The organism is Thermodesulforhabdus norvegica, from assembly GCF_900114975.1.
Lineage (GTDB): Bacteria > Desulfobacterota > Syntrophobacteria > Syntrophobacterales > Thermodesulforhabdaceae > Thermodesulforhabdus > Thermodesulforhabdus norvegica.
In genome coordinates this window covers 1-173946 of record NZ_FOUU01000005.1, presented here as the reverse complement: position 1 = coordinate 173946, position 173946 = coordinate 1, and the positions used below count along the sequence as shown (strand labels likewise).

Genomic DNA, 173946 nt, shown 5'->3' with positions numbered 1-173946 from the left:
TCACCGGTCTTTTCCCTGTGGCGCTTGAGCTCCTTCTGGTAGACCGCCTCCATGGATTTCGGATTGACCTTGAGGGCCTGTGTGCCGAACTCAATGAAGGTATCGATCCATTGCTGGATCTCGCTCTGCTTCAGATCGTGCTCGCGCGCCACGTCCACGATGGTCTTGTGACCCCTGAGAATCTCCAGCACGATCTCCCTTTTACGATTGGCTGTCCATCATCTTTGGATACGAAACGGCTTGACGACTTTCCCTTCCATCACGCTCCCCCTTTCCAGGACCAGATTTACCTCTTGTTACTGGTCCAGTCCAGTTGGGGGTCACTATAGATAGTCCATAAAGGTGGTGAGATTATTAAAGCTTTCCTCCCACCTTTTAACCACCTCAGGATACATCTTCCCCATTTTTCCTTGAGCTCGATAAGGGTCTGTCTGGCTTTTTCCCGGTTTGATGCCCTGTAAATGGCCTTAAGAGATTCTGCCACCGCTTCCCTGTCTCTTTTTCTGACCTTTTTCAGAGACCCTTTCACGGCATGAAGCACACAAAGCTGGAATCTTGATCCAGGAAATTCCCTGAAAACAGCCTCTTCAAGTCCTCTCAGACCGTCAGCTATGAAAAGATCAACCCTTTTTTTAAGGCCCCTTGACTTGAAATGTGAGAGATGTGAGATGTGAGATGTGAGAGATGTGAGAGGAAAGCGACTCCCAACATCTCACGCCTCACATCTCACCTCTCACATATATGAGTTCACCAAATATTTCCTGCCAGTTTACGGCACTCTCACCCTCGGAACCAAAGAGCCAAAAACCCAAAACTTCTCTTGTCCCATCCCAATTAAGCCCAACAACCACATACACAGGCTCTTTTTCCACAGAGCCCCGCCTTACATTCAGAAAAGTGGCATCCACATACAGAGCAAAATATTCCTCCTTAACAGGACGGTTCCTCCATTTCTCCATCTCTTGAGCCGTTACATCTGTAAGACGGCTGATACTGGCAGGAGAATAGTAAGCGCCATATATTATCTCCATAAAACGGGAAATGTCTCTCACACTGCATCCAGATGCAAAGAGGCTCAAAATTACATCTCCGAGATCCATTGAAGCTCTCCTTCTCTCGGGAATTATCCGGGGCCTAAAATCTCCCTCTCTGACCCTGGGAACCTTAAGGTCATCAACGGCTCCAAATCGCGTTATGAGGCTTCTAGTATAGTATCCATTGCCCTTCGTCTCCGGATGCTCTTCAAGGTATATTCTCCTCTCTTCTAACGCCAAATTTTCTATAGTTTCTTTCACTACTCTCTTGACCTCTCTCTCTCTCTCAATAAGTTTAAGAATGTCATCGTGATTAAAAGTCATGGGGCTTTCCTCCTTTTTCTCTTAAGGGTTAACAATACTCACCGGGAGGAAAGCCTCTTTTTCCCCTCATGTCAACCGGACACAATTAATGAAACACTACCGGCGCTAAAAAATGGAAAACTTGAGCCAAATACATTCTTTTTCAAAAAGTTCAAAGGTATCTTTCCTACATGGGTTTGGGGCTTTTTTTCTCTCTTTATTAAGGGCTAGCAATATTCACCCGGAGGAAAATCCCCTCCTTCCGCTCGCGTTAACCGGAGACAATCAATGAAACACCAGCCTTGAGTGAGAGGGTGTTTAAACAGACAATGGCTGGTCGGGAAAAATCGTGTGGGAGAATATAAGCCTGTCATCATCTTTTGAATAAAAATCCTTTACGCATGCATCAAGTTTGTACCCATTTCGGAGATACAACCTCCTGGCACGGTGATAAACCGTCCTTGAGGAGGTTTCCACGAAGATTTTCTTTGCGCCTCTAAGCCTCATGTCTTCTTCGGCGGCTTTTAATAGGCATTTACCCACTCCCTTCTCCTGATATTGCTTATGCACCGCAATCCAGTTGAGATAGAATCTGTGATCCGTTCCCATAATGGGCCCGTAGCAGACATATCCTGCCACTTCTGTGTTCCAATAGGCGAAGATAAAGAAATATCCGGATTTTTCTGCTTTCTGGAGACACTCTTCAAGGAGTTCACAGGCAACCGCAACCTCCTCGTCGTTAAAAACCCCGGTGGATGAAGTAATTTCCTTTACCCTGTCAAGATCGGAGGGTTCCACGGTTTTTCTCAACCGGATGAGACCCTTCATTTTCTAGCGCCTCATCATACTATCAACTAAGATCGATTCAACGGCATCTTCAGGATCTATTCCTGCTTCTCCGAGTGCTGCCATGAAACCTGCATCAGGGGATAAGCAAGGATTGGCATTCACCTCGATGATCCAGGGTTGTCCTCTTTTATCCACCCTGAAGTCTATCCTGGCGTATCCACGGAGCTTAAGAATCTGCCAGCATAGAAGAGAGAGGTCTGTCAACCTTTCGGCCAGAACCGGTTCTCTCTGTTCGACGCCAAATTCCCGTATATTACGTTTATAGGACGGGGACTCGGGACACCATTTGGCCTCATAGTCGAGTATTTTGGGCTCCTCTTTCCCGAAATCTCTGAACAAGATCTCTGCGACGGGAAGAACTTTAACACATCCCCGCAGGGAAATAAGAGACACCTTAAATTCCCGTCCTTCTACGTACTCCTCGACGAAAAGCTCACCCTCGGAAAAACGACCGTTTACAGCCTTACCCGGATCACTCCAATCCAGGTCGGCCAAGTTGATAACGGAGCTGCTAGTAAGCCCGACCGATCCATCTTCCCATAGGGGTTTAATGATTGCCTTACGGGCTCCGTCGGAACTATCTGCTCGCTCCGAAGGCCATAAAGTCCTGGGAACGGGAAGCCCTTTTGAAGCCAACAGGGTTTTCGTTTCGCATTTGTTACTCGTTATGAAAATCGTTCGGGCACTGCTTCCGGTATAAGGAATTCCTTCCTGTTCGCAAAATTGAGCGGCCAGATAAGAGTATTTCCCAGATCCGTTAACGGTTTCCACAAGGTTGAAGATACAATCGGGTCTGGTTGAGCCGAGAAGTTCCTTCATATAAAATTGATCAGGGCGAAAGGGCCCTGTGGTTACACTGTGGCCTCTACTTGCCAGAAGATCAGCAACCCACCTGGCCTGAACCAGTGTATCCAATTCATCGGGCGGGGCATGATCGGATATGTCGGAGTGAAGCACCAGCACCCTCATGGGACATTCTTCCTTTCGTATCTTCTCAGAGCCTCCTGAACAATCATGCCGATAAGATCAACATACCCTATGCCAGCAAGCCGGCAGAGAATGGGGAGGTCTGAGTGTATGGGATGGAGGCCTGCAAGAGGGTTTACTTCCAGAAAATAGGGATGACCTTTTTCATCGGAGCGGATATCGACTCTACCTGCATCGCGACATCCCAGCGCCCGCCACGCCTCGAGGGCCAGATCCAGCGCAGCCATTGCTTCAGGATCAGACACAAGCCGGTAAATCACAAACTCCTGATAACGCTTCTTTACTTCATAGGAATAGACCTGTGCCTCTTCGGGTTTTGAAAAGGATATCTCCATTACTCCGATAGCATGAGCCCTTTTACCGGTTCCTACAATCCCCACAGTGAATTCACGACCGCTAAGATAGGACTCTACGAGCAGGGGTTGTTTATAAAAGTCCAGCAAAAACGAACACACCTCCTTAAGCTCCTCCATCCCCTTCACCACCGACCTGTCACTTATTCCTTTCCCCGTTCCCTCGGCTATCGGTTTGACGAAGACGGGAAAGTTTAAATTGCAGGAATTAAGGTCATCGAGATCGGTTAAAATAAAAAAGTCCGCGGTAGGTATGCCCTTTGCCAGCATTATTTGTTTGGCGTAACCTTTATGAAGTGTCAGGCAAAGGGTTACCGGATCTGAAAAGGTATAGGGAATTCGATAAGCCTCGAGTATTCCCGGTATCTGGGCTTCTCTGCCGGGCCCGTAAGCGCCTTCGGCTATGTTAAAAACCAGATCCCACCTATTTCCACGAGAAAGATGTTCTACGAGATTGGAAATACGGCCGATCCTTTCCACCTCGTAGCCCAAACCAATGAGGCTTTCTTCGATGGCCTGCACAGTCTCTTCGCTGTCGAATTCTGCCGCCTCTTCTTCAGTCCAGCCGTCCAGAATATACTCGGACTTCAGGTCGTAGGTTATCCCTATGCGCATCAGTTACTCCCTGAATGCTCCGGGATAACGAAATTCACGCCCCTCGTAGTTGACAACAACGAGATCATCGCCGTCTCTCGCCTTAACGTAATCGGGCAACAGGGGAATTTTGCCTCCGCCTCCCGGTGCATCTACCACATAGGTGGGAACGGCATAACCCGTCGTATGCCCTCGAAGACCCGAAATAATCTCAAGTCCTCTGGTGACGGTGGTACGGAAGTGAGATGAGCCGATGATGGGGTCACACTGGTAGAGATAATAAGGCCTGACTCTGATTCTTAGAAGCCCATGAACGAGGCTTCTCATTGTTTCAACACTATCGTTTATGCCCTTAAGGAGGACGGTCTGACTTCCCAGCGGGATCCCTGCATCTGTAAGACGTTCGCAGGCCTCAGCCACTTCCGGGGTTATTTCGTCAGGATGTGTGAAATGGATACTCATCCACAGAGGATGATATTTACGCAATAGCCTCGCGAGAGAGGCCGTTATTCTCTGGGGTAGGACGACGGGAACCTTGGTTCCAATCCGGATAATCTCAACATGGCGGATTCGCCTGAGCCGTGATAAGATCCAGTCCAGGATGTCGTCCGAGAGGGTTAAAGGGTCTCCACCGGACACGAGAACGTCCCTGATTCCGGGGTTCTTTTCGATATATTCAATAGCACCATCAAGGTAGCTTTTGCCAAAGTGCCCGATTGCGCTATGCCCCACCATCCGGGACCTTGTGCAGTATCTGCAATAGGTCGCACAGAACCCCGTTGCCAGAAAAAGAACCCTGTCAGGATAACGGTGAACTATTCCGGATACGGTCGATTGTTTATCCTCCGATAGAGGGTCCTCCGATTCCCCAGGAGATCGAAGGAATTCCTGCGGCAGAGGTATAACACATCGCCTCAAGGGATGATCCGGATCGGAGGGATGAACGAGGCTGGCATAGTAGGGAGTTACCGCAAAAGGAAGACTAAGCCCGTACTCCGTGAGAGCTCTCTGCTCGGCCTGAGTCAGCACGAAGCACCGCGCCGCACTCTTTAAAGATCTTATGCGATTTCTCACCTGCCATTTCCAGTCTTTCCACTCACGATGAGTAACATGGGGATAGAAACGTTTCCTGAAAAACTTTCTGTAATCCTGGGTGGAGTATTCAGGAGAACCGATCCTTACCAGATTTTCGCAGAACAACTTCTCAGGGCTTTCATCGCCTCCTTCAGACAGCCCGATGTCTGGAGGATCATCCGGAGGCTCATCTTCTCTTTCCGAGGTCTGTTTTGTGACAGACGCAGTAATCGATATCTTATTAGACATTCTCCTGATCATCCCGTTCTCCTATAAACAAGGTCGGGCACCGGTTTTAAACCTTTGCCCGACCTTGCATAAATTGTAGCTATCTAAACTCTCTTAAAAGTTACCCTATTCTACTTTATTTATTGAAGATACCTCAAGTACTTTAACACCGTCCTTCTCAGAGACACTACCCGTTACCTCTACCGTCTGGTCAACATAATCGGCAATATTTTCTCCTTCAAGAACGTACTCACCATCATCTGCAGTGAGCACAAAGCTATCACCCTTTGCACTCACCACACCCTTTACCGTTACTTCGTCAGCAAATACAAGACCTACATTTACCATCATGCATACTGCAAGAATAGCTAATACCAACCTCGCCTTAGACAACCTGCTCAGCATAACATCTCCCTCCTACTAATTTATTTGTTTTACATCTCCGACTACTACACCGTCGGCGCTTTTCATATAAATAACACGGAAGAAAAAGTCAATAGTTTCTATCACCAGGCAAACACAATTTTACAAAGTCAACCGGTTTCTCGAACATGGCAATACAACCACGAGCACGCCTATATATCGTGCCACCTAACTTTACACTTATTATGACGAATTAACATATATAATGACAGGTATCGTAAAGTATGAGACATTATCACCACAAAATACCTTCAGTTTAAAAGCATAAAGCATCGACAGTTCTGATTTAGTCATCCAGAAACTCAGGTGTATAATGGAAGTAATCTGAATGAATTAAAAAGTTATGTGGATTTATATTACTGGGACTATGAAAGTTCACTATCGTATATTCATTAAAATATGAAACTAACAGCACCTGGAAACACTGCATCGTACGATAAAAGCAGACAGGAGATCGCCGGACTCCGATTAAATCGCATTAAATTTCAGATATTAAGTGGGCAAAAAAGGATTGATTGGTTGGGGGCTAAATGGTTTGAGGCCGGGCAGGCAAATGATGTGGTGACATCACTCCACGTACCATGCAGAGCAGGCCCGGAACATTCAGGCCCGCTCTGCTTTTCGATGGGTTTTTCTAACGGTTATGGTTTATCGTGGTTCCCAGAAGGCTGAGGAATTTTGCAAGCCATTCGGGATGAGCCGGCCATGCCGGTGCGGTTACTATATTTCCATCGACGAAAGCTTTGTCCACGGGGACCTCAACGTAAGTTCCACCCGCCTCGGCCACATCCGGTCCTACTGCGGGATAAGCGGTACAGGCTCTTCCCTTCAGCACTCCCGCGGCGGTAAGTACCTGGATACCATGGCATATTGCCGCAATTGGCTTGTTGTTCTCGGCAAAGTGCCTGACGATCTCCAGTACCCGGGGGTTCAGCCTTATGTACTCGGGAGCTCTGCCTCCCGGGATCACAAGGCCGTCGTACTGGGCAGGATCGATCTCCTCAAAGGTAGCGTTGAGCGTAAAGTTATGCCCCGGTTTTTCGCTGTAAGTCTGGTCTCCTTCGAAATCATGCACGGCCGTTCTTACTTTGTCTCCCGCTTTCTTGCCGGGACATACGGCATGAACCGTGTAACCCACCATCATCAATGCCTGGAAGGGTACCATAGCCTCGTAGTCCTCAACGTAGTCGCCCACCAGCATTAATATTTTTCGTGCCATAGATCCCTCCTATTGTGCTTTATTCTCATCGAAGGTTTCGTGAGAAAGGAGGAGCTCCGTTCCCAGAGCAACCCCCACGTCAAGGGCACGTTCGTCGAAGTCGAAGAAGGGGGAATGCAGCGTTCTGCCCGGTTCTTCGCCCGGAAATCCACATCCCAGATACATAAGAAGGGAAGGCCACTTTTGAGAAAAGAAGGCAAAGTCTTCCGAACCCATCCTGGGGCGTTGTTCTATGAAGGCTTGAACTCCGAGAAGCTTACGGATTATTCTCTTCGCCCTTTTGACCAGCTTACCGCTGTTGACCATGACGGGATATCCGGGAAGGAAGACGACATCCACCTTGCATCTTGAAACCCCCGAAACTCCGGAGCAAAGGGAACTGATTCGCTCGTGTAAAGTTTCCAGGACATTCTGGTCAAAGGTGCGAATTGTTCCCCTGATGACGGCCTCAGAAGGCAGAACATTCGGGGCGCTGCCCGAGTGAAACGACCCGACCGAAATAACAGCCGCATCCAGAGGGCTAACCACCCTGGATACGAGCTGGTGAAGCTGACAGATCAGGTTGGAACCGGCGAGGATTACATCATCTGCTCCAACCGGATAAGCCCCGTGTCCTCCTCTTCCGCGTATCCGTATTTCGAAGGTTTCGGACGAAGCGTTACTGACCTCTGGAGCGATGCCGACAACGCCGAGAGGGACGGACGGGTCGAGGTGGAAGGCATAGACGCCTTCCACGGGTTCACCATCCCAGAGGCCGCTTGAAAGCATCTGACGGGCTCCGGCACCCCCTTCTTCGGCGGGCTGAAAGAAAAACAGAATCTTTCCCGATCCCTCTTTTATCCAGTTTCGCTCTACAAGATATCGAATAATTCCCAGCCCGATGGCCATGTGGCCATCGTGTCCACAGGCATGCATTATGCCGGGGTTTTGGGAGGCGTAGGGCACAGAATTTTTTTCTTCGATGGGCAGGGCATCCATATCGGCACGAAAGGCCCTTACCGGACCGTCCCTGCGGGCCTTGAGGACGGCCACAACCCCGGTTTCAGCCACCGGATGAAGATAGCTCACGCCGAGTTCATCCAGTACGGCCCTGATCTTTTCGGAGGTCCTGTATTCCTGATATGCCAGTTCCGGGTAAGAATGAAAGTCCCTTCTTAAATCGACGAGCCACTTATGCCAGGGCAATACAATCACGGGTCGACCTCTTGCAGGCGGAAGGAGGTTTTCTGGAAAAGGGGGCGTCGAGCCCCCCTATCCTTACACGGGAATATTACCATGCTTTTTGGGCGGCAGGGCAACCCGTTTCGTTCTGAGCAACTCAAAGGCCTCAATTAGCCTCGGCCGTGTTTCTCTTGGCAAAATAACACCGTCAATGTAGCCTCGAGAAGCTGCGATATAGGGGTTGTAAAGGAGTTTTCTGTATTCCTCTATCTTTTCCTTTCGCTTGGCTTCGGGATCCGGCGCAGATTGGATTTCCTTACGGAAGATTATGTTTGCCGCACCTTCGGCACCCATAACGGCAATCTCGGCGGTCGGCCAGGCCAGCACTATGTCGGCACCGAGATCTCTGGAACACATTGCGAGGTACGATCCGCCGTAGTCTTTCCTTATAATGAGGGTTACCTTGGGCACCGTTGCTTCCGAATAACACCACAAAAGCTTTGCGCCATGCCTTATGATTCCACCCCATTCCTGCTGTTTACCCGGAAGGTAACCCGGTACATCGGCGAGGGTCAGCAAAGGGATATTAAAGGCGTCGCAAAACCTGATAAATCTCGTGGCCTTGTCGGAAGAGTCAATATCCAGGCATCCGGCAAGAACTTTGGGCTGGTTTGCAATAATGCCTATTGGATAACCGTTCAACCGGGCAAATCCGACGATTATGTTTTGAGCGTAATATTCGTGAACTTCGAAGAATTCACCGTCGTCCACTATTTCCCGGATGACATCCTTCATGTCGTAAGCACCCATGGGATTGTCGGGAATTATCGAATCCAGAAGGGGGCTTACTCTTGTGGGATCGTCTTTTGGCGGCACATAGGGCGGGTCTTCCATATTGTTATCGGGCAGATAGCTCAAAAGCTTTTTTATCATGTCGATTGCGTGTTTGTCATTTTCACAGGCAAAATGGGCAACACCGCTTTTTGAGCAGTGAGCCATCGCCCCGCCCAGCTCTTCCTGAGTAATTACCTCACCCAGAACGGACTTTATGACATCGGGTCCCGTAATGAACATATAGCTGGTATTCTTGACCATGAAAACGAAATCGGTCATGGCGGGAGAATAGACGGCACCTCCGGCGCAGGGGCCCATTATGGCCGAAATTTGGGGAATTACCCCTGAGGCGATGGCATTTCGGTAGAAAATCTGGCCGTATCCGGAAAGGGCATCTACGCCTTCCTGAATACGGGCGCCTCCCGAATCGTTAAACCCCACAATAGGCTTTCCCGTCTTCAGTGCCAGGTCCATAACCTTACAGATTTTCTTGGCATGCATTTCCCCCAGCGTCCCCGCCCGGGCGGTAAAATCCTGAGAAAAGGCAAAGACTTCTCTCCCGTTGACCTTGCCGTATCCCGTAATGACGCCGTCGGCCGGGATGTCCATTTTGTCCAGTCCGAAAAGAGTGCCTCTGTGCTTCACGAATATATCAAGCTCCCGGAAGGTTCCGGGGTCGAAAAAGTATTCGATTCTCTCTCTGGCCGTAAGCTTACCTTTGGCATGTTGCTTCTCTACCGCTTCAGGCCCGCCCATTTCCTTGATCTTTGCTTCCCGTTCCAGCAATTCCCTGATCTTTTCTGCTACTGTTGTCATATCCGATCTCCCTCAGTTACAAATGCCCTTCCTAGAATTCAGGTTAGACGATCTATAGTCCATTCACGGTAAACATTGTTTGAACATTCTATAGCCAATCTCCAGGGTGTCAAGCAAGATGGAAAGAAGCGGTGGGGAAGGCAATAAACACTGCGAGGGATTCCCCGAAAACCTCCGGGGAAATCCCTCCGGTTCGGAATTCAGGATACCAGCATTCCAAAGATCATACCGGCCAGGGTTGACATCACGACCACGAGGGATACGTAAGCCAGCGTCTTTTTCGTTCCCAGAACACTTCTTATGACCAGCATATTGGGCAGGCTCAGAGCAGGTCCTGCGAGAAGCAGGGCAAGGGCGGGCCCTTTACCCATGCCCGAGCCTAAAAGCCCCTGAAGAATGGGCACTTCTGTCAGGGTGGCGAAATACATAAAGGCGCCGATGACGGAAGCAAAAAGATTGGCGATCAGAGAATTTCCTCCGACCAGGCTTTCCACCCACCGAGACGGGATGAGCCCTTCATGGCCGGGGCGTCCCAGAAGAAGTCCCGCAACAAGCACCCCGCCGAGAAGCAAGGGCATAATCTGTCTGGTAAAGTCCCAGGTGGACAGAAACCATGACTCGGTCTCACCCCTGGTGGTCACGAGGCATAAGGTGTGGCAGATTATGCCGGCAGAAAAGGCCACAAGGGGTTCGTGGGGGAAGAGGAAGGCAAAAAGGGCGACGATCACGGCAGAGATGAGAATTTTGTTTGCCCTTACGTTGAACCACGCAACGAGAAGTAAGCCGTGGAAGAGAGCAAACACTCCGGTAACCCACCATTTAATCTGATAAACGGCATTCCAGAATCCTGCCGGACTCGCGGGCTTGCCCCAGGTAGCGAAGATCAGCACACCCACCATGCTGGCAAAGAAGGTAGCGTTTTGCCATAGAGGCCTTTCGACCTCGGGCTCGGGCATGTGTAGTGCCGCAGCAGCCTTTTCCTGTTCCTCTTTATAGAAGAGAAAGTGCATGATGAGTCCGATCGGGATGCTGAAGGCTACGGCACCTATAGCCCGCGCAATTCCGAGCTGTAATCCCAGAATTCTTGCCGTAAGAACTATGGCCAGAACGTTTATTGCGGGGCCGGAATAGAGAAATGCAATTGCCGGTCCCAGCCCGGCTCCTCTTTTCCAGATGCCTGCAAAAAGCGGGAGAACCGTACAGGAGCAAACGGCAAGTATTGTGCCCGACACGGAAGCCACCCCGTAGGAAACTACTTTACGGGCTCCGGCACCGAGATACTTCATAACTGCCGCCTGAGAAACAAAGCGTGCTATGGCTCCTGCTATAAAGAGGGCCGGTACAAGGCAGGTCAATACGTGCTCCCGGGCGTACCACCGGGCAAGGGCAAGAGATTCGTAGATTGCGTTGCGAAACTTTTCCATCTCCACGGGGAGCCAGAAAAGTATGAGAAATGAAGCAACCAGCAGAAAGAGGGGCTTACGGATTTCGGACCAATTAATCTGGCTTTCCTCAATAACTTCTTCGGTGTAATCGTCTTTGGTCAATGCTTCCGGTTTTGACATGGTCGATACCTCCCGTTAATGTTCCTATATTACCATACAGGAATATACTCTCGTCACTCGAAAAGTCAATAGAGATTTTGCGAGAAGATCCCGATCAGATGATAATTAAATGGGTAAATTACCTGGATGCTGATTTGTGTTTCCGGCAGGTTCTGGGGAAGATTTGCCCGGTAGCCCAAAGGCTACCGGGTGCAGGTTTTTTATCTGGTTACGAACCTTTTATCCAGCTCTTCCAGTTTCTTTACAATACCCCCGTATTCCAGTTCACTGAAGGGGAGCATGGCATTTCCGAAGAAGCCCTGTCTTCTGATTTCGATGGCCTTTTCGGAAATTTTTTCCCTTACGTAATCCCAGAATGGATGATCGAAGGCATCCACCGGAGCAGTGAGACGCCCTTCATGGACGCAGTAGGCTGCACACGAGACGATCGGCGGGCCGTCAAAAAACGATGTAGTTGTGTTCTGCCTTACGGGCATGAGAGGCCCGCTGTGGCTACCTCTCATGAATCCCGCCACGTAGTGTCCCAGATGGAAAGGTGCCAAAACCTCACCGGTTGCCGGAAAAGATCCCTGAACGCGCACGATCATAATGGGATCATCCTTGCCCACATACTTTCCGGCGATATTGTGAAGCCGGGTCGTGCTTACCGCCACCGCCTGCTCCCCGGTCTCACGGGAATAAATTGCTTCAATTACGAAGCGTTCCGGATCTCGGAGAAGGGCCGCAATATCATAAAGATCCTCGGGTGCGTTCAGCTCAATGACCCTATCGGCATCGGTATGCGAAACGTCCATGATAACAAAGCGAAATCCTTTGAACATCCCCGGAGAAAGGATCAGCCCCGAGCAAAACATCGGGTCGGCAAAGGCAAGGTAAAGGGGAAGGTTATAAGCCCCGGGGTCTGTCTTATCGGCGGCAAAGAAAAGAAATGGCTCTGCCGTCCTTTCTTCAAATTCCATTTCCGCCACGGCAGGACCAAGCCCTCGAATGTTTCCCGAAAAGGCATCTTTCAGCAGATCCTGACCTGCTCCGTACAACCCCTGATCCTTGGCGACCTCCGTGCCCGCTTTGAAGGCGTTCCAGGCAAGTTCGTGGATTTTTGAGTCCCCCACTCCCCGGGTATGAGTACACAGAATGGCAATATCATCTCCCGTATAACTTACCCTGTAATCAATGAGAATTCCCTGATGATGCTGTCTCAGATGGTTTTCCACGGTTTCAAGAACTCGATTGCTGGGCCGGATGTGCCCTCCCACACTTCCGATGTCGGCTTTGATGGCCGTAAGTGTTACCTTCATATCAGCAGACCTCCTTTAAAAGTGCTTCTGATAGTGCCGGTAAGCATGGAAAATAAAAGCGCCCACATCTAAAATACAGAAGGCAAAAATTACTGTGCACCATCACGCACCTTTGACGCTACATTCCCAGCCCGCGTGCCTCACTTTTTTTTAATAGTAACAGCCCTGTAACCCGTCAACAAGCGGTATTTTTCACAAAACATTACACCTGAAGTTGCAGGAATCCTGCACGACCCGGGCATAGAGGGAGCAGAATTTCAATAATCTTCCCAGGATATGCACCCGGAAGGACAACAATTTATGGCCTCTTCAACCTTTTCGGCCGGATATTCGGATCTTTCGATAACGTCGATGTAACTTTCGTCAACCTCTTTGAACACCTCAGGTGCTACTGCCACGCAGGCCATACACAGTTTGCACTTCGAGAGATCCACGGTCGGCTTTTTCATCGGGCCGTTCAGCGCCGGTTCATAAGGTAATGATACGCTGCAAGAGCAGCCTTGGCACCTTCACCTGCAGCGACGACTATTTGCTTGAAAGGAACGTGAGTCACATCGCCACAGGCAAACACACCGGCCACTCCCGTTCTGCACTGCTCGTCGATTATAATTTCCCCACGCTCATTGGTTGCCAGAACATCGACGAAAAGAGCGGAATTCGGCATAAGCCCGATTTCCACAAAGACACCATCCACATCGAGGACCTTCGTGGACCCGTCATCAAGAGACATGATTTCAATACCTCTGACCTCACTGTCGCCGATAATTCTAACGGTTTTGTACTTAAGGTACATATCAACGGGCTTTTTCAGCGCTTTTACCTTTTCCTGTAGCAAAGGATCGGCGGTCAAAGGAGTAAGAGAAATCAGGTAGAGCTTCTCGGCTATCGGCGCAAGGTCGAGTACGGCCTCAAGGGCCGAGTTGCCGCCGCCCACGACGGCCACCCTGCTGTCGGCAAAAAGAGGGGCATCACAGGTGGAGCAGTAGGAAAGACCTCGACCGACGAGTTCTTTTTCCCCGGGAACGTTCAAAACCTTATGTCGGCTTCCCGTTGCTATAATTAAAGTCTTTCCGTAAAAGCTTCTACCGTCCTCAAGCACCACACGCTTTACTCTTCCCGTGAGATCCGCCGATATTACCTCTTTCCCCACCTCAAGGGTCACACCGTATCGTTCCACATGACTTCGAAATTTTTCTATGAGCTCTGCCGCATTTACCTGACTGAATCCCGGGTAATTTTCTATATCAAAAGTCCAGGTTATCTGACCCCCGATGTTTTTGCTTATTACCAGAGTTTTCATAAGCTTTCGGGCCGTGTATATGGCGGCACTGAGCCCTGCGGGTCCTGCTCCGAGTATAATGACATCGAAAAGCTCTTCGGCGCCTTCCGTTTTCTCATCCGGCTTCATCAGTTGATAAAGTTTGCCTGAAGCCTCCAGAAAGACCACATCCAGATACCCGCCCAGAGGCTTATCATCCACAAGCACCTGAGGTACCGCCCCACTTCCGGTCTTCTGGACCATTTCTTCCCAAACTTCGCTGTAGGGCGGGGCTTCACGCTCCTCAAAGTCGATTCCCTTTTCTTTCAGGAACTTCTTAAGACGCTCGCAAAACGGACACCCCGGTACCGTGTAAACCCTAATTCTGCTCATGACCGCTCACACTACTGAATGATGTTTTTTTCCTTTAGAAGCTTTTTCAGCTCTGCTTCTTCGTAACCCACGATTACAGAATCCTCAACGACTATTACGGGCACACTCCGGGCGCCTCCCGAAACCTCCTTCATCTTCCGAAGCGCTTCTTTGCTGGAAGAGACATCAATGTCCTCAAAATCCACGCCATTGGCCGATAAAAATTCCTTAGCCTGCTTGCAATAAGGACAGGTGGGCGTGCTGAAAATGGTAACCCTTGCCATAATGGAGTTCCTCAACTTTAAAGGGCCGTCCTTTTGAAGAGGACGGCCCCGCGGTTTAAGGTTTCTGTTTTAAAGCCCTCAGAGCCGCAGAAATGCGTCTCAGATGCTGTTGTTCCTCCTTCACCAGAAGATCCACCATCTCCTTTCCTTTTGGATCTTCAGTGTGATCCTTCATGGTCAGGAAGAAGATAACAGAGTCTTTCTCGAACTGCATGGCCATCTTCAGGGCATCCTCCGGGCTTTTTATGGAGGCAACCTTTTCGGCCACGCTTTCACCGGTTCTGAAGACGTGATCGTCGGCCATCATCTTCAGATAGAGAGTTATCTCGTGATCCGGATCGTACACCGTTTGCCCTTTGACGTCCTCGGGGATCTGATTTTTCAGTTCGATAAATCTCTCTTTGTGTTTAACCTCTTCCTGAGCCAATTCCCGAAAGAGCGTTCTGACGGCCTCATCATCCACAATACGACAGGCCTCGTCGTAAAACCTTTTGCCGTTTTCCTCTATTGCAATAGCTATGTCAAAAACCTCTTCGGCATTAAAACCAAAGATCATCCCGATGCTCCTTCTGACGAGTAATGTCCCTCAACTACTCCTTCTCAAAATCACTCTTTGCCGCACCGCAGACGGGACATGTCCAGTCATCAGGTAGCTTTTCGAAGGGGGTTCCTGCCGGAATTCCTCGATCCGGATCTCCTACTGCCGGATCATAAACATAGCCACAGATTGTGCATACATAACGATCCATAACAGCCTCCCTCTTTTCATGTTGAACTAACCATCAGCCAAAAACCTCAACGTCCATCACCACAGTCTTTTTCCTCACAATAAGAATTTTTTGCAAGAGCGCAAGAATTCTATTTACTCTTTATTGCCATTTCAACCGTCATGTCTATGATAGAATTCAGCCGTAGAAGTAGGGAGTGGTAATTTATGAGGAGACGGGGAGTTCAGGCGTGTGCATCCGGGGCAATATCCGTAGTGGCTTGAAGTTTTTGGTTTTGCTTTATGCGTTAAGTCTTTTCTTACATCCGGCCCCTGCAAGGGCTGGGGTATGTTACGGCGTAAAAGATCTGACCAGTCCAAAGTTGTCGGAACTCATGAATCTTTCAAAATACTTTTCCGAACCCTTAGAGAACCGAATAAAAGCGATCCTTGAAGAAGGATACGCTACCCGGGACCAGATTGCAAAGATCCTGGAAGAACACTACCTTCAACCGGAGATAACCCCTTTCTTTTTTACCGACGATCTCAACCCGGTTCCGACTGTTACGGTCTTGAAAGACTTTGTGAACTATTATGTCTTTTACGAAGACGCTCCCTTTCCGGAGTTCTCCGACCTTGACAGAATCCTTCGAGAGACCGAGTTTCTAAAGGTTAGTTTGGCTCGCAACACCCCTGAGCTGGAAAGCCATAACATTCCCCTCCTGTGCGCCTCCGGTTATACCCAGCAGGGATTTTATTTACGGAATACCGAACTTCCCCCGGACCGGCAGCAGCAAATTCTGGCCTGGGCAGGAAGTCAGCTTCAGAAGATAGAAAGGTTTACGGGTGCTCTCATAAAGGCCGACATGACTTTAACGGCGCTTCTCGTGAGATATCATCTGATCACCCGGCCGGGCACATTGGTAGAACTCCCGGATATCGGTACCCTACGTGATCCAAACAGGTTCAGAGACTACCTGCTATCCCTGCATCCGTCAAACCATCACTATCAATTGCTGATGGAGCGTATAGCTTTTTACAGAGATCTTGCGGGTCAGGAACAGGTGTTTCTTACGGATTCCACCACCTTAAAGAAGGGAATGAGCGGGCACCCGGTATTAAACCTCCAGAAACGGTTGAATCAGGAGGGATTTCTTCCCGATGAGGCCGTAAACGGTATTTTTGACGAGCTAACCCAAAGTGCAGTGGTCAAATTTCAAGGTTTTCATAATCTGGAACAGGACGGCGTTGTGGGGCCCAGGACGAGGGCGGCTCTCAATATTCCTTACAGTACAAAGCTCCGGTGGATCAGAGAGAGTCTCCGAAGAATGAGGTTCTTTCTAAAGGATGACGACGACATAATGGTCTGGGTAAATATTCCCACCTTCTCTCTGGAGTACTACCGTCGGGGTACTCCTGTTTCCCGACACAAAATTATCGTCGGGGAGGCTTCGGGGAGAATGGTCAAGATCCGCCGAACCGCGATCCGCGTAAACAATACCCCGACGCTTTCCAGCGAAATCAAAGCTGTGGTAGTTAACCCCAGGTGGTATGTACCGGAGCGGATACGAAAGGAACTGGAAGAAGAAATCGCCAAGAAGCCCGATTATCTGGAACAAGGCAATTTCCGATTTCTCACAAGCCAGTACTCATGGGGACAGCCCAGGATCTATCAGCTCCCGGGAGAAACGAATCCCCTGGGCAGGGTCAAATTCCTGTTTGACAATCCCTTTGGAATATTCCTGCACGATACCTCTCAGCCCAGATTATTTAACAGGGCCTACAGAGCCTTTTCCCATGGATGCGTCCGTGTGGAAAATGCTCTTGATCTGGCCCGATTTATCCTTTCAGATGCGGCACCTCACCAGCTACCAAAACTCGAAGCTTTCCTTGCAAGAAAGGATCAAACTTACATCGTCCTTCTCCGCCCCATACCAATCTACATAACTTATCTTCCCGTTTTGAGTGATGGTAGAGGGAGTCTTGTTTTCGGCGGGGATCCTTACGGATGGGGAATCGATGAAAAGCTGCCCACTTTTTTTTATAGAAAGAGAAAATAATAAAAAAATAAGGTTCTTAATTTCCGAGAATATAGGAAATTTTCTCGGCAGGATCAGAAAAATAGACTCCTTAATAATTCTCAGTTACTCAACCCACAGACCGGAAATCATTTCCATAATCAGGAATGTACTACCAGAGTGTGATCTAATATTCCTTGAAGAACCTTTCGATAGCGCCTTTTACAGAATGCTTTCAGGCGATGTGAATGTCGAAGACTACATCTCGGAGAGGGATTTTTCCTTTCCGGACTTTCAAAAAGAGTTTTACAGACTGCTGAAAAGCATACACGATCAGGACAAAGAGATCGTTCAGATAGATCCCTATATGTCCTGTCTTATGGAAATTCATGAGGTATTCGCCAAAGGAGGAACACACAGAGATTTTCCAACCGTTAATCACCATCTGGTTTACTCTACAGAAAAAACTGTTTCGGCCAATCTTGTGAAATATTATTCTCTCGTTCCCAAAGGAAATTTCAACCATCTGGTCCGGTCTATAATGGATTTTGCGAGAAGTGATGCCATGAGGATAAAACTCAGAGACGAAATGAGGGCAGAGGCGATAGTCAAATTCATCGTCAAGGCTTTACCGGCCTTCAAGCAAAGGAGGATTTACATAGAAGCAGGATACATTCATCAACCTTTATTCAGGCTGTTATCGAGCAAACTCGACGGATTTAAGATCGTTCCTTATTTCCCGGTTTCACCGATTGTCAGATTTTACATGAGGAAAAAACACGTTTTCAGTCCCGGAGACATCTTAACTCTTAGGTACCTTTTTAATAGGCACAAGACAGAACACTATAGTGACGATAACATTCTTCTTGCAGCCAGAAGCCTTATTTATACCAAGATAATAAGAAAAGACGAGATAATACCGTCACGAGATCTCCCCTACCCTCATACACTGGATGAAATAGAGTGTCACGGTATTGTAAGTCGACTTTCTGTGGCAGATTGCCGTGAGGTTTTTGGTCGCATAAGGTATATGGCAACAGAGGAGGCACGGCGTGAAGTGTTAAATTATATCTCGACACGCCATGGGGATTCATGTATATCGGGTAAGCTCGATAATGAATATTCCTAGCTTAGCACATCTTGGCATTGTTCAATCTATGGTACAAGCACATTTCCACTTACCTTCCCTCTCATAATCGGGTATTTTTTCGGCAGTTCGACGGTTTTTGGGTTTACATATAGAATAGATGACTTTAAATTATAAACGAATCAAATATCAGTAATGGAGGGAGTCTGGTATGAGCAAAAAACTTGTAGAAATGGCTGTCGAGATTGTACAGAACATGGTAATGAACGAGCCTATGACCGCCGATGATGTTCAAAAGTCGCTCAAGATGATCTTTCAGACTCTTCTGGAGCTGAAGCAGGCCGAGGAATCAGGTGTTGCAGAGGAACTGGTAAAAGAAGTGGTTTTGCCGGAGGGTCTATCGAGCCCTATGGATTCCATTCAGGACGATTATGTAATATGCCTCGAGTGTGGTGCAAAATTTAAGCAGCTTACCGCCAACCATCTGCGTACACAGCACAACATGACGCCTTCGGAATATCGTCATAAGTGGGGATTTTCACCCAAACAGACCCTTTCTGCCAGATCGCTGTCCGAAATCAGGAAGGAACAGGCCAAGAAACGCGGCATACCCGAGAACCTGCGCAAAGCCATAGAAGCCAGAAGGAAGCGGACTCAGTCTTAAGGTAATTCCGGGGCGTTAGTCCTAGAGGCCGACGCCCCCGCTCGAGTCAAACCAGAAGCGGTCAGCAATCAAATCCTTCAGATCGCAGTTTCTCTCGAAACTCTTTGAATTTTTCGGCATTATCCAGGAGTTCTTTTTCGGACAGACCTGAAAAGAACTTCCTGATTTCCCTGATGCCTTTCTTTCTGATGGACCTGCAGATGTCATCATGCATCCGGCGAAATTTCCTGGAATGTTCGGTGCTCCAGACGGGATCCCGCAGTATTACTTCCATATAAGTGCGAAGAGGCTCGAGAAACCACCTTTCGAAGACCTCTTCAAACCTCTTTGAGCACACCTCCGCCAGCTCAACCTCCGATTTTTTATCTCTGCTGTCAAAAAGGATAAAGGGATAAATAACCTCAAGAAAACCAAACACCACCTTTTGAAGATCCTCACAATAGCTGTCAAAGCAGGTTGCCAGATATTTACGTCTGTACCGCTCTGAAAAGGTGATACCGTTTTTGCGTTCGAACTCATCAAGAAAAGAAATCTTTCTCAGTGCAAAGGTGGTTGCATAATCGTGAAGGTCCGCAAAATATTTTTCAATGGTTTTTCCTCTTCTTGTCGGAATCTTTATTCTTGACAGCTCCATTTCAAGAGCAACTTTGAGAGGTCCGTCCCATTTCCTGTCATTCCAGAAGCTTCGAAAATTCATAGCCGAGATCTCCAGATTTCATAAAAATAGAGCTCAATATAAGCCTCAGTCTTCGTATGCTCTCGAAAGATGCGTTAATTCTTCTTATATCACGAGGTTTAAAAAGGGTCTCTAATAGTTGAGACTGATCGCTACAGATAAACCAGGTACAGGTGTAAGGCCTTTGTGATCGGGGAAGAAGGCATCCAAAGCAGGGATACCAGTAGCGGCAAAGAGAAACTTCTCCGGTTCTTCGAGTCTGCCCCCTGGGGTAGCCTTTTCCACAGGCGGCAAAGTAAAAAAGGTCCGTCTCATTGTAATATACTTCACTTCCCACACAGCATATATCGGAGCAAAACCTGCAGGTCCTTTTACAGAGTTCGTCCATCACCGGATCCAGGAGATGGATCAAAGAGGTGATCATCGAAGCCAGGGAGGCCAAAATTTGGCGTGTACTGCCGTCAAAAAAAGCGTACCTTTTCTGAACCTTACGGCATATATTATTCCAGACAGGGTCGTCCACAGGACGCCTTAGCAGAGCGGGTTCTTCGCTCAAATCGGAGGGAAAGGTGGAAATAAGATGCAAAAACCTTTCAGGCTCTTCATAACGGGCAAACCAGGTTGTGGAAAAACAACCATAATCAAGCATCTGGGGCATCACCTCCGCCTGAGCGGATACGAAATCTGCGGTTTTTATACAGAAGAAATCCGCAAAGAAGGCTCCCGAACCGGCTTTATAATAAAAACATGGGACGGTACGGAAGCCCTACTTGCCCACAAAGACGCAAAAAGTCCTTACACCGTGGGTAAATACAAGGTGCTTGTGGAAAATATTGACTCCGTTGCCCTTCCTTCCATGAATCCTCCGTCAGAAAATACCCTAATCCTTATCGATGAAATAGGGAAGATGGAGTGCCTGTCCCAGGACTTCTGCCGAAAGATTCTCTCTATTATGGAAGCCCCCAATCCACTTATTGCCACAGTACCCATAAGAGGCGGAAAATTCGTGGAACGAATAAAATCCATGCCCGGTGCAGTGATCCTCGTCCTTGACCCCGGAAACCGAGAAAACCTCAGGGATGAGCTTCTGAGAAGGGTTATTGAGTATGTTAGGAGAAAGGGAGAATAACGCAGCCGTTACCCTCCCTTCATGCCTGATTATTCGGCAAAGTCCTTTTCTTTTGGATGAACTACCAGAACGGGACAGGGACCGTGATTGACCACATATTGGGCTACGCTTCCGAGAAGAAGTCCTCCCAGAGCAGAATGTCCCTGGCATCCCACGATGATGAGGTCCACATTGAGATCTCTGGCTTTGTCCACAATGGCCTTACCGGGCTTCCCCTGATCGATCAGGAAATTCACCTTAAGGCCTTCTCTCCATTCCTCCGGTACGAAAACCTTAAGCTCGTTTTCCCTGTCGGAGATCACCTTCGACATAACCTCAAGGAATTCACCCTTATACCCTTTGACGCTCAGCTCATGAATAGCATCAACGATGCGCTGATTTATGACGTGATAGAAATAGAGTTCTGCTCCCATCTCTCTGGCAAAAACGACTCCATACCTAACGGCCTTTTTAGAGCTTTCCGAAAAATCTACAGGAACCAGAATTTTCTCCACTTTAATCATAGCGTCCTCCTAGGTTTTATGAATTTACCCACCGGGCATTCCAGGCATCTGGGTTTCGTGCGGCAATAATATTTTCCCAGCTGAACAAAAAGAGCATGGTACTCCTGGTAGAGAGATACGCTGGCTTCCAGTGTTTCCATGAAAAAGCTCTGAAGCCGCCCGTAGTGAAAAGGGCCGTCAAACCAGCCGTGGCGATAAACACAGCGGTAAGTATAGCGATCCACAACAAATATCGGCTTGTTAGCAGCGTATAGAATTATGCTGTCGGCCGTTTCGGGGCCTATACCGTTTATGTTCAGAAGAGCCTTTCGAAGTGTTTCGAGTTCCTGGTCCAGGAAGGCTTCCAGATCCCCATCCCATTCCACGGCGATGTAATTCACGAAATTCTTCAACTTAACTGCTTTCTGCCGGAAGTATCCGGATGGCTTTATAAGTTCTTCAATTTCTTCGTAATCTGTTTCAAGCAAGGCTTCCAGAGAGAGTTTTCCGGCAGATTTTAATCTATCTATTGCCTTTTCAACGTTGCTCCATGATGTGCACTGAGTAAGTATTGCTCCGACAATCATCTCGAAGGGCGTCTCGGCCGGCCACCAGTTTTGAGGCCCAAAATGTTTAAAAAGGAGCTCGTACAGAGTTAGAAGGATGTCTTTCCTGAGAGACGGAAGGTCCGAAATCTCTGTAAGCCTGCCTTTCACCTGCCCCAGACTCCCTCAATTCCATAACCACAGCGAGAACAGGTTCCTTTATCCGTTAAGTTTACCACCCGGCTGGAGAAGCCCACCCTGGCTATTATCTTGGCTCCACAGTGCGGGCAGAAGGTATTTTCTCCTTCATCTCCCGGAACGTTACCGGTGTAAACATATTTGAGACCCATATCAATACCTATTTTTCTCGCCCTGTGAAGGGTCTCCAGAGGCGTGTGAGGTATGTTGAAGGTCTTATAGGCGGGATGAAATCGACTTATATGCCATGGAATGGCAGGGTCCACAGAATAAATGAACCCGGCCAAATCTTTTAATTCCCCGGGATCGTCGTTAAGTCCTGGGATTAAAAGGGTTGTTATCTCAATCCATACCCCGGCTTCTTTCAGGAGTCGAATGGCCTTCAAAACGGGTTCAAGCTTGGCGCCGCATTGCTCCCTGTAAAACTTATCGTTAAAAGCTTTTAGATCCACGTTTGCTCCGTCGAGCACATCGCTCAGGAGGCCGACGGCCTCTTCACTCATGTACCCGTTGGTAACAAAAACGTTTTTTAACCCTTCCTTTCTGGCGAGGGTCATCACTTCATAGGCGTATTCCAGGAAAATAGTCGGTTCCGTGTATGTATATGATATGGAAAGACAGTTGTGCCTCAGAGCATCTTCCACAACGGCTTCGGCAGGAACTTCACGCCCGTAAATAATTCCCTGATCCCTGGGCATCTGAGAAATGTCGGCATTCTGACAGAAAAGGCATCGGAAGTTACAACCTACCGTGGCAATGGAGTAACTCAGTGACCCCGGCTGGAAGTGAAATAGAGGTTTTTTTTCAATGGGGTCAACATTTCTTGCAACGACCTTTGCATAGTTCAGCGCATAAAGTACACCGTCCCGGTTTTCTCTTACGTGACATATTCCCTTCTTTCCCGGTTTTATTAAGCACTTGTGAGCGCAGGTCAGGCATCTTACAGCTTTGTTATCCCTGACTTCATACAGTAAACATTCTTTCATTCCCGTATTCCTTTCTGATTACGCCTCTTTTATTCCGCATAAAAGTATTCCACCGAATTACCGGCACTCCGTTGGGGAAGGGTGTCGTCAAGGGCCTGAGATCCTCGAGCCGCTTCAGAACCGGTAGTCTGAAATCAACGGGAATTGCCTTCGTAAGACTGGCCAGAACGACGGGAGCGAGGATCTTACCGACTATTTTAAGGCCTCCGATCCAGACATTTCCCGGCCAGAGGTATTCCATCTCCAGAGCAACCGGAGATAAGCCCTTTTTGTTCTCCAGAACACGACCGATGGTCTTACCCAAACCACCGGGATGAGTTACCTCGGTGCTTTCATCCCAGACCCACCAGCGCCCACTGCGAAAACATTCGCCGAAAACCAGAGGGGAACACTTTTGCAAAGAAGCGATGAAGACACCCCTGCGGGCAACACGGAGCCCCTCCGAAAGTGCCTGCACCGGGTTATGAACGAATTCAAGACTGAATACGAAGAAAACGTAGTCGAAGGAAGAATCTTCAAAGGGCAGACTCTCGGCAAAGGCCCTTTCTACGACGACCCTGGAAGATACCCGCCCGGAAGCTTTTCTCACCAGCTCGGCGGAAGGATCTATACCCACGGCATGATGCCCCAGTTGGTCAAGCCATCTTAAGAATCTTCCGGATCCGCACCCCACGTCCAGAACCGAATATCGCCGTTCGGACTTCCACACCTTACGAATGGCCTGTTCTACGGCAAGATCAAGCCCTTTGGGTTTCAAAAAGGAGTATTCAAACCAGAAATCATCATGCCATGAGAATATCCTTCCAGATTTCATAGCTGTCCTCTTAGCTCCAGGACCGCTCCTCTGGCACCCGATGTAACCATGGCCGCATAGCGTGCCAGGTAGCCGGAAGTTATTCTGGGAGGAGGAGGGGTCCACTCCATCCTTCGCTTTTCTAAGGTACCCTCGTCTACCAGAAGTTCAAGTCTCTTTCCGGGTATATCGATCAGAATTTCGTCTCCATCCTTCACGAGTGCTATTGTGCCTCCTGCTGCCGCTTCCGGGGACACATGCCCAATAGCTGCTCCTCGAGTACCGCCGCTGAATCTTCCGTCGGTTATGAGAGCCACATCCTTATCCAGGCCACGTCCCACAATGGCCGCCGTGGGGGACAGCATCTCCTGCATACCGGGACCTCCCTTGGGGCCTTCATACCTTATAACGACAACTTCGCCAGGTTGGATTACTCCGTCGAGGATTGCCTTTGCCGCCTCCTGTTCGCTGTCGAAAACCCTGGCCCTTCCCGTTCTTTTCATCATCTCCGGAGCCACGGCGGACTGTTTCACCACGGCCCCTTCGGGAGCAAGGTTTCCGTACAGAACGGCAATTCCCCCTTCGGCATGATATGCTCTTTCTACAGGTCGGATCACTTCGGAGTCACGCACTGCCGCCGCATCCACTATTTCTCCAACCGTTTTACCGGAAACCGTGGGTAAATCCCTGTTAACGAGCCCTGCATCGGCAAGCACCTTCATAACGGCAGGGATACCGCCTGCTCGGTGGAGATCCTCGAGGAAATGGGGGCCGCCTGGTCTGAGAGAACACAGATGAGGCGTTTTCCTGCTTATGTCGTTGAATATGTTCAGATCTATGGATATCCCGGCTTCATGGGCGATTGCCGGTACATGAAGTACCGTATTTGTGGAGCATCCCAGAGCCATATCAACGGCGATTGCATTTTCAAAGGCTTCCTTAACGACAATGTCTCTCGGGTATATTCCCTTTCTGACAAGTTCGACGATTCTCATTCCTGCATACTTGGCCAGACGGATTCTGGCCGCATGGACGGCAGGGATCGTGCCGTTTCCGGGAAGGGCCAATCCGAGGGCTTCGGCAAGACAGTTCATCGAATTTGCCGTAAACATTCCGGCACAGGACCCGCATCCGGGGCAGGCTTCGTCTTCCAGTTCCTTTAAGGTCTCCCTATCCATCTTTCCCGCTCTGACACTGCCCACCGCCTCAAAGACGGAAATCAGATCGACCGGTTGACTTCCCAGCCTTCCGGCAAGCATGGGGCCACCGCTGACAACTATGGAAGGTATGTTCAGTCTGAGTGCCGCCATAAGCATACCCGGTATGATCTTATCGCAGTTGGGGATCAGCACCAGACCGTCAAAAGGGTGTGCTTTTGCCATGAGCTCAACGGAGTCGGCGATGAGCTCTCTGCTTGCAAGGGAATATTTCATACCTTCATGATTCATGGCAATTCCGTCGCATACGCCGATAACGGGGAATTCAACGGGAGTGCCTCCGGCCATTCTGACACCGGCCTTTACCGCTTCGGCAATCCTGTCGAGATGGATATGGCCCGGGATGATCTCGTTTGCGGAGTTGACAATGCCTATAAGAGGTCTCTGGAGTTCCTCGTCGGTATAACCCATTGCCTTGAAAAGAGAGCGGTGAGGGGCCTTTTCGAGGCCGCTTTTCATAAGATCACTTCGCATAGGCGACTCCTTCCTGAGAGAATTTCCTGAGATTAACCCGATTGGCTGTGTGATTATGAAGCTTTTGGTCATGCAGGGCAACGGTTTTTTCTCAAGAGATTTTATCACGGTAAGATTTCCCGAGGTATTCACTCTGACATCACACTTCATGGTTGGATTTAATAACATGGAACTTGACAGATCACATAGCTGAAGCTAGTCTCAGGTGTGATGAAGCAAAGTGTAGAGTGCTTACATTGTGAACTTATTCTCAAGCGGAGGGTTAGTCGCTATGGTTAAGGAAATCAACCCCAACCATCCTCTATATTCCATCGGAGTGGTAGCCGATCTCCTTCAGATCCACCCCAGAACCCTGAGAGTCTATGAACAGGAAGGCCTGATAAGACCCGCCAGAAGAGGCGGCAAGAGGTATTATTCCAACAGCGATCTTCAGTGGTTGAAGTGTCTGAGAAAATTACTTTCTGAAGAGGGATTAAACATTGCCGGAGTAAAAAAACTGCTTTCTATGGCTCCGTGCTGGCAGATACGCAATTGTGATGAGGAGACGAGAAAGCAGTGCCCTGCAATTCTCAACTTCCCCGTTCCCTGCTGGGAGCTTAAACCCAGAGCCTGCGTCCAGAAGGGTCTTTCCTGTGAGGCCTGTGACGTTTACACGAAGAAGCGCGAGGATATAATGCAGGCCAGGTGCTGTGACGGTGAAGCCTAAGTTCATATTCGGGCCGGTGCCGTCTCGAAGGCTCGGCCGTTCTCTGGGCATTGACGTAACCCCGCGAAAAACCTGCACCTTCGATTGCCTTTACTGTGAGTGCGGCAGGACAACAGAGCTCACAGTTGATCGTTCCTGCTTTGCCGATCCGGGCCTGATCCTTAACGAACTGAGGGAATACTTTACTTCGGAGGCCTCTGCACCGGTCGATGTAATAACCTTCTCCGGGTCCGGAGAGCCGACGCTGTACACCCACCTTAACGAGCTCATCTATGGGATAAAGAAGCTTTATCCCGGTATTCCCGTGGGAGTGCTGACCAACGGTTCTCTTTTGTGGAACGATGAAGTACGAAGAGCTTTAATTCTCGCAGATTTCGTCGTTCCGTCCCTAGACGCACCGTCTCCGGAAATCTGGCGAAGGATTAACCGTCCTCACCCCGCAATATCCTGGGATCAGTATGTAAAAGGGCTTGTTGCCTTTCGCAAGGACTATTCCGGTTCCTATGTACTTGAGGTTTTTCTTCTGAAAGGCATCAATGATTCACCCGAAATACTTGAGAGCTTCAAGAGGCTGATTGGTAAAATAAAACCCGACCTCGTTGATCTTAACACCCTTGCACGGCCCGGCACGGCTTCCGGAGTTCAGGGTCTCGATGAAGAGGAGCTCGTAAATGCTGCTGCGACCCTCAGACCTTTCAAATGTCGTGTCATCGGGAAGTACCGGAAAAAGAACAGTGCAAAACCTCTGACGCCTTTTCAGATACCGGATAAGGTCATCGCAGTAGTCTCAAGAAGGCCCTGTACGGCCGACGAGCTGGCGGATAGTCTGGCCATTCCCTTTGACCGTCTGCAAGGCCTTCTGGATGAACTCACCACTTCAGGCAAGGTAAAGAAAGAGAAGGTTGCCGGAAGGATCTTCTATTCGGCGCCTTCGGAGTGACCCTCCGGAAGGCTTTCTATAATGATGTATCTTTTGAAAAGCTCCCTTGCCAGTTTCTGGACTTCCTCCGAAGATAGAGCTTTCAGCTTCTCTTCGTAACGAGCCCGGTAGTCCCGTCCAAGCCCCAGAAGCTCGTTTAAGGCCTCTTCAGATGCCTGTGCCTCGATGCTCTCCAGCGAAAAGGTTTTCATCGTCAGAATCATCTCTTTTGCTTCCGCCAGTTCCGTTGATGATAGAGGCCTGTCCATAACTCTTTTCAGTTCGTCGAAAATAATCGAAAGAACCCTGTTCACTTTTTCCGGAGCGGTCTGGGTGATTATCCCAAAATATCCTCCCTTAACCCCGTAAAAAGGAAAGGCATGGACAACGTAAACGTAATTGTTGGCGCCACCTCTAAGAGCCTCGTGGAGCCGCCCTCCCGGATATTGGATACCCGAAAGATGGGCATCGAGAACGTCCAGAGCCGGACGAAGGGGACTGTGAATGTCAAGGCCCGAGGTCGCAATCAGCAGGCCTGCCGAGCTCTTCTCTGTTAATATCCTGAAGGTTTTTCCGGGTTCGGCAGGATCCACCTCTTTCGGAAAAACCCTTAAGGGAGAGACTTCCTTTTTTCTATTCCACTTACCCAGGGTCTTCTTAAGAACCCTTTTCAACTTATCCACATCCACATCACCGTAAACGGCCAGGACCGCATCCGATGGGACGATCACTCGCCGATAATAGTCAACCACGTCCTCACGGGAGAACTCCTTGACGGCTTCCAAGGTTCCAAGCTGGCTGAAACGATAGGGATGCTTGCTGAAGAAACGGCCGTGAAGCTCCAGAAGCAATTCCTGCTCCCACCTTTCTTTAAGCCTGCCTATTTCCGTCAGGGTCTCCCTTCGTTTTTTCTCAATTTCCTCTGGCGGGAAGGTACTCGAGGTAAGGATTTCTTTGAGGATTTTTAATCCGGTTGGCAGGTCATCACGAAGCAGTTTGATGGACAGAAAGTAGGAATTCCGACCGGCTCCGCAGCTGATTTCTCCACCAAGGGCTTCAATCCTTTGAACAATCTCTTCTCTTGTGTACCTTCTGGTTCCCGATGTGAGCAACGATCCAACAAAGTGGGCAAGGCCCGGCTTTTCCGGGGGATCGGTTATCTGCCCTCCTATTCCGTAAAGCTTTATGTAAAGGGCGGGAGATCTCCTGTCGCTTTTGATCAGAACACGCAGGCCGTTTTCAAGGGTCATTATTTCCGGTCTGTGCAAAGCTGAGGAAGGCGCCCCCTGGACTGCCGGTTTTTTCCCGACTTCTAACCCCGGAGGTTCAAGACTTACTACGGTTGCCCTGCTCCAGTCCAGATACTTTTTCGCCGCACTCTGGACATCTTTTTGAGATACCTGAGAAATTTTCTCAACATAAGATTCTTCAAAATAAGGATCTCCGGTCTCTATATAAGAGCTTATTAACGATGCGGCTCTGGCCATGGCAGTTTGTCTTTCGAAAACAAACCTTGCCGATATACGCTTCTTGGCCGCTTCCAGCTCTCTCTTTGTAACTCCATCGGCTTTAACTTCTTCTATAACCTCACGAACTGCCATTTCAACGTCTTCGGGCCTGCTCTCCGAAAATCTGTCAAAGGATATGATAAATTGTCCCCTGACGAAAGAAGGCGTCCAATTAAAGGCGATTATGTCGGTTACGAGGTTTAATTCGTCTTTGAGCCTTCTGACCAGCAGGCCGGATTTGGCACCCCCGAGTATCTCCGCCAGAACATCCAGCGGATACATCCGGGGATCGTAAACGGTTACAGAGGGAAAGCCTATCATTGTTCGGGGCTGTTTCACAAAATTCATCGTTTTTACGATGCGTTTTTCCCTCACGGGTAGAGGTTCATCAGGCAGTACCGGTTCGGAAACCGCACCGGTTTCCCAGTTTGAGGTTCTCTGGGCAACGGTTCTGATAACCTCGTCTCCTTGCACAGGACCGACTACGGATATCACCATGCGTGAAGGAACATACCAGCGGCGATAGTAGTCTATAAGGTCGTCCCTTGAGAGTTTCTCGAAAACCTCCTTAGCGCCTATAACCGGGTTGCGCACGGGGTGGATTCTGTAGGCACTTCGGAAGAAAAGATACCAGAGCTGGCGCTCCGGATTGTTTTCACCCATCTGCATTTCTCTCAGTATCACCCCTTTTTCCCGTTCAACCTCACGGGGATCAAAAAGGCAATCATGAAGGTAGGACAGCATCAGATCCAGTGCAGTTTGCCATTTTTCCGGAAGTGTGGTTATGTAGTACTCGGTAGTGGCATAGGATGTAGATGCGTTGGTGGCCCCCCCGAGTTTTTTGACGAGCTCCTGTGCCTCTTTCTCCGAAAATCTTTTCGTCGATCCACCGGCAACAACATGTTCAAGGTAGTGTGACAGGCCCGAAAGAGGCGGTTCGTAAAGGGATCCAGTTTTTACGGCTATCCTGATGGCAACCAGGGGACTCAGGGGATCCCTGCTTATCAACAGGGTCAGACCGTTTTTTAAAACTACGAAGGTGTCACCCGGCTTTGACGGAATGACAAAGTCAACACCCTTTTCTGCCTTCGCATTGGTAAAACCGGAGGAAAGGAACAGAAAATACACCAACAGGGTGGCAATAAGCTGCTTCAAGGACGGCTTACAGGGCATCAGGAATCTCGATGTTCAAAGGTTTTCAACTCCTCTTCCAGCCAGGCAATCTTCTGAGCATCTCGAATTTCTTCGGGCTTCCCAAGCTCCTCCTTTAAGAGCATTTCCAGTTCCTGACGGCGCCTGCTGGGATTGCCGACATTTTTCCGGAACTTGCGCAGTGCCATCTCATCTGCGAGCTGATAATCCTCTTCGCCGATCTTATCGAAATCCAGATCAAAATCTTCACCCATGAACAACTCCTCCCCTTATCGGGTTGCCTCCATCCCTCTGTCCATGCTTTTAATAGGCTAATGTTCCTGTCTTTGGTGTCAAGGTTATTCTGAACAAGGAGTGTTAAGGGCGAGTTACTTTTCCTTGACAGAAATTCTTTTTAACGACAATAAAGTTGCGGTATCGGACAGAGTATTCTGGTAAGGTCTTCTTTCCCTAAAGTTAAAAAAAGGAGGAAAATCATGAAGGGCAGATTGTTTGTCGGACTTCTGGCAATTTTGGCGATAGTGAGTTTCCTTTTCGTTCCACCCACGCAGGCTCAGGACAAAATAAAGATCGGTGTGTACCTGCCGATGACCGGAGCCGTTGCTGCTTACGGACAGATGGAATGGGAAGGCATCCAGATTGCCAATGAGATGATGCCCAAAGCTCTGGGCAAAGAAATTGAGCTGGTTCTTGTGGACACCAAAAGCGACAAGATCGAAGCGGCCAATGCGGTTAGCCGGCTTGTTGAAAAGGAAAAAGTGGTGGGGATCATCGGTGAAGCCATAAGCGGAAACACGATGGCAGGTAACCCCATTTCTGAAGCGGCAAAGATACCATCCATAAGCCCTACGGCAACCAATCCTCTTGTAACGCAGGGTAAAAATTATGCCTTCCGTGCCTGTTTTATAGATCCCTTTCAGGGGCAGGTTGCAGCCCGTTTTGCCCGTGAACATCTGAAGGCTCAAAAAGCGGCCGTCATTATAGACATTGCTCAGGATTACTGCGTAGGTCTTGCCAATTTCTTCGTTAAGGAATTTGTTAAGCTGGGTGGCGAAGTTGTGGCTACCACCTACATCCAGACAGGAGACCAGGACTTTACGGCTCAGTTGAGTGCCATTCAGGCGGCGAATCCCGATCTCATTTATGCGCCCAACTACTACACTGAAGATGCTCTTATGGCCAAGCAGGCACGAGACCTGGGGATCAACGTCCCGATTCTTACCGGTGACGGCGCTCAGGCCGATGAGCTGATCCAGATCGGCGGGAAGGCCGTAGAGAACATGTATTTCACCGCTCACTTCCACAAAGAAGCGGCCACCACCGAGAGGGCCAAGGAGTACATAAGGCGCTACGAAGAAAAGTATAAGAAGGAAGCCAATGCTTTTGGCGCTCTTGCCGCCGATGCCTATTTCCTTCTGGTAAATGCCATTGAACAGGCCGGTTCCACCGACGGTACCAAAATCAGGGATGCTCTGGCGGCCACCAAGGATTTTGAAGGAGTTTCCGGTATAATCACTATGGGTGAAGGCGGTAACCCCATTAAAAGTGTTGTCATAAATAAGGTTGAAAACGGGAAGTTTGTTTACGTAACAACGGTAAATCCGTAAAACCGAAGGGAGCCCTTTGGGCCTGTGATCATGAGGGCAGAGAGGACCGACTCTCTGCCTTTTTTACGACCGGGTAGAAAACCTCTGTGAGAAAGGAGATCGGCGCTTAAAGTGACTACACAAATCTTCCTTCAGCAGCTTACCAATGGAATTTCTCTCGGCAGCCTCTACGGCCTGGTTGCCATAGGTTATACAATGGTTTACGGAATTTTAAGGCTGATAAATTTTGCCCACGGCGATCTTCTCATGGTTGCCGCTTACACGGCAATATACGGTATATCCCTTTTCTCTCTGCCCTGGTATCTGAGCTTCCCGGTGGCAATGGCGGTTACCGGTTTTGTTGGTATCCTGCTGGATCGTTGTGCCTATAAGCCGCTGCGCGATGCCCCGAGAATATCTCTGCTCATATCGGCCATAGGAGCAAGCTTCCTGCTGGAAAATCTTGCCCTTGTCATCATAGGCGGTGTTCCCAAGGCCTTTCCACGACCCCAATTGTTTGCAAAGGTTATTGAAATAGGCGGGGTCAGGGTTCAGATGCTCACGATATATACTCCGATTATAACCCTGATGCTTCTTTTCGGTCTTCTCTACATCGTTTACTACACCAAAGCGGGCAAGGCCATGCGGGCGGCATCCAGAGATTTCGAAACAACGAGACTGATGGGCATTGATCTCGACAGAATAATAGCCCTGACTTTCCTGCTGGGCTCAACACTTGCCGCCGCTGGTGGTATCATGTGGGCAATGAAGTACCCTCAGGTAAACCCCTTCATGGGCGTTATACCGGGGTTAAAGGCCTTTATTGCGGCCGTTCTCGGGGGTATTGGAAACATAATAGGTGCCGTTCTGGGAGGATTTCTCCTGGGAGTCGGGGAAATACTCCTCGTGGCCTTCATGCCCGAGCTGGCTCAGTACAGAGACGCCTTTGCCTTTGTAATTCTCATCCTTGTTCTTCTTTTCAGACCTACCGGGATAATGGGGGAACCCATTGTAGAAAAAACTTAAGGAGGACTCACCTGAGACAATGACAAAAAAGACACGAAACCTGATCCTCAACTGCGTAAGCATTCTTATCATATATACGGTTTTGTGGTTTTTTCAGAAGTACGGCACGGAATACCAGATAAGGATACTCAACAACATAGCGGTTTTCATTACCCTTGCGGTAAGTTACAACCTGGTGAACGGTATATGCGGCCTTCTACACTTAGGGCCAAACGCCTTTATCACCATAGGGGCCTACACGTCCGCACTGCTCACCATGAGCCCGGCGGAAAAACAGTTGAGCTTCATTATCGAGCCTCTTATCTGGCCTCTGAATTCAATTCAGGTTCCTTTTGTTGTCAGCCTGGTTGCGGCAGGTCTGGTAACCACTTTTTTTGCCTTTCTGATAAGCTTTCCGGTTCTGCGGGTGAGAGGAGACTACCTTGCCATTGTAACACTGGGTTTCGGCGAAGTGGTCAGGGTACTCTGCAATGCTCTTCAGAATGTCACAAACGGGCCTCTTGGTCTAAAAGGGCTGACACCTTACACCAACGTGTGGTGGTCCTGGAGCATAGCCATAATTACGATTATCGCCGTACAGAGGCTCATAAACAGTAGCTGGGGCCTTGCGATGAAAGCCATTCGTGAAGACGAAATTGCGGCCAAGGCCATGGGAATAGACCCCTTTCGTCACCTCATGCTTGCCTTTCTGGTGAGCGCCTTTTTTTCCGGCGTTGCAGGCGGCCTTCTGGCTCACCTCATTACCACAATCTCCCCCACCCTGTTTACCTTCTTTCTTACCTTCAATCTTCTGATCATAATAGTTGTCGGGGGGCTTGGTAGCACCACCGGAGCGGTGATCGGAGCAACACTCTTTGCCTGGGGAGGCGAAGCCCTTCGAGTAGTTGAAAGCCCCATTGACATAGGGCCGGTTCATATTCCGGGAATTCCGGGAATGAGAATGGTTATATTCAGTATTATCCTGATGCTGGTTATCATCTTCGCCCGAAGAGGAATAACAGGGAGAAACGAATTCAGCTGGGATTGGCTGATCGAAAAGCTCTTCAGGAGTCAGAGGGCATGAACGGCGGAAATTCCGTGTTTTTTGAAGCACGAGAACTCACGATGCGATTCGGCGGCCTCGTGGCCGTGAACAACTTTTCTCTTACCCTTAAAGGCGGCGAACTCATGGGGCTTATAGGCCCCAACGGAGCCGGCAAGACCACCGTCTTCAACATGATTACCGGAATGCTTGTCCCGACTTCGGGAAGGATAATCTGGCAGGATGAGGACATCACCGGCTATCCACCTTACAGGATAACGGCTAAGGGTATAGCCAGAACGTTTCAGAACATCCGGCTTTTTAACGATCTTACCGTGATCGATAACGTGATGGTTTCATACCATCACAGGCTAAGATCCTCCTTCTGGCATGCTATACTGGGGTTGAGAAAATATCGGGCAGAAGAGGAACAGATGCGTGAAGAGGCAATGGAAATCCTCAGAGAGGTGGGGCTTGCGCACCTTGCAGGCGAAAAAGCCGGTGCGCTGCCCTACGGACAGCAGAGAAGGCTTGAAATAGCCAGAGCCCTTGCAACGTCTCCGAAGTTGCTCCTTCTCGATGAGCCCGCTGCGGGGATGAACCCTCAAGAAACGATGGAACTCGCTCAATTCGTGAGAAAAATACGGGACCGATTCAACCTCACGATATTTCTAATCGAACACGACATGAAATTTGTAATGGGCTTATGTGAACGGATCAAGGTTCTGGATTACGGTAACACAATTGCGGAAGGGACACCTGAGGAGATTCAGAACAATCCGGAGGTCATTAAAGCCTATCTGGGAGAGCCTAAACATGCTGCTCGTCGATAATATCCACGTTTACTACGGCGGGATTCACGCTCTTAAAGGGATAAGCGTGAAGGTAGAAAAAGGCCAGATCGTCACCCTGATAGGAGCAAACGGTGCGGGTAAAACCACCACCCTTCGAAGCATCGTTGGGCTGGTAAGGCCCAGACAGGGCCGGATAGTTTTCAACGGAGAAGACCTGACCCGGTTGAAAACCCACGAAATCATGCGTCGGGGTATCGGGATAAGCCCTGAAGGGAGACGGGTTTTTGCCAATCTGACGGTTATCGAAAACCTCGAACTGGGAGCCTACAATCGCCCTCCTCAGGAATTTCAAAAAGATCTGGAGTGGGTTTTTTCCCTGTTTCCGAGATTGGCGGAAAGAAGAAAACAGCTTGCCGGAACCCTGAGCGGCGGCGAACAGCAGATGCTGGCACTCGGGCGGGCTCTCATGAGCCGACCCAGCCTGGTGCTTCTGGACGAACCGTCTCTGGGACTTGCACCGCTTGTCGTGGAAGAAGTTTTCGAAACCATCCAGACCATAAACCAGCAGGGATCCACAATACTTCTGGTCGAGCAGAATGCCATGGCAGCTCTCAATATCGCCCATTACGGCTATGTACTGGAAACCGGTCGTGTGGTATTAAAAGGAACGGGAAAGGAATTGCTGGAAGACGAGAGAGTCAGAAAGGCCTATCTGGGTGAATGAACACGGGGATGGAATATGATGGCCGGAAGCCTCAAGACAGGGAAACTTACAACCCCCTTCTCTGGTATTCCCTTATGGATCGGCATCTTCTTCTGCCTTATGGCGACGCTCCTTGCTCCCTTATGCTCGGCGGCAACCCAGGCGGATCCAAAGGCCACAATTGACGACCTGATAAACAAGATTCGCTCCATCAGGTACACCGAGGACTCGTCCACAACCCTTACGTCCGCAGACCTGCAGAAAAACGAAAAGCTCTACGATGAGATAACGGAACTCATAGACATAGACGGCATAAGCCGCTACGCCCTCGATTCCTACTGGGATAGAGTGGGCCCCTCAGGACGAAGCCAGTTTGAAAGTCTCTTTGTGGAACTGCTCGAAAAAGTAGCCTACCCTAACACCGCAAAATTTTTCAAAGACCTCGAAATCGAGATCCGGGACATCAAGGTCATAGGTAGCAAGGCCATGGTCTATACCTCCGTATATCATGAAGAAGAGGGGCGCGTTGACATAGACTTCAGGCTTGAAAGAAGCGGAGACGGCTGGCTTATCAGAGATGTTTACCTTGACGGAGTGAGCCTTGTAAGAAACCTGAGGACTCAATGCCAGAAAATAATCAGGGAAAACTCCTTTGCAGAACTACTGAGGCGCATGAAAGAAAAAGCCGAAGAGGAAACATCGGCAGACGTTAGTGAAATAACGGCGAAAAACTGATCTCTGTCAGGATGGGAGCTTATGCGAGTTGACCGGATTCCTCAAAACATAAGAGACCTTATCATTCCCAAGCCGTCGGGTTTTTACCAGTACAGGTGCCTGGGCTGTAACTCGGTTCATCCCATAGATTCGCTCCTCTACGTATGCCCTGAGTGTGGTGGAGTTCTTTTGATAGAAGACCGTGAATGGGATCGCCTAAAAAAAGTCCCCGGTGATGTGTGGCGGGACGTTTTCGATTACCGGAGCATGCTGAATGAGACCGCTGTTAGAGGGATATATCGATTTCACGAGTTGCTGGGCTCCATTATACCGTTGAAATACGTAGTCTATCTCGGTGAAGGCCATACTCCTGTGGTTCATGCCAATCGGGCATTATGCGATTGGGCGGGTATTTCTTTTTCTTTTAAGAACGACGGCCAGAACCCCAGTGCATCTTTTAAAGATAGAGGCATGGCCAGTGCCTTCTCCTATCTGAATTATTTGACCGGGGAGAAGGGTTTAAAAAATGTGATAGCCCTTTGCGCATCCACGGGCGATACTTCTGCTTCCGCGGCGTTGTATGCATCCTACTTTGCCAATGAGGTTCGCTCTGCCGTACTTCTTCCAAGAGGCAGGGTCACACCACAACAGTTAAGCCAGCCTCTGGGCAATGGAGCAACGGTAATTGAGCTTCCGGGTGTGTTTGACGACTGTATGAAGGTCGTTGAGTACCTTTCAGAACACTATCCGGTTGCACTGATGAACTCCAAAAATGCCTGGCGCATTCTGGGACAGGAGTCTTACAGTTTCGAGATTGCCCAGCAGTTTGAATACGACACGGGGAATCTGGTGGTGGTCGTGCCCATCGGCAATGCGGGGAATATCACCGCCGTTTTAAGCGGCTTTCTGAAACTTTATGATCTTGGAATAATAACGGAACTTCCGGTGATCGCTGGGGTCCAATCCGAGCACGCAAACCCCGTCTATCTCTACTACCTGGAGTCGGATCCCCGCAGACGGGTGTTCCGTCCCGTTAAGGTGAGACCCAGTGTTGCCCAGGCGGCTATGATAGGAAACCCCGTTTCAATGCCAAGGGTCATCGAGCTTGTGGAAAGGTACAGAGATACGGCAGGTCGGGCAGATGCTTTTATGGTGGTGGAGGTATCCGAACAGGAAATCATGGACTCAATGCTTACGGCCAACCGTAACGGCCACATAGCCTGTACTCAGGGAGGTGAGTGTCTCGCCGGACTGAAACGCCTTGTCCTCGAAGGAAGGATTAGCAAAAACATGCACGGAGTCCTTGATGCAACGGCACACTCGCTGAAGTTTTCGGTGTTCCAGGAAAAGTATTTTACCGATTCCTTTGAACCCGAGTACGAGGTTGTTCCAAGAGAAGAACTCAAGAATGCTCCGCTGACTCTGGAACCGCCGCCGGACATTCCATCTCCAGCCTCCAATAAGCAACTTTCTGACGAAGAATTCAGAAAATTCGTCCAATACGCGGCAGAAGAAATAGCGCGAATTCTCAATCTCCAATGAATCGGGAGGAGTCGAGACTCATGGAAGGTCTTCTGGCCTACAAAGACAAGTTTCCTCAATTGGGCGAAAACGTTTACATCGCACCGGGCGCCTGGGTTATAGGTGATGTTGTTCTGGGGAACCATACGAGCGTCTGGTTTCACACGGTAATAAGAGGAGACGTCCACTTCATCAGGGTGGGTGATGAAACGAACATACAGGATCACTCCACACTCCATGTAACAACCGACAGATTTCCGCTGAACATCGGCAGTCGGGTTACCATAGGACATCGGGCCGTGGTACACGGATGCACCATCGAAGACGAGTGCTTGATAGGGATGGGCGCTGTCATAATGGACGGAGCCTATATTGAAAGTCACTGCGTAATTGCTGGAGGAGCGGTGGTGACCCCGGGTACAAGGGTCCCGGCCGGATCGCTCGTGACAGGGGTTCCGGCAAAGGTGCAGAGAAAGCTCGAGGACCGGGAAATAGAATGGATTGTCCACACGGCAAAACATTATGTCAGGCTGGCCGCCGAGTACATGAAGCCGAGATACTTTGAAAAGGATAGGCCTGTTAGAGGTTTTCTTCGCTAGGGCAGTTCCCCATAAGGCCGTATTTTTTGAGCTTTCGCCAGAGGGTGGTTCTGTGCATTCCGAGACAGTGTGCAGCCTTTTCGAGGTTACCGCCCGATTGATGTAACGCCTGCTTTATGAGCTTTTTCTCAAATTCTTCAACGGCCTGCTGGAAAGAGAACACCCGGGGTTCTGAGTCCTCATCGGCTCCAGAGCCCAACTCCCGCATGACGTCCTGAGCCGAGATAACCCTTTCCCGGGTCAAAATACAGAGCCTTTCTATAAGGTTCTGAAGTTCACGGACATTGCCGGGCCAGCTGTAACCCAGCATAACCCGGACTGCATCCGGCGATAGAGCCTTATCGATGTTGTAACGCATCCTGAGTTCCTGCAGAAAATGCTGGGCCAGAATTGCCACATCACGGGGACGATCTCTCAAAGGAGGTATATCAATCCGGAGTACGTTAAGCCTGAAGTAGAGATCCATTCTGAAGTCGCCTCTTTCCACCATTTCATCGAGGGGACGGTTTGTTGCGGCAATGAAACGGACATCCACCTTCCTTGCCTCAGTGGCACCGACCGGAAGCACCTCCTTTTCCTGAAGAACTCTCAACAACTTGACCTGTAGATCCGCCGGCAGTTCTCCCACTTCGTCCAGGAAAACGGTACCCCCCTCCGCAGATACTATCAGCCCTTCCTTTCCGTACCTGCTTGCTCCGGTAAATGCACCGGGCCTGTAACCAAACATTTCGGCCTCGAAGAGTTCTCGAGGAATGGCCGCCAGATTCACCCTTACAAAAGGCCCGGATTTACGGGCACTTCTTTCGTGAATTAGTCTTGCCACGACTTCTTTTCCAACGCCCGTTTCTCCCACGATAAGAACGGTGGAATCAAACCCAGCCGCCAGAAGAGCCCTTTCGATCACTTCTCTCATGAGCTGACTTGCGGCGACTATTGTTCCCGTTCCCGAAAGAAGAGGCATGGTAAAATGCTCTGAAGAGGCCCTTTCATAAGACCCTTCTTTAAGTCCCTCGACGGTTGTGACGATAAGAGAAAGCTTACCATCTTTTGTGAAAACCGGATTGCCCGTTACGATGACCTGCCTACCGGTCGGGATGATACTCTGGGAAATGGTCTCACGATCCCCCTTATCGAGAACAAGAAGGCTTACGGAACGGTCAAAAAAGCCCTCTTCAACGAGTTCTCGCATGTGTTTACCAACGAGGTCTGATGTCTGAAGGCCCGTGAGCCGCTCATAAGCCCTGTTAGTGCCGAGAGTTATTGCATTACCGTCGGTAATGTAAAGGGCAACACCTGAGCTTATGGTTGCGGCGTTTCGGAATTTTTTCACGCTGTCCTTCACGATAACTCCGGAAATCAGGTTTTTCCGACTTACTATAATAAAAAAATGGGTTTCTAAAAACCATCCAATAAAACCATGGAGTCGATCGTGCACTTCTGCAACAAGGACATCCATTCATTTACCTTATGTCCGATCCCGTAAACCCACAAAGCACGTTGCAGGACTGCACATTCTCCCGGCGGGCGGCTTCCCGGGAGCACTTATAAAAGGAGCTTTTCACGAACGGCACAATTCTTGCCTTTCTGGGCTTTGAAACTTCAGAAAAAGAGGAGGAATGCCCATGGCATTAAAAACTGCGGAAGAATACCTTGAGAGTTTATCAAAGCTCAGGCCGGTAGTTTATCTCTTCGGCCAGAAGGTTGAAAGCGTGCTCGATCACCCCATCATCCGACCTTCCATTAACTCAGTTGCCAGAACCTACGAACTGGCCCACGATCCCTTACACCGTGATCTCATGACCGCACGGTCGAATATCACGGGAGAGATCGTAAACCGCTTCACCCATCTCCATCAGAGCACCGAAGATCTTATAAAGAAGGTCAAAATGCTGCGGCTCCTGGGGCAAAAAACGGGATCCTGCTTCCAGAGGTGTGTCGGAATGGACGCCATCAATGCCGTTGATTCGGTAACCTTCGAGATGGATCAGGAACTGGGTACCGAATATCACAAAAGATTTCGCAGTTACCTCCGCTACGTGCAGGAAAACGATCTCACCGTTGACGGAGCCATGACCGATCCTAAAGGCAACCGGAGTTTAAGGCCCAGTCAGCAGGCCGATCCGGATCTCTACTTACACGTGGTTGAAAAGAAGTCGAACGGAATCGTCGTGCGAGGAGCCAAGGCCCACCAGACGGGAGCTCTGAGCTCTCACGAAATCCTCGTCATGCCAACCATAGCAATGCGTGAAGATGATGCCGACTATGCCGTATCCTTTGCAGTTCCGGCCGATACCGAAGGAATCATTTATGTCTACGGAAGGCAGAGTTGTGACACCAGGAAACTGGAAGGCGGGTGCATAGATGTCGGCAATGCCCGATACGGCGGTCACGAAGCGCTGGTTATCTTCGACAACGTCTTCGTACCCTGGGAGCGAGTGTTCATGTGCGGCGAATATTCCTACGCCGGGCTGCTGGTGGAGCGATTTGCAGGTTATCACCGACAGAGCTACGGGGGCTGCAAGGTTGGAGTCGGGGACGTGCTGATAGGAGCAGCCGCTTTGATAGCTGAATTCAACGGAGTGGAAAAGGCATCTCACATTCGGGAGAAGATCATCGAAATGATTCACCTGAACGAAACTCTCTACGCCTGTGGCATCGCATGCTCATCTCAAGGCTACCCAACAACATCCGGAACGTACCTCATAGACCTGCTCCTTGCCAATGTGTGCAAACAGAACGTCACCAGATTCCCCTACGAAATTGCCAGACTGGCGGAAGACATTGCGGGAGGACTCCTTGTGACCGCACCATCCGAAAAAGACCTCTTTCACCCGGAAATCGGGCCCTATGTGCAGAAGTATCTGAAGGGAGTGGAAGGTGTGCCCACGGAACACAGGTTAAGGGTACTTCGGCTGATCGAAGGCCTGACCCTGGGAACCCATGCGGTCGGTTACCGCACGGAGTCAATGCACGGCGCAGGTTCCCCTCAAGCACAGCGTATCATGATTTCCAGACAGGCCAATCTCGAACATAAAAAAGCCCTCGCCCGATTCCTCGCCGGAATTGACGAGGAGAAGATTTGAAAATGGTCAAATGTGGAGTCATTTTTTGCGGCGGATGCAACCCCCTAATCAATAGAAGCGAGCTGTTCCGTTGCATAAAAAGGGCTTTTTCAACCTGGAATTTCTCATACCTCCATCCAGAAGGCCCCCCGGAAGTGGACCTGCTTCTCATAATTAACGGATGCCCTGCGGGTTGCATCCGCCCGGAAGAACCGAAAAGACCGGCCCTGATCGTAAGTGGAACCCTGGTCAATCAACGGCAGGTTCCGGAAAAGGGGTTATGCGAAATTGTCTGTAAGGAACTACAGCGGCTTGCGAGGGAGAAAAACCATGCAGAAGTGGAAAGAAGAATACAAAAAGAAACTCAAAACCCCGGATGAGGCCGTCACTGCGATAAAATCGGGAGATCGCGTCGTCCTGGCCCATGCCTGCGGGGAACCTCAGGTTCTGGTGAAGGCCCTGGTCGACAGAGCACCGGAACTCGAAGATGTTGAAATAGTTCATATGGTCGCCATGGGAAAGGCGGAATACTGTAAGCCGGGAATGGAGAAGCACTTTCGCCACAACTCCCTTTTTGTAGGAGCAACCACAAGGGAGGCCGTCCAGCAAGGGCGGGCAGATTACACACCCTGTTTCTTTTCTGAAATTCCAAGACTTTTCAGAGAGGGCTATCTACCCGTTGATGTGGCTCTCATTCAGGTATCTCCTCCCGACAGGCACGGCTTCGTAAGCCTCGGCATCTCTGTTGATTACACCAAGGCTGCGGCAGAATGCGCCAAAACCGTGATCGCCCAGGTTAACCCCCTCATGCCCCGTACGTACGGAGAATCCTTCCTCCACATTTCACAAATAGACATACTGGTTGAATACGAGGAACCGCTTATCGAATTGCCCCGGCCTTCAATAGGCGATGTGGAACGGAGGATTGGAGAATTCGTGGCAGAACTGATTGATGACGGCGCAACCCTGCAACTGGGCATCGGTGCAATTCCCGACGCCGTCCTTTCATTCTTGAAAGACAAGAAAGACCTGGGAATTCACACAGAAATGTTTTCAGACGGCGTCGTGGAACTCTACGAAGCCGGCGTGATAACGAACATGGCCAAGTCGATCAACAGAGGCAAGATGGTTGCAACCTTTCTCATGGGCACATCGAAGCTTTACGAATTTGTTGACAGCAACCCTGCGGTATCCATGCATCCTGTGGATTACACAAATGACCCCTGCATCATAGGGCAGCATGAAAAGATGATATCGATAAATTCGGCCCTTCAGGTTGACCTGCTGGGGCAGGTCTGTGCCGACACCATAGGATTTCGTCAGTACAGCGGCGTAGGGGGGCAGGTTGATTTTGTCAGAGGAGCGTCAAGATCTAAAGGTGGAAAATCCATAATAGCCATGCCTTCAACGGCGGCAAAAGGCACCGTCTCCCGCATAGTGCCCTTCATAGATAAGGGAGCTGCAGTGACGACGTCACGAAATGACGTTCATTATGTGGTTACGGAATACGGCATTGCAGAGCTCAGAGGCAAAAGCGTCCGCAAGCGGGCCGAAGTCCTCATATCGGTTGCACACCCCGATTTCAGAAACGAGTTAAGGCGTGTGTGGATGAGTAATTTTTGAAAACTTTTAAAGGGGAGGTGTTTTATGTCAAAGTGGATGGTTAAAAGGCCTAACGGTCAGGAACCACCCTTTATCCCTCTGTGGAAGTTTAAGATGCGTTTCCCTTTCATTCATTACCGATGGGAATGGGCCGATTACATTCAGGGCTTGGTAATGTGCGCCGTCTGCCTGTCCATCATACCCGTGCTTCAGGATGTTTTGGGAATGCCCTTTGAGGTCGCACTCGCTATAGTGATCCTGAATGGCTTTCTCTACCTTTTTCATGCATGGCTCGGTGACCCTGTGGTTCCGGGCTGGGTAACTCCTGCAATTCCTCTGCTAATAGCCTACGTCAGCAGTTATCCAGAAGGTCCGCAACGAATGCATGCACTTATAGCTTTTGAATTGACACTCGGCCTTTGGTGCATCTTTCTGGGTGTAACCGGATTATCCCGGAAAGTCATAAGCTCTATTCCCAGATCCATAAAGGCTGGCGTCGTACTGGGAGCGGGTATTGCGGCAATTCAGCTGATTTTCAAGCAACCCGGCGGAAAGTTCTGGTCCATGCCCATTACCATCAGTGTGTGTGCTCTTGTGGCTCTTTTTATGATGTACAACCCTACCTTTAAAAACCTTTCACAAAAATATTTACCCTTTAAGATACTCGGAAACCTGGGCATACTTCCCGCCATTGTCATGGCAATAATAGTTGCGCCCATAGTCGGTGAAGCGGGCTTCGAACTTGAATGGGGAATAAGCCGTCCGGATTTCGCAACCCTCTGGAGTGACTGGGTTCCCTGGGGCAGTCTTGGTTGGCCTTCCCTTTCCATGTACCTCAGTTCGATTCCTCTGGTTCTCGCAGCCTACATTGTTATTTTCGGAGACGCCGTGCAATGTCAGGCAATCATACGGGACGCAGACCCGTATCGTCCCGATGAACCGGTAGATTATAACCCCGATCGTGCCCACCTAATTGTAGGAATCAGGAATTCCTTGATGTCGGTTTTAGGGCCCGACATTTCCATGTGCGGACCAATCTGGGCGGCAATGACGGTCGTAACCTACGAGCGATGGAAGAAAGGACGTGATTCAATGGATTCAATACTGGGCGGGGTAGGAGCATTCAGATTCGGAACTTTTACCGGATACTGGCTATTGCCGATAGTTAGTATTACTCGGCCTATTCTTCCCGCCGCGCTGGCACTCACGATGATAATACAGGGGTTCGTATCGGTCTATGTCGGTGTTAGAGAAGCCGGATCGCTTAAAGATCTCGGCATTGCCGGATTGGTTGCCGGAGTTTTGATATGTAAAGGAGCAGCCTGGGCCTTCGGAGCCGGCATCATTGCAACTTTTATCGTTTACGGTGCAAATTTCTTTAGAGGCGACGTCGAATCCCCGCCGCTCTGGGCAGATAGAGTAAGGTAGTAAGTAACCATAAGCAAAGGCCGGTCATTCACAGCCCGTGATCTACAGCAATAGAATTTTTTCACGGGCTGTTCGTTTTTACACTAAACAAAAGCCTCCCGAATTTTCAGCGCCAATTCCTCGACTGTAAATGGTTTCTGCAGGAACCCTTCGTCAAACTCGGCCATCCCGTAATTGGAAACAGAATTATCCGTATAGCCGGACATGTAAATCACCTTAAGGTTCGGTTGAATGCTCTTCAGATAATAGGCGAGCTCCTTGCCGTTCATGCGCGGCATTATCAGATCCGTCAGAAGCAGATCGGGCCTCAGTCCCTTTTCTTCCACAAGCGATATTGCCTCTTTCGGGTCTGCCGCCACGGTTACCTTACAGCCAATCCTGTTCAAGACCTCTTCAAGAAATTTCCGCAATAAATCTTCGTCCTCTACGACCAGAATGTGTTTTCCGGAAACATCTTTGCAAAATTCTGTGCTTCTGCACTCGGCTCGAAGAAGTTTCGGCCGATCGGCCTTTTCCGCCTGTGGCAGATATATCTTAAAGGTCGTCCCACGGCCCGGTTCGGAATAAACCCATATATTTCCGCCGGATCCTTTTACTATACCGTAAACCGTTGACAGTCCGAGTCCGGTTCCCTTTTCTTTCGTGGTGAAAAAAGGCTCGAAGATTCGATCGAGCATCTCGCGGCTCATGCCGCATCCGGTGTCCGTAACCGCAAGCATCACGTAACTGCCCGGTCTGGTGCCGTAATGCTTTTGCGCATATTCTTCGTCCAGTACCACCTGGGCGGTCTCAATAAGAAGTTTGCCGCCCTGAGGCATGGCGTCACAGGCATTGACAGCCAGGTTCATAACAACCTGCTCCATCTGATTGGGATCGGCACAGACCAGTGCCGGAGAAGGCGAAAGGTTGAGCTCGAGTTCGATCTGCTCGCCGATAAGCCGCCGGAGCATGTCCTCCATTCCCAGAATCAGATCGTTTATATCAATAACCTGACGCTCGACCGGCCGTTTCCTGCTGAAGGTCATCAATTTTTCCGTAAGCCCGGCCGAGCGCTTTGCAGCATCTACGAGTTTTTGAGCCATTTCCCTCAAAGGATCCGATTTGCCAAGCCCATGAAGAATCATTTCTCCGTATCCCAGGATGACGTTCAGCATGTTGTTGAAATCGTGAGCTATACTTCCGGCAAACCTTCCTATGGATTCCATTTTTTCTGCTTGATAAAGCTGGGCTGTTAACTTTTCCTTTTCTTCTTCCATCAGCTTCTGCGGGGTACAGTCCACAAATAAGGCGACAATTTCACCGGAAGTAAGTTTATAAACATAATTCTCGTACCATCTTCTTTCCCCTGTGGGATGAATGTAAAGGCTGGGAGGGAAGTAACGGGCCTCGCCTGTCTCGTGAACCTTACGAAAAACCCCCAGAAGCCCCATATCCGCGATACCCGGAAAGAGTTCGGTTACCCTGCGGCCTAACACCTCCGACCTGCTCTTTCCCGTCAGCTTTTCGGCCGTCTCGTTAAAGTCCACAAAAACAAAATCGCCTCCGTTATCAACAGGTCTGTACAGGGCTATTCCCGTAAAAGGATTGTTGAATAATTGCCTGTACCTGTGCTCGCTTTCTCTTAGCGCCTCCAGAAAGGCACTCTTCTTTTTCACATAATCCGTTATGTCCACAAGACACAAAAGCACCCCTTCCCCGCCGTTATCTTTCATATAGGCCGTAGAAATCAGGAAAAAGTTTTCCGAGGCGCCTTCTTCGGCAACGCAACAGAATCGAACCTCATAATTCTTCACGCCCTTTTTGCTCTCGAAGGTATCTCGGATGAGCCGACGCAACACGCAGTTCCTGCAGGCCTCGCCCGAGCCACATCCGTCGGGAGCTGTTAAATGGTGAGGACACCTAAGATACTCACCCGGTTTTGCGCCTATTAGTTGCTGAAGCGTTTTGCCTGCACGATCGGCGCCGAAACTATTTATTGAGATCAGCCTCCCGTCTCGATCAACCAGAGTTATAACAACGGGTGCCCGCATGTAGATGCTAAGTTGAGCCAGCGCCGTGGAAAGCTTATCTTCAAGAAGCCTTTCCCGGGTGCGGTCACGGAATCTGTAGAGAATCATCCCATTGCCGAAAGAAACCCTTTTTGCCGAAACGACCACGGTACGCTTTGCTCCCGACATATCCGTAACTTCATGTTCAGCGTCGTTGCTCCAGCATTCCCGCACCTCCACCGACGGATTTTTTCCCAACAACAGCCCAATGTTCCCCACCATCCTGATATCGTCGAGAGATCTGCCGAATATGCCTTCCGGCCTGCCGAGTACTTCAATTATACCGCCTTGTTCGTCTGTAAGGATAAAAACATCGTCGATGCTTTCCGCGACTTCACGATAGAGCCCCTGCACATCTCTGGAAAAACTTCCCCTCCCTCTTGCCATAGCGCAAACCCTGCCCCTTTTTGCAATCTCCTCTCCCGTCCACCGCCTTTTTTACCGGTAAAGGCTTTCAAAAATATAAGTTATCAGATTGGAAAAGCTCCGGCAAAATAAACAGAGAAGCCCACAGATGTAGAGCCCTTATAATTTTAAAGGCTCTTAAACATTTCATTTTTATGAGACTCTACTCATGACAAACCCGGTTTCGACCTCTGTTCTTGGCCTCGTAAAGCGCTTTATCGGCGCGGGAAAGAAGGGAATCTAAATCGTCTTCCGGCCGTAAAGCGGCAATCCCGAAGGAAACCGTTATTCTGAGGCCCTCAAAGAGGCTTCCTTCTATGTCCGATCTGCATCTTTCCATGCATGAAAGGGCCCTGGAAATTGGGGTGTGAGGCAAAATAATGAGAAATTCTTCGCCCCCGTAGCGCCCTACCCTGTCAGTGCTCCTTATGCAACCTTTGATGTGGGCAGCAAGCTCGCGGAGGATTTTATCGCCCACGAGATGTCCGTATGTGTCGTTGATGGATTTAAAATGGTCGATGTCGGCCAGAGAAACCGACAGGGGGATGTCATAGCGAGAGGCTCTTTCTATTTCCTCTTTAAGGTAACCCAGTATTGCTCTGCGGTTATAAATACCGGTAAGCTCATCGTGCAGGGCCAGCTCTTCAATTTTCTGGTAAGCCTGCTGGAGATTCTTATGCATGCGGTATAGTCTGGACCTCATCTCGCTTATGTAACCGCCGACTAAAGAAAACCAGACCAAAACCACGGCAAGAACCAGAAGCTGCAACACCTCAACCTTGATGTCTATTACATCAGGGTGGCGCTGTAATAGTGCTGTTATAACAATGGCATAGCTGGACAGCGCAAAGAGAGATAGAAGCAGAAACTGCCGTCGGCTGAGCTGAAATACTCCGAAAATAAGGGCAATGAAGTACATAATGAGTAGAATGCCACGCTGAGAGTTGGTGAAGTAGATTGTCAGCATAATAAAGATGGTGGCAACTACAATCTGAGGGATTGTAAGGCTTGGTTCGGCGAATTTTCTGTTTAGGCCTGTGAGAAAAACCGCGTAGAATATTCCATTAGCCATGGCACAGGTGGCGATAAAACAGATCATCTCGGCAAAGTTAAGCCTGAACATACCCCACATGTAGAGACACATAATTACGGACCAGCATACGATATAGGAAATCTGGGCAAGCAAAAATCGCTCTACCCGGAGCCTCTGCTTGGGGTCACGGGGCATAAGCTTCGAAGTGAGCTTTTCCTTAAACATCGCCTTCTCCCCACATCCCTTCTCAACGAAACACCCTCCTCGGCCTTTATGCCCAAAGATAATGCCAGGTTATCCCTTTAATGACAAACCGTTTTTATGCCATTTGTTAGCAACACATTAATTGTCCGTTTTTGTAGCACGCAGGTTGTCCGATTCTGGGTTGCCGCGACGACAGCGATGGAGGTTTTTTATGTGCCATCGGTATTACTCCTTGTCTGTGGTACTTAATAAGGGGGGGCGCCGAGAATGGGCCCGCCCTGTAGCCCGTCGGAGGCGCCCTCGGCGACTCGGTCTTCCGGTAAGGGGACGCCCCCTGGGGCACATTGAAAAGCCGGGCACTCACAATCCGATACCGAAGACGAAGAAAAGGGGAAGCGGGAGCGTCAGGAACGGAGACAACACCTCAAATTTCTCCGGACGTTGTCCTGATCAACAGTATTCACCTCAGACTACTGCCGGTGTCAGGCGGTATGGCGTCCCGAAATAAGCCACTCTTCAAACCAGTCTATCAGGCCCCTTTGTCCATCAGTTTCCGGATGAGAACCTGTGCTTCCGACCGTGAGCTCGGCTTCCGTACGGTCCACACCCAGGGCGAGTAACAGGGTTATCGCCAAGGTGCCCGTGCGCCCGATGCCGGCGCCGCAGTGAACCAAAATCGTCTTTCCCGAGCGCAGCAATTCTGCGATGTGCATGACAAATTCGGCGTATTCCTGAGGGTTATCCGGAGTTCCGAAGTCCGGGATATGGAAGCATCGTCTCGGAATCTCCAGAGTACGATTTTGGATCGCCCTTGCGTATGATGGCGACTTGATCTCAATTTCGTCGTCGGAAGCAAGGCATACAATGTGATCGATACGGTATTGTTTGGCCTTTTCCAGAAACTGCTGCCAGCTTTCAAATCGTCCCGGCATGCTGTGCAGTAAAAGCCGTCCCGGGACATTTTGCGGTAATGTAACGGATCGGAACATCATTCTGTCTCCAATTCCGACTTTCTAATCGGCCTGATCCCGGCAACGTCCATTGCCAGGCCAATGCGCAATACGGATCGGAAAATAGCTTACTCCTCAGAGAGGTCTGTGTCGAACGGAAAATAGAGGGGATGCCTCTACCGGAATCACCACATCAATCAGTCTGACCAGGGTGCTGGAGATTTTGTGGGGGAATTAGAAAGATCGAATGGCAGTAGAGATGAGGACGGGTCGTGGTCCCTACCGGAAGGGTATTCCAATGTCCTGAAAAAAAGAAAGTTGGCCCTGCCCAAACACCAAGCCCACCCGTTACGGTGAATCCGGGAATGCCTGCTCTTTGCCCAGAAAGCAGGGCAACCAGATTTTGAGCAAGTCTCGGACCTGTTCTCGACCGCTCAGGGCGAATGCGCCGGTGTCAAGGCCGGGTAGATCAGGCAGTCTGCAGAGGCCATTCGCGTTTACCGGTATCGGAAATTGAGGCCAAAGTATGCCGAAAGATGGTAAACATAAGGTTTTCGTGAGTTCCGACGGTGAGAAGAGTGGATCGACCGGCTGTGCGGTTTCATTCGACTGCGCCGTTATGAGAAGAGTACGAAAAAACTGCCCGGGCTGAATGGGGTAAGTTTCCGACGATGTTGTCGGCCGGTGAGGTGCGGGCACGGCTTGAGGCCGAAGAATCCGATTACAAGCTGATAGTGGGATTGCTCTACGGAAGCGGTTTACCCTGACAGTGCTGCTTCGTCGCCTGGTGTAGGGCATGAACTTCAATAAAGGGCTAATAACCGTGAGCCAGTCAAGGGCCTCAAGGACGCGACAGGCCTTCCGGCGCGATCTTTACGCGAAGAACTGCGCCCCCATCTTTAAAAAGCACACAAAGGGCAACAGGCTACCCCGGCGAACGGGTACGGCAAGACGCAGCTTCGGAATGCCCTGGTAAGAAAGTATCCGGATGCAGGGAGGAAGTGAAGCCGGCAGTATGCGTTCCCTCTCGACAGAGTCGGGCCGGACCCGGCAGAAGGCAAGATAAACCATTATCACGTTTACGAGAAGAGAGCCGGAAGGAGCCATCAGTCTGGCCACGCGTCGGGGGGAACTTACCCAACGGGCCCCGGTACGCATTCTTCGACACGGCTTTGCAGGCGGGACGGATACCCGGGAAATTCAAGAGCTTCTTGGCGGTAAAAGTCTCGAAAGGGCGATGAACTATTCACAGCTCGTGCGACAACTTAAGACAAAAGCGCACGGTGATCTCGACGACCTGTAAGCATCGGCGTCTCTGTCGGGAGCATGTCGCCTGATGCGGTCCTGGACACCAACGGGGTCAGATACTCCTTCACCTGATCCGGAAGCTTTCCATCGTAGGAAGCATCTTAAAGAAAGGGCTCCTATGCTGCATGGACGCCATCAGTTGTAACCACGAGCCCTTTGACCGGGGGGCATGACGATCAGGTCTAAGACCACCTCGGGATCACGCCGATACCATAAAGGTATATTGAGACACAAAGGGAACTTACGGTTCCGATACCAGGAATGCATCCAGTGAACCTTTCCGTATCCCGGCATAGTACCTCTCAATCCGCACCGGGACGGGTGATTTTTGCAAGATATGATACCATGATATTAAAATAACTTTTAGCCTAATCTTTATAATGCTATAAAAAATCGCCCGTCATTTAACTGTAACCATACAGGGATGTGTGCCTGTGAAAAAGTACTCAATTATTCTGCTGCCGGCTTTTGCGTTACTTCTTTACGCTGTAATGCCCTGCGCGGCACAGAATCAGCCGACGAATCAACAAACAGCATCCGAGCAGGTTTCGGCCAAGATAAACACCAACACTGCCGATAAGGCCGACCTAGAAAAGTTGCCGGGCATTGGTCCTACTCTAGCCGAGCGAAACATTCAGTACAGGCAGGAGCATGGGCCGTTCAAAACGATCGATGAGCTAAAAAACGTCAAGGGTATCGGTGACAAGAAGTTTGAAGCTATAAAGGATCTTATCACCTTGGAATAATAAAAAGACTTGATTTTCCCCTATCCGGTTGTCCGGGCAGGGGAAGGCAAAAGAACCCGGGTTGTGAAAAACGGATGGCCCCATCCGGTAAGAATTTCTCGGAATGCACTAGATTTTATGAAGCCCTTTGACGAAATACTGTAATGTGGAATCCCGATGCTTTTTTCAGATGGCGAAAGGCAGGCTGTGGAGCTGAGGATATTTCTAAAAGACCAACTGACGCCGGCGGGCGGTGAAAACTATAACGAGAACCGGGCATCCCTTACGGGACCGTAGGTGAAAGCCCTATCAGCCCCCTTCCCACTTCCTCGAGACTATGCCCTCTTCCGGAGTCAGGACATTTTCGTTCCTTTACATTTGAATGAGCTCTTTTTGATGAGTATAAAAGCTATGGGGTTCTCTACAAGTTTTGCAGGATAAGCGAGGGCGTACACTTGAGAGCCGGAATCTCATATCGAAGTATCCCCGTTATTACAGTACTTTTGCTTCTGGCGGCAGCAGGGATTGCTTTTACGATAGAAAAATCGAAGGTTCGAAACGGCGTCGAGGTTACAGGACATGTCATTGCCAAGCGCCGAATACCTCATCCGGTGGGGCCATACGGCGATGCATACGAAGTTATTATCGAATATAGAGTGAAGGGTCAGCCAAAACGGCTTATCACCACGCGGGCCGTATGGGACACCATTGGAAAAAGGCCGTTGAACACCATCGGTGCTGCCGTTCAGGTGCTGCACCTGCCGGACGGACGGGCAGTCATTAACCGCTTTTATTACCTGTATCCTTTTACGACAACATTGTTAACCATTGCCGGAATAGGATTAATATCTGCATTCTACACCTTTTTCATCCGAAAAAAGGGTCTGGAAAAGGCAGAGTCGGATGCCATAAGTTATCGACGACCTTCCAGGACATCCTATCTCCTTCACGGCCGAAACCGTAAAGGCTTACTCAGCCGCCTGTACCGGCAGCTCATAACGCTCGGAGCCTTGCTCGTGTTGATGTTCATTGCCATTATTCTTGAATCCCCATGGTTATATATCATCGCTATTGCTGGTATCTTATGGGTATCCGTCAGAACCAGGAAGGCGATGACCTGTCCTCATTGCGGAGCTTCGCTAAGGAAGGATTTGCAAAAATTGGATCCATCTCCGGGCAAGACCAACTGGCTGATAGTAGTAGACAGGCTATCGAAAGGGGTGAAGGTCACCTGCAGCAACTGCGGACGTTCGCTGGACGATTGACCACCAAAATTAATATGCCGTTCCGCATATAAAAACAAGGTGGGGAGCCGGTCCATAAGGTCGACGCCCGACGGTAGAAATTCTCAGAGGACCATTAACTCCTGTTGACTTGTCTCCTTCACTAAATTATAAAGATTCATTTGGTAAGCAATCCAAAGCAGAAAGGAGGTCCGAGACCGATGCGGAGTCCTTGCCTGGATTGCGAAAGGGCTAATGAGGACAAGAATAAGTGCATTGCTGATTGTGAGAAACTCAAAGAGTTCCAGGAAATGATACTTAAAATGGGAATTTACGCAACCATGTAGTCAGGACCGGAATTCGAATTGTGATGCTGGGGGGATTAAATGTACGCAATTGTGGAGACCGGTGGTAAGCAGCTCAAGGTTGAGCCGGGTAAGGTTGTTCATGTGGAAAAGCTGGCCGTTGAACCCGGTGAGAAAGTGGTGTTTGACAGGGTGCTCTGCGTAAGAGACGGTGAGGTGGTCAGGATCGGAACGCCTTATGTGGAAGATGCAAAGGTGACGGGCGAGGTTGTTGAGCATTTCCGCGGGGAAAAGATCCTGATAATCAAGCACAAGCGTCGTAAGAATTACAGGCGCAGGCAGGGTCACAGGCAGTGGTACACTGCCGTGAAGATCGAATCCATCAACTAGTATGAGGGATTAATATGGCGCACAAAAAAGCAGGAGGTAGTTCAAGAAACGGTCGGGACAGCGTAGGGAAGAGAAGAGGTGTTAAGAAGTTCAGTGGAGAGTTTGTCCGGGCCGGAAACATACTGGTAAGACAGCTGGGTACTCAGTTTCATCCCGGCAAGAACGTTGGAATGGGGAAAGATTATACTCTCTTTGCCCTGGTGGACGGTATTGTTCGCTTTGAGCACATTGATAAAAGGCGCCAGAGGATCAGTGTATATCCCTTAGCGGCTCAGTAATCGGGTATAAGTGTATCTGTTTACGGTGGGAATTTTTAGAAGCGACCTGGAGGTGTAAAAGCCGTAAGGTCGCTTTATGTTTTTAACGGTGCCGGATGAAGTTCGTTGACGAGGTAAGAATCAGGCTCAAAGCGGGGGACGGAGGCCGGGGGTGCGTTAGCTTCCGTCGTGAAAAGTACGTTCCCCGTGGAGGACCCGACGGTGGGGACGGAGGACGAGGAGGGCATATTTTTCTGGAGGCAACGGAGCGCAAGCAAACGCTTCTGGATTTCCATTACAAGCACTTTTTTCGCGCTCCTTCGGGACAGCACGGTAGGGGTAAGGATCAGCATGGGCGAAGTGGCGAGGACGTAACCCTTTTAGTCCCCCTTGGAACCGTGGTTCGGGATGCCGAGACGGGTGAAGTTCTTGCAGATCTTAAATCCGACGGTCAGAGGTGGTTGGCAGTTCGCGGGGGTAGAGGTGGACGGGGCAATGCGAGGTTCGCGTCCCCTACAAATCAGGTGCCGCGTTTTGCCGAAGAAGGGGAACCCGGTGAAGAAAGAGAGTTCATTCTTGAACTGAAGTTGCTTGCAGATGTTGGCCTCGTGGGTCTGCCAAACGCCGGAAAATCGACGCTGATACGTGCCATATCCGCCGCCCGCCCCAGGGTTGCTGATTATCCTTTCACCACCCTTGTGCCACAGCTCGGTGTTGTTCGTTACGGCGATGCGGAGCCCTTCGTTGTGGCTGATATCCCCGGTCTGATAAAAGGAGCACACGAAGGAGCCGGCCTGGGAATAAGATTTCTCAAGCACATAGAGCGCACCCGGGTAATCGTGCATCTTATCGACATGTCGGCTCTGGACATATCCGACCCGCTGAAACCTTACCATGAAATACGCCACGAACTCAGGGCTTTCAGTCCTCTTCTCGAGAAGAAAGCCGAAATTGTTGCCCTAAATAAGGCTGACCTTGTAGATGATGAGGAAATTGTATCCTATCTCGTTAAATCTTACGAAGAAGTTCTCGGGCGTCCCGTTGTGGTCATATCGGGTCTGAAGAAGTATAATATCGATGAACTGCTCAGAAGGGTTGTTGTATTACTGGAGCAAACTAAACTTCAGGACAAAAGTGGTGACGAACAGATCGGCTTCGGGGTTAGCTAATCCTGATGAGGCGCAACGGCTTTGAATTCGGCGAGGAAAGACGAAGTTTTCTTGAAGGTTGCAGGCGCGTAGTCATCAAGGTCGGCAGTGCGGTGCTTACGAGCCAGAGAGGTCTGAACAGAGTTGTAATACACCGTCTCAGCGACCAGATCGCAGAGCTTCGTGATCAGGGGCGGGACGTAATAATCGTATCATCGGGTGCCATTGCATCGGGTATAAAAAAGCTCGGCCTTTCACAAAAGCCGAAAGCTATTCCCATGAAGCAGGCGGCTGCGGCCCTCGGGCAGAGCTTCCTCATGCAGGCCTGGGAAGAGGCCTTTGATAAGTTCGACATACTGGTTGCCCAGATACTCCTTACCGCAGGAGACCTGGCCGACCGGAAAAGGTACGTCAATGCAAAGAATACAATCGAAACGCTTCTGGAGTGGCGGGTAATTCCGGTGATAAACGAAAACGACACCGTTGCGGTGGATGAACTTAAATTCGGAGATAACGACCAGCTGTCGGTTCTTATTGCAGGGCTTGTCAATGCCGATCTGATAATCAACCTCACCATAACGGACGGTCTCTATACCTGTGATCCCACTACCAGCCCCGACGCACGCCTTATATCGACGGTTCATTGCGTGGATCGCTCTCTCCTCTCATGCGCATCCAGGCAAACAAGCAGTGTCGGGACCGGCGGTATGGTCAGCAAGTTGCTTGCCGCACGGAAAGCCCTTTCTATAGGAATTCCCATGATCATTGCCAGAGGCACGGAAAAGGATGTGCTTCTAAGGTTGTTTTCGGGAGAAAACCTCGGCACTCTTTTTGTGCCTCATGGAAAGATATACCACGGCAAAAAGATCTGGCTTGCCCATCTGCCTCAACCCAGAGGAGACCTGGTTCTGGACACCGGAGCGGTGAGGGCACTGATTCAGGCCGGAAAATCTTTGCTTCCCGTGGGCATCAAAGAAGTCCGGGGCACCTTTGACGAAGGGGCTCCGGTAAGGTGTCTGGACGAAAACGGGCGGGTTATTGCCGTGGGCCTGACAAATTACAGGTCCGATGAAATTGAAAAGATTAAGGGGCACCACACGTCAGACATAGAGAGGCTACTCGGATACTGCCATTCTGAAGAGGTTATTCACAGGGATAATTTGGCAATCATTACAGAGGAGTAAAAAGGTGAGCTGGAAAACGATCCTTGAGGAAATTGGAAGGCGGGCTAAAAGGGCGTCTTACCTGATGGCGAAGGCAACGACCGACCAGAAAAACAATGCCCTCGCGGCTATTGCCGAGGGCCTCAGACGGGAGCGGGGACGCATCGAGGAGGCAAACAGGAAAGACGTTGAGCAGGCCAGGGAAAGCGGTATAAGCGGTGCAAAACTGGACAGGCTTATCCTGTCGGAAAAGGTCATGTCGGAAATGGTTGCGGGAATAGAAGAGGTCATAGCCTGGCCCGACCCTGTAGGCAAAATAACGGGCCTCTGGAAACGACCCAACGGTCTCAAAGTCGGTCGAATGAGAATACCCCTGGGGGTTATCGGCATTATCTACGAGTCCAGGCCTAACGTGACCGTTGATGCGTCCATACTCTGCATCAAATCCGGGAATGCCGTCGTACTTAGGGGCGGATCGGAAGCCTTTTACTCCAACCAGTGCCTTGTTGGGATCATGAGAGAAGGACTGCGTAAGGCAGAACTTCCCGAAGATGCCGTTCAGCTTGTGCCCACGACCGAGAGAGAAGCGGTGCTGGAGATGCTTAAACTTGAAGAATACGTAGACGTTATGATTCCGCGGGGTGGAGAGGAACTGATTCGTTTTGTGAGTGAAAATGCCCGGATGCCCGTACTGAAGCATTACAAAGGAGTATGCCACGTTTATGTTGACAAGTTTGCGGATCTCTCGATGGCGGAGACCGTATGCGTAAATGCAAAAGTGCAGAGGCCCGGTGTCTGCAACGCAATGGAAACCCTTCTCGTACATAGAGACTTGGCCGGAAAGTTTTTGCCCAGAATGAAGGAGGTCTTCGATTCTCACGGAGTCGAGTTGAGAGGATGTCCCAGAACCAGGGAAATAATCCCCTGCAGGGAGGCAACCGAAGAAGACTGGAAAGCCGAGTATCTTGATCTAATTCTGGCCGTAAAAGTCGTTGACTCTATGAATGAGGCCATCGATCATATTCATACTTACGGTTCTGCCCATACCGAGGCCATTATTACCGAGAACTACGAGCGAGCCTGGGCTTTCATCGAATCCGTTCAGTCGTCCCTCGTTCTGGTGAATGCCTCTACTCGCTTCAACGACGGGTACCAGCTCGGGTTGGGTGCAGAAATCGGCATATCAACTTCAAAGCTTCACGCCTTTGGCCCGATGGGTGTAGATGAGCTGACCACAACGAAGTTCATTGCCTTCGGTAACGGTCAGATCAGGACCTGAGGGCTTCAGGTGAAGCGTCGTATCGGCATCCTCGGAGGAACCTTCAACCCCGTGCACCTGGGTCACCTGAGGGTCGCCGAGGAGGTGGCGGATTTTATCGGTCTCGACAAGGTCATTTTCGTGCCGGCTTATCGACCACCTCACAAACCCGGGCTGGCAGTGTCAACCTACAATCACCGCCTTAACATGCTTGGTCTCGCAGTTACCGGCAACCCCCGCTTTGAAGTATCCGATATTGAAAGACAATTAGGCGGAATTTCCTACAGCCTTCGCACCGTTTCTCACATGAAAAAGAACATCCTGCCTCATCAGACCGAGCTCTACTTCATAATTGGGGCCGATGCTTTCCTGGAAATCGAAACATGGTGGAATTACCGCGACTTATTTAAAACGACCTGTTTTGCCGTTATGACACGTCCCGGTCACTCTCAGGATGAAATAATAGACTTCGTGAGATCCCGCATATCGTCGCTTTACCGCTGGGTTCCCGAAGAGTGCTCTTTTTCGTGTTCCGAATACGGTTCCATCCACCTGGTTCCGGTTACTCACATTGACATCTCGGCCTCGGCCATAAGAAGCCTGATAAGGCAGGGAAAATCGATACGGTATCTCGTTCCCGAGCAGGTGCGTGAATATATTTATAAACACGGGCTGTATCTGGAAGATAACGTAAACGAAGTATCGAAACATCAGGAGGTATAAAAAGGAGTTTATGAACGTCGAGGAAAAAGCAAAAAGATGCGCAGAGCTTGCCGGTGATTATAAAGCGGAGCAGATTGTGCTGCTTAATGTCCAGGGATTGTGCTCCTATGCCGATTACTTCGTAATATGCAGCGGACGTTCGACCCGGCAGGTTCAGGGCATTGCCGATCATATCGAACAGGAGATGAAAAAGCACGGTATCAGGCCGCTTGGTGTCGAGGGTCTGAGAGAGGGACACTGGGTTCTCATGGACTACGACGACGTCATAGTCCACATTTTTTACGAACCGATCCGGGAAATCTACGACCTTGAAGGCTTATGGATTGATGCAAAAACGGAATACCTATCAACCGTCCAGGGGTGACAACTATTGGCCTGAGCTTTTGAGCAGTTTAATTCGGACCTGCATGTAGAGTTCTTTCGCTTCTCGATCGTCGGGGCGAAGATCCAGGTATTTTTGCAGTGCCGTGAGTGTCTCTTTGAAGCGCCCGATGCTGTATTCCAGTTTTGCCTTTTGCAAGAGAAGCTCAGGGTTACGGGGGTTGAGTTTTATTAAATCATCGAGGGTGGATGCTGCCTCCTTTTTCCTGTTTTCCTTCAACAGGACGTACAACAGCATTTCGTGACACTGGGGTTTATCGGGAAGTGAAGATACGCAGGAACGGAATATTTTTTCCGAATTTTTATCAATAGTCCCGGTTCTCTGAATTAACTCAAAGTAATCCTGATAAAGGTTTAGATCTCCGGGATTCAGGGCGATCAACTTTTCAAGCACGCCCATTTCTCCTTTCAGGTTTTTCTTCTCCCGGTAGATCTTGCGAATGTAGGCAAGGGGTTTTGGGTCGTCCGGCTTCAGTGAGTGGGCTTTCTCGAAGGCAGACATGGCGTCATCGGTTTTTTTATTTTTGTATGCCAGGACGCCGAGGTTATACCAGGCGAGGAAATCTGATGGCTTAATCCTGGTAAGCATGGTATAGGCTTCCAGGAGGTCATCTGAATTTCCCGCCTTTTCCGCCACATTGATCCATCGGGTTATAGATGCCTCGTTCGGGTGTTTTCGGGCAAGCCTGCCGTAGAGTTCCAGAGCAGTATTAAAATCTCCTACCCTTTCACGACATTCGGCAACAAGCGCAAGAGCCTTATCGTCTCCCGGGTTGAGGTGAAGATATTGCTCCAGGTAGGAGATTGCCCTTTTGCAGTCCCCCTGTTTCCAGTAGGCAATTCCCAGATTGTACACGAGATTCGGGTCCTTTGAACCCAGATTCTGCCGGGCCATCTCTGAGTATCTGGCAACACAGGCCCAGTCTTTGAGTTTTGAGCACAAATCCGTGAGGAAGAGCCAGATTGAGGGTCTGAAGGGGGCGGGAATTTCCGTCGATGCCTTCTGGGCATATATTTTCGCTTTATCCGGCGTCATTCCCGATTTAAGGTACGAAACCAGGGCATTAAAATATCGAGCTTCGGGAAAATTGTTCAGCAGCACCACGTAACCTTTAACCACGTCCTCAGGTTTGTTAAGTCTTCTGTTGCAGTCGACGATGCGCTCAAGAATCTGCCTCGTAGGCCCCTTTTCCGCCAGTGTCCGGTAATGCTTTAGAGCTCCCGTATAATCGCCCTCTGAAAATAGAATCTCGGCGAGCTGCAGTCGGGCAAAAACATGGTTCGGATCGCCTTCAATAGCCTTCAGCAAAAACCAGATTTTGTCGTCAACGGATTCTGCTTTCTGTGCCTTCTGAACCCAGTCGGTAGGTGTCCATCTCGCAGTTAACCGAATTGTACCTATGTTCCACCGGAACCACCTCACCGTAATGACTTCACTGACAGGTCGGTCGAAGCTTATGTGGGGAAACATATCCTGAAAGGACGCCGGCCTGGTACGCAGTCTATCGGCATCCATGGTGAGAGAAAGTAAACGGAAGCCCCAGCCAAAAGGGGCATTTGAACGTATCTTCACAACCCTGATGGGATCCGACGGGCGGACTTCGCAGGGCCTGTCCGGCACACATTCAATAACCCTGCCGCCGGTTTCTATCTCAACGGCCTGCAGGGTGTGTGGAACCCACGGCGTCATTGCGTAAAGTTGATCGAGAGTAACCGTTCCCGTAAAGACCAGGCCACCCAGGATGAAAATCCCGCCGAGGATAATGACAAAGACAAGGCGGGCAACCCGGATTATGGGATTCCTTTTACGCCCTCTTATGTAAACTTCATAGCCCGATCCGAAACGCTCCGGAGTCATTACAAGCCTTCCCGATTAAGGCCGGTCAGCCGGTAGAGTTCTCTAACTTCCTGTCGGGACAATTCCCTGAATTTTCCGGGCTTAAGGCCTTCCAAGGTAATAGGGCCATAGGCGATTCGCTTAATCCTGAGGACCGGATACCCCGTGACCTGCCCCATACGCTTAATTTGACGATACCAGCCCTGATGCATTATGACCCTGACCCAGGTTCCGAGGCGTTCTCTTTTGACGAGGTACACTTCGGCGGGAGATGTTTTGCCTTCTTCCAGATAAACCCCATCACGCCACTTCTGAAAAAACCACTTACCGGGATGGCCTTTAACCAGAACAAGGTACTCTTTTTTCACGCCGTAGCTGGGATGAATAAGCCTGTGGGCAAGTTCACCGTCGTTGGTGAGAAGAAGGAGACCCTCCGCATCGAAATCCAGCCTTCCGACCGGATATATCCTTTCTCTGATGGAAGTCACAAAGTCCATAACGGTAGGGCGCCCCTGAGGGTCGTAAAGGGTTGTTACACAGAAACGGGGCTTATAAAGGGCTACATATCTTCTTGTGGGCAAAGGTTCAACCACATGCCCGTCAACTTTAACCACATCGACGGAGGGATCTATAACAACGCCCATTTCGGTAACCACCCTGTCGTTAACCTGCACTCTGCCTGCCCTGATCCATTCCTCCGCTTTCCTTCTGGAGGTAAGCCCCGCCTGTGCAATAAACTTCTGCAACCGTACGCCGGAACGGGTCATGGACTACCTGGCCCCTGCCCTGATATGAGCCTCTGCCTCCATAAAGGGATTCATTCCCATAGCATCTCTGACCAGCTCCATCGTCCGTGAGGCTTCCTCCCTGGCCTTCTTTATTCCCTCCTCCATTATCTCGTATACTTCGGGCATTTTCCCTTCAAACTTCCGGCGTCTTTCCCTGATGGGCTCGTGTTTCCTTTCAAGATTCTTCAGAAGAATTTTCTTGCAGTCAACACATCCTATGGATGCAGTCCGGCAACCCTGGATAATCTCAGATCGCTCGTCTTCTCCTGAGTAGATCCTGTGCAGATCGAAAACCGGACATACTTCGGGATCGCCGGGGTCGGTGCGGCGTTTCCGCTGGGGGTCGGTTATCATCGTCATGACCTTTCTGCGGACCGACTCGGCGTCTTCGGCAAGATATATGCAATTGTTATAACTTTTACTCATCTTACGACCATCGGTACCGGGAATCACGGGATACTCCGTGAGCAGTGCCTGGGGCTCCGGGAAAATGTTGCACCTGTAGAGGAAATGGAAACGCCTGACGATTTCTCTGGCAAGTTCTATGTGAGGCAACTGATCCTTGCCGACGGGGACTCCATGTGCCCGATATATGATGATATCCGCCGTCTGGAGAACCGGGTAACCCAGGAAACCGTAAGTGGAAAGATCCTTATGAGAAAGCTGCTGTTGCTGTTCCTTGTAAGTGGGATTTCTTTCCAGCCAGGGAATCGGCGTAATCATGCTCAGGAGCACATGAAGCTCGGCGTGTTCCTTTACTTCGGACTGTATGAACAAAGTGCTTTTTTCCGGGTCTATCCCAGCACTTAACCAATCGAGTACCACATCCCAGGTGTTCCGGCGAATCATTTCGGGGCTGGCGTAATCGGTCGTAAGGGCGTGCCAGTCGGCGATAAAGAAAAAACACTCGTATTCATCCTGTAACGATAGCCAGTTATCCAATGCTCCGTGAAGATTTCCCAGGTGTAACTTCCCAGTAGGACGCATACCGCTGAGAACCCTTTTCCTGGCCTGTTCCATTTAGCCTTTACCTCCTTACCCCAGAAAAATGTTGATAAGCGTCTGCAATAAAGGCCCCAGTAGAAAGGACCACACATCGGTTACGATTAAAAGCAGGATTATGAACATACCGTATCTTTCCAGGCGGGCAACGGCTACGGCCGCATTTTCGGGGAGTAACCCCACGAGAATGCGTCCTCCGTCAAGAGGCGGAATGGGCACGAGGTTTACAATCATAAGAACGAGATTTATTGCCACGGACGTACCCGCCATGAGAATAAGCGGCTCAAGAAACCATCTTGATCCGTGCCCCAGCATTGCCGAGCGAAAAGACCACATCAAACCGTGATACACAAGGCTGCTGAGGGCTGCAAGCATGAGGTTGGTCAGAGGTCCGCAAAGGGCAACACGGGCCATGCCACGCCGCCCACCGTGCAGCAGTTCCATCCTGACGGGTACGGGCTTTGCCCATCCAAAGAGAAAAGGTGCATTAAGAAGGTAGAGCATAAGCGGGAGAACAACGGTGCCCAGAGGATCAATATGAACAAGGGGGTTTATGCTGATGCGTCCTGCAAGCCTTGCCGTCGGATCACCCAGCCTTTCTGCAGCCCACCCATGGGCGATCTCATGTGCCATCACGCCGATCAGAAGGGGCAGAAAGTATATGCCGGCGTTGGTAACCTTGTGAATTATCCATTCCATTAAGACTCATCCTTGAAAATTTCCGGGTAGTGTCTTTTGAGATATTCCCACTCATCCTGTTTAGTGTAAACCAGTCCGTCCAGTTTGGCATAGAGCAATTCATCCAGTATCTTCCTGTAAATAGGCCCGGGTGGGACTCCAGCCTCCTTGAGATCACGGCCTTTGATTTCAGGACTTACGTAACGGTAGCGAGTAAGGTAAAAGTTAACGGATTTTCTGACCTCCGGAATTTCTGTCTTTGCCATAAGAAGAAGGAGCTCTTCTGTGGAAAGGCCATTAAGGATCCTGTAGGCTATGCTTGGTGGTGGACTCTCCTTTGCCTCCAGTTCTCGAGCAGCTCTGTAAATATTTCTTAACGCACCGAAGAGCCTTGTTTTATGGCCTTCGGGTAGATCCAGCTTTTTACAAACACCCTCGAGTTGCGAAGCGTTGAGGCCGTCTAACAGAGCGCAGAAATAGATCCACCACTTTTCCACCGGCTCGTCGAGGAAACTCAACTCGTACCAGGAGAGAACGTCTTTCAGAGAACGGAAGAGTTTTTCTTTTTTTTCCGTCCATTTCAACAGAGGATCCAGGACGCCCAGGAGCTGAAATTCGTCCATTCTCCTCAGGGCAGGCACGGGATCGTTTTCCATCAGAATAAGCTGTAGCTCGTGGAACAGCCTGTGGCCTCCGATTTTTTCTATAAGCCCTATTTTAACGGCATTTTGCATAAGCCTTTCGGTCTGGCGTCCTATCTGAAAACCAAAGCGCTGTTCAAAGCGAATGGCCCTTAAGATCCTTGTAGGGTCCTCCACAAAACTGAGACTGTGAAGTACTCTTATCGTCTTTTCTTTTAAGTCTTTCTGGCCGCCGAAAAAATCTATCAGCCGCCCGAACCTTTCGGGCCGAAGGTCAACAGCCAGTGTGTTTATGGTAAAGTCTCTTCTGTAAAGATCCATCTTTAGAGAACCGAATTCAACGACCGGTAGAGCTGCGGGATATCTGTAGTATTCCAGCCTCGCCGTGGCAACGTCTATTTTCATACCGTCCGGAAAAATTAGCACCGCCGTGTTGAATTTTTTGTGGGTTCTCACCCGGATACCCTCTTCCTGCGCAAAAGCACGGGCAAATACTATACCGTCACCCTCAACAACAATATCTATATCGAGATTTGGCCTTCTGAGGAGTATGTCCCTTACGAACCCACCAACAGCATAGACTCCATAGCCAAGCCTGTGACCGAGCCTGCCCATCCTTTTCAGAATATCTATCACGTATTCCGGCAACTGTTCTCTTAAAAGGCTTTCTATATTTTTTTCTCTTTTTTTCTGAAACAGCAGTTCGCCGTTCAATTCTCTCGGATGAGTCGATCGTTCTTCCACCAGGTATTTAAGCAGATCTCTGCGAGTTATTACACCGATAATCCTGCCATCTTCCACAACGGGTAGTATCCTCTGCTGAAACTCCACCAGCGGCTCCTGAATCTCAAGGATGGTGGCATCCGGTCCTACAACCTTAAAATCCCTGTTCATGTAATCCCGGGCCGGTGCGTCGTCAAAGCCGTGGTATAAAGCCTTTTCCACGGTCTGGCGTGATAATACTCCCACGGGCTCCGATGAATCCTTACGAACCACGGGAACGGCATTTATATTGAATCTTATCATTACCTCTTCCACAGACTTCAACGGCATAAGTTCGTTGACACATATGGGCGGCTGACTCATCAGGTCTCTTGCTACCGGAGTCGGCCGGATCCGGCTCTGAAGGACTTCCCACAGCTTGTTTTCTACTTCTATCAGTGTCTTCCCCCTGATGGTTGCAGAAGCCGCCGTGGCATGCCCTCCTCCGCCGAAATAAGAAGCAATCTCGCCGACGTTTACCTCCGGGATTCGGCTTCGTGCAACCATGTAAACTCTGTCCTCCATTCGGGCCAGAGCAAAGACCACATTAAGGTTTTCCATGTCTCTGAATTTATGAACGATGAGGGCAAAATCACCGACGTATTTATTCACCGAAATTGAAGATATGCATATATCTATTCCGTGAATTGTATAAATTCGGGCAGCATTTATGAGTTCATTCAGCAAAGAGACCTGTTCTCGCGTGAGATCCCTTGTGACGATATCGGCCACCACATTAAGATCGGCACCGCAGGTAAGAAGATATGCCGCCGCTTTGAGGTCATCGGGGGTTGTCGATGAAAAGGTAAAGGAGCCGGTATCCTCGTATATACCCAGTGCGAGAACGGTAGCCTCTTCAGGCGTCAGCATAATTCCCTGCTCACGTATCAGCTGGGTCAGAATTGTGGTTGTTGCCCCAACAGGTTTTATTATACTCACGGCCCCACTTACATCATCTTCTGCGTCGGGGTGGTGATCGTAAATGTGAATCTCCAGGCCACTCCGGCCTATGACCTCTTCGAACCTGCCTATTCTCGATCTCTGCCTCGTATCCACCAGAATCAGTCGCTTCACACGACTGAGGTCCAGGTCCCTGAAACGTTTGAATTCTACGGGTATCTTTTTTATGAAAGAACCCGCAAGGAATTCTCGAACCAGTTTTTCCTGAGCTCCGGCAAAAACCACATCGGCATCGGGATAAAGTTTCTTTGCCGCTATCATGGAGGCAAGAGCGTCGAAATCGGCATTGAGATGTGTCGTTATTACATCCATGGCTCAGCTTTTCGATCTGGGATGGTATCGTGAGTGGACTTCCTTAAGGTGCTTTGTCACAATGTGAGTATAAACCTGGGTGGAAGAAATGGTGGCATGTCCCAGCATTGCCTGTAGTGATCTGAGATCGACGCCGTGTTCCAGGAGATGAGTGGCAAAGGTGTGGCGCAGAACGTGAGGCGTAACGTCCCGATTAATACCGGCCATTCTGGCATACTTTTTAATCAGCTTCCACACGCCAAGGCGGGTCAGAGCCCTGCCGTTTTTGTTAACGAAGAGAACTGGCGAAGTATTGCGGCCCTTTATCAAAACCGGGCGTCCCCGGGAAAGGTACTCGTTCAGGGCTTCAATGGCATATTCCCCCAGGGGTACCACCCTTTCCTTTGAGCCTTTACCGAAAACGATCAGGAAACCCGGATCAATCTTAACCCTTTCGAGAGTAAGACCTGTGAGTTCGCTAACCCTTATCCCCGTGGCGTAAAGCAGCTCCAGTATGGCGCGATCTCTAAGGCCTATAGGGGTTTCATTATCAGGGGCTGCCAGAAGCCGGGCTACTTCGTCAAGAGACAGAAAATTGGGAAGTTCCCGCCTTCCCTTTGGAAAACTCACTTTTTTAGCAGGATTGACCTTCACCACACCTTCACGCACGAGAAAACCAAAAAAGGTCCTGAGGGCTGAAAGCTTTCTTGCCTGCGTTCTGGGCGAGCAGGTTCCCGCCAGGTAGTTCAGGTAAGACCTGATCGTTTCTCCATCGACATCCCCGGGTCCTGGAGATTCCGCAACAGACTCCCCAAGAAATAAGAGAAAATCGCGAAGATCCCGGCCATAGGCATTAAGCGTATGTTCACTCAACCCTCGTTCAACCCTGAGATGACCGAGAAAGAGATCAACCCAGCTATCGAAATCTTTCATTGTCTCCCTGTAACCCTCCTGTCCACCGGTACCGTATAGGTCTTGAAGTGATAGTCAACGAGGCACGAAGTTTTAACAGAGCTTTCAAAAACCTGGGTGGAGACTATGTCTATGCAGTGCATCTTCCCGGCATCGTCGGTAAAGGATATTCGGGCTCCATCGGGAAACCTTCCTCTGTGAAACCAGACATCAGGAGGAAGGAGCCAGACCTTTCCGTATTGATCCACAAACTTCAAAAAGTTCACGGTATCCCTCGGGAAAAGTAGATAGAGGACCAGTTCTTCCTCAGTCACAGGACGGTTCAGTTCCCTTTCCAACTCCGCCTTCCGAGCCTCAATATCTTCCTGCCGTTTCCTGATTCCGCCTTCGGTTCTTAAGACATCGTACCACCTTTTACCGTCGGCCCGCCTGAACTCCAGCACCTTTTGATAGATCCATTCAGGGGGATCATAAAACGGGAAAGGACCGTAACCGCCCAGGAGAAGCCGCTTTAGATCATCAGAAGGTTGTTCGTAGCGACCGTAAAGGACATTGCTTACTGCCGTGGACCAGAGTATCTGACTTCCGGGCGAAACGGGCCAGATGTTTCCGAGTTCCCTGATCACCTGTGCCAGTTCATCGAAGATTTCATTTATTCTGGGAAGCAACCCAAGCTGTTCGGCCTGCTCGTAGGCCATGCTTACGGCCCCACCTGTAAGCTTGTGTGCTCGAACCAGGGGATCCACTCCCCGAAAGGGGCTTTCAAAACGGGCATAGTAACGCCTTTCATGCCTGATTACCTCGGAAGTTCTTATTATGGCATCAATGTTTAATCCCCTGGGATCATAACCGTAATCTTCAAGGATTTGTATAAGCGACAATGCCGGTGCCTGACTGTACCAGGCTCCGAACCCATGATCCGACACTTCGACAATTTTCACTCCCGCCCTTATGGCCGCCACCATACGGGCAAGGTCGTTACCGTCCGTGTTATGAGCATGGTAGGCGATGGGAATGTCGGGAAAGGAGGTTCTTATGGCCGTAACGAGCGCGGCAATGCGTTCTGGAGAACCAAGGGCAGAGTGGTTTTTAATGCCCAGGATAATGTTCTTTCCGAACATATCGACGATTTCCTGAACCTTTTCCAGATAAAAGTCATCAGTGTGTTCGGGTCCTGTGCCGAAACAAAGGGAGGGAATGAGGATTCGACCGGCACGAATTACTTCCTCACCTACCACTTTTAGGTTTGGAATGTGATTCAGAAAGTCGTAAACCCTCCAGACATCAACATACCGGGCAAACTCTCTTACGGTCAGTCTGATCACATTTTCCGGGTAAGGGCGGTACCCGAAAAGGTTGTGACCTCTACACACCGTCTGGATCAGAGTACGGGGCATTGCCTTCCGCACCAGCCTCAGTTTCTCAAAGGGATTCACCTGTTTTCGCATGAGATCCACATGAACGGTGGCCCCACCCGAGATTTCAAAAGCAAAATATCCCACCGCATCACGGTATGGAGCGGCTTTAAGGGTCGTCCAGGGAAGAATTCTGCCCTTAAAATCCGACTGAGAGACATCTCTTTCATTGTTGGTGAGCAGATATCCGTCAAAATTTCTCACGAAATCGACAACTTCTTCTGCCGTTAGTTCTCTGAGCCTTTTAAGTTCGTTAATCGTGCTCATCGGGTTCCCCACCTTTTCGGTTATTCTTAAGGTGATTCGGTGTAAGGGTTAAAGCCGTGGGCATTTATTTCCGCAACGAGTCTTGCCAGTTTATCTATTTCATCCTCTTCCTCTCGATAGTCCAGAAGCTGTGGATGGGTTTCGATATAGGTCGTATCAAATCTTCTGGCCCTGAAATCGGACTCATCCACTATTGCCCGATAAAAGGGAATGGTCGTCTTCACGCCCACTATGCTGAACCCATCAAGAGCTCGTCTCAGTCGATCTACCGCTTCTTCCCAGTTGAATCCGTAGACGGTAAGTTTCACTATGAGAGAGTCATAAAATCTGGGTATTTCGTATCCCTGATAGACCGCCCCGTCAAGCCTTACTCCATGTCCACCCGGCGATTGATACACTTCTATAAGCCCGGGACAGGGTAAAAACCCCTGCTTTGGATCTTCGGCGTTTATCCTCAACTCTATGGCACAACCTCTTATTGACACGTCATCCTGACTTATAGACAGAGGCTCACCGGAAGCTATTCTCAGCTGCTCGCGGACTATATCAATACCGGTAACCATCTCCGTTACCGTGTGTTCGACCTGAATCCTCGTATTTACCTCCAGGAAATAGAAATTATTGTCCTGATCCACAAGGAACTCCACCGTTCCGGCATTAACATATCCTGCGGCCTTTGCAGCCTTCACGGCAGCATCACATACTCTTTCTTCCACGAGAGGCGGCAAAAAAGAAGGGGCAATTTCTATGAGCTTTTGATGACGTCTTTGAATGGAACAATTACGGGTGCCCATGTGGATAACGTTGCCGTAATTATCGGCAAGGATCTGCACCTCGACGTGTCGGGGCCGATCAATTCCTTTTTCGAGGTATATGTCTTCGTTGCCAAAGGAGAGCCGGGCTTCCGACCTTGAAAGCTTCAGGCCCTGGAGCAGTTCCCCCTCATTACGCACGACCCTGATACCCCTACCTCCCCCGCCCGAAACGGCTTTGACCATAATGGGAAAACCGTATTTTCGCGCAAAGTCGATCGCAACTTCCTCGCCTTCCCTGCCGGGGGGAAGCTTATCGGTTCCAGGAATAAGAGGTATGCCGACGCTTTTCATTATCTCCCGGGCTATGACCTTACTTCCCATATTCCAGATAACCTCAGACGGCGGCCCCACAAAGATGAGGCCCGCCTCGCGGCATTTTTGAGGAAATTCCGGGTTTTCCGAAAGAAAACCGTATCCCGGATGAATAGCGTCGGCTCCAACCCTTAAAGCCGCCTGAATAATGTTGTCTATGTTTAAATAGTCTTTTCTGGGCCCCGGGCCGATGCAAAGGGCTTCATCGGCTTTCATTATGTGCAGAGCAAAGCGGTCTGTTTCCTCATACACGGCCACGGTTTTTATTCCCAGCTCCTGAGCCGACCTCATTATTCTGATTGCAATTTCTCCCCGATTTGCAACGAGCAGCTTACGAATCATAGGATTCTCCCGGATCTCAAATCAAGATAACAACCCTGAAAACACAGCCCAGGTCATGGAGATTACACACATCCGGGGAGGCAATCAAACAAAACCTTTTACTTTATCACGCGTGGAACTTAAAGGTTTGCCTGTGCGGCAGATCTCGGGGATATCCGGGATCTTCTTCGTCGGCCGGGATCGTTATAATACTCACGGTCGAGCAAATGGCAATGAAAAGGTTTTATTACTTCATCTACAACCCACTTCGGCCGTTGCCTGTCCTTTAACAATTCCTTAATACTGGACCACGTTTTTTCAGAATAGTAAGGACATTTCTTCCCCTCGTTAAACAATTCACAGTGATACCTGCTCACATATTTTTCATACTTTGTGCAATATTTTATCTTCACTTCTTTGCACCTCCAGTAACTACTATTGATCTCGTTGATTATATTAACCATTGCCAACAAATGTGACAACCTCAGGCTTAAAGCATCGGGAGCCTGCGGGTATTTCATTCCCGCAGGCTCCCGTATAATGGGGCGACATAACCAAAAGTTAGTTATTCCGGTAAGGCTCTTTCGGTGTCACGAGCTCCGCAAATAGGGTCGTCGTAAAGTCGCGTGGAGATTTCCACAAGTTGCGAACTTTCCTCAAAAGCCCTGTTGCAGAAATCCCCTAAATGGGTCGCGGTATCGCGGAATTCTTCCACAAACTTTTCCAGGGCGCCCTTTCTGTAGTATTCCCTGAACAGGGACAGCCCTTCTAATAGGTGGTCGATAATTTCGCCTGTGTGAGGGTTGAGCTGTGAAATGGCCGCATAAAGCCAGGGGTTTTGTGCAAACATTCTACCGAGAATACTTATTTCAAGCCGATACACCGGGCTCGTAAACCTGAGCGTTTCTTCTATGTCAATCCCCATCTCACGGATTACCCGGCCCTTGAGCATGGTACAGAGATGAAAAAGCACCTGAATTACCGCCATCATTCTGTCGTGATGTTCGGGAGAACATTCGACCACTTTGAGTCCTTCGCGGAGAAATTGTTCCTTTACGACGAGCCAGCCTTCTCTGTCAACCCTTACTGGGCATGCCACAAGAGTCTGACCGCAGGCATTCCTGACGCTTCCCCCGAACATGGGATGGAGCCCCACAACGGAAGCCACCCCCTTGAGCATCGCTTTTATCGGCTGTACCTTGAGACTGCTTACGTCCATAACGAGCTGGTCTTTGCCAAACCTGGGTGCGTAGGATTCTATAATTTCAACGGTCCTGTGCAGGGGCACGGAGAACAGAACTATATCACTTTGCTGAAAGATTTCTTCTGACGAAACAGGTGTTCCTACGTGGTTCTTCTTCAGCACAACATCGGAAACGAGAACTCTGTAGCCGCGCTTTGAGAACAGACGTGCAAAGAACTGCCCCATTTCGCCGAGGCCACCTATAATTCCCACACAGGAGCCCGGTGCCCAATTTCCATTATAACCCGTCATGAGAGTTACCTCGGAGTGCTAGAGTTCACGTCCAACTGCCTGGGCTATCCATTTGAGTTCATCCATCATAGAGGCAAACTGCTCGGGCGTAAGGGATTGAGGCCCATCGCTCAGAGCCTCTTCTGGCCTGGGATGTACCTCGATCATAAGGCCATCGGCACCGGCCGCTATGGCGGCTCTTGCCATAGGTGCCACAAGATCGGCCCTTCCAACTCCGTGGCTGGGATCAACGATGACGGGAAGATGGGTAAGCTTTTTGAGAAGAGGCACGGCACTCAAATCCAGGGTATTCCGGGTTTCCGTCTCAAAAGTGCGAATTCCCCGCTCGCAGAGGATCACCCTTTCGTTTCCCTGGCTTACTATATATTCGGCGGACATTAGCCATTCCTTAATGGTCGCACTCATGCCCCGTTTAAGAAGTACGGGCTTTTCAATGTTTCCAACTTCTGTGAGAAGCCTGAAGTTCTGCATATTTCTCGTCCCTATCTGTATAATGTCGGCATATTTTGCAACCAGTACCGCATCCCGAGGATCCATAAGCTCGGTTACTATCAGCATACCCGTTTCTTCTCTCACCCTTGCAAGATACTCCAGAGCAGTCTTGCCCAGGCCCTGAAAACTGTAAGGAGAAGTTCGGGGTTTGAATGCACCTCCTCTCAGAAAATTCACCCCCAGAGGCCTCAAAGCCCTGGCAACCTCTTCGAGCATTTCACGGCTCTCAACGGCGCAGGGGCCTGCAATAATTTGGATCTTTTTACCGCCTATGGAGTAGCCGTTCACGGTCACAACGGTATCTTCCTGCTTAAATTCACGACTCACCAGCTTATAGGGCTTGAGAATCGGCATTACCGACTCCACACCGGACATCGACTCAAAGGGGACCTCTCTCAGGACCCGCTCATCGCCTATGGCACCGACAATGGTTCTGTGCTCACCCCGGGAAATATGCGCCTTAAGCCCGTGATCTTCAAGCCTTCGTACCACTTTTTGCAAATCTTCAGGTGTGTGATCGGGTTTCATGACAATAATCATGGCAACCTCCTCTACTCTGCTAAATCGTTAGTGTGCGTCAAAATAAAAAAGCCGCAGGCTCCGGGGTGCCTGCGGCTTTTTTTCTCCTTATGGCGGTAACACGATCAGCGCATACCCCTGCCCGCCTCTCCAATATGGTAGCAGGGATAATAATAATATCGACGGCTGATCGCACCAGACGCCATCGTGACAACCTTCCAATAAGGGATTAATATCATTTTTCCCGGTTCACGCTTATAGAATAAGCAGACGTTATTCGTCAAGGGGTTTTATCTTTCCTCCCGTACCACCGGCCGATCTTTCAAAAACCCGGCGTGGAGGGCTCTCCCGAAATTACTTCAAAAGTTTCCAAACTCACCGCCGCCCGACAAATCCGGCCATCGGCCGGATCAGAGTTAACCTTTTCCTTTCTTAAGACCTCAGAAAGGAAAACAGATCCTGGCAGGTTAAATCCCCTCACCTTCCTGATAGCATTCCGTTTCATTGACACTGCTCGGCCTTTACATTAGCATCAGGTTCTCGTGAGACGGCGGTTACATTTGAAAAGTGCAAACACACTCCTTAAACGAGGATGTCAAATGATAATCGGTCTAGATGTCGGCGGAACGCACACAGATGTAGTTCTCGTAGGCGAAGAAGGGCTCAACAATACCGTAAAAGTTCCAACCGACAGGGATAACCTTTTTGCAAGTGTTCTTAACGGGCTGGAAGAGGTCTCCAGGGGGATACCACCGGAGAAAATCCGAAGGATTGTGCTCAGCACCACATTAACCACGAACGCCATAGCCGAAAACAAGATAAACCCCGTGGCGTTGGTAGTGTCTTCGGGCCCGGGTATAAATCCCGATTTTTTCAGAATCGGTAACTACTACTACAGAGTAAGCGGATCAATTGACCACAGAGGTCGTGAAATTCAGCCCATAGACCCTTCAGAAGTAGAAGCCGTGGCGGCAAAGATACGATCGGAAGGCTTAAAGGCCGTTGGTGTAGTCGGTAAGTTTTCCATCCGGAATCCTTCTCATGAGAATCAAATCGTAAAGATAGTCAAGAATTCTTCCACAAGCTGTATAGACTACATCCTGGCTGGACATCGTGTATCGGGGAACCTCAACTTTCCAAGGCGGATCGCGACAGTCTATATCAACGCCGCGGTCCACGCCATACACCGTGACTTTTTTCGCGCCGTCGTGGAGTCACTTAAGGCCAAAGGGCTGAAAACCCCGATCTACATCCTGAAAGCCGACGGGGGTACGATGTCTTTAAAAGCATCTCTTAAATTCCCGGGACAGACAATCCTGTCGGGTCCTGCATCGAGTGTTATGGGTGCCGTTCCCTATGCCAACGCTGAAACCGAAAGTGTAGTTCTGGACATCGGCGGAACCACCACGGACATTGCCGTGCTCGTCAAGGGTGTTCCCCTGCTGGAACCCCTTGGAATTGAGCTGGGCGGATACAAAACCCTGATAAGGGCTCTGAGAACCCGATCAATACCGGTCGGTGGGGACAGTCAGGTAAACGTTGTGGGGGGTAGAATAATAATCGGTCCCGAGCGTAAGGGTCCTGCCATGGCCTTTGGGGGACCCGTTCCCACGCCCACCGATGCTCTCGTGTTTATGGGGCTCATGCAACAGGGAAACAAACTCAGGGCCGAAGAAGCCGTGAAGAGTGTGGCCGATAAACTGAACATATCTCCTTCGGAGGCCGCGGCCTCGATATACGATGCTTTTTGCAGGGCCATCGTTCTGGCCGTAAACGAAATGATCGAAGACATAAACAGCAGACCTTTCTATACGGTTCATGAGTATTTTGAAGATTACAGGATTCGCCCCAGGGAAATTTTGGCACTGGGAGGTCCTGCTCCCTTTGTCGCCGATGGTATTTCGTCAAGGTCCGGGCTTCCGGTCAGGGTTGTTCCCGTCTGCGATGTTGCAAATGCTCTGGGAGCTGCCCTTGCCCGAACCACCTGTGAGGTAACCCTTTTTGTTGATACCGAACGAGGTGTGGCTTCCGCCCCGGAAGAAGGTTTTTACAAACCCGTGGACAGCAGGTTCAGCCTCGACGATGCCAGAAAGCTGGCCTTTTCGGTTCTGAAAACAAAGGCCCTCAGTGAAGGAGCACGGGAGGGTGATCTGGAGATGGAAGTCGTAGAAGAACAGCAGTTTAATATGGTCCGTGGATTTTACACCACCGGTAGGAACATTCGCGTAAAGGTTCAGGTAAAACCAGGACTTATGGAGTACTACCGGATGATTACGGAAAAGATATCCAGTACACATCGCATATACGGGGTGGGTATATGATCAAAGCCGTTCACAAAACAGGTCTCGTGTTTTTTCCGGCCTTCGACTGGGCCATATCTCCCACACATCCGGAACGGGAAGAACGACTGCTTTACACTCAGGATCAGGTCTTTGAAGAAGGCGTTCTGGACATAGAAGGAATCGTGGAACTGAAACCGGATATAATAAATCGCGACGACATAAGGCGCGTTCATTTCTGCGTGCCCGATGAATGGAGTGTTATAACCGAATCTCACCTCATAAGCGCTGGCGGAGCAAAGACCATCGGCATGGCCGTGATGGAGGGCAAAATTCAGAGAGGTTTTGCACTGGTGAGGCCGCCGGGTCATCATGCCATGAGAGTTGTGCACGGAGCTCGAGGATTCTGCAACATAAACATTGAAGCAATAATGATTGAATTCTTACGAGATGCTTATGGGGTGGACAGGATTGCAATAGTCGATACCGATTGCCACCATGGTGACGGCACCCAGGACATTTACTGGCACGACCCCGATACGCTTTTTATATCTCTTCATCAGGACGGGCGAACGCTATACCCGGGATCGGGTTTCATCTACGAAATGGGCGGCCCTACCGCCCTTGGGACCACCGTTAACATACCTCTGCCGCCCAAGACCTCGGAAGAAGGATTCCTTTACGCCCTGGACAACGTGATCCTTCCGATCCTGGACGAGTTCAGACCCGAGCTGATCATAAATTCGGCCGGGCAGGACAATCATTACACGGATCCCATAACGGACATGAGATTCTCTGCCCAGGGTTATGCTCAGTTAACATCCAGGCTCTCACCCCACATCGCGGTGCTCGAAGGAGGCTATTCCATTGAGGGTGCACTTCCTTACGTGAACCTCGGTATAATCCTGGCCCTCGCCGGGATAGATTGCTCGGGAATAAAGGAACCCGATTATGATTTCGAAAAGCTCCGTCAATCAAAGGATACGGCAGAGTACATAAAAAAGTGCTGTGACAGGGTTCTTGAATCATGGCGAAGAGCCCCGGAATTGCGGGAACAGTTGATAAACAAAGGAGGCATCCAGGAAAGAGAGAGAACCATCTTTTACGATACCGATAACATACTGGAGAACCAGCGGGAAAAGATAGTAGTATGTTCCGAATGCCCCGGTACCTGGGCCATAGAGTCCTGGACCGACCGGGGTAGAAGAATCTACGCAGTGCATGTGCCGAGAAAAGCCTGTACCAGATGCGAGCAACAGGGCTATGAGTGGTATGAGGGAGCCCCCATGCGACCTTTTGATGCTGTGTTCCTGCAGGATAGAAAAAACAAAAAATTCCTGGTCCGGAAAAGAGAAGCATGAAGGCCGAAAAGCTTCACCTGCGCAATTTTACGCCTGGAGAGCTTGAAGGCTGGATTGAAAGCCTCGGGGAGAAAAAATTCCGGGCTCGACAGATTTTCAGGCACCTTCACAAACGACACGTAGATTCCTGGGACACCTGTACCGATCTCAGCCTTGATCTCCGGCGCAGATTGCAGAACTTATCGACACTTACAGCACTTGAACTGAAAAAGCACATGGTTTCTCGGGACGGCACCGAAAGATTCGTCTTCGCCCTGGCCGATTCGGAAACAACGGGCCTGGGCATTGAAACCGTAATGATTCCCGATCCACCTCGTTATACCGTTTGTGTATCGACTCAGGTTGGATGCCCTCTGGGGTGTGCCTTCTGTTACACCGGCAAGATCGGCTTCAAAAGAAACCTTACGGCAGGAGAGATAGTAGAACAGATTTCTCTCGTACAGAGACGCATCGGCTCCAAAAGGCGCATTACCAATGTGGTTTTTATGGGAATGGGAGAACCGCTGTTGAACGAAAGGGAACTGTTTCGCTCCCTTGAAATCCTTCTCGATCCGCAGGGATTTTCCCTGTCTCACAGAAGGATAACCGTCTCCACTGTGGGGATAATCCCCGCAATGGAGCGCCTGGGGAAAAGTTATCCCGTGAATCTGGCCGTAAGTCTTCATGCCACGAGTGATGATGTCAGGTCCCGCATTATGCCCATAAACCGTACCTACCCACTGGAACAGCTCCTGAGGGCCTGCAAAAGATACCCTCTTCCGCCCAGGAAGCGAATAACCTTCGAGTACATTCTGCTGGATGGGATAAACGACTCCGAGTCGGATGCCCTGGCTCTGTCGGAAATGCTAAAGGACTTGAGGTGCAAGGTCAATCTGATACCTTATAATCCCTTTCCCGGGTCGCCTTTTAAAAGACCTGACGACCGCAAGATCGAGCGATTCCAGAACATACTTCTGGATCGCTATATAACGGCAACAACCCGTGAAAGTCGAGGTCTCGACATCGGTGCCGCCTGCGGACAACTGGTGGGAAGTCTGGAAAATGCGGAGGAATCCGAATATGGAAAAGCCGGATTTTGCTAAGGGAGGAGGTATCCTTCCCGTTGTGGTCCAGGATGCGGAAAGTCTGAAGGTGTTAATGCTTGCTTACATGAACGAGGAGGCGTGGAGGAAGACCGTTGAAACGGGGAAGGCTCACTACTGGAGCCGAAGCCGCGGGAAAATCTGGCAAAAGGGCGAAACCTCCGGACACTTTCAGGAAGTTCTTGAAATACTGATAGATTGTGATATGGACACCATACTCATCAAGGTTCGTCAACACGGCGGTGGTGCCTGCCACGAAGGTTACGGGAGTTGTTTTTACAGAAGAATTGATGGAGACGGATGGGCCGTTGTGGAGCCTCGAGTCTTTAACCCAGAGGAGGTATATGGAAAGTGAAGCAACTGGTTTTGGGAATTCCTAAAGGGAGTTTACAGGAATCGACGGTAAATCTTTTCCGCCGATCGGGCTGGAATATTTCTATTTCTGAGCGGAGCTACTTCCCTGAAATCAACGATCCGGAGATAAGCTGTGCCATTTGCCGGGCTCAGGAGATGTCTCGATACGTTGAAAACGGCACCTTCGATGCCGGCATTACGGGCAAGGACTGGATCCTTGAGAACGAATCCGACGTGGTGGTTGTTGCCGACCTGGTTTATTCCAAGGTGTCAAACCGACCAACTCGATGGGTGCTGGCCGTTCCCTTTGATTCACCAATCAGGGACATAAAGGATCTGGAAGGAAAAAAGATTGCGACAGAGCTCGTGGGCTTCACCCGCCGGTATTTCGCGGAAGCAGGAATCAACGTTAAGGTGGAGTTCTCCTGGGGAGCTACGGAAGCCAAGGTGATCGCCGGACTCTGTGATGCGATTGTGGAGGTGACGGAGACGGGCTCCACCATGAGAGCCAACGGGCTCAGGATCGTAAAGGAACTCATGCAGTCAAATCCCCAGCTGATAGCCAACAGGGATTCCTGGCAGGATCCCTGGAAGAGGGAGAAGATAGAGCAGATTTCGTTACTCCTTCAGGGAGCATTAAGAGCGGAAGACATGGTGGGCCTGAAGATGAACGTCCCGGAAGAGCGACTTGGTGACGTGATGGAAATATTGCCCAGTTTGAATGCTCCCACCATTGCCCACCTCTACAAAAGCAACTGGTTATCCGTTGAGGTTGTTGTCTCGAAAAAGGTCGTTCGGGACCTGATTCCTCAACTAATCAAGCGAGGTGCCGAGGGTATAATCGAGTATTCGCTGAATAAGGTCATATGAAAGGCCCAGCGGCCCTATTCTGGAGAGTCGATTATGAGAAGGCTCAGGAAGGCGGATTTTACGGGAAGATGGCTTTTCTGGGGTCTTGTTGCCTCTTTGCTCGTTGCCTGCGCAACGACACCTGAAAACAGGCTTGATCCGGAAACAGCCGTCCACGACGCGGCAAAGCTTCAAAAAATCGGAGAAAGCCATCTTGCTGCCGGAAACTATGCCATAGCTCTTAAGTACCTTACGGCAGCCGAAGCAAAGGGACATGATACTCCCGAACTTTATTACGACCTTGCCCTTGCCTATCGGGGGCGCGGTTTTACCGAACAGGCCCTGGTTTATCTCAGAAAAGCCATTTCTCTAAGGCCGGACTACCCTGAAGCGCACAATGCACTGGGGGCTCTTCTGGCCGAAAAGGGGCTTATTGACGAAGCCATCAGGGAATTCACGACCGCCCTCAACGATCCCTTCTACGAAACCCCTCACTACGCAGCATACAATCTGGGCAATCTTTACTACCGCCAGGGGAATTACACGAAAGCAGAAGAATACTTCCGTCAGGCTCTTCAACTCGCACCCAATTATGCTCAGGCGCATCTGCAACTGGGAAGGGTTCTTGAAAATAGAGGAGATAAAAAAGGAGCATTTTCGGAATACAAGGATGCGGTTGCATACGCCCCCCAGTGGGCGGAAGCCCACTTTCATTACGGAAGGCTCTGTAATCACTTTGGAGACCACGTCTGCGCACGGTACTCCTTTGAGCAGGTGATAAAGCTGGCACCGGAATCGGAAATGGCCACCGCCGCCCGGAATTACCTGAAGCAACTCGGTGCCACCTATCCCGGAGGTATCGGACAATGAAGTGCAGCCGTACCGAACATATATGCTCTTTCATAGTGATGGATGTTCTCGAGAAGGCTCAGGAGCTGGAAAAACGGGGTTGTGACATAATACACCTGGAAATAGGAGAACCCGACTTCGACACTCCTCTACCCATAAAGCAAGCCGGCATAAGAGCTCTGGAGGCAGGTGAAACACACTACACCCACAGTCTGGGAATCCAGGAACTGAGAGAAGCAATTTGCCGTAATTATGAAGCAGAGTACGGTATCTACGGGCTGGATCCCGACCAGGTGGTGATAACATCGGGCACATCACCGGCCTTTCTGGTGGCTCTGGGAGCCGTTCTGGAACCAGGAGACGAGCTTATCATAACCAACCCCTGCTACCCCTGTTACCCCAATTTCGCGAGATTTCTGGGCATTATTCCCAAATTTGTGAAGGTATATGAAGAAGAAGGATTTCAATATCGGATAGAAGACGTAAAGAATGCGATAGGCCCTCGTACAAAGGGCATACTCATAAATTCTCCAGCAAACCCCACGGGACATCTTCTTGATGCCGACAGGTTAAAGGGACTGGCGGGCCTGGGGCTCTGGATCTTCAGCGACGAAATATACCACGGCCTCGTTTACGACGGAGAACGCGCTCATTCCATTCTGGAGTTTACGGACAAATGCTTCGTATTCAACGGATTTTCAAAGAAATACGCCATGACAGGCTGGCGTCTGGGTTACGTTATCATTCCCAAGCCTTTCAAAAGAACCGTGCAGTGTATGGTCCAGAATTTCTTCATTTCGGCCAATGCGGCTTCTCAGAGGGCTGCACTGGTGGCGTTAACGGATGATCGAGTGGTAACAGAAACGAAAAAAATGGTTGATGAATACGACAGGCGCAGAAAGTTTATGATTTCCAGGCTGAAAGAGATCGGCTTCGGGATAGATCATGAACCCAAAGGTGCTTTTTACGTCTTTGCAAATGCCAAAAGCTTTGGATCGGACTCCTATCGGTTGGCCTTCGAGCTCCTGGAACAGGCACATGTGGGAGTTGCACCGGGAATTGACTTCGGAACCAACGGAGAAGGCTACCTTCGCTTCTCTTACGCAAATTCCATTGAGAAAATAGACGAAGCCCTCAACAGGATAGCTCAATATCTCGAGCAGAGAAAGAAATGAGTGAGAAAGGTCTCAAGATCACCCATGCAGAATTTTATAAATCCGTTTATTCGCTTGATCAGCTGCCGGAAGAAAAGCTCCCGGAGATCGCTTTCGCCGGAAGATCCAATGTGGGCAAATCATCACTGATTAACTGCCTCGTGCAACGGAAGAAACTCGTTCATACCAGCAGCACTCCTGGAAAAACCCGGAGTATAAATTTTTATCTGATAAACCGGTCCTTTTACTTCGTAGATCTTCCCGGCTACGGATACGCAAAGGTTTCGAAGAGCATTCAGGCCCGATGGAGGCCCCTCGTTGAAGGCTACCTGAAGGACAGGGCAACGCTTCGTGCCGTTGTACTCATTATCGATTCTCGCCACCCGCCGACGGCTTCCGATATCCAGCTAAAAGACTGGCTTCAATTTCACAGAATAAATACAATCCCGGTTCTCACGAAAATTGACAAGGTCCGTAAAAGCGATCGACAGAGGCACAGGGAAGAAGCATCACGTCTTCTGGGTATCCCCGTTGATGAAATTTTTCTGTTTTCTTCAACGGAGAAGATCGGGAGAGAAGAATTATTGAAGCAGATCGTTTCTCTTACGGAGCATCAATGAGGGTGAACAAAAGATGAGCAAACCGGAAACGGGAATATCTACTTCATGGCTTGGCGACAGCCCCAGAGGTGCGGAGGAGATTATCCGGCATATCGAAGCGCTGGGAGAAGTCGACGGTGTAGAAATTAATTATCGCATCACCGGTGAAACCTTTAATAAGCTGATAAGGGCTTTGAAATCACTGGGGTTGAAAATTTTCAGCCTCCACAACTTTACACCCATCCCATCAGACATCCCCTTCCACAGAGCCAGTGGGGACCTTTATAATCTTGCAAGTCGGGATCCCTTCGAACGAGAAGCGGCCGTAAAAAATACGGCAAGAACGATAGAACTGGCTCATGAACTCGAAGGCCCCGCTGTCGTGCTGCACTGCGGCAGGGTTGACATGGAAGCCGAATGGGACAGGATTCGCAAGTGGATGAAGGAGGGAAAGCTGGAAAGCGAGGAGGTAGCATCTTTCGTAAAACAAAAGCTTAATGAAAGAAACGGTCTGGCGGATTCCCATCTGGATGGTTTGCTCCTGAGCCTGGATGAGCTTGCAAATCTGGCCGATAGATATTCGGTGACTCTCGGTATAGAAAACCGCTACTCCTTCCATGAAATGCCCCAGGAGAAGGAATTGCTGATTATCTTTGAGAAGCTCCGGGGAGCACCCCTCGCTTACTGGCATGATACGGGCCATTTCCATGTAAACAGGGTGCTGAAAATCCTTAACGAGGAAATCTGGCTCAACCAAATTTTTCCGAACACCGCCGGCTGCCATGTTCATGATGTCATAGGCGTAGATGATCATCTGCCAATTGGAGAAGGAGAGTCTGATTTCCAGGACATCAGAGCAATTACGAAATCCAGACCGGACATTCCTCTAATCCTGGAGCTTAAGGCGGGTCTGGAAGACGGAAGAGTAAAAGAAAGCCTGGAAAGGCTTAAAGAAATGATAAACCGGTGGAAGGAGCAGGAAAATCAAGGAGAATAGCCTGAGATGACGAGAATCGTGCCCATCTCGCCCTTAAAGCCTTTGATCATGACCCTTATCATTTTCCTCACGGCAGCGAGACCCCTTCTTGCACAGGGCCCATCCGTGGAATCGAGATCGGCAGTTCTCATAGAACCGGAAACGGGTTCGATCATCTACGAAAGCAATCCAGACGAAAAACTCCCGCCTGCATCCCTTACGAAAATAATGACCCTTTACATCCTTTTTGAAGCCATTGAGCGTGGAGATGTAAAGCCGGACGATCTCGTTTTCGTCAGCAAGAATGCGTGGAAAACCGGTGGATCCAGGATGTTTCTTGAGGTCGGGTCCAGAGTTCCGGTCAGAGAACTGATAAAGGGCATAGCTGTGGCTTCCGGAAACGATGCGTGTGTTGCAATAGCAGAGCACATTGCCGGAAGCGTGGAAGCCTTCGTAAACATCATGAATCAGAAAGCGCAGAAAATGGGGCTTCACTCCACGCACTTTGTCAACCCTCACGGACTTGACGATCCGGAACAGTACACCACGGCCAGAGACATAGCCAGACTTGCGTCAATATACATTCGCACATTTCCACAGGCGCTGGAATACCATTCGATGGTCGAATACACATACAACGGCATAACGCAATACAACAGAAACAGGCTTCTAAGGCGTTACCCTAATGTAGATGGTCTAAAGACCGGCTACGTCTCCAGAGGCGGCTATCATCTGGTTGCAACAGCCAAAAGAGACGGCCTGAGATTAATTGCCGTGGTTATGGGGGCACCAAAACCCGTCGTCCGTGAACGGGACTGCGCAGAGCTACTTTCCTTCGGATTTCGAAGCTATACCTTAATAGACCCGACCCAGAAGATAAGGCCTATTTCGGTAAAGGTCTGGAAAGGCGTTGTTGATGAGACTCAAATCATCCCGGAACCTGCGGAAAGGATACTCATAAGAAAAATCGACGCCGACAGGGTTGAAACCAGGCTGAATGTTCCCGAGGAAATAACAGCACCTGTGAGGGCTGGTGAGGTTGTCGGTTCGGCTACCTTTTACCTCGACGGAAAACAACTGAGCTCGGTCAACCTCATAACAAAAACGGCAATTGCAAAAGCCCCCTGGTACACATCCATACTTCAGAGCATAAAAAGAAAAGTGGGTCTTTTCCCCCGGGAAATATCCGTGTCCGCCGTTGCAAAAGCAGGTGCTGTGATTGGTGGAATACTCCTGCTTGCCGGCTTCATCCGTTACCGGACAATGAAGCGTAAAAAAAAGCTGTATTCTTCTCGAATACGCTATTTTTAAGCATCTTTTTGAGGCTTTTCCTCGGTTTTATCTCGATCACCGATCGAGCACTGTGGGCTGGCTCAGGTAGGAATTCCCAGTCTGGGAAGAACCCACCTGTTCATAACAAACCACCCAACCACAATTGCCGCAAAGGCAAGCCACTCCATATTCATTCTCCCTTCAGGCCGGTACCCTACCGGCCGCCGGAACTCTATGCTCAGCTAAAACCCTGAGACCCACAGCCCGAAATCGAACTGCCGGTCATCCCAAGTGAAAAGCACCTGGAAACCAACCTTTCACAATTCGAAGCACCACAGGAAGGACAGGTCACATTTTCGGCATCTGCCTGTGAAAGAACAAGCAATTCGAACCTGGCATCACAGGAACAACAGCGGAACTCGTAAATGGGCATAAACACCTCCTGCTTTCATATTCCATCGACTCCGACGATCTGACAGCGTGTAAATATTAATCACTCCTATAAGAGATGACAAGGCTATTACGTAAGACCCTTTGAACCGATATGGGGAAGGTTCGGGCCCCTGGGGGCCCGAAGGTTGGAGGCTATCTAGAACAGGCTTCCGAAGTTTTCATCAACCTTGAAGAACTGCTTTTTTGCAGCTCCGCATATGGGGCATTTGTCCGGGGCTTCGTCCTCTGCAGTGTATCCGCAGATTTTGCACACGTAATAATCCTTTTCGGGAAACTGCTCAAGGTTTTCAAGAGCCTTTTTATAAAGCTCGGCATGCACCTTTTCAACTTCGTTGGCATACTTAAAACTGATTTCCGCCTGCTTTTCGCCTTCTTCCTGAGCTTCCTTAATCATCTGCGGATACATGGATGTAAATTCGTGGGTTTCTCCGCTTATGGCTTCCTGCAGATTTTCCTTCGTGGATTTTATTCCTTTGAGTACCTTGAGGTGTTTTAGAGAATGGATCATCTCGGCGGCAGCAGCGGCTCGAAAAAGCCTGGCCACACCCGGGTATCCTTCTTCAAGAGCCTTTTCCGCAAAGGCAAGGTATTTCCTCGTGGCCTGGGACTCTCCTGCAAATGCCTCTTTCAGGTTCTTTTCCGTCCTGGACATTTTTTCCTCCCTGGTTCTCTGTTGGTTAACCGTTATTCCACACTTCAAAGACCTTACCTGCAAGATCTGCTCCGGGCTTAAGGGTGTTTTTTCCCGGTTCCCATTGAGCAGGGCACACTTCCTGTCCCCCGCTTTGTCGAACATGCTGAAAGGCTTTTATCCGGCGAATCAACTCCTCTACATTGCGACCAACAGGAGCATTAACGATATCTGAGAATTGAATAACGCCGTCCGGATCAATGAGGAAAGTGCCTCTCAAGTTCAGGCCTTCATCTTCGTCGTATACACCATACAGTTTTCCCACCTTTCCGGCAAGGTCTGAAAGTAAGGGATAAGGCACTCCTCCTTCAATCATTTTTGAAAGTTCCACTTCTTGCCATACTTTGTGGACGAAGGGTGTGTCTATGCTTATTGCCAGAACTTCCACGTCCAGTTCTCTGAGTTCCTTATATCTTCTGGCTATGGTGACAAGTTCTGTGGGGCATACGAAAGTAAAGTCGGCGGGGTAGAATACCAGGAGTACCCATTTGCCTTTGTAGTCTGACAGGCTAATTTTTTGGATCTTACCGTTGTAAAATCCGTCCAGTTCGAAGTCTGGTGCCTTGAGTCCAGGTCTGATGCTCATTTTCATACCTCCTGTTAGTCCTTATTAATATTAATTCGCATTTTCATTTAGTAATTCGAACCTTCCATGTCAACCCCCGGAGGGATTTTTTAATTCCATCTTGACGCAAATCACTCATCATGATAGCAGATCATGCCTTTTCAGGTTGCTACTCTTTGCTTCCTTGCTCCTTCCTGCAAAAGGAAGGGGCTGCAGAAGCCAAAAGGAAGGAGGATTAAGTATGTTTCTGCGAAAGTACGAGGTTTTTTTCATCGTGGATCCCGATCTTTCGGACGAAGAGACCAGGGATCTGGAAACCAAGCTGACGGACATTGTGGTTCGCGAAGGTGGTCGGGTGCTTAACTACGCATCATGGGGCAAAAGAAAACTGGCCTACCCGGTAAAAAAACGGGATAGAGGCCATTACTTTCTCATGGAGATAGCCGCAGGGCCGGAGCTTCCTACAGAACTGGAAAGAAACATGCGTATTGACGAAAGGGTTCTTAAGTTTATAACCGTTAAGCTGGATGATCGATTTGACCCGGATAAGGAACAAACGGATGCAGCAGGCGAAGAAAAAACGGAGAAGTCGCCCGTTGCTGAAAGTCAGGAATCTCCTGAAGTGACGGTTGAATCTGACGAATCAGACCAGGAACAGGACGAAGAAAAGGTTGAATGAGGTGAGGGAAAATGGCCGTAACCAGACAGATAGTTAAGAAAAAGAGAAGGTTTTTCAGGCGCAAGAAGGTTTGTCGCTTCTGCGTGGATAGCTCTTTAAAGATAGACTACAAGGATCCAACGGTTCTCCAGAATTTCCTGACCGAGCGGGCTAAAATCGTTCCCAGGCGGATAACGGGTAACTGTGCCAAGCACCAGCGTCAATTAACTCGAGCAATCAAACGGGCTCGTCAGATGGCTCTGTTACCTTACACGACCTTCCATACCATATAAGTTGACGAAGTGTGGGAACCACGCGGTGGGTGAAAAAAGATGTTTTCTTACGCACCTGTTACGGTTCAGCAGGTTACCATATGGATAGGTCTTTCGCTGATCTTCTTCGGCTCGGCCGTGTGGTTTCCCTTTGTGGGACTTTTTCTGAGCTTCCTCACTCCAATTCCGTCAAGCCTTTCCGTCTATACCTGGGGCATCCCCTCCGGTTATGTGGTTCCCGTTGGAGCCCTTATTTGTGGAGGGCTTCTTTTCGGAGTTCTCGGTTTTGGGCAATCGCTGCCCTACTTTGCCCTGTTCCTGACACTCGGTGCCCTTATAGGGTATTTCGTAAGACAGGGTAGAAGTCGTGAATTTTGCGTGATGGCCGCCACGGCCTTTGTTTTTGCAGCAGGATCTTTGCTGTTTTTCCTGAAGCACCAGGGATCGGACGGAAGCATCTTCACCCGGCTGGAGGAAAAAACCTTCCAATACATAATGGCCCTGCTGAAAGATTCCGGGCTTGAAGAGGCGGAAAGGCCTTACATAAAAGAGCAAATACGACAGATGGTTCACATGGTTGTGAGGCTGCTTCCGGGAGCGTCTTTTGGATCGCTTCTGATATCTGCCGTCATAAACATCGTCGGGCTTGAACGCTATTCTTCTCAAAAAGGTTATCCTCTGCCGCGGTGGAGCAAACTGGCGTTGTGGAAAGCACCGGACTGGCTTGTATGGCCGGTAATATTTTCGGGCTTTGCGGCCCTTTTTGCGGCTTCTCTCAGGGCCATTGCCTTCAACCTTATAATAGTGCTGGGTGTGATCTATCTGTTTCACGGTATGTGCATTCTCGGCTTTTTTGCCGAAAAATGGAAGCTTTCCTGGTGGGTCAAAGCACTCGCCATTTTTCTTATCGTAACCCAGCAGTATCTCACCCTACTGGTTGCTTTAACGGGCTTTTTCGACACGTGGGCAAATTTTCGTAAGATTTCAAAGACAGGAGAGGAGACCAGAGATGAAGGCAGTTGAGGTTATCCTATGTGAACATGTTCCGTCTCTCGGAAACATCGGCGAAATCGTTCGTGTCGCTCCGGGATACGCCCGTAACTATCTAATCCCCCGGGGCCTGGCATTACCCGCAACGGGGAAGAACATTCGTGAGCTTGAACACAGGAAGATGCTTCTTGCAAAAAAACGTGAAGAATTCAGAAAACAGATGCTCAGCGTTGCAGAGAAGCTCAACAACGTCACGCTTACGATGGTGAGAAAGGTAGCCGAGGGAGACAAGCTTTACGGGTCCGTAAGTGCCACCGACATACTCGAAGCTCTTGAAGAACAGGGATTTACGGGTCTGGCCAAGAAAAACATACTTCTAGACCAGCCCATCAAGAAGGTCGGTGAATTCAAGATCACTATTAAGGTAGAATCTGACATAAAAGCCCAGATCACCGTTCTTGTGGTGCCCGAAGGAGCCGAGACTCCCACCGGGGATACAACTCCGGTTGAAGAAACAGAGGAATAGCACACTTTGAGCCGGGTGCTCGGGGAAGAGTATGAGTGGAATTATTGAGGAATTACAGAAGATTCCGCCTCACAGCAGAGAGGCAGAACAGTCATTGCTCGGGGGGCTTCTTCTCGACCCTTCGGGTATCCCGGCCGTTCTTGAAATTCTCAAAGGGGATGAGTTTTACTTCGAATCCCATCGCAAGATCTTCAGAGTGATAACGGAATTGTTTGAAGCAAACAAACCCATTGACCTCGTTACGGTTTTTGAGCGGCTCAGAGAGAGGAACGAATTAGAGGATATAGGCGGTCTTGAGTACTTAGTAGCCCTTACGGAAAGGGTGCCTTCGGCGGCGAATGCACCGGTTTATGCCAGAATTGTTGCCGACAGAGCGGTATTAAGGAGCCTTATACAGACCTCCGGAAAAATAATTTCCTGGTGTTACTCTCACCCGGAGAGTGTGGAAGAGGTTCTTGATAAGGCGGAGGCGGCAATATTTCAGATTTCCGAATCGCGGATACAGAATTCCTGTAGTCCGATTGAAGAAATCGTAAAGCATAACCTGGTTCGTATCGAAGACTATCGAACAAACAGGGGTATAATCACCGGTATTCCATCTCATTTTATAGATCTGGATCGACTCACCGCAGGCTTCCAGAAGTCCGATCTGATTATTATTGCCGGAAGACCCGGTATGGGTAAGACCGCCTTTGCTCTTAACATTGCCCGCAACGTGGCTCTGGAGAGCAACATCCCCGTGGCTTTCTTCTCGCTGGAAATGAGCAAAGAGCAGGTGGCTATGAGGCTCATGTGCGCAGAAGCCCGGGTTGATTCCCAGCGTATCCGGACCGGTTTTCTCAGTCAGGAAGAGTGCAGGAGGCTGATGGCCACGGGCGAAACCTTCATGAAGGTGCCTCTCTTCATAGACGATCAACCGGCAATAACCCCTCTGGAGCTCCGTGCCAAAGCCCGGCGTCTTATGGCAGAACACGGTCTCGGGCTGATAATCATAGACTATCTGCAGCTTATGAGGATTCACGGACGTTTTGAACGGAGAGAACAGGAAATTTCGGAAATTTCACGTTCTTTGAAAAACCTCGCCAGGGAGTTAAACATCCCGGTGATTGCCCTTTCTCAGCTCAACCGCAAGGTTGAAGAAAGGCACGACAAGCGACCTCAGCTTGCCGATCTCAGAGAATCCGGAGCCATAGAACAGGATGCCGACGTGATACTCTGCCTCTACCGCGACGAGGTTTACAACCGTGATACGAAGGATAAGGGAATTGCCGAAGTTCTTATAAGAAAACAGAGAAACGGACCTCAGGGAACCGTTAGACTGGGATTTATTGACTCTTACACGAGATTCGAAAACCTGGCTTATGAGAGAGACTATGAGTACTGATATGGCGCAGATAAAGGCCTGGAACCCCGAGAGGGAATTTTTGACCCGGGACGAACTCATAAACCTTCAGGAAGAGCGCTTCTTGAAAACCGTTGCAAGGGCCTGGGAATCTCCCTTTTACCGAAAAAAGTTTTCGGAGCTGGGCCTAAGCCCATCAGACATCAAAGGTCTTTCCGATCTATCCAGGCTCCCCTTCACAACCAAGGACGATCTTCGCTCCGCCTATCCTTACGGGTTTTTGACCGTATCAAGAGATCGTCTGGTTAGACTTCACGTTTCTTCCGGTACGACGGGCCGTGCAACCGCCGTTTTTTACACGCGTCGTGATATAGACTCGTGGGCAGAGCTCATGGCACGCTGTTTTTGCATGACAGGAGCCGGCCCCGGCGACGTGTTTCAAAACATGAGCGGCTACGGGCTCTTCACGGGAGGATTGGGCTTTCACTACGGCGCAGAAAAAGTGGGAATTCTTACGATACCCTCGGGTGCCGGCAACAGCAAACGCCAGATACAGCTTATGAAGGATTTTGGAACCACCGTAATCCATGTTATCCCGAGTTACGCACTTCGGTTAATGGATGTCTGCCAGGAAATGGGTGTGAATCCCAGGGAGGACCTCAACCTTCGCATAGGCTATCTGGGAGCAGAACCTTATTCAGAAGAGGTTCGCCAGCGGGTTCAGAACTTTTACGGCATCAGAGTGTATAACAGCTACGGTCTTTCGGAAATGAACGGCCCCGGAGTCGCCTTCGAGTGCCTTTATCAAAGCGGACTGCATCTCTGGGAAGACGCTTACCTCATGGAAGTCATAGACCCGGACACCCTTGAACCGGTTCCCGACGGCACGATAGGAGAACTGGTCCTGACAACTCTTGACCGTGAAGGAATGCCTCTTATCCGGTACCGCACGAGAGACCTCACCAGAATTATCCCGGGTCAGTGCCCCTGCGGGAGACCTCACAGACGAATAGACAGGATTCAGGGAAGATCTGACGACATGTTCATAATCAAGGGTGTAAACATCTTTCCGATACAGGTCGAGCAGGTCTTGATGGCCATACCGGAGGTTGGTTCCAATTATAGAATTGTTCTTACGAGAGAAGATAATCTCGATCAGATGACCGTACAGGTTGAAGTGACGGATAGAGTGTTTATAGAAGATATGCGACATCTTCATAAGTTGCGGGAGAAAATCGCGAAAGAGCTCAAGAGCGAGCTTTTGGTTACTCCCAGGGTTGAACTTGTTGAGCCCAACGGGCTTCCCGGGGGTGAGGGCAAGGCTGTCCGGTTAATCGACTTAAGAGGAAAAAGCGGAGAAGGCGGCGTCTAAGAAAGCCCATGGGAAATCAAATAATAGATTTCAGTGAAGAGAAAATTAAGAGGCTTCCTGCGGCAGAATACGCTCAGGTTGTTATGAGGCTTCCTGCAAAACGAAGGATGGAAGCCATTCTGGATCGAGCGGATGCTGTAGCCGTCGTTCGGTCTATGCCACTTCAGGACTTTTACATGACCGTTATGGAGGTGGGTCCCGACGATGCCCTGCCCTTGCTGAGCCTTGCCAGCACAGAACAATGGATTCACATATTCGACATGGAGTGCTGGAACAAAGACCGCATTGTGCCGGGGGAAGGCATAGCCTGGCTGGATCGGCTTGCGAGAGCCGGCTATGAGCCTCTGGTTCAATGGCTATACAACGTGGAGTTCTTTTTTCTAATATCCATGATCAAACAGTGGATAAGGGTTGTCATACGCCCGGATGACATAGACCTTACGGAAGCACTGGATTATCTGCCTCCGCACACGATTGACGATCAATATTTCTGGGAATGCAGGTATCCACAATATGAGGATTTAATCCGTCATGTGTTGAGCATTCTTTTTGAGACCAACTACGGGTATTATAAAGAAATCATGGAGCATGCCGTTTATGGTCTTGACGCCGAGATGGAGGAAGAGGCCTATCGGTTTCACAAGGGACGGCTGGAAGACCAGGCAATACCGGATTATTACGACGCCCTGACGATATATGTTCCCATGGAACCATCAGAAGTTGCAAGGACCAAGATGCGCTATCTTGCTGCCGAACCCGTAATGTCGCCTCCTTCCTTTGCCGTCGTTAAGCTTGAAGAATCGGAAGATTTGTTCTCCAGAGCCCTCGGCCGCATAGAGAATAAAGCCGTCCTGGAATACATTCAACTAGAGCTTGCTGCTCTTGCCAACAAAGTTATTATAGCCGATCGGGTCAGGTTTCAGGATAGTGAGCTCCTTCGAGAGTGCCTTGATAAGGTTCGGGCGACCTTAAATCTTGGGCTCCACATTTTGAGCCGTCCCGGTGTTAATCCTTCTTCAGCGGCGCAAATCCTCATGAACGTTTATCTGGAGCACATCTTTCGTGTCGGGTTGGAGCCTTTAAAGAAGCTCGGCAGGCGGGCCAGACGACTTGTGGAACACGGCTGGATAGCCAGGTGCCCTCTGGGCATGAATATTCTCGAACCCGAATGGTACGAGTTCGTAGATCTTTTATGTCAACCTTTTCCGCAGTTACAGCGCCATGTTCCGGGTAGAGCCCCCTTTCCTGATTTCTTCCGAAGGCCTTCGGAGGTCTCTGAAGCTCAAGAGCGTCTGGATACGGTCCTGTGCATGGGAATAATACTTGATTCCATCGAAGTTCCCTGGCAGGAGCTAACCGAGAACCTATGGCGGGAGGGTCATTATGCATCTATAGAAGACGTAACCGTAAGCGTATTGCTTTTCACAGCCGCAGCACATTCCCTTGTTCATGAAAAACCCAGGTTCACAGCCCGTCCTATTCCCGTCGCCGACTGGGAGAAGATATTTCCTCTCTTACACCCCGATGCCCTGATCCCTCACATACGGACGTGGCTCTCCATTAACGTACAGGGAGAACAGTGGCAAAAGCATGTAAATAGCTACATTCAAAGTATTATAAATGCCTATCTGGAAGAAATGGGGCCCTTCTACAGACGCGGCGAAACTCCCGACCCTCGATGGGTAAAATTCTTCCTTTTCACTCAATAAATTCCACAAACCCGGCTGACAGAATCTCTCTTTCTCCGTCCACTTCTTCCAGGCGCACCCGTACAAGCTGTCCCTTGTGGGCCGGGAAGGGGATTCTGGTCACAACGGTAAGGTAATTACCCGAGGTGCCCTGCCATACTCCTTCTTCGGGAGACAGAGCTTTTTCCAGAACGACTTCAACATACCTTCCCTTCTGTTTCTCCATGAAAGAAAGCTTTTTCTTCCTGCCCAGCTTTCTGAGCTCGGAAGCCCGGGCCTTCCGAATGGACTTCTCAACAGATCCTGCAAACCTGGCAGCGGGAGTACCCTTGCGGGGAGAATAAGGAAATACATGAAGGTAAGTGATCGGTAGCTTCTCGATCAGGCTGTAGGTAGCCTGCCAGGCTTTCTCATCTTCTCCGGGGAAACCTACTATAACATCGGCTCCAATAGCCGCATGGGGAAAGTGTCTTCTTATTGAGCTGATTACTTCGGCGTAATCCTGGGGATCGTAATGACGGTTCATCCGCTTTAATATTTCTCCGTCTCCGCTCTGAAGGGGAACATGAAAGTGGTGGCAGATCCAATCTTTAGTCGAAAGATAGGAAATGAGCCTGTGGTGGCATTCGCCGGGCTCAAGTGAGCTCAACCTGACCCTCGGCCGGACGAGACCGCGGTGCTCCAGCTCTATTAGAAGTTCCAAAAGAGACATGGGCTTTCCATCACGAACCCAGGACCAGCTCCCCATATGTATGCCCGTTAAAACTATTTCCGAAAAGCCGGCTTCACGTATAATCTCGGTCTCGCCGCATACTTCCTCGGGGGAAAGTGATCTGCTTTTGCCCCGGACATAGGGAACGATGCAGTAGCTGCAGAAAGAATCACAGCCGTCCTGAATTTTCACGTATGCCCGTGCTCGATCCTGTAACATGCTGGCAAAACTCAAGGGAACGATTCGAGAAAAACGTCTTGGGTCCGACAGCCGTACAACGGGCTCCTTACAGGTGGATCCGCCAAGAAGGATCTCTGCAATTTCATACTTCTCTTCATTACCCAGCACGTGCGTAACCAATCCCTTACGGGCCAGTTCCAGACCTTCGAAGTGAGCGGCACACCCCATCAAAACGATCGCCCCGGCCCGGGGATTAGTCCTTCGGGCTCGGTAAATAAACTGCCGCGTTTCGTAGGCAGCCCGCGATGTAACGGTGCATCCATGAACAATATAGATGTCGGCGGCTTCTTGAAAATCCACCACCTCAAAGCCACTGCGCCTGAGGGATTCTATCAGATAGGAAGATTCACACTGATTAACCTTGCAACCAAGAGTCTTTACTGCAACTTTTTTCATTTAAAGCCGCTATCCTCCCCCTTCGGTCATCTCTAGGCTGAAATAATGAGCTCAGCCCCGGTTTTTGACCTTTCTCAACTCGTCCAGAAGCTCCTTTATTGAATACGGTTTTCTTATGAATCTCACATTCCTGTACCCTTCTGCCCTTTTCTCCGCAGATGCCGAAATGTAACCACTTGCAATTATAACGGGCACATCGGGAAGGCGTGAACGAATCTCCTCAAGGCACTTCCAGCCGCCCATACCCGGCATGTTGAGATCCAGAATGATCAGACTAATTGATTTTCCCACAGCGTCAACAAGCTCAAGTGCTTCCTCACCGGAAGTGGCACCGAGGACCTCAAAATTCTCCCGTCTCAGGATTTCGGCTACAAAATCGAGCACCAGCTGCTCATCGTCCACTACGAGAACAGCCGGCCTCTCCTCAGTGTCCTTCTTATGACACGTCGCGGGAGCTTCTTCCGATGGCCTGTCCGGCACAGGTTCGGCCGGAGCGTCGAGCTGATGGTATTCTCGAACAGGCAGATAGACGGAAAATGTTGACCCCTGACCTGGCGAGCTTTTTACTTCAATACGCCCTTCATGGGCCTGTACAATCCCGTAAACCGCCGAAAGTCCCAGCCCAGTACCTTTACCGGGTCCCTTGGTCGTAAAGAAAGGCTCGAATATTCTTTCGAGCAGATCAGGGGCAATCCCGCAACCGGTGTCCTCCACATCTATTCTGACCCAACCCCTGCAGCCCACATCCGTTTCATGACAGGACCTGATTCTTATAACACCGGGCTCTCCTTCTCTTATAGCATCCCTTGCATTCACAACGAGGTTGATCAAAGCGAGCTCCAGCTGACGAGGGTCTGCCTTTATTGCCGGCAGGTTTTCTGCAAGAGAGGTTTCAATTTTTATCATTCTGGGAATGCTGGTTCGGAGAAAGTCCAGTGTATCCAGAATTAAACGATTAACATCCAGGACCTGAAGCCTGGGTTTGTGCTCCCTGGAAAAGGTTAGAAGGTGTTCCACCAGCTCTTTGGCCCTCTCCGAAGCCCCTTTTATCCTGACAAGCCATTCATAACGGCGATCCGTTTGCCCCGTTACATCCAGCGCGAGCTCGACATAGCCCGAAAGAATCTGCAGAAGGTTGTTGAACTCGTGAGCAATTCCGCTGGCAAGTGTTCCCAGTGCCTCCATTTTCTGACTCTGAGCAAGCATCTTTTCCAGCTTTCTTTTCTCTTCTTCCGCTTCAACCTGAGCGGTCACGTCGTGAAAAACCACGACCGCTCCCGTAACATTTCCGTCTCCGTCACGCAGCGGGGATATACTGTCCGTCACAAACTTATTTGATCCATCCGGGGAAACCAGTCTGATCCGGTCCTGGAGCCTTATTACAGCGCCGTCTCGAACGACTTTATCTACAATACGGGCCACATCGAGTTTGTGCTCTGCTTCATAAAGCCTGAAGATCCTCTCAAGAGGCTTACCGAAGGCCTGGAATCTGTTCCATCCCGAAAGCAATTCGGCCATACCGTTCATCCTCATAACCCTACCGTATTTATCAACGGCAATTACAGCATCTCCTATCGACTCAACCAGCCAGAAGAGTTCTCTGCTCATCTCTTTGGTTATCCTTTCTCTTTCTTTTAGCTTTTTATAAGTGCATATTATCGCCTCCGCGAGTTTCTTCAGCTCTTTAATATCCGACCCCAGGGTAATGGAAGAGGGTTCCGGTAACTTCTCGCCTCGCTGGACGGCTACGGCCAAATTGACCAGACCTTCAACGGGGCCGACGACTGCACTCCTCAAGCGGTTTTGAAATTTGAAGATTATCACGGCAATAGCAAAGCTTACGGAAATAATGATTCCCACCACGAGGATCAGCGGAAAAAAGAAAGTTTTCAGGGGACGAATGATGGTTACCACCCACTCCCAGGGTCCCACATACCGGCCCGTGGCAAGTACATAGTGACCCCCGTAGAAACCAACCGTCGTCGTTAACCCGTAGTATCCGATAATCTTTCTGAAGATCGGTTCATGAGCGAGGTTCTCCCGCTCTATGACCAGTTTCATGTCAGGATGGCAGATAATGTTTCCGTACTTATCGGTAATAATCACCGAAGTTCCGGGATATGAAGCAGCCCATGTCATTACGAGGTTATAAATAGAAGCCAGATTTAGTTCTCCGAATGCCATCCATCTATCGGCTCTTACAACAACTCCCACCGTCATTGTGTCCAATTCGGGATTGTAATAAGGAACGGAAACGGCAGGCCATTCTCTTAGATCCGGGAAATACACCACGGGAACCCCGGCCTTCATCAATTCAAGATATACTTTGCGATCCGAATCAATGGATGCCTCTATGTGGTCCGTTTTGACCAGCAAGATTCGATAAAAGTCAGAGACATTCCTGATTTCGTAAACCTCCGCACCTCCGACACTTTCGTGCTCCCATGCCAGAACTCTCAGCAAATGATGCGCATTGGATAGATATTCCGAAATGTTCTGATTGAGAAAATCCGCTATCATCTGATGGCTCTTTCTGGTACTGTGGATCTGCCAGCCCATCAAAAGGGTCGTCGTAAAAATTCCCACTATAACAAAAGGAATTAGAAGAGCTCTGACGAAGTAGCGGCTCACAAAATCGGCGAGTGTCATAACTCAGGGCCTCGTCATTTTTATTCGGTTTATCAGCTCAAACTCTCCGCCTCTGACGGTTACGAGATAAAAATCGCCGCTGGCATCCCCATATTCGTCGAGAATGATCCTGCCGGAAAGGGCCGTAAAGGTTCGGGGCCTGGAAAGTTCTTCTTTTAAATTATTGAGGTCATCGTTGCAATTTCTCAATGCTTTCACCAGAAGTTTTACGGCATCGTGGGCACGCACGGCGGGAAAAGCAGGCTTTATTCCGTAGCGGGATCTGTAATCCCATGAAAACCTTCTTAAAGGTTCAGTCGCTTCCACCGGCATGTTGTCGGCCAGAAGCAAAATCCGCTCAGCCGCAATGCCTGCCTGAGCAATAAGCTCTTCGGTTTGAGCCCATCCGCAGGAAAAAAACCTCAAGGAGGGGTATTTTTGCGAGAGCGTCCTCACCATTTGTCCCGTATGTCGTGCCGAGGCCATAATTACCAGAGCATCGGGATTGTGGTACCCTATCTTTTCAGATAGGGATTCGATAAATCGATCGTCCAGAGGGTCGATGGTTAGATCGCAAATCACCCTTCCCTGCAATCTCGTATATTCCGACACAAAGGCCTGTTTCAGAGGAGCAGTGTGAGCCTTATTGCGTACATCGTCCGCGACACAAACCCTCTCTATTTCCGGACGGCCGGCTATTACCCGTGCAAGCATCACCGCAGCCTTGTCCGTCTCCGGCTGTATTCGGAAAAACAGATCTTTCTTGCCCGAAAGCCACGGGGTTGATGTAGTGGGCGAAAGCAGGGGAATCCCTACAGACGAAGAATCCTTCACAACGGCCATTGACTGTTCGCTGGTCATTGGCCCCACCACGGTTACGACCCCCTCACGGGCCAGAGCTTCATAACCCCTTACGGCACCATCAAGAGTGCTTTCGTCATTATAAACGATCAACGTAATCCTGCGTCCTCCGATGCCGCCATTTCGATTTATATCTTCCACGGCAAGGCGGGCACCATTTCTGCCGTGCACACCCAGGTCTGCATAGGGACCGGTAAGCGGGCATAGTAAACCTATCTTTATGGGTTTTTCACGGCAGGCAACGCATAACAAGGCGACGACAAGAACGGCAACGGTCTTCAGTCTCATCAAAAGATGCCTCTTCTTTCTTATAATCTGCCAGCCAGCAGAAAACCTCAATGAAAGGACTTCCCGGTTCTCGGCAGGTCACAATCCGCCAGCCTGCGATCTATAAAGGCCCGGATTTCGGGATGTAGGGCCTTATCGGGAGGCATGCGAAAGTCCTCCGCCGTAACGTCGATCTCATCCCAGCAATCCTTAACGATTGTAACATCTTTTCCAAGGGGGGCCCATACACTGGGGTCTGTTCGGCCAAATATTACACAGCATGCCGCCCCTACGGCAGCGGCAAGATGACTTACACCGGAGTCGTTTCCGAGATATATCCGTGATGTTGCCAGAATGCGTGCGAGTTCCATAAGTTCCGGACCGTCCACCACGGATACCCCGGGCAATTCTTCTAAGCTCTTAGCAAGAGGCCTGGCTACATCGTCCGCGGGACCGATTACGATAAGGACCGGAATTGCGGGATATTTTTGTTTTATGTAGAGAACGGTAGCCCGCCAGTTTTTTAAGGGCCAGATCTTCCTCAGTCCACCACTGCCGGGATGGATAACAACGGGTCGGTCTTTTGAACAAGAGGCGGAAAGGAGACCCTTTTCGTGATCCAGAGGATTGAAGTATTGCAGTTCAAGGGGAAAACCGAGTTCCTTCAGCTGATCCCTCAGGAAAAAGGTCACATGTTTTTTTACGCAGGAATTTAAGTCAGGAAAGGACTGTACCCAATAGCATACATCGTTGCCCAGTCTTTTATTCAGGCGATCCACGACATTTCTGAGAAATTTCTGACCAAAGAAGAAGGCAGCCTTTGATTCGGTCAGTACATTCGGAACTTTCGCCTTTTTCCAGAGAAAATCATCAAAAAAAGGCGCAATCGAAGAACTGTCGTGGGGGATAAAGCCGGCGAAAAAAGGCGCATTCCTTACCAGTGCCACATAGTCCCGCCTCGCCATAAAGTAAACCTGCACCTTCATAAACTCCGATAGACCTTTGATCACCGGGCATGCCAGCAAGAAGTCTCCCAGCGCCCCCCGATGAAAAACCGTAATTTTATCCATTATCCTCTACCGTAACGGCTATTCCTTTACGGCCGATATCGGGCCCGGAAGGCTATATCAAAAACCGGCATAAGTGTCCACATTGCCGGGCTTCGTAAGCTTTAAACCTTCAGGACCTTAATAGGAATCGTGAAATAAAAGCAAGGCCACGAAATTTCTGTTTCAGTCTCAGGTGCCCAGGAAAAAATTAGACAAACCATCGGGTAATCCTTAAAGGAAATGGTTATATTTTAGACAGAGAGAAAAGGGAAAAAACTTTAAGAACAGAAAGGAGAATGCTATGACGGAAGAAAACACCAGAACCCTTATGAGAATTCAGAATTCGGAAGAACCCGGGCAGTTTATCGAGCTGAATTGGGATCCTGAAACACAAAGCTTTGAAACGAAGGGGCTTCGCGAGCTCTTTGACATAAAGGAAATAAGAATTCGTCCCGAACACATTCTTTCAAACCTTGAAGAATACGCCTGGATACTGCATTGGCTTCTCGAATCCATGTCCACAGCGAAAGACCTGAACATTCCTTTTACCTACCAGTCGCCTTTCACAATTGGAAACCGCTCTTATGAGCTCAAAGACGAGGGAGAATACGTAAGCCTTGCTCCTGTTGAATCTACGGAAAAAGTCCTTCACTAACACGAAAAAGCAGGCGGCCACACTCATAAATGCGGCCGCCTGCACCTCATCTTAAAGAACAGGCGATCCCGGAGAAATATCCCGATCACAGGTTAGAAGAGAAAGCCGATTTTCCGACTCTGCGGCAAGTACCATACCTTGAGACTCAACGCCCATCAGCTTCACCGGCTTCAAATTGCACACCACGACAACCTTTTTTCCTATTAGTTCTTCAGGCGAGTAGTGCTGGGCGATACCCGCAACGACCTGCCTTTTTTCTCCCACATCCACCACAAGTCGTAACAGCTTCTTCGAGCCGGGAATTGCCTCGGCCTCAAGAACATTCCCGATCCTCAGATCGACTTTTCTGAACTCATCGATACCCAGCATCTCCGTTCTCCGTTCTGCCTCTTCAGGTTTGCCCTTTTCCGGGCTTACAGGTTCTTCGGACCTTCGAGTCCTCCAGGCTTCAATGTCCACTCTCGGAAATAGTGCTTTGCCTTTTTCTACCGGCACTCCTTCCTGAAGTGCCGGAAAGCCTGCATCCGATTCCCACCTCAAATCTCTAGCCTTTATCGACCTTCCAAGCCGCTTCAACATCTCTTCGGCCGTACCGGGCATAACCGGAGCAATCATGACTGCCACGAGATGATTGATCTCAAGGAGTGTACGCAGAACCCGGTTAAGATAGTTTCGTTCGGATGCGCTTTTAGCCAGCTCCCACGGGGCCGTCTCGTCCACATACTTATTAGCAGCATTTATCAGTTCCCAGACGCTCATCATTGCTTTGTGAAAGCCGAAGGTCCTCATTGAAGTATCGTAGGCTGCTTTCGTGGATTCTATTTGCTCATGAATTGCTTTTTCCCGGGGACCCGCTTCTCCTTCCAGAGGCGGCACCTTTCCATCACAGTACTTTTGAACCATCGCCATTGTTCGGCTGAAGAGATTCCCCAGATCGTTTGCAAGGTCGGCATTGAGGCGTTGAATCAGTGCCTCTTCACTGAAGTTGGCATCCAGGCCAAAGACCATTTCACGGATTAGAAAATACCTGAAGGCGTCAAGGCCGTAAACTGAGACCAGATCGAGAGGGCGCACCACCGTGCCCTTACTCTTACTCATTTTACCTTCTTCTATCTTCCAGTAGCCATGGACCATCAGAGACCTGTAAGGTTCGATCCCTGCCGCCTTAAGCATGGTAGGCCAGTAGATACCGTGAGGCTTCAAAATGTCCTTCGCTATAATGTGATGCGCCACCGGCCAGAATTTTCTGAACAGCTCTCCGTCGGGATATCCCAGGGCGGAAATATAATTTATCAAAGCATCGAACCAGACGTAGGTAACGTATCTGTCATCAAAGGGAAGCGGTATTCCCCAGTCAAGTCGTTCTTTAGGTCGGGAAATGCAGAGATCTTCAAGCGGTTCTTTTAGGAAGGAAAGAACTTCATTCCTGTACCTTTCGGGTCTGATGAAATCGGGATGATCCTCTATGTATTTAACAAGCCAATCCTGATACCGGCTCATTCTGAAGAAGTAGTTCTCTTCCTCACGCAGGACAGGCGGCTTATCATGATCGGGGCATTTGCCGTCTACAAGCTCCCGCTCCGTATAGAATCTTTCACAACCAATGCAATAGAGCCCCCTATAGGATCCAAAATAAATATCCCCCGAATCGTAAACCTTCTGAAGAATATGCTGAACCACCCTTTTGTGCCGTTCCTCGGTGGTTCGAATAAAATCGTCGTTTGAAATGTTTAACTTAGGCCAGAGCTCTCTGAAGAGCCGACTTATCCTGTCCACATAAGCCCTGGTATCCTCGCCTGCCTCTCTTGCCGCCTGAGCGATCTTGTCCCCATGTTCATCCGTTCCGGTCAGGAAGTATGTTTCGTAGCCCATGAGTCTGTAAAACCTGTTAACCACATCGGCTACGATAGTGGTATAGGCATGTCCTATGTGTGGTGCAGCGTTCACATAGTAAATCGGAGTAGTTACGTAGAATCGCTCCATCCTTCATCTCCGTTGTCATAATCTGTCAGGTCCAAGTCCTCTATATTGTCGTCTTCCCCTTCCATCTTATCTTCGTTATCCGGCATGGGATAAACAATGTCTACCAGCCTTCCCTCATCCAGCTCAACGGTGATGGTTCGCTCGAGTACATTCTGTCTTATGACCTTCCCGCTACCCCATTCCGTTTCGATTCGCTTACCGACCCTGGGGAGTCCCTGTTTTAGATAACCGTAAACCTCGCTTTCATACTGGAGACAGCACATGAGACGACCGCAAGCTCCGGAGATTTTCAGTGGATTAAGGCTAAGGTTCTGTTCTTTTGCCATTTTGATGGATACGGGATGGAACTTCTTTAGAAACTGTGCACAGCACACAGGCCGACCGCACATGCCGAGCCCGCCCACCATTGCCGCATGGTTTCTCACGCCGATCTGACGAAGCTCTATCCTCATTCTCAGGTGACGAACAAGGTCCTTAAGGAGTTCTCTGAAATCAACACGACCGTCTGCCGTGAAGTAAAAAATTATCTTGGATCCATCGAAAAGCAGTTCCACATCCACGAGTTTCATGGGAAGCCCATGAGCTCTGATACGTTCAAGGCAATATTCCCTGGCATACCGCTCGAAATCTCTGTCTCTCCGATACTTCTCAAGTTCCTCGTCCGTAGCAGGCCTTTCTATCGTTTTTATCTTCAGCCTGCTGCCACTTTCCTCAAGAGGCACAGGGTCTTCCACCACAACCCCCACGGCAGGCCCTTCCGGGGATTCGGCAATCACATAGTCGCCCTTCTTCACATCCCAGGGACCGCAGTCGAAGTGGTAAACAAACCCACGCTCACGAAACCTCACACCTACTATACGCTTCATAAACAGCTTCCCTCAGAACAAGCCCCACTTCCTCCATCAGCATCAGCTTATTGACATTTACCTTAAGGGCCTGTTCCCCTTCCTCAACGAAGTCAAAGGCATCAAACCAGCCCTCTTTCAGAGCCTTCTTACTACGAATCGCTTCTCTTATAAAGAGAATCAACCAGAGTTTTAAGAGCTGAAGGGTTTCTTCAAGCGAATTTTCAGATTCCACGAGTTCTCGTACTTCTTTGAAAAAATATCTTAAGGGCACACGGCCCAGCTTCTTCACCCACTCGTCTATCCTGTTCCACTTCTTTCTATGATCACCGTCAAGCCACTTTTCCAGGTTTGCCCTGCTGCCCTGAGCAAGGAATGCGCAGAGACCGGCTTCTTCCGGTGTCAGATCCTTTAATTGCCGTGCGGTTCTGATCAACTCATCATAAGGCACGGGCTGAAGCGTGATAGTGAAACATCGAGAACGCAAAGTAGGAAGCAAGGCATAAACGTTGGAGGCGAGCAGAATAAAAACATTGTGAGCCGGGGGTTCTTCGAGCGATTTAAGCAGTGCATTGGCCGCTTCGTCACCCAGCCTCTCGGCATCCTCCAGAAGTATTACCCTGCGTTTTGAGGCAAGAGGGGCAAAGGAAAGTTCTGAGGCAATCTCTCTGACCCGATCGATCTTTATAGCCTGTCCTTCCGGACGAAGGACCATCAGGTCGGGATTCATGCCCGACAGAAGTCTGCGGCAGGAAGAACACCCTCCGCAGGCCATGCCCGTAAACTCAACTTCGGGACCTCTGCACATAAGAGCGGCAGCGAAGGCTTCCGCGAGCAGGCGTTTTCCTATGCCGGGTCGTCCGGCAAGGACAACGGCATGGGGAATCCTGCCCCGTTTGATGAAACCCGTTAGCAACCTCTCCGCTCTGGCCTGCCACCACACACTTTCAAATTTCAGATTCATCACGAACTTCCCCGTAGCCTCTCGCAAATGTCAAGCACCCTTCGACAGAGGGTTTCTGGATCCGCCGTGGCGTCAAGCACAACATATCTGTCCGGATCGGACCCGGCTATTTCAAGATAACCCTGTCTCACCCGCTCCATAAAGGACCTTCCCAGCCGCTCCCATCTGCTTAAAACTTCCGGTCTATCTTCAATCCGTTTTGCCGCAACCTCCACGGGGCAATCCAGTATAAAAGTCAGGTCCGGCCTAAATCCCTCCAACACGGCATCCGAAACTTTCTTCAGGGCCTGAAGGTTAAGGCCCTGGCCATATCCCTGATAGGCAAAGGTTGAGTCAAAAAAGCGGTCCAGGAGTACGCATTTCTCTTGCTGCAGCGCAGGAAGAATCATTCTGTGTATGTTTTCAACCCGCCCTGCCAGAAAAAGAAGTGCATCAACCCAGGGGTGGGCAGTGCTTCCTGAATCCGAAAGGATCCGCCTTATCCGGTTCCCCAGTTCGGAACCGCCGGGATCTGCGATAACCAAAACGGGACACGATATTCTTTCGGAAAGGATACGAACAAGAGTGGTCTTTCCTGAGCCGTCTATTCCTTCGAAACAGAGAACTTTCTTCTGGAACATGTTTAAATCCCGCCGGTTCGCTGTTTGAGTATCTCATCGAGAGAAAGCTGAGCGGATTTATCACTGCCTGTATTGTTTTCCCGAAAGGCCCCCGTCAACACCTCCGAGTCAGGGCCAATGTAAAACTGAGTACCGTATCTTTGCTGATAAGGCGTCCACAGTGTTTGTTTTTCCGTTTCGTCGTAAAGACGATTTAATTCGTTTAAGCGGGCATCAATGTTATCTGCAAAATGAAGCACCAGTGCCTCTCTGGTCATGGGGACCTTAGGGGATCCGAATTCAAGCTGACCGTGGTGGCTTGCTATGAGATGCCTCAACAGGAGACTTTTTTCTTCCGGAATCGAGCCGACCTTCTTCAACAGGCTATCAAAGATCTGCAGCCCTATTACAATATGCCCCAGGAGCCGTCCTTCGTCGGTCACACCCAGTTCCAGATCGTAAGAATATTCCCTGATCTTGCCTATATCGTGAAGAAGCGCTCCTGTTAGTATTAGATCTCGATTAAGCTCACGATAGATATCGCACATGGCGTCAACCAGCCTGAGAACTCCAACAGTATGCTGGAGAAGGCCGCCGAGATAGGAATGATGGATCTTCACCGCCCCGGGTGCTTTCACAAACCCCTTTTGCAACTCTTTGTCCAGCAGAAAGGCATCCCAGAGGGCTCTGTAGTACCGGCAACTGAGTTTTCCATAGAATACTCGCCTCAGTTCGTCCTTTAACCTCACCATTTCTTCCCGATCAAGAGAGGGCACGAAATCCTCGGATTTAACCTGATCAGGGGGCACGCTTCTAATATCATCTATGATCACCTGCAGAACATTCTCGAAAAGCTCCACACGACCGGTTACCCTGACGGGTCCAGCAGACGGTACTTCCGAGAACTCTACCCCTCCGCTGTCCCATATCTTTGCGGGAAGAGACCCCGTTCTATCGGTCAACTTTATTGAGACATAGTATTTACCGGTTCTTGTGGGAAGCACCTTCTTGTCGCTTACTATAAATATGGAATCAACCCGGTCGTTCGGCTTCAGATCCTGTACGAACACTTCTTTTCCCTGCACCACACTCTGTCTCCCTTTTCTCAGGAAAACAACCTGTTTCGAACAACCTCTGCAAGGCCCGCTTTAAGGTCGGGCAACTTTCTGTCGTCCACACTGCTCAGGGGCATCACCCCGATCATGGAGTTTGTAATCCAGAGGGTATCACACTTTCGGAGGTCCTCAACGGAGAACCGCATTTTACTTACTTTTTCTCCCATTTCCTTCAAAAATTCAATCACCTTGGCTATCGTTACACCCGGAAGCTTCCAGGAAGTCACCGGCTCTATCCAGAAACCGTCCTTGAACGCAAGAAGACTTGATGCGGCACCCTCTGCAAGATGCTCCTCCCTGTCAACCAGCAGGGCTTCTTGAGCCCCTCTTCTTCTGGCTTCCTCTCTCGCCATGAGAAAAACCAGATAATTCAGCGTCTTATAACGAGCACAGAAGGGAGTGAAAATATGGCGCAATGTAATGGCCTTCCACCCCACTTCGTACTCTTCAGGATTAGGCGGGTTGTAGGGAAAGACCATCATTATGACAGTGGGCGCAGTCGCTTCGGGAAGGCCTAGTCCGTCTGCAACGCCTCTGGTGACGATAATTTTAAGCCGGCAGATCCTGTCTTCCAGCCCGTTTCTCCTGATCAAGTCGTGAACGATATGGGCCGTCTCGTATGCATCAAGGAAAGTACGGAGTTCCGGTAAATTAGGGTTGATTCTCAACTCCTCAAGGCTTTTTGCCAGCCGATTCAGATGCTCTTCCAGAAAAAGAGCTCTACCCTTTTCTACTCTCACTGTCTCGAACAATCCATCACCGTACTGGAGGCCACGGTCCAGCGGACTTATCCGCACCGCATTTACATGTTCAAATCTTCCGTTCCACCATACAATCAGGTCTCGTCCGTTCATTCTGCCCTGGCCTTTGCCATATCCTTAAGAACTTCAAAAAAAGTCCGCCCCTTGTGGAGCGTTTCTTCGTATTCCAGCACCGGATCCGAATCGAAAACAATTCCCCCACCGACGGAAAGATATGCTCTGGAATTCCTTATTATCATGGTCCTGATGGCTATGTTCAGATCCATATTTCCGTGAAATCCCCAATAACCTATGGATCCCGTGTACACATGCCTTACGTTAGGCTCAAGCTCGTCTATTATCTCCATGGAACGAATTTTCGGACATCCCGTGATCGATCCGCCGGGGAAGGTAGCCCTGATAATGTCACCATAGGTGACGCCTTCCTTAAGTCTGCCCCGTACGATCGAGATCAGGTGAAAAACATTCTGATAAGCCTCTATTCGCTTATGTTCGTCGACCGATACCGTGCCTATTTTGCACACCTTACCTAGATCATTTCTTAAAAGATCCACTATCATGGACAGTTCGGCATCATCTTTAGGGTGGTAAGCCAGATCCTCCCGGTTGGCTTCATCTTCTTCGGGCGTAGAACCTCTGGGACGAGTACCCTTAATAGGGCGGGTTTCGATAATGCCGTCACGCAAATAAAGAAAACGCTCCATGGAGGTACAAAGAACAAAGAAATCTCCACCGTTGATGAAAGCATAAAAGGGGGCGGGATTGCGCCGATAGAGACTGACCCAGAGTTCAAAGGGCTCGCAAAATATAGGAGCCGAGAACCGCTGAGAAAGGTTCACCTGATATACATGACCGTCCCTTATGTAATTGATTATCCGCTTAACCGCCCTGATATACCCATTTCTGCTGAAGTTGGAAACCAGATCTCCAATTACAACACCAGAATTAACGGGAGGGATGGCCGAAGGCAGATCTCCTGAGGCATCTTTCAGGGAATCGAGCCGTAACTGTAAGTAATAGATAGTGCCAACTTTTCTGTCGTGGAGGAGAATCTCGGCTGGCCACACGGCCCATATGTCCGGAAGTTTGAGGTCGTCCTGTGCAGTCTGAGGCAATCGTTCGATGTAGTTTTTGACCTCGTAGGTAAGGAATCCTACAGCCCCGCCCATAAAAGGAAGATACCGTTCCAGGCTGTAATCGACCTCAAACCCGTTAAGCAGTTTCTCAAAAAGCGTCAGGCAACTGCCTTGAGTTATCCCTTTTCGACCGGCGATTTCTATAACCGCCGACGATCCTTTACCCCAGAAAGCCACTGCAGGCTTCCAGCAGGCTATTGAAAAGTTGGCCGCATCATGATCACCGCCACTGAGCAGGACCACTGAAAAGGGCTTGCGGGAAATAGATCTCGCATAAGCAATAAAATCTTCGTCAGAGGCACTGGAGGCTACCAAACGGAGGTCCTTAAGTTTCCAGAGATTGCGGAAAGGAAAAGTAATCATACTGGGCTTCTTCTCCGTTATCTAAAGAGCTCCAGGTTAATGAAATTTAAAATAATTTCTTTCCCGAATTCGGTCATGAAGGATTCCGGATGAAATTGAACTCCGAAGACAGGTAAATCTTTATGCTTCACTGCCATAACCACGCCATCGTCACTCCAGGCCATTTCAACCAACTCATCACTACATCTCTTTATACAGAGCGAATGATATCGTGCAGCTTTAAAAGGTGAAGGAATTCCCGAAAATATGTCCCGCCCGGTATGTTTGATCATGCTGGTTTTTCCGTGAACGGGTAGGGGGGCGTGAACGGTCTTTCCCCCATACACTTCGTTTATAACCTGCATACCCAGGCAAACTCCGAGTATGGGTAATTTACCTGCAAAGGTTCGAACCACTTCGGCGCTTATGCCGGCGTGAGCCGGATCGCGGGGCCCTGGCGAAATACATATAGCATCAGGTTTTATTGCATCTATATCTTTAACGGTGGTCTCATCGTGACGGAATACTATAACATCGGCACCACAGGAACCCAGGAGTTGGACCAAGTTATAAGTAAAAGAATCGTAATTATCTATCATCACAAATCGTTTCACCACTGCACACCCTCAATGCCAGAGTTACCAACTCAACACTACCCCGAAAGACCTTTACCGGTCTATAATAGTCAGTACTTAAAAATTGGCAAAGAGAACGCTACTTGAGGTAAAGAAGCATGGCGGTCAGTGAAATACAAAAGAAAACGGCTCAAGCAATAGTGAACATTTTTGAAACCGGATCGCCTCACGGCGATTATTCCAGAGTCACCTTTCACCCCAACGATCCCGGACATTTAACCTATGGGCGATCTCAGACGACGCTGGCAAGTGGCAATCTCTATCTTTTAATAAAGGATTACTGCAGCAGGGATGACGCGGCCTTTTCAGAAGAGTTAACTCCTTATCTCGAAAGACTTGAAGCGAGAGACTATTCTCTGGACAGAGATCTCCGGTTTAAGAATCTTCTTAAAATGGCAGGCCATGATCCCGTAATGCAGGAAGTTCAGGATGCTTTTTTCGACCGCACTTACTGGAATCCCGCTTTGCGATGTTCCAAACGCCTGGGTATGCAGTTCGCGCTGAGCGTTTGCTTGGTCTATGACAGTTTCATACACGGCTCGTGGAAGCTCATAAAAGAAAAAACCGAAAAACTATGGGGATCCTGTAGTTCAATCGGCGAAAAAGAGTGGGTCAAACACTATGTAGATACCAGGAGAAACTGGCTTGCCGGGCACTCTATCCCACTGCTCAGGAAAACCGTTTATCGTATGGATACTTTCCTTCAGTTGATAGCTGAAGAAAAATGGAATCTGGAACTACCTCTATGGATCCGGGGCATAAGGCTGGACGAAACCACCATTGATGGAGCACCTCTTAGAGTTTCTGCCGCGACTGCTGAGAGAAGACTTTTGAAATTGACCATACCTTATCAGAGAGGAGAGGATGTCAGAGAGGTTCAGGAAGCACTGGTCAGATTAGGATATTCCCTGAGTGTGGACGGAGTGTTTGGACCCGAGACCGATAGATGTGTCAGAGACTTCCAGAAAAGTCAGGGCCTCGTCGTCGATGGAATCGTTGGACCCGTAACCAGGGCTCACCTGGACCTGGAGGATTGACGGCGTATTCCGTAACTCCTTTTCTTTGTCAGGAGCTAAGGAGAAGGTTTCTGAACAAAAGTTTTTTCAACGGTTGTTCGAGCAAAACAGCAAGGTTAACATAACGAACAATCTTACGATAAAAATAGACCATCATTGGGGCTTATGCTAATATATGTGAAAAATACTGGACCACGAGGAGTTAAAAACAGACCATGCTTTTCGGCGTTGAGATCATAGAAGAGCTCGAGAAGCTAGATCCCCAGGTTCGGAGTATCTTCATCAAGATACTGCGGGGAATTGAGGTAGCTGTTGGTGAGGTGGTAAAAAGAGTTGATTTCCTGGAATTGAAAGAAGAAGTAGAAAAGTTAGCGCAGAGTATCAGAGAGCTTGCCGAAGCTCAAAAGCGGACTGAAGAAAGAATTGACCAACTCGCTGAAGCTCAGAGACGCACCGAAGAAAGGATTAATCAGCTCGCCGAAGCTCAGAAAAAAGCAGAAGAAAGACTTACAAAACTCGAAAAAACCGTCCAAGAACTCGCTGAAGCTCAGAGACGCACCGAAGAAAGGGTTAATCAGCTCGCTGAAGCTCAGAAAAAAGCAGAAGAAAGACTTACAAAACTCGAAAAAACCGTCCAAGAACTCGCTGAAGCTCAGAAACGCACCGAAGAAAGGGTTAACCAGCTCGCCGAAGCTCAGAGACGCACTGAAGAAGCCCTTAAAAAGCTTACCGAGGAACACAGGAAAACCAGGGAGCATCTCGGAGGGCTATCACACAGTGTGGGCTACATACTCGAGAACCAGGCATATAGAGCACTTCCCGAACTGCTGAGAAAAGACTTTGGTCTGGAAGTCCGGGATCGTCTCAAAAGAGATCTTATTGAGGTAGGGAAATCCAGATGGGAAGAGATAAACATAATCGGGCGGGGTCTGAAAGATGGAGAGGAAATCATCATTCTGGGAGAGGCAAAAACCCAGTTGAAAAAGAAGGATGTTGATTCGTTTGTAAGAAAAGTTGCCAGGCTTGAGGAATTTCGTGAGCGCAACAAGCTTCTTATATGTGTAACTCATCAGGTTCTGAATCCCGAGGTTATCAAGTACGCTACCAATAAAGGGGTGCATAAAATTTACTTTAGTTACGAGCTGGACTAGCAGGGTTTAGCGAACATCTTTTTTCACGACGCTACATTTTACACCAGGACGGGGTTTTAGTAGCGCATTCGCGGAGAGATGCCCATGGCGGAAAAACAGATAGCCCGTCTGCCCTATTACACTGCACGCCCTCACATAAAAACAGGGGATGCAATTTTGTGGAAAGGCAACGGTCTCATATCAAGGCTTATAAGACTATGGACTCCGTTCAGCCATGCATCCCTGGTCCTGCGCTTCAAACGACATGACACTCTTCAGGACCGGGTTTTTCTGGTGGAAGCCCTGACCTCGGGCCTGGAGTTGCGGTTACTCTCAAAACGATTAGAACATTACAACGGACGAGCCTATTGGTTCCACATTGATGTCGATGAAAAAGCCGAGTCTGCCATTATCGATTATGCGCTTACCATGTGCGCTTCCGGCATTCCTTATGACTATGGATCCCTTATCAAGAACATCTTCGGACGGGTATCGGCCGATGCCACCAGGTTTTTTTGTTCCGAATTTGTTTTCAACACCTGGGTTGAAGCGGGTATACTCTCCATGCCGCCATCGGGAAAAGCACCGAGACCGGGAGATATACCTAAATGGGTCAGAGGTATTCTAACGGAGCTTGAGTGGCATCCTGAGCCTGAATAATAAAAGCTTTACTGGAGGTAACGACGGGGGCAGATTGTCATGAGGGTCATTCTCTATGCCGGAAAGGGTGGAGTCGGAAAGACCAGCGTGGCTGCCGCTACAGCTCTTCACGCCGCAGATCTGGGCTACAAAACCATTATAATGTCGCTAGACATAGCTCACAACCTCTCCGATATATTTGACGTCAGCAAATCCCTGCTCGATCTGGGAGACGGGAAACCCGTGCGCATTTTTCAAAACCTGTGGATTCAGGAACTGGACATGCACCGAGAACTACAGCGCAACTGGAAGGAGGTCCACGGGTATCTGTCCCTGCTGCTAAATACAACGGGGTTCAACAGCGTTCTTGCCGAGGAATTGGCCATTCTACCGGGGATGGAAGAGGTAAGTGCACTTCTCTGGATTAACCGCTACATCAGGCACGGCGACTTTGATGCAATCATCCTTGATTGTGCACCCACGGGAGAATCCATCCGGTTCATAAGCATACCCAAGGCACTGGAGTGGTATGTGAGAAAAATCTTTGCTCTCGAAAGAAATGTAATTCGAGTAGCACGCCCAATAGTGAAACGAGTCAGCGACATTCCTCTTCCAGAAGAAAGGTATTTCGAAAACATTCAACAGCTCTTTGACAAACTTCACGGGGTTGACGATATCCTGACAAACCCTGATCTTACGACCGTAAGGCTGGTTACAAACCCGGAGAAAATCGTCCTCAAAGAAACCCTTCGGGCATTTATGTACTTCAATCTCTATCAGATAAACACTGATGCCGTGGTACTGAACAAAATGCTCCCCGCCCACCTCGGAGATGCTTACTTTTTGCGATGGAAAAAGATGCAGGCTCACTATTCAGAGCTGGCAAGGCAGTATTTTGACCCGGTGCCAATTTTTACCGTAAACCTCTTTGATCAAGAAGTTATAGGCCCCGAAACCCTGAGAAACCTCGGAAGAACTCTTTTTGGCAAAACCGACCCCACTGAAGTCTTTTTCAAAGGAAAGCCCTTTGAATTTGTCAAGAAAGACGGGGCTACGGTAATAAGAATAAACATGCCCTTTGCAGAAAAAGAGGATATCGAAGTATATTCTTTGGGGGACGAATTGGTCGTAAAGATCGGGGTGTTAAGGAGAAATATCCCCCTGCCCCGGTCGGTAGTGTCATCAGACCTAAAAGCCCATCTGAGGGACGGTAGATTGGAGGTAGAGCTGGGAGGTTCAAAATATGAACCATAACAGTAGCAACAAACATCAGGGTTGCGGGTCCGGAATGTATGGGTGTCCCATAGGAGAGTTAATCAATCAGGTAAGATCTACTTTTGGTAGCGAAAGCGAATTCAGGCAGCATATTCGTAACTCTAAGGTCGAGTTTCTTAAGGCCATAAGATCGATAATAGACAAAAAGATCCAGGATCTGGAACAAAGCAGCAAGATATCTGAAAGACGGGCGACCAAGGTTCAGGTAGATTGATATAAGCGCTTTTCGCATCAGTTCCCGGCAGGTGAACCTTTACGCAGTTCCCGGCGTATGCTTTCTCTTTTTATAGCCTGGTAGCATTTCAGGTAAATCTTAAGAGCGGCGGGTTCGTGTTTCCTGACCAGCCTCCGGGCAATATCGAGCCACAGTTTGCGAAAAGAACCATGAAAAATCATGTCGGCCATCAGATATTTCAACCTTGTTGGAAGAGGCATGACCGGAGGAAAGTTCAAGGCCTGTAGTTCTTTTACCATGAAAGGTTTTTTCCGATACCAAACCGCAAGCCCTTTACCCTCTTTAACGGCTATCTTCAGGTAGTCCTCCTCACCCAGAAGATGTCGATGATAACCCAGCGATTCAGGACAATAAATTATCTTCAAGCCGTGACGGCCCAACCTGGCGCCCAGTTCAATGTCATCATTGTACCATATTTCTTCGTCAAAAAGCCCGTACTCCAGCAGAAATTTTCTCTTAACCGAAAGATTACAGGTATAAAAAGCCCTCCAGTCCAGTACACGCCGGTCTTTCCACTGATCAAAACTCAAGTCAAGGGCGATTTTAGAAAAGGGCGAATAGGGAAGATAAGGATCGATGGTCAAACGCCCAAGCACTGCAATGTGTTCTTCTGGATGTTTTTTATGAAGTTTTATGTGATAAAATAAACAGTTGGAATCGGCTATTGTATCGTCGTTGAAGAACACAACAACGGGCGCATCGGTCATCTCAATCGCTCTATTTCTTACGGCATTTGGTCCTCTGTTTTTCTGTGAGAAATACCTTAACCTGTACGGAGACTTCTTTACGAAACTTTCCAGAACCTCCAGTGTATTGTCAGAAGACCCATCATTTCCCACGATAACCTCAAAGCTTTCAAAAGGGACGGTCTGTCGTGCCAGCGCTTCAAGGCAAGCCTTAAGGATAGGCGCACGATTGTAAGTAGGGATTATCACACAGAGAAAAGGCCTGTCGATGTTCATCTAACCAATCTCCCTTCCTGGCTTTAACTAACCGGTGAGTTCATCATAGATTTCCATGACCTTTGCGGCGTAAGTGTCCATGGAGTAAAGGGATCTTGCTCTCTCGCGCGCCTTCTTCCCCATACTCAATCGATTGGAGTCACTTTCAACGAGTTCGACAATGGCCCTGGCCATGGCTTCCGGATCATCAGGAGGCACCAGCATGCCCGTTTCTCCGGGGATTATCACCTCAGGAGTGCCACCTATATTGGTACCCACCACCGGCAATCCCACCGCCATTGCAGCTATAACTCCGCTGGAATTGGGCTCGGGCCATTTCGACGGCAAAACGTACACATCCATTGCCGAAAGCCATTCGTTAAAGTTTTGCTGGTAGCTCCGTGTAGTAACGAAAGACCTGATGTTAAGCTCGTCGATCCTGGCCTGCATTTCCAGCTCAAAATGTTCTTCTCCGGGGAGAGGATCTCCGAGAATGATGAAATGCATTTTTTTGGTATTACCGGCAAGTTCCAGGGCCCTGGCACAGGCCTCCACAAACACATCCTGCCCCTTCCATCGGTTCAATCTGGCAGCCATTCCGACGACAACGGTGTCCTCGGAGACCCCTATCTCACTTCTAACTCTACGACGTCCCTCATCGCTAAAACGATAAATTTCCATGTTTACAGGAGTGGGAAGCACTATATACCTTTCCGATCCCCAGGGTGCAAGTTTCAAAAAGTGTCCTTTCACGGCTTCTGAAACTGCAATAACCTTATCGGAAAAAGCCGAAGTCATAACCGCCATTGCCTTCGCGACAAATAGTGGGTCCTCTACGAGCTCCATAACAGAATGCACATGGGGTTTTCCCGCAAGCCGGGCAGAAATACCCCCGCCCCATACGGCCGAAGTATTTGTATGTACCAAATCCACTCGACGGATTTTGATGAGCCTTGTCAGACGAATAATGCTCCCCAAAAAAGAAAAAACAAATTTACCGAGGCCTCCTGGGTTAAACAAACTCCGCCTGAGAACCGGCAAGTTCAACACAAGCACTTCAGTTTTACTGCCCCTAAAGCGTTCCTCCAGCGGCCCATGTGCAGGTAAAACGACAATGGGGTCAAACCTCTTTCGGTCAAGATGGTTCGTGAGCTCATAGAGTAGCAAATCACTGCCGTACAAATCCGCGCTGGCGTGAAGGTAAAGAATCCTTCTTGGCGCCATTTCTTACACCTTCCGAAAAATTATGTCCTCAAAGTAGTGAAACATTCTTCTGGCCTTGTTCCGATATTTCTCCCCGGCAACAAAGTACAGAAGAGCTCTCAAGAAAAGGCCTAACCCCATCAGCACATCACACATTCGGCCCGGAACTCCCGGATTATACCTTTCAAAAATTTTCCTGACATTTCTCAGCCAGAGGCTTGAAAACCCCTGAATCTTCTGCTTTCCGGAACTGACACCCTGCAGATGAACTATAGTGATCCACGGAAGATAACAGACCCTGTATCCAGCCTCCTTCATGCGGCATCCCCACTCTATGTCCTCGGCAAACATGAAAAAACCTTCGTCCATGTAACCAACCCTTCTGACGATACTCATACGAACCATCATCGCCGCACCGCATACCCAGTCAACATCAATCTCCCCATCCCGCTTCGGAATACCGGTCAGGAATATACCTTTGCATTTTTCGGGAAAAAGCCGCGAAAAGAACAGAGCATGGCATAAGACGGTTTTCAGAGAAGGTCTGTAGCCTGCGTCCCCTACCTGCTGACTGCCGTCAGGAAAAGTAAGCCTGCACCCACTGGCCGCACATTCCGGATGTTTTTCCATAAAGTCAATCCACGGGCCAAAGACATCGCTTTTGGGAATTATCGTATCGGAATTCAAAAGCAATGCGTAGGGAGTGACAACCTGCCTAAGTATCTGATTATTGGCTTTTGCAAACCCCACATTCTCTTCGTTTTCCACAAGCTCAACCTGAGGGAACAAATTTCGAACCATCTCAGAAGAACCGTCAACGGACGCGTTATCCACAACATAGGTAACAAAAGGTACGCGAGTTGGCTGTTCGTAAAGAGACCTGAGACACTCTTCCAGCATTTCCCTGGTATTCCAGCTGACAATAATAACGCTAAGCGGCTTCACACATTACTTCTCCATCATCTTTTTTCCATCACGAAGATAGATCACCATAAATTTTCTGTCTTAATCATCCCATTAGTAAAAACTGCCGTCAATGTCGAAGTGCAAAACATTATCAGAAAATCCGAACACCATCCAGAGTCCTCAACTCCACCCGCAGGACAGTCACATCAAAAATGATTTAATTTCACTTTACTTTAAGACGGTCATAATTTATCTAGAACTCAGGATTTAACAGTATGTGGGTTGTCTGCGAAATAATATGGCAAGTTTTGCGAGGGCGATCATGGTTATTGGGATTCCAAGGGAAGTAAAAGATAACGAATACCGTGTAGCACAAACGCCCGGCGGCGTAAGCCTGCTTGTGCAGAGGGGGCATAGGGTCATTGTGCAGGCCGGGGCCGGGGAAGGGAGTGGCTTTTCCGATCGGGAATATGAAGAGGCCGGCGCTGAGATTTTAAGCAGTGCGGCCGATGTTTGGACCCGTTCCGAAATGATCGTAAAGGTCAAGGAGCCACTTCCGGAAGAATATCCCTTTCTTCGACCGGGTTTAATTCTCTTCACATTTTTACACCTTGCAGCGGACGAGCGCTTGACCCATGAACTTTTACGAAGAGGAACGACGGCCATAGCCTATGAGACCGTGGAGTTATCCGACGGCAGACTACCTCTGCTGGTTCCGATGAGTGAGGTTGCCGGAAGAATGGCCGTGCAGGTTGGAGCGCATTATCTGGAAAAAAGTCATGGAGGGCGGGGTAAGCTTCTGGGAGGAATTCCCGGTGTGCGTCCGGCCGATGTTGTCATAATTGGCGGAGGAACGGTCGGGATCAACGCCGCAAAAATCGCCCTGGGCATGGGTGCTCATGTAACCATAATAGAAAAAAATCCCGACAGGTTGCGATATCTCGACGATGTACTCTCCGGAAATCTCACAACCCTGGCATCAAACCCCCGCAACATAGAAGACTCGGTAAGGGTTGCCGATCTCGTGATAGGTGCCGTATTAATTCCCGGAGCCCGAGCCCCGCGAATTGTCAAAAAAGAACTGGTAGCTCAAATGAAACCCGGCTCCGTCATTCTCGATGTTGCAGTTGATCAGGGAGGATGTGTGGAAACAATACGACCAACAACCCACAGTCAGCCTACTTACTTAGTAGACGGCGTCATACACTACGGAGTAACCAACATGCCGGGCGCCGTGCCACGAACATCCACATACGGCTTATCAAATGCCACTTTACCCTACATACTCCATCTGGCAGATCTGGGTTTCGAAGAAGCCGTAAGTCGCGACAGAGCACTGGCTAAAGGTGTAAATGCATATAAAGGCCATCTAACCCATCCGGAAGTGGCGGCAGCTTTCGGGCTCGAATACACACCTCTTGATCGACTTCTTTAGAAAGGGCCCGGACAAATCAGGCCATGCCCTTCGCCGAGCATGGCCTGATTTTGCATCATCAGAACTTTTTGTTCACCAGCGTTTTCTTAAGTTCTGCAATTGCGGCCGTTGGATTGAGCTGTTTGGGACAGGCCTCGATACAATTCAGTATGGTGTGACATCGCCATACGCCATGGCGATCGTTTATAATTTCGAGACGCTCATCCTTCCCTTCATCTCTGGAATCTGCAATAAACCTCCAGGCTTTTAGCAAAGCCGCAGGACCGAGATACTCCGGATCGGCCCAGAAGCTGGGACAGGAGGTGCTACAACAGGCGCAAAGGATGCATTCATAGAGACCATCAAGTTTCTTTCGATCTTCAGGGCTCTGGAGGCGCTCGCGGTCAGTGGGAGGAGGAGTTTTGGCTATGAGATAAGGCTTAACGATGTAATACTTTTTAAAGAAATCCGTGAAATCCACCACCAGATCTTTAATTACGGGAAGGGATGGGAGAGGCTGAATTACAATGGGCTGATCCAGATCTTCAATGTGTGTTATACAGCTCAGCATGTTAACACCGTTTATGTTCATGCCGTCTGACCCGCAAACGCCTTCCCGACAGGATCTTCTGAAGGCAAGGGTCCCATCCTGTTCCCATCTGATCTGATTTAAACCATCCAGAACCATCATGCCCGGACGGCGGATCTCCACCTGATAGTCCCTATAATAGGGCTTACGGTCCTTTTCAGGATCGAATCTGAATATCGTAAAGGTCACCGTCTTTGCCATTGGATCCCCCCGTTCCCGATCTCTCTGTTAGTAGACGCGCTCTTTGGGTTCAAAAGTCGGTACGGTAAGAGGTTTCAACCTGACGGGTTTGTAATCCAGCCTTACCGACCCGTCCTCTTCAAGGTATGTCAGGGTATGTTTTAACCAGTTCTGATCGTCTCGATTGGGATAATCGTCTCTGTAGTGTGCTCCACGGCTCTCCGTACGGGCTAAAGCGCCTTCCACTATGGTTTTTGCGCAATCGAGCATATGTCCGAGCTCTATCGTCTCAATAAGATCGAGATTATAAACCGTTCCCTTATCGTCAATTCCCACATTTCGGTATCTGTCACAGAGTTCCTTTAACTTCTGCTTTGCCTCAACAAGAAATTCCTCCGTCCGGAAGACGCTACAGTTCCTCTCCATAACAAGTTTGAGTTCTTCCCATATAGGACCCATTCGCTCCTTGCCGTTGCCGTTCAACAGACCCACAACCTCCTCAACCCCTCTCCTTCCGGCGTCTTCCGGTAACGGCACATGCTCAGGCATGGACTCGGCAAACTCTGCCATCTTTTCGCCGCCCACCTTTCCGAAAACGATAATGTCCAGCAGAGAATTAGAACCCAGTCTGTTTGCACCGTGAACGGACACACAGGCACATTCGCCGGCAGCATAAAAGCCTTTCACCGGTTTTTCCGGTTCGTCCATATTACCGATAACAACCTCGGCAAAGCGGTTTGTGGGAATTCCTCCCATGGAGTAGTGAGCCGTGGGCGTTACGGGAATCGGTTCTTTCGTACAGTCGATACCTGCAAAAACGTAGGCAAGTTCCCAGATACCGGGAAGACGCTCATGGATAAGGTCCGCCGGGAGATGGTCTAGCTTCAAGAGAACGTAATCCCCCTTGGGCCCACATCCACGCCCCTGACGGATTTCTTCCATTATGGCACGCGATACGACATCTCGAGATGCGAGGTCCATAACCGTAGGAGCATAACGCTTCATGAAGCGTTCGCCGTCTTTGTTAATCAGATAACCGCCCTCCCCCCTAACTCCCTCGGTTATAAGATTTCCCACACCGTAGATTCCCGTGGGATGGAACTGTACAAACTCCATGTCTTCGGCAGGAAAACCTGCCCTTAAGGTCAGTGAGACGCCGTCTCCCGTATTAATGTGGGCATTTGAAGTTGTGCGATAACACCTTACATATCCACCCGTTGCAAACATCGTTGCCTTAGCATGAAATATGTGGAACCCACCGTTAACAATATCCCAGGCGAGAACAGCCACCACATGATCTTCGTTCGTGATCAGCTCGAGGGCAAAGAACTCATTGTAAAAAACAACCTGGTTTTTTACGCACTGCTCGTAAAGGGTGTGCAACATGGCATGACCCGTTCGGTCTGCCGCAGCACAGGTTCGCTGGATGGCGTCCTTTCCGAACTCCTTTGTCTGACCGCCGAACTTGCGCTGAAATATCCTGCCATTGTCCAGCCTGCTGAAAGGCATACCCATGTGCTCAAGCTCTATTACGACCTCCGGCGCCATCCTGCACATAAACTCAATGGCATCTTGATCGCCCAGATAGTCACTTCCCTTGACGGTATCGAACATGTGCCACAGCCAGTTATCGGGCTCGGCATTTCCAAGAGAGGCGGCCACCCCGCCCTGAGCCGAAACCGTGTGGGACCTGGTAGGGAAAACCTGTGAAATGACGGCGGTATTCACACGCTTTGAGGCTTCCAGAGCAGCCCTAAGTCCTGCTCCCCCCGCACCCACTATAACAACATCGTGTTTGTGAACCACCATATCAACATTGCGATAACCCATGGTCTCTTCCACCCCTTCCTCTTAGAGACTAATAATCGTAAGAAAGCCTAAAACAAAGAAACTCAAAGCAAGCACCCACAGGGCTCCTATTAGAAACCACCTCACAGAAGACTTGTGCACGTAGTCATCTATTATAATCTTAAAACCGTTCATTGCGTGATAGACGGCAAAGAGCAGAAAGACTATATCAAAGGCCTTCCAGGCCGGAGAAGACAGCCTTGCCATAACCTTTTCGTATGTAAGCGGAGGTTCGGTCAAAAAATGAAGAACCACAAAGTGAACAAAGAGACCGACAACCAGAGCTATTCCCGATACACGCTGAAAATACCAATCAAAAACTCCCGATCGTCCAGAACCCATGTATTTCCCGAGCATCCTTCGTCCTCCCTGATTAGTGCCCCAGGGCCACACGGATCATCGGAATGGCCCCGATGACAATGAGTATTATCGAAATGGCGAAGGTTGCATACGTCGCCTTGCGAAATACTTCTCTTTGAGCCAGGTTTCCATAATCTATGAAAATAACGCGCAACCCGTTTACGGCATGATAAACCACAGTTCCCAGAAGTCCTATTTCAAGAAAATGGAAAAGAGGAGACTGAACTACGGACATAACCTCATTAAAGGCTTCTTCACCCTTCGTCAAATGATGTATTACCCAGATATGTAGAAAAAGGTAACCACCCAGAAGAACTCCGGTAATCCTGTGAAGGATCCAGGCAAGATAGCCCGGATGCATCTTGTAACGGCGTTTTGGTTGAAATACCCTCTTCATTCAGAAACCTCCTCATCATCTTTGCTCTTAAAGCGATGACCTGGCATATCTCTTAACGCCCTCTTCGTATAGATCTCCCCCATAAGCATCGTTGGCAACAACCAGAGGCATGTCCATCACTTCGAGCCTTCTAATAGCTTCAGGGCCGAGTTCCGGGTAGGCTATGACTTCGGCCGAAAGAATGCTTCTGGACATCAGCGCCCCTGCTCCACCAATCGCGGCAAAATACACGGCTTTGTGGCGGACCATAGCATCTTTCACTGCTTCGCTTCTGGCCCCCTTCCCTATCATCCCCTTAAGGCCATGTTCGATCAAAATCGGCGCATAAGGGTCCATTCGATAGCTGGTCGTAGGCCCGGCAGCTCCGATAGGTCTTCCCGGAGGAGCAGGAGACGGCCCCATATAGTAGATAACCTGCCCATCCAGCTCAAAGGGAAGTGGCTCACCCTTTTTTAACAGCTCCACCAGGCGTTTGTGAGCCGCATCCCTGGCAGAGTATATTACCCCGCTCAGAAGCACTCTATCTCCAATATGAAGGTTCATAACATCGTCGACGGTAAGAGGCGTACGGATCTTCTTCAACTCACTCATCGCCTAAAGCTCCACTTCCTTATGTCGTGCCGCATGGCACTGAATGTTAACCGCAACGGGAAGGCTTGCTATGTGGCAGGGCATCATCTCAATATGCACCGCCAGAGAGGTTACCCGACCTCCAAGACCCTGAGGGCCTATACCAAGGTCATTTATGGCTTCAAGCAGTTCCTTTTCAAGGGAGGCAATCTCGGGATCCGCATTTGACGCTCCAACAGGCCTCAAAAGGCTTTTCTTGGCAAGTATGGCCGCCTGTTCGAAGGTTCCCCCTATGCCCACGCCGACTATGGTAGGAGGGCATGGGTAGGACCCGGCTTCTTTAACCCTCTCGACCACAAACTTCTTTACTCCGGCCACTCCGGAAGCCGGAGTAAGCATTGTAACACGGCTCATATTTTCGCTACCACCACCCTTAGGCGCAACCACTATCCTAAGCGAATCTCCAGGTACTACATCAAAGTGAATAACGGCAGGCGTGTTATCACCCGTATTGGCCCTGGTGAAACAGTGGCATATGGACTTCCTCAAGTACCCTTCCCTGTAACCTCTCCTTACCCCCTCAGTTATCGCCTCCCTGAGCGATCCACCGGTTACCCTAACATCCTGTCCGATCTCGACAAAAACCACCGCATAACCGGTATCCTGACAGATAGGTATGCCCTCCTCACGGGCTATCCGGGCATTTTCCAAAAGGCGAACAAGAATGTCCCTACCTGCCGGAGATTCTTCCCTATCAACCGCTGCTTCAAGGGCTTTCACCACATCATCGCCAAGCTCGACATTTGCCCGAATGCAAAGATCCCTGACCGCTTCGGTAACACGCTGAACGGATATTTCCCTCATGGCGATCATCTCCTCGACGGTTTTAACAGAGAAAACGCCCGACACGCCTCGCTAATTACTCCAGGTGGCAAATTTTGTCAAACAGCATTCAGCGAAAATTAACCTGTACATACGCACGATCATGGCTATAAATAAGCGTATAGGGTTTAAATGATTCGAGGAATGAGGAGTTAAAGGATGACTCAGATGGCCGTTGTCTGCACCGATGAGCTTTGTGCCCTTGGAATTGATAGCGCCGCTGTTTACTACAATACGGACGGCTCCGTCGAAAAAATAGTAAACCTTGACAAGATAATCAGGTTGAGCCCTGAAGTGATTCTCGCCGTTGCAGGCTCGGGTTACGGAATTCCGCTGGCAGTTCAGCTAAACAACCATCTGCAGAAAAGGGGAATCTGGAACTACGGAGATGTCGTCCGAAGGGCGATATTCTTCCTGCGGGAAGCCATTCCACGCCTCCAGTTTTCCCTGAAAAACTCCTCAACCCACCCTGACCTCGAACGCTTTTATTTCCTTTTCATGGGTCGTAACCAGACGAAACTCCTGAGCAAACCACTTCCGGAAGCACATCTAGTGATGTCCGAAGAACTCAACGGGAGACTCCAGATAATGCCGGTACCGAGGGTTCTTACGATACCCCGTCAGATGGGTCTCGAACTGCGATTGATACACCTCGTAAACGCTCGCGCAAATTCCAGAGCCATTGTTCAAACAATGCACGCCTACTTCAGAGAACTCTCTCAATCCCTGGACGATGTCAAACCGCCTTTCCACTTTGCAATTGTATCGTGCAACGATTTTTCCCTTCTGAGGCTGTCCGACTAAAGAAGGATTCCCGGAGGTCCTACCTGCATAACAAGTCAGGACCCCTACTCTGCTTTCTTTGAAAAAAAAACGAACGGGGCTTCCGCATCAAAACCGTCAATCGGCCGCATATCGGAGTTAATCGAAGATTATCAGAGATAATTCAAGGATATAGCTCTAATGGCGACCTAATGGTAATCATTAGGCTTAAATTCACATTCTTTCAGTTATTCCGATGTTGTTCGTATATTTCAACAGCGTAATTATTGACACATAACCGCCATCCCTAACCGAAGGCTTTTCAAAATAAACCTTGAAATCCAGAGTGCTACGATTGTAGATTGGTGTCACAATTAATGAAACATTTAAAAGGGCAAATAACCGTATCTATGGAGGTATTACGATGGGTTCTGGAAAAATCCATGAACAGGTTTTTGAGCTTAAAAGTGAAATGGAAAAAGGCAGACTGTCACGACGTGACTTCATAAGGTATGCAACACTGCTGGGAGTTTCCCTTCCCGTGGCTCTAAGGATGGCGGGCTTAGGTCCGTCGTCTAAAGCGTATGCTGCCCCTGTTAGTAGAGGAGGCGTTATCAAAGTATCCTCTCAGGTTCACAAAATAACGCATCCCGCACAGATTTCCTGGCTGGCTCCGTCAAATCAATGCCGACATATAGCAGAATATCTTACCTTTACGGACTCAAACAACATAACACATCCTTACTTACTGAAAAATTGGGAGGTTAGCGAGGATTTGAAGACCTGGACTCTTAACCTCCGAGAAGGAATCAAGTTCAACAACGGCGATGAGTTCACGGCCGACGATGTTATTTTCACGATGAATCAGTGGCTGAACAAGGATGTCGGTTCATCCATGCTCGGGCTTATGGGTGGTTATCTGGATCCCACGGGGATAGAGAAGGTAAACAAATATCAGGTTAGACTGCACCTGAAACGCCCGGAAATTGCAGTCCCGGAACACCTTTTCCACTACCCTGCTCTGATAGTCAACCATAGAACCTTCGAAGGCGATTTTATAAAGAAGCCTCACGGCACCGGTCCTTTTGTTCTTGTCGAGTACCGTGAGGGCGAAAGATGCGTCCTGAAGGCCAGAAAGGATTATTGGCAGAAGGGTGCAGACGGAAGGCCTTTACCCTACCTGGATGGAATTGAGTTTCTGGACATGGGTGCGGAAATGGCTCCACACATCGGTGCACTCAAAACGGGTGAGATCCACATAATAGAAGCATCGGACATGGGTGGAACTGATCTTTACCTGTCCTTTAAGGATGATCCCAATGTTTCTGTTCATGCTGTTGCTACGGCTCAAACCAGAGTGCTCAGGATGCGGGTTGACATAAAACCATGGAACGATAATCGTGTCAGAAAGGCACTGAAATTATGCCAGAACCGTGAAAAAATTCTGGCGTTGGCTTATTATAATCAGGGTCTTCTTGGTCAGGACTTCCATGTCTATCCCAAACATCCCGAGTATTGTCCCAAACCCGTGCCCAAGTACGATCCAGAGCAGGCCAGAAAACTGCTGGAAGAAGCAGGTTATCCGGAAGGATTGGAAGTAAATCTGGCGGTCGGAAGCGACTGGACCGATGTAGTTCGCTATGCCGAAATACTTAAGGAGGACGCCGCTCCGGCAGGATTCCGCATAAACATTCAGACAATGCCTGCGAGTCAATACTGGGAAAAATGGACCGAAGTTGATCTGGGCATAACTCCCTGGACGCATCGTCCTTTGGGCACCATGGTGCTGAATCTCGCATATATCGCCGACGACGATGGCAAGCCCGTACCATGGAATGAAACCAGATGGGTTGACAAGGAATTCTGCGAACTGGTTGCTCAGGCAAATGGCATCCTAAATGTGGAGGAGCGAAGAAAAGTATTCTGCAAGATAGAGGACATAATGATGGAACGAGGGCCGATTGGTATATCCTACTGGCGCAACTCCTGGTTACCGGCTCGGAAAGTAGTTCATAATGTATCCGCACATCCAACAGGCTATCTCGTACTTAACGAGGCATGGATTGCCAAGAAGGCGTGAGGCTGACAGGTACGGCCAGGTAGGTTCAGGTTTACAGGGGAATATGGTCTAATGGGCTGGTTCATTCTGCGCAGGATAGTTCTGTTGTTTCTGACAATGGCAATTGTCTCTGTAGGTGTCTTCATCATAACAGAAGCCTCTCCCGGAAATGTCGCCAGAAATCTCCTCGGAAGCTTTGTTACCCCTGAGCAGGAGGCATCATTTTTAAACCAGCTCGGTCTGGATGAACCGTTGTGGAAGCGCTACTTCTACTGGCTTGCGGGCACCGACTGGCATGCGTCAAGGCGAATCGGATTACCCCTTGAACGATTGACGACCCAGGGTGGATTTACGGAGTGGTGGGCGAGGTTACCCTCAGGACACCTTGTCAGATGGGAACTTAAAGGTGAAGACCTGATCGCCATCGTCAGGACTAAAGACGGAAGGATCCTAAAAAGAGTTGATAACGGAAGATGGCGTTCCCGGGATGATGGTTCTCAGTTCTTCTGGGGTGTTGACCTACACAACAGGGCCGTCCTGTGGGAAAAAGGGCTCAGCAGGAAACAATGGGTTTACGTTCACGGTAAGGGCTGGACGGAAGCGGCCGGGGGAGCGACGGATTACATACCCCTTAAAAAGGGTTTTTTACGAGGCGACCCCGGCATGTCGCTTCGTACCGGCCGACCTGTAGCAAAAAGCCTTTTTGTGCGCCTCCGTAATTCCCTTGTTCTGGCTTCAATTGCATTCGTCATCGTTATGCCCATTGCATTGGCGCTGGGTATTATCGCAGGACTAACCACCGGAAGGGCCGTTGACAGAACTCTATCCGTTGCCGGAATGATTTTTTCGGTAATACCGGAATTCGCAATGGGAATTTTCCTCATACTCATATTTGCTCTATGGCTCAGATGGCTACCCGGTGCAAGTGTGTTTGGCGATCATGCCCCATGGGAGAGACCGGACATGTTGGTCCTGCCCGTTCTTACTCTAACTCTTATAGAGCTGGGATATGTCCTCAGGATAACCCGTGCAAGTATGGTTGAGGTAATGCGATCGCCCTACATCAGAACGGCTCTACTTAAAGGGCTTCCTTATAGAGTTGTTGTCTTCAAGCATGCCATTCGAAACGCTCTCATTGCCCCCATAACGGTTATGATGCTCCACGTTAATTGGCTGCTGGGAGGAGTTGTAGTGGTTGAAGTGGTTTTTGGTTATCCGGGGCTGGGTAAATATTTGCTCGACTCCGCAATGTACAAGGACATAAACGCCCTGGAAGCGGGAGCAATGATCATGGTTGTGGTTGCAGTCGGCACACAACTGGTTGCTGATATAGCGTACACATTCCTTAATCCGAGAATAAGGTTCAAATAACCTGAGGACGATACTCATGGGAACGGTATTCCGGCTGAACGGATACGAAGCAGACGAAACATATAAAAAAAGTATTCTGACCAGGCTTTATGCTCCCTTTCAATTGATATTCTCATCGAAGACGGCAACAGTAGGATTTTTCATTGTTTCTTTCTGGATCATCGTTGCCGTATTTGCTCCCTTTCTCACGCCTTATTCACCCACATACCAAGATTGGAAGGCGCCCAACCAGGGGCCCAGCTGGAAACACCCCCTGGGAACAGACGAGCTGGGTCGTGACCTGTGGGCTCGACTCATTTATGGCGCACGAATCGTGCTGGTGGTATTTCCCGTCGGTTCTAATCTCTGGCTACCGGGAGGAACTGCCCTATGGGGTGTTGCCTTTGCTCTTCTGGTCGGATCCACCCTTGGTCTTATCAGCGGCTACAGGGGAGGATGGATTGATGAGATTATCATGCGTCTTCTGGATGCCATGATATCAATACCGGTGATTTTACTGTACTTATTGCTGGTGGCGGCTCTGGGTTCCTCCGCTGTAAACGTGGTGATCGCCATTGCCATTGTCGGAGCCCCGGGAATTGCGAGGCTGGTGCGAGGCCTGACCCTTGACATTAAAACCCGGGATTACATAAGGGCTGCCGAAACACGGGGGGAAAAGGCCCTGTACATTATGTTTGTTGAAATTCTTCCCAACGCAAAAGGTCCTATAATCATTGACGCCATGCTTAGGGTCGGATACGCCGTCTTTGCCATGGGGACATTGGGTTTTCTGGGGCTCGGTCTCCCTCCACCATCACCGGACTGGGGTTCTATGGTAGCCAAAGGTAGAGAATTCATTCTGGCAGGAGCCCCCTGGGCTGCTTTATGGCCTTCTGTAGCTATTGCTTCTCTCGTGGTGGGATTAAACCTCCTGGCGGATGGGTTGAGAGAAGAATTAACCAGATATCAGTAGAACTCTATAGAGGAAAACCATCGATGAACGGAAGTTTCACAAATAGGAACGGCAAAGTTCTGGAAGTTGAAAATCTCTCCGTCAGCTACAGAACAAGAAGTGGGTGGATTCAGGCCGTACGCAACGTGTCATTTGATCTTTCACACGGAGAAACTCTTGGGATAGTGGGTGAATCCGGTTGTGGTAAATCAACAGTAGCCTTCGCGATCGTTAACTTTCTGGGGCCAAACGGCAGGATAACCTCAGGAAGTATCAAATTTGAGGGTAGAGAACTGGTAGGACTGTCCAGGCGAGAGCTGAACCGGCTGAGAGGAAACCGCATATCCATGGTTTATCAGGATCCCATGTCTGCTCTGAACCCCGCTCTGCGAATTGGCGATCAGTTGATGGAAGTTCTTATTTATCACCGGAAGCTTTCCAGGCTGGAAGCTCGAGAAGAGTGCGTAAAGATGCTGAAAAAGGTGCACATGCCCGATCCTGAAATTGTTATGCGCAGATATCCCCATCAGCTTTCGGGAGGCCAGCAACAAAGAGTTGTCATCGCAATGGCAATGCTCAACAATCCGGCCCTGCTTATTATGGACGAACCCACAACGGCACTGGATGTTACCGTAGAAGCGGCAGTCCTGGATCTGGTCGAAGAGCTAAAAGAAGAATTCGGGACCAGTATAATTTTCATAACCCATAATCTCGGGGTTGTTGCGCGCGTTAGTGACAGCATCTGCGTAATGTATGCGGGAGAGATTGTAGAGCGTGGCAGAGTGGAGCAAATTTTCGAACGTCCATCGCACCCTTACACAAGAGGTCTTCTCAGGTGTGTGCCCGTCCTCGGTGTAACCAAAAGCTCCAGTATGCTCAAACCCATAAGAGGGAGGGTTCCACCGCCCGACAGGCGAAACCCAACAATGTGTATCTTTGCCGATCGATGTGGTCACCGTGAGAATCGATGTATAGAGGCCAGGCCGGCGCTGGAAGAAGTCGAGCCCAATCACCAGGCGCGGTGTTTCAAAAAAGACAGGCTTATAGCTATGCCGTTGAGCAGGCATAGATCGGGGGATAGGGTCCGGAAAATGCCGGTATCAACCTGCTCTGATAAAAGTGCACCTCTTCTGGATGTTAAGGATGTGAAAGTTTACTACACTCAAAAAGTCCGCATAGGCTCCAGGCACATTATCAGGGCTGTTGACGGCGTGTCCACCTCAGTGAATTCCGGATGCACCCTGGGCATTGTAGGTGAGTCGGGATGTGGAAAATCAACGCTGCTCAAGGCCATTATCGGTCTGGAAAGAATAAAGGACGGGAAAATCGTTTTCATGGGCAGGGAACTTAACGAACCGGTAGTTAAAAGAAATCTTGAAATAATAAAAGAAATCCAGATGGTCTTTCAGAACCCCGACTCCACTCTCAACCCTGCATATCCGGTGGGGAAACAGATAGAACGCCCTCTTAAAAGGTTTAAGACGGTTCCAAAGGATAAGGTAAGAGAAGAAGTATTCCGTTTGCTCAGGGCTGTAAAACTTGGGCCCGATTACTACCACAGGTATCCGAGGCAGCTCAGCGGGGGTGAAAAGCAGAGAGTGGGGATTGCCCGTGCTCTAGCAAGTCGTCCCAATCTGATTCTTTGCGATGAACCCGTATCCGCCTTGGATGTTTCGGTTCAGGCAGCAGTGCTCAATTTGCTCATGGAAATTCAAAACAAATTTAGAACAACGCTTATTTTTATAGCTCACGACCTGAGTGTAGTTCGCTATATCTCGGATTATGTGGCCGTAATGTACCTCGGACAGATAATGGAAACAGGACCCACAGACCGGATATATCAGCCCCCGTACCACCCTTATACAGAGGCGCTATTGTCGGCCGTTCCCATACCCGATCCATCAGTAAAACAGCGCCGTATTCGTCTTGAGGGCAACGTACCGAGTGCACTCAATCCTCCACCGGGCTGTCGTTTTCATACCCGATGCCACAGAAGGTACCTGCTGCCCGATGGGGGCAGGATATGTGAGGAGAAATCCCCAGAGCCCCAGGAGGTGGCAAAAAACCATACAATTTACTGCCATCTGCCCACCGAAATGCTGGCACAGCTTGAACCGGTGGTTGAGAGAAAATCGTCTTAAATGCCACAACAGTTGACATAACCTTTTATCTGCCCTTATTAAACGACGAAGCTCATGTGAACAAAAAGGGAAAACAGGTGTTACGGAAGGAAAACAGGATAAAAACGGCCCTTCTCGATTATGCTCTGGAACTTGGTGCAGATCTTGCCGGTTTTGCGTCTGTCGAGCAGTTAAAAAAATGTCCGTCCTCTACCATGGCCTCCAGGCTACGGCAGACAGACAAAAAACAAGGGATCACGGTTCCCGAAAACGACGTAGTATGGCCGAAAAATGCGAAAACCGTCATGGTGGTGGCTCTTTACCACCCCAGGATCAAACCGGAAATGGACTGGTGGGTCGGTAAAATCGACCCACCAGGTAATAAAGTACTGGCAAGGATCGTCGAAGGTATTTGTGAGTTTGCATCGGCTCAATTGGGATTGTGGGCCTTTCACTTTCCCTATCATGTGGAAAAAGGCGGCATATACCTGAAGGATGCCGCAGTCCTGGCCGGTCTGGGTTGCATCGGTAAGAACAATTTGCTTATTACACAGGCCTTTGGCCCCAGGGTAAGACTCCGTGCCCTTGCGCTGGATGTGGAACTTAGTTCAACGGGACCGTCCGACTTCGATCCCTGTATCGATTGCCCCGAATGGTGCCGCAAGGCATGTCCGCAGCAGGCTTTTTCACGGAAAGTTTACGAAGATGAATACAACTCCGGGAAAACACTACCGGGTAGAACCGGTCATTTCTCCAGGGCGGATTGCTACGAACAAATGAATCTGGACGAACAAAGGGCACACTCTGAAAATTCTGAGAAAATAATCAAATATTGCCGCCACTGTGAATGGGCTTGCCCGGTAGGAAGACTTTAAGACTTCTCAGGACCTGTTCAAAATCCCCCGATTGACCTATCAGGGCGCTTTCGGCAATCAGAAAGATAACGAAAGAGGAGAAACAATTTGTAAAATGTTGTAAACACTGCCCGTTGACATGCGCTCAAGGCTCTCAGTAAAGTGATGGCGTCAAAGGATAGGCATCAGGATGTTCAAAGGTAAGTCAGGAGGGAATGATGACAACCAGGGTTTACAACTTCAATCCGGGACCCGCAGCTCTGCCTCTTCCGGTTCTGGAACGGGTGAGAGACGAACTTCTCGATTACAAAGGTACGGGTATGTCTGTTATGGAGATGAGCCATCGGTCTCAGGAGTTTTCCCGGATACTTGAGGAAGCTATAGCGAGAATAAAAAGACTTCTGAAGCTTGATGATCGCTTCCAGGTGCTTTTTCTCCAGGGAGGAGCAAGCCTTCAGTTTTGCATGGTGCCCATGAATCTGGCCCTTACGGGTAAACCCATTGACTACATAGATACAGGCACCTGGTCAAGTAAGGCCATACAGGAAGCAAAAATTCTGGGAAAGGACGTGCGTGTTATTGCCTCTTCTGAAGATAAGGAATACTCGTATATCCCCGGGAATTTCTCGGTTGACGAGGATGCATCGTATCTTCACATAACGTCAAACAACACCATCAGAGGAACTCAGTGGAAGTCTTTCCCCAACACAGGCGGTATTCCCCTTGTTGCCGATATGTCCTCAGATATATTCAGTCGAGTTTTTGACCCATCCCCCTTTGGGCTCATATATGCAGGGGCTCAGAAAAATGCCGGACCTGCCGGCGTGACAATTGTAATAATTCGCAAGGACATGCTGGAGCGGGTTCCACCCGAACTTCCTACCATGCTCAAATATACCACCTATGCGGAAAAGAATTCTCTTTACAACACCCCTCCATGCTTTGCCATCTATGTTGTCGGTCTCGTAATGGAATGGTTGGAAGAAGAAATAGGCGGGCTCGAAAAAATGGAAGCCATCAATCGTTCTAAGGCGGAAATGCTTTACAGTTGCATAGACGAAATAGAAATGTACAGAGGTACCGCCCATCCTGATTCTCGCTCCATGATGAACGTGACCTTTCGATTACCCACCCCGGAGCTGGAAAAGAAATTCGTGGAAGAAGCAGCACAAAGAGGGCTGGTCGGCCTGAAGGGACATCGCTCTGTTGGAGGATGCAGAGCATCTCTCTACAATGCCGTACCTGTAGAAGCCGTTGAAAAACTCGTTGAATTTATGAGAGAATTCGCAAGAAATAACTGACCTCTGCGGGGTGGAGATGGTTTCGTTGTCCCTGGTCTCCACCCTCCGGTGACCCCGGAAAATGTTCAAAAAAATCGTTATTTACCTCATAAAATGTATAAGCTCCTTCCTCATTCTACTTTCCTTACATCCGCCTGCAAATGCGGCGGATGACTTTTCCATCAATACCTGCGGAGAGCCACCCACACGGGCTTTTACGATTTCTGACGTGGGTCTCTCTTTCCCCTTTGTTCGTATAGCCCACGTAAAAGCCCGCATAAGTGTATCACCGTCACGAAACTGCACATGGTTAATTACGATCGAAAAAGGCCGGATGGGATTGCTGAGGCTTTACCTGCCCAACGGGAAAGGCTTGCTCATAGAAAATACCGAAATAGAGGGCACCATTGCGTATCGCAAAGGAATTGTCGTAAGTTCTCACATAACGGTAAAGTTAGGAAAGCCTCTGGGCGGAACCATAATGCTGATCCAGAAGCACGAAAATCAAAGGGATAAGAACACCGTTGATCTGGCGATATACAACAGCAATCTTTTTGAGGTAGTTAATACCCTGATGAATGACAGTCTGGCCGCGGGTTCCTTTCCCTTTGAACTGGAAATCCGTGCTACTTTTGGGCGGCAAATTGAGGTCGCCACGGTTCAGGGTATTCTGAGAAACGTGTCTTTTGAAGACCATAACTTTGAAAATGCGGCAGAAGACCTGAAAGTGGATCTTTCCGCAACTGCCCGTTTTTCCGGCAGTGGATGGAGAGTTAAAGGAAAGGCGGAATGCTCAAAGGGTAACCTTTTTTCTAAAGGTTACGTTATAGATTTTGCAACTCTACCTCTGACCGTGAACTTCGAATTTCTCCACGACGGCGAAATTCCTCCGGATGGAACGGCAGACATCTTCCTGGACAATGTCGCTTCCGTTCGTCTGGTCAGCAAAACCTCTGAGCTGCAATGGGAAATAAACGTTCCCGACCTCGAAGTGCTGGTGGGGCGTCTTTTGAGTGTCGCCGAGGGCGTTATTCCGGCTTTGAGAGAATTGGAAGCCGGGGGATCGTTCAAAGCCCAGGGTTTATACAGGTATGCCTCCGGGTCGGGCTGTTTGAAAGGATCGATGCAGTGCCTGAATTGTTCCTTACTCTATAAGAAGGTACGATCTCGCTTTGATGTGGATCTCCCGGTATATTTGAGCAATTTACCTGAAGGCTCCACATGCAAAGACGAGACTATAAGCGGGAAAATCGTGCTCGAGGAAACCACCATCGGCGATCTATCCCTTACCGACTACTATGTGCCCATCACAGCGTCTTTGAACACCTGGAAACTGGTTGATCCTATTGAGTTTAATCTATCCTGGGGAAAAGTGGTCGTGAGAAGAGGAATTTTCGAAATATTTCCGAAACCTCGAGGATTAATCAAGGTGGACATTCCGGATTCGCTAAGGTTTGAGTTTTCACACAAAGATCTCGCACGCCCGCTTAAATTGGAGATCGAAAGGGCGTCGAATATTGATGTGCTCTATCAAAACAACAAACTGGAGATATCTCCGGCGGTGAAATTGAGGGTATTTTCCGGACAACTTACTGTTGACCACTTCTCAATTGAAGACCCGCTGTCTCCCTCCAGATCTCTGGTACTGGACGCTCACTGGAAGGGAATTGATCTCGAAGAGCTGAGCCGTCTGGTATCTTTCGGTATCATCAAAGGCAAGCTTTTCGGCGAAGTAAAGGATTTGCGAATTGTTTACGGGTTACCGGTAAGCTTTGACCTCAGGCTTATGTCGGAACCGGCAGAAGAGCAAACGATAAGCGTTCTTGCCGTACGGAACATAACTCAGATCGGCAGCTCTGGAAATCCCTTTCAGGGTGTTACAGGGGCGGTTATGACGACCTTTTTCAAAGAATTTCCCTATGACCGTATTGGCATCAGGTGTACATTGAAAAACGATCAATTTTCTGTAAGAGGTTTGATTAAAGAGGGGGATACCGAGTATCTTATAAGAAAACGGGGCATTCGGGGGATAAACGTTATTAACAGGCAATCCCCGAACGTTATTTCCTGGAACGAAATGATAAGACGGCTGAAACGCATTGAACGGGCAGAATCAGCAAAAACGGAGGATAAGGAGCGATGAAGGCAAAAAGGTTGATCGTCCCGGTGATGGTCTTTCTACTTTTGTCCTGTGTTACCATAAACATCTATTTCCCCGCAGAAGAAGTTCGCAAGACGGCAGAAGAGATCGTCGGGGAAGTAAGATCTTATGAAGCACCGTCTGAGAAGGAAAAGCCCAACCCGAAAACCTCTCCGCAGTCGCTTTTTGAACACAGAAAGGGTATCTACGTGGGGATTTCGGTTTGTTTTGCCCAGAAGGAACTGACGGTGTCAAATGCCGCCATAAGAACACTTAAAGAAAAAATGAAAAGAAGAGCGGCATCTTTGGCTCCTTTTTACGATAAAGGTGCCATAGGTGAAGGTCACGACGGTTATGTTAAAATCAGGTCTCTTGACGGCCTGGATTTCAAAGAAAAAGCCACCCTCAAAAGGCTAGTGGAGCAGGAAAACGGCGACAGAAAGAATCTTTATAATGAGATTGCCAGAGCCCTGAACATAGATCCTTCGCAGGTCGGGCGGATCGGGCAAATTTTCGCCCAGGAGTGGCAGAAAACGTCTCGACCAGGGTGGTGGATTGAGCGCCAGCCGGGCAAATGGCAGAAAAAATAGCTTATGAAAGTACGCAGCAAAGACCGGCAGATGTAGAACTCTGCCGGTCACCATTTTCAAGACGACCATTGTGCTTCTTTGTATTTCCGAGTTTGCTCCGCAATGAGGTACGGTATATCGGCACCTGAGACGAGTCCCTCTTCAATCGTCTTTACAAAGGCGCTTCCTATAACCACCCCGTCGGCAACGCTGGATATAGCCTTCACCTGATCGGCTCTGGATATACCAAATCCCACGCAGACGGGAAGATCCGTGCGTTCTTTCACCTGCTGGACCATCTGAGAAACCTCACCGTAATCCACTCCTTCGCTTCCTGTTACACCGGTTTTCGAAATGAGGTAAATAAACCCCGATGCATCCTTCACGATTGCGCTTATACGGGCGGCAGGGGTTGTGGGGGCAATAAGGCGAATGAAATCGATATCATTACCCGGCCATTGGTCAAGGAACTCGCGGGCTTCTTCCGGAGGAAGATCAACCACAAGCATACCGTCGATTCCGGTTTCCACTGCCGCGCGGTAGATTCTTTCTGCACCGTATTTGAACAAAGGATTATAGTAGCTGAAAAGAACCAGAGGAACATCAGATTGTTCACGGATCTTACCGGCAAGCTCCAGAACACGCCTTAACGTCATGCCGTTTTTCAACGCCCGTTGCGACGCCCTTTGAATGACCGGACCATCGGCCGTTGGATCGGAAAAGGGAACTCCCAGTTCAAGAATGTCCACTCCCGAACGACACATGGCAAGAATTATTTCAAGGGATCTGTCGAAATCGGGATCGCCTGCGGTAACAAATCCCACGAGAGCCTTTTCCTTTCGTTTTTTTAGCCTTTCAAAAAGCTCCGAAATCCTGCTCATGAATGCGCCCTCCCCGATGCAGACAGTACAATGTCCAGATCCTTATCACCCCTACCCGAAAGGTTCACCACGATAATTTTTTCTGGATCCATCGTCTTCGCCATTTGCATTGCGTAGGCCAGAGCATGAGAGCTTTCCAGGGCCGGTAAGATACCTTCAGTTCGTGCCAGTAAGTGGAAAGCTTCGAGGGCTTCATCGTCCCTTACTGCAGTGTACTTTACGCGCCCGATTTCCTTGAGATAGGCATGTTCGGGTCCCACACCGGGATAATCCAAACCTGCCGACACGGAATGAGCCTCTTTTATCTGTCCGTCTTCGTTCTGAAGTACGTAAGACTTAGACCCGTGAAGCACGCCGATCTCCCCGGCATTCAACGTTGCCGCATGTTCCCCCGTTTCAATCCCCTTACCGGCCGCTTCAACACCCACCATTTCAACGGGATCTTCCAGAAATTCGTAAAACAAACCCATCGCGTTGCTACCGCCGCCAACACAGGCAACGAGAATATCGGGTAGTCTGCCGATCTGTTCAAGAATCTGAGACCTGGTCTCTTGACCTATAACCTTTTGAAACTCCCTGACCATAACCGGATAGGGATGGGGACCTGCGACGGAACCTATAACGTAGAAGGTATTTCGGACCGTCGTCACCCAGTACCGCATCGCTTCATTCATTGCGTCCTTAAGGGTGCCCGTGCCGGATTCCACGGGCACAACCTCTGCTCCCAGTAACTCCATTCTCCTGACGTTCGGAGCCTGCCTTTTTATGTCCTCGGTGCCCATAAAAATTCTGCACTCCATACCGAAGAGCGCTGCTGCCGTTGCCGTTGCAACCCCGTGCTGACCTGCTCCCGTTTCAGCAATTATCCTGCTTTTCCCCATCTTTCTGGCAAGCAGAGCCTGGCCTATGGTGTTGTTAATTTTATGAGCGCCCGTGTGAGCAAGATCTTCCCTTTTTAGAAATATTCTGGCTCCACCAAGGTAATCCGTAAGGCGGGACGCAAAGTAAAGCGGAGTAGGACGCCCTACATAATGGGTCAGATAATAGACATACTCATCAAGAAACTCTCTGTCGTCCTTTGCCGCATAAAAGGCCTCTTCCAGCTCAAGCAAAGCAGGCATAAGCGATTCCGCCACATACCTGCCTCCATAGGGACCAAAGTGGCCCCGTTCATCCGGTACTCCCCTGACGAGTCTCATGAAAAACTCCTTTCACCTTTTCAACGAGAGTCCTAACCTTCCTTTCATCCTTCACACCCGGCCTGAGTTCAACTCCGGAACTGACATCAATACCCGAAGGCATAACGCCGCGTACGACGTGGCCGACATTTTCGGGATTTATACCCCCTGCGATAAGTGCAAAACCTCCAGCCGAAATAATTTTCTCGGTCGTCTCTCTTGCTTCTCTCCACTCCCACTCTTCCCCCGTGCCTCCAAGACCACTCCGTCCTGCTTCCAGCAGAAAGGCATCGCAGAAATAAAGATTCACATCCGAGAAAAAAGGCTTCCGTTTTGCGAAGAGAGCCTTGCAGACCTTTAGGCCTTCTCTTCGGAGAGCGGTCACCACCTCACGGGACTCGTCTCCGTGAAGTTGCGCCACCTCGATTCCGGTAATGTCCCGGATTCTTAGAATCTCTTCCGGGCTTTCCTTTACAAAGACGCCGAAAAACACCACATCATTGCCGACATCCGAGATTATCGACCTTACGGTCTCTGCCGTTACCGCTCTGGGGCTCGGCGGGTAAAAAACAAACCCCAGCGCATCCACACCTGCATCAACGCAAACCCTTGCATCTTTTACGGAAGTAATTCCACAAATTTTTATAAAGATTCCCTGCCCTCTTTTCATGGACATCCTCAAGGTCTAAGAGGAAACTAATAAAGCCCTTAGAGCACTGACAGGATCACCGGAACGAACCAGATATTCTCCCACGAGGAAAGCGTGAACGCCGGCATCTCTTACCCTGCGAATGTCGTCGGGCGATTTTATACCGCTTTCGCAAACGACCAGGTGTCGCTTTTTATCAACAAGGCCTGCCAGTCTAACCGTCGTTTCAACAGATACCTCGAAGGTCTTGAGGTCTCTGTTGTTTATGCCCACAACGTAAGCCCCCGAATTTACGGCGCGCTCGATTTCTTCCTCGTCGTGCGTCTCCACGAGTGCGTCGACACCCAGTTCCCTGCAGAGATCAATCAGGTCTTTTAGCTGGTCGTCCGAAAGAATTCTCACTATCAAAAGAACGGCATCGGCTCCCCAGGCGACAGATTGGTAAATCTGGTAAGGATCCCACATGAAATCCTTTCTTAGGAGCGGAAGATCCGTCGAGCTTCTGGCGGTGCTGAAGTCGTCGTCCCTGGCATGGAAAAAATCCCGTTCAGTCAAAACCGACAACGCCGCCGCCCCGCCAGCCTCGTAGGCCGAAACGGTCTTAACCACATCAAGATCCGGTCTCATCAACCCCTTAGACGGAGATCCCCGTTTGACTTCGGCAATAATTCTGGGACTGCCCTGCGGATCTGCCCGAAGTGCTGCCGAAAAATTTCCCGATCGACCTCCCGCTTTCTTTTCTGCCAGTTCCCTCCAGTGCCTTTCCGGTATTCTGGACTTTTCCTCTCGCAATCTCTCCGCCTTTACGGCCACTATCTTCCGCAAGATGTCTTCTCGCATGACCATGCCCTTTCTAAAACGAGGAGGTAAACTCGACCAGACGCTCAAGTTTTTCCAGAGCCTTACCGGAGTCTATACTTTCTTCCGCCAGCTTAATACCCTCTTCCAGATTGCCGGCAAGACCGGCGGCAACGATTGCGGCGGCACTGTTTATGAGAACCACATTTCTCCTGGGCCCCCGCTCTTTACCCTCGAGAATCCTGCGCATCACGGAGGCATTGAATTCGGGATCACCGCCTTTCAGCTCCTCGGGATCGGCCCGTTCACCGAAGTAATGTTCCGGATATATCTCGTAAGTGCGCACCATGCCGTCGTTCAACTCGGTTACCCTGGTGGGAGCACAAACCGAAATTTCATCCAGGCCATCGTAACCGTGAACCACGAAAGCCCGCCTGGCACCCAGTAGCTTCAACGCCTCGGCAAACATCTCGGTAAGCTCCGGAGCGTAAACACCCAGCACCTGACAGTTGGCTCCCGCAGGGTTGGTAAGAGGCCCCAGCATGTTGAAAATCGTTCTCACACCCAGTTCTTTTCTTGCCCTGGCCACATGTTTCATGGCTTCATGGTACAGAGGAGCAAAAAGAAACCCTATTCCTATTTCCGCTACCGCCTCTTCCACGACTTCGGGGTCAACATTGAGGTTCACCCCCAGAGCCTCCAGCACATCGGCGCTCCCACACTTGCTCGATACGGCCCTGTTTCCGTGTTTTGCTACTGTAATGCCACACCCGGCAACGACGAAGGCCGAAGTTGTTGAAATGTTGAAGGTTTCGGCGCCATCTCCTCCGGTTCCACAGGTATCGACAATGGTGGGAGAGAGAACCTGCAGTCTTCGGGCCTTCCGCCTCATGGTTCTCGCAGCTCCGGCGAGTTCTTCAAAGGTTTCTCCTTTCGTAGCCAGAGCCCCCAGAAAAGCTCCGATCTGAGCATCCGTTGCTCCTCCCGAAAAAAACAGCTCCATAACCTCGCCCATTAAACTTTCCGACAGATTCTCCTTGGCCATAACACGGCGAAGCACATCCTGAACCAACATGCTGTACCTCCTCTTTATTTCTCGTTAATGCCGTGAACGGTTAAGAAATTTCTCAGTATCCGTTTCCCCACGGGAGTTCCCACGGATTCCGGGTGAAACTGAATGCCCTCGGTAAGGTGCTCTCTGTGACGGATGGCCATTATCTCGCCGTCATCGCTTTCTGCACTAATTTCGAGGCAATCCGGGATGTTCGAGCGGTCCACGACCAGAGAATGGTAACGCATGGCGGGGAAAGGCCTGTTAAACCCCTGGAATATGGTTTTCCCATCGGTGCTTATCATCGAAGTCTTTCCGTGCATTATTCTTGTGGCGTGAACTATCCGGCCACCGAAGGCCTGAGCTATAGCCTGGTGCCCGAGGCAAACACCGAGGATCGGAATCTTTCCCGAAAAAAATCTAATAGCCTCCAGGGTGATTCCCGCAGAGTCGGGTCTTCCCGGGCCCGGAGAAATCACGAGGGCTCGTGGGTTGATCGAGGCAATGTAATCAACCGTCACCTCGTCATTCCTGAAAACCCGGAGCTCACAACCCAATTCTCCCAGATACTGTGCAAGGTTATAGGTAAAAGAATCGTAATTATCGATGAGAACTATCATTTCCTGATCCCCCTACATACCATTTGATATAAGGCTTAGGGCTCGTTCCATGGCTTTTGCTTTATGAACCGTTTCCTGCCGTTCTTTTTCCGGGTCGGAATCGTAAACGATCCCTGCCCCGGCCTGAACCTTGATCTCACCCTTCGCTATCTCCGCCGTTCTTATCGTAATCGCCAGATCCATATTGCCCTGAAAAGAGACATATCCTACCGCCCCTCCGTAAGGACCTCGAGGCCTTCCTTCAAGTTCCGCTATAAGTTGCATTGCCCGGACCTTTGGAGCTCCTGTGAGTGTCCCCGCCGGGAAGGTGGCCTTGAAAACATCCCACGCATCAAGGCCCTTTTTCAGGTGAGCCTGAACGTGAGAGACGAGGTGCATCACATGGGAATATCGTTCAACGGTCATATACTCGGTCACCTGAACCGACCCGGTCTCGGCAATACGCCCCAGATCGTTGCGTCCCAGATCAACGAGCATTATGTGTTCCGCCCTTTCTTTCTCATCCCTTATGAGCTCATCGGCCAGGCGCCTGTCCTCCTGCTCGTTTCTTCCTCTCGGTCTCGTTCCTGCTATGGGCCTTACCGATGCCACACCGTGCTCCAGCCGAACCATGGTCTCCGGCGACGAACCGACCAGAAAGCGGGAATTGAAATTGCAGTAAAAAAGATACGGTGAGGGATTAATAAACCTCTGAACTCTATAAAGAAGCCAAGGATCCGGTGCTGTGGGGCTTACGAAGGGCTGAGAAAGAACTATCTGTATGGCCTCTCCATCTCTTATATACTCTTTGGCTCTCAGCACCATACTGCGGAATTCTTCCGGGGGTATCGGGGTTTCAAGCCGTATCGGTACGCTCCGGGAGACCGAAGTCGGCGGTTTTTCAGAGTGGAGCAGTTCTTCCAGAGAATCCAGTCGCTCTAGGGCGTAGTCATATGGATTTTTCAGGTCCAGAACCGGGAAATGGGAAGAAGGTCCGTAAAACAGTGTGACCAGTGTTACCGTATGATTCCTGCGGTCGAATATCACCAAATCCTGGGGAACTATAAGGTGGGCAAGAGGTTCCTCTTCGGGAAGAAAGTTAGGCACAGGCTCAAAAAAGGAAACCATTTCGTAACAGAAATAGCCCACGAACCCTCCCCAGAACCTGGGGAGTTCCGAAATCTCCGGCACCGTGAATCGGGACATAAGCTCGCGCAGTACCGACAGTGGATCCCCTCTATGATCGATAGATCGGGAAATTTGGCCGTCGGAAGTCAGCACATCCACACGATCGCGAAAGACCTTCACCTGCGCATAAGGAGTCACACCCAGAAAGCTGTACCGCCCCCATCTTTCTCCGCCTTCGACGCTCTCGAAGAGAAAAGCTCCGTCCTTTCTGTATATTTTCCCCAGAATAGATACGGGGGTTTCCATATCAAAAAGCAGGGTTCGACAACATGGGACAACCGAATAATTTCTGATCAACTCCTCGAATTTTCGTCTTTCGGGAAATTCTCCTAATCTCATGGATTAACCTCTCGACTTTTCCTGTTGATCATACAGAACCTGCACAAATCCCGATTCTCGGAACCGAGCTCTCGTCACCACAAAGAGCCTGAACTTTCTCGAGTTCTTTCATAAGGAGGGCAAATTCCTGAAGGTTCAGGGACTGGGGACCATCACTCAGGGCTTTCTCCGGTTCCGGATGAACTTCCACCATTATGCCGTGAGCTCCGATTACGCAGGCGGCCTTGCTCAGCGGGATGACCTGATCTCTGACACCACAGGCATGGCTGGGATCAACTATGACGGGAAGATGCGTTTCCTTGAGCAGGAACAAAACAGCCGATAAATCGAGAGTGTTTCTGCTGTGTTTGCAGAACGTCCGTATGCCCCTTTCGCACAATATAACCCTTGGGTTACCTTCGCTTACTATGTATTCTGCGGCCATAAGCCATTCTTCAACCGTGGCACTCATACCTCTTTTCAGCAGAACGGGCTTGTCAGAACGCCCCGCACGCCGAAGTAGAGAGAAGTTTTGCATGTTCCGAGCTCCGATCTGTACGATGTCGCAGTATTCTTCCACCAGATCGTAGACGACATGGTCCAGGGCCTCGGAAACAATGGCAAGCCCCGTATCTTCTCTGGCCCTGGCCAGAATTTTTAACCCCTTTTCTCCAAGCCCCTGGAAAGAATAGGGAGATGTTCTGGGCTTGTAGGCTCCTCCCCTGAGAATATGCCCGCCCGCTTCCTTTACGGCATGGGCGGTTTCCAGAAGTTGCCCCTCACTTTCCACTGCACAGGGACCGCCGATAACTACGAGTCCCGATCCGTTGCCGATACCGATAGTTCGACCACAAGAAGTAATGTTGACAATTGTTGGTAGTGGATGGAACTCTTTGCTCACCAGCTTGTAAGGCTTGGTAACGGGTATGGCCTCTTTAACCCCGGGCAGAGATAAAAAAGGCGACGGGTCAATGGCATGATCGTTTCCGACTATTCCTATTGCCGTTCTATCAAGCCCGGGTATCGGACGGGCCTGATAGCCCAGCCGCCGGATTACCTCAATAACCCGTTCTATATCCCCAGAATCTGCCGTTTTTCTCATTACTATGAGCATCTCCTGCCTCCTTTATAAAAAAAGGCCGTGGTTAAAACCCACGGCCTTTGCAAAAAACAAAAGCCGTGGGAACCAGGGGCTCCCACGGCTTTTCCGACTATGTCAGGGGCACATTACGGACGACGCCCGTGGGAGACCCCTCCCGGGTTCCACCACCAGCGCCACCAGAAAAAGTGCCCACTTTTCACCATCAGCTTAAAACCTCCCGCACAAATATTCCGATAACGTTTTTTCTCAAAGTACTTAAAAATCTCCTGCTGTCAAGTGCCAATAAACTGCACTCTCGAAAAAATCAATAAGAGAATTTCCACGAGACAATCCAGAGACCCACCCGCAAAACCCTTCAACAGTTTTTCCGCCTTCTTGACACCGGATCTACCTGCAGGTATTAGTCAATGCGTGCTCTTCACAAGTGACCGGAGAATAAACGGAAAAATATTCACAAGCTACAGGGCGGAATATGCCCGAATCATCCATCGATATATCCGTCGTAATACCCGTATACAACGAAAAGGATAACCTGATCCCGCTTACCGAAGCCCTTGCCGGTACTCTCAAACAGTTGAACAAATCCTACGAGATTGTCTTTGTAGATGACGGTAGCAATGACGGAAGTACCGACCTGCTGGAAACCATTGCCCAGAGGTATCCTTTTGTCAGGGTTGTAGTTCTGAGACGAAACTACGGCCAGAGCGCCGCCTTCGCCGCAGGAATCAACCACGCTCGGGGTAACATCATCGTCACGATGGACGGAGACCTGCAGAATGATCCTCAGGATATCCCCAGGCTTATATCAAAGCTCGAGGAAGGATTTGACGTGGTACACGGCTGGAGAAAATCCAGAAAAGATCCTCTGATTACGCGCAGGCTGGTCTCTATGGTGGCTAATTTTCTCATAAGATCCGTTACAGGAGTAAACGTTCACGATTGCGGATGTTCCCTCAGGGCCTATCGTCGCAACGCAATAGACGAAATAAACCTGTACGGCGACCTTCATAGATTTATTCCGGTACTTTTAAGTATGGAAGGGGCAAAGAGTGCGGAAATCGTCGTAAACCACAACCCACGCAAAAAAGGGCAAAGTAAATACGGGCTCTCGAGGGCCTATCGGGTATTCGCCGATCTGATACTTATGGCCTTTTTCCAGAGATTTATGACAAGGCCGCTTCACGCTTTCTGTCTCATCGGTGGGGCATTGATATTGACGGGATTCGGAATATGCTGTTACCTATCCTTTCAGAAAATTGCCCTGGGATATGATATAGGTCACCGACCGTTGCTCTTGCTCGGTGTATTGCTAATACTTTTTGGAATAAACCTTTTCACAACCGGCCTTCTGGCTGAGTGGATAATGCGCGTCTATTATGAGGCACAGCATAAAAAACCCTATCGAATACGCAAGATCCTCAATTAACTTCCTGTTCAGACTCTTGAGAAATAAAAAACTGACCGTTGCACTCAAGGTGTTTATTACCGCCCTGTTTCTGTCGTTTTTGCTCTTGAGAATTGACGGCTCACGTCTCGTGAAAATCGTTCAAAAAATAGGTTTTTTGCCCTGGGCATTAGCATTCTGCACCTATCTAACAGGTCAAACTGTCAGCACCAAGCGCTGGCAGATACTCTGTCAAGCACTGAATTATTCTATCCCTTTCCGAACGCTCTGGAAATATTACCTGACGGGGTGCTTTTTTAACCTTTTCCTACCAACTTCTGTCGGCGGCGATACCGTCAAGACAATTATGCTGGGGACGATAACGGAGAACTTCACCGAATCCTTTTACACGGTTCTCTGGGATAGACTCTTCGGGATAGTCGCAATGGGACTGATTCTCTTATCCGGCGTCGCCGTACACCATCAGGCCCTGCCGTCGTTTGTAGACGCTATTCTGGTGGCAAGTTCTCTATTTTTTTTAATAGCTTACACGCTTTTTCCAATAATCTGGCACATGATAACTGCCTTTCCGGTTGCAGGCCGGATAAACAGTTCTTTTATCAAGTTCTGGCAGCCTGGCTGCCTCATACGGGCCCTGACGGCTTCTCTTGGGTTTCATACCCTGTGGATTAGCGTTCATTTTATTTTTGCGAGAGCGGCCGCTTTAAATATACCGTTTACCTATTTAATGGTTGCCGTGCCCTTTGCCTCCGTTATCAGTACAATTCCTGTTACGATTCACGGAATTGGACTTAGAGAAGGTGCACTCCTATACATTCTGGAATTTGCAGGAATAGATGCAGAGGAGTCAATCGTTCTGGGCATTTTAACCTATTCTGTAATGCTCGCCACAGGAGCATTTGGTGGGCTGGTCTACAGTCTTTTGCCGGTCGAAACCAGGATAATGTCAGGGAGTAAAATAACATCAGGAAGGTAGCCGTGAGCGGCCAAACACTAAAGAAGTCTAAATCCGTTCCGGCTTTCCTGTGCCTGCTTTTTGCAGGACTTGTTCTCTTTAATCTTCGCGTACTGGATTCATGGTTCATCGTGGATGATACTGCCTGTCTATCTTGCGCCCGGTTTGAAGTCAAAGACCTTCTTTTCGACAGAGAAACCTACAGATACTTCAACAGAATGTTTTTTACTCCTGTACTTCCCATCTCCTTTAAGATCGTATGGCCCTTCTCTCATCTCAACCCTGCAGGATATCATATTCATAATCTGGCAAGTTTGACTCTGGGTTGCACTCTGTTTTATTGCCTTATCAGACTGTACGCCTCGGCCCTGGCTTCGGCCCTTGCTACCTGCCTCTTAGCTTTTTCAATGCCCGCATCTTTTGACGTGGCATGGTGCACTAGGATTCATTACTTGTGGGGCTTTACCGCATCACTGTCGAGCATCTATCTTTTCAAACTCTGGGAACAAAAAAGGCACTCCTTTTTGCTACTGATGTCCCTGGTCACCGCAATGGTTTCTTTTTTATCAAAAGAGGCATATCTAATTCTTCCAGTGACGATAACTGTTATATCGGAAGGTTCCGTAAAAAATCGAATTGCCAGGTCTGCACCCTATTTTGTTATGCTTGCTTTGTACATTGCCTGGCGTTACTATATGATATCCGGTCTCGGCGGATATCCGGGATCAACATCGCATCCGCTTGGTTCTCTCATAAGGCTGGGAAGTGGCCTGCCTCTGCTCGCAGAATTGCTTTACGGAAAGGCGGGTGCAGTCATTATCGCTCTTTTAGTTATCCTTGCTATAACCAATCTCAGAAAATTTTTCGTCATTATTACGCTCTTAGCCATTACGATTTCTCCGTTTGTCTTCTATCCCGGTGTTTCTTTTGCCCCGGCTAACAAGCTTTTGTCAACGACGGCCGTGGTATGCGCCCTCTTTGCGTTTGCCACAGATAGATTAAGGGAAAAATTGCGTTTTTCCCACATTATTTCTCTTTCGCTATTCTCTTTGCTTCTTGCCGGATCAATTCATTCATCAATCCGGGCACAAGACACCGTTCTGACCCTGTCTAAATATTACTGGAAGGTATCTCAAGAACTGGTCGACAACAGAAACCGTTCGGTGCTGATAGTGACTCCTCATGCCTACTACTTCAGTGCCCTGCACGATGTTCTGACAGAGCTTCTTGGAAGGGATGTGCCAATCCTTCGTTCAGCCTCTTCGAAGCTCGCATTGCCATACCTCGATGTGAAGGACTTCGACTCAGTTGTCATTGCCGAAAATCTAAGCCTTGGCCTGGACTGGTCTCCTGAAAACAGTCCGGATGTGAAGGTCTTTCGAGGAAAAAGGGCACAGGACTCACTCAAATCACTGGTAACAGAGGTAATGAGTAAGACTATTCTCGATGCTCCACGGGTAAGCTTTCAGGAAAAGAAAGATGGTTTGCGGATTCTTATTACAGACGCAAGAAACGGTACCTACATAAGATGCCTTTACAGAGAGGAATACATCGGCTGTTATCCGATACCTCGTGACTATAATTTACCTCCGGATGTCCGGGGTTTCGAAAGAATTGACATCTTTCTTATAGATTCAATGGGCAACGTGAGTAAGCCAACCACCTTCAAGAACGGGCCACACTCATCAGTCACGTAGCGTTGCAACAAGCCTTGCAGGATTCAAAAGGAGTTCCAGGGCAGTCGATATGCTGGATGTCACAACGTCGGCAGATACAATAGCCTCAAAGGCAGCGCCCTCTTCCTGAACGACGGCTATGCCGAGAGCTGCAGATTTAAGCATCAATCGATCGTTTCGACCGTTTCCTATACATACGCATCGATCTTTACCGAGACTTTCAACGTATTCTGCTTTTTGCTTCGATGCGTTAGCACCGGCTAAAATAAAAAAGTTGATGCCCATTCCCTCAAGCATAGCTCTGGCAGATCCAAAAGTATCGGCCGTTAAAACGTGGATCGTCATGATTTTTGAAAGCCTCTCAAGCAACTGTGGCACCTCCGGCTTGAGGCTACCGCCGAAGGCCAGGGTCCCGTTGTAGTCAAGCACAAGATGTTCAAGATTCAGAGTCTTCCAGCCGGGTATCTCTAACACGAGGCTCATGCAACCCTGCTATTCCTGACAAGGGTTTCACAATCACTGCGCCACAAACATCCCGTTTCACCGCACACAAAAACCCGATCGGTGCCGAAACACTCGGGATTCCTTTCGGCTCTCTGTATAGCCCTTATTATCTCCACTTTCCCCATCCGATAGGTGTTTATAGACATTCTTTTGGCAATCTTCCTCACATCATTTATGTGCATGGCGCCACCTCTTCATTACTACGAACAAAGGTAATCAAGTTTGTGACAATTATAGTTCCACAAAACGTATCAAGTCAATTTACAATGAGAGTCGCCTATCAAGAGGTCGCCTTTCGGGGACGTACACATGGGGGATCTTCCCCTCATTCCACTCCTTCGATACATATAATCCGCAGTAGCAGCTACCGTACTCCTTCACATCGGGTTCGCGATAAACGCAGGGACATATTATATCTGCATCCCGTTCCCTATCTCCCGAAGCAAGCCTACAGGGACAGGCCATGTATCCATAGCGTTCCTTATTGATCAAAAGCGCTTCGAGAAGCCTGAAAACCATATCTTTGTCCTTATTGAAATAGAACCCTTTCGGTTCCTGAAGGGCTTTAAGGCGTGAATAGAGTTCTTCTACCGTCATTTTTTATGAACCTCCCTTTAATTCCTCCAAAACCGAAAAAAGCAGAAGTGGAATCATTATTTCGTGATGCCCCACCAGATAATATCCTTTACCGGTTTGTCCCGGAGGACGTTCTACAACGTTTTTAAGAGGGCGATATTGCATGTTGAAGTCCATAACCACGGTGGTGATCTTTGAAAGAGAGTACCCCAGGTTTCGGCATAGGGCCACCGCTTTAAGGAAGACTTCCGGCATAATCACGGCGGATCCCGCATTGATGTAAACTCCCTCATCGAGGCTGCTTACGAGCCGGCAAAAGAGCCTAAAATCAGTATAAGAAAGCCTTCCCACGGCCGACGGATCCATCTGAGGGTGCATGTGAATTATGTCGGTGCCTATAGCAACATGTATTGTAACGGGATTTCCAAGCCTGTACGCATTGCCGCATATACTGTAATCACGGTAGGGCAATCGATCCTCCCATATTTTACGACCCACAACCCATCCCAACCCTCTGTCGTCAAAACCCTTCACCCCTTCTCTGATGGCTTCGTGAATAAAGGTAGCCGTTTCATCGGCCATTCCAAATGTCCCGTTCTGGAGGTGGTTTTCTACATCTTCAGACGTCCGGCCTGAAAGAGCAATCTCCACATCATGTATCATCATTGCTCCGTTGGTTCCCACTGCCGTTATGATTTTTTCTTCCAGAGCCTGTACGATCAGCGGATTCAAGCCGACCTTTACGGGATGAGCACCCATACCAAAAAGAACGATCCGGCGATGCCGTAGAGCCTTTACAACAGCCTCTATAACCTCTTTGATCGTCTTTCCCGCAAGCAGGTCGGGCAACGCCTCGACGAAGTCCTTCAGACGACCACCCGGGTGCCACGGCCTGGAAAAATCGGTTAAACTAACCTTGCTCAGTCTGTCCTTCAGGGACACCGTTTTAACATTGTTGAAGTCCAGGGGAGTCCAGGTCACCTGATGTTTCCTCCATGTAAAGGATTTCAACCATCCCGCAGATAAGATGGGCCAGAAATATGTGGCATTCCTGAATTCTCGGCGTGTTCGCAATGGGAACATGTACTATAAGGTCGCAATAGACATCCATGTCCGTTTTGTCAGGTCCTGAAAGTCCCAGGGTATAAAGACCGTGTTCCCGAGCCCATCGCAGGGCTCTGACGACATTTTCAGACCTGCCGCTTGTGCTCAGCCCCAGCGCCACATCTCCTGCTTCGGCCAGAGCCCCTAGTTGCCTGACAAAGACATCGGAGAAGGAGCGATCATTGGAGACAGATGTGAGAATTGAAGTGTCCGTTGTAAGAGCTATGGCCGGAAACGGCGGTCGTTCAAGACGGAATTTATTGACAAACTCGGCGGCAATGTGTTGAGCATCTGCTGCACTTCCACCATTACCAAAGCAGAATAGCTTATGCCTTCCCCTAAAGGCTTTCAAAATAACCCTTGCCATGTCCACGAGGGTTTTTTCACTTTCAGTGCGGAGTTTTTCCAGAGCTCTTCTGAGATCTTCAAAGGCGCCTTCGATATACTTATCGGGCCGCATCACAGCACCACTTGCCGTTATGTCCACACTTCTGTTGTTACTGCAGGATTATCTTTCATGTCCTGCCGCAACATTTTCAAGAATTTTGTGAAAAACGGGCCCGGTTGACCGTTCCCTATTCGTCTGCCGTTAAAAAATACAACCGGCAGCACGTCAAAGGTGGTCCCGAACATCATCACTTCCTGGGCTCTCAGTACGTCTTCAACACGCACATCGGCTTCCCCGACATATCCAAGCACCTTGGATTTTACCAGCTCCTGGGCGAGTTCCATCATCCTTGTTACGGTAGTACCCCTGAGAACCTTGTCAAAACGGGGCACCAGAAAAGCATAATCCGCCGTTATTACACCGATATTCTCCGTAGGCCCCTCTCCGATATTTCCATGCTCGTCCACAGCCACGGTGTAATTAACCCCTGCCTCTTCAGCTTCTGCACTCATCAGCACATTGGGAAGATAATTGCAGCTCTTAATCCCTGCGAAATAAGAAGGCTTCATGGGAATGCTGCTCGTTTTCACGGACACACCCGCAGAGTACCAGTCCTCAGGGTATTCAGGTAACCTGGTAATAACGACGTAAAGTTGAGCCCCAATGGACTCGGAAGGTTTCGTTGTAAAACCTCCAGGGCCCCTGGAAACAAAAACCCGGATAAGGCAATTTTTTTCCTTTCCGGCAATTATTGTACGCTTCACAACATCGATCAACTCACTCCGAGAACAGGGGATATCCAGCTTTACCGCTTTCGCCGATCTCTCAAGCCTGTCAAGATGCCGGTCAAGTAAATATATCTTCCCATCGACGCATTTAAAGGCCTCAAAGATGCCGTCCCCTCTGTGAACCATATGGTCATCGATCGGTATAAGCATAAATGCGGGATCCGTGACAATTCCGCCATACCAACTCGAGAACATGGCAAGGTAATTCTTCTGGTAGGGAAAGATCCGTTCACCTATGCGTTTAAATACCTCTTCTTTCGTAAGCACATCGAGTTGATTCATAAACCTTCTCCCTGCTAAATTATCCACCACATACTGGATACTGTGAAAAATCACACAAAACGATAGAACTTAAAAGCACTATGGGCAAGACATTTTGTATAGGGCAGATCCATGATAGACACATTTATATTCGATTTTGACGGAACTCTTGCGGAACTGACAATAAATTTCGCAGTTCTAAAAGCCCGAATTGAGGCTCTTGCCGAGAGGTACGCAGGGCCACTGGAGTCCTCTCAACTTCCCCTGCTGGAAAGGATTGAAGAGCTCGCCAGGGCCATCCACATACGAAGTCCCCATCACTCGAGGGATTTTAGAAACAGAGCCCTGGATCTGGTCAGGGCAACGGAGATCCGTCATGCCTCGGAAGGCAAGCTTTTCGCTTTTACCCGTCCGCTGCTGGCATCCCTGATAAATTCAGGGCATCGCATCGCTGTTGTAACGAGAAACTGCGAGGCAGCGGTCAGGATCGTGTTCCCCGATATAGAAAAATTCTGTCATGCCTTCCTGGCGAGAGAACACGTGAAATACGTCAAGCCGGATCCCCATCACATAGAAAGGGCGTTAGAAATACTGGGAAAAGCTGACAAAACCCGGGTCATGATCATAGGCGATCATCCGCTGGACATCAAAGCAGGCATTGCGGTAGGAGTATGGACGGCAGGCGTGGCATCAGGACGCATCAGTATAACCCGGCTAATTGAAGCGGGAGCTCATTATGTTGCCGAAAACTGTCTGGCTTTATTCAGGCAACTTTCAGAAAAAGACCTGGTGAGGGGTTTGAACCTATGCATGGCGGCAAATACCATACGGGCATCATAGGCTTTTCCGGCTGGTGTGATGCCGGGGCGGTCGTACAGAACACGGTAAACCACATAATCAGCTCCTGTGAAGCCGAAGAACTTGAAAAATGGGAGCTGGATTCCTTCCTTCATTCTGATCGAGAGCGACCTCAAATAAAAATAGAGCATGGAATCGTTCGGGGACTTTCCTGGCCCGCAATGACTTTTTACCGCCTGAGAGCCAGAACTATGGACAAACTCCTTATCGCCTTCGGGCCCGAACCATCCACCAACTGGCGCATTTTTTCCCGGGAATTGATAAACCGCCTTGACAACTACGGCATACGCCGAATCGTGTTACTCGGTAGCCTCTACGATCAGATCTTCCACGACGAAGTATTCGTCTCGGCCGTCGTGATGACGCCTGCCGCACTCAACGTAGCAAAGTCGGCGGGTTGCAGGCTCATTCAGTATGAAGGTCCTGCAGCCGTTCACGGAGCCGTTATGATGGAAGCCCAGAATAACAGAAACATGGAAACAATTGCAATTTGGTCCCATGTACCCTTCTACTTAAAAGGTCCCCATGAAAAAGCCATGGTAGTGATGCTGGACGTTTTGTCCCGTATGACGGCGGTGAACTTTCCCCATGGCAACCTTGACCGTCAGTGGGCAATAAGACTGAAGCAACTTGAAAAGCTGTTACAGGAAGACGAAGAACTACGAAACCTTATTGAGACACTGAAACACCAGAGTCATCAGCCCTTTAGGGCACTACCCGGAGCACCTCCATCCCTGAACGCCCCGGAATCTCCACCCAAAATTATACACATAGACGACTTCATCAAGAAAAAGCGGGAAAACGATCTATCTTCACAGGACGATTAGAAGCACTTTGCTCCAGGGGTGACCTCATCCCCCGGACAGTGTCAGCTCGATACCGACACGAAACAATCCGTATATTCCAACCCGACAACCATAACCTGCCGTAATTACAGCTACTTTACATCAGATCAGTAGAGGCACGCCTTTTGCCCTGCCGTTATGTGGGCACGGAGACGGACAAACTTTTTCAGGAGGTGTCGGTATGGAGAAAATCAAAAAGAAGCTGATGGGGTTAATTGGCTTTCTGTTTATTTTTGCCCCGTCGATGGTTTGGGCCGGCGGTGGTAAGGCCAGTATGCTCGTGGTTGTGGCCGACACAAGGCGAATTTCCAACCCCATACTGCACTACTTCGCCAACATGTACAACACAAACATCACGCTATTTGCCTTCTGGGCCGTTGTGCTTACGGCTGCCTACGGATGTCTGCTGGGGCTTTTGATGGACTTCATAATGGCGAGAACCGGACTTGATCTGAAAACGAGAAAAATCATTGAACATTAAAAAACTTAAAGGAGGTTGCCATGGATTGGCTTTATCTTTACATGCCTATAGCTGGTTTCAAGATATTCTGGCCGGGGCTTGTGCTCATAGGCTTCAGTGTCGGCGTGATCGGTGGTTTCTTCGGTATGGGCGGCGCATGGATGGTTACGCCGGGGCTCAATATTCTGGGATTTCCCATGGCCTTTGCCATCGGAACCGATATAGCCCACATAGCCGGGAAGTCGATGGTTTCGACCTTCAGACACAGCAAATTCGGAAATGTCGATTACAAGCTGGGCATCGTCATGCTGGTGGGAACCATGGTCGGGATAGAGTGCGGAGCCCGGCTCGTCATGTGGCTCGAAAGAATCGGCAGGGTCGGCTCGGTCGTTCGGTGGGTTTATGTGGTCTTCCTGTTTCTCATAGCGCTTATGGTCTTCGTTGACTACGCCAAGGCGGTAAAAAAGAAAAGAATGGGCATCGTTGAAGGTGAAAAGGGCACCGAAGGAATTACCTGGTATAAAACCCTGCACAGGATCAAAATACCTCCCATGATGCATTTCAAAACAGCGGGTTTCACCTGTTCCGCCTGGCTTCCCATTATGGTTAGCTACGCTACCGGGGTTCTTGCAGGATTTCTGGGAATCGGCGGTGGGCTTCTGAGAATGCCGGCTCTGGTTTACTTCGTCGGATGCCCTACCCATATAGCCGTCGGAACAGACCTTTTCGAGGTCATGATTTCGGGACTTTACGGAGCATTCACCTATTCGCTCAAGGGCCGTATTGAGCTGGTCGCCGTATTCATAATGCTTACCGGAGCGGCAATTGGGGCACAGATCGGAACGGTTGCAACCAAATACTCCAAGGGCTACGGAATCAGAGTTGCCTTCGGCTGTGCCGTGGTGTGTTGCATGATCTCCATCATTCTCAAGCAGTTCAAATATAATCTTCCTGCGGCCATTCTTATACTCGGTGCAATCACGGTTATTTCTCTCTACATCATGATAATAATGTTCAAAGGAGCCGCCGCAGAACTGCGTGAGAAAAAAGCTCGCCTGGCTTCTGTTCATTCCTAAAACGCAAGGAGGGCGGTCATGAGGAAGACAGCCTATTTTGTAACTGCAGTGCTTTTCCTCAGTATCTCGACCATCTTCGCCCCGCAGATTCTCGCAATCGACGCGGAGGTGGCACAGGGAAAGTGCATCTCCTTTGACAGGGAAAAGGGTGAAGTAACCATAGAGGAATACGATACGAACTTTTCTCAAGAACACCCTTACGGCATGCCCACAGGCAGACATCTCCACCTCAGGCTCACGAAGAACACCCTGATCGGTATTCCTCCAGAACCGGGAGATATCCTCCGTATTGCCTACATCGAGCAGGATGGTAGCAATGTCGCACTCCGGATCATGAACGTCTCCAAGCAGGACCTCCGTAAGAAGTAGCAGCATCAAACACACTTCAGGGGTTTCTCCGGCTCTACTCCCCCCGGCCGGAGAAACCCCTCAGAATCGGGAGGAAGAAATGAACCTCAACAGGCGGCAATGGGCAGTTCTCATTACGATGGATACCCTCTTGTTACTTGAACTCATTCTGGCAATGTACCTGGGTTCCATATACGGGGATCTCAGTTCTACATTTCTCAGTATTTTCGTTCCTGCAGCCGCTCTGACGGTCCTGACATGCCGTAAGATTATAAAAAGTCTTGCAGGCACCGGGACCTCAACTCCGGACAAGAGGTAACACACCGATGAAGTACCTATCGAAAACCGTGGGGCTCCTCGGGCTGATAACAGGCGTTGTGTTTGTAGTCTCCATCATGGACGGCTGTGTTGCTGGCTTCCGGAAACCAAAAAGGGAATACTCCGCTGTGCCGGGTCAGGTGGTTAAGATCGTTGAGAAAGCTCCGGGACCGATCGAGCAGGCCGCTTCGATTTCCTTCTCATCCTCCTGTTCCTCAATAAGGCCTTCGGTTACAGAGATTCGTGGCAGGTTGTGGCACGGGAGGATAGAAATACCGGAAAATACGGTTCCGGCAGACTGCACGATATCCGTAACCTACCCGGGCTATGAGAGAAAAGAACAGGTCTATCGTCTAAAGATATTCCCGACGAGAAAGGCGCTTCTGGCGGATTCTTATTCACTCTTCGAAAAGTGGGCCGGGTGGAATCCCTGGATCATAGCGGCAATTTCCTCCACCATTCTGATGATTCTCATGATGGTATCCTATTGCATATCGCTACTGCGTGAAAAAAAACAGAAAAACTTCGGGGAAATAAGGGACTTCAGGTCCGAAGGCGGGAAGGCTTACGTGTATTTTCTTATTTCCCGGGAAGACGACATCGAGCCGGGACAGCCCCTGGCATTAATCGACGTAAACGGAAACATCGCGGGCCTGGCAAGGGTTTTGAAGATAAACGGATCGAGAGCGGCGGCAGAGGTGATGCATTTTCAAGGGGATCTGAAACCTTCCGGGGTCTCATGGAACTTCGACGATATAAGGCGCGCCGCAGGAATCGGAGGATCTTAAGATGTCCGAGAAGGCCAGGATACTCATTGTGGACGATGAAGATCGCTTCAGAAAGACCCTCAAGAAAAACCTGCAACTGGAAGGATTTTTCGTGGACGATGCTTCATCGGGATCTCAGGCTCTTGAGAAACTCTCGGGTTCGTCCTATGATGTTGTACTTCTGGACATTCGCATGCCGGGTATGAACGGAATTACCGCACTGGAAAAAATCAAACAGATGTCTCCACAGGTCGAAGTAATAGTTCTCACAGGACACGCTTCTGTGGACGTTGCCGTCAAAATCATGCAACTGGGAGGCTACGAGTATTGCCTGAAACCCTGTGATGTAAAAGATTTAATCAGCAAAATAGAGCATTCCATGGAAAAGAAAGTCCGGTCCAATAAATAAAGGGCACGGGGCGGGAACGCCCCTGCCCATCGCTTTTTAAGCCGAAAGCCCTATGGCCTTATAGTAGGCCGCTTCAGATACGGTCCCCCAGGCGCCTACTCTTGCCTTGAAAGCCTTGAAAGCCTCGTGAACCTTTCTCGCCATGGGATCCTTGTTTGCCTCTTCCTCAATGGTTTCTTCAGCAAGCTTTCTCAGATTCTCGAGAACCTGATCGGGAAACCTAACGAGCTGAACCTTGTGCTCATTGACAAGTGTCTGGAGGGCCGCTCCGTTCTGAGCTTCAAATTCACAGAGGCTCCAGAGGTTGGTCTCTGCCGCGGCTACATCTATGATTCTTTGCAGATCAACGGGCAGTGATTCGTAAGCCTTCTTGTTGAAGATTACCTCAAGGGTCGTACCGGGTTCATGCCATCCGGGATAGTAGTAGTACTTTGCAGCCTGGTAAAATCCCATTCGGAGATCGTGTAGAGGGCCTACCCATTCGGTCGCATCGATAACGCCTCGTTCAAGAGACGTGTAAATCTCACCGCCCGCAAGCAAAACCACCGTAGCACCCGCCTTTGATATAACCTTGCCTCCCAGGCCGGGAATCCGCATCTTAAGACCCTTAAAATCGTCTATTGTTTCGATCTTTTTGTTAAACCATCCTCCCATCTGAACGCCCGTATTACCCTGAGGCCTGGGAATAACGTTGAAGGGCGCATAGACTTCTTCCCATAGCTGAAGTCCGCCACCCGAATAGAACCATGCGTTCATCCCCTGGGCATTCAGTCCGAACGGAACGGCCGAGAACCACTGTGCCGCCGGGGTTTTTCCTGCCCAGTAGTAAGATGCGCCACTCCCGCACTCAACAGTTCCCTGGGACACTGCATCAAAGGTGCCCAGCGGTGGGACCAGCTCGCCACCCGCATAAACATCGATCTTCAAACGCCCTTCACTCATTTCTTCAACGCGCTTTGCAAACCGCTCTGCTCCGGTCTGAAGCACCGGCAGATCAGGTGGCCAGGTGGTCACCATTCTCCAGTGATAGGTTTTCCCTTTGGGCCAAACATAGGGTGCCTGAAGAGTCGTGGCAGCCGTTGCCGCAATTGCACCGGTACCAAGCTTCTTGATAAAAGACCTCCGATCCATACCTACCCTCCGAATTTTAGCAAGTTATAACCACAAACAGGCCAAAAGGCTAAGCTTTAAGACATAAAGAGCTTGTCCCAGCTTTCCCCTATATCAGGCAATCCACGAAAGTACGGGCTTACTTCTATAGCCGATTTAATTCCGGTTATGCCTTCTCTCCCTGAACGGACCGGCCTTAATCGGTAAAGGTCGGGGACGGACTTATAGTGAGACAAACCCACGAGTTACCCGCCAGGAACTGAGACATAGTAAAAACTTCAGACTGACGTCTTAACGAAATGAAAATTTTACGCACCCGCTTTCACAGCAAGGCCGGTTTTTTCCGATTGAAAAGGCTTTTCTAAACGGCGTTTATGCTAATTAAATTTAATTACAAAATCAAGAATTAATCGAGCCTGTGTTAGCAACACATTAATTGTCCGGCTTTTGTAGCACACAGATTGTCCGATTTTGGGTTGTAGCGATGGCAGAGGTGGAGGTGTTTTTTATATGCCATAAGGCGGACAGTATGGACAGTGCGGGCAGTAAATTTCCCATCATTTCTAGAAACGAAGAAGTTAATGAATTCATCACCTGGGAGGTTTAACTCGATTGTTCAAGGAATCAGCATTAAGAAAATTCCTGAACCAAGGCCTGCGTGTATGGCTGGACGGGCAAAAACTGAAATACTCGGCTCCGAAGTCTACCGCCGACGAAGCGGTAAACTTTTTGCGTAGACACAAAGCACGCATCATTGCCTTGATTCAAAATTACCACGAGAAGAAGAGGAACCCCAAATAGGCGTCCATCGTGAATGAACATTTTATCCCGGCAACCTGCCGAAGGTGCCGGCACGTCAGGCTATTAAAGCGATGGGATTACGTCGCCGCATATTGCGTAACGCACAGAATCAAGTTCACGATCCTCACAAACCCCGTATCGCTGGCCAACTGCCCCTTCCGAGAGGTGGTTCAAATGAGAAACAGGAGGGGGAGACAGAGAAAGGCCCCGAAAGGGGGAGGATATTACCCACTTGCCCGGGGCGAAACTCGCCGAATATGAGCCGCCTAGCGCTTCGGTTTCCACAGACAAAGGGACGGAAAGCAGAAAAAACGAGCTGTTCAGGGTGAAAATCCACGCCATCAGATCCTGGTAAGGTGTTAGGGGGGAAATTTTAACATGGCCCGTCTGCGAGGTGGAGGACGCGAAACGGCTATTAACAGGCTGGGCGGCCTGGCCGAAGCAATCAGATGATCCGTTTCTACGTAGGCGAGGTTGCCTGGCAGGTGAGCTGTCCTGCCCTGGGCGGAGCTCCTGTGAGGCTGTTCCACGAAAACGACCGTGTGCTCGGCCGTGAGGAAAAGGCTCAGGGGTATGTCGTTCACGAGCAGGGGACATCCTGGATGCCCTTCCTGACCGGTTGCAGAACAGGGGAAAGCCGAACCCGACCCCCTTATAATTCACAAAAGTTGCACGACTTTTTTACCCCTTAAGCGCTCGAAAGCTGGGCCGAACCGGGCCGTAAAACTTCCCCCTCCAGGAGAAGGACCCGGAGACGGGGTTGTATTCCCGTAGGGGAGCTCTCCGGCGAGAAGGAGCTTCCGGCCGGGGCCTTCGTTTCCTTCCCCTTGATGAAATCGGCCCGAAAAAGGCAAACAAACATTCAGGCCCCGCCGAATGAACTGGTCCTTCCCTGTGATCATACCTTTGCGGCACGGGGCGGCTTTTACAGAAGGCTCACTTCAGCGGGAACCTTCCCATGGGGACGCACTATAGGCGTACCGCAAATTCTGCCGTTTTCGGAAATTTGTGTGAGCTACTAAAATCACTGGAGCCGGCGACCGGATTTGAACCGGTGGCCTGCTGATTACGAATCAGCTGCTCTACCGCTGAGCTACGCCGGCACAACAGTAGTGCCGTTTATAGCACGTATGAATTTTGCCCGTCAAGTCACTTGATATACCGGGTAGATAGATGCTCCTGACAACCGGGCAGGCCTGTTTTCACAAATAGTTGCGTTGACGAAAATAAAACTTTGCTTTACCTAAGAACCGGATGCTAAATCCCGGTGTGCAAAAACGGTGAGAGTTTATGCTCATGAAAGATGACAATCCTAAGTGCGGTTTGTTTTACGAGTCTCGGGGAGGTTCAACGTCGGGTCGTGAAGAAGTTATACCCCTTTCCGAGACAAAACCGGGGGATCAGGTAAGGCTAGTTCGCCTTGATGGTGGAAGGCTTATGTGTGCCAGGCTTGCTCATATGGGGCTTTACCCGGGTGTTCAGGTTACAGTTGTTTCCGGAGGCCGTGGGGCCCCCGTAATCGTCAGGAAAGGCCACAGTACAATATCCATTGGAAGAGGTATGAGCAGAAAAATTCTGGTACAAAAGCTAAATCCTTCGTAAGATCTAATCTGAGGGGCTCAATTAGCGCAGGTAAAAGGACACAAAATGGAAACAGATAGCCAGAGAAAAGCGGTGATTACGGCATGCCGTGTAGATTGTCCCGATGCATGCTCCATAATCGCAACGAAAAACCCTGATGGGCGGTGGATACTCCGGGGCAATCCCGAACACCCCGTAACTCAGGGATTCCTCTGCAGAAAGGTGGCTTATTTCATCAAACGACACAACAGCCCTTCACGGCTGGTCCATCCCATGCTGAGGAAGGGTAACAGGTGGGTTGTTATAAGCCCTGACGAGGCCGTTGATATTTGCGCTGAAAAAATACAGAAATTACTAGCGTCCCCGGAGCGCATTCTTCATGTCCAGGGACACGGCGTCAGGGGTATATACCAGGATTCGGTCAGGTATTTCTTTGCTTCCATTGGATCATCCACAACGGACGGTTCGCTATGCGACGGCGCCGGGATCGAAGCTTCCATAACGGACTTCGGAACACTGGATCACAATGACATACTGGATCTTTTAAATGCAGAAATAATTGTCAACTGGGGAAAAGACTTAAAGAGAAGCTCCGTTCATCTTGCGGCCCTCACAAGAAAATTCAGAAAAAAAGGCGGCAGAGTCTTAACCATATCCCCCGGGGGCTGTGACCTCGAGGGGCTGTGCGATCATCATGTTCTCATTTCTCCCGGGACTGACAGATTCCTGGCCGCGGCGTTAATTAAAGAACTGATCCTCCCGACCGAGCCCGCTCGTGACTGCCCGGCTTTAAACAATTGTGACGGTGTCGAAAAATTTGAAGAGGCGTTGAAGTCCTTTGCCCTTCAGGACCTTCTGAGAATCTGTGGCGTGGATCGTCAGGATTTCGAAAGACTCAAAGCAATCTACGGAGGCAATTCCCGCGTATCGACGATCATTGGGTGGGGACTTCAGCGACACAGGCACGGTGGAGAAACGGTAAGGTGGATCAATGCACTGTGCTATCTGACCGGTCACGTAGGAAAACCCGGAGAAGGTGTTTATTACAACATATCGTCCAGGCGCTACTTCAACTACGACGGGGTAACCGTTCCCGAGGGAAGTGTCAACCCCTACCGCAGGTCATTTCCTCTCCCCAGGCTTGCGAAGTCACTACTACAGGCCGATCCCCCGATTGAATTTGCATGGATCCACGGAACGAACATAGTCAATCAGGCTCCTTCATCTTACGAGGTGGCTAAAGCCCTCAAAAAGATCCCCTTCGTCGTTGTAGTGGATGCCTTTTTCACGGATACCGTAAGGTTTGCCGACCTTTTTTTCCCCTCAACCTTGATGTGGGAAGATGAAGACATTGTAGCCTCTTGTATGCACAACTATGTGCAGTATGCTCGCGCCTTTCTGGAACCGCCCGGAGATGCTAGATCCGATCGGGAATGGATTGATGCTGTCTCGTCACGTATAAATCCACCCATCAAGCTGCCGTCGAGAAAAGAGTGCTACTCAAAGGCGCTGAAGTCACCGGCCTTTTCCGAAACCGCGCTGGATGAGCTCAGAACCAGAGGCTTTGTGAAGGCGAAGCATCCCGGGATTGTCTTTCTTGAGGGTAAAACGGCACGCCCTGACGGCAGGTTTCTTCTGGTAGATCGGCTTTCCCCAGAACCGGATTACCATCCTGACTTTCCCCTGAGGCTACTCTCACTGATTCGCGGGGAATTTCTTCACTCACAGATTCTTCCGGAAGATCACAGCGAAAGACCGCCTTATGTATGGGTTTCCGAGTCGTCGCCTTTTACCCGTGATATAAGAGACGGCGCTCTGGCCCGGATCATTACGCCCGTCGGCTCAATGAGGGTGAAGGTTAAGAAACTTCCTGAGGGAGTGATACATCCGAGGGTTGTTATATACCGGAGAGATGATTGGTGGAGATTCGGTGGGGGTATCAACCGCATTGTTGCGGATGAGATAACGGACATGGGAGTAACGGCAGCCTATTATCAACAGTGTGCAAGAATAGAGACGGAGGATGACCGATGAGCAAACCCGTTAATGACTACTGGAAGATCAAGCTGGAGAAGGTAAAGGAAAACCTTGAGAAAAATCAGTTTGAAGCCCACGTAGCAGACACCGCTACGGAAGCCTGCCATCTGGTTTTGAACTCCATCATTCCCGCCCTGAATCCCGGCAGTATCTCCTTCGGCGGGTCCATGACCGTTGTGGCAACCGGAGTTTACGAGGAGCTGAAAAAACGCAGTGATATCGAGATAATCGACACATATGATATGTCTCTTCCCATTGAAGAGCGGGTGGAAATACGGAGAAGGGCTCTTCTTTGCGATCTATTCATCACCGGTACCAATGCCGTGGTGGAAAGCGGGACGCTCGTTAACCTTGACGGAATGGGCAACCGCGTGGCCGCCATTACCTTCGGCCCCAAAAATGTTATAATCCTGGTGGGTCGTAATAAGATCTGTACGGATCTGGAAGAGGCCATGATAAGGGTCAAGGAATATGCGGCTCCGGTAAACGCCATGCGCCTAAGCCGCAGAACTCCCTGCACCAAAACGGCTCAGTGTGAAGACTGTGCCAGCCCCGAAAGGATCTGTAACTACTGGAGCATAGTAGAAAAGTCTGCTCCAAAAGGCAGAATTAAGGTGATACTCATAAATGAAGACCTTGGCTTTTAAACCCCGAGCCGGCCCCTTTCCGGGGCCGAACATTGCCGGAAGGCGTGTGCCATGCAGGAGACCTTCAGAAAAATAAGAAGCGCTGCATACCGGGGATATGCCGACGGGTCGGTGGATTTTTTCGGCAATCAAGTAGAGTTCATTACCGGATATTCCAGAGAGGATTTTCTATCAAGAACCGTTAAATGGATGGATATAATCCATAAAGAGGATCTATCTTCGGTAAAAGCAATTTTTAAAGAAGCGCTCCGTACGGATAAGACTTACATGAGAGAGTACAGAATCCTGACCAGGAATGGTTCACTGAGATGGATACAGGAATGGGGGCAGATAGTATGTGATGCGGAAGGAAACATAGACTATGTTATAGGCGTGATACTGGACGTGACAGAACAAAAGCAGGAAGAAGAGAGGAAGCGCCGCATTGCCCTCAGATCCGGAAGATACCTGACCTTTCGTGTCGGTCATAACGAATTCGGGGTTTCCATTGAAAACATCAGGGAGATCGTCGGATTATCCCCAATAACCCACATCCCGTCATGCCCCGAGTGCGTGCCCGGCGTAATAAACCTAAGAGGCAAAATCATACCCGTGCTGGACCTGCGCAAATACTACGGCATCATGGAAAGTAAGGCAGGCGAAAACGAATCTCTGATTGTAGCCGAGTATTCAGAAAGGGATACGACGATCTGGGCAGGGTGCACCGTTGATGAGGTATGCGAGGTCCTGTTCATAAAAGGTGAATTTATTGAGGAAATGGTGGATCTTTTTTCTCATTCGCTACCCACGGGAGTCTGGGGTGTGGCTAAGTTGGAAAAAAGGATGATTCTTTTGATCGACGTAAAGAGTATATTTGAGGACGTGTTCAAAAATCCGGAACTGCGAAGGCTGATAAAAACCCAGTTTCACGGCATGTAGCCCTGTCTGTCAAGGAGTCGATACTGTACTGCTTCAAGAATGTGGTGTTCTTCGATGATCTCTTTTTCTTCGAGATCGGCGATTGTCCTCGCCACCTTGAGAATCCGATGATAAGCCCTCGCACTCAAACGCATTGATCTCATGGCATCCTTCAGAAGGGTTTCGGCGCTTCTTCTGACCTTGCAGTAGCGCTCGATTTCATGGGGAAGTAGTGCTGCATTGGAAAACCGACCTGAATGACGAAGGCGTTCCCACTGACGTGTCCTTGCTCTGATAACACGATCACGTATCGCCTCCGAAGATTCTGCACCTTCGGCGCCCAAACCGTAAAGCTCATTAATGGATAAGGCAGGAACCGATATGTGAATGTCGATCCTGTCGAGAATGGGACCCGAAAGTTTCCCGACATAGCGCGCAATCTGGGTGCTGGTGCACCTGCATTCCCGCTGTCCTGATCCAAGATAACCGCAGGGACACGGGTTCATTGCCGCAACCAGCATAAATCTGGCCGGATAAGTGACCGTAATGGCCGCTCTTGAGATGGTAACATAACCGTCTTCCATGGGCTGTCTTAACAACTCGAGAACATTGCGCCTGAATTCGGGAAACTCGTCCATAAAAAGAACACCGTTATGGGCAAGACTGACCTCACCGGGTCTGGGAATGTGCCCTCCCCCCACGAGGCCCGCATCGGAAATGGAATGATGAGGAGCCCTGAAGGGCCTTTTCTTTACAAGAGGCTCCTCACCGGCAAGCATTCCGGCAACACTGTAGATGCGGGTCGTCTCCATTGCCTCGTCAAGAGACATAGGCGGCAAAATGGTCGGAAGCCTCTGGGCCAGCATGGTTTTACCTGAACCGGGCGGTCCCACCATCATTACATTATGCCCCCCGGCGGCAGCTACTTCCAGGGCTCTCTTTGCATGCTCCTGGCCTTTCACATCGGAAAAATCGATTTCCCAGGAATCTGCCTCTTCTAAAGGAGAACTCTCATTCTTTGCGCTTCTGGCGCTGACCGCCCCTTTAAGAATCTGCATCATCTCGTTCAGGTTTGACACCGGATATACATCAATACCGTCAATGAGAGACGCTTCTCGCGCATTATCTGCAGGCACAAAGAGAGCCTTTATTCCCGATTCCCTGGCCGCAAAGGACATTGACAGGGCACCGGGAACGGGTCTGATTTCACCGTCAAGAGAAAGCTCTCCAGCACAACAGAGCGGATCAAAGGGAGAGGATTCCACCAGGCCTGAGGCTCGTAAAATACCAACGGCGATAGGGAGGTCAAAGCCGGGCCCTTCCTTCCTGAGTTGAGCAGGTGCAAGGTTTACGGTAATGCGCTGATAGGGAAAGTCAAAACCGCTGTTCTTTATGGCCGCCCTTACCCGCTCCTTGCTTTCTCGAACAACGCTGTCGGGCAGGCCCACTATGTTAAAATAAGGCATTCCTGCCGAAATATCGACTTCGACTTCAACGGGATGAGCCTCTATGCCCACTATGGCAAAGGTCAAAACTCTTGCAATCATGGCCCCAATCGGTCAATCTTCTTGTTGTGTTGACACAGAAATTTTCTAGAATATTGACGGCAATTCGTAAAGTGAAAGAGCCTGGTGACGTGAGTGATGAGCGAAGGCAGGGTATTTTTGAGGTAGAGCAGAGTTAAGGTGAGTACGAAATCCTACTATGAAATTCTGGGTGTCTCGGTGGACGCCAGCCTGGAAGAGATAAAGCGTGCCTTCAGGTCCTTAGCCCTGCGCTGGCATCCGGACCAGAACAGCCGGCCCGACGCAAAAGAACACTTTCAGCAGATACGGGAAGCCTACGAAACCCTGATAGATCCGGAAAAACGCTCTCGCTACAATAGAACCCACGGAATTTGCCCCGCAAAAGACAGGCAAAAGAAACGGGTTTTCAGAAAAAATCCTGCCAGTGAGTTGCAGTGCAGTAAAATTGCCAGCGACATCATTGCCGATTATTTCGGGTTATATCGGGAATGCAGGGTCACAACAAAATGTCGGGATTTAAGATACGACTTCCATTTTACCCCCGCTCATCTGGAAAACGCCAGAAACGAGACAATCTCCTACGTGAGATGGGTTTATTGCAATGAGTGTGTGGGAAAAGGGCTTCCTTTCAGGTCCTGTGTAATGTGTCGTGGTAGGGGGTTTGTTGAAGAACGGGTTACCCTGACGGTTTCAATTCCTGCCGGTTGCCGATCGGGACATCAGATCCGTGTTCGGGGCATGGGCGACCACACGATCCCCGAAATCCCGGCAGGGGACTTGCTAGTTTACATCCACGTAGTAAACACAGAAAAAAATCACGAGAAATAAACCTGCGAAAGAGGGACGGCGAGGAGGAAACATCGTGGGACGGCTTTTCGGAACAGACGGAATAAGGGGCGTAGCCAATGAGTACCCGATGACGGCAGAAATAGCTCTCAAGGTCGGGGCTGCTGTGGCATCCTATTTTCGTAACTCCCACGGGCGCCCCAGGATACTCATAGGAAAGGACACACGCCTTTCCGGTTACATGCTGGAATACGCCATGGTCGCAGGGATATGCTCCATGGGGGCAGATGTTCTGCTTGCAGGCCCTCTTCCAACTCCCGGAATTGCCTTCATCACCAGGGACATGCGGGCTGATGCCGGAGTGGTTATATCCGCATCTCACAATCCCTACGAGTACAACGGTATAAAGATCTTTGCCGGGGACGGATTTAAGTTACCTGATCACATAGAGGAAGAACTCGAACGCCGGGTGACGAACTTTGAAACACTTTCTCTACCGCCCTACGAGATGATAGGTCGAGCACGCCGAATAGAGGACGTCCAGGGGCGGTACATTGTGCACCTCAAAAATACATTTCCTCCAGATGCCGATCTGGAGGGCATAACTTTAGTAGTTGACTGTGCCCACGGTGCCACCTACAAAGTGGCGCCTCTAATCTTCGAAGAACTGGGGGCTCGGGTCATAACAATCGGCACATCTCCCGACGGAAGAAACATCAACCGGGATTGCGGCGCCTTGCATCCCCAGGCTATGGCCGAAGCCGTGAAGCTCCACGATGCTCATGCCGGAATAGCCTTTGATGGGGATGGAGATCGCGTAATCTTTTCGGACGAAAAAGGTAACATTCTCGACGGTGACGTCCTGATGGCCATCTGTGCCAGAGACATGCTCAACCGCGATGCTCTGGCCCAGAGAACCGTGGTGGCAACGGTTATGAGCAATCTCGGATTGGAGATTGCCCTACGAAGAATGAATGCCAGGCTGATAAGGACTGCAGTTGGCGACCGCTATGTCGTCGAAGAAATGCGGCGGGGCGGATATGTGCTGGGCGGTGAACAATCGGGCCACATAGTATTTCTGAACCACAGTACCACCGGTGATGGAATTCTGTCTGCCCTTCAGGTACTTGCCGTTATGACAAGAGAAGGCAGACCTCTTTCGGAGCTCGCGTCCGTGATGGAGAGGATACCTCAAAAACTCACTAACGTCCCCGTCAACGGCACGATTAGAAGCCTTTCGCTAATTCCCGACTACGAAGTAACCTTAAAGAAAGTCGAAGCCTTCCTTGGAGATGACGGGCGCGTATTGGTCAGGCCGTCGGGAACGGAGCCGGTCATTCGGATCATGGTGGAAGCAACGAGAGAGGAGTTAATCGATAAGGCGACGGAAATGATAATCGATTTCCTGAAAAGGCATCTGGACATAAAATAATGGAGAAGACGATCATGCTGCTGGCAATCGACATCGGAAACACTCATACCGTACTGGGTCTTTTTAAGGATAAAGAGTTAATTTACGAATGGCGGCTCCGCACGAACATCGACATTACGGAAGACGAATGGGCTATCTACATTCATGACCTGTTTAAGATGGAAAAGATTAACTTCGGCAGGATAAAGCACGTGATAATTTCCTGCGTGGTACCGCCAGTTCTTCATGCCGTCGAGCAGTTTTGTGATAAATACCTCAGGGTGAAACCCCTAGTTGTCGGACCGGGCATCAAAACGGGAATGCCCATTCTCTACGAAAACCCCCGGGAAGTGGGAGCAGATAGAATAGTGAATGCCGTAGCGGCCTACGAAATTTACAGAGATGCAACAGTTGTAATAGATTTCGGAACGGCCACAACCTTTGATTACATATCGGAAAAAGGGGAGTATCTCGGAGGTGCCATCTGCCCGGGGATTCTGATCTCCTGTGAGGCGCTTTTTCAAAAGGCATCAAAACTCCCAAGACCACAGATTTTCGTCAGGCCAAAGTCGGTCCTGGGGAAGAACACAATGGATTCCATGAATGCGGGAATAATATTTGGCTATGCCGGCCTGGTGGAAGGTATAGTGAGAAGGTTTGAAGAAGAAATGAACAGAAGAGTAAGAACCATTGCAACGGGTGGTCTGGCCTCCGTCATTGCTCCTGTTTGCAAGGTCATAGAAAAGGTGGAGCCCAATTTGACACTTATGGGCCTGAGGATTCTTTTCGAGAGAAACTCTTGAACGGAAAAGCCTTTATGCCGAAACCGGTACCTCTGAAACCCGGGGATTCGATTGGCCTGATCGCTCCGTCTGGTGCATTCGATGCCGGAGACCTTGAAAAGGCCCTGAAGGTTTTACGGGAATACGGCTACACCCCGGTTTACAGTAATCACATTTTTTCCCGATACCGTGAAATGGCCGGACCTGACTGGATCAGGGCGAAAAACCTCATCGATTTCTGGAAAAATGAGAACATAGCATGCCTGTGGTGTATCCGTGGGGGATACGGAAGCATCCGCATCCTATCACGGTTGCCGCGTCATCTGGTCGAAAAAAACGATAAGGTTTTTGTGGGATACAGCGACATTACCTTTCTCCACAACTTTTTCATTGCCAACGGAAAATCGGTGGTCTTCCACGGTCCCAACCTGATCGATTTTTCTAATGCAGGTGAAGCTCGCAGAAGACGACTCATCTCCTTCCTGGAAGCCAGAATTCCCTTCAGATGGGACATAAAGGAAACCAATGTAATTCGTCGAGGTGTTGCTTCCGGGCGTTTGATAGGCGGGAACCTCACATGTCTGACTCACCTTCTGGGCACCGATTATCTACCCGGAAACTTCTGGCGAAAGGCCATCTTGTTCATAGAAGATCGAGGAGAAGCGGGATACAGGATTGATCGTATGTTAAATCACTTTAAAGAAGTCGGGATTTTTGAACATCTACAGGGTCTTGTACTGGGAAGTTTTACCGCCTGCGAACCCTACGATCGACTCAAGGAAAGGATACTTGACATCGTGAAACCCTACCAATTTCCGGTCATATGCGATCTTCCTTTCGGTCATTCCGCAGATCAGGATATCCTGCCCATGGGCCTGGAATACATCATCGATACCGGATCGGGATACTTTGCGCCAACCGAAAAGGTTTTCAGTACTCAATGAGCCTCTCAGAAACTATGGTTCAGGGCTTAAAGAAAAGGCTCTATACGGCAGCATCGGTGATCGTTGGTATAGATGGCAAGGTACTGGAAGAGCACCATGTGGGTTTTGACAGAGAAGGCGGTGCAGAGATTTCCGGCTCCACACTCTTCGATCTCGCCTCCCTCACCAAACCAATAGTGGTGGTATCACTTTTCATGAGAGAAATCCAGAAGGGCAACATCAAGCTTGAGGACAGGCTTGAAAAATTCCTTCCCTCAAAATGGATAGGCCGGGCATTCCGTGGGGTAACCATCGACCAGGTTCTTTCTCATAGAGCAGGTTTCCCTGCCCATGCAAAGCTTTTTGAACATCTCATAGGAACAGAGCCCGGCCGCAGGAAAGAAGAGTTCGTAAAGTACATTTTATCGTGCACCAGAGAAGCAAATCCCGTTTACAGCGACCTGGGTTACATCATCCTGGGATATGTACTCGAAACCGTTAATGAACGACCTCTTAATGAGATTTTCAGCTCCTCTGAAGGGATTTTCTATAATCAGCATTTATCATTCCTTCCCGTGAAAATGCCCGAAAGCCCCTGCTCGCCTCCCGTCCATTTCGCTCCCCCTCCACCCGCGGTCTCAACAGGATGGTGTCACTGGAGAAGGAGGCTTCTTTCGGCGGAAGTTCATGACTGTAATTGCTACTGGCTGGGAGGAGTATCGGGTCATGCAGGGCTTTTCGGTACATCAGGGGCTGTGTTTTCCTGGGCGTCCCGGCTGTGGAAAAGCTTCAGTAACAGAGATGGCCAGGAGTCGAACTTCTGGTGTTCCAGGGAGGTGATGTCGGAATTTTTGAGAAAACCCGATGATACTTCAAGCTGGGCACGCGGCTTTGACACTCCAACTCCGGGCAATTCAACGGTGGCACCCTACTTTTCTATGAGAAGTGTCGGTCATTACGGCTTTACGGGCACTTCCTTCTGGATCGACCTTGAGGACGGATTCACCATCGTGCTCCTTACAAACCGGGTCTATTACGAAACAGACCGGGAAATTTTTCGCCGGTTCAGGCGGACGGTTCACCGTAAAGCCCGTCTTTTAAATCGCCAGGTTTAAATCCGGTACAGGATCCTTTATATTTAAACCTGCTTCAAGTATCATAAGGGATCATTTGCACAAAAATGGGGCGGAAAATTGCACCTTTTAAGGAGAGTTGATCATGAGGCTCGTGCTTATTTCGACCTATCCTCCGATAGAGTGTGGAATAGCTACCTATACCCAGTATCTAACCGATGCTCTCAGAGCAGCAGGTGTTGACGTTTATATCGTCTGTCACGCCGGAGGATCGGGCAAAAACGTCTATCCCGCCTTCGACTACGAAGATCGAGACCTGCCTCACAGGGCTTTTTCAACGGCCATGAGATTTACGCCCGATGTGGTTCACATTCAGCACGAATTCGGACTTTTCGGCCCTTATTTTGGAATATCGGTAGTTTCGCTTATTCTTTTATTGCGTATTTTTGACGTCCCCGTTGTTACGACCTTACATACAGTGTACAGCGACATTCCCCCAACACACAGGATACTGTACGAGAGTATAATAGCTCAGAGCAGTAAGGTAATAGTCCACGAAGAGTTTCAGAAAAACTCTCTCCTTAATGCAATACCTTACATAGACGGCAATAAAATAGCTATAATTCCTCATGGCGCCCGCATAGTACATCCCGTTGAGGATGCCAAAGAAAAACTGGGGTTACCCGCAGATAAGAAGATTGTTCTGGTTATCGGCTACTTTAGACCTTCCAAGAACTTCGAGCTGGCCGTGGACATACTTCCCGAGGTTCTAAAAAAATATCCCGATGCTCTCCTTGTCATTGCAGGAAAAATTCGCGGATATGAGCACAAAGAGTACAGGAATATGCTTTTTAACAGGATCGCCGCATCTCCCGTTAAAGAACACATATACCTGATAAGGGGGCAGTTGTCCCAGCAAGCCTTTGATACCATTCTTTCCGCTGCCGACGTTGTGGTCCTGCCCTATCGCATAACATCCCAAAGCGGGATACTGGCTCACTGTCTTGCCTTCGGTAAACCCGTCGTAACCAGCAGTACGGAAGCAATGAAACAGACCATTGCCAGATCGGGCTCCGGTCTTACCTGCGAAACCCGCAAGGACTACGTCGAAGCTATCGTAAAAGTCCTTTCTGATGATGAATTTTCAAAGAAGCTTTCGGAAAATGCCCGTCAGTACGTGAAGAATCACATAAGCTGGCCTATTGTAGCAAGACGCCATATCGACATTTACAGTGATCTGGCAAAAGAGGTTATCTCAGGGGTGCATGTTGTGACGGTAGATTAGTATCAGGGAGGGTTTTCCATGGCCCATATTTACGACGTTTTCCAGAGGCATCCGAAAAATCCAATTCTCACCAGAGAGGATGTTCCGTATCTCTGCAATACCGTTTTCAACGCCGCCGTTTGTAAATTTAACGACGAGTATTTGATGCTTATAAGAGTGGAGGAAACCAGCGGAATAAGCCATCTTACTCTGGCGAGGTCCAAGGACGGCGTACATTTCACCGTCGATAAGGAACCCTGGATCCGTCCTTCTGAAGACCCCGAATATGAGCCTTATGAACGGTATGGTGTTGAGGACCCGAGGATTACTCAGATTGACGACGAGTTTCTCATAACATATGTGGCCTATGGCCCCTATGGCCCCAGGACCGGTATAGGCGTAACCAGAGATTTCAGGACCTTTGAAAGAATATGTTTGATGACTGAATCGGACAACAAGGACTGCGTAATTTTCCCCGAAAAAATAGGCGGAATGTACGTAAGACTTGACAGGCCCGGAGGTATGGGGGGACGCCGAGCCTGCATATGGATAAGCTATTCGCCGGACCTGATTTTCTGGGGACGGTCAAAAATGCTTCTTGCCCCTGAACCGGGCTGGGGAGCTTCAAAGCTGGGCGTATCAACTCCTCCCCTCAAGACCGAAAAAGGCTGGCTCGTTCTGTATCACGGGGTTCGTGAAACGGCCTCAGGAAGGATTTACCGCGTGGGTGCTATGCTTCTGGATCTGGAGAAGCCCGACAGAATTAGAGCGTACACTCCAAGGTTCATACTTGCTCCCAGAGAATATTACGAAAGGGTCGGTGACGTACCGAACGTCGTCTTTCCCTGCGGATTTACCGCCGAAAACGGGATCATGAGGGTCTATTACGGTGCAGCAGACACCTGTATATGTCTTGCCGAAGCCCCAATCGATGAGATCATACGGGCGTGTACGGCAAGGCCCGAAAATCCCTGAAGATGGAGGGGGAGACCGGAATAATGGGTTCCACCGAAAAGATGACCCCAATGATGAAGCAGTACATAGAAATCAAGTCACAATATCCCGATGCCCTTTTGCTCTACCGTATGGGTGACTTTTACGAACTGTTCATGGAGGACGCAGTAACGGCCTCCAGGATTCTGAACATAGCTCTTACGACTCGTGACAAAAACAGCGAAAACCCCGTACCCATGTGCGGAGTACCGCATCATGCCGCCGACACTTACATATCAAAACTCGTTGCAGCAGGTTATAAAGTGGCCATATGCGAACAGGTAGAAGATCCGCAAAAATCACGGGGGTTAGTGGAAAGGACTGTGACCAGAGTTATTACCCCCGGATTGATTCTCGAAGAACATAACCTCGATGCCAAACTTCCCAATTATCTGGCGGCTATTGCCGGCACCGATGGAACCTGGGGCCTGGCGTGGACGGATATATCCACAGGCGAATTCAGAATTTCAGAAGTAAACAAAATCGACGAACTCAAAGAAGAAATATCAAGGATCAGTCCCAGAGAAGCCTTGATACCTCAGAGCCTGGAAACAGCAGGCTATGAACTGGTGGGTCAGGATTCTCGGGTGGCCTTAGAGTTTCTCACCGACGATTATTTCGATATTTCCGAGGGAGAAAAAGAACTGCAGAAATTATTCTCCGTTCACTCCTTAGAAGGCTTCGGAATACATAAATATTCCTGGGCCATAGGGTGCGCCGGCGCAATCGTAAGATACATAAGAGACAACCACCTGCCCTTAAACCACCTGCGCCCGCCTCTTCCCTACCATCGCAGCGACTACATGATTCTGGATGAAACGACCATTCGCAATCTGGAACTTTTTTATTCTCAGAGTTTTCAGGGCAAAAAAGGATCTCTTTTCCATGTCCTAGACAGCACAAGCACTCCCATGGGTGGCCGTACCCTTCAGCAGTGGATCAGATACCCGCTGACCCTAAAAAATCAGATCAACAGGCGCCTAAAGGCTGTTGAAGAGCTCTTCTCGGATCAGGAAATCAACGATAAGCTAACAAGCGCACTCAAAAACATCTCAGATCTGGAAAGAATTCTAAGCAGACTGACGGCCGGAACGGCCACCCCCAGGGATTTAGCCTCCTTAAGGAAATCTCTCCGCTGTCTTCCTGCAGTTGAGGATTGCCTCAGCAAGTGTCGTAGCGCTCTTCTTACCGACATCAATTCTCAATGGGATTCTCTTCAGGACGTGGCGGATAGTATCGACGATATTTTGTTGGAAGATCCTGCCGTTAACTGGAGTACCGGATATGTTATTAAGGATGGAGTAGATGAGGAACTGGACCGATGCCGACGTCTGAGCCGTGACACCAGAAGCTGGCTTGTAGAATACGAACAAAAACAGCGCGATATAACGGGTATTGCTTCCCTCAAGGTCAAATACAACAGGGTATTCGGCTACTTTATCGAGGTTCCCAGATCACAGGTTCAAAAGGTTCCTGACTACTACCATAGAAAGCAGACCCTGGTAAACGCAGAGCGCTACTTTACCGATGAGCTCAAGGCCTTTGAGGTTGAGGCCCTCCATGCGGAAGAGCGCAGAGTTCAGCTTGAGCGAATGTGGTTTGAGCGGTTATGCGAAAGCATACTGCAACACAAGGAGCGAATTCAGAAAACGGCTGAATTAATCGGCATAATTGATTGCATAGCCTCCTTTGCCGAGGTTTCCCGGGTTAATAACTACGTGAAGCCCAACATCAACGAAGACGGCCTTATAGACATTAAAGAAGGACGCCATCCGATACTGGAAAAAATGCTTCCTCCGGGTACCTTTATCCCCAACGATGTTTATCTTGACATGGATTCACATCAAATTCTTGTAATTACGGGACCTAACATGGCAGGAAAATCTACCATCCTGAGGCAGATCGCTCTGATAGTTCTGATGGCTCACCTGGGATGCTTTGTTCCTGCCCGATCGGCCCGCATATGCACAGTTGACAGAATCTTTACCAGAATTGGAGCCGCCGACGATCTCGCCCGAGGTAGATCAACCTTTATGGTTGAGATGCAAGAAACCGCCCATATTCTACACAACGCCACACCCAAGAGTCTTGTAATACTTGACGAAATAGGCAGGGGAACCAGCACCTACGACGGAGTGAGCATAGCCTGGGCCGTAGTTGAACATCTCCACAACCTGTACGGTAAAGGCGTTAAGACATTATGTGCTACTCATTATCACGAGCTAACCGAGCTTGCCGACATACTTGAGAGGGTCAGGAATTTCAACGTCGCGGTAAGAGAACGGGACCAGAAAATCGTCTTTCTTCATAAGCTGGTAGAAGGCGGCGCAAACAAAAGCTACGGTATTCATGTGGCCAGGCTGGCCGGCCTTCCGGAGGCGGTTGTGCAGAGGGCGGGTGAAAAATTGCAGGAACTGGAAAATGCATCATCGGGTTACGAAATTCCAAAACGAGTTAAAGTAGCAAGAAGAAAACGTGAAAAGCACGTGGGGCTCCAGCTCCCACTTTTTACATCATCAAACGAATGGCTAAAGCGGGAAATCCTTTCGCTCGACCTGGATCGCACGACACCCCTTATGGCTCTGCAGATTCTGTACGCTCTACAGCGAAAATTGAAAATACAAGAGTCAGCGGAATCATGATACGAATATACCATCACCGTATTTTCTGGATCGTAGCGCTTATTGCAACTTTTTCGTACAACTGCACCGCAACAACCGTCGCTTACGGTCAGGAAGAACCGGGCTATTACGAGAAAGGCAGGGACTGTTATCGCAGGGTTCTTTCGCTGGGCAAAAAAGCCACCCCGGACATGTTTAAATCCTGCGTAGAACATTTTGACAGAGCGCTCCAGAGCACTAAAGCACCACCTGACAAGTGCCATTATTATCTGGGCCAAATTTACCATCGTTGCTTCGACATGTCGGGCAAACAAAGTGATTTCCTGAAGGCGCTATTTCATTACAGGACAATAACACAGCATCTATCGAGAAGTAACCTCGCCGACGATGCACAATTCCTCATAGGAATTCTCTATTCCTCTGTTGACATAGAGCAAGCATACAAGGAGTTGAAAAAAGTTGAGGAACTATTTCCCAACGGCGATATGCGAAACAAAGCCGCACAGAAAGCAAAGGAGCTGGAGAAACAGATTGCATTTCTTCATCCGGAAGTTAAAAAAGAGTCAACCACCACCGATACCGGGCTCATATACCTGGAAGAAGTATATCACTGGTCGGGCACGGACTATACCAGAGTAGTATTGCACACATCTTCTCCGGTCCGTTATGAAGTCGATACGCTACCCGCAGACCCGAAGGCTCAAAAGCCTCCCCGCCTGTTTCTTGACCTTTTTTCATGCCATGTCGGTGAAAATCTTGAAAATCGGATTACGGTAACTGACGGTTTCCTGAGGCAAATAAGAGTCGGTCAGTTTAATTCTTCAACCGCCCGGGTTGTTCTGGATCTGGAATCTATAAGAGACTACCGCGTGTTTACACTGGAAAATCCCTTCAGGATAGTGGTCGACATATTGGGAAAAGAACCGAAAAAGGTGGTTTCGCCGCCTCCAGTTTTGGACTCTCTGCCGGAACAACTGCATCTGGACATACGCACAATAGTCATCGATCCCGGCCATGGCGGCAAGGACAAAGGAGCAATAGGACCGACAGGCCTTTACGAAAAGGATGTAACACTCGCAATAGCAAAAGAATTAAAAAGAATCCTTGAGCAACGGGGTGGATATGAAGTTTACCTCACCAGAACAACCGACAAATTCCTATCCCTCGAACAGCGAACGGCAATTGCGAATGCGAAAAAAGCAGACCTTTTTATTTCCATTCATACGAACGCACACGAAGACCCCAGGCTGGGTGGCGTAGAAACCTACTTTTTGAATTTCTCCGCCGATAAAGAAGCAGCACGAGTTGCTGCACTGGAAAACGCCATTGCGGAGCACAAACTCAGCGATCTGGAAGCTATATTAAGAGACCTTCTATTTATAACAAAACTTCAAGAATCGTCCCAGCTTGCACAATCCGTGCATCAGCATCTGGTTAAAGAACTTCGGAAACGGAAAACGCACCTTCGCGATCTCGGCGTAAAACAGGCGCCCTTTTATGTGCTGATGGGGGCAAACATGCCGGCTATACTTGTTGAAGTTGCCTTTATAAGTAACCCAAAAGAAGAAAAACTTCTGAAAAACAAAATTTATGTCAAATATATTGCTGAAGGCCTGGCATCGGGTATAACCGATTACGCCCAGACAGTAGCAGGAATAGCTCGAGTGAGAGAGGGAAGATGAACAGGAAAGAGGAAATCCTTCCGGGAACGGTCGTAGAATTCTTCCAGGATCAGGAAGTTTATTGTGCCGTGGTTACGGGAACGAAAAATCAGCGTTTACTGGTCCTCTCGGAAGCGAACCGTGAGCTGAATATCTCCAGAAGTCGCATTTTGGGAGTCCTGGGCCCCAGAATAGACATAAACAAAAGTCGCGATGAGATTATTGATGCCCTGAAACGTATTAGCTCTGCAAGAAGCGAAAAATCGAAAAAACTGGACATAGAAGAACTTTGGGCACTTGTTGAAGAAGAAGGAGAATCCGGATTTACAATCCAGGAACTGGCCGGTTTCATGTATGAGGACCCCGATCCGGAACAGATGGCAGCACTTCAGAGAGCCCTAATTAACGACAAGCTCCTGTTTCAATACAAAGCCGGCATATTCTACCCGAGGTCAAGAGAAAACGTAGAACAGAAAAAAATTCAGATCGAGCGTGAAGAAGAGCGCAAACGCGAAGTTGCCGAAGGTGCAAAATGGCTTAAAACCCTTACAAAAGGTCACATAAAGGAACAAGAACCTCCCTGTGAAATTGTCAATAAGATAGTTGAAAGAATAAAAGATTTCGCAATCAGGTCCGGAGATTCGCCACACTTTGGCTTTGTAAAAGAGCTTTTTAAAGAAGCCGAACTAAATGTCGATCCTCAGGTTGCATTCCGAATACTGGTAAAAGCAGGAATCTGGAAGGAAGACGAAAATCTTCTCCTTTACCAGTTTGATATACCAAGAGACTTCAACAGAGAAACTCTGGAATTCGCCGAAAAAATAGATGAGTCTTCCCATGAAGACGCCCTAGATGCACTGCGGCGGGACTTGACGACGGAGCCCACTTTTTCAATAGACGGACCGGAAACACGGGATATAGACGATGCCCTTTCCGTATCATTCCTTTCAGAGGGGATTTACCTTATTGGAGTCCACATTACAGACGTATCATCCTACGTACAACCCGATGATCCGCTGGATAGAAGTGCACGATCCAGAATGTCGACGGCCTATCTGCCGGACGAAAGAATCCCAATGCTTCCCATAAGGCTGTCCGAAGATCTTTGTAGCCTCGTACAGGGAAAGAAGCGCCGCGCCATCAGTTTCCTGTTTCGGGTAGATGCAGAGGGCAACATCCTTTCGGAAGAAATAATACCCAGCTTCGTTTGCGTAAAAAAAAGACTTACTTACGACGAGGCAAACAGAATGATAGAAACGGACCCGGAACTACGGGTGCTACACAATGTGGCGAGAAGGCTTCAGGAAAGGAGAGTTGAAAAAGGCGCTCTGATTATTCATGTACCGGAGGTCCAGGCCTTAGTTGACGAAGACGGCACAATCCATCTGAAGCGCTACACTCAAGACGAACCTTCTCAGATTCTCGTATCGGAATGGATGATAGCCGCAAATTCTCTGGCTGCAAGGTTTTTTCAGGAACATTCAATTCCTGCAATTTATCGTTGTCAGAGTGAACCGAGAGAGGAAGAGGAAATTCCCGGTGCAAGCGATCATCCGCTGTTTTATATGCTTCACAAAAGGCGTCTTTTAGCGCGGGCAGAGTTTTCCATGACCCCTGAGAGACACTGCAGCCTGGGGCTGGATTGCTACGTAAGCATTACATCTCCTATTCGCAGATATGTCGATCTGGTCATGCAACGTCAATTAAGGCACTATCTGCTCAAGGGTGAACCATATTACGATCAGGAAAAACTTGACACGATCATAACCGAGATGAATGCAACCTTGCCGAAGATTGCATACGTATCACGCAGGTGGAACAGATACTGGATACTGAAGTACCTGAAGCAGCATGCAATAAAGGAAGTGGAGGCGCTTGTACTGGATCAGAACGAACGGTCTTTTCATCTCGTTTTACCTGAGTACATGCTGGAGACAAATGTAGTAAAAACGGGAGCTGAAAAGATTGCAACGGGACAGGTTATAAGGGCGGAAATTGAAAAGGTAAATCCTCGGGACGATACACTGAAAGTCAGAATCCTGTAATAAAAATAAAAAAGGATCGGCGGCGACCTACTTTCCCACGGGGTTTCCCCCGCAGTATCATCGGCGCTGAGGGGCTTAACTTCCGTGTTCGGGATGGGA

The 173946-nt window shown here is 49.5% G+C and carries 170 protein-coding genes, 1 tRNA gene and 1 rRNA gene; 88 read left to right on the top strand and 84 right to left on the bottom strand.

Annotated elements, in window-relative coordinates:
- The 18 genes from BM091_RS09000 to rd all read right to left on the bottom strand — a co-directional run.
- Positions 1 to 191: helix-turn-helix domain-containing protein (locus BM091_RS09000; RefSeq protein WP_177193593.1), on the bottom strand; the 191-nt coding region annotated here is incomplete at its 3' end.
- A gap of 95 nt (positions 192 to 286) precedes the next feature.
- Complete coding sequence (locus BM091_RS14430) at positions 287 to 613, bottom strand: transposase (RefSeq protein ID WP_425443310.1); 327 nt, start codon at positions 611 to 613, stop codon at positions 287 to 289.
- A gap of 106 nt (positions 614 to 719) precedes the next feature.
- Positions 720 to 1358, bottom strand: coding sequence for an IS256 family transposase (locus BM091_RS14425; RefSeq protein ID WP_218148853.1), 639 nt, complete (start codon positions 1356 to 1358; stop codon positions 720 to 722).
- A 297-nt stretch (positions 1359 to 1655) separates the two neighbouring features.
- On the bottom strand, positions 1656 to 2165 hold the full coding sequence (locus BM091_RS08985) for a GNAT family N-acetyltransferase (protein ID WP_093395145.1): 510 nt from the start codon (positions 2163 to 2165) through the stop codon (positions 1656 to 1658).
- A 3-nt stretch (positions 2166 to 2168) separates the two neighbouring features.
- Positions 2169 to 3155: a D-alanine--D-alanine ligase family protein gene (locus BM091_RS08980; RefSeq protein ID WP_093395143.1), complete on the bottom strand. Its 987-nt coding sequence runs from the start codon at positions 3153 to 3155 to the stop codon at positions 2169 to 2171.
- Entirely contained in the window at positions 3152 to 4141 is a 990-nt protein-coding gene (locus tag BM091_RS08975; RefSeq protein WP_093395142.1) for a D-alanine--D-alanine ligase family protein, read from the bottom strand. The genes BM091_RS08980 and BM091_RS08975 overlap by 4 nt, the downstream gene beginning before the upstream one ends.
- Positions 4142 to 4144: 3 nt before the next feature.
- On the bottom strand, positions 4145 to 5455 hold the full coding sequence (locus BM091_RS08970) for a KamA family radical SAM protein (protein WP_218148852.1): 1311 nt from the start codon (positions 5453 to 5455) through the stop codon (positions 4145 to 4147).
- Between the two features lie 93 nt (positions 5456 to 5548).
- On the bottom strand, positions 5549 to 5827 hold the full coding sequence (locus BM091_RS08965; protein ID WP_093395140.1) for a DUF5818 domain-containing protein: 279 nt from the start codon (positions 5825 to 5827) through the stop codon (positions 5549 to 5551).
- Positions 5828 to 6479: 652 nt separating this feature from the next.
- The gene (locus BM091_RS08960; RefSeq protein ID WP_093395139.1) at positions 6480 to 7064 is read right to left on the bottom strand and encodes a DJ-1/PfpI family protein; all 585 of its coding nucleotides are present in this window, start codon (positions 7062 to 7064) and stop codon (positions 6480 to 6482) included.
- 9 nt (positions 7065 to 7073) lie between these two features.
- Positions 7074 to 8258 (bottom strand): M20 metallopeptidase family protein, encoded by a 1185-nt coding sequence (locus BM091_RS08955; RefSeq protein ID WP_093395137.1) that lies wholly within the window; start codon positions 8256 to 8258, stop codon positions 7074 to 7076.
- A gap of 63 nt (positions 8259 to 8321) precedes the next feature.
- Entirely contained in the window at positions 8322 to 9875 is a 1554-nt protein-coding gene (locus BM091_RS08950) for an acyl-CoA carboxylase subunit beta (protein WP_093395135.1), read from the bottom strand.
- Between the two features lie 200 nt (positions 9876 to 10075).
- Positions 10076 to 11440: a permease gene (locus BM091_RS08945; RefSeq protein ID WP_093395133.1), complete on the bottom strand. Its 1365-nt coding sequence runs from the start codon at positions 11438 to 11440 to the stop codon at positions 10076 to 10078.
- 200 nt (positions 11441 to 11640) lie between these two features.
- Positions 11641 to 12738 (bottom strand): fructose-1,6-bisphosphate aldolase/phosphatase, encoded by a 1098-nt coding sequence (gene fbp, locus BM091_RS08940; RefSeq protein WP_093395131.1) that lies wholly within the window; start codon positions 12736 to 12738, stop codon positions 11641 to 11643.
- A gap of 257 nt (positions 12739 to 12995) precedes the next feature.
- Positions 12996 to 13187 carry a ferredoxin gene (locus tag BM091_RS08935; RefSeq protein WP_093395129.1) on the bottom strand — a complete coding sequence of 64 codons (192 nt, stop codon included), beginning with the start codon at positions 13185 to 13187 and terminating at the stop codon, positions 12996 to 12998.
- Between the two features lie 8 nt (positions 13188 to 13195).
- Positions 13196 to 14389, bottom strand: coding sequence for an FAD-dependent oxidoreductase (locus BM091_RS08930; protein ID WP_093395127.1), 1194 nt, complete (start codon positions 14387 to 14389; stop codon positions 13196 to 13198).
- Positions 14390 to 14400: 11 nt separating this feature from the next.
- On the bottom strand, positions 14401 to 14652 hold the full coding sequence (locus BM091_RS08925) for a glutaredoxin family protein (protein WP_093395125.1): 252 nt from the start codon (positions 14650 to 14652) through the stop codon (positions 14401 to 14403).
- A 55-nt stretch (positions 14653 to 14707) separates the two neighbouring features.
- A complete protein-coding gene (locus BM091_RS08920; protein ID WP_093395124.1) occupies positions 14708 to 15208 on the bottom strand; it encodes a ferritin-like domain-containing protein in 501 nt (166 codons plus the stop codon).
- Between the two features lie 34 nt (positions 15209 to 15242).
- Positions 15243 to 15401 (bottom strand): rubredoxin, encoded by a 159-nt coding sequence (rd, locus tag BM091_RS08915; protein WP_093395122.1) that lies wholly within the window; start codon positions 15399 to 15401, stop codon positions 15243 to 15245.
- 175 nt (positions 15402 to 15576) lie between these two features.
- Between rd and BM091_RS08910 the strand changes: the two genes are divergently transcribed.
- From BM091_RS08910 to BM091_RS08900, 3 genes are all read left to right on the top strand, one after another.
- Complete coding sequence (locus tag BM091_RS08910; RefSeq protein ID WP_143083125.1) at positions 15577 to 17418, top strand: L,D-transpeptidase family protein; 1842 nt, start codon at positions 15577 to 15579, stop codon at positions 17416 to 17418.
- On the top strand, positions 17378 to 18505 hold the full coding sequence (locus tag BM091_RS08905) for a hypothetical protein (RefSeq protein WP_093395119.1): 1128 nt from the start codon (positions 17378 to 17380) through the stop codon (positions 18503 to 18505). Before BM091_RS08910 ends, BM091_RS08905 begins: the two co-directional genes overlap by 41 nt.
- A 169-nt stretch (positions 18506 to 18674) precedes the next feature.
- Entirely contained in the window at positions 18675 to 19127 is a 453-nt protein-coding gene (locus BM091_RS08900; RefSeq protein ID WP_093395118.1) for a Ros/MucR family transcriptional regulator, read from the top strand.
- A 61-nt stretch (positions 19128 to 19188) separates the two neighbouring features.
- Here the strand turns inward: BM091_RS08900 and BM091_RS08895 are convergent, their stop codons facing one another.
- Together BM091_RS08895 and BM091_RS08890 are read right to left on the bottom strand one after the other, a co-directional pair.
- Positions 19189 to 19824 carry a hypothetical protein gene (locus tag BM091_RS08895; RefSeq protein WP_093395116.1) on the bottom strand — a complete coding sequence of 212 codons (636 nt, stop codon included), beginning with the start codon at positions 19822 to 19824 and terminating at the stop codon, positions 19189 to 19191.
- On the bottom strand, positions 19799 to 20389 hold the full coding sequence (locus BM091_RS08890; RefSeq protein ID WP_093395114.1) for a hypothetical protein: 591 nt from the start codon (positions 20387 to 20389) through the stop codon (positions 19799 to 19801). The genes BM091_RS08895 and BM091_RS08890 overlap by 26 nt, the downstream gene beginning before the upstream one ends.
- Here BM091_RS08890 and BM091_RS08885 point away from each other — a divergent pair.
- The gene (locus tag BM091_RS08885; RefSeq protein ID WP_093395113.1) at positions 20384 to 20932 is read left to right on the top strand and encodes an NTPase; all 549 of its coding nucleotides are present in this window, start codon (positions 20384 to 20386) and stop codon (positions 20930 to 20932) included. The two genes, BM091_RS08890 and BM091_RS08885, sit on opposite strands and share 6 nt — an antisense overlap.
- 29 nt (positions 20933 to 20961) lie before the next feature.
- Here the strand turns inward: BM091_RS08885 and BM091_RS08880 are convergent, their stop codons facing one another.
- Genes BM091_RS08880 through ilvD form a run of 5 tightly spaced genes read right to left on the bottom strand, consistent with a single transcriptional unit; the run spans position 20962 to position 25627 of the window.
- The gene (locus tag BM091_RS08880; RefSeq protein WP_093395111.1) at positions 20962 to 21435 is read right to left on the bottom strand and encodes a universal stress protein; all 474 of its coding nucleotides are present in this window, start codon (positions 21433 to 21435) and stop codon (positions 20962 to 20964) included.
- The gene (locus BM091_RS08875) at positions 21432 to 22130 is read right to left on the bottom strand and encodes an endonuclease III domain-containing protein (RefSeq protein WP_245735327.1); all 699 of its coding nucleotides are present in this window, start codon (positions 22128 to 22130) and stop codon (positions 21432 to 21434) included. Before BM091_RS08875 ends, BM091_RS08880 begins: the two co-directional genes overlap by 4 nt.
- Positions 22127 to 23143: an AmmeMemoRadiSam system radical SAM enzyme gene (gene amrS, locus BM091_RS08870; protein WP_093395109.1), complete on the bottom strand. Its 1017-nt coding sequence runs from the start codon at positions 23141 to 23143 to the stop codon at positions 22127 to 22129. The genes BM091_RS08875 and amrS overlap by 4 nt, the downstream gene beginning before the upstream one ends.
- Positions 23121 to 23957: a class I SAM-dependent methyltransferase gene (locus BM091_RS08865; protein WP_093395107.1), complete on the bottom strand. Its 837-nt coding sequence runs from the start codon at positions 23955 to 23957 to the stop codon at positions 23121 to 23123. Before BM091_RS08865 ends, amrS begins: the two co-directional genes overlap by 23 nt.
- Positions 23954 to 25627, bottom strand: a complete 1674-nt coding sequence (gene ilvD, locus BM091_RS08860; RefSeq protein WP_093395105.1) for a dihydroxy-acid dehydratase — start codon at positions 25625 to 25627, stop codon at positions 23954 to 23956. The genes BM091_RS08865 and ilvD overlap by 4 nt, the downstream gene beginning before the upstream one ends.
- Before the next feature lie 271 nt (positions 25628 to 25898).
- Here ilvD and BM091_RS08855 point away from each other — a divergent pair, with 271 nt between their 5' ends.
- Both BM091_RS08855 and BM091_RS08850 read left to right on the top strand, forming a co-directional pair.
- The gene (locus tag BM091_RS08855) at positions 25899 to 26333 is read left to right on the top strand and encodes a MerR family transcriptional regulator (RefSeq protein ID WP_093395103.1); all 435 of its coding nucleotides are present in this window, start codon (positions 25899 to 25901) and stop codon (positions 26331 to 26333) included.
- A complete protein-coding gene (locus BM091_RS08850; RefSeq protein ID WP_093395102.1) occupies positions 26317 to 27273 on the top strand; it encodes a radical SAM protein in 957 nt (318 codons plus the stop codon). The genes BM091_RS08855 and BM091_RS08850 overlap by 17 nt, the downstream gene beginning before the upstream one ends.
- On the opposite strand, the gene BM091_RS08845 is transcribed toward BM091_RS08850, so the two are convergent.
- Both BM091_RS08845 and BM091_RS08840 read right to left on the bottom strand, forming a co-directional pair.
- Entirely contained in the window at positions 27252 to 29933 is a 2682-nt protein-coding gene (locus BM091_RS08845) for a M16 family metallopeptidase (protein WP_093395100.1), read from the bottom strand. The two genes, BM091_RS08850 and BM091_RS08845, sit on opposite strands and share 22 nt — an antisense overlap.
- Complete coding sequence (locus tag BM091_RS08840) at positions 29933 to 30166, bottom strand: hypothetical protein (protein WP_093395098.1); 234 nt, start codon at positions 30164 to 30166, stop codon at positions 29933 to 29935. The genes BM091_RS08845 and BM091_RS08840 overlap by 1 nt, the downstream gene beginning before the upstream one ends.
- 222 nt (positions 30167 to 30388) lie before the next feature.
- On the opposite strand from BM091_RS08840, the gene BM091_RS08835 reads away from it, so the two are divergent.
- The 8 genes from BM091_RS08835 (at position 30389) to BM091_RS08800 (ending at position 37876) form a co-directional block, all read left to right on the top strand.
- On the top strand, positions 30389 to 31519 hold the full coding sequence (locus BM091_RS08835) for an ABC transporter substrate-binding protein (RefSeq protein ID WP_093395096.1): 1131 nt from the start codon (positions 30389 to 30391) through the stop codon (positions 31517 to 31519).
- Between the two features lie 111 nt (positions 31520 to 31630).
- The gene (locus BM091_RS08830) at positions 31631 to 32524 is read left to right on the top strand and encodes a branched-chain amino acid ABC transporter permease (RefSeq protein ID WP_093395095.1); all 894 of its coding nucleotides are present in this window, start codon (positions 31631 to 31633) and stop codon (positions 32522 to 32524) included.
- Positions 32525 to 32543: 19 nt separating this feature from the next.
- The gene (locus tag BM091_RS08825; protein ID WP_093395093.1) at positions 32544 to 33587 is read left to right on the top strand and encodes a branched-chain amino acid ABC transporter permease; all 1044 of its coding nucleotides are present in this window, start codon (positions 32544 to 32546) and stop codon (positions 33585 to 33587) included.
- Positions 33584 to 34378, top strand: coding sequence for an ABC transporter ATP-binding protein (locus tag BM091_RS08820; protein WP_093395091.1), 795 nt, complete (start codon positions 33584 to 33586; stop codon positions 34376 to 34378). Before BM091_RS08825 ends, BM091_RS08820 begins: the two co-directional genes overlap by 4 nt.
- Complete coding sequence (locus BM091_RS08815; protein ID WP_093395090.1) at positions 34362 to 35063, top strand: ABC transporter ATP-binding protein; 702 nt, start codon at positions 34362 to 34364, stop codon at positions 35061 to 35063. Before BM091_RS08820 ends, BM091_RS08815 begins: the two co-directional genes overlap by 17 nt.
- Before the next feature lie 15 nt (positions 35064 to 35078).
- Positions 35079 to 35777, top strand: a complete 699-nt coding sequence (locus BM091_RS08810) for an MlaC/ttg2D family ABC transporter substrate-binding protein (protein WP_093395088.1) — start codon at positions 35079 to 35081, stop codon at positions 35775 to 35777.
- Positions 35778 to 35798: 21 nt separating this feature from the next.
- On the top strand, positions 35799 to 37298 hold the full coding sequence (gene thrC, locus BM091_RS08805) for a threonine synthase (protein ID WP_093395086.1): 1500 nt from the start codon (positions 35799 to 35801) through the stop codon (positions 37296 to 37298).
- Between the two features lie 20 nt (positions 37299 to 37318).
- Positions 37319 to 37876 carry a gamma carbonic anhydrase family protein gene (locus tag BM091_RS08800; protein WP_093395084.1) on the top strand — a complete coding sequence of 186 codons (558 nt, stop codon included), beginning with the start codon at positions 37319 to 37321 and terminating at the stop codon, positions 37874 to 37876.
- On the opposite strand, the gene BM091_RS08795 is transcribed toward BM091_RS08800, so the two are convergent.
- Entirely contained in the window at positions 37857 to 39332 is a 1476-nt protein-coding gene (locus tag BM091_RS08795) for a sigma-54 interaction domain-containing protein (RefSeq protein ID WP_093395082.1), read from the bottom strand. The genes BM091_RS08800 and BM091_RS08795 overlap by 20 nt on opposite strands.
- A gap of 166 nt (positions 39333 to 39498) precedes the next feature.
- Between BM091_RS08795 and BM091_RS08790 the strand changes: the two genes are divergently transcribed.
- The 4 genes from BM091_RS08790 to BM091_RS08775 are packed head-to-tail and all read left to right on the top strand — an operon-like array spanning position 39499 to position 43968.
- Positions 39499 to 40959, top strand: a complete 1461-nt coding sequence (locus tag BM091_RS08790) for a 4-hydroxyphenylacetate 3-hydroxylase family protein (protein WP_093395080.1) — start codon at positions 39499 to 39501, stop codon at positions 40957 to 40959.
- Positions 40960 to 40961: 2 nt separating this feature from the next.
- Positions 40962 to 41318, top strand: coding sequence for a hypothetical protein (locus BM091_RS08785; protein WP_093395079.1), 357 nt, complete (start codon positions 40962 to 40964; stop codon positions 41316 to 41318).
- Positions 41269 to 42561, top strand: coding sequence for an acetyl-CoA hydrolase/transferase family protein (locus BM091_RS08780; protein WP_093395077.1), 1293 nt, complete (start codon positions 41269 to 41271; stop codon positions 42559 to 42561). The genes BM091_RS08785 and BM091_RS08780 overlap by 50 nt, the downstream gene beginning before the upstream one ends.
- A 24-nt stretch (positions 42562 to 42585) precedes the next feature.
- Positions 42586 to 43968 carry a solute carrier family 23 protein gene (locus tag BM091_RS08775; protein WP_093395076.1) on the top strand — a complete coding sequence of 461 codons (1383 nt, stop codon included), beginning with the start codon at positions 42586 to 42588 and terminating at the stop codon, positions 43966 to 43968.
- A gap of 83 nt (positions 43969 to 44051) precedes the next feature.
- Here the strand turns inward: BM091_RS08775 and BM091_RS08770 are convergent, their stop codons facing one another.
- The 4 genes from BM091_RS08770 to BM091_RS08755 all read right to left on the bottom strand — a co-directional run bounded on the left by BM091_RS08770 (position 44052) and on the right by BM091_RS08755 (position 49715).
- Positions 44052 to 46403 carry a hybrid sensor histidine kinase/response regulator gene (locus BM091_RS08770; protein ID WP_093395074.1) on the bottom strand — a complete coding sequence of 784 codons (2352 nt, stop codon included), beginning with the start codon at positions 46401 to 46403 and terminating at the stop codon, positions 44052 to 44054.
- 181 nt (positions 46404 to 46584) lie between these two features.
- Positions 46585 to 47679 (bottom strand): GGDEF domain-containing protein, encoded by a 1095-nt coding sequence (locus BM091_RS08765; protein ID WP_093395072.1) that lies wholly within the window; start codon positions 47677 to 47679, stop codon positions 46585 to 46587.
- Between the two features lie 461 nt (positions 47680 to 48140).
- Complete coding sequence (locus BM091_RS08760; RefSeq protein WP_093395071.1) at positions 48141 to 48650, bottom strand: protein-tyrosine phosphatase family protein; 510 nt, start codon at positions 48648 to 48650, stop codon at positions 48141 to 48143.
- An 831-nt stretch (positions 48651 to 49481) separates the two neighbouring features.
- Positions 49482 to 49715: a hypothetical protein gene (locus BM091_RS08755; protein ID WP_093395069.1), complete on the bottom strand. Its 234-nt coding sequence runs from the start codon at positions 49713 to 49715 to the stop codon at positions 49482 to 49484.
- 635 nt (positions 49716 to 50350) lie between these two features.
- Between BM091_RS08755 and BM091_RS14565 the strand changes: the two genes are divergently transcribed.
- The 10 genes from BM091_RS14565 (at position 50351) to rsfS (ending at position 57472) form a co-directional block, all read left to right on the top strand.
- Entirely contained in the window at positions 50351 to 50662 is a 312-nt protein-coding gene (locus BM091_RS14565; protein ID WP_218148851.1) for a ComEA family DNA-binding protein, read from the top strand.
- Between the two features lie 434 nt (positions 50663 to 51096).
- Positions 51097 to 51906, top strand: coding sequence for a hypothetical protein (locus tag BM091_RS08745; protein WP_093395068.1), 810 nt, complete (start codon positions 51097 to 51099; stop codon positions 51904 to 51906).
- A 179-nt stretch (positions 51907 to 52085) separates the two neighbouring features.
- The gene (locus tag BM091_RS14420) at positions 52086 to 52211 is read left to right on the top strand and encodes a hypothetical protein (protein ID WP_281243981.1); all 126 of its coding nucleotides are present in this window, start codon (positions 52086 to 52088) and stop codon (positions 52209 to 52211) included.
- A 39-nt stretch (positions 52212 to 52250) separates the two neighbouring features.
- Complete coding sequence (rplU, locus tag BM091_RS08740) at positions 52251 to 52559, top strand: 50S ribosomal protein L21 (protein ID WP_093395066.1); 309 nt, start codon at positions 52251 to 52253, stop codon at positions 52557 to 52559.
- Between the two features lie 14 nt (positions 52560 to 52573).
- A complete protein-coding gene (rpmA, locus tag BM091_RS08735) occupies positions 52574 to 52837 on the top strand; it encodes a 50S ribosomal protein L27 (protein WP_093395064.1) in 264 nt (87 codons plus the stop codon).
- A gap of 95 nt (positions 52838 to 52932) precedes the next feature.
- Positions 52933 to 53985 (top strand): GTPase ObgE, encoded by a 1053-nt coding sequence (gene obgE / locus BM091_RS08730; protein ID WP_093395062.1) that lies wholly within the window; start codon positions 52933 to 52935, stop codon positions 53983 to 53985.
- 5 nt (positions 53986 to 53990) lie between these two features.
- Positions 53991 to 55148 carry a glutamate 5-kinase gene (gene proB / locus BM091_RS08725; protein ID WP_093395061.1) on the top strand — a complete coding sequence of 386 codons (1158 nt, stop codon included), beginning with the start codon at positions 53991 to 53993 and terminating at the stop codon, positions 55146 to 55148.
- 4 nt (positions 55149 to 55152) lie between these two features.
- A complete protein-coding gene (locus BM091_RS08720) occupies positions 55153 to 56406 on the top strand; it encodes a glutamate-5-semialdehyde dehydrogenase (protein WP_093395059.1) in 1254 nt (417 codons plus the stop codon).
- Positions 56407 to 56415: 9 nt separating this feature from the next.
- Positions 56416 to 57108: a nicotinate-nucleotide adenylyltransferase gene (gene nadD, locus BM091_RS08715; protein ID WP_093395058.1), complete on the top strand. Its 693-nt coding sequence runs from the start codon at positions 56416 to 56418 to the stop codon at positions 57106 to 57108.
- A gap of 10 nt (positions 57109 to 57118) precedes the next feature.
- Positions 57119 to 57472 (top strand): ribosome silencing factor, encoded by a 354-nt coding sequence (gene rsfS, locus BM091_RS08710; RefSeq protein WP_093395056.1) that lies wholly within the window; start codon positions 57119 to 57121, stop codon positions 57470 to 57472.
- 3 nt (positions 57473 to 57475) lie between these two features.
- Here rsfS and BM091_RS08705 read toward each other — a convergent pair whose 3' ends face one another.
- The 10 genes from BM091_RS08705 to aroF (BM091_RS08655) all read right to left on the bottom strand — a co-directional run bounded on the left by BM091_RS08705 (position 57476) and on the right by aroF (BM091_RS08655) (position 71017).
- Positions 57476 to 59347: a tetratricopeptide repeat protein gene (locus BM091_RS08705; RefSeq protein ID WP_093395055.1), complete on the bottom strand. Its 1872-nt coding sequence runs from the start codon at positions 59345 to 59347 to the stop codon at positions 57476 to 57478.
- Entirely contained in the window at positions 59347 to 60093 is a 747-nt protein-coding gene (locus tag BM091_RS08700; protein WP_093395053.1) for a pseudouridine synthase, read from the bottom strand. Before BM091_RS08700 ends, BM091_RS08705 begins: the two co-directional genes overlap by 1 nt.
- A gap of 3 nt (positions 60094 to 60096) precedes the next feature.
- A complete protein-coding gene (trpS, locus tag BM091_RS08695; protein ID WP_093395052.1) occupies positions 60097 to 61134 on the bottom strand; it encodes a tryptophan--tRNA ligase in 1038 nt (345 codons plus the stop codon).
- A gap of 15 nt (positions 61135 to 61149) precedes the next feature.
- Entirely contained in the window at positions 61150 to 61815 is a 666-nt protein-coding gene (locus BM091_RS08690; protein ID WP_093395050.1) for a site-2 protease family protein, read from the bottom strand.
- Positions 61815 to 64469: a CBS domain-containing protein gene (locus tag BM091_RS08685; protein ID WP_093395049.1), complete on the bottom strand. Its 2655-nt coding sequence runs from the start codon at positions 64467 to 64469 to the stop codon at positions 61815 to 61817. The genes BM091_RS08690 and BM091_RS08685 overlap by 1 nt, the downstream gene beginning before the upstream one ends.
- A gap of 3 nt (positions 64470 to 64472) precedes the next feature.
- Positions 64473 to 65381, bottom strand: coding sequence for a site-specific tyrosine recombinase XerD (xerD, locus tag BM091_RS08680; RefSeq protein WP_093395047.1), 909 nt, complete (start codon positions 65379 to 65381; stop codon positions 64473 to 64475).
- Positions 65378 to 67042, bottom strand: a complete 1665-nt coding sequence (locus BM091_RS08675; RefSeq protein WP_093395046.1) for a pyruvate carboxylase — start codon at positions 67040 to 67042, stop codon at positions 65378 to 65380. Before BM091_RS08675 ends, xerD begins: the two co-directional genes overlap by 4 nt.
- Positions 67043 to 67068: 26 nt before the next feature.
- The gene (locus BM091_RS08670; RefSeq protein ID WP_093395044.1) at positions 67069 to 68511 is read right to left on the bottom strand and encodes an acetyl-CoA carboxylase biotin carboxylase subunit; all 1443 of its coding nucleotides are present in this window, start codon (positions 68509 to 68511) and stop codon (positions 67069 to 67071) included.
- A 544-nt stretch (positions 68512 to 69055) separates the two neighbouring features.
- A complete protein-coding gene (locus tag BM091_RS08660) occupies positions 69056 to 69985 on the bottom strand; it encodes a prephenate dehydrogenase/arogenate dehydrogenase family protein (protein WP_093395041.1) in 930 nt (309 codons plus the stop codon).
- Positions 69986 to 70003: 18 nt separating this feature from the next.
- Entirely contained in the window at positions 70004 to 71017 is a 1014-nt protein-coding gene (gene aroF, locus BM091_RS08655; protein WP_093395040.1) for a 3-deoxy-7-phosphoheptulonate synthase, read from the bottom strand.
- Positions 71018 to 71595: 578 nt separating this feature from the next.
- Between aroF (BM091_RS08655) and BM091_RS08645 the strand changes: the two genes are divergently transcribed.
- The 10 genes from BM091_RS08645 to BM091_RS08600 are packed head-to-tail and all read left to right on the top strand — an operon-like array spanning position 71596 to position 81810.
- A complete protein-coding gene (locus BM091_RS08645) occupies positions 71596 to 73317 on the top strand; it encodes a hydantoinase/oxoprolinase family protein (RefSeq protein WP_093395037.1) in 1722 nt (573 codons plus the stop codon).
- Positions 73314 to 74636: a histone deacetylase family protein gene (locus BM091_RS08640; RefSeq protein WP_093395036.1), complete on the top strand. Its 1323-nt coding sequence runs from the start codon at positions 73314 to 73316 to the stop codon at positions 74634 to 74636. The genes BM091_RS08645 and BM091_RS08640 overlap by 4 nt, the downstream gene beginning before the upstream one ends.
- Positions 74633 to 75718: a dual-specificity RNA methyltransferase RlmN gene (gene rlmN / locus BM091_RS08635; protein ID WP_093395034.1), complete on the top strand. Its 1086-nt coding sequence runs from the start codon at positions 74633 to 74635 to the stop codon at positions 75716 to 75718. The genes BM091_RS08640 and rlmN overlap by 4 nt, the downstream gene beginning before the upstream one ends.
- Positions 75696 to 76073 carry a phosphoribosyl-AMP cyclohydrolase gene (gene hisI / locus BM091_RS08630; RefSeq protein WP_093395033.1) on the top strand — a complete coding sequence of 126 codons (378 nt, stop codon included), beginning with the start codon at positions 75696 to 75698 and terminating at the stop codon, positions 76071 to 76073. The genes rlmN and hisI overlap by 23 nt, the downstream gene beginning before the upstream one ends.
- Positions 76070 to 76942, top strand: coding sequence for an ATP phosphoribosyltransferase (gene hisG / locus BM091_RS08625; protein WP_093395031.1), 873 nt, complete (start codon positions 76070 to 76072; stop codon positions 76940 to 76942). Before hisI ends, hisG begins: the two co-directional genes overlap by 4 nt.
- A gap of 33 nt (positions 76943 to 76975) precedes the next feature.
- A complete protein-coding gene (locus BM091_RS08620) occupies positions 76976 to 77791 on the top strand; it encodes a tetratricopeptide repeat protein (RefSeq protein WP_093395030.1) in 816 nt (271 codons plus the stop codon).
- Positions 77788 to 78945: a pyridoxal phosphate-dependent aminotransferase gene (locus BM091_RS08615; RefSeq protein WP_093395028.1), complete on the top strand. Its 1158-nt coding sequence runs from the start codon at positions 77788 to 77790 to the stop codon at positions 78943 to 78945. Before BM091_RS08620 ends, BM091_RS08615 begins: the two co-directional genes overlap by 4 nt.
- Complete coding sequence (yihA, locus tag BM091_RS08610; RefSeq protein WP_093395027.1) at positions 78942 to 79544, top strand: ribosome biogenesis GTP-binding protein YihA/YsxC; 603 nt, start codon at positions 78942 to 78944, stop codon at positions 79542 to 79544. The genes BM091_RS08615 and yihA overlap by 4 nt, the downstream gene beginning before the upstream one ends.
- A 13-nt stretch (positions 79545 to 79557) precedes the next feature.
- Positions 79558 to 80520: a sugar phosphate isomerase/epimerase family protein gene (locus tag BM091_RS08605; RefSeq protein ID WP_093395025.1), complete on the top strand. Its 963-nt coding sequence runs from the start codon at positions 79558 to 79560 to the stop codon at positions 80518 to 80520.
- 6 nt (positions 80521 to 80526) lie between these two features.
- The gene (locus BM091_RS08600; protein WP_093395024.1) at positions 80527 to 81810 is read left to right on the top strand and encodes a D-alanyl-D-alanine carboxypeptidase family protein; all 1284 of its coding nucleotides are present in this window, start codon (positions 80527 to 80529) and stop codon (positions 81808 to 81810) included.
- A gap of 199 nt (positions 81811 to 82009) precedes the next feature.
- Here the strand turns inward: BM091_RS08600 and BM091_RS08595 are convergent, their stop codons facing one another.
- The 3 genes from BM091_RS08595 to prxU form a co-directional block, all read right to left on the bottom strand.
- Positions 82010 to 82204 carry an FmdB family zinc ribbon protein gene (locus BM091_RS08595; protein ID WP_093395022.1) on the bottom strand — a complete coding sequence of 65 codons (195 nt, stop codon included), beginning with the start codon at positions 82202 to 82204 and terminating at the stop codon, positions 82010 to 82012.
- Positions 82205 to 82360: 156 nt separating this feature from the next.
- Entirely contained in the window at positions 82361 to 82876 is a 516-nt protein-coding gene (locus tag BM091_RS14415; RefSeq protein WP_093395021.1) for a rubrerythrin family protein, read from the bottom strand.
- 25 nt (positions 82877 to 82901) lie between these two features.
- Complete coding sequence (prxU, locus tag BM091_RS08585) at positions 82902 to 83501, bottom strand: thioredoxin-dependent peroxiredoxin (RefSeq protein ID WP_093395019.1); 600 nt, start codon at positions 83499 to 83501, stop codon at positions 82902 to 82904.
- Positions 83502 to 83721: 220 nt separating this feature from the next.
- On the opposite strand from prxU, the gene rpsF reads away from it, so the two are divergent.
- From rpsF to BM091_RS08550, 7 genes are read left to right on the top strand one after another with little or no spacing between them, the layout of a single operon-like run.
- Positions 83722 to 84159, top strand: a complete 438-nt coding sequence (gene rpsF, locus BM091_RS08580; protein WP_093395018.1) for a 30S ribosomal protein S6 — start codon at positions 83722 to 83724, stop codon at positions 84157 to 84159.
- 11 nt (positions 84160 to 84170) lie between these two features.
- Positions 84171 to 84431, top strand: a complete 261-nt coding sequence (gene rpsR / locus BM091_RS08575; protein WP_093395016.1) for a 30S ribosomal protein S18 — start codon at positions 84171 to 84173, stop codon at positions 84429 to 84431.
- Positions 84432 to 84470: 39 nt separating this feature from the next.
- Complete coding sequence (locus BM091_RS08570) at positions 84471 to 85433, top strand: DUF2232 domain-containing protein (RefSeq protein WP_093395015.1); 963 nt, start codon at positions 84471 to 84473, stop codon at positions 85431 to 85433.
- Positions 85420 to 85926, top strand: coding sequence for a 50S ribosomal protein L9 (rplI, locus tag BM091_RS08565; protein WP_093395013.1), 507 nt, complete (start codon positions 85420 to 85422; stop codon positions 85924 to 85926). The genes BM091_RS08570 and rplI overlap by 14 nt, the downstream gene beginning before the upstream one ends.
- Positions 85927 to 85957: 31 nt before the next feature.
- Complete coding sequence (gene dnaB / locus BM091_RS08560) at positions 85958 to 87310, top strand: replicative DNA helicase (protein ID WP_093395012.1); 1353 nt, start codon at positions 85958 to 85960, stop codon at positions 87308 to 87310.
- Positions 87300 to 88640, top strand: coding sequence for a phenylacetate--CoA ligase family protein (locus BM091_RS08555; RefSeq protein WP_245735325.1), 1341 nt, complete (start codon positions 87300 to 87302; stop codon positions 88638 to 88640). Before dnaB ends, BM091_RS08555 begins: the two co-directional genes overlap by 11 nt.
- Before the next feature lie 8 nt (positions 88641 to 88648).
- Entirely contained in the window at positions 88649 to 90349 is a 1701-nt protein-coding gene (locus BM091_RS08550; RefSeq protein ID WP_093395009.1) for a DUF6178 family protein, read from the top strand.
- Here BM091_RS08550 and mtaB read toward each other — a convergent pair.
- From mtaB to BM091_RS08530, 4 genes are read right to left on the bottom strand one after another with little or no spacing between them, the layout of a single operon-like run.
- A complete protein-coding gene (gene mtaB / locus BM091_RS08545) occupies positions 90339 to 91676 on the bottom strand; it encodes a tRNA (N(6)-L-threonylcarbamoyladenosine(37)-C(2))-methylthiotransferase MtaB (protein WP_093395007.1) in 1338 nt (445 codons plus the stop codon). The genes BM091_RS08550 and mtaB overlap by 11 nt on opposite strands.
- A 51-nt stretch (positions 91677 to 91727) precedes the next feature.
- On the bottom strand, positions 91728 to 94325 hold the full coding sequence (locus BM091_RS08540) for a hybrid sensor histidine kinase/response regulator (RefSeq protein ID WP_093395006.1): 2598 nt from the start codon (positions 94323 to 94325) through the stop codon (positions 91728 to 91730).
- Positions 94326 to 94328: 3 nt separating this feature from the next.
- Entirely contained in the window at positions 94329 to 95453 is a 1125-nt protein-coding gene (locus tag BM091_RS08535; protein ID WP_143083124.1) for an ABC transporter substrate-binding protein, read from the bottom strand.
- Positions 95454 to 95500: 47 nt separating this feature from the next.
- On the bottom strand, positions 95501 to 96502 hold the full coding sequence (locus tag BM091_RS08530) for a glycosyltransferase family 9 protein (RefSeq protein WP_093395003.1): 1002 nt from the start codon (positions 96500 to 96502) through the stop codon (positions 95501 to 95503).
- Between the two features lie 280 nt (positions 96503 to 96782).
- On the opposite strand from BM091_RS08530, the gene BM091_RS08525 reads away from it, so the two are divergent.
- On the top strand, positions 96783 to 97136 hold the full coding sequence (locus BM091_RS08525; protein ID WP_093395001.1) for a hypothetical protein: 354 nt from the start codon (positions 96783 to 96785) through the stop codon (positions 97134 to 97136).
- Positions 97137 to 97187: 51 nt separating this feature from the next.
- Here the strand turns inward: BM091_RS08525 and metG are convergent, their stop codons facing one another.
- The 8 genes from metG to BM091_RS08485 all read right to left on the bottom strand — a co-directional run bounded on the left by metG (position 97188) and on the right by BM091_RS08485 (position 105495).
- A complete protein-coding gene (metG, locus tag BM091_RS08520) occupies positions 97188 to 99119 on the bottom strand; it encodes a methionine--tRNA ligase (RefSeq protein ID WP_093395000.1) in 1932 nt (643 codons plus the stop codon).
- The gene (locus BM091_RS08515; RefSeq protein WP_093394998.1) at positions 99101 to 99985 is read right to left on the bottom strand and encodes a PSP1 domain-containing protein; all 885 of its coding nucleotides are present in this window, start codon (positions 99983 to 99985) and stop codon (positions 99101 to 99103) included. The genes metG and BM091_RS08515 overlap by 19 nt, the downstream gene beginning before the upstream one ends.
- Positions 99954 to 100928, bottom strand: coding sequence for a DNA polymerase III subunit delta' (holB, locus tag BM091_RS08510; RefSeq protein ID WP_093394997.1), 975 nt, complete (start codon positions 100926 to 100928; stop codon positions 99954 to 99956). The genes BM091_RS08515 and holB overlap by 32 nt, the downstream gene beginning before the upstream one ends.
- Entirely contained in the window at positions 100928 to 101548 is a 621-nt protein-coding gene (gene tmk, locus BM091_RS08505) for a dTMP kinase (protein WP_093394995.1), read from the bottom strand. The genes holB and tmk overlap by 1 nt, the downstream gene beginning before the upstream one ends.
- A gap of 2 nt (positions 101549 to 101550) precedes the next feature.
- Positions 101551 to 102279, bottom strand: a complete 729-nt coding sequence (locus BM091_RS08500; RefSeq protein WP_425443309.1) for a 3'-5' exoribonuclease YhaM family protein — start codon at positions 102277 to 102279, stop codon at positions 101551 to 101553.
- A gap of 353 nt (positions 102280 to 102632) precedes the next feature.
- Complete coding sequence (locus BM091_RS08495; protein WP_093394992.1) at positions 102633 to 103496, bottom strand: aminotransferase class IV; 864 nt, start codon at positions 103494 to 103496, stop codon at positions 102633 to 102635.
- Complete coding sequence (locus BM091_RS08490; RefSeq protein WP_093394991.1) at positions 103493 to 104902, bottom strand: anthranilate synthase component I family protein; 1410 nt, start codon at positions 104900 to 104902, stop codon at positions 103493 to 103495. The genes BM091_RS08495 and BM091_RS08490 overlap by 4 nt, the downstream gene beginning before the upstream one ends.
- Positions 104903 to 104919: 17 nt before the next feature.
- Positions 104920 to 105495, bottom strand: a complete 576-nt coding sequence (locus BM091_RS08485; protein ID WP_245735323.1) for an anthranilate synthase component II — start codon at positions 105493 to 105495, stop codon at positions 104920 to 104922.
- Between the two features lie 119 nt (positions 105496 to 105614).
- Here BM091_RS08485 and BM091_RS13940 point away from each other — a divergent pair, with 119 nt between their 5' ends.
- The 5 genes from BM091_RS13940 (at position 105615) to BM091_RS08460 (ending at position 109790) form a co-directional block, all read left to right on the top strand.
- Positions 105615 to 106553, top strand: a complete 939-nt coding sequence (locus BM091_RS13940) for a peptidoglycan-binding protein (RefSeq protein WP_218148849.1) — start codon at positions 105615 to 105617, stop codon at positions 106551 to 106553.
- 194 nt (positions 106554 to 106747) lie between these two features.
- Positions 106748 to 107683 carry a hypothetical protein gene (locus tag BM091_RS08475; protein WP_093394989.1) on the top strand — a complete coding sequence of 312 codons (936 nt, stop codon included), beginning with the start codon at positions 106748 to 106750 and terminating at the stop codon, positions 107681 to 107683.
- Positions 107684 to 107767: 84 nt separating this feature from the next.
- Complete coding sequence (locus BM091_RS08470) at positions 107768 to 108322, top strand: C40 family peptidase (RefSeq protein ID WP_093394988.1); 555 nt, start codon at positions 107768 to 107770, stop codon at positions 108320 to 108322.
- 39 nt (positions 108323 to 108361) lie between these two features.
- Entirely contained in the window at positions 108362 to 109555 is a 1194-nt protein-coding gene (locus BM091_RS08465) for an ArsA family ATPase (RefSeq protein WP_093394987.1), read from the top strand.
- Positions 109545 to 109790: a hypothetical protein gene (locus tag BM091_RS08460; RefSeq protein WP_093394985.1), complete on the top strand. Its 246-nt coding sequence runs from the start codon at positions 109545 to 109547 to the stop codon at positions 109788 to 109790. The genes BM091_RS08465 and BM091_RS08460 overlap by 11 nt, the downstream gene beginning before the upstream one ends.
- A 17-nt stretch (positions 109791 to 109807) precedes the next feature.
- Here BM091_RS08460 and BM091_RS08455 read toward each other — a convergent pair whose 3' ends face one another.
- Genes BM091_RS08455 through BM091_RS08445 form a run of 3 tightly spaced genes read right to left on the bottom strand, consistent with a single transcriptional unit; the run spans position 109808 to position 112900 of the window.
- A complete protein-coding gene (locus BM091_RS08455; protein ID WP_093394984.1) occupies positions 109808 to 110773 on the bottom strand; it encodes a glycosyltransferase family 2 protein in 966 nt (321 codons plus the stop codon).
- 27 nt (positions 110774 to 110800) lie between these two features.
- Positions 110801 to 111976 (bottom strand): glycosyltransferase, encoded by a 1176-nt coding sequence (locus BM091_RS08450; protein WP_093394982.1) that lies wholly within the window; start codon positions 111974 to 111976, stop codon positions 110801 to 110803.
- A 3-nt stretch (positions 111977 to 111979) separates the two neighbouring features.
- Complete coding sequence (locus BM091_RS08445) at positions 111980 to 112900, bottom strand: glycosyltransferase family 2 protein (RefSeq protein WP_093394980.1); 921 nt, start codon at positions 112898 to 112900, stop codon at positions 111980 to 111982.
- 283 nt (positions 112901 to 113183) lie between these two features.
- On the opposite strand from BM091_RS08445, the gene ald reads away from it, so the two are divergent.
- On the top strand, positions 113184 to 114296 hold the full coding sequence (gene ald / locus BM091_RS08440) for an alanine dehydrogenase (RefSeq protein ID WP_093394979.1): 1113 nt from the start codon (positions 113184 to 113186) through the stop codon (positions 114294 to 114296).
- A gap of 58 nt (positions 114297 to 114354) precedes the next feature.
- Here ald and BM091_RS08435 read toward each other — a convergent pair whose 3' ends face one another.
- Genes BM091_RS08435 through BM091_RS08410 form a run of 6 tightly spaced genes read right to left on the bottom strand, consistent with a single transcriptional unit; the run spans position 114355 to position 119083 of the window.
- Positions 114355 to 115065, bottom strand: a complete 711-nt coding sequence (locus tag BM091_RS08435; protein ID WP_093394977.1) for a succinate dehydrogenase iron-sulfur subunit — start codon at positions 115063 to 115065, stop codon at positions 114355 to 114357.
- A 27-nt stretch (positions 115066 to 115092) separates the two neighbouring features.
- Positions 115093 to 116874, bottom strand: a complete 1782-nt coding sequence (gene sdhA, locus BM091_RS08430; protein ID WP_093395149.1) for a succinate dehydrogenase flavoprotein subunit — start codon at positions 116872 to 116874, stop codon at positions 115093 to 115095.
- Positions 116875 to 116895: 21 nt separating this feature from the next.
- Positions 116896 to 117249 carry a succinate dehydrogenase, hydrophobic membrane anchor protein gene (gene sdhD, locus BM091_RS08425; RefSeq protein WP_093394976.1) on the bottom strand — a complete coding sequence of 118 codons (354 nt, stop codon included), beginning with the start codon at positions 117247 to 117249 and terminating at the stop codon, positions 116896 to 116898.
- 16 nt (positions 117250 to 117265) lie between these two features.
- Entirely contained in the window at positions 117266 to 117649 is a 384-nt protein-coding gene (sdhC, locus tag BM091_RS08420) for a succinate dehydrogenase, cytochrome b556 subunit (protein WP_093394974.1), read from the bottom strand.
- Between the two features lie 27 nt (positions 117650 to 117676).
- Entirely contained in the window at positions 117677 to 118240 is a 564-nt protein-coding gene (locus BM091_RS08415; protein WP_093394973.1) for a Fe-S-containing hydro-lyase, read from the bottom strand.
- Between the two features lie 3 nt (positions 118241 to 118243).
- Positions 118244 to 119083, bottom strand: a complete 840-nt coding sequence (locus BM091_RS08410) for a fumarate hydratase (RefSeq protein ID WP_093394971.1) — start codon at positions 119081 to 119083, stop codon at positions 118244 to 118246.
- Between the two features lie 177 nt (positions 119084 to 119260).
- Between BM091_RS08410 and BM091_RS08405 the strand changes: the two genes are divergently transcribed.
- The 9 genes from BM091_RS08405 (at position 119261) to BM091_RS08365 (ending at position 131208) form a co-directional block, all read left to right on the top strand.
- Entirely contained in the window at positions 119261 to 119905 is a 645-nt protein-coding gene (locus BM091_RS08405; protein ID WP_093394970.1) for a hypothetical protein, read from the top strand.
- A gap of 382 nt (positions 119906 to 120287) precedes the next feature.
- Positions 120288 to 121943, top strand: a complete 1656-nt coding sequence (locus BM091_RS08400; RefSeq protein ID WP_093394968.1) for an ABC transporter substrate-binding protein — start codon at positions 120288 to 120290, stop codon at positions 121941 to 121943.
- Between the two features lie 51 nt (positions 121944 to 121994).
- Positions 121995 to 123293: an ABC transporter permease gene (locus BM091_RS08395; protein WP_093394967.1), complete on the top strand. Its 1299-nt coding sequence runs from the start codon at positions 121995 to 121997 to the stop codon at positions 123291 to 123293.
- Positions 123294 to 123309: 16 nt separating this feature from the next.
- The gene (locus tag BM091_RS08390) at positions 123310 to 124245 is read left to right on the top strand and encodes an ABC transporter permease (protein ID WP_093394965.1); all 936 of its coding nucleotides are present in this window, start codon (positions 123310 to 123312) and stop codon (positions 124243 to 124245) included.
- Between the two features lie 23 nt (positions 124246 to 124268).
- A complete protein-coding gene (locus tag BM091_RS08385; RefSeq protein WP_093394964.1) occupies positions 124269 to 126365 on the top strand; it encodes a dipeptide ABC transporter ATP-binding protein in 2097 nt (698 codons plus the stop codon).
- 77 nt (positions 126366 to 126442) lie between these two features.
- On the top strand, positions 126443 to 127219 hold the full coding sequence (locus tag BM091_RS08380) for a hypothetical protein (RefSeq protein ID WP_218148848.1): 777 nt from the start codon (positions 126443 to 126445) through the stop codon (positions 127217 to 127219).
- A gap of 197 nt (positions 127220 to 127416) precedes the next feature.
- Positions 127417 to 128499 (top strand): 3-phosphoserine/phosphohydroxythreonine transaminase, encoded by a 1083-nt coding sequence (serC, locus tag BM091_RS08375; protein ID WP_177193592.1) that lies wholly within the window; start codon positions 127417 to 127419, stop codon positions 128497 to 128499.
- A 61-nt stretch (positions 128500 to 128560) separates the two neighbouring features.
- Positions 128561 to 130621: a hypothetical protein gene (locus tag BM091_RS08370; protein WP_093394961.1), complete on the top strand. Its 2061-nt coding sequence runs from the start codon at positions 128561 to 128563 to the stop codon at positions 130619 to 130621.
- Positions 130618 to 131208, top strand: a complete 591-nt coding sequence (locus BM091_RS08365) for a YdbL family probable chaperone protein (RefSeq protein ID WP_093394959.1) — start codon at positions 130618 to 130620, stop codon at positions 131206 to 131208. Before BM091_RS08370 ends, BM091_RS08365 begins: the two co-directional genes overlap by 4 nt.
- 56 nt (positions 131209 to 131264) lie before the next feature.
- Here the strand turns inward: BM091_RS08365 and trpA are convergent, their stop codons facing one another.
- The 8 genes from trpA to aroF (BM091_RS08325) are packed head-to-tail and all read right to left on the bottom strand — an operon-like array spanning position 131265 to position 138963.
- Complete coding sequence (trpA, locus tag BM091_RS08360) at positions 131265 to 132068, bottom strand: tryptophan synthase subunit alpha (protein WP_093394958.1); 804 nt, start codon at positions 132066 to 132068, stop codon at positions 131265 to 131267.
- Positions 132065 to 133267 carry a tryptophan synthase subunit beta gene (gene trpB, locus BM091_RS08355; protein WP_093394956.1) on the bottom strand — a complete coding sequence of 401 codons (1203 nt, stop codon included), beginning with the start codon at positions 133265 to 133267 and terminating at the stop codon, positions 132065 to 132067. Before trpB ends, trpA begins: the two co-directional genes overlap by 4 nt.
- A complete protein-coding gene (locus BM091_RS08350) occupies positions 133239 to 133916 on the bottom strand; it encodes a phosphoribosylanthranilate isomerase (protein ID WP_177193591.1) in 678 nt (225 codons plus the stop codon). The genes trpB and BM091_RS08350 overlap by 29 nt, the downstream gene beginning before the upstream one ends.
- A gap of 15 nt (positions 133917 to 133931) precedes the next feature.
- Positions 133932 to 134735 (bottom strand): indole-3-glycerol phosphate synthase TrpC, encoded by an 804-nt coding sequence (gene trpC / locus BM091_RS08345; RefSeq protein ID WP_093394953.1) that lies wholly within the window; start codon positions 134733 to 134735, stop codon positions 133932 to 133934.
- 13 nt (positions 134736 to 134748) lie between these two features.
- On the bottom strand, positions 134749 to 135765 hold the full coding sequence (gene trpD / locus BM091_RS08340) for an anthranilate phosphoribosyltransferase (RefSeq protein ID WP_218148854.1): 1017 nt from the start codon (positions 135763 to 135765) through the stop codon (positions 134749 to 134751).
- 17 nt (positions 135766 to 135782) lie between these two features.
- Positions 135783 to 136364, bottom strand: coding sequence for an anthranilate synthase component II (locus BM091_RS08335; protein ID WP_093394950.1), 582 nt, complete (start codon positions 136362 to 136364; stop codon positions 135783 to 135785).
- A gap of 12 nt (positions 136365 to 136376) precedes the next feature.
- Positions 136377 to 137870, bottom strand: a complete 1494-nt coding sequence (locus BM091_RS08330; protein ID WP_093394948.1) for an anthranilate synthase component I family protein — start codon at positions 137868 to 137870, stop codon at positions 136377 to 136379.
- A 28-nt stretch (positions 137871 to 137898) separates the two neighbouring features.
- A complete protein-coding gene (aroF, locus tag BM091_RS08325) occupies positions 137899 to 138963 on the bottom strand; it encodes a 3-deoxy-7-phosphoheptulonate synthase (protein ID WP_093394947.1) in 1065 nt (354 codons plus the stop codon).
- A 460-nt stretch (positions 138964 to 139423) separates the two neighbouring features.
- Between aroF (BM091_RS08325) and BM091_RS08320 the strand changes: the two genes are divergently transcribed.
- From BM091_RS08320 to BM091_RS08310, 3 genes are read left to right on the top strand one after another with little or no spacing between them, the layout of a single operon-like run.
- Positions 139424 to 140377 (top strand): glycosyltransferase family 2 protein, encoded by a 954-nt coding sequence (locus tag BM091_RS08320; RefSeq protein ID WP_093394945.1) that lies wholly within the window; start codon positions 139424 to 139426, stop codon positions 140375 to 140377.
- A complete protein-coding gene (locus BM091_RS08315; protein WP_093394944.1) occupies positions 140328 to 141332 on the top strand; it encodes a lysylphosphatidylglycerol synthase transmembrane domain-containing protein in 1005 nt (334 codons plus the stop codon). Before BM091_RS08320 ends, BM091_RS08315 begins: the two co-directional genes overlap by 50 nt.
- A 2-nt stretch (positions 141333 to 141334) precedes the next feature.
- On the top strand, positions 141335 to 143008 hold the full coding sequence (locus BM091_RS08310; RefSeq protein WP_093394942.1) for a hypothetical protein: 1674 nt from the start codon (positions 141335 to 141337) through the stop codon (positions 143006 to 143008).
- Here BM091_RS08310 and BM091_RS08305 read toward each other — a convergent pair.
- The 6 genes from BM091_RS08305 to BM091_RS08280 all read right to left on the bottom strand — a co-directional run bounded on the left by BM091_RS08305 (position 142997) and on the right by BM091_RS08280 (position 146629).
- Complete coding sequence (locus BM091_RS08305) at positions 142997 to 143470, bottom strand: HAD family hydrolase (RefSeq protein ID WP_093394941.1); 474 nt, start codon at positions 143468 to 143470, stop codon at positions 142997 to 142999. The genes BM091_RS08310 and BM091_RS08305 overlap by 12 nt on opposite strands.
- On the bottom strand, positions 143467 to 143673 hold the full coding sequence (locus tag BM091_RS08300; protein WP_093394939.1) for a hypothetical protein: 207 nt from the start codon (positions 143671 to 143673) through the stop codon (positions 143467 to 143469). The genes BM091_RS08305 and BM091_RS08300 overlap by 4 nt, the downstream gene beginning before the upstream one ends.
- A gap of 79 nt (positions 143674 to 143752) precedes the next feature.
- Positions 143753 to 144088: a ferredoxin-thioredoxin reductase catalytic domain-containing protein gene (locus tag BM091_RS08295; protein WP_093394938.1), complete on the bottom strand. Its 336-nt coding sequence runs from the start codon at positions 144086 to 144088 to the stop codon at positions 143753 to 143755.
- 3 nt (positions 144089 to 144091) lie between these two features.
- Complete coding sequence (locus tag BM091_RS08290) at positions 144092 to 145048, bottom strand: GSU2086 family protein (protein ID WP_093394936.1); 957 nt, start codon at positions 145046 to 145048, stop codon at positions 144092 to 144094.
- Positions 145014 to 145631, bottom strand: coding sequence for a D-sedoheptulose-7-phosphate isomerase (locus BM091_RS08285; protein WP_093394935.1), 618 nt, complete (start codon positions 145629 to 145631; stop codon positions 145014 to 145016). Before BM091_RS08285 ends, BM091_RS08290 begins: the two co-directional genes overlap by 35 nt.
- A 17-nt stretch (positions 145632 to 145648) precedes the next feature.
- A complete protein-coding gene (locus tag BM091_RS08280; protein ID WP_093394933.1) occupies positions 145649 to 146629 on the bottom strand; it encodes an aminotransferase class IV in 981 nt (326 codons plus the stop codon).
- Positions 146630 to 146740: 111 nt separating this feature from the next.
- Between BM091_RS08280 and BM091_RS08275 the strand changes: the two genes are divergently transcribed.
- From BM091_RS08275 to BM091_RS08240, 8 genes are all read left to right on the top strand, one after another.
- Positions 146741 to 147448, top strand: a complete 708-nt coding sequence (locus BM091_RS08275) for an HAD family hydrolase (RefSeq protein ID WP_093394932.1) — start codon at positions 146741 to 146743, stop codon at positions 147446 to 147448.
- Positions 147415 to 148293 (top strand): PAC2 family protein, encoded by an 879-nt coding sequence (locus BM091_RS08270; RefSeq protein ID WP_093394930.1) that lies wholly within the window; start codon positions 147415 to 147417, stop codon positions 148291 to 148293. The genes BM091_RS08275 and BM091_RS08270 overlap by 34 nt, the downstream gene beginning before the upstream one ends.
- 199 nt (positions 148294 to 148492) lie before the next feature.
- The gene (locus tag BM091_RS08265) at positions 148493 to 148792 is read left to right on the top strand and encodes a DVU0150 family protein (protein WP_093394929.1); all 300 of its coding nucleotides are present in this window, start codon (positions 148493 to 148495) and stop codon (positions 148790 to 148792) included.
- 20 nt (positions 148793 to 148812) lie between these two features.
- Positions 148813 to 149847 carry a sulfite exporter TauE/SafE family protein gene (locus BM091_RS08260; RefSeq protein WP_093394927.1) on the top strand — a complete coding sequence of 345 codons (1035 nt, stop codon included), beginning with the start codon at positions 148813 to 148815 and terminating at the stop codon, positions 149845 to 149847.
- An 18-nt stretch (positions 149848 to 149865) separates the two neighbouring features.
- Positions 149866 to 150216, top strand: coding sequence for a hypothetical protein (locus tag BM091_RS08255; protein ID WP_093394926.1), 351 nt, complete (start codon positions 149866 to 149868; stop codon positions 150214 to 150216).
- 79 nt (positions 150217 to 150295) lie between these two features.
- On the top strand, positions 150296 to 150514 hold the full coding sequence (locus tag BM091_RS08250) for a hypothetical protein (protein WP_093394924.1): 219 nt from the start codon (positions 150296 to 150298) through the stop codon (positions 150512 to 150514).
- A 7-nt stretch (positions 150515 to 150521) separates the two neighbouring features.
- Positions 150522 to 151301 carry a hypothetical protein gene (locus tag BM091_RS08245; RefSeq protein WP_093394923.1) on the top strand — a complete coding sequence of 260 codons (780 nt, stop codon included), beginning with the start codon at positions 150522 to 150524 and terminating at the stop codon, positions 151299 to 151301.
- A gap of 1 nt (position 151302) precedes the next feature.
- The gene (locus BM091_RS08240) at positions 151303 to 151689 is read left to right on the top strand and encodes a response regulator (protein WP_093394921.1); all 387 of its coding nucleotides are present in this window, start codon (positions 151303 to 151305) and stop codon (positions 151687 to 151689) included.
- Between the two features lie 36 nt (positions 151690 to 151725).
- Here the strand turns inward: BM091_RS08240 and BM091_RS08235 are convergent, their stop codons facing one another.
- The gene (locus BM091_RS08235) at positions 151726 to 152820 is read right to left on the bottom strand and encodes a TRAP transporter substrate-binding protein (protein ID WP_093394920.1); all 1095 of its coding nucleotides are present in this window, start codon (positions 152818 to 152820) and stop codon (positions 151726 to 151728) included.
- A 591-nt stretch (positions 152821 to 153411) separates the two neighbouring features.
- On the opposite strand from BM091_RS08235, the gene BM091_RS14560 reads away from it, so the two are divergent.
- Both BM091_RS14560 and BM091_RS08225 read left to right on the top strand, forming a co-directional pair.
- On the top strand, positions 153412 to 153600 hold the full coding sequence (locus tag BM091_RS14560) for a TubC N-terminal docking domain-related protein (RefSeq protein WP_093394918.1): 189 nt from the start codon (positions 153412 to 153414) through the stop codon (positions 153598 to 153600).
- A gap of 449 nt (positions 153601 to 154049) precedes the next feature.
- Positions 154050 to 154292: a hypothetical protein gene (locus BM091_RS08225; protein ID WP_093394917.1), complete on the top strand. Its 243-nt coding sequence runs from the start codon at positions 154050 to 154052 to the stop codon at positions 154290 to 154292.
- Positions 154293 to 154628: 336 nt separating this feature from the next.
- Here the strand turns inward: BM091_RS08225 and BM091_RS08220 are convergent.
- Positions 154629 to 154703: transfer RNA gene (locus BM091_RS08220), tRNA-Thr, on the bottom strand.
- Between the two features lie 187 nt (positions 154704 to 154890).
- On the opposite strand from BM091_RS08220, the gene BM091_RS08215 reads away from it, so the two are divergent.
- The 4 genes from BM091_RS08215 to BM091_RS08200 are packed head-to-tail and all read left to right on the top strand — an operon-like array spanning position 154891 to position 158783.
- A complete protein-coding gene (locus BM091_RS08215; RefSeq protein ID WP_093394915.1) occupies positions 154891 to 155202 on the top strand; it encodes a FeoA family protein in 312 nt (103 codons plus the stop codon).
- A gap of 45 nt (positions 155203 to 155247) precedes the next feature.
- The gene (locus tag BM091_RS08210; RefSeq protein WP_093394914.1) at positions 155248 to 157215 is read left to right on the top strand and encodes a molybdopterin-dependent oxidoreductase; all 1968 of its coding nucleotides are present in this window, start codon (positions 155248 to 155250) and stop codon (positions 157213 to 157215) included.
- Positions 157212 to 157865, top strand: coding sequence for a lactate utilization protein (locus tag BM091_RS08205; protein ID WP_093394912.1), 654 nt, complete (start codon positions 157212 to 157214; stop codon positions 157863 to 157865). The genes BM091_RS08210 and BM091_RS08205 overlap by 4 nt, the downstream gene beginning before the upstream one ends.
- Before the next feature lie 51 nt (positions 157866 to 157916).
- Positions 157917 to 158783, top strand: a complete 867-nt coding sequence (locus BM091_RS08200; RefSeq protein WP_093394911.1) for a chemotaxis protein CheW — start codon at positions 157917 to 157919, stop codon at positions 158781 to 158783.
- On the opposite strand, the gene BM091_RS08195 is transcribed toward BM091_RS08200, so the two are convergent.
- Positions 158771 to 160309, bottom strand: coding sequence for a YifB family Mg chelatase-like AAA ATPase (locus tag BM091_RS08195; protein WP_093394909.1), 1539 nt, complete (start codon positions 160307 to 160309; stop codon positions 158771 to 158773). The genes BM091_RS08200 and BM091_RS08195 overlap by 13 nt on opposite strands.
- Before the next feature lie 138 nt (positions 160310 to 160447).
- On the opposite strand from BM091_RS08195, the gene BM091_RS08190 reads away from it, so the two are divergent.
- The 10 genes from BM091_RS08190 (at position 160448) to BM091_RS08145 (ending at position 173847) form a co-directional block, all read left to right on the top strand.
- The gene (locus BM091_RS08190) at positions 160448 to 161116 is read left to right on the top strand and encodes a DnaJ domain-containing protein (protein WP_093394908.1); all 669 of its coding nucleotides are present in this window, start codon (positions 160448 to 160450) and stop codon (positions 161114 to 161116) included.
- Positions 161117 to 161150: 34 nt separating this feature from the next.
- Entirely contained in the window at positions 161151 to 162506 is a 1356-nt protein-coding gene (gene glmM, locus BM091_RS08185) for a phosphoglucosamine mutase (RefSeq protein ID WP_093394906.1), read from the top strand.
- A 14-nt stretch (positions 162507 to 162520) separates the two neighbouring features.
- On the top strand, positions 162521 to 163288 hold the full coding sequence (locus BM091_RS08180) for a type III pantothenate kinase (protein WP_093394905.1): 768 nt from the start codon (positions 162521 to 162523) through the stop codon (positions 163286 to 163288).
- 14 nt (positions 163289 to 163302) lie between these two features.
- Positions 163303 to 164211, top strand: coding sequence for a S66 peptidase family protein (locus tag BM091_RS08175; RefSeq protein ID WP_143083123.1), 909 nt, complete (start codon positions 163303 to 163305; stop codon positions 164209 to 164211).
- Positions 164208 to 165305, top strand: a complete 1098-nt coding sequence (locus BM091_RS08170) for a serine hydrolase domain-containing protein (protein WP_177193590.1) — start codon at positions 164208 to 164210, stop codon at positions 165303 to 165305. Before BM091_RS08175 ends, BM091_RS08170 begins: the two co-directional genes overlap by 4 nt.
- Before the next feature lie 103 nt (positions 165306 to 165408).
- Positions 165409 to 166548, top strand: a complete 1140-nt coding sequence (locus tag BM091_RS08165; protein WP_093394900.1) for a glycosyltransferase — start codon at positions 165409 to 165411, stop codon at positions 166546 to 166548.
- Positions 166549 to 166566: 18 nt separating this feature from the next.
- Entirely contained in the window at positions 166567 to 167502 is a 936-nt protein-coding gene (locus BM091_RS08160) for a glycoside hydrolase family 130 protein (protein ID WP_093394899.1), read from the top strand.
- A gap of 23 nt (positions 167503 to 167525) precedes the next feature.
- Entirely contained in the window at positions 167526 to 170162 is a 2637-nt protein-coding gene (gene mutS, locus BM091_RS08155; RefSeq protein WP_093395146.1) for a DNA mismatch repair protein MutS, read from the top strand.
- Complete coding sequence (locus BM091_RS08150; RefSeq protein ID WP_177193589.1) at positions 170159 to 171823, top strand: N-acetylmuramoyl-L-alanine amidase; 1665 nt, start codon at positions 170159 to 170161, stop codon at positions 171821 to 171823. The genes mutS and BM091_RS08150 overlap by 4 nt, the downstream gene beginning before the upstream one ends.
- Positions 171820 to 173847 (top strand): ribonuclease catalytic domain-containing protein, encoded by a 2028-nt coding sequence (locus BM091_RS08145; RefSeq protein WP_093394896.1) that lies wholly within the window; start codon positions 171820 to 171822, stop codon positions 173845 to 173847. Before BM091_RS08150 ends, BM091_RS08145 begins: the two co-directional genes overlap by 4 nt.
- A 14-nt stretch (positions 173848 to 173861) precedes the next feature.
- Here BM091_RS08145 and rrf read toward each other — a convergent pair.
- Positions 173862 to 173946 (bottom strand): 5S ribosomal RNA (gene rrf / locus BM091_RS08140); the annotation flags it as partial.

Coding starts and splice junctions, on each gene's coding strand:
- BM091_RS14425 (WP_218148853.1), bottom strand. CDS start 1,358: ATGACTTTTAATCACGATGACATTCTTAAACTTATTGAGAGAGAGAGA.
- BM091_RS08985 (WP_093395145.1), bottom strand. CDS start 2,165: ATGAAGGGTCTCATCCGGTTGAGAAAAACCGTGGAACCCTCCGATCTT.
- BM091_RS08980 (WP_093395143.1), bottom strand. CDS start 3,155: ATGAGGGTGCTGGTGCTTCACTCCGACATATCCGATCATGCCCCGCCC.
- BM091_RS08975 (WP_093395142.1), bottom strand. CDS start 4,141: ATGCGCATAGGGATAACCTACGACCTGAAGTCCGAGTATATTCTGGAC.
- BM091_RS08970 (WP_218148852.1), bottom strand. CDS start 5,455: ATGATCAGGAGAATGTCTAATAAGATATCGATTACTGCGTCTGTCACA.
- BM091_RS08965 (WP_093395140.1), bottom strand. CDS start 5,827: ATGCTGAGCAGGTTGTCTAAGGCGAGGTTGGTATTAGCTATTCTTGCA.
- BM091_RS08960 (WP_093395139.1), bottom strand. CDS start 7,064: ATGGCACGAAAAATATTAATGCTGGTGGGCGACTACGTTGAGGACTAC.
- BM091_RS08950 (WP_093395135.1), bottom strand. CDS start 9,875: ATGACAACAGTAGCAGAAAAGATCAGGGAATTGCTGGAACGGGAAGCA.
- BM091_RS08945 (WP_093395133.1), bottom strand. CDS start 11,440: ATGTCAAAACCGGAAGCATTGACCAAAGACGATTACACCGAAGAAGTT.
- fbp (WP_093395131.1), bottom strand. CDS start 12,738: ATGAAGGTAACACTTACGGCCATCAAAGCCGACATCGGAAGTGTGGGA.
- BM091_RS08935 (WP_093395129.1), bottom strand. CDS start 13,187: ATGAAAAAGCCGACCGTGGATCTCTCGAAGTGCAAACTGTGTATGGCC.
- BM091_RS08930 (WP_093395127.1), bottom strand. CDS start 14,389: ATGAGCAGAATTAGGGTTTACACGGTACCGGGGTGTCCGTTTTGCGAG.
- BM091_RS08925 (WP_093395125.1), bottom strand. CDS start 14,652: ATGGCAAGGGTTACCATTTTCAGCACGCCCACCTGTCCTTATTGCAAG.
- BM091_RS08920 (WP_093395124.1), bottom strand. CDS start 15,208: ATGATCTTTGGTTTTAATGCCGAAGAGGTTTTTGACATAGCTATTGCA.
- rd (WP_093395122.1), bottom strand. CDS start 15,401: ATGGATCGTTATGTATGCACAATCTGTGGCTATGTTTATGATCCGGCA.
- BM091_RS08905 (WP_093395119.1), top strand. CDS start 17,378: ATGAAAAGCTGCCCACTTTTTTTTATAGAAAGAGAAAATAATAAAAAA.
- BM091_RS08900 (WP_093395118.1), top strand. CDS start 18,675: ATGAGCAAAAAACTTGTAGAAATGGCTGTCGAGATTGTACAGAACATG.
- BM091_RS08895 (WP_093395116.1), bottom strand. CDS start 19,824: ATGAATTTTCGAAGCTTCTGGAATGACAGGAAATGGGACGGACCTCTC.
- BM091_RS08885 (WP_093395113.1), top strand. CDS start 20,384: ATGCAAAAACCTTTCAGGCTCTTCATAACGGGCAAACCAGGTTGTGGA.
- BM091_RS08880 (WP_093395111.1), bottom strand. CDS start 21,435: ATGATTAAAGTGGAGAAAATTCTGGTTCCTGTAGATTTTTCGGAAAGC.
- amrS (WP_093395109.1), bottom strand. CDS start 23,143: ATGAAAGAATGTTTACTGTATGAAGTCAGGGATAACAAAGCTGTAAGA.
- BM091_RS08865 (WP_093395107.1), bottom strand. CDS start 23,957: ATGAAATCTGGAAGGATATTCTCATGGCATGATGATTTCTGGTTTGAA.
- ilvD (WP_093395105.1), bottom strand. CDS start 25,627: ATGCGAAGTGATCTTATGAAAAGCGGCCTCGAAAAGGCCCCTCACCGC.
- BM091_RS08855 (WP_093395103.1), top strand. CDS start 25,899: ATGGTTAAGGAAATCAACCCCAACCATCCTCTATATTCCATCGGAGTG.
- BM091_RS08845 (WP_093395100.1), bottom strand. CDS start 29,933: ATGCCCTGTAAGCCGTCCTTGAAGCAGCTTATTGCCACCCTGTTGGTG.
- BM091_RS08840 (WP_093395098.1), bottom strand. CDS start 30,166: ATGGGTGAAGATTTTGATCTGGATTTCGATAAGATCGGCGAAGAGGAT.
- BM091_RS08835 (WP_093395096.1), top strand. CDS start 30,389: ATGAAGGGCAGATTGTTTGTCGGACTTCTGGCAATTTTGGCGATAGTG.
- BM091_RS08825 (WP_093395093.1), top strand. CDS start 32,544: ATGACAAAAAAGACACGAAACCTGATCCTCAACTGCGTAAGCATTCTT.
- BM091_RS08820 (WP_093395091.1), top strand. CDS start 33,584: ATGAACGGCGGAAATTCCGTGTTTTTTGAAGCACGAGAACTCACGATG.
- BM091_RS08815 (WP_093395090.1), top strand. CDS start 34,362: ATGCTGCTCGTCGATAATATCCACGTTTACTACGGCGGGATTCACGCT.
- BM091_RS08810 (WP_093395088.1), top strand. CDS start 35,079: ATGATGGCCGGAAGCCTCAAGACAGGGAAACTTACAACCCCCTTCTCT.
- thrC (WP_093395086.1), top strand. CDS start 35,799: ATGCGAGTTGACCGGATTCCTCAAAACATAAGAGACCTTATCATTCCC.
- BM091_RS08800 (WP_093395084.1), top strand. CDS start 37,319: ATGGAAGGTCTTCTGGCCTACAAAGACAAGTTTCCTCAATTGGGCGAA.
- BM091_RS08795 (WP_093395082.1), bottom strand. CDS start 39,332: ATGGATGTCCTTGTTGCAGAAGTGCACGATCGACTCCATGGTTTTATT.
- BM091_RS08790 (WP_093395080.1), top strand. CDS start 39,499: ATGGCATTAAAAACTGCGGAAGAATACCTTGAGAGTTTATCAAAGCTC.
- BM091_RS08785 (WP_093395079.1), top strand. CDS start 40,962: ATGGTCAAATGTGGAGTCATTTTTTGCGGCGGATGCAACCCCCTAATC.
- BM091_RS08780 (WP_093395077.1), top strand. CDS start 41,269: ATGCAGAAGTGGAAAGAAGAATACAAAAAGAAACTCAAAACCCCGGAT.
- BM091_RS08775 (WP_093395076.1), top strand. CDS start 42,586: ATGTCAAAGTGGATGGTTAAAAGGCCTAACGGTCAGGAACCACCCTTT.
- BM091_RS08770 (WP_093395074.1), bottom strand. CDS start 46,403: ATGGCAAGAGGGAGGGGAAGTTTTTCCAGAGATGTGCAGGGGCTCTAT.
- BM091_RS08765 (WP_093395072.1), bottom strand. CDS start 47,679: ATGTTTAAGGAAAAGCTCACTTCGAAGCTTATGCCCCGTGACCCCAAG.
- BM091_RS08760 (WP_093395071.1), bottom strand. CDS start 48,650: ATGATGTTCCGATCCGTTACATTACCGCAAAATGTCCCGGGACGGCTT.
- BM091_RS08755 (WP_093395069.1), bottom strand. CDS start 49,715: ATGGCTCCTTCCGGCTCTCTTCTCGTAAACGTGATAATGGTTTATCTT.
- BM091_RS14420 (WP_281243981.1), top strand. CDS start 52,086: ATGCGGAGTCCTTGCCTGGATTGCGAAAGGGCTAATGAGGACAAGAAT.
- rplU (WP_093395066.1), top strand. CDS start 52,251: ATGTACGCAATTGTGGAGACCGGTGGTAAGCAGCTCAAGGTTGAGCCG.
- rpmA (WP_093395064.1), top strand. CDS start 52,574: ATGGCGCACAAAAAAGCAGGAGGTAGTTCAAGAAACGGTCGGGACAGC.
- obgE (WP_093395062.1), top strand. CDS start 52,933: ATGAAGTTCGTTGACGAGGTAAGAATCAGGCTCAAAGCGGGGGACGGA.
- proB (WP_093395061.1), top strand. CDS start 53,991: ATGAGGCGCAACGGCTTTGAATTCGGCGAGGAAAGACGAAGTTTTCTT.
- rsfS (WP_093395056.1), top strand. CDS start 57,119: ATGAACGTCGAGGAAAAAGCAAAAAGATGCGCAGAGCTTGCCGGTGAT.
- BM091_RS08705 (WP_093395055.1), bottom strand. CDS start 59,347: ATGACTCCGGAGCGTTTCGGATCGGGCTATGAAGTTTACATAAGAGGG.
- BM091_RS08700 (WP_093395053.1), bottom strand. CDS start 60,093: ATGACCCGTTCCGGCGTACGGTTGCAGAAGTTTATTGCACAGGCGGGG.
- trpS (WP_093395052.1), bottom strand. CDS start 61,134: ATGGAACAGGCCAGGAAAAGGGTTCTCAGCGGTATGCGTCCTACTGGG.
- BM091_RS08690 (WP_093395050.1), bottom strand. CDS start 61,815: ATGGAATGGATAATTCACAAGGTTACCAACGCCGGCATATACTTTCTG.
- BM091_RS08685 (WP_093395049.1), bottom strand. CDS start 64,469: ATGGATGTAATAACGACACATCTCAATGCCGATTTCGACGCTCTTGCC.
- xerD (WP_093395047.1), bottom strand. CDS start 65,381: ATGAAAGATTTCGATAGCTGGGTTGATCTCTTTCTCGGTCATCTCAGG.
- BM091_RS08675 (WP_093395046.1), bottom strand. CDS start 67,042: ATGAGCACGATTAACGAACTTAAAAGGCTCAGAGAACTAACGGCAGAA.
- BM091_RS08670 (WP_093395044.1), bottom strand. CDS start 68,511: ATGATTCGTAAGCTGCTCGTTGCAAATCGGGGAGAAATTGCAATCAGA.
- BM091_RS08660 (WP_093395041.1), bottom strand. CDS start 69,985: ATGACGGGTTATAATGGAAATTGGGCACCGGGCTCCTGTGTGGGAATT.
- aroF (WP_093395040.1), bottom strand. CDS start 71,017: ATGATTATTGTCATGAAACCCGATCACACACCTGAAGATTTGCAAAAA.
- BM091_RS08645 (WP_093395037.1), top strand. CDS start 71,596: ATGATAATCGGTCTAGATGTCGGCGGAACGCACACAGATGTAGTTCTC.
- BM091_RS08640 (WP_093395036.1), top strand. CDS start 73,314: ATGATCAAAGCCGTTCACAAAACAGGTCTCGTGTTTTTTCCGGCCTTC.
- rlmN (WP_093395034.1), top strand. CDS start 74,633: ATGAAGGCCGAAAAGCTTCACCTGCGCAATTTTACGCCTGGAGAGCTT.
- hisI (WP_093395033.1), top strand. CDS start 75,696: ATGGAAAAGCCGGATTTTGCTAAGGGAGGAGGTATCCTTCCCGTTGTG.
- BM091_RS08620 (WP_093395030.1), top strand. CDS start 76,976: ATGAGAAGGCTCAGGAAGGCGGATTTTACGGGAAGATGGCTTTTCTGG.
- BM091_RS08615 (WP_093395028.1), top strand. CDS start 77,788: ATGAAGTGCAGCCGTACCGAACATATATGCTCTTTCATAGTGATGGAT.
- yihA (WP_093395027.1), top strand. CDS start 78,942: ATGAGTGAGAAAGGTCTCAAGATCACCCATGCAGAATTTTATAAATCC.
- BM091_RS08605 (WP_093395025.1), top strand. CDS start 79,558: ATGAGCAAACCGGAAACGGGAATATCTACTTCATGGCTTGGCGACAGC.
- BM091_RS08600 (WP_093395024.1), top strand. CDS start 80,527: ATGACGAGAATCGTGCCCATCTCGCCCTTAAAGCCTTTGATCATGACC.
- BM091_RS08595 (WP_093395022.1), bottom strand. CDS start 82,204: ATGCCCATTTACGAGTTCCGCTGTTGTTCCTGTGATGCCAGGTTCGAA.
- BM091_RS14415 (WP_093395021.1), bottom strand. CDS start 82,876: ATGTCCAGGACGGAAAAGAACCTGAAAGAGGCATTTGCAGGAGAGTCC.
- prxU (WP_093395019.1), bottom strand. CDS start 83,501: ATGAGCATCAGACCTGGACTCAAGGCACCAGACTTCGAACTGGACGGA.
- rpsF (WP_093395018.1), top strand. CDS start 83,722: ATGTTTCTGCGAAAGTACGAGGTTTTTTTCATCGTGGATCCCGATCTT.
- rpsR (WP_093395016.1), top strand. CDS start 84,171: ATGGCCGTAACCAGACAGATAGTTAAGAAAAAGAGAAGGTTTTTCAGG.
- BM091_RS08570 (WP_093395015.1), top strand. CDS start 84,471: ATGTTTTCTTACGCACCTGTTACGGTTCAGCAGGTTACCATATGGATA.
- rplI (WP_093395013.1), top strand. CDS start 85,420: ATGAAGGCAGTTGAGGTTATCCTATGTGAACATGTTCCGTCTCTCGGA.
- dnaB (WP_093395012.1), top strand. CDS start 85,958: ATGAGTGGAATTATTGAGGAATTACAGAAGATTCCGCCTCACAGCAGA.
- BM091_RS08555 (WP_245735325.1), top strand. CDS start 87,300: ATGAGTACTGATATGGCGCAGATAAAGGCCTGGAACCCCGAGAGGGAA.
- BM091_RS08550 (WP_093395009.1), top strand. CDS start 88,649: ATGGGAAATCAAATAATAGATTTCAGTGAAGAGAAAATTAAGAGGCTT.
- mtaB (WP_093395007.1), bottom strand. CDS start 91,676: ATGAAAAAAGTTGCAGTAAAGACTCTTGGTTGCAAGGTTAATCAGTGT.
- BM091_RS08540 (WP_093395006.1), bottom strand. CDS start 94,325: ATGACACTCGCCGATTTTGTGAGCCGCTACTTCGTCAGAGCTCTTCTA.
- BM091_RS08535 (WP_143083124.1), bottom strand. CDS start 95,453: ATGAGACTGAAGACCGTTGCCGTTCTTGTCGTCGCCTTGTTATGCGTT.
- BM091_RS08530 (WP_093395003.1), bottom strand. CDS start 96,502: ATGGATAAAATTACGGTTTTTCATCGGGGGGCGCTGGGAGACTTCTTG.
- BM091_RS08525 (WP_093395001.1), top strand. CDS start 96,783: ATGACGGAAGAAAACACCAGAACCCTTATGAGAATTCAGAATTCGGAA.
- metG (WP_093395000.1), bottom strand. CDS start 99,119: ATGGAGCGATTCTACGTAACTACTCCGATTTACTATGTGAACGCTGCA.
- BM091_RS08515 (WP_093394998.1), bottom strand. CDS start 99,985: ATGAAGCGTATAGTAGGTGTGAGGTTTCGTGAGCGTGGGTTTGTTTAC.
- holB (WP_093394997.1), bottom strand. CDS start 100,928: ATGAATCTGAAATTTGAAAGTGTGTGGTGGCAGGCCAGAGCGGAGAGG.
- tmk (WP_093394995.1), bottom strand. CDS start 101,548: ATGTTCCAGAAGAAAGTTCTCTGTTTCGAAGGAATAGACGGCTCAGGA.
- BM091_RS08500 (WP_425443309.1), bottom strand. CDS start 102,279: ATGGTGAGGTTAAAGGACGAACTGAGGCGAGTATTCTATGGAAAACTC.
- BM091_RS08495 (WP_093394992.1), bottom strand. CDS start 103,496: ATGAACGGACGAGACCTGATTGTATGGTGGAACGGAAGATTTGAACAT.
- BM091_RS08490 (WP_093394991.1), bottom strand. CDS start 104,902: ATGATTACTTTTCCTTTCCGCAATCTCTGGAAACTTAAGGACCTCCGT.
- BM091_RS13940 (WP_218148849.1), top strand. CDS start 105,615: ATGGCGGTCAGTGAAATACAAAAGAAAACGGCTCAAGCAATAGTGAAC.
- BM091_RS08475 (WP_093394989.1), top strand. CDS start 106,748: ATGCTTTTCGGCGTTGAGATCATAGAAGAGCTCGAGAAGCTAGATCCC.
- BM091_RS08470 (WP_093394988.1), top strand. CDS start 107,768: ATGGCGGAAAAACAGATAGCCCGTCTGCCCTATTACACTGCACGCCCT.
- BM091_RS08465 (WP_093394987.1), top strand. CDS start 108,362: ATGAGGGTCATTCTCTATGCCGGAAAGGGTGGAGTCGGAAAGACCAGC.
- BM091_RS08460 (WP_093394985.1), top strand. CDS start 109,545: ATGAACCATAACAGTAGCAACAAACATCAGGGTTGCGGGTCCGGAATG.
- BM091_RS08455 (WP_093394984.1), bottom strand. CDS start 110,773: ATGAACATCGACAGGCCTTTTCTCTGTGTGATAATCCCTACTTACAAT.
- BM091_RS08450 (WP_093394982.1), bottom strand. CDS start 111,976: ATGGCGCCAAGAAGGATTCTTTACCTTCACGCCAGCGCGGATTTGTAC.
- ald (WP_093394979.1), top strand. CDS start 113,184: ATGGTTATTGGGATTCCAAGGGAAGTAAAAGATAACGAATACCGTGTA.
- BM091_RS08435 (WP_093394977.1), bottom strand. CDS start 115,065: ATGGCAAAGACGGTGACCTTTACGATATTCAGATTCGATCCTGAAAAG.
- sdhA (WP_093395149.1), bottom strand. CDS start 116,874: ATGGGTTATCGCAATGTTGATATGGTGGTTCACAAACACGATGTTGTT.
- sdhD (WP_093394976.1), bottom strand. CDS start 117,249: ATGCTCGGGAAATACATGGGTTCTGGACGATCGGGAGTTTTTGATTGG.
- sdhC (WP_093394974.1), bottom strand. CDS start 117,649: ATGAAGAGGGTATTTCAACCAAAACGCCGTTACAAGATGCATCCGGGC.
- BM091_RS08415 (WP_093394973.1), bottom strand. CDS start 118,240: ATGAGTGAGTTGAAGAAGATCCGTACGCCTCTTACCGTCGACGATGTT.
- BM091_RS08410 (WP_093394971.1), bottom strand. CDS start 119,083: ATGAGGGAAATATCCGTTCAGCGTGTTACCGAAGCGGTCAGGGATCTT.
- BM091_RS08405 (WP_093394970.1), top strand. CDS start 119,261: ATGACTCAGATGGCCGTTGTCTGCACCGATGAGCTTTGTGCCCTTGGA.
- BM091_RS08400 (WP_093394968.1), top strand. CDS start 120,288: ATGGGTTCTGGAAAAATCCATGAACAGGTTTTTGAGCTTAAAAGTGAA.
- BM091_RS08395 (WP_093394967.1), top strand. CDS start 121,995: ATGGGCTGGTTCATTCTGCGCAGGATAGTTCTGTTGTTTCTGACAATG.
- BM091_RS08390 (WP_093394965.1), top strand. CDS start 123,310: ATGGGAACGGTATTCCGGCTGAACGGATACGAAGCAGACGAAACATAT.
- BM091_RS08385 (WP_093394964.1), top strand. CDS start 124,269: ATGAACGGAAGTTTCACAAATAGGAACGGCAAAGTTCTGGAAGTTGAA.
- serC (WP_177193592.1), top strand. CDS start 127,417: ATGACAACCAGGGTTTACAACTTCAATCCGGGACCCGCAGCTCTGCCT.
- BM091_RS08370 (WP_093394961.1), top strand. CDS start 128,561: ATGTTCAAAAAAATCGTTATTTACCTCATAAAATGTATAAGCTCCTTC.
- BM091_RS08365 (WP_093394959.1), top strand. CDS start 130,618: ATGAAGGCAAAAAGGTTGATCGTCCCGGTGATGGTCTTTCTACTTTTG.
- trpA (WP_093394958.1), bottom strand. CDS start 132,068: ATGAGCAGGATTTCGGAGCTTTTTGAAAGGCTAAAAAAACGAAAGGAA.
- trpB (WP_093394956.1), bottom strand. CDS start 133,267: ATGAGACTCGTCAGGGGAGTACCGGATGAACGGGGCCACTTTGGTCCC.
- BM091_RS08350 (WP_177193591.1), bottom strand. CDS start 133,916: ATGAAAAGAGGGCAGGGAATCTTTATAAAAATTTGTGGAATTACTTCC.
- trpC (WP_093394953.1), bottom strand. CDS start 134,735: ATGCGAGAAGACATCTTGCGGAAGATAGTGGCCGTAAAGGCGGAGAGA.
- BM091_RS08335 (WP_093394950.1), bottom strand. CDS start 136,364: ATGATAGTTCTCATCGATAATTACGATTCTTTTACCTATAACCTTGCA.
- BM091_RS08330 (WP_093394948.1), bottom strand. CDS start 137,870: ATGAGATTAGGAGAATTTCCCGAAAGACGAAAATTCGAGGAGTTGATC.
- aroF (WP_093394947.1), bottom strand. CDS start 138,963: ATGCTCATAGTAATGAGAAAAACGGCAGATTCTGGGGATATAGAACGG.
- BM091_RS08320 (WP_093394945.1), top strand. CDS start 139,424: ATGCCCGAATCATCCATCGATATATCCGTCGTAATACCCGTATACAAC.
- BM091_RS08315 (WP_093394944.1), top strand. CDS start 140,328: ATGAGGCACAGCATAAAAAACCCTATCGAATACGCAAGATCCTCAATT.
- BM091_RS08305 (WP_093394941.1), bottom strand. CDS start 143,470: ATGAGCCTCGTGTTAGAGATACCCGGCTGGAAGACTCTGAATCTTGAA.
- BM091_RS08300 (WP_093394939.1), bottom strand. CDS start 143,673: ATGCACATAAATGATGTGAGGAAGATTGCCAAAAGAATGTCTATAAAC.
- BM091_RS08295 (WP_093394938.1), bottom strand. CDS start 144,088: ATGACGGTAGAAGAACTCTATTCACGCCTTAAAGCCCTTCAGGAACCG.
- BM091_RS08285 (WP_093394935.1), bottom strand. CDS start 145,631: ATGCGGCCCGATAAGTATATCGAAGGCGCCTTTGAAGATCTCAGAAGA.
- BM091_RS08280 (WP_093394933.1), bottom strand. CDS start 146,629: ATGAATCAACTCGATGTGCTTACGAAAGAAGAGGTATTTAAACGCATA.
- BM091_RS08275 (WP_093394932.1), top strand. CDS start 146,741: ATGATAGACACATTTATATTCGATTTTGACGGAACTCTTGCGGAACTG.
- BM091_RS08270 (WP_093394930.1), top strand. CDS start 147,415: ATGCATGGCGGCAAATACCATACGGGCATCATAGGCTTTTCCGGCTGG.
- BM091_RS08265 (WP_093394929.1), top strand. CDS start 148,493: ATGGAGAAAATCAAAAAGAAGCTGATGGGGTTAATTGGCTTTCTGTTT.
- BM091_RS08260 (WP_093394927.1), top strand. CDS start 148,813: ATGGATTGGCTTTATCTTTACATGCCTATAGCTGGTTTCAAGATATTC.
- BM091_RS08255 (WP_093394926.1), top strand. CDS start 149,866: ATGAGGAAGACAGCCTATTTTGTAACTGCAGTGCTTTTCCTCAGTATC.
- BM091_RS08250 (WP_093394924.1), top strand. CDS start 150,296: ATGAACCTCAACAGGCGGCAATGGGCAGTTCTCATTACGATGGATACC.
- BM091_RS08245 (WP_093394923.1), top strand. CDS start 150,522: ATGAAGTACCTATCGAAAACCGTGGGGCTCCTCGGGCTGATAACAGGC.
- BM091_RS08240 (WP_093394921.1), top strand. CDS start 151,303: ATGTCCGAGAAGGCCAGGATACTCATTGTGGACGATGAAGATCGCTTC.
- BM091_RS08235 (WP_093394920.1), bottom strand. CDS start 152,820: ATGGATCGGAGGTCTTTTATCAAGAAGCTTGGTACCGGTGCAATTGCG.
- BM091_RS08225 (WP_093394917.1), top strand. CDS start 154,050: ATGATCCGTTTCTACGTAGGCGAGGTTGCCTGGCAGGTGAGCTGTCCT.
- BM091_RS08215 (WP_093394915.1), top strand. CDS start 154,891: ATGCTCATGAAAGATGACAATCCTAAGTGCGGTTTGTTTTACGAGTCT.
- BM091_RS08210 (WP_093394914.1), top strand. CDS start 155,248: ATGGAAACAGATAGCCAGAGAAAAGCGGTGATTACGGCATGCCGTGTA.
- BM091_RS08205 (WP_093394912.1), top strand. CDS start 157,212: ATGAGCAAACCCGTTAATGACTACTGGAAGATCAAGCTGGAGAAGGTA.
- BM091_RS08200 (WP_093394911.1), top strand. CDS start 157,917: ATGCAGGAGACCTTCAGAAAAATAAGAAGCGCTGCATACCGGGGATAT.
- BM091_RS08195 (WP_093394909.1), bottom strand. CDS start 160,309: ATGATTGCAAGAGTTTTGACCTTTGCCATAGTGGGCATAGAGGCTCAT.
- BM091_RS08180 (WP_093394905.1), top strand. CDS start 162,521: ATGCTGCTGGCAATCGACATCGGAAACACTCATACCGTACTGGGTCTT.
- BM091_RS08175 (WP_143083123.1), top strand. CDS start 163,303: ATGCCGAAACCGGTACCTCTGAAACCCGGGGATTCGATTGGCCTGATC.
- BM091_RS08170 (WP_177193590.1), top strand. CDS start 164,208: ATGAGCCTCTCAGAAACTATGGTTCAGGGCTTAAAGAAAAGGCTCTAT.
- BM091_RS08165 (WP_093394900.1), top strand. CDS start 165,409: ATGAGGCTCGTGCTTATTTCGACCTATCCTCCGATAGAGTGTGGAATA.
- BM091_RS08160 (WP_093394899.1), top strand. CDS start 166,567: ATGGCCCATATTTACGACGTTTTCCAGAGGCATCCGAAAAATCCAATT.
- mutS (WP_093395146.1), top strand. CDS start 167,526: ATGGGTTCCACCGAAAAGATGACCCCAATGATGAAGCAGTACATAGAA.
- BM091_RS08150 (WP_177193589.1), top strand. CDS start 170,159: ATGATACGAATATACCATCACCGTATTTTCTGGATCGTAGCGCTTATT.
- BM091_RS08145 (WP_093394896.1), top strand. CDS start 171,820: ATGAACAGGAAAGAGGAAATCCTTCCGGGAACGGTCGTAGAATTCTTC.